Below are 230,686 nucleotides of genomic sequence, written 5' to 3'. Positions count from 1 at the left end.
GGGAAAAAGACAAATGTGCATGGTAGTTTTCATGATTTAGAGGAACATGCACTAAATCCCCTTACACTCGGTGTGCATACAAATGAACACTACAATCGTGATAATTTTCCATTTAAGCCGTTTGATCCTGATTATGAGCAAAACTGGGTATGGGGATATTCTTTATCACAAAACAGACCGCTTTTAGTTCCTGAATCAATTGCTTATTATAGCCTTGGTCATCGAGATGCTTTCGTGTATGAAACATCAAATGGATGTGCAATTGGCGGTAGTTTAGAAGAAGCGATTTTTCACGGCATTTTAGAAATTGTAGAGCGTGATGCCTTCTTACTCACTTGGTATGCCGAATTACCTCTTCCCCGCCTTGATCTTAGTTCAGCAAATGATACGGAATTACAATTAATGATTCAGCGGCTGTACACGATTACTGGGTATGAGTTACATGCTTTTAACGCAACGATGGAACACGGTATCCCGAGCTTATGGGTAATTGCAAAGAATACACGTGAAAATGGAATGAACGTTGTTTGTGCGGGAGGCGCTCATTTAGATCCTATTCGAGCTTTAAAAAGTGCCATTCAAGAAATAGCAGGCATGTTACTTATAACAGACGATGAGCTCGAGCACAAAAGAGAATACTACGAAAAATGCTTACAAGATCCTTATTTCGTTAATAAAATGGAAGACCATAGTATGCTGTACGGATTGAAAGAAACGGAAGAACGTCTTCACTTCCTTTTACGAGAAGATGCACCGGTGCAAACGTTCCAAGAAATGAATGTATCACAATCATTTGATATGGATTTAACATCCGATCTCCACCAACTTTTAAATCGTTTGCATCAATCTAATCTTGAAATAATCGTTGTAGATCAAACCGTTCCCCTTATAGAAAAGAACGGACTACACTGTGTAAAAGTTATTATTCCAGGCATGTTACCGATGACTTTCGGACACCATCTTACTCGGATTACAGGACTGGACCGGGTATATACCGTACCGATGACACTTGGATATACAGACGAACCTTTAACGAATGAAAGATTAAATCCACATCCACATCCGTTTCCATAGTAAAGGAGGGATTTCATGCAGCTAGATACTTTTTTACATCATCTCCATTTCTCTATCGATGAAATTATGCCGAATCATGAGGTGGACTGGAAAGACGCACCGCTTCCTTATAAATTATATCGAAATGTACCTACCATCCCGCTCTCCTTAGAAATCCCATTATCTTTACCGAACTCTTCTACTACACCTACTTTAGATGAAATTGGTCACTACCTTTGGTATTCATTTGGTGTAACACAATTATGTCAGCTAAATAGCGAGAGAAATGTATTACGAAGATCTATTCCTTCAGGCGGCGCTTTATATCCGAATGAATTGTATATCTATTTAAAGATTGACGATTATCCAGACGGCATTTACCATTATGACGCCGCGCATCACCGGCTTATTTTACTTCGCGAAGGAAATTTCGATTCTTATTTAGCAGACGCACTCGGTAATCGCTGTAATATACATGATTGTTTCGGTGCTGCATTTATATCTACTATGTTTTGGAAAAATTTCTTTAAATACAATAATTTTTCATATCGCCTTCAAGGATTAGATAGCGGGGTTCTCATTGGACAATTACTAGAATGTGCAAAACAGTTCGGTTATACGAACGGCGTATACTTTCAATTTCTAGACCGTGCACTGAACCGTTTACTCGGATTGTCAGAAGGTGAAGAAAGTGTGTATGCCGTTATTCCTTTAAGTACAGAGCCAGAAACTAATTGGTTTCACAATGATTACCGTGAAAATAAAACAGTTACTTCTCATGAGTTGTTGCAACAAATTCCGCCGTTAGCACATGAACATTTCGTTCGCTCAAAACATGTAGGTGAATATCCGATGATAACAAAAATAAATGAAGCTTCTATGATCGAATCGACAGCACACTTCCAAACACTACATCATGAAGAGCACTATCAACATAATGCGTACGCTGTACAGCTACCAAAAGTAGAACGGTTATCGTATGATTTCCTACAACTTTGTAAAAAACGATATTCTCCTGATGCGGACTTTATTTTAACGAAATGGGATGCAGCCGAGCTCGCTACTTTACTACAAGAAGCGAGCCTCTCCTTCCCCTATTACAACGACCTTGACGGTAAGTATGCAAATGAAAATGCACGCGTCTTCTTATATGGATGTTTTTATAACGTGAAAAATATTGAAAACGGGGCTTACGCTTATAATAGTAAAACACATTCGATACAACCAATTCGGTATGGAGACCTTCGTTACCCTCTTCAATCTAGTATGACGATGGATAACGTAAACCTTTTTCAAGTACCACTTTGCTTACATGTAGTCGGAAAGAAAGATTACTATACACGTGCATTAGGCTATAGAGGATATCGTATTCACCAAATGGAAGCTGGTATACTCGTTCATAAACTCGTTTTTGCAGCGACCGCGATGGGGATGGGCGGGCATCCATTACTTAGTTTTGATACAAATTCATGTGATCAATTGTACGGTATTGATGCTGGGAATGAAACGTCTCTTATTCAAATTCCTGTTGGGGCGTATCGAGCGCGGAATTGGTTAAAAGGGGTTTTGCATAGTTAAAAGCACGCCGATGGACGGCGTGCTTTTTTACTAGATTAACTTAAAAATACTCTTAATTTGTCTAGCAAATAACCAATTTTTCGTACCGTAGTTATCATTTAAACTATCTAAATTAATAGATTGTCCGTTAGCAAACTTTAATTCTAACGTTGTATTTTTGTCATTTGTTTTTAAATTACTATTTGTAATATCATCATACTTTAATTTTTCAATCTCAATATATTCGTCTTTTTCTTGTCCGATCACGACATGGTCTTGGAAGAAGAAAAACACTTCTACTTTTTTACCGAAACAAAATACATTTTTCGTATAAATTAATGTCGCATTATCAAGTCCGACGCATACTTCTTTCATCTCTTCCACAACGTGTCCAAAGTCTTCTTCTTGTCTTGCGTTTGATTCAGCAATCCATTCTTCGATTGTTTTCATGTTAATTGCCATACTGTGCCCCCTGGTTCGTTCATTGCTTTTTTTAAAAATAAATACTATATGAAAATATAAGCGATAAGTACTATGTTTTCAAGGGTGAACGGTATATTCAAAATAAAGTTAAATTTCAAAGTAATCTACTAGAGGCACCGATTTCATTATATTTTAAACGTTTGAACGAGACATTCTTCATCATCGATTAACTGTGTTTTCTCATCAAATACGATGTTTAGCTCCCTATATACTTTCTTCCAAAAAGAAACAGCTGGTACATTTTTCACAAGTTCGATAACGAAATACTGTCCTCGTTTCTCTTTTAGTACATTCTCAATAACTTGTTTACCAATTCCTTTTCCTTTGTACTGATTCAATATGAAAATGTCATTTATGCCAAAGTCGTTTTCCTTCTTCAAAAACGGGCGTTCCAACAATAATAAAAATCCTACAATACTATTTTCAGCTTTTATAAAATACGGAGTGATTCCGTCATTTCCCCAAAACATGTGCAAATCTTCGTATTCAAAAAATCCATTTGCCCCAATCTTTATATTAGGAGTGAATGTAGAGAGATCATGAAGATATAGTGCGTACAAATTACGTAATATTTCTTTTTCAGATTCTTGAACGGTTTGAAGTGCTACAAACATTTTTAATAATCCCCTTCCCTATATGTAACTGTTTCTCCCTCTTTATTATTCGCTAAAAAAGTTTACCTACCTTTGCAAAAAAAATAGCACTTAAAAAGTGCTATTCTGCTCTCCTTGCCGCTTGCTGAATTGGGTCCCAAACGCTGTTATATGGTGGTGCATAACTTAAATCGACATCTTCTAAATCATGAATGCTCATTTTATTGAAAAGTGCCATCGCGATCACATCAATACGTTTATCTACGCCTTCTTCTCCAATTACTTGCCCGCCCAACAATTGTTTCGTATCAGAGCGATATAGTAGTTTCAAGTAAAGTGGTTTTGCATTTGGATAATAGCCCGCCATATTTGTAGAATCTACTTTGACCGTTTTATACGGGATATGTAGCCCTTTTGCTTCTTTTTCATTTAAGCCTGTTCTTGCGAGCGTCAAATCCATAAATTTAATAATACCTGTGCCTAACGTACCTTTAAATGCTCTTCGTTTATCAAGTATATTCAGTCCAGCAAGTCGCCCTTGTTTATTAGCAGTCGTTCCGAGCGGGATATGATCATGAATTTCCTTTATAACGTGGTAATGTGTTGCGCAATCACCGGCTGCATATACGTCTTGCACATTCGTTTGCATATATGCATTTACTTCGATTGCCCCTTTATAATTTGTACGTATATTTGTTCCTTCAAGAAAATCAGTATTCGGCTTCACTCCAACCGATACTAAAACAAGATCTGCTTTATACGTACCTTTATCCGTTTCAATTTGTTCCACTCTTTCATTTCCTTTAAATGCTTTCACATTTTCATTCGTTAAAATTTCAATATTGTGTTTATCTGCTTCTTTATGTATATATTCAGCCATATCTGCATCATAAATCGTACCGATATGATCATTTCGCTCAATCATTCTTACTTTCTTACCAAGTTCGACGAATGTTTCTGCCATCTCCAGTCCAATCGCACCACCGCCAATAATGGTTACATCTTCAACTTTATTCGTTTCTAGCGTTTTTAATATACGCTCAGCATCTGGAATTGTTTTTAAAAGATGAACACCTTGCAAATCTCGACCTTCCCATTCTGGCATAACAGGACGCACTCCAGTTGCAATTAATAAACGATCGTACGGAAATTCAAAAACTTCTTTCGTCTTCGTATGCTCTGCGTACACCATTTTCTTTTCTGTATCTACTTTCGTTACTTCATGACGCACTTTCGCATCAATTCCATATTTCTCACGAAACGTCTTTACGTTGCGCGCGATTAACTTTTCAGTTGAAGCGATAGCACCACTAATGACATACGGTAATCCACACTGAGCGTATGAATAAATTTCACCTTTTTCTAACGTTACAACATTTGCATTTTCATCGTTTCTAACAATTTGCATAGCTGCACTCATACCAGCTGCATCTCCGCCAATAATGACATAGTTCACTTTACCACTCCTTCTTTTTTACATACTCTTTACGTTTTCCATATTTTATAGAAATAACACCTACTTCCATTGTAAAGAAAGAGGATTTTATCTTCAAATTTGGTGCACAAACCTATGCTTTAATAGGTAGCCGTCGTGTCTTATAAACAACATGTTTAATATGCTATAACAGTTACTATTGAAAGTAGGTGAAATATATGTGCGCCGGCCTTCTCGCCCAGCTTCCAGATGAACCGCAAGAACCAAAAGAACCGAAACCCGCCCTCTCACTTGACCAAGAATTTTCCATTAATGCGACAATATACAGCGCTCGTGCCTGGTTATCTAACGATGATACGTTTGCGCAAGATATTTGGAAAGCTACCCAATTCGCTTCAGCATCACATGCTGGCAAGTCTATCTTTCCAGTCGGTTCAGTTAAAATTCTGAACTTCTCTGACGATACAATAACTGTTACTGCTTCACCAGAATCAGATCATGCGCTCAAAATAGTCGTACCCCCCCATTCCGAGGCAGCCCTAACATCTGGTCCTTTATCACATATACAAGCTAGTACATCAGGAGGATCAAGTAAAGTCACATTTCTCTTTCACATCTTTTTCTCAAGGGATCCTGGTTCAGATAAATAACCATAAAAAAGGTACAGTTATGCACTGTACCTTTTTCACATGTTTATTCTCTTGATTTGATGAGTTCAACATTATAAGTTTCAATATCTGTTAGCTTTCCTGTAAAATATGGATTTTCTCTATACCAAGATTGTTTTGAAAAATACGTTTGCATATCTTTCGTCTGAAAAATATGTCCATGCCTTGCATATATTTCATTTCTAGCAATTTTCAACTGTTCTTTCGATAAATATGCTAAATCTGTACTCGTTAATTTTCGAATATCACTATCTGGGAAAATGAAACCATTATATACATACGGAGTGGTAGATGGCGGAGTAACATTATAAACAACTGTTTTTTCTGTACTTTTCTTTTGAAATGGAAGATTATAAGACGGAAGTGCCGTTACCGTTTCTACCTTCGTCGTTTCCCTTCCATTTTCTCCATTTCGTTCTAAATAAATCGTCGTACTTCCATCAGTCGCTATAGGCCCCCATGTAATTTCTTCTCCTGCCAGTGCTGTAACTGGTTTTTGATTTACGTACAATGTTGCACCAGGCGCGTTCGTTTGAACTGTAATATATTGACCTTGCAACGTTAAATCTATCATTACGTTATTTTGGCTTTGTTTCATAAGTACAACCTTTTCCTCACGCGATAGTTTTACATAATCATTTTTATATTCTGATTGAAACACTTGATTGCCCGGAAGAAACGGCCCATATTGCTTCTCAAACTTTTTGTCATCTGTCTTATCAATTTCTTTTCCGTTCATTTTTAACGATACGCCTTTTTCATTTGTAAGCAAAGTGGTATAGTACGTCTTCACTTTCAATTTATACCGATCAAATATAAAGAAATACTTTCCGTCTTTCGTTAACGAAAAATCAGCTCTTTCTATTCCGTCCCGTTGTTTTTCACCTTGTCTCAAATATTCTTTTAATTCATTCACATACGATGGATTTTCTTTTATATATGAAAATAGAGGCGTTAAACTCTCTTTTGTTATCATAACCGATTGATCATCTGCCGTAATGATCTCAGCTAATTTCTCTCCGTCCCTCTCTTGTAAAATCGTAATCATCCGATCTACTTGTGCCACCTGCGTATAATACGATGATCCGTACAAATATAATCCAATAATCGCTATAACAAATAGTGCTAACAGTGTAATGCCAACCTTTGCACCACCGCTCATGTTCTTCTTTACTACAGGACTTCCCCTCTTCGTCCCGCAGTTTTGACAAAATTGCACACCATCTTCAAACTGAATTCCGCACTTTGTACATACATTCATCCAGTCAACCACCTTTTCATTAGAAGCCAGTTATTCCCTGTGTTAAGGCTTGAATTATCGTGCTAATGTAAGACCAAAGTACAATAAATGTTGCAATTCCAATTAAAACATTTGCAATAATAAGTGTGTACACGAGATCTAATCCGCCATTGTCTAGCTTTAATATGGCTACAGTTATACTAATCCCTATATAAGTTGCAGCTACCGATAATAATATCGGTAAGAAAAAGATTAATAAGAAACTAAAAAGAAAAGAAAGGACTAATATAGCAATAGCCGGCGTCGCTAGCGTTCCCCATATACCGAATACTTCAAGAAACGAAAAAGATGATTTCATCATCTTACCACTTACAAAAATAATAAATCCGACAAATAAAGTTAAAATTAATAAAAAGAAAAAGACCGTTATAGATTCTACAAAAAATGTGGGAGTAGATATATCTGGTGCAAATGTTCTCGTAACTGCTGATGCTGCACTCATCATTCTATAAAAAATACATGCTCCTAAAAAACAAATAAGAACAAGACTTACAATTCCATTTCTTACTTCAATCGTGCCGCTTTTCATAATCGCTGTCGGTGCTTGTAATGCATGTTTAAAAAATTGAAAATAGCCGCTCGCAAACCGCTTCGCTTGCTCTACCGTTTCATTTGGCCGAGTTTCCTTTACTTGTGCCGCGCGTGCTTGTTCCGGCCCTTCTTCTTGACCACTACTTGCCACTACTTCTTCCGTTAACGAATGTCCACAATTCCCGCAAAACTTTGCCTCTGCTGCATTTTCTGTATGACATGACGGACATTTCATTCTCTCATCCCTCCTTAAGCATATACCATATAGGGTGTTACAAATTCAATATATGACTTTGTACATAAAACATGACTACAAGAAAAAGATTCTGAAATCCTTCTTTCAAAAGAAATTATATATGCTAGCAATCTTGAAAAATAATGCTATTATGAAACAGAACAAATAACATTTTTAACAGATTGGATGAAAGACAATGGAATTGGTAAACTCAATTTTTCAAATACTCCTTACAAGCGTAATCCAATTATTTTCCTTAATTGGCGTTATCATTGTAATTGGATTTCTATTAGGTTATTTAGAATCACTAACACGAATGTATTGGTCGAGGGCTTTCGGAAGAAAAGGATTCCTTTTAACGGCGTGGATTGGTGTTCCGATCCACGAACTTGGACATGCCATTATGTGCGTACTGTTCCGTCATAAAATTGTAGCAACGCAGTTTTTCCCAACAGATACAAGTCAAGGAGCATTAGGTTACGTACAACATCAATACAATCAAAAAAGTGTGTATCAACGAATTGGGAATTTCTTCATCGGCATCGGGCCTATTATTTCTGGTATTACTGCATTAATCCTTTTAATGCGCTATTTCGTACCAGAATCATATTTTTTATTTAATACAACTCTCGAAAAAACGATCGCTTCTACTTCTATTAATGTAGAAATGATTCAAAACATGCTCTTGTCGACGTTTGTATTATTGAAAAGCTTATTTACAATCGGCAATTTATTGAATCCTTCCTTTTGGTTATTTTTATTTATCGCCATTTGTATTTCCGCACATATCGCTTTAAGTAAACCAGACATTAAAGGATCAATAGACGGAGTTATCGTCATGTTTATCGTTTTATTTTTATTCAACATCATAGCGGGACTGTTTCAATACGACAGTAACCAGCTAATTGGACAGGTTATGAAATATAATATGTATCTCATTGCGTTTTCTAGTGTAGCACTGCTTTTCTCTTGTCTTTCTACACTCGTTAGTTTTTCGTTTTATAAAATAAGAAGAGGGCGTTCTTTTTGAACGCCCTCTTCTTATTAATTATTCCCCTTATAATCACAATGCTCAACAGGCACACGAGCATGCCCTTCTTCATCGGTACACCATGACTGTGATTGGAATGCAAGAAAGATACCAATCCATTCTTCTTCCTTTTCAAAGTGAATGAGTATCCCTCCGTCTTGCCATATGCCATTATCACCTTTCCATTTCTCTACATTCCCTTGATTCATGTGAATATCATGTATACCGTTTCCTGGTTTGAAATGAAAATAGGAATCTGGTGTGTTTTCTTCTGGTCCCCATCTTTCACCAAACGCGTAAATAATCGCTTTTTCTTCTATCGCTCGCTTTATATAACGTTCTATTTTTTCGTTTAAATCATTATCTGCTCCTGCTTTTTCGGGAGGCAAAGGAATCATTTGTTTTGAATCAAATAGATTTCCTCTTACATAATCTAAAGCCACTTTCGGTTCATTGTTTTTTATTTCTGTAAAACCGAATGGTAATGTCGGTAAAATATGAATCGCTTCTGATTTAATATTGTTACTCGCAAAATATAAAACTTCTGACGGATAACTTTGCGATTTTACGTTAATTGCAATACGATAATCTACTCCTACTTCATCTTGTAAATGAACTTGATAATGAGGTGTTTTCCCTTTTCCAATCTTTGATTGTATAACTGTACCTTTTAACACACCGTAGTTTTTTAGGGGCATACATTTCATCTCCTATTCATCTAAAATCGGCAAGGATACCCCCTACTTCAATCGTGTGAAGGGCGATAGCCCAACGATAAGTGTGTGAAGGGCGATAGCCCAACGATAAGTGGGGGAGGAATTGCCGGCAGATACGGTATGGTACGTTAAAAATCCTAAGATTCTGTACCATATCAAGTATCTGAAACTTCCACCTTGCCTCCTACTTTCTCTACTTAAGTTGTTTGCTTTCACTAAAAATCTGTTACAATTTAATTTGTGAAAGGCGGTGAAAATAATGCCTACAATTACTGCAAAAATACAAATCCATGTTTCCGATAATCAAGCTGAAAGTCTAAAGATAACAACGAACGCTTACCGCAAGGCTTGTAATTGGTTATCAAAACACATATTTGAAACAAAGAACCTTAATCAAGTAAATCTCAATAACTTATATTATTCTGATTTGCGAAATCAATTTAGGTTAAAAAGTCAAATGGCTCAATCTGTGATGAAAACTGTAATTGCTCGTTACAAGTCGGCTAAATCAAATGGACATGAATGGTCTTTGATTGACTTCAAACTTGCAGAATATGATTTAGTCTGGAATCGAGATTATTCACTAACCAAAAACCAATTTAGTGTAAACACGCTTGAAGGTCGCCTAAAACTAAATTATGAGCGTAAGGCTATGAAGAAATACTTCAACAGCACTTGGAAATTTGGTACTGCTAAATTAGTGCATAAGTACAAAAAGTGGTTCTTACATATCCCGATGACAAAAGAGTACCAAACATTAGATTTCGCAGATGTAAACAACATCGTTGGTGTTGATTTAGGAATCAACTTCCTTGCAACCACTTATGATAGTCAGGGCAAAACAACCTTCTACAACGGAAATATTGTTAAACATAAGCGTGGTAAATTTAAAGCTACTCGTAAGCAATTACAAACACGACAAACACCATCTTCTCGTAAGAAAATAAAACAAATTGGCTCAAGAGAAAACCGTTATGTAACTGATGTAAACCATCAAATTACAAAGGCACTCGTTGAGGCATACCCTAGAGGTACTATGTTTGTTTTAGAAGACTTAACAGGGGTTCGTTCTGCGACAGAGAAAGTACGAGTGAAAAACCGCTATGTTTCTGTATCTTGGGCTTTCTATCAGTTCCGTCAAATGCTTGAGTATAAAGCTGAATTGAATGGACAAAAGGTAATTGTGGTAGACCCCAAATATACTTCCCAAACTTGCCCTAAGTGCGGAAACATTGAAAAAGCGAATCGTAATAAAAAGCTACACACTTTTAAGTGTAAAAATTGCCAATACCAATCAAATGATGACCGTATTGGTGCGATGAATCTACACCGTAAGGGAATTAAGCATATCAGTGTAGTTACCACAGGAGTATAGCTCTTGTGGTAGGGGCGAAGTCAACCGTCCTTATGCTCCACCATACTAAGGTAGGAGAGCATTGCTCGTTCGTACTACTGGGTAGGAATAAGCGTAGTTGCTCTCTATGAGGGTAGAAGCACTGTCGAACTCCGACAGACGCAAGCCCCCACTTCAAACGACCCGTAAGGGTGTTAAGTGGCGGGTTGTTGACTTAGTAGAAGCTTTTCATATTTAAAACATTATCCATTCATAAAAAAAATCCTCCTATGTTAGGAGGATTTTTAATTTCTCAACATATACCAAACAATAACCTCTACCACTACAAGCAAAACCGCACCAAAGATCATTAACGTCGTCTTCTTTAATAGTTCATTTTCACGGTAAGGGATATTACATAAGTAAGCACCTAGTGTAATCCGTGATGGACAAGCGATTGTCGCTACTGATGATGCGGTGTTTTGAAGTGTTGTGACATATTGCCACGGGAGTGCTACGTTTTGTGCGGTTTGCATTTGTAGTTTTATAAACATTGCATTTGATCCTGCGTTACTACCTGTTAAAAATCCACCAATAGCGCCAATAAACGGCGCAACGAAAACGAAAAAGGTTCCAAATGTATCACCAGCTGTCTTTGCGAGTAATGAATGCATGCCTGATGCACCCATTAGTTCTGAAATGGCGATAAACATTGTCGTCGTAATAGCAAATGGAATCCATTGTTTGATCGTTTGTGAGAATGATTGTTTAATAATATTAGACGGGATGCGGAAGAAAATAATAGTAAATAAGCAAGTCATACCGAGCCAAAATCCTGGTGAATATAGTAACTCTAGTTTATAAGAGTATGATTTCAAATCAAGAACCGCATATGATCTGAACAAATCATGTAATGCTGGAACGAGGCGAGAAAGTAAAATACAAACTGTTAGAAATATATAAGGGCTAATAATTTTTATAATGGATACTTCTCTCTCCGTTGCAGCGGCATGTTCTGTTATAAGATTTTGCCCACTTTTTCCTTTTAATTTAATGATAAGAAAGCCAAATGTAATCGTAACGATAGAACTTAATATCCCGGCTAGTTCAACACTTACGTACGCATTAGAAAGATATATTCCGAGAGAAAATAATAGAAAGAACCCTACTCCTTCTTTCCACTTTTCTATAACCGCTTGCCAGCCGCCAACAACGTGTAAAGAAAGAATAACGAAGTAAGCAAACATCGGAATACTTAATAGCGCTGTATTTGTACCAAGTGTTGTAAGAGGCATATTTATTAGCTGCGAACCGATAATCGTACCCGTTGCCATTGCGCCCCATGAACTAGCTAGTAAGCCGATGAATGAGAGCAGTACAGCTTGAAATGGTTTATAGCCTAGCGAAAGAAAAATAGGTGCTGCAACCATGAATCCAATACCAAATCCACTTACTGATTCAATAAGCGGACAAATGCCAAAACACATAAGCAGCATTTGTAATAAGCGATCATGTGTGATTTCTTCTAAAAAACGTGCTACTTGATCGATGTATCCCATTTTGTTCATGAGGTGAAATAAAAAAATACCGAAAAATAAAACGTACCCGACAATAAAACAAATTAACCATCCTTTAATCGTTGCGTGCACAGTTTCACTTATCCCTAATCGAAACGTTGGCGAGAGTAAAACGATTCCGACAGACACTGCATAAGAAATTAACGAGGACCTTAATGACGTTTGTTTAAATAAAAATAAACAAATGAAAATCATCATAATTGGGATAAGTGCCAACAATATGGCCATGTTATCATCTCATTTCGTTTAAAATACAATTTTTAACTATTATATAACAGATGACATAATTTTCAATTGTTTTTACAACAGATTCAAAAAAGGGGCCAAACGGCTCCTTTTCATTCACCCCATTTTCTATTATTCTGAAAAACTGTCTGCTGCCCAATTATTTTTTCTAACACAACAAACACAATGTAAGTACATATTGCTTGCAATACAATATTCCCAAATTTCATTAATGTAAATGAATGAATCCGTAGAAATAATTCGTTTAATAATACAATCGAAACGATACTAAATAATTCTATACTAATCGAAAATAGACATATTTCTAAAATAGACTGTTCTTGAATGCGATTTAAGTTGGAAAAGATAAATACATATCCTAAAAATAGAGCCATCAACTCTATTTTCGCCATGCTAATGAGCCAAGCGTATAGTGGTATAGTTAAAAGAAGATACAGTAATTTGCGTCTTAGCATGCCTTCTCACCTCTGAATTAAATGTATTTTCTGTATATTTTAACATTTATTACGCAAAACAAAAAGAAGAGACTTACGCCTCTTCTTTTTGTTTTGTTGCATATATTAATTCACATATTTCTTCTCGTTTTTCATTTTCTAAAAGCTCAATGATCTTACTTCCAACAACAACTCCGTCACATATTGTAACCATTTCTTCTACATGTTCTTTTGTTGAAATACCGAATCCTGCGACTACTGGTAAGTTGACGTGTGATTTTACTTTTTCTAAGTAACTACGAATCTCCTCTTTAAAGTTTTGACGTACTCCCGTTACGCCCGCTACTGTAACAGCGTAGACGAATCCTTCTGATTCACTCGTAATTTTTTCGATTCGCTCAATTGGGCTCGTTACGGTAACGAGTGGAATTAGCGCAATGTTTGCCTCTCGAAGTAACGGCGCAATAATATTTTGTTCTTCATATGGTAAGTCTGGAATGATGATGCCGTCTACACCTGCTTCTATGCAGTTTTCGATGAATCGTTCTTTTCCAAATGCGAGTACTGGATTTAAATATGTCATGAGTACAAACGGAATTTGCACTTCTTCCCTTACCTCTATTAATGCTTGAAAAATTTCTTTTACTGTTATACCGCTATCTAGCGCTCGCTTCCCTGCTCTTTGAATCGTTGGGCCATCTGCAACTGGATCTGAAAACGGGATACCAATTTCAACGATGCTTGCTCCTGCTTCGTCTAGAAAACGAATTCTTTCTTTTAATTTCTCAAGTCCACCATCTCCGCCCATTACGTACGGAATAAATGCTTTCTTACCATTTTCAAACGCTGCTTTAATTTTTTCTACTCCCATTTTTCACACCTCTTCCATATAACGTTTTATACTCTCTACATCTTTATCACCGCGGCCTGATAAGCAAATGACAAGTCCTTCGTCTTTCTTCATTTGCGGCGCTAATTTTAATGCATATGCGACAGCATGTGAGCTTTCTAAAGCCGGAATAATTCCTTCTTTTTTCGTTAATAATTGAAATGCTTCTAACGCTTCATCATCAGTAATTGAATGATAAGAAACGCGGCCAATATCTTTTAGCAAGCTATGTTCTGGACCAACACCTGGATAATCGAGTCCTGCTGAAATAGAGTGCGCTTCTTGAATTTGCCCTTCTTCGTTTTGCAGAAGATACATCATTGATCCGTGTAAAACACCGACGCTTCCTTTCGTTAAAGTTGCTGCATGCTTTTCTGTATGAACGCCTTTCCCTGCTGCTTCTACGCCGTAAAGAGCGACCTCTTCATCGTGTACGAACGGATAAAACATGCCCATCGCATTACTACCACCGCCAATACAAGCAACGACTGCTTCTGGTAACTTTCCTTCTAACGCCTCATATTGTTTTTTCGTTTCATTTCCAATTACACTTTGGAAATCACGGACAATTTGCGGGAATGGATGTGGCCCGAGAACGGATCCCATAATGTAGTGTGTATCGTGCACGTGTGAAACCCAGTAGCGAAGCGCCTCGTTCACTGCATCTTTTAATGTGCCGCTACCTGCCGCTACACTTTCTACTTTCGCTCCGAGTAATTCCATTCGGAACACATTTAATTTTTGACGTCTCACATCTTCCTCTCCCATAAAGATGACGCATTCTAATCCGAGTAGGGCACATACAGTAGCAGTTGCCACTCCGTGTTGTCCTGCTCCTGTTTCAGCGACAACTTTTTTCTTGCCCATTCGTACTGCAAGTAGTGCCTGACCGATTGTATTGTTAATTTTATGAGCTCCTGTATGGTTCAAATCTTCACGTTTTAAATAAATCTTTGCACCACCGCAATACTTCGTCATATTTTCAGCGAAATAAAGCGGTGTTTCCCTTCCAACGTACGTTTTTAAATAATGATTTAATTCCTTTTGAAACGCTTCATCTTGCATCGCTTCTTTATATGCTTCTTCTAGTTCTAATACAGATTGCATTAACGTTTCTGGAACGTATCGTCCTCCGTATATACCGTAGTGACCTTTTTCATCTGGATATGCGTAGTTCATTTGGAACACTCCTTCGATTTTATAATAAATTGTTTTATTTTCTTTAGATCTTTCTTTCCTTCTGTCTCTACTCCGCTACTTACATCGACCATATATGGCCGAACAGTTCGAATTGCTTCTTCTATGTTAAGGATGTTTAATCCACCAGCTAATATCGTTTTCTTTCGCAACTCTTTTGGCATATGCTCAAGTAATTCCCATGAAAATGTCTTTCCATTTCCTCCATGAAACTTTTCTTTCGGGCTATCAAACAATATATAATCCGTTTCATATGCTTGAGCGCTTTTCATATCACTCTCTGAAGTTACTCCTAGCGATTTTATAGACGGAATATTCAATCTTCTAATTTGATGATTCTCTTCATCCCCATGTAGTTGCACATGCGTTAACCCGCACTCATCTGCAATCTTCTGAATCACTTCAACTGATTCATTTACGAAAACCCCGATTTTTAATACGTGTGCTGGAAGCTCCCCAATAATTTCTTTCGCTAGCCCCAGAGTAATTTTCCGCTTACTTTCTGCAAAAACAAATCCGATTGCATCTGCTCCGTATTCGCAAGCACATTTTGCTGTTTCAACATCAGTAATACCACAAATTTTCACTTTCATATATTCACCTTACAATCTTCAAAAAAGCTACTAATAGAAGATGATGTCATAAGTGCCTCTCCAACTAATACACCTTTTGCTCCAGCTCTTTTAACGCGGGTAATATCTTCTTTTGAATGAATGCCACTTTCACTAATCCAAAGTAATTTCTCCTCATTCAATCGTTTTCCTAACTTTTCAGTTTGGCTTAAATCTACTTCGAACGTTTTTAAATTACGATTATTAATGCCAATAACATGTGGATTTAGTTGGATCGCAGTTTCTAATTCCTGTTCATCATGAACTTCAACAATCGCTTCCAATCCTTTTTCTAACACGTAGCTATACAACTCTTTTAACTTTTCTTTCGTTAACGCTGCTACGATTAGTAAAATAATATCTGCTCCCGTTTCATACGCTCTATCGATTTGAATCTTATCGATTATGAAATCTTTACATAAAAGCGGAATGTTACTTTCTTCTCTTGCTGTTTGTAAATCGTGAAACGATCCTTTAAAAAATTGACCATCTGTTAAAACAGATACTGCTCCTGCCCCGCAGTCTTCATATGTTCCCACTTGTTTTCGTACGTCAACGTGTAAATTGATATCTCCTTTTGATGGTGATGCTCGCTTTACTTCTGCAATGACAGTAAACTGCTGTAACGCTTCTACAAGTGAATGTGTCTTTCTTTTTGTTTTGACTGGTGTATACGTTTCATATAACTCCGCAACTTCCTTTTTCTTCTGTTCTACAATTTTATCTAAAATCGTCCCCACTTTAGTTCACCCTTTCTAATTTTTCGTTGCTTGCTGCAATTAATAAGTTTAATTTGGTTAATGCTTTTCCAGAGTCAATGCTATGTGTTGCTAGTTTAATTCCTTCTTCAATCGTTTCTGTTTTTCCATTTGCAAAAAGGGCTAGACCTGCATTTAATAACACTGTATCGCGGTAAACACTCTTTTCTCCACTCAATACGCCGACTGTAATCTTTGCATTTTCTTGTGAATTCCCCCCTCTAATTTCTTCATTTTTCACTCTTGAAAAACCATAATTTTCTGGATCAATATTCATTTCTACTATTTCATTATCTTTTAAAAGGACTACTTGATTTTCCCCTTGTAATGACGCTTCATCTAAAAAACCACTTCCATTTACGACAAGCGCTTGTTTCCGGCCTAACTTTTGTAATACTTGTGCAACTGGTAATAACATATCTCGTTTATAAATACCGACAAATTGTGTTTCTAAATTCACTGGATTTGTTAAAGGACCAATTAAATTAAAGATTGTCGGCACGTTTAACTCTTTTCTTATTTTCATAATGCGCCTTAGTGCTGGATGCATTGCTGGTGCAAATAAGAAGGCAATGCCCACATGCTCTAGTAAATAATCAATCTCGTTTGGCGTACTACTAATATTTACACCTAGTTCTTCTAATAAGTCTGCACTTCCTGTTTTACTAGAAACGGCACGATTACCATGTTTTGCAACCTTTACACCTGCTCCTGCCAGTACGAATGCTGATGTTGTGCTAATATTAAACGTTTGAGCACCGTCACCACCCGTCCCGCAATTGTCCATTGCTCCTTGTATATGGTTCGAAAACGGCAATGCCTTTTCGCGAAGAGCTCGAACGAGACCGTATATTTCTTCTGCAGTTTCACCTTTCGCTTTCAGTAAGACTAAGAAAGCTGCAATTTCACTTTCTAATATGTTTTCACTTAATAAAAGTAGTCCTGCTTTATACATTTCCTCTTCTGTTAAATGTTGACCCTCCACTAATTTACGAAGATAGTTATTCATACTCTTTCCTCCTCTTTTACTTCTGTTAAAAAGGCACGTATTAACTTTCCGCCTTCTTCTGTTGCGATTGATTCCGGATGAAACTGTAATCCGAAGAGCGGATAATAATTGTGACGGACTGCCATTATTTCTCCGTCGTCCATCGCTGTCGCTAATATGTCAAAACAATCTGGCAAGCTCGTTTGCTCTGCAACAAGGGAATGATAGCGCATCGCCGTCAGCGGCTGTGTAACGTATGAAAAGATTGACGTTCCGTTATGTTTCACACGCGATGTTTTTCCGTGTTTAATACGTTCTGCTCTAACAATGTCTCCTCCAAATGCGGCTATGATCGCTTGGTGGCCAAGACAAATCCCTAATATGGGAACGTTCTTATAAAAATGACGAATCACTTCGATACAAATACCAGCATCCTCTGGTTTTCCTGGTCCTGGTGAAAGCACAATTCCTGTTGGATTCATCTCTTCTAGCTGTTCTATCGTTATTTGATCATTTCTTACGACTACAATATCTTCTTCGTATTCACCTAACAGTTGATACAAGTTATAAGTAAATGAATCATAATTATCAATTAGTACAATCATTTCATTACCTCCAATAGCGCTCTCGCTTTATTTAATGTTTCTTCATATTCAGCTACTGGATCTGAATCGTAAACGACTCCTGCTCCGGCCTGAACGTATGCTTTTTCATCCTTTACGACCATCGTTCGAATGGCAAGTGCCATATCAAGATTCCCTGAAAAACTAACGTATCCAACTGCTCCGGCGTATACGTTTCTTTTTTCATTCTCTAGCTCATTTATAATTTCCATCGCTCTAATTTTCGGAGCTCCAGAAACTGTCCCTGCCGGTAAGCAATACGCTAACGCATCAAATCCGCTCGTTTGTTTTCGCAATGTTCCGTAAACTTCAGATACAATGTGCATAACGTGAGAATATTTTTCTACTTTCATATATTTATCTATCGTCACGGATCCAATTTCACTCACTCTGCCAATATCATTTCGCCCAAGATCTACAAGCATCATATGCTCCGCTCGTTCTTTCTCATCTTCCAACAGTTCTTTTTCGATTTCCTCATCTTCCCTCTTCGTTTTCCCCCTCGGCCTCGTACCAGCAATTGGATTCGTCATCACTTTATTCTCCCTTACTGATAGCAAACTTTCCGGTGAAGAACCGAGTACAACATAATCTTGAAAATCGATATAGAACATATATGGTGATGGATTTGCAATTCGAAGTTTTCGGTATAACGCGAATGGATCACCAATACATTCACTTTGCAAACGCTGTGACAGTACGACTTGGAATATGTCCCCAGCTCTTATATGTTCTTTCGCCATTTCTACCATCTCACAAAACTCTTTTTCCGTTATAGAAGAAGTGAATGATAATGTGGATTGTATTGCATTTACTTCAGCTTCTTCTCCTTGTAGCACTTCCTCTTTGTATACTCGTAGCCTTTCGTATACTTCCTCATAATCTGCTGAATCATCTTCCCTGCATACATATACAAACGACAACTTTTGGCGTAAATGATCGTAAACGATAAACTCACGATATAGTAAAAGGTGTACTTCCGGAATATTTAATGGGTCGTGTAAATCCGCTCCAATGTTTTCATACTGCCGAATGACATCATATCCAATATAACCAACTGCTCCTCCGCAAAATGGAAATGGGCTATCTACTTGTGATGATGCGATTACTTCTTCTAACACTTGTAGTACGTTACCTTTTAACTTTTCTGTTTGCCCATATATCATTCTTTCTACTTCCGTACCAACGCTTGTCACCTCTCCATAAGGATTACATCCTAAGTAAGAATAACGCCCTTTATCTTGATGAAGCTGTGAACTTTCTAATAAAAATTTCTTCTTCCCTTTCATACGTCTATATAAAGAAATTGGCGTAATGCTATCTCCTTCTTCTTCAGTGATTACTAAAAATGTCTTTCTCTCTCTTTTTTGTTTTATAAATTCTTCTTTCGTCATCATGTCCTTCACCTCACTCTGAAAAATAAAAAAGTCCCCTACATATCGAAAATATGTAGAGGACGATAAATATACCGCGGTACCACCTCGTGTTGGATGCAAAAGCATCCCGCTTTGTTCAGGTACAAAATTTATACCTTATCCTTGTAACGGCGGAACCCGGGTTGCCTACTGAAAATAATTGTTCAGCATACCTCTCGTAAGCCCATTCCGTATATGGCACCGTACCGGGCTCCCACCTATTCCCGGCTCTCTGTAACGTCTCCAATATACGTACTCTTCTTACTTAGACGATTTCATTTATTTAATTTTTTATACACAAAAAGGGAGTACTCATCCTATAGAAAGGACGGGTACTCCCGTGGTGCCACCTTAATTCGTTACAAATGTAACGCACTTTACCGTATCAAAAACAATACGTGTCTCTTGTATCGATGAGATCATGTCGCCAAAGCCTACTTCTTTCGTTTCGGTTTGGAAGCTCCGAAGCCCATTCCACATCAATTCCATACTGATTCGCACCAACCATCAGCTCTCTGACATGTTCATCATGTGTACTCTTCTTCATCAACGCTTGCATTTTTTTAAGTTGCACTCATTATAGACCTGACTTTTTTCACAAGTCAATACTTTTTTAAAAATTTTATTTTTCTTTCCTTTCAATATTATATTGACAAAACAACCTCTTTTTATGTAAATATAATAAATACTCTATTAAAAATAAGGTTTTTTGTATGAATATTATATATTAAAAAAGTAAAATCACATCAAAAAACGCTTACATTTCTGAAAATTCATATTTCTATATGGATTTTTCAGAATAATCATGATAGATTATAAAGTGAAACTTTAATAAGTGGGGGTTTTGTTCATCCCCCACTTATTATTAGTTGAACTAATCGGGCATTTACGGGCAGTTGATCTCCCACCTAACTTCCTTGCCCATCCAATTTTAAGGTGGGAGTTTTACTGCCCGTTCATGCGGGATAAATATGCATAACGCATCAAAAGACATGACAAAAGAAAGGGGAACTACATGAGTACGCAGATGTTAATTTTAACTTCTATCTCTATTTACATGCTCGGGATGCTAATTATCGGCTATTTCGCTTATAAGCAAACATCCAACTTAACAGATTATATGCTTGGCGGGCGTACACTAGGCCCCGCAGTAACAGCATTAAGTGCTGGAGCAGCTGATATGAGTGGTTGGCTTTTAATGGGCTTACCCGGTGCAATGTTTAGCGTTGGATTAAGTAGTAGCTGGATTGCGATTGGCCTAACATTAGGCGCATATGCAAACTGGCTTTATGTCGCTCCTCGCTTACGTACCTACTCTGAAATTGCAAATAACTCTATTACTATCCCAGAATTTTTGGAACACCGTTTCCACGACAAATCCCATATGCTACGTTTAGTATCTGGACTTGTTATTATGATATTTTTCACGTTTTATGTAGCTTCAGGATTTGTCTCTGGTGCTGTATTATTCGAAAATTCATTTGGACTCAATTACCATGTTGGTCTTCTTATCGTTGGTGGAGTTGTCGTAGCTTACACATTATTTGGTGGATTTTTAGCTGTAAGTTGGACAGACTTCGTGCAAGGAATCATTATGGTAGTCGCTCTTATTCTTGTTCCAGTCGTAACAATTATGCACGTAAATGGACTTGGTCCAGCCTTTGAAACAATTAAATCTATCGATCCGGCATTATTAGATATTTTTAAAGGTACTTCTGTATTAGGAATTATTTCATTATTCGCATGGGGCCTTGGTTATGTTGGACAACCACATATTATTGTACGCTTTATGGCGATTTCTTCTGTAAAAGAAATTAAAAGTGCACGACGTATTGGTATGAGCTGGATGATTTTCTCTGTTGCTGGAGCTATGTTTACTGGCCTTATCGGTATTGCATACTATTCAAAAGCAGGTTTAAAACTTTCTGATCCAGAAACGATTTTCGTTGAACTTGGCACTATTTTATTCCATCCACTTATTACTGGATTTTTATTAGCAGCTATTTTAGCAGCTATTATGAGTACAATTTCTTCTCAACTTCTCGTTACTTCGAGTGCAGTAACAGAAGACTTATATAGAACATTCTTTAAGCGTGATGCTTCTGATAAAGAACTTGTATTTGTCGGTCGTATGGCTGTTCTTGTTATTGCTTTAATTGGATGTGCATTAGCACTTAAACAAAATGATACGATTTTAGCTCTTGTTGGATATGCTTGGGCTGGGTTCGGTTCTTCATTCGGACCTGCTATTTTATTAAGCTTATATTGGAAACGTATGACGAAATGGGGCGCGCTTGCTGGTATGGTTTCTGGTGCCGCTACTGTTATTATATGGACTCAATTCAAATTCTTAAAAGATTTCTTATATGAAATGATTCCAGGTTTCGCTATTAGTTTACTAGCTATCGTAATTGTTAGTTTACTAACACAACCTTCAAAAGAAGTTGAAGAGCAATTTGAGAATTTCGAAAAACAACATAGTCATAATCTATAAAGGGAAGGCTCTGCTGTTATCGTATCAGCAGAGCTTTCTTTATATCAAAGTTCGACGATCTTCTGCTCGAATTTAACAATTTCTTTATGTTTCGTTAAATTAAACGTAACACTACTCCTTTATAGTATTACTATCAGCACTTATACAGAAAGGGGACTCCAATATGTTAGCAGCTTTCCAGCAACAACAAACACGAAAATTTTCACCTATCACCAATACTTCTGCGTCTTGTTTGAACATACAACCTAATCCACCTAAAATTACAATTGCTCCTTCTGTTATTTCAGTCATCGGTGTTCATATGGAAAAAAATAAGTTAAAAGTAAGAACTGGCCAAAGCACTGAGTTATCAGCTTCCGTTTTGCCAATGCAGGCAACAAATAAAGAACTTCTTTGGACGAATATGAATGCTGATGTTATCACACTGTATCCAAAGGGGGACACGGTAACGATTACTGGAAAAAGTGCAGGTAGAGCAGTCGTAATTGTCACAACTGCTGAAGGAAAGTTCCGTGACCTATGTATCATTCACGTACAACCTTATATGACAAATCCAAAGTAAAAGAGTGGCTACGAAGCCACTCTTTTACTTTATTTCAATGTGTGGATTTTTACTTTTAACAAGATTGATGAATTGCTCTTTATCTTTAGGAGAAATAATTTCTGTTTGATGTGCACCATAAACAATTTCAAGTCGATCAAATGACAATGCATGGGCTGCTATTGGATTTTTTGTATTTAAAACTTGTTTTATATCTCGTATAAATATGCGCTTTTTAACGAAACCTGATCTAATTGTAATTGTTTCTTCTCCGACGATGTATTTTGTCGAAAACCAACTCCAAATAAATAATATCGCTAATGAAATTGTAAAAAATAAAAGAAAATATTCTCTACCTGCAAATAGGGGAGCAAAACACGCTCCAATGACAACGAAAAAAATCGGATATAGCCATACATCTTTTTTTGATGGGAATTCCATTTCCTTCCCCCTTCCACACCCGTATTTATATAAAACAAAAAGAGAAGTATCACAACTTCTCTTTTCTCCTCTAACATTATAATTCCTGTGTATACGCCGGCTCGTTTACTACATTTTTTGCTGTTCGTTTTTGTTGCTGTAGTAAGAAAACAGATACACCAAACAATACGAGCATGCTACCGATAATTTGCATTGCATTTAATTTTTCTCCAAGTAAGAAGAACGCAAGTATAGATGCTCCAACAGGTTCTCCTAAAATACTCATTGAAATTGTTGTTGCATTTACATAATTTAATAGCCAGTTATTAATTACATGTGACACTGTCGGCACAACCGCAAGTAAAAGAAAAACGGTCCAATCCCACTTCGTATAACCTGTAAAAGGCACTTGCAATACTATATTATAAATTCCCATAAAAATACCTGCGAATGCAAAAACTGTAAAGCTGTAAATCCAGTGTGATACTTTCTTTACTGTCGTTTGCCCGATAAATAAATAACCGACAACCGCTATTACACTTAAAAAGGATAATATATCTCCATAAATTGCTTGTTCACTTAGCCCTAAATCTCCCCAACCAATACACATTACGCCTAATATCGCAATTCCCATCGTTGCAATAGCTGAGTATGTTGTTCTTTCTTTAAATAAGAAAAAACCTCCAATTAAAGATACGATTGGTTGAAGCGCTAAAATAATCGTCGAACTCGCAACTGTCGTATGCTTTAAAGATTCAAACCATAATAGAAAATGAAGTGCTAAAAAGAAACCAGATCCAATTAAAAATCCCCAATCTTTTATTTGAATCTTACTAAACTCTTCCCGTTTTTTCCATACGATAGGCAGCATAATAAGTACGATAATCCATAAGCGGTACATACTTAAAATAGAAGATGGTGCTGAGGACATCTTTACAAAAACTGCTGCAAAAGAAATGGCAATTATAGAAATAGCTAATGGTAGTGCGATTGACTTTTCTTGTTTCAAATCCTGTCTCCCCTCTCACCTGTCAAAAATCCCACTTCATTATATCCGTTTTCTTTCGTGACTTAAATACTAATTTTTTAGATTCTTCGTACCATTATGGTAAAATAGAAATTAAGGCACCAATTAGTGAATATTTATTTCCTTTTTCACTACAAGCGTCGCTCTTACAATCGTTACAGTAAATTTTTATTTAGGGGGATCTACATGAGTCAAACAATAGGGAGAATTGAAGAAATTTCATTTTATAGCGCATCACTTCAAGAAGACGTTACACTTCTCGTTTATTTACCAGTAAATTACACACCACTGCACAAACATACAGTTGTAATTGCACAAGATGGTAGAGATTATTTTCAGCTCGGTAAAGCGCATCGTGTAATTGAGCGCCTTCGTGAAACTGAAGAAATTGACCGTACAATTATTGTCGGTATTCCATATAAAAATGTACATGATCGTAAAGAAAAATATTTCCCAAATGAAGTAAAAAATGCTGCATATATACGTTTCCTTGCTCATGAACTTGCACCATATATTGATGAAAATTATCCAACGTACCAAATGGGAAAAGGTCGTGTTTTAATTGGTGATTCTCTTGGCGGAACAGTTTCCTTTATGACTGCACTTATGTATCCGCATACATTCGGTAAAGTCGTTATGCAATCACCATTTGTGGATGAGACAGTAATGAACTTAGCAAAAGACTTCAAAGATCCACAAGCATTAGAACTGTATCACGTCATCGGCACAGAAGAAACGGCTGTAAAGCGTACTGATGGACAAGTATCTGATTTCGTAGAACCGAACCGTGAGTTAAATACACTTCTTACAGATAGAAATTTCATTACGCATTACGAAGAGTTTGAAGGTAATCATACTTGGAAATATTGGCAAACTGATTTACCAAAAGCCTTCTCTCATATTCTATCAATGAAATAATAGAGAGCAGTATTCAGAATAATTTGATATAATAGACAAAGAGATCTATTTATCTCAAAATCTAACTAGACTTACAAAGGGAGGAATTGGAACATGAAATTAGGCATTGTAATTTTTCCATCTAAAATGATTCAAGATAAAGCGAACGGATTGCGTAAGCGTTATGACCCACACTACGCATTAGTTCCGCCACATATTACATTGAAAACACCCTTTGAGACGCAAGATGAACAATTAGAATCGATTGTAAACGAGCTACATACAATCGCAGGTAAAACGAACCCTTTCACCCTTCATGTTGGGAAAGTCGGTTCATTCGCACCTGTTAATAACGTCCTTTATTTTAAAGTAGAAAAAACACCTGAACTTACTTTCTTAAATGAAGAAATGCATGGCGGGTTATTCACGCAAGAACGCGAATATGCTTTCGTACCTCACTTAACAATCGGACAAGGCTTATCAGATGCAGAGCATGCTGATGTATTGGGGCGATTACGTATGAAAGATTTCTATTATGAACAACCAATTGATCGTTTCCATCTTCTATATCAATTAGAAAATGGAACATGGACTGTACACGAAACATTCCATCTTGGAAAGGGGAACAACTAATTTGCACGCACAGATTGTACAAACGGACGAACAACTAAGAGATGCATTCTCTGTACGTAAACAAGTGTTTGTAAATGAACAACGTGTCTCTGCTGAAGAAGAGTACGATGAGTTTGAAGAAACTTCAACACACGTTGTTATATATGACAATGATGTTCCAGTTGGTGCTGGACGTTTTCGCACCCTTGATGGTATAGGAAAAGTGGAACGCATTTGCGTGCTAGGTTCCCATCGAAAAAAAGGCATCGGAAAAATTGTTATGGATGCGCTTGAAGCGTATGCAAAGGAAAATTCGCTACCAAAATTGAAACTTCATGCTCAAACACATGCTGAAGATTTCTATAAAAAACTTGGATATGTAACGAGTTCTGATGTATTTATGGAAGCAAATATCCCGCACGTCGTAATGATAAAAGAATTGTGATTTGAAAGCAGGAGGTGACCCCTCCTGTTTTTTTACATTGCTATTTTCTTTTTCTTCCGCTAAAGTTAAATGTTGATGCTATAGTTTTGAAGGTGAATATATGACACAAGAAAAATTTTCACAAAAATCGTTAACACACGCTGATATTCCGCGTGCGACATATCATACTCCGAAAACATCTACCCATTTAATTATGGAAGAAGATGTAGATGCGGCTTATTTCCGCGCTCTCGAACAACAAAATGTTTTTTTAAACGAAAAACAATTAGAAGCCGTGCGCACAACAGAAGGTCCTGTTCTTACACTAGCTGGTGCTGGAAGCGGGAAAACATCTGTTTTAACAACTCGCGTTGGTTATTTAGTAAATGTAAAACAAGTTCATCCACGAAATATTTTATTACTTACATTTACACAAAAAGCAGCTGAAGAAATCCGAAGTCGTGTTGCAAAGTTACCAGGTATGAATCATGCAGCAAGTAGCTACGTTGTTGCTGGTACATTCCACTCTGTTTTCTTAAAATTGCTTCGTAGTCAAGGGTATAATCAGCAAATTTTAGCAAATGAAAAACATAAACAAATTATGATAAAGAAAATCTTAAAAGAATTGCGTTTAAAAGACGATTATGATTCGGAAACGATCCTCGCGATGATTTCACTTGAGAAAAACAAATTAAATCGTCCGAAAGATGTAAAGGCGAAAACGCCAGTCGAACAAGAATTTAAAGAAGTATATGAACGTTTTGAAGAGGTAAAACAACGATACAATTATATTGATTTCGATGACATCTTATTGGAAACATATTATATGTTAGAAAATAATGCTCCTTTACTAACTCAATTACAACAACGTTTTCACTACATTGAAGTAGATGAGTTTCAAGATACATCCTATGCACAATATGAAATTGTAAAATTGTTAGCCACGCCAAGAAATAATTTGTTCATCGCAGGTGATGATGATCAAGCAATTTATGGCTGGCGAGGGGCAAGTCACCAAATTATTTTATCTTTTCCAAAAGAATTTGATAACACAACAATCATTGCACTAAATACGAATTATCGATCCAATCCCTTTATCGTCGGGCTTGGAAATGAAGTTATAAAATTAAATCAAGAACGTTTTGATAAAGAGCTATACTCCGTTCGTGAGGAAGGTGTACAACCTTTTTATGCAAGACCTGCTACAACTCTTGATGAAGCAAATCAAATTTTGCAGCTCATTCAAGAAAAAGTAGATAGCGGTGACCGAAACTATAAAGATTTTTGTTTACTGTATCGCACACATTCTGTAAGCCGTTCGTTACTTGATCAGCTTACCATTCATAAAATTCCGTTTATTAAACACGGGGCGAGCCAATCATTTTATGAACATTCTTTAATTAAGCCTGTATTAGATCATTTAAGACTCGTGATTGAGCCGTTTCGACTAGAATCACTTTCAAACATATTGCCGACGATGTATATCGGACGTGATGATTGTATTTCATTTATTGAACGTGAACAATGGAAATATGGTGAAGGCCGTTTTCCTTCTCTTCTTCATTTCTTATTATTAAATCCGAGCTTAAAACCTTTTCAAGTGAAAAAGGTAAATGAGCGCATCGATTTTATTAAATTTATTAAAGAATTAGAACCGAAAAAAGCATTAAAAGAAATCATACATGGTAAAGGAAAATATTTAGAGTACTTACAAAGTAACGATCGTTCTTCCTTTACGATGCATAAAGACATACAAGAAGAAATGTTAGAAGAATTAATGGAGTCTGCAACTCGTTTCACCGATATTCCAGCTTATTTACAATTTATCGACGAGGCGATTCAAGGTCAAAAGGAAATGGAAGCATTAAAAACAATGCCCCAAAAAGATGCCGTTTCACTTATGTCAATTCATAACGCAAAAGGCCTTGAATTTCCATGTGTCTTTTTACTTGGAGCGAGTGATGGAATCCTGCCCCATACTTCTTCTTTAAAAGATGCAAATGATCGTATTACGGAAACTTCTGAAGCGTTAGAAGAAGAACGCCGATTACTGTATGTCGCCATTACACGTGCGAAAGAAGAGCTTTACATTTCTTCTCCGCAATTTTTCAGAGGAAAGAAATTAGATATATCTCGTTTTTTATATACTGTGCGAAAAGATTTACCTGAAAAGACATCCACTAAATAAGGATGTCTTTTTTTATATCACATTATGTACATCCCTCCTATATAAATTCCTTGTTTTTATCGTGAGAATTAACGTAATATCAGCCATATCCCACTCATATTGTAATAGTGTATGTCAGAACTCACGATAAGGAGTGAACATAATGAGCTGCAATTGTAACGAAGACCATCATGAACATGATTGTGATTTCAACTGTGTATCGAATGTCGTTCGCTTTATACATGAACTGCAAGACTGTGCAACCACTACATGTGGATCTGGTTGCGAAGTTCCATTTTTAGGTGCACATAACACTGCATCAGTAGCTAATACACGTCCTTTTATTTTATACACAAAAGCCGGAGCACCTTTTGAAGCATTTGCACCATCAGCAAGTCTTACTAGCTGCCGATCTCCAATTTTCCGCGTAGAAAGTATAGATGATGATGATTGTGCTGTATTACGTGTATTAACTGTAGTATTAGGTGATAACTCCCCTGTACCACCTACTGACGATCCCATCTGTACGTTTTTAGCTGTACCAAATGCAAGATTAGTATCAACCTCTACTTGCATTACTGTTGATTTAAGTTGCTTCTGTGCGATTCAATGCTTACGCGATGTTACAATTTAAAACTAAATAATGCGTTAAGTATGGATTGGGTGGCAGATAATTCTGCCACCCAATCCATGCTTAACGAGTATTATTATGTAAATTTCTTAAAATTGGGAACTTGTCTAGAACATAGAACCTGTCCTTTTCATTAACTGAAAGTAGAAACAGATAAAGGAGTGAAAAACATGTTCTCTTCTGATTGCGAATTTACTAAAATTGATTGCGAGGCAAAACCAGCTAGTACACTACCTGCCTTCGGTTTTGCTTTCAACGCGTCTGCACCTCAGTTCGCTTCACTATTTACACCACTACTATTACCTAGTGTAAGTCCAAACCCAAATATTACTGTTCCTGTAATAAATGATACAGTAAGTGTTGGAGATGGTATTCGAATTCTACGAGCTGGTATTTATCAAATCAGTTATACATTAACAATTAGTCTTGATAATGCACCTGTTGCACCAGAAGCTGGTCGTTTCTTCTTATCATTAGGTACGCCAGCTAACATTATTCCTGGATCAGGTACAGCGGTTCGTTCTAACGTTATTGGTACTGGTGAAGTAGACGTATCCAGCGGTGTTATTCTTATTAACTTAAATCCTGGTGACTTAATTCAAATTGTACCAGTTGAGTTAATTGGAACTGTAGACATCCGTGCAGCAGCATTAACAGTTGCACAAATTAGCTAGTAAAAAGCGGTATTTCTAATACAGAAATACCGCTTTTTATATGTATAATAAAAAACACTCACAGTAACATGAGTGTTTCATTCTTCATAGTGTTTTATTGTGTTCTTCTTTTTCCCACAATTGCATCCCTTTTTCTTCACAAATCCTTGTTGTTGTAATTGTTCTTGATATGCCTGTTGTTGTGCATGGTGCTGTTGCTGTATTTGATACCACTGCTGCAGGTCATATGAATTTTGCCTAGGATTATTGCTCACAGCAAACATCTCCTCTACTGTCAATTCTGTCTATTTACTATATGAACAACTCTTTATTTCCGTTCCCTCATTCTTTTAAACTCCGCTTTTTCTCTTATTATGAAAATATATTATTCTCCCATAAAATATCCTGTAATCGTTTCAATGATTGCTGCTGCTCCTGCAATAGCTAATAATGCAAGTAACGGCTCCGCAACGATAGGGATCCAATTATATAAAACTAATAAAAAAGCACTAACCCATACACCTGTACACCAATAACAGCTTAATAATTCGCCAATCCACTTTCTTAATCCTTTACCTTTCACTTTTGTAAACGTTGATACACTTCCATCTGGCTCCGTAATCTCTAATTCATCAATAAATGGTCTTCGCAAAAAGGCTGTAATTTTATCATAAACAATTAAACGAGTGAGCCTAAAGGCTGCTAACGCGAAAATAAAAAATAAAAGCCAGCTTGTAAACAGCATAATTCCACCTTCCCTTATCTTCTTTCGCCTATTTAAAAAAAAAGGTCTTGAGATTGTGACCAAATCTCCTCGACTCCAATATCTTATTAATGTAAATACAAACAAGAAGATAAGGAGTGACATTAATGAGTTGTAACGAAAATAAACACCATGGCTCTTCTCATTGTGTAGTTGACGTTGTAAAATTCATCAATGAATTACAAGATTGTTCTACAACAACGTGTGGATCTGGTTGTGAAATTCCATTTTTAGGTGCACATAATACTGCATCAGTAGCAAATACACGTCCTTTTATTTTATACACAAAAGCTGGAGCACCTTTTGAAGCATTTGCACCATCTGCAAGCCTTGTTGGCTGCCGATCTCCAATTTTCCGTGTGGAAAGTGTAGATGATGATAGCTGTGCTGTACTACGTGTATTAAGTGTAGTATTAGGTGATAGTTCTCCTGTACCACCTACTGATGATCCAATTTGTACGTTTTTAGCTGTACCAAATGCAAGACTAGTATCGACATCTACTTGCATTACTGTTGATTTAAGCTGTTTCTGTGCGATTCAATGCTTACGCGACGTTACTATCTAATAAGTGAAGTAAACTAAAAAACTATTGGGGTGGTAGAAGCTTTCTACCACCTTTACATATTTAAAAGCCGGCCATACTAATTGATTGGATATCATCTATAGACAACCTAATATCTCTCATGCTATTTTGCGGCATAATAGATACAATACCATTACGATACGATATGATCGATCCAACATAAGAAACTGTAGCTGTTTTTATTCTGCACCTTACTTTCGGAATGTAATGAGGGCGGTTTAATAAAAAATGAATTTTTTCATCATTATTCATATCCTTAAATGATTTATTATACGGAACAGTTCTTACTGGTTCTTTCTGTTCTTGTTGTTCTTGTTGTTCTTGTTCTGCATGTGCTTCTTTTTTCTCTTCTTCTATTTTTTCTTCCACTTGCTGCTCTTCTTGTTGTTCTTGTTCTGTTACCTCTTCCACAGCACTACTTACAATATTTTCATTTCTATTACTTTGCTCTTTTTGATCTTCATTTCCAAAGTTTGTCAGGATAATCCTTTTTATTTTCGGTGCAGTAAGTTCTAAACTTACTTGCGCAATATATAACAACGGTTTTCCAACTGTTGAACTTTTATTTTTATTCTTCACACTCGTCCCTCCCACTTCCATACGTAGCTGAATAAATTGTGTACTATTATAGTTATATTCATCACGTGGTAAGAACTTTCGTTAAAAATCGTTCTTTCTCAGAACAAATAAAAAGGACAATCTCAGCATTTAGAGATTGTCCTTTAAAAATTAATATTATATTTATCCTAGGATATGATACCCTGAATCAACATGAATGTTTTCTCCTGTTACACCGCGAGCTAAATCACTGAATAGGAATACTGCTGTATCGCCAACTTCTTCTGGAGTTGTTGTACGACGAAGTGGTGCGCGCTCCTCAATTTCTCTTAAGATTGAGTTGAAATCGCCTACACCTTTTGCAGATAACGTACGAATTGGTCCTGCAGAAATAGCGTTGACACGAATACCATGTTGACCTAAATCGTTCGCTAAATATTTCACGCTCGCTTCTAATGAAGCTTTCGCAACACCCATAACGTTATAATTTTTCACAACACGCTCGCCGCCAAGGTATGTTAACGTTAAAATATTTCCGCCTTCTGTCATAACTTTCTTCGCTTCTCTTGCTACAGCTGTTAAAGAGAATGCACTAATATTTTGTGCAAGTAAAAATCCATCGCGAGAAGTATCTACAAATTCGCCTTTTAAGTCATCGCGATTCGCAAAAGCAATACAATGTGCTACACCGTGAATAGTACCTACTTCTTGTTTAATTGTTTCAAAGCAAGCTGTAAGTTCCTCATCATTTGTTACATCACAAGGTAATACAAGTGATTCTTGTCCTTCTAATGTATCCGCTAATTCACGAACATTTCTTTCTAAACGTTCTCCTGCATATGTGAAGATTAATTTTGCACCTGCATTATGCAAAGAGCGAGCAATTCCCCATGCAATACTTCTTTGGTTCGCAACGCCCATAACAACAAATGTTTTCCCTTGTAATAGTTCCATGATATATCCTCCCAGAAATACTTATACTTGTTATTAGTACCTGATACTATAATTATAGTACCATAAAACCGCTTAAAGGCAAACAAAAAAGTCATTAACAGAAATTTGTTAATGACTTTTGGTTTCTATAAAAAAGCGCTCTAATCCTTCTTCCCAAGACGGCATTTGTAAAAAACCATTTAATCGTAGCATGTTATGTTGAAAGATAGAATATTTGGGCCTCGCAGCCGCAGCCCCGAATTCTTCCGTTGAAACAGGTAACACATTCACTTTCATATTTGTATACGAAAATATCTTTTTTGCAAATTCAAACCAAGAGCATGAGCCTCTGTTTGATACGTGGTATGTACCGTATAAAGAAGTATGAATGAGCTTATTAATAACTATATTTAAATCCGCCACATACGTAGGAGAGCCAACTTGATCCGCTACAACAGATATTTCATCTCTTTCTTTTCCTAATCGCATCATCGTTTTCACAAAATTATTTCCATATTTACCATATAGCCACGATGTGCGAACGATAAAATATTTATTATGTAACTCTTTGACGAACTGCTCCCCCGCATACTTAGAGGCTCCATATATATTTATCGGCGCTGGACTATGAAATTCATCGTATCCCTCTGGTCTGGCGCCTTGAAATACATAATCAGTACTAATATAAACTAGTTTCGCTCCTACTAATTGTGAAGCGACCGCTACATTTCGAGCTCCGATTGCATTTATTCTATATGCAAGATCCTGTTCTTTCTCCGCATGATCTACTTTCGTATAGGCAGCACAATGAATAATTATATGTGGTTTTATTTCTTGTACCACTTGTTGTATTCGGGATATATTTGTCACATCTAATAACTTTTTATCAAATGGATATATATCATATTCTTCAGAGTTTAACTCTTCAAATAGTTGCTTTCCTAATTGGCCGTTTGCTCCTGTTATGATAACCCTCTCTTTCATTTAACATGCCCCTTACTGGTCTTTTAGTAGTTTCCACCATTCCTTATTCTTTTCATACCATTTCACCGTCTCTTGTAATCCTTGTTCAAACGTATATTTCGGTTCCCAATCAAATTCATTCTTCATTTTCTCTGCATCAATCGCATAACGACGATCGTGCCCTAAACGATCTGTAACATATTCGATATCTTTTTTTGTTTTTCCTAAAAGAGTAATAATTTGTTCCACAACTTCTACATTTGTTTTTTCATTATTTCCACCTATATTATATACTTCTCCTACACGTCCCTTATGCAGAACAACGTCAATCGCACTACAATGATCCGTTACATGTAACCAATCTCTTACATTTAAACCATCACCATATAACGGTAGTTTTTTTCCTTCCAGTGCATTCGTAACCATTAACGGAATTAATTTCTCGGGATACTGGTACGGCCCATAATTGTTAGAACAACGCGTTACTATAACCGGTAAGTGATATGTTTTATAGTAAGATAGAGCTATCAGGTCCGCGCTCGCCTTACTTGAAGAATATGGACTATTTGGAGCTAACGGCGTTTTCTCTGTGAATTTCCCTATTTTCCCTAAAGAGCCATACACTTCATCCGTTGATACTTGCACAAGTTTTATATGCGAATATTTTTTAACTAGTTCTAATAAAGTGACCGTCCCAATTACATTTGTATCATAAAAAGGAATCGGATTTTCAATACTACGGTCCACATGTGATTCAGCTGCAAAATTTACAATCACTTGTACGTCTCGCTCTTTTATAATATGTTCTAATAGCTCTCCATTTTGAATTTCTCCTTTTACAAAAGAGTAATTCGGGTGATTCTGAAGAGATTTTACGTTATTTAAATTCCCGCTATATGTTAATGCATCGTAATTAATAATTTTATATGTTTCATAACTTTGTAGCATATAATGAACGAAATTACTTCCAATAAATCCAGCCCCACCTGTTACTAATATATTCATAAACAACGCTCCTACTTAAAAACTATCTTCATATTCCTCTAGTAATGGTAATATCTGATCCTTATCGGACAATATAGGATCGGTTACTGGCCAAGGAATTGCTAAATCTTTATCTTCCCAAAGTAATCCTGAGTCATGCTCTGCGCTATAATATTCATCTACTTTATACATAACGATAGTATGCGGAACAAGGGTGCAAAATCCATGCGCAAACCCTTTTGGCACTAGTAATTGTCGATGGTTATCTGCACTTAAAATATACCCTTTCCATTGTTTAAATGTTGGTGATTTTTTTCGTAAATCAACGATAACATCATAAATTGCCCCTTGCATAACTTGAATGAGTTTCGTTTGTGCTTTCGGTTTTTTTTGAAAGTGTAGTCCCCGAATCGTTCCTGCCTTAGCCGAATAAGATACGTTATCCTGTACAAATGAATACGTAATCCCTAATGTTTCTAGCACCTGCTTATTATAGCTTTCTGAAAAAAAGCCACGCTCGTCTCCAAACAACCTCGGTTCTAACAATTTTGCATCGATAAAATTTGTTTCTACGACTTTCATATTCTCACCTATTCTCCGTTAAACTGTTTCCCAAAATCAATATCCCGTGCTAACGTATTCGCCTTTTGAAGAGAAGCATGAGTTCCCGCATCAGTCCACCAGCCGCTCATTTCATTATAAGTAAGTACCCCTCGTTTTAAATACCAATTATTTATATCTGTAATTTCAAGTTCTCCCCGTGCAGAAGGTTTTAATTCTTTAATATAAGAAAAAACTTTCGAATCATACAAATAAATTCCCGTAACAGCATAAGAACTTTTCGGCTCTTTCGGCTTTTCTTCAATTTCAACTATTTTTCGGTTTTGAATATGTGCTACGCCAAATCTTTCGGGATCTTCTACAGATTGCAAGAGCACTTTCGCACCTTCTTTTTGATTTGCAAACTCTTCAACATACGGAAGAATATCATCTGAAAAAATATTATCCCCCAATATAACTACCATACGATCATTCCCGACGAAATCTTCACAAAGCCCTAACGCCTGTGCGATACCGCCCGCTTTATCTTGCACACGATACGTAAAGGACACGCCAAATTCATGACCACTCCCTAAGAAGCTAACAACATCCCCCATATGCTCTTTACCTGTAATAATCATAATGTCTGTAATATCGCATTGTTTTAGCTTATATACCGCATGATAAATCATCGGATACCGACCAACAGGAAGTAAATGTTTATTCGTTACTTTCGTTATTGGATATAATCTCGATCCAGTACCACCTGCTAAAATAATTCCTTTCACTCTGCATCTCTCCTTTATGATGGAGATAATATATCTTTGTAATGTTCTATAAACACTTGCCGGTACTTCTCATATGTATCCGCATCAAACTCATCCCCGTTGTAATGAATACACCATAAATTTGCTTGATTTGGGATACCGATTAAATAACCAGCCCTTTGAAACTCTAAAGACTGTGACACATCATAAAAGTGAAACCCTTGAAACAAATCTTCTCGCCACGGAATATCATACTGCGTTGCCATGAATAAACCATCAATTGCCTGAACTGACAAAAATGGTTGATTACCATAAAAAACCTGATCTAAATTTAATAATTGATAATTCTGTCTTCTGTATTCAATCACTTTCCCTACTAAATTTTTTCCTTCCCACCATATCCCGTTATTCGGTAAAAACTGAGCCCCAGCGACTCCTATTAAACCAAGCTTTTCATTTTCTTTAAAAAGAGATATAAGTGTAGAAAACATGTCTCGATTAATAAGATATGTATCTTGATGTATATACACTTTGTATTTCGCTGGATATGAAAGGGCTCGGTTGTATGCACTTGCCATACTTTGTGCATCTCGTATCGGAAAAATTTGTACGACATAGCCAGGGGGAACAAAAATGTTTCTGATTTGGCTCTCACATTGTTTGAAAAGCTCTTCATTATTTACACAAACAACAACTAATATTGTATGATCTTTCATTTTTGTCCCCCCTTTTATTCTTCCTTATTTACCTCTGACATATAGTGTTCCACAAATATTTCCCGATACTTCTCATAGTTCGTCATATTCACATCAAAATGATAATGGATACACCAAGCATCGCGCTGTACAGGTACACCGACTGTATATCCTGCTTTTTTAAATTCAAATGATTGAGATACATCATAAAAGTCAAATCCGTCAAATAAGTCTTCTCGCCACGGAACATCATATTGTGTCGCCATTAATAAACCGTCAATACATTCTACAGGAATAAATGTTTTTGATTCGTGATACGGTTGTTCTAAACTTGCCATATAAAACAAATCATTCATATAACCAATGACCTTTCCTACAATTCCACGCCCTTCGTTCCATACACCAGTTGGAGGAACATATTGCGCTCCAACCATCCCAATCATACCAAGGTGTTCATGTTCCTCAAATAATTGAAGTAATCCGTATAAAAAAGCTCTATTTATAATAAAAACATCTTGATGTAAATACACTTTATACTTCGCTGGATGCGAAATGGCTTGATTGTATCCACTCGTCATACTTTTCGCATTTCGAATCGGCATAAATTGGACAATATACCCTGGTGGTACTAACAATTGCAATATATGTCGCACGCAGTTTGCATACAATTTCCGATCATTTATACATGTAACAAATAATATTGTTTTGTCTGCAGCACTCATAATTGTGATTTTTCAGCTTCAATAATATACTGAAATACAACTGTCTCAGCCATGAAGCCACTTCCAAGACGATATTTTTTACAAATTCCATATAACTCCTCAATAAGTGGTTCATACATTTTATGATCAACATATACACGATCTACTTTACTAATAACATATCCTGCTTTTAAAAACATTCTTAGCATTTCATTAAATGTAAAGAAACGAATATGTGTTTTATCTAATAAACCATATTCTGTATACGTCCAATTTCCGGCAAGTAAGGGAGCTAATACTGAAATATGAGCAACGTTTGGTATACTTGCTAAAATCACACCATTTTGCTTTATATATGGCTTAACCTTTTCAATCACAGCCCACGGATCAAATAAATGCTCTAATACATCTCCAAATAGGATGCAATCAAATTGCTCCTCCTCATAAGGAAGATCTATTTTTTCTATATCCCCTAAAATAACATGATCTAGTCTTTCTTTCGCTTTTTCTGCAGCCTCTGGAAATGCCTCGATTCCTGATACACGTGTACCATTTTCTTTAATCGCTGCTCCTAATGTACCGCTCGAGCAACCAATATCAAGAACTTCTTTCCATTCCTTTTTTATATGCTTTAATAAATTCGGATTCGCTGCATTATAATAATGCTCGGATTTTTCTTCATATAAAGAACTTTTTTCGCGATTCATTTCACACACTCCTTATGCAAATTGAATTAGAAATATAAATCTCATATGAATTCTATAAAGTGCAGATTTTGTTCATCCCCCACTGATTATTAGCCCGCAAATAGCTTTATAAAATTTTTTATCTATATTGGTTTCGTTACTGATACTCTAATATATAACCAATCTATTAGAGTTAGAATAACGATAAATCATTTCTAAAAAACGAAACCTATTACGCTTTATATGGTTTATCAAAAACTCCCCGAAAATATTTACGGTTATATTCAATTGCAGCATTATTCGGAACATAAGAAGCTGCTAATTCATTGTAATAATACGCTTTATCCTGCTCCCCTAACCTGCTATAACAAATACACATTTGTAAATAGGGTAGCCATGTGTAGCTAGCTGGACTATGAAAAGGACTTTCCGTTGCCATTGGTACTTCCGTTGCAAGTTTAAACCAAAATATCGCTTCATTATATTTTTCTTGTTCCATATATATATATCCTATTCTTGTACAATTCTCTCCTCTAGGGACGTCATACCGAAACGACTTCACACAAGATTCGATTGCCTTCTCCCACATTCCGAGCTTCGCATAGCAATCTCCTAACTTACCACATGCATAAATTTTCTCTTCATACCATCCTTCGTCTTGATTAAGAAATGTTTCATAAAGAAGAACTGCATCATCATATTTTTGGTTATCCATAGATTCATTTGCGTAATAAAATAAATCCCTCGAACTCAATTCTTCCCCTGCTGCTACAGTATTTTGAAAAATTTTCAAATTACGATTTGTTACTTTTTTTTCTTTTTTATGTGTAATAGCAACTTTACTACTAAAAGTCTCACCAGCAATAGCTAAATACTCATGAACCTTTCCAAACCATTGAAATTGTTTTTCACGCTTTACAAGTCGATTTCTTTTTGTACAATATAAAGGTTTCCCGTTAGAATCCATCGCAAGATGATAAGGCATCGAAACAGCATCAAATTTAGGATCTAATTCTATTTTTAAGAGTTTCAATGCTTCTTGGGCATCTTCTAATAATACGTCATCTGCATCTAGCCACAATATATACTCTTGCGTCGCTTTTGAAAAAGAAAAATTTCTTGCTGCCGCAAAATCATCAATCCACTGGAAATCATATATGTTAGAAGTGTATTTCTCTACGATTTCTTTCGTTCGATCGACGGAACCTGTATCCACTACTATAATTTCATCCACAATTTTCTCAACTGTCTCTAAACAACGGGCTATTGTCTCCTCCTCATCTCGAACAATCATACATAAACTAATTGTAATTCCTTGCTTGTTCAACATAATCACCCTCTTCCAAATCAATCATATGTTATACATATACTAAACTTTCCATTTTTTTTAATTGTTCAAGTAGTTTAAGATTTCTTTTCAATAATTCAAATGTCCGTGTCATTTTCTTTCGGTTTTGCATCTACTATATAATGAACGCTTTATGGAGGTGAATTTATGTCAAATAATAATTATTCAAATGGATTAAATCCCGATGAATCTTTATCAGCTAGTGCATTTGACCCTAATCTTGTAGGACCAACATTACCACCGATACCACCGTTTACCCTTCCAACTGGGCCTACCGGGCCTACTGGACCTACCGGACCTACCGGGCCTACTGTACCTACGGGGCCTACCGGACCTACTGGACCTACCGGGCCTACTGGACCTACTGGCGGAGGAACTGGAATAACTGGACCTACCGGGCCTACTGGTGACACTGGGGCTACTGGACCTACCGGGCCTACTGGTGACACTGGGGCTACTGGACTTACGGGGCCTACTGGTGACACTGGGGCTACTGGACCTACCGGGCCTACTGGTGACACTGGGGCTACCGGACCTACGGGAGCTACTGGACCTACGGGGGCTACTGGACCGACTGGACCATCCGGATTAGGACTTCCAGCAGGATTATATGCATTTAACTCCGGTGGGATTTCTTTAGATCTAGGAATTAATGATCCAGTACCATTTAATACTGTTGGATCTCAGTTTGGTACAGCAATTTCTCAATTAGATGCTGATACTTTCGTAATTAGTGAAACTGGATTCTATAAAATTACTGTTATCGCTAATACTGCAACAGTAAGCTTATTAGGAGGTCTTACAATCCAAGTGAATGGAGTACCTGTACCAGGTACTGGATCAAGTTTAATCTCACTTGGAGCACCTATCGTTATTCAAGCAATTACGCAAATTACGACAACTCCATCATTGGTTGAAGTAATTGTTACAGGACTTGGGCTATCATTAGCTCTTGGTACGAGTGCATCCATTATTATTGAAAAAGTTGCTTAATTTTTTACTTAGCAGTAAAACTGATATCAGTTTTACTGCTTTTTCAATTTCAAATTCAATCATGAAACATTCGTTAGCTACATAATCATATTGTTGTATGACATTTTGCAGGAGGCACAAATATGGAAAGTAAATCTGCTGTTCAGCTTTATCTCGAATTGCTAAAGAAAACAATTTTATTTGAAATATGGTTGGAATATGAGGCATACTTACCCGCATCTCTACATATTTCGAAAGAACTAGAATTCGAACCCGTTACAGTCCCCCTCCCTTTATTCATTAAGCAATATGCCGAAAACCATAACTTAAAAATTGTAAAACCAAATGTTTCAAAAAGTGAACGTCATGATGGAATGGATTGGCCAAGAGCAGCACATAGCATGATTGGTCGAGAACGTATGAACCAATTACAAGAGGCAATGGAAACCGTTGTTCGTGAAAATATAGAGGGAGATTTTATTGAAACAGGTGTATGGCGCGGAGGATCATGCATTTTTATGAATGGTTTTTTACAAGCAAACAACATTACGAATCGTACTGTGTGGGTCGCAGATTCATTTGAAGGTTTGCCAGCACCGAATCTAGAACAATATCCAAAAGATTACGGTGATTATTTACACACATTCGATTACTTACGCGTCTCTTTAGAACAAGTACAAGAGAATTTTAAAAAATATGATTTACTAAATGATCAAGTGAAATTTTTAAAAGGTTGGTTTAAAGATACTTTACCAACAGCACCAATTGAAAAAATAGCAATTGCACGGCTTGATGGTGATATGTACGAATCCACCATGGATGGTCTCATGAACTTATATGATAAAGTTTCTAAAGGTGGCTATATAATTATCGATGACTACGGGCTACCGCCATGCGCTGAGGCTGTGACAGACTTTAGAAAGCAACGAAATTTAAAAGCCCCTATTACTAAAATTGATGTATTTGGCGTTTATTGGAGAAAAGAATAAACAAGATTTAATCTATAGGAGATTCCATTTTCACTCATTCTTCTCTCACTTCTAATCCAATTAAGTATTTCTTTTGTGGAATCTCCTTACATATAACAATTGTTTTCCTTTGTTCTCTCACTACAAATTGAAAATTTTATTAATAGAGTGACTGCATATTCTCACACAAGAAAGGGGTATACTCATGAGCGAACTTAACAAAGAAATGACTTTACTCCCCCCTCCTGAACTCGTCCAATATGTAGGTGGCGACTTCAAAAAGGTTGGAAAAGAGTTCCTAAAGCATTTTATTCAAATTGGCGCTTTAAAATCAAATGAAAAAGTATTAGATGTAGGCTGCGGCGTCGGCCGAATGGCTGTACCATTAATGAATTACTTAAATGATGATGGAGCATATTATGGATTTGATTTGTTTAAAGATGGAATTACTTGGTGTCAAAATAACATTTCAACTATGCGTAATAATTTTCACTTTGAACATGTTGACATATACAATCAATTCTATAATCCAGAAGGAAAAGAAGATGCCTCTCAATATCGTTTTCCCTATGAAGACGGAACATTCGATTTTATCTTTTTAACTTCTGTATTTACACATCTTCTTCCAAAAGAATTAGAACATTACGTATCTGAAATTGTACGTGTATTAAAAAAAGACGGGAGATGTTTCATTACATTCTTTCTAATAAATCCTGAATCGTCCTATTATTTAAATGCAGGACAAAGTACATTAGGTTTTTATCATCGAATTGAAAATTGCTACGTTGTAAATAAAGATATTCCCAATTTTGCAGTTGCTTATCCTGAGACAGATATTTGCAATCTATTGAATAAGTATGGTCTAGAAATAATCAATAAGCCACATTATGGTTTATGGTGCGGCAGACCAGAATATACAAGTTACCAAGATATTGTTCTTACAAAAAAAAGCTTCTGAAAGGAAGTTATGTATGGCGAGTGAAAAAAATCTACCTCTCGTTTCTATCCTTATTCCCACTTATAATCGACCCCATTATTTCAAAATCGCTCTAGAAAGTGCATTGGCACAAACTTATTCAAATATTGAAATCATCATCGGAGATGATAGTACAAATGATGAAACAGCAACTCTAATCCATGAACAATACTTACCAAATTATAAAAATATAACATACATTCGAAATATCTCTACTCTAGGACAATTTCACAATGACCTTATGCTCATAGAAAAATCAAATGGTGAGTATATAAATTTTTTAATGGACGATGACGTGTTTTATAAGCATAAAATACAAAAAATGATGGCCTATTTTGAGCAAGATTCCAATAAAGATCTTGCTCTTGTTACTTCTTATCGAGTACGTATTGATGATCATGGAAATCTAATCGGCGATGCCCATCCAACACAAAAGTTATATAGCGAAGATACCCCATTAAACGGAATATTTTTAGGCGACTGGATGCTAAAGGCCGGCCACAACATTATCGGCGAACCTACAACTACTTTGTTTCGAAAGAACTTGCTCACTGAACCTTTTGGCACCCTTAAAGAGCGACAATATTCTTGTAGTGTTGATATGGCCTCATGGATTTCTTTACTTTCTAAAGGAAATGCAATATACATTTCTGAGCCTTTAAGTCAATTTCGCTACCATGCTGGACAACAAATACACAATAAACTACTTCAAGGTTGCGAAGATTTCACACACCTCGTTATAACAGCAAAAGAATATGGATTTTTACAAAATACTATAGACTATAGAACAGCTCTACTTAGTGCTTACAAATGGTGTAAAAGTTCCTTAAAATACTACCTTCATCAACTAGATATTTTTCCTGACGCACATGTACGTCTTGCCCATTGTTTGGATATAATTATTAAAGAGTTAAACAATTAAACTACTCTGCAAAATCAAAAGTGTATGGACTATATGTGAATCATTCGTATAGTTCATACATTCTTTCTCATACTATAAAATCCATTACTATAAAGAGCAGTAGAAAGGAATACCTACATTGAAAGATTCAAATTCTCAATATCAAATAGACTACGTATTACTATTTATTTTATTTGCCATTGGGATTGTTAGTTGTTGTGCTATTGCAAGTGCGCAAGCCTCCTTACCGCCATTTTTACAAAACGTCAATTTTGTACTCAAGCAAATCCAATGGTACTTCATTGGATTTATAGCCATTGGTGTTATTATGATTATCGATTTCGATCGTTATCAAAAAATTGCTTGGTATTTGTATAGCTTTGCAATGGTACTACTTATTGGACTAGAACTTCAAGTACCAGGTGCCGTTACAATTAAAGGCGCTACCGCTTGGTACAGGCTCCCAGGCATCGGAAATTTTCAGCCTTCTGAAATTATGAAATTGTTTTTAATTATCGTCATTGGACGAATTATAGCAAATCATAATGAGAAATATTTTTCCCAAACAATGCGTGACGATTTTTTATTACTTGGAAAAATATTTGCGACAAGCTTGCCACCACTACTACTTATTGCAAAAGAACCAGATTTAGGAAACACAATGGTCATTTCAGCGATGCTTGCAGCAATGATACTAGTTTCTGGCATACGATGGCGTTTTATTTTCGGATTAGTTTCAGGTACTTTCGTGGCTGGATCTACATTAATATATATTTTTTTTACTCACACAGATTTCTTTAAAGCACACATTTTAAAAGAATATCAATTAAATCGCTTCTACGGATGGTTGGCACCTTACAAATATGATGCGCAAGGCTATCAATTAAGACAAGCATTCTTAGCGACTGGATCCGGAGAAATGCAAGGAAAGGGGTGGGAAAATGGACAAGTATATTTTCCAGAACCACATACAGATTTTATTTTCACTAATGTCGCTGAACAATTTGGATTTCTAGGTGCAAGTGTCATTATTTCACTTTTTTTCTTACTCATTTTTCGAATGATTCATATCGCTTTAGAAAGTAATGACCCTTTCGGTAGTTACATTTGCGCTGGTACAATCGGAATGTTTACTTTCCAAGTATTCCAAAATATCGGGATGACAATCGGATTACTTCCCATTACAGGGATAACATTACCTCTTATGAGCTACGGAGGAAGTTCACTGCTTACATACATGATTGCGATTGGATTCATTTTAAATATTCGCTCAAGAACGAAAAGCTTTATGTTTAAATGAACAACACAAAAACGCTATATTTTTATCTCTATCCTTTTTTAGATATACTAATGAAAAATACGATGGAGGTTTAAATATGAAATATGACATTATAGGAGATATTCATGGATGCTTCCAAGAGTTTCAAAATTTAACAGAGAAGCTAGGGTATAACTGGAGTAGCGGTCTACCGATCCACCCTGAACAACGTAAACTTGCATTCGTTGGTGATATTACAGACCGTGGTCCTCATTCATTACGTATGATCGAAATTGTATGGGAACTTGTCATACATAAAAAAGAAGCTTATTACGCTCCTGGAAATCACTGTAATAAACTATATCGATTTTTCCTTGGACGTAATGTAACAATCGCTCACGGACTTGAAACAACTGTCGCTGAATATGAGGCACTTCCTTCTCATAAGCAAAACATTATAAAAGAAAAGTTTATCACTCTTTATGAACAATCACCACTCTACCACATACTAGATGAAAAAAAAGTAATCGTATGTCACGCTGGGATTCGGCAAGATTACATAGGAAGACGAGATAAAAAAGTACAAACCTTTGTATTATATGGTGATATTACAGGAGAAAAGCATGCCGATGGCTCACCTGTCCGTCGCGATTGGGCGCAAGAATACAAGGGGCAAGCTTGGATTGTATATGGACATACACCAGTAAAAGAACCTCGATTCGTCAATCAGACAGTCAATATTGATACTGGTGCTGTATTTGGTGGCAAATTAACCGGATTACGTTATCCTGAAATGGAGACTATCTCTGTCCCTTCTTCTTTACCTTTTGTCGCTGAGAAGTTCCGTCCAATTTCATAACTACCTTACTTAGCGAGAGATTACCGTATTATTTAGGCAGATCTCATATAAAACTAGGTAAAGTAATTAAAAAAAGATGCAATAAAGTGCATCTTTTTTTAATTACTTTACATATAATGTCGCAGGAGGTGACAGAATGAAGAAAAAATCTTCTAAACAAAAAAGAAAATTTCCCCCTTTATATCTGCCCATGTACGGAATTAACAACTGGTGTAGCATTCGGGCTGCAGCCATAGAAGAACTAGAAGAACAAGAGTCATCAAAAAAAAGCAAAGTAAAACCAACATATGTCTCTTTAGAAAATGCTGTGATGAACCACATAATCGATCGCAGAAAAATAAAGATGCAACAAAAAAATAAACAGCTCTCAAATCAAGATGAACAGGTACTACGTTCTAACCAAACAGAAGAAACGGCGGAAGAAAATAATTCTGTAGCAATAAATAAAAAAGTGGAACCAGAAATTCCAGCTGCTATTATAAACAAAGTAAAAAAAATAAAAGAAGCATTAGCTTCATCGAATGATATACAAACTGAAAAACCACTCATAATTGAGACACCTACACCTGAAAATACAAAAGTTAAAAGGGGCGGCCGATATGCATATGCGGAGGGGCTTCACTCTCATGCGGAGGGCATGGCAGCACATGCGGAAGGCTTATTAACACACGCAAAAGGTTCTTTCTCTCATGCAGAAGGATCCAACTCAAAAGCAACTGGACATAGTTCGCATAGTGAGGGAAGTGAAACGACAGCAGGCGGTGCTTATTCTCATGCGGAGGGTAAACAGACGACTGCTTTAGGCGAAGCAGCACACGCAGAAGGAACCGCAACTATCGCTAACGGCTCCTCTTCTCATGCGGAAGGTCATCATACATCAACAGCTCATTTTGCAGGTAGCCATATTATGGGGCGCTTCGGCACTGCAGAAGAAGCTTATTCCTGGTTTATTGCAAATGGTGCAAACGACACCGACCATAATATCGGTGCTAAATGGCTTGCCCATAATGGAGAAATGTATATTGAGGGCGCGTCTTACAATGCAAGCGGAACGGATTTTGCACAAATGTTTGAAACAGAAGGTCATAAACCTATTGATGTCGGTTATTTCGTTACATTTAGTAGCGAAGAAAAAATTCGGATAGCTACTTCACACGATTCGTTCATTTTAGGAATATCTAGTGCAACTCCTGCACTTATAGGAAATAGCGGGGCTTTAAGTTGGCAAAAACGCTATAAAACAGACAACTTTGGAAAACGCCAATATGTATGGACGGAATCAGAAGAAATACAACCTCTTTTAAATACAGAATGGGATCCAGCTTGCAAATATGTAGCAAGAAAAGATCGCGCCGAGTGGCTTCCTGTCGGATTAATTGGGCAAATGTTAGTACGTGATGACGGCACTTGCGAAACGCATGGATATTGTCGTCCAAATGACAATGGCATTGCTACAAAAGCCGAAAGTGGATTTTTCGTTATAAAGCGTACGCGTGAAAACCAAATTTTAATATTATTCCGCTAAGAAAAAAGGGAACAAAATTCTTTATAACATAAGAATTTTGTTCCCTTTTTAAGCATTCCTAAGTAACTCTTGCATATCGCTTGGAATCTTTATAGTGAAAGACATTTCTTTCTCTAAAATAGGATGATAAAACGTCAAAGATTTACTATGAAGTGCTTGCCGTTTCATTTCATCCCTTCTTCCTCCATATAAGTTATCACCAAGTAATGGATGTCCTATATGAGCCATATGCACACGAATTTGATGCGTTCTTCCTGTCTCAAGCTCCAGCGCTACATGTGTCTTATGATATGTACTATCAATTACTTTAAAATGAGTAACTGCCCTTTGTCCATCCTCACAAACCGTTCGCTCAATAATGCTATCAGATTTCCGACCAATTGGTGCATCAATCATTCCTTCTCGTTCTACCATCTCACCGTGAACAATTGCTTCATACGTTCGTTTCACAGCTTTTTGTTGATGCTGCTTCGATAAAAGATGATGCACGAAACGATTTTTTGCAATAAGCATAAGCCCTGAAGTATCACGATCTAACCGTGTTACAATGTGTACTGTACTTGCAAGATGCTGCTTATCATAATGAGATAAAAGCGCATTGGCAACACTCCCTGTCGGATGTTCCCTAGATGGAATCGTTGACATGTTCGCCTCTTTATTAATGATAAGAACCGCATCATCTTCATATACAATGCATAAAGGGATATCTTCTGCAATCATCCCTTCACTTCTTTCCTCCACTGGAAAAAAGATGCGTAATTCTTCACTAGCGCGCAACTGATGACGAACACTCGCATGTTGACCATTTACTTCAATTGCCCCGCCGTGAAACTTTATATCCGTTAAAGCGGCTTTAGAAATACCTTTCGTTTTCAAAAATTCCCTAACTAAAGTACTCTCTTCAGCCAGTCCTATATCCCATTTCAATGTAAATCTGTTCAAATTTATAACCCTTTCTATTTATCTGCAACAAACGAGTCACGAACTCGTTTCCAGAACGGGAACGGGCGGAAACGAACAAATCGTACTTTCTCGTTTGCGACGCGATACTGGATTGATTTCACATCTTGATGAACCATCGTTAAATGATCCACTGTAATTTGTAAGTTCATTCCTGCAGCTGGCTTTAACACACATGTATGGTGCTTCGGCAATACGAGTGGCGATCCCACAGTACGAAACACACGATTGTTAATGGATGCCATTTCTGCAATTTGAATCGCTTCAATAGAAGGGTGAATAATTGCTCCGCCAAGCGCTTTATTATATGCAGTACTTCCTGAAGGAGTAGAAATACAAAGGCCGTCCCCGCGGAATGTTTCAAAATATTCTCCGCGTATTTCTACTTCTGTTACTAATGTACCTTCTGCACTTTTTACAGTCGCCTCATTCATCGCCAAATACTGTGACTCTTTACTTCCATTCACATAGCGAATAATCACTTCTAAAAGCGGATATTCCACCACTTGGAATGGTGTTTTCGCAATCGCAATTACTAATTTCTCTACTTCTGTCGGTAACCAATCTGCATAGAAACCTAAATGTCCTGTATGTACACCAACAAATGCTGTTTCATCCAATCGATTATAATAACGATGAAACGCATATAAAAGCGTTCCATCTCCCCCAACAGAAATTACAATATCGGGTTCTTTTTCATCCATTGTAAATCCAAAATCTAACAAGTACTCTTTCATCGTGCTTGCCAGTGTATCTGATGATTGATCTCCCTTTGACATAATTGTAAATTTCATCGCCCAACACCCTTTAGTTTATGATTCGGAATCTTTCGTTTCTTGCTTTCTTGAAAAAGCCTTCTGCGCTTCTTGAATCTCAAGACGAATAGAAGACATTTCTTCATCTAATAAAAACGCCGCTTCCGCTGCACGTTGCAAGCGTATTTTAATATCTTCAGGAAAACGTCCACTATATTTATAATTTAAAGAATGCTCAATTGTTGCCCAAAAGTTCATTGCTAACGTGCGTATTTGGATTTCTACCAATACTTTTTTTTCTCCCTGAATCGTTTGAACGGGGTAACTAATGACAACGTGATAAGAGCGATAGCCGCTATCTTTCTTTTGCGTGACATAATCACGTTCTTCCACGATTTCAAAGTCATTTCGTTTTCGAAGATATTCTACAACAGGCTTAATCTCATCAACAAATTGACACATCATTCGAAGGCCCGCGATGTCTTGCATATCTTCTCTCAGCCGATCTAGCGGTACATTTCTCTTCTCCGCTTTATCAATAATACTAGGAACCGACTTTACCCTTCCTGTTACAAACTCAATTGGAGAATGCTCTGTCAACATTGCAAATTGAGTACGCATTCCTTTTAGTTTCACTTTCAGCTCTGCCACCGCTTGATGGTAAGGTGCTAAAAATTCTTCCCAATTTCGATTCATTTCAACCACCACCAAAATCAATCCATTTGCTTATAGAAATACTTTTTCTACAGCAGTTACTAGTTCTTCTCCGTAATTTGCATTACCTTCAATATTTTCAACTAAATATTCTACTTCTTCTTTTAAATTTTCTAATTCCATTTCAACGTCATTCACACGAACGAACATTACTATATCGTTATTCATCGCTTCATGCATTGCTTCCCAGCATGTGTGCGGAATACTTACATAAATGAAAGATGATTCGTTTTCTAATATATATAAAAATGATAAATTGTCTGAGTCTACAAGTACGTGATTACGCGCACTTAACTCCTTTACCTCTATTTCATTATTTTCCGCACAAAAAATAAGCGCATTCTCTCTCTTTTCTACGCTCTTAACTTGAATTTTATTTTGCATGCTCTAACTCCTCCATCTCAACTTCCTGTCTTACTTAACAGTATTATTGTATCATAACATGGACGCAAACAAATAAAACATTGAACCAAATTTATGAAAAAGCGATAATGTGTAAAGAATTATTTTTTAAAAGGAGCGCGCATACAATGACACAAGAAATTGAAATTGAATTTAAAAATATTGTTACAGAAGAAGAATTCGATACATTATGTAAATCATTCTCTATTGAAGCATTTACGAAACAGGTGAATCACTACTTTGAAACACCGGGCTTCTCGTTAAAAGAAGCCGGCTCTGCACTTCGTATTCGTCATAAAGGAGAAACTTATACATTAACATTGAAACAACCTGCAGAAGTCGGCTTGTTAGAAACGCATCAAGTCGTAACAGAAGACGAAGCAAGAATGATGATGGAAACAAACGTAATCATTCCAGGGGCTGTAATGGATCAACTACACAAATTACAAATTCCTGTTTCCACTTTAACTTATATGGGTAGTTTAACAACTGAAAGAGCCGAAGCATTATTTAAAGGCGGAACGCTTGTCTTTGATCATAGTTTCTATTACAATCACGATGATTATGAAATTGAATTTGAAGTGCAAGATGAAGAAACAGGAAAAGCTGCATTTATTCATTTATTAACGCAACATAACATACCTGTTCGTCATACAAATAACAAAGTAAAACGCTTTTTCCTTGCCAAACAAAACAAAGCACGCTAAAGTGAAAATTCCACTAGTGAATATGTTTCACTAGTGGATACATCTTACTAAAAAAGTTTACACCCGTAGAATAAGCAAAGAATGTTTGAGAAGGCTGTTTATTTGCCCTCTCGAACATTCCATTGCTACAATAGATATACATTTCATGGAAAAAGGAGTTTATAAAGGATGAGCAAGCAACCGATGACACCATTTGAAGCAATTGGCGGTGAACAATGCATTGCAATATTAGTAGATACATTTTATTCCTATGTCAGTAAACACCCTGACTTATCTCCCATCTTCCCGGAAGATTTAACAGAAACCGCTAGGAAGCAGAAGCAATTTCTAACACAATATTTAGGTGGTCCTAATTTGTACACTGAAGAACATGGTCATCCTATGTTAAGGGCACGCCATCTTCCGTTTGAGATTACTCCAAAACGAGCAGAGGCTTGGCTATCATGTATGGAGCAAGCAATGGATGATACTGGAGTGCATGGTCATATAAGAGAGTTTGTTTTTGAACGTTTAGCATTAACCGCTCAGCATATGGTTAATACTCCAAACGAAACAGGTGAAGTGTAATGGATAAGCAGGAAGCAAAGCATATAAATATGCCATCTCCTTCCGCATGCGAGCATAAGTCTGTAGAAGCATATTTATTTATTGATCCACTTTGTAAAGATTGCTGGGAAATTGAGCCTTTTATTATTAAACTATGGCTTGAATACGGGAAATACTTCTCTATTCGTCATATCGTAACAGGAAAAGTGGATGGAACGAACGCTTCCTCACACAAATGGAATAAACCTGCTAATATTCGATTTGTGTGGGAAAAGACAACAAGTTTACAAGGTTTTTCATGTGATGGAAAGGTACATATGCAAGAAGCATCGTCAACACCATATTTAGTTTCGATGGCAATTAAGGCGGCGGAGTTGCAAGGCCGAAAAGCAGGTTCGAAGTTTTTGCGAAAACTCCAAGAATACATTTTCCTTGAAAATGTATCAACCCCTGACTGCGAACTATTACTTGCATGTGCGAAAGATAGCAATATTGATGTAGAAGAATTTAAAAAAGATCTACATTCTGCTAGTGCAAAAAAAGCTTTCCAATGTGACTTGAAATTCACGAATGAGATGCATATTACAGAAATACCCTCCCTCGTCTTTTTTCATGCGAACTCAGATGAAGAAGGTATTAAAATTGCTGGAAATTATTCCTACGATGTATACGTACAATTATTGAAAGAACTTGTAAAATGTGAAATTGAGCCAGAACCATTACCACCTTTAGAAGCATTACTAGAAGCAACACAATTTATATCTTCAAAAGAAGTAGCATTTATTTATGACTGTCCGCAGCAAGAAATTGAGCGCGAACTTAAAAAATTACAACTGAAACGAAAAGTACAAATGATTGAAGTAAAATGCGAACGTTATTGGAAATGGATAGCAAAAGAAAAAGACCTGGTGTAAACACCAGGTCTTTTTCTTTACGGCTTATAAAAATATTAAAGGGGATGGGAGAAATTTTCACGTTCAAACAAAGGGGTATATGTTTGTATGTGAATTCGTTCACGCTTATTATATTACAAGATTCGACGCCAGATGACAACCCCTTTTGTCGAAATTCACACTTTTGTCACATTCTAAACGTTTTCATTTTTGAATAAGCTATAAAAAAGGTCATTTAGGGGGGTTATTTATGAAAAAATCTTATATTGCTCTTCTCTTTCTAGCTGTCATCGTTTCTTTTTTCTTGTACATCCTCTCTCTACTACAAGCTTTTCCTAAAATTATTGCCTTACCTCTTTTATTTGGAATCATCGTTATCACTCTCTCTTATTTCAATCATAAAAAAAGATTCAAAGGGTTTTAATTTCAAAAATCAGCTGTAAAACTATCCTTTCAGTTAGAAAAACAAAGAAATTCACCTTATTTTTTCGACAAATATCGACATTGAATTTATTCAACAAAAAAGACGAGGATACAATCTCTCGTCTTTTTTCATTACTTTTCTTCAAATAATAATGCTTCTAATTCATTTAATTTCTCTTCAAATACTTGTAGTGCCTCTTTTACTGGTTCAGGAGATGCCATATCTACTCCTGCTTTTTTCAGCACTTCAATTGGATAATCAGAGCTTCCTGCTTTTAAGAATTCGTTAATATAACGTTCTACTGCTGGTTGTCCTTCTTCTAAAATCTGTTTAGATAGAGCTGTCGCTGCACTAAATCCTGTTGCGTATTGATATACGTAATAGTTGTAGTAGAAGTGCGGAATACGAGACCATTCTAAACCAATCTCTTCGTCGATTACTAAAGCGTCACCGAAATATTTCTTATTTAAATCGTAGTAGATTTCCGTTAGCATGTCTGGCGTAACAGCATGTCCTTCTTGTACTTTCTTATGAATAATATGTTCAAACTCTGCAAACATCGTTTGACGGAATACAGTACCACGGAACCCTTCTAAATAATGATTTAATAAATATAGACGCTCTTTCTTATCTTCTGTCGTTTTTAATAAATAATCATTTAGAAGCGCTTCATTACAAGTTGATGCCACTTCTGCTACGAAGATGGAATAATCACCATATACGTGCGGTTGTGTTTTTCTTGTATAGTAACTATGCACCGAATGACCAAATTCATGAGCAAGTGTAAATAAATTATTTACATTATCATGCCAGTTCATTAAAATATACGGATTTGTTCCATATGCACCAGATGAATATGCCCCGCTTCGTTTTCCTTTATTCTCATACACATCTACCCAGCGATTTTCATATGCTTCTTTCAAAATATCAACATATTCATCACCAAGTACGTTTAAAGATTTTAATAAAAGGTCTTGCGCTTCTTCGTATTTCACATTCATTTTCACTTCTGGTACAAGTGGTGTATATAAATCATACATGTGAAGCTCATCAAGTCCTAATGCACGCTTACGAATATCGATGTAACGGTGTAATAAATGTAAGTTGTCATTTACCGTTTCAACAAGTTGATCATATACTGCTTCCGGAATATTATTATTGCTTAGTGCAGCTTGGCGAGCAGAATCATATTTACGAACACGCGCATTGAAATTATTACGTTTTACTGCTCCGCTTAACGTACTTGCGAATGTATTTTTAAATTTCCCGTACGTTTCATATACAGCTTTAAATGCATCTTCGCGAACACGGCCATCATCACTTTCTAAAAACTGAATGTAACGACCATGTGTAATTTCTATTTCTTCTCCGTCTTCACCTTTAATAGATGGGAATTTTAAATCCGCGTTATTCAACATACCAAATGTATTGCTTGATGAACTCATTACTTCAGATGCTTCCGCTAATAAAGCCTCCTCAGCTTCTGATAATACGTGCGGGCGTTGACGTGTAATTTCTTCTAATGCATGTTCATATACACTTAAATCTCTATTTTCCTTCAAGAATGTTTGCAGTGTATCTTCTGAAACCGACAAAATTTCAGGTACAATATACGCTGTGCTACTAGATACTTGTGAATATAAATTTGTTGCGCGATCATTTAATGCTTGATATACAGAGTTTGTTGTATCTTGATCGTAACGCATATGAGCATATGTATATAGCTTACCTAATCGCATTGAAATTTCGTCTTCATATTGCAATGCCTCAAGCAAATTGTCCGCAGAGTCACCAAGTTTCCCTTTAAATTCAGTTAACTTCGGTAATAGCTCTTTAATAGCTTGGAATTCTTTTTCCCATTCTGCATCTGTTTGGAAAATATCTTCTAATCGCCACGTACTTGCTTCTTCAATCTCATTGCGATCTGGTAATGTTTTCGCTTTGTTTTGTTCAGACATTCTTTAAGCCCTCCTTTAATTATCTCTACTTAAGTACAATTCGTTTTTTTCTTATGTAATTCCTTCACAATCAGTCTTTATTATATCCCCTTTTCCTTCTCTCATGTTGTACTTTGCCTCAAATAAAGATAAGGCATACGCTAAACAAGTTTCATCATATTTCATAACCTCCTCCTCTGTTTTTAACATAACGATCCCCCTTATTTTCCGGTACTTATAAGTCTCCACTTTACGTAATACACCTGTATAACATAAGAATGTCATATATTCAGTAACTGCTACTTTCCATATATGCTTTGAAAAGTACGGGAGCATACGCCTTTTCGTATACTTTTTTACATAACTACACACATATTGAAGAGTAATACACTCTCCTACTGCAAGCTCCCCTATACACTTCATATATAGAAAAGCTTGCCATATAAATGGGTTTGTTTGAAAAGCAAATCCAGAAGGAAGTGGAACACCAATTTCAGAAGGAAAGCTCGCTGGGGTACATTTAAATTGATATAAGAGGCGTAATAGTGACTTATAATTATAATTCCAAATAGGCAAAGCATTTTTTCGAAAATAGTCCTTTCGTTGCTTCCATTCTCGGTCTAATATTTCTTTTTGGAAAGGAACAGGGGAAAAGAGTAGTTCAAAAGTAGTAGTTTCAGTTGGTAAATATATAGTATGTGAGAAAGAGACGCTTGTAGAAAAAGAAGTGAGAAACGCGCATTTCATAAATGCTTTTTGTTTGGAACAGAAGAAAATAAGAAATGGTTGAGGATAAGATTGTAAGGAGAAAGCCATAAGTGAGGAAAATTTCATCCAATATGCAGATTGCTTTTTCAATTGATTTCCACCAATGATCCAAATGACCTGTATACCCGCTCGCCAATACGAATAGGTTCGTTTGTACAGCTGCTCTATAGAAAGATTTGCGCATTGGTATTCAATCGCAATTTTTCTCCCTGCTCTCTCTATAAAAATATCTGGTCGTTGCTGAATCTGGGGCAGATAATGCTCTATATCTACATGAAAGTTTTGACGTTCGAACCATCTATATAACAATTCTTTACCGTGCCTATGATACATAGATTCCGCTTCATAAAAGGCAAGACATGAATCCACTTTTTTATGAGCAAAATGCCAACTTTTTTGTTTCCCTAATTTCATTTGTACTTCCTTTCCACAAGCTACACAAAAGAATCGTTCCTGTTGACGCATACGGCGCAAAAGCTCTTCATTACAATTGTAGAGTAAATGAATTTTTTCTCCGTTTTCTCTTTTAGCTATAAATATCGTAATCACATCCTTTCAGCTCTTTACATTCTACAATTTATTACAAATTCCTTTAAAAAAAGAGATGTCCCAATTTCGGACATCTCTTTTTATAATAAAGGGGATAATAACCGGTACGTTGATTCAACAATTCGTCTATGAAGACGCCTTTTATGAAAATGATCGACATGAATTTCACTTGATTCTTCTAAATCATCTTTAAAGTCTTGAACAAGTCTTTTAATGCTATCTGTATCATATAAAAAGGCATTTACTTCAAAATTCAAATGAAAACTTCTCATATCCATATTAGCTGTCCCAATTGAAGCTAAATCAGAATCGACAATGACAACTTTACTATGGAGAAAACCTTTTTCATACTCATATATCTTTACCCCTGCATCTAAAAGCTCTGGGAAGTACGATCTCGATGCGTAAAAGACAGTACGCTTATCAGGCTTACTCGGCATTAACAAACGAACATCAATACCAGCAAGCGCAGCTACCTTTAATGCGGATAAAATATCATCATCCGGAATGAAATACGGCGTTGCAATCCAAATAGATTTCCGAGCAGAAGCGATCATTGCGAAATATAAATGCTTAATCGTTTCCCACTTATTATCAGGGCCGCCTGCAACGAGCTGCACGCCTCCCCAATGATCACCCTCAACTGCTTTTGCTTGTAAATATTCAGGAGCTAGCACAGCCTCTCCAGTCATATAAAACCAATCTTGAAGGAAAATAAGCTGTAAACTTTGAACCGCTTCACCACGTAAATACAAATGCGTGTCTCGCCAAAAGCCAAAATATTTACTTTTCCCTAAATACTCATCACCGATATTTAATCCGCCTACAAACCCTTCGTTCCCATCAATCACAACAATTTTCCTATGATTTCGATAATTAATCTTATCGTTTAAAATCGGAAAGCGCACAGGAAAAAACGGAATCATTTCAACACCTGCATCGTTTAATTCTTCAATATACGATTTTGATAACTTAAAACTTCCAACCGCATCATATAAAAAACGAACAGCAACGCCTTCTTTTGATTTTTGTATTAAAATATCTTTAATTTCTGTTCCTAATTTATCATCACGCACAATGTAATATTCCATATGAATGTGATGTTTTGCTCGTTTTAATCCATCTAAAATGGCCTGAAACGTTTCATCTCCATTTGTTAATGTCCTCGTTTCAGTTTGAAATGAAATATTTAAAGCGCCTAAGCGATCCGCTAAACGAAATAACAGCTCTTGATGCTTATGATTGCGTAAAATTCTTTCTTCGTAATCTTCATGCCCTTTATATTGTAAAAACGCCTGTTCATCAAGTAACGCCTTCTTTTGAAACATTCTTTTTCTCCGAAAATTTTGTCCAAATAATAAATAAGCAAAGAAGCCAAATACCGGAAAAATCCCTAACACAATTAACCATGTAAGTGTTTTAGATGGATGGCGATTTTCTAAGAAAATAACGCAACCAATTAAAAACGCAGATACTGTAAATAAAATACTAATAATACCTAAAATCGAAACATCTTTTATCCCAATCACATCTGAATAAAATGCTACATCAATAAACATACGTAACGAAACAAATAATGCGAACAATAGCAGGATAAAGAAAATCAGCTTTAACGTATTTTTCATCTCTTACCTCCTAACTAAGAAAGCTTTCCTATTCTTCATATAAAAAGCCGATTTCATACTACAGAAATCGGCCTACGTTTTAGCAGGAAAATTATTGCGAATCGTTTCAAGCGCATGCTCTTTCACAATTTGTTTTCCATACTCACTTACACGATGAATTGTTAAAGTTGATTCTTCCCCATATTCTAAAATAATACTTAAAATACGATCGATTTCTTCTTCATCATGTAGCACTTCATCGAATTCCACATATACATAATAGCGGTTCTCAAATGAATACAGCTCATCTTTTATATCTTCAAAGATAAGACGATGACTTAATGAAATGACATCTTCAAAATCATTAAATTTAATTAAAAAGCCAAACGTACCATCTTCATTAAAGTTTGTTCCTGTTTGTTCTTCTACCTCTTCGACTAACTCTTGTTGGAATAATGATTCGATGCCTTCATCTAGAGGAATATCTATAATTTTGTCTACCCCTATCGGTAGTTCCAGCTTTTGTCCGTCCTTTGAAAGCTCTGCTTTCGTGACAAGTACTTCAATCCCTTTATCGACTGCTTGCACTTGAATCCATAACGGCCCATCAATAAAGAAATCGTCATGATCACGAGCTTCGTCCATCATCTCCCAAAAGAGCTCTTCACTTCGTTCGCGATCATACCAAATTTCTTCACGATTAAATCCTCTATCCTCTATATCAATGTACGTAATAAAAAATTTCATCGTATGATCATTAATTCTTTCAATATCCAAAATACAACTCTCCCTTCCTGCTTAGAATTGTTATGAAGGGATTCCCCACTCATATGACAAATCAATAGATTCTTGTACTCTCATTTTATGATAAGATTCTCCAGAATGGAAATAAAATCGATTTATTTTACAAAAATAGTTATATGCCTATCTTTACTCGATCAACTACATAAATATATTATTATAGCGATTTCTTACTTACAAAAAATTTGGACATACATTTCCACATTCCCCCGTACACTTTAATAAAGTGAAACTTCTATTGGAAGAGATTATTTAACAACAACTTTCTTCATCACATACATACAGTTCGCTTATTAAAACATCATAAATGGAGGCAGACGAATGGACTTAGAGTTTTTAACATCCGTACTAATGATTGTCGGTATCGATGTTGTATTAGGTGGTGACAATGCAATTGTCATCGCACTAGCTAGCCGAAATTTACCTGAATCGAAACGAAATAAAGCTATTTTGATTGGTACTCTTTTAGCAATCGTACTAAGAATTGCCCTTACTATATTAGCTGTCTATTTACTCGACATTCCATTTCTACAACTGATTGGCGGGGTTTTACTTACATTAATTGCAGTCAATTTATTAACTGATAATAACAACGATCTTTCTGCTATTCAAGGAAAAACAACTTTATTCCAAGCTGTGCGGACAATTGTTTTCGCGGATCTCGTTATGGGGTTTGATAATGTTATTGCCATTGCAGGTGCAGCTCACGGGAGATTTTTACTCGTCATAATTGGCTTACTCATTTCTATCCCTATTATTATTTGGGGTAGCAAACTTATTTTAATACTTATGGAACGATTTCCATTCCTCATTTATTGCGGTGCAGCGATTCTTGCCTATACTGCAGGAAAAATGGTTACACATGAAGACAGACTTGCCACCTTTTTTCATAACAACCCAAGTTTCACTGCAAGCATTCCTTATTTGTTCATTTTCACTATTTTATGCATCGGCTTTATCGTACAACAAGTTCGATTACGCAATGTGAAACATTAAAAAAAACCTTCTACTATATAATAGGTAGAAGGTTTTCATATTATTATAATTAATTTACAAGACGTTGTGCTTCACGTAATTGGAACGTTCTTACTGTACGTGGTAAGAAACGGCGAATTTCGTCTTCGTTGTAACCAACTTGAAGGCGTTTCTCGTCAATCATAATTGGACGACGTAAAATCCCTGGATAGTCACGAATCATCTTATATAAATCTTGAAGTGGTAAAGATTCTAAGTTTACATTCAATTCTTGGAAAACTTTCGAACGAGTAGAAATAATCTCATCCGTTCCGCTTTCTGTCATACGTAAAATCTCTTTAATTTCCTCAATTGTTAATGGATCTGAGAAAATATTACGTTCTGTATAGGGAATATGATTTTCCTCTAGCCATAATTTCGCCTTTCTACAAGACGTACAGCTTGGAGAACTATATAATGTTACCATACAAAGCTCACTCTCCTTAAAGAGTACAAATTCTGTACTAAATACAGTTTTAATTTCTAACTTCAGCAATTTTTCGCGATAACTTGTCTTATTGAAAAGTACAAAAATCGCATTTCATGTAAGCAACAACTTATAATAAACAACAATTACTTTTAATAAGTAACTTCTATAATCATTATACAATAGATTTTGCAAGAAATATACAGTAAATTTCCTGCTAGTTGAGAAAACCCTTCCGTGTATTCCACTGCTATGTAACATGATTACGCTCAATTTATCTGTACTTGAACAATAACTTTCAACCCTTTCAGTACTCATTCCCCCTAGATTTTTCATATAATATATAGTTATTTATCTATAATCTTCCCTATGAAAAAAAGAACGTTTTCTTACTTTTTCCTGATAAATCAATTAAGAAATGTAAGACTATACAAATGAGAATGAAAAGGAACATTTGTTCTTATTTTAACAAATATTCTCCCTCCTGTCCACACGATTTCTAAAGTAAATTAATTTTTTTCTGACATTTCTTTCTTTTTTATTTTTTATCTCATACAATAAACATACAGACAGGCAAAGGGGGAGTTTGCAAATGATTGCTTTTTTTGTTGATTTTATTACGGTTGCTGCCCTCATCATCGGAATAACAGCATTGATTGGTGTCATTACAAATAGCATTGGCGAAAAGCTCTTTGGCGGAAAAGAAAAAATGAAGTTTGTTAACAAAAGTTTGGATGTACAATCCGGCTGGAATCAAGTTGGCGGAAAAGGCATTTATAAGAAACGCACGTATTAAAAAAAGCAGGTGGTTAGCCTGCTTTTTTTATTTCCCTACGGATGCCCATTTGAAGCTTAATTCACCGCCATATTTGTGGATATACACATCTTTAATCGTTTCTCTTTCTAATATAGATCTGCCACGTTGGAATACCGGCGCAATTGCTGCATCCTCAAATAAAATTTTCTCTGCTTTTAACAGTTCATCCCAACGTCCTTTTACATCTGAGCCTTCTTGCTTTGCCTTTTTAATAATGTCATCATACTGAGCATTAGAATAAGCCATTTTATTTTGTGAACCATCTGTTATAAACATATCAAGGAATGTGATTGCATCAGGGAAATCAGGTCCCCATCCAGTAAATGAAATATCAAACTGTCCACTATCTTCAAGTTTTAATTTTTGTGCAAATGGTTGCATCTTAATTGTTACTGTTAGACCTGGTAAATTCTTTTCTAATTCTCCCTTTACATACTCACCAATTTTCTTAGATTCTTCATTATCAAAGTTTAAAAATTCTAGTTCTATTTTATCCTTACCTAATTCTTTCTTGCCTGCTTCCCAAAATTTTTTCGCTTCTTTCACATCGACTTTCGAAAGCTTTCCATTTTCTTTTCTGAAATCTTGCTTATCTGGTCCTTTAACAAAATCAGATGGTACTAAACCATAAGCTCCCTTAGAACCGTTGTTTAAAATAACCTCTCCAATACCATCTCGATCGTATGCACTAGAAATAGCCTTACGAATATTTTTGTTAGCTAAAGCCGGATTTTTTTGATTAAAACGCAAGAAGAATACAGTTGGATCATTAATTGTTTTAAAGTCTTTTTGTCCTTTATACTTATCAACTAATTCCGCTGATAAACCAACTCTGTCAATCGCATTCGTATTATACAAATTAACAGCTGCTCCTGTATCTTTTACAACATTAAAGTTAACTTCTTCTAATTTCACTTCTTTTTGATCCCAATAATTTGGATTTTTCTTTAATTGGAAACTTTGTTCATGTTTCCATTCATTTAATACAAATGGACCGTTATACAAAGTTGTATTTGCTTCCAAACCAAATTTTTCTCCCTGTTCTTTCATATACTTCTCATTTAATGGGAAAAATAGTGGATATACCGTTAAATTGAGAAAGTATGGAACTGGATTATCCAATTCAACTTCTAATGTATAATCATCTATCGCTTTTACACCTAATTGATCCGGTGATAGCTCTCTTTTATTAATTTTCTCTGCATTTTTCACATCTAGCATAATATATCCTGATTTTGCTGCCGTATCAGGGTTAACAGCTCTTTGCCATGCATATACAAAATCTTTTGCTGTTACAGAATCACCATTCGACCATTTAGCGTCTTCACGCAATTTAAATGTATATTTTTTGCCATCTTCAGATTTCGTATGGGATTTCGCTACCCCTGGAACTAACTTATCGCCTTTCTCAAGTCGATATAGCCCTTCCATTGTATTATTCATAACTTTTGAAGAAGCAGCATCCGAGGCAAGTGTTGTATCCATTGTCGGAATTTCAGACACTTCTGTTAGATTAATAACTTGCTTCGCACCGCTTTTCCCGCTATCCCCTTTTGCGTTTGCTTGCGGTTCATCTTTTTGGTAGCTACATGCCCCTAATATCATGCTCATTGCTACTGTTGATACTACAAAAACTGGTATCTTTTTTTTCATACTTCCACCCTCCAAAAAATGTTAGCCCTTTCATTTTCAAACAGAAAGAAATATATATATGTTCTAATAATTCATATTATACACACAAATATATTTTTTGTATATTTATATTTCTATTTCATTAAAATTTTGTGTTAAAAAATATATCTTTGTAAACGTTTTATATTGTCTATTTTCCTTACTAAAGTGCCAAAAATAATTATTTTTATATTTTTCTAAATTATCAGAGAAAAATAAATTTTATATTTTATAATATTTTATGTATAATTATCCCACCCTTTTCAACATAAAATAGCAGGCCCTTCATATTAAAAATATATAGGCTAAAATGAGTGCAAAGGATAAGAAAGTATGTTACGATACATTTTGCTAAAAATAGATATCGGTAAAGAGGGGACGGACATGACAGCAATTCAGGCAAAAAATGGGCCGACAGAGAAATTAAGTTTATTCTTATTAACATGGCCTATTTTTCTAGAAGTTTTTCTTTTTATGTTGATGGGGATCGCTGATACTTTCATGTTAAGTGCATTATCAGACGATGCTGTATCTGGGGTTGGTGCAGCGAATCAATATCTCCATATTGCGATTTTGGTATTAGAAGTCATCGGGAACGGCGCTGCTATCGTTGTATCTCAATACCTCGGTTCCAGACGCTTTATGGAAGCATCTAAAATATCAGCATTAGCCGTCACATTAAATTTAATAGTTGGGCTCGTTATAAGCGCTGGTTTTCTTTTATTTTCGAAACATATGATGCTCGCAATGAACTTACAAGGCGATGTACTAACGTATGCGCAAAACTACTTATCTATCGTCGGAGGGGCAATCTTCCTGCAAGCTATCATTAACTCATTAGCCGCAATTATCCGTGTACACGGTTTTACAAAGCAAGCGATGTTTATTTCACTCGGAATGAATATTATTCATATCGCTGGAAACTACGTACTCATTTTCGGGAAATTTGGTTTCCCTGAGCTCGGTGTACAAGGGGCTGCAATTTCTTCCGCTATCAGTCGATTGATCGCACTTATTGTTTTCTTCTGGTTACTATATCGCGTTATGGAATATCGTGTGAAATTACAATATTACTTCACTTTATCCAAAGAATACATTGGAAAAATTTTAAAAATCGGCATTCCATCTGCATTTGAACAAGTGATGTATCAAGCTTGTCAAATCGTCTTCCTTTATTACGCAACGTACTTAGGAACGGAATCATTAGCTGCTAGACAATACGCTACTAACATTTCCATGTTCACTTATTTATTTGCAATTGCGATTGGTATGGGAACAGCCATTATTATTGGCCGCCTTGTTGGTGGTGGCGAAAAGGATGAAGCATACGAACGTTTGTGGAAAAGTGTAAAATGGGCGATTGGTGTAACTTTATGTATGGTCGCTCTCGTTATTACATTCCGTACACAATTAATGGGACTGTTTACAGATAATCCGCACATTATCGGGTTAGGCGCAAGTGTTCTTTTACTAAGTGTACTACTTGAAACGGGACGTACGATGAACATCGTCATCATTAATTCGCTTCGTGCAGCTGGTGATGCAAAATATCCTGTTTTAATCGGTGCATTTTCTATGGTGTTAATGAGTTTACCACTAGGTTACTTTTTCGCCTTTCATTTAGATATGGGGCTCGTGGGTATTTGGCTAGCGATCGCCATCGACGAATGGACACGTGCCATTATTATGTTCTTCCGCTGGAAAAGTAGAGCGTGGGAACGTTACGCACTAGTTAAACCTGAAGAACAAGAAGAGAGTATTTCTGTTCAAGTTTAGTAATTTTATATAGTAGAAAAAAGAGCCCTCCTTCCGCAATGGAAGAATGGCTCTTTTTTTATTGATAGATTTCTTTATATTTCTTATACTCTGCTTCAGAACATAGTACGAAATGTCCTGGACGAATTTCACGCATTGTTGGCACTTCGCTACCGTAATCATGCTGCGATGGATCGTATACGATACGTTTACGATTACGCTCATAATCTGGATCTGGTAGCGGAATTGCTGATAATAGTGATTTCGTATATGGATGAACTGGATTCGCATATAACTCTTCACTTGTTGTCAGTTCTACAATTTGACCACGGTACATTACGCCGATGCGGTCACTAATGTATTTTACCATCGATAAATCATGGGCAATGAATAAGTATGTTAACCCTTTTTCTTTTTGTAACTTTTTCAGTAAGTTTACAACTTGCGCCTGAATCGATACGTCAAGTGCTGAGATCGGCTCATCGGCAATGATAAATTCTGGTTCTACAGCAAGCGCTCGAGCGATACCGATACGCTGACGTTGTCCACCTGAGAATTCGTGTGGGAAACGGTTTGCGTGCTCTTTATTTAAACCAACTGTGTTTAGTAGTTCATGAACACGGTCCATGCGCTCTTTTTTACTTTTCGCTAATCCGTGAATATCAATACCTTCTGCGATAATATCCCCTACTGTCATACGAGGATTTAGTGATGCGTATGGATCTTGGAAAATCATTTGCATTTTACGGTTGAATTTCTTCAATTCTGTGCGTGATTTCTTACCATGTACGTTTTCACCATCGAATAATACTTCACCAGCAGTTGCATCATATAAACGAATAATCGTTCTTCCAGTTGTTGATTTACCACAACCTGATTCTCCTACAAGACCAAATGTTTCTCCGCGGTAAATATCAAATGAAATATCATTAACCGCTTTGACAACACCACCACTCACGTCGAAGTGCTGCTTTACATTTTTTACTTCAATTAATTTCTCACGTTGTTTAGTCATGTTGTTCACCTGCTTTCATTTGAAGAATACGTTTTTCAACAACTGCCGGCGGTTTTACTTCTGGAGCTTGCTCGTGAAGTAACCAAGTTGCCGCATAGTGTGTATCACTTACTTTAAATAAAGGCGGTTCCATTTCAAAATCAATTTTCAGCGCCTGTGGGTTACGTGGTGCAAAAGCATCACCCTTTGGCGGCTTCAATAAATCCGGAGGCGTTCCAGGAATTGCGTATAACTCTTCCTCTGAACCATCTAAACTTGGCATAGATGCGATTAAGCCCCAAGTATATGGATGTTTCGGATTATAGAAAATTTCATCTACAGTTCCAATTTCAACAACTTTACCAGCATACATAACTGCCACTCGGTCAGCAACGTTTGCTACTACACCTAAGTCATGCGTAATGAAAATAATTGCCGCTTCTGTTTTTTGCTGAATGTCTTTCATAAGCTCTAAAATTTGCGCCTGAATCGTAACGTCTAGCGCTGTTGTCGGCTCATCGGCAATTAATAATTTCGGGTTACAAGCTAACGCCATCGCAATAACTACACGCTGTCTCATACCACCTGAGAATTGGTGAGGATATTGTTTTAAACGTGCTTCTGGATTTGGAATACCTACAAGGTCGATTAATTCTAACGCAACTTTACGTGCGTCTCCTCTACTCATCCCTTGGTGTTTAATAAGACCTTCCATAATTTGATTCCCAATTGTCATCGTTGGATTTAATGATGTCATTGGATCTTGGAAAATCATCGCGATATCTTTACCACGAACTTGCTGCATTTCTTTTTCCGTTAATTTCGTTAAATCACGACCGTCAAATACAATCTCTCCATTTTTAATACGGCCTGGAGGATTTGGGATTAACCCCATTAGCGCTTTAGAAGTAACTGATTTCCCAGAACCAGACTCTCCTACAATCGCTAATGTTTCCCCTTTTTTCAAATCAAAAGTAACTCCGCGCACTGCTTGTACTTCACCTGCATGTGTATCAAAGGAGACTTGTAAATCTTTTACCTCTAACAATGTTTTCATTTTTACTTCTCCCTCCTCATTTACTTACGCATTTTTGGATCTAACGCATCGCGTAATCCATCTGCCATTAAGTTGAATGCTAGAATTAACATACTGATGACAACCGCAGGGATGAACATCATGTGTGGATACGTTTGAATAGATTTATAACCATCATTTACAAGAGAACCAAGTGACGCGAATGGTGGCTGAATTCCTAAACCAATGAAACTTAAGAACGCTTCACCAAACACCGCTGATGGAATTGTGAACATTGTCATTACGATAATAGGTCCCATTACGTTTGGAATTAAATGTTTCACAATTAATTGTGTATTTGTTGCACCTAATGTACGAGATGCTAATACATATTCTTGGTTTTTTAACTTTAGGATTTGTCCACGAACAATCCGCGACATCCCTATCCAACCCGTAATCGCCATCGCGAGTGTAATTGACCAAATACCAGATCCCATAATGATTACCATTAAAATAACGATGATTAAGTATGGAATACCGTTAATAATCTCCATAATACGTTGCATAATATTATCTACTCTACCGCCGTAGAATGCTGAAATACCTCCGTATGCAACCCCAATTACTAAGTCAATTGCTGCTGCTAAAAGAGCGATATATAATGATACGCGTGTACCTTCCCATGTTCTTGTCCATAAGTCACGGCCAAGATCATCTGTACCAAACCAGAAGTACTCTTTAATATCACGTTTTTCATATTGGTCAACACCATATTGATCTGTACCGTCAAATGGTAACCAATGAACATTTTCAATAACTGGAATTTTTGGTGGTAATTTCGCACGACCTAAATCTTGCTCTTTATACGAGTGTTTACTTACCATCGGTCCAAAAATCGCTAATAGCGCAATGATTACTAATAATACAAGGCCAAGCATCGCACCTTTATGTTGGAACAAACGTCTTCTTACATCTTGCCAAAACGTTAAGCTTGGACGGGCAATGACTTCATTATCAACATTATTTTGATTGGCTTGTTGAAATAAATCTGGAGATAATTTTTGTACATCTTTCATCATTTTTTCCCTCCCGCTAAACGAATACGAGGATCAATAATTCCGTATAAAATATCGACAATGAAAATAACTAAAATGAAGATTGCACTATAGAAAATCGTAGTTCCCATAATAACTGTATAGTCATTTAAAGTAATCGATTTAACGAATTGTTCCCCAAGTCCTGGTACAGCATAAATTTGCTCGATAACAAGTGTTCCTGTAATTAATGCCGCAACCATTGGTCCTAAAATTGTTACAACTGGAATTAACGCGTTACGAAGTGCGTGTTTTACAATGATAACGCCTTGACTAATTCCTTTTGCTTTCGCTGTTAAAATATAGTCTGACTGCATAACTTCAATTAATTCTGCACGAGAGAAACGTGCGATTGTTGCGATAACTCCCATCGATAATGCAATTGTAGGCATTACAGTAAACTCTGGTCCTTTCCAGAATGCTACCGGGAACCAACCAAGTTTTACCCCTACGAAATATTGTAGTAATGCGGCGAATACGAATGATGGTACCGACATTCCGAGTACCGAAATAACTGTTGCACTATAATCCACCCACGTATTATTACGAAGTGCGGCAACAATACCTAAAATTAAACCGATAAATGTCCCTAATATAATCGCTTGTAAACCTAATTGGGCTGATGGTCCAATACGATCCACAATCATGTCTGTTACTGGGCGGTTATCATATTGGAATGATACCCCTAAATCACCTTTTGCTAAGTTACCTAAGTAACGTGCGTATTGAACTGGTACCGGATCATTTAATCCGTATTTTTCAAGAATGATTTCTTTTTGTGCCGGTGATAGCTTCTCCTGGTTTTTAAGCGGAGAACCCGGAAGTAATTTCATCAAAAAGAAAGTCAGTGTAGTAATTAAAAATAATGTCAAAGCCATGTACACGAAACGTTTTAATACATAACGTCCCATAGTCAAGCACCTCCCCGTTTTTCTCAAAAGCAATAAGATAGTTTAAAATATTCTTACTTTTATTTTTTTAAAATAAGAGCATATGCCCATCATAGGCATATACCCTTGTAAACGATGGAAAAAAAAGATTATTTTTGTTCAACAGATGCCCATTTGTAAGTTAATTTACCACCATAGTTAATTGGGATAATATCTTTTACAGCACCTTTTACTACATACGCTGAACCTTTTTGGAAGATTGGAGTGATAACTGCATCCTCTTTAATTAACATCTTCTCTACTTCTAGAAGGTTGTTCCAGCGAGCTTGTAAATCTTTTGTATCTGTTTTAGCTTTTAGGATTAACTCATCATACTTCTGATTAGAATACCCTGTTTTATTTTGAGAACCATTCGTAACAAACATATCTAAATATGAGATTGGATCTGGGAAATCTGGTCCCCAAATACCAAACGCAATATCATATTGCTGAGAATCTTCTAATTTATTTTTTTGTGCGAATGGTTGCTGTTTAATTTTAATTGATAAACCTGGTAAGTTCTTTTCTATCTCACCTTTTAAGAATTCACCAACTTTTTTAGCATCTTCATTATCAAAGTTTAAGAATTCTAGTTCGATTTTATCAGTTCCAAGCTCTTTCTTCGCTGTTTCCCAAAGCTTTTTCGCTTCTTTTGGATTTGTTTCAACTAGCTTTCCATTTTCAGCTCGGAAATCTTTTTTATTCGGACCTTCAGCGAAATCTTTTCCAACAAATCCGTAAGCTCCAATTGCACCGTTATTTAAAATAACTTTCGCAATGTTATCACGGTCAAAGGACATTGAAATTGCTTTTCTTAAGTTTTTATTACTTAAGTACTGATTACTTTGATTAAATCTTAAGTAAGCAACCCCTGCTTCTTTTCTTGTTTGGAACTCTGGGCTTTGTCTAAACTTATCAACAAATTCAGACGTTAAAGCCGCACGATCAATCGCGTTTGTCTCATATAAATTTACATCAGTTGCTGTATTTTTTACAATATTAAAGTTGATTTCTTCGATTTTAACCGTTTTATCATCCCAATATGAAGGATTCTTCTTGAATTGGAAACTTTGTTCATGTTTCCAATCACTCATAACGAATGGACCGTTATATAATGTTGTATTTGCCTCTAAACCAAACTTATCACCTTGTGCTTTTACAAAGTTTTCATTTAGCGGGTAAAATACTGGATAAACTGTTAAATCGATAAAGTAAGGAACGGGATTGTCTAATTCCACTTCTAATGTATAATCATCAATCGCTTTTACACCTAATTGGTCAGCAGGTAATTCTTTTTTATGAATTTTCTCTGCATTTTTAATATCGAACATAATGTACGAATACGTTGCTTTTGTATCTGGATTTACGGCTCTTTTCCATGAATACACAAAGTCTTTAGCTGTTACAGGTTCCCCATTTGACCATTTCGCATCTTTTCTTAATTTAAATATGTATTTCTTCCCATCATCTAGCTTTTCGACATCTTCTGCAACGCCAGGCATTCTCTTTTGATCTTTGCCAATACGATATAAACCTTCCATCGTATTATTTAATGCTGTAGAAGATGAAGAGTCAGATGCTAATGATGCATCCATTGACGGAATTTCAGATAACTCTGTTAAATTAAGAATCTGTTTTCCGTTACTACTACTCGTAGCGTTCTCTTTCCCTTTTGCTTTTGCATCATCTTTTTGGTAGCTACACGCGCCAAGCAACATACTTGCAGTTAAAGTTGATGCAAGTAATAACGGTATCTTTTTCTTCATGTTGTGTTGCCTCCCCTAATTGCACTTCCTGTACCCTCACTTGTTAAAAAGTAGAATTGAAAGAATAATCTCCAAGTTTCTACAATTTTCATTATACATATAATACGACGATTGTGAATATAGTTTTTTGTTTTTTTGTTAAAATTTTTAATAAAATGTTTATATTTTTAATTTTTCGTAAAGGGATACGTTAACATTGCTACCATCATCTTAAAATCAGACCTTTAATTGTGTATAATTTTCAAAAAATTATTTCTAGTACTTATTATAGCTTTTATAGTATAATAATTCTAGTAATATTTTGACGGAGGGGAATATTTTGAATAAAGTTTTTTTTCATACTTGTATACTAATTTTTATAGCGATGATTGCTTCTAGTATTGGTGCATTCCTCATTTCATCTCAATTTTTGTTGAACTTTGTCAACATCTCGTTTTATATCGCGCTATTTTTTATTCTGATAGGTGGTTTTTTATTCATATTTCAAAATGGATTTTTCAATGTAACTCTTTACGCTTTCCAGAGAGTATTTGGCACGAACAAAAAAATAGACTCTTTAATTGAAGAAGTCGAGGAACCGGTGAATAAGAAAGAACGTATTTATAAAACATATTCATTCAAATGGACATATCCAATTTGTATTACAGGTATCGTTCTTGGGTTGTTCTCGACCCTCATTAGCTTTACTATTTTGATGTAGTTTGCAAACACTATCCCATATGATATAATAATCAGCAAAACATTTTGTTATAAAACTTTAGTTCTTTCATATTAAAAGAGCTCAGTTAACAATAAATAAATTTATATGTATGCGATGATAAAGAAGAGTACATATTGATGCAATTTCAGAGAGCTTGTGGCTGGTGTGAACAAGTAATTGTACAATGTGGAATGGGCTTTTGAGCACCAAACCGAACCGAAAGTAGTAGGCCTTGGCGTTATATCCAGACGTTACTATGGATTAGAGAGATTTCACAGTAGTGAAATAATTAGGGTGGTACCGCGGTCCATTCGTCCCTATAGTTTTTTGGGATGAATGGGCTTTTTTGTTTGCCTTCTCTTCTCTATCACGCATTCAAATTTAGGAGGAAATAATTATGTCAGTTATCTTTTCTGGTATTCAGCCAAGCGGAACGATTACACTTGGAAACTATTTAGGGGCTATGAAGCAATTTACAGAGCTTCAAAACGAACACGATTGCTATTTCTGTATTGTAAACCAACATGCCATTACAGTACCTCAAGATCCTATACAACTTCGCAAAAACATTCGTAGTCTTGCTGCACTTTATGTAGCATGCGGCATCGATCCTGAAAAAGCTACTTTATTTGTACAATCAGAAGTACCTGCACACGCTCAACTAGGATGGATCATGCAATCTGTTGCTTACGTTGGAGAATTAGAGCGTATGACACAATATAAAGATAAAGCTTCAGGTAGAGATTCAGTTCCAGCTGGATTACTTACGTATCCACCATTAATGGCTGCTGATATTTTACTTTATAACACAGAAATCGTACCTGTTGGTGATGACCAAAAACAACATATGGAATTAACACGTGATCTAGCAGAGCGTTTCAACAAACGCTTCCGTGAAGTGTTCATAGTTCCTGAAATTCGTATTCCAAAAGTAGGAGCTCGCGTTATGTCATTAACCGAACCTACGAAAAAAATGAGTAAATCTGATCCGAATCCAAAATCAATGATCAGTATGCTTGATGAACCAAAAACAATTGAAAAGAAAATTAAAAGTGCTGTAACAGATTCAGAAGGTATCGTGAAATTCGATAAAGAAAATAAACCTGGAATCTCTAACCTATTAACAATTTACTCTTCATTCTCAGGAAAAACAGTTGAAGAGATAGAAGCAATGTACGAAGGAAAAGGATACGGCGACTTCAAAGGCGACTTAGCACAAGTAGTCGTAGAAGCAATTCGCCCAATCCAAGACAAATATAACGAACTAATCAGCTCCCCAGAACTAGACGAAATTCTAGACAAAGGTGCCGAAAAAGCAAACCGCGTTGCATTCAAACAACTACGCAAAGTAGAAAACGCAATGGGACTAAGCAGAAAACGTAGGTAACATAAAAAGCGGAGGCGACTGCTTAGCCCTGACGGCTAAAGTTCTTTCCCACAGAAGGTGCTTTTTACCTTCTCGTGGGGAAGGTTCTTAGACGCGAAGGGCTAGGAGCCGGAGCTAGATTACATATAAAGTGGAAGCCACCGAACATTCTTGCCGCTGGAGCTGGATTTCACCAAATTAAAAAACCGCCAATTGGCGGTTTTTTAATTTACCTTTTGCTCATTTTCCATTTCCCATAACTTTTCAAAAAACGGCTGTCCTTTTACAAGGCGCTCGCATAATTGTTCGTGCTTCTCAGACCAGCCTGATTTCGCTTCATCATATAGTCTTGCCCAAATATCTTCAAATTCCATATGTTGGACCGTTCCATATGCTGACGGATCCCACTCTGTGTACCAATAGCGAATTTCCGCTGTATTTTTCGTTGTATGTAATTGATCTAACGCCATAAATAATAATTGTTTTAGTTGTCTTTCTTTACGAGTCAAGCCATTCATAATGAAAGGCGATGGTGATAAAATGTGGTGTTCTTTTTCTGTTTCTTCTACTTGGAACTCATACTTTTCTGCTTGTACGTTTTCTACCATCTCATATACCATCTGCTCTTGCCGTGGTATAAGTCTGCTTTTACGAATAGGTACATTGTAACCAATTGTATCAATCGCAATAATTCCTTTTCCATCTGTAACAACAAAGCAATACTCTTGCTGCAAACGTTCATGATTTTTACGAATATAAGCCTTATGATGTACGTCTTCCAACAATTTTTGCGGAAGCTCTAACAATTCGTCCTCGATGTAATGATATAATGTGGCATCTACTTTTAATAATGGCACTTGATCTAATAGCTCAATCGTATCATCTTTCCGCCATTCGTAAAAATGACAAACGTTATACCCATTCTCTTCACCTTCAAACCAATTTACCCATACATCATGTAGATATAACATTCACTACCCCTCACTTCACTACTGTTTGTATCAATCATTATGTTCAATTTTTCTTAACTTTATTCCACCTAAGGAAATATATTCTAATTATTATTTTTTCTTCTATTAATACTAAAAAAACAGGAAATAGAGCTCCTGTTTTTTTATATATGAAATGTATTTGCTTTATTCAATATTTCTTTTGCATCTATAGATAATAAAGAAAGTGTATCTTCTCCTTCCAATGTTACACAATCTTTGACAATATGAAATCCAAGCGCATAGCCAAGCATCTTTGGATAAGAGTGAAATCCATTTAATAAGATGTCGTGCTCCCTTGTTCCTCGTTTTATACTTATTCTTTCATGTACAACATTTTTCCAATAATAAATAGCCTCTTCTTTTGAAAGATACATCGTCCACGGTGCATTGTTTTTTTCTGAATATCTTTCCGTTACCGCTTGCTCAGCTAGCCCTTCCATAATCATCGTATCAAGTAATGTATATTCTGTTTCTTTCGTCTCAATTTGATGTAACCTGCATATGTGATGATATTCATGCGCCAATAACACCTTTAATTCTTCCACCGAATTCCGTCCACATACAAATAAGAAAATAACATGACGCATAGATAATCCAGCTCTACCGTTATACTCTTCTTGTACAGTTCGATTATAGGCATCTGATAATAAAATAAAGACAGGGACATCCGGACCTTTCAACCAATTTTTCAATTTATCATACTCCAAGCTCAACTCTTTCCAAATTTCCTTTTCCTCTAATTCTTTAATTTCCTTTTCCCCATGCATGACCGGACGATACATCCCTTTTGAAATCAAAAAGCGATACAACCTTTCTTTTGGCAACGGAATATACTTCGTAAATTTCTCACAAAGTTTTTCTGGCCGTCCATAATATAAATGTAGCCATTCAGCTGTTTCAATAACCCCCATCTTTATCCCTCCTTTTTTCTTATGTATATGCTACAAGAGAAAAAGACGTAAAAATAAATAAGGAGTTTTTTCGTAATATGCTACGAAAAAACTCCTTATTTCATCTATTATTTATACGATTTAAATACTAATACTGCGTTATGACCACCGAATCCTAGTGAGTTACTTAATACTGCATTTACTTCTTGTTGTCTCGCTTGATTCGGTACGTAATCTAAGTCACATTCTGGATCTGGTGTTTCATAGTTAATTGTTGGAGGGATTACTCCGTCTGTAATTGATTTAATTGAGAAGATCGCTTCAACAGCACCAGCTGCTCCTAATAAGTGACCTGTCATTGATTTCGTTGAGCTAATTGCTACTTTGTACGCGTGCTCACCGAACGTTTCTTTAATTGCCATCGTTTCATACTTTTCATTCGCATCCGTACTTGTACCGTGCGCATTAATGTAATCAATATCTTCTGGCTGTAGACCTGCATCTGCTAAAGCTTGACGCATTGCACGCACGCCGCCTTCACCACCAGGAGCCGGCATTGTAATATGGAATGCATCACCAGTTGCACCGTAACCAGCGATTTCGGCATAAATGTGAGCACCACGAGCTAATGCGTGCTCTAATTCTTCAAGAATTAAAATACCTGAACCTTCACCCATTACGAAACCGCTACGGTTTTTATCAAATGGACGGCAAGCCGTTGCTGGGTCTTCATTAAATGTTAATGCTTTCGCTGAGCTAAATCCTGCGAATGCCATACTTGTTAACGGCGCTTCAGCTCCGCCTGTTATCATTGCATCAGCATCACCACGCTGAATTGCTTTAAATGCATCACCAATTGAGTTTGCACCAGATGCACAAGCCGTTACAGAGCAAGTGTTAATTCCTTTCGCTCCTGTTGCGATTGATACTTGACCTGCTGCCATATCTGGAATCATCATCGGCACGAAGAATGGGCTCACACGGCGCGGACCTTTCTCAGTAAAAATCTTAAATTGTTCTTCGTATGTCTCCATACCGCCAATACCAGATCCAATCCATACACCAATTCGAGGTCCGTTTTCTTCTGTAATCTCAAGCTTTGCATCTGCAACTGCCATTTTCGCTGCTGCTACTGCATATTGTGTAAAGCGATCCATACGGCGCGCTTCTTTTTTATCAATATATTTCTCGACTTCAAAGTCGTTAATTTCTGCTGCTACTTTTGCTGGAAATAGTTCCGGATCAATTCTTGTAAGTCGTCCGATTCCAGATACACCTTTTTTAATGTTTTCCCACGCTGTTTCAACATCTGTACCGATCGGTGTAACAGCTCCTAGTCCTGTAATTACGACCCTCTTTTTTTCCATACAAAATACACTCCTTTTTTTCTCTCAGTCCTTATTTACCCCAACGAAGAGCAACTGCTCCCCATGTTAATCCGCCGCCAAAACCAACAAGTATAATTAAATCACCATCTTGAATACGTCCATTTTGCAATTCCTCTACCATTGCAATTGGAATTGAAGAAGCTGATGTATTACCAAACTTTTCAATTGTCATACTCATTTTTTCTTGTGGTAAATTTAATCTCTCTCTTGCAGATTCCATAATACGAATGTTCGCTTGATGCGGTACTAAGAAATCCACATCCTCTTTCGTAAGACCAGCTTTATCCAGCACGCGAAGACAAGATTCACCAAGTTGACGAACGGCAAATTTAAACACTTCTCTGCCATTCATCATAACATACTCGTCTTGATAAAGATGCTTACCGCCACTTCCGTCTGCTCCTAATTCGAAAGATAGAACGCCTCTTCCTTCTGAAACAGCTCCCATTACGATAGCACCAGCTCCGTCTCCAAATAGTACCGCTGTATTTCGATCATTCCAGTCTACAATTTTAGATAGTTTATCACTACCAACTACTAATACATTTTTATAAGTTCCCGTTTGAATAAATTGCTGCGCTGTAATCATTCCGTACATAAAACCAGCACATGCTGCACCTACATCCATTGCAGCTGCATGTTTCGCTCCAATCGCTTCTTGAATGACACAAGCTACTGCTGGAAACGCACGATCTGGTGTTACTGTCGCCACCAAAATAAGATCGATATCTTCTCCGCTAACCCCTGCATCTTCAAGTGCTTTTTTAGCAGCCTCTACGGCCATATACGAAGTATCTATTGTATCATCGGCAATGCGTCTTTCGGCAATTCCCGTTCTCGTACGAATCCATTCATCGGATGTATCCATTATCTTCTCTAAATCGTGATTTGTGACTACTTTTTCCGGCACATATCTTCCGATCCCTAAAATGCCCACGTTCACATCGCAGCCCTCCGTTTTATATCAATTATTATGACTTGGTACTAATTTTAAAACATAAATGTATTTTTGTCTAGAATATATTTCAGCTAAAACATAAAGCTAGGCATTATTCACTTTATTGTTTATTAAAAGAAACAGAAACATACCTTCCCTGTTTCTTTTGAAATATAAAAAGGCTCGAACCGCTTCTCTCGACGGTTCGAGCCTCTTTCTCCTCAAAAAGAAAGGGTTTTATTGTTGATCTGCTTTCCCAAGCTCATATGCTTCGTTCATAACTTTCATCAATAACTCTAATACTGGTTGTGCTTTCTCCATATCAAGCGCAATTCCATTATCATCTAAAATGGCCTTTGCTTCTGGTAAATGCTTCATTGCGATTTGTAAAAACTGCATGCTTTTTTCGTTCATATTATACTCTTCCTCTCCATTAAAACTTTCACATACAATAGTGTAACACGCGTGCTACCCTTCGTATAACTCTTTATATTTTTTCATGTGTGCCAGTTGCTTATTTAAACCGTATTCTAACGGAGTATTTCTTTTTATCGAAATTACCTCGATAGCCTCATCTCTTACTTCGTTATTATTTTTATTTACTTTATCATCCGCGCGTAAAAGGTTCATACCTTTTTTCCATAATGACTTTTTACCACTAAGCAAATTGTATATACCGAGATGCTGCTCGTTCATTCCATTTTCCCATAAGTATTCACATACATCTTCCACGTACAGTAGATCACTTCCGTTTTCCTCACTCGCATAATAGCACTCTTTCTCATCCAGTTCTGATAAAATGAGCTGATGATACATCATAAAAGACGGTTGCCACGGTCCATATAATGTAGGAACTCGAAATACACTATATTGTAAATCCCCTTTTTTCAATCCTTCTTCTACTTTCAAAAATATGCGCTTATTTTCCGATTCATCTGTACTACCTACTTCAATAGAAGAAATTAAATTTAACTTCAATTTTTGTTCTTCACACATTCTTATAATTCGCTTTAAATATTGTAATATGACTCTTTCATTCCGAAATCCACATTGCTGATTTGGCTCATATAAGCAAAAGTAAACAGTATCGAATCTCTCTTCCTCTACTGATCTCCATCCATCTTCATCTCTTATCGAATAATACGTAAATAACGCATTTCGCCCAATTAACAATAACTTCTCTTCATTAATTTTGGTCATACTATTGAATTCATCAAAATCAAGACCATACACTTCTACTTCTTCTGCGATCATTTTATTCACAAGGTGATAACCTACAAACGTAAGTGCACCTATTATCAGCACGCGTTCCATACCACCAACCCTTTCTCCTTGAAACAAATAGCTCCTCATTTATGTATATGGGAGCTTCACAATTCTTCTTCATATTTTTTAAAGAAATCAGTCGTTTGCCTAACCATTTTATATTTCACATCTTGCAGATGGAACAAGACAGACGTATCGCATTGATTTAATTGCCTCATTTTCTCATATTTACGCAACTGTTGTTTTCTTCCTCTTTTTTCTTGTGTTGATACGAAAACTTTGACAGGTACACAAGATGGCAGAAGCGTAAATGATTTCTTATTTATTTTTAAATCTAACTCTTCTTCTTTGGCATCATACGCCAAACTTAATTCCTTCACTAATCTTTTGTAAAAAAACTTATGCTCTTTCTCAAATTCCACATATTCTGGTAAATCTAAACATGGATTCAACATAATGACAGAACGAATACATTCAGGGTATTTGTTCATCATTTCAAGTGCTACAAGCGCACCCATACCATCTGCCATTATGTGCATTTTCGCATTTAACGTCTCTTTTCTCAAAACAACATCATATAAACGTTTTGCTAGACGAACAGATTGGTCGTTTCCCCAGTGCCTTCCGTATAAATTAGAAGAAAAGACCGTGTAGCCTTCCTCAATAAGGCCATGTAAAAAATAAGATCTTCCCGCATGCTGTGTCCATAAACTTGTACCATTCTCAATAAAGTAGTTGTAATCACCGAGGAGCATAACCGAAAATCCATTTGGCTTCTCCGGTAAATAAATGACACATGGTTCTTTTTCTAAGTAAAAAAAACGTTCCGTAATACTCATTTTTCCCCCGCCTTATTTTCTAAACATATAAAACCACTCTTTTATAATGTATGAACGGAATGCAAATTTGCGTTGAAAAATCTACAAATATTTTTCTATATTCTTTTTTCAATTGTGTTACAATAAGGACAGATTGAACGAATAGAGGTGTAAAATATGCGTTTCATTTGGGCATTAATTTGGTCGTTCTTACTTGTACATATGATGAGCTATGTAATCGGCTCTATGACTGGCGGTACATACGACTTTAACCAAGCGTCTATTTTCTCAGTTGTTCTTGCTGTATTAGTACTAGCGATTTCAGCTGCAATTCCAAACGAGCCAGTAGAACAACACTAAAAAAAGAGTCCGGATTTTATCCGAACTCTTTTTTATTTTTATTTCACATGAACAACTAATTCGTTATTTTCTACATCGACAACTACGTGACTATTGTCAGTAATTGTTCCTGCAATTAATTCTCGCGCTAATTTCGTTTCCACTTGACGTTGTACGTATCGTTTTAATGGACGAGCTCCATACATCGGATCAAAGCCAGCTTCTACAACAAATTCTTTTGCTGCGTCTGTTAATTCTACTGTAATGTGACGGTCAGCTAAACGCCCTTGTAATTCTTTTACAATTTTATCAACAATACCTTTAATTTCATTCGTTGTAAGAGGTTTAAATAAAATAATTTCATCAACACGGTTTAAAAATTCAGGGCGGAAATGTCCTCTTAATTGCCCCATTACAAGGTCTCTTGATTCCTCTTTAATCGAGCCATCTTCTTCTAATCCATCTAGTAAATGAGCAGATCCAATATTTGAAGTCATAATAATAACTGTGTTTTTAAAGTCCACTGTACGTCCTTGCGAATCTGTAATGCGTCCATCATCTAACATTTGTAATAAAATGTTGAATACTTCTGGATGTGCTTTTTCAATTTCATCTAATAAAATAACGGAATATGGTTTACGTCTTACCGCTTCTGTTAATTGACCGCCTTCTTCATATCCTACATATCCAGGAGGTGCACCAATTAAGCGTGACACTGCGTGTTTCTCCATATACTCAGACATATCAATACGAATCATTTGCTCTTCACTATCAAATAAAGACTGCGCTAACGTTTTTGCAAGTTCTGTTTTACCAACACCCGTAGGGCCTAAGAAAATGAAGGAACCAATCGGGCGGTTCGGATCTTTAATACCAGCGCGAGCACGAAGAACCGCGTCTGATACTAAGCTTACTGCTTCCTCTTGTCCGATGACACGCTCTGATAAGATTTGCTCTAAGCGTAGTAATTTCTCGCGTTCACCTTCAACGAGTTTAGCAACAGGAATACCAGTCCAGCGTGAAACAATATCTGCAATTTCTTCTTCACTTACTTCCTCACGTAATAAACGATTTTCTTGTTTATTATGCGCGCCCATTTCTTCCGCTTCTTTTAACTCTTTTTCAATTGCTGGAATTTTCCCGTGACGAAGTTCGGCTGCTTTATTTAAATCGTAATTACCTTCTGCTTCTTCTAATTCACGGCGCAGACGTTCTAAATGTTCACGTAAGTCACGAACTTTGTGAATGTCTTCTTTTTCTTTCTCCCATTTCGCTCTCATACCACTTGCAACTTCTTTTAAATCTGATAGTTCACGTTGCAACGTTTTAAGACGTTCTTGGCTACCACGATCTGTTTCTTTTCCAAGAGCTGCTTCCTCAATTTCTAACTGCATAATACGACGCGTTACTTCATCTAATTCTGTCGGCATAGAATCGATTTCTGTACGAATTGTTGCACACGCTTCATCGACAAGATCAATTGCTTTATCTGGTAAGAAACGGTCCGAAATATATCGATCTGATAAAACTGATGCTGCTACAATCGCGCGGTCATGAATATTTACACCGTGATAAATTTCAAAACGCTCTTTTAAACCACGTAAAATGGAAATTGTATCTTCAACAGTTGGTTCTTCTGCTAATACTTGTTGGAAACGTCTTTCTAACGCCGGGTCTTTCTCAATATATTTACGATATTCATCTAATGTCGTCGCCCCAATACAGTGTAGTTCACCGCGAGCAAGCATCGGTTTTAACATATTCCCTGCATCCATCGCACCTTCTGTTTTACCGGCGCCAACGATTGTATGAAGTTCATCAATAAATAATAAAATACGCCCTTCACTCTTTTTAATTTCATTTAATACAGCTTGCAGACGCTCTTCGAACTCACCACGGAATTTCGCACCAGCTACGAGCGCACTCATATCTAACGCGAAGATCGTTCTATCTTTTAGCCCTTCAGGTACATCTTTTTTCACAATACGCTGCGCTAACCCTTCAACGATTGCTGTTTTACCAACACCTGGCTCACCAATTAAAACAGGGTTGTTTTTCGTTTTACGTGAAAGAATGCGAATGACACGTCGAATTTCACTATCCCGGCCAATAACAGGATCAATTTTCCCTGCTCTCACTTCTGCCACTAAATCACGGCCATATTTTTCTAACGCTTCATAAGTTGCTTCTGGATTTTGACTAGTCACTCTTTGATTCCCCCGAACTGTCATTAAAGACTGTAATAAGTTATCTTTCGTAATATGAAATCTTGTAAATAATTGATTGATATCGCCTTTTTCTTCAGAAAAAGCAAGCAATACATGTTCCACTGAAATGTAGTCATCTTGCAATTTCTCTGCTTCTTTTCCTGCTCTTACAAGTAGTTGTTGCAGAGCACCTGTTATATATAATTTGCCTACTTCTGCACCGCTTCCCGTTACAGAAGGTTTTTTCTTAATTAAACTTTCGGCGCCTTGCTTTAACGCTTCTATATCGACATTCATTTTTTGAAAAATACGCACTGCTAACCCATCTTGCTCTTCTAATAATGTAAACAAGAGATGAACAGTATCTACTTCTTGATGATGATGAGATACCGCTAAAGATTGGGCACTCATAATCGCCTCTTGTGTTTTTGTTGTCATTTGATTTAAGTCCATCTTTACAGCCCTCCAAATGTTTGACTTTCTTTGACCTTTGATTTAATTATACGCCAACTGACTTTTTTATACAATAAATTCGCCTATGCATTTTCAAACTTATTATTGGAAAAAGAAAAAAGGAGCATTCATTATGCTATTTAAAAAAGTACGATAAATGAAACTACATTATGTAACAACAAAAAAGCCGCAATAAAGATTGCGGCTTCTGTTACGGTTTTCTTTTATATGTCCACTGGCGGTTATGATTTGTGTTGTCTGGAAACTTTTCACCGGCAGTTAATTGTACCATTTGCGGATTTTTTACCATACTTCCCGTTTCACCAATTTCTACGTAAATGCCATCATTTGGCGCTTTTTGTCCAGAACGAAACCTGCGATTTTGTCCCATCTTCATTCTCCTTCCATGACGTCTTGCCTCATTAGTATATCCATTTTAAAAGAAAGGTTTTCTGTCATGTTTAGGAAACAAGTACTACATCTCATTCTTGTACATATACATGAATGACACAAGCTTAGGAAGGAATTCCTTTCCTATCTGTAGAAAAAAAGAAACCAACCTACTCTAGGCTAGTTTCAAAGGAGAGTCAAACATATACGAGAAGATTACATGTTCATTATATGCCTCATCATACGAGCAATGTAACCCTTTTCACATTTTGTACATAATGAAAGAAACATTATTTGAACTTTCTAAAAAGATGTTGACTTTTCTTAATTTCCAACGAGAAATAGTAGACACCGTAGTACTTCGCGACGTAAGATGGATATATAGTGAAATCTCCATCTATGGTGGTCTCACCCAGTCTAACCTCTTATTTCTGCATATTAAAAACGGAAATACAGATAGAAACAAAAAAATTATTATAAGAGGTGAAATTATGAACAAACAACATTTAATCGCATTAGACTTAGACGGCACTTTATTAACAGACAACAAAATAATTTCGACTCGAACGAAACATACAATTGCAAAAGCAAAGGAACAAGGACACGTTGTCGTTATTTCAACAGGACGTCCATTCCGCGCTAGTTATGATTACTATAAAGAACTAGGTCTGAATACACCTATCGTAAACTTTAACGGTGCGTACGTGCACCATCCTCTGGATTCAAACTGGGGTATACATCACTCTCCTCTTGAGCTAGCAACAGCGCAAGAAATTGTACGAGCTTGTTTTGATTTCGGCGTAAAAAATATATACGCTGAAGTTATGGATGATGTGTATGTTCGTGAAATTGATGAAGATAAAAAACACATTTTCGAATTCGGTTCTCCTAAGATTTTTACAGGAGACTTATTAAATATTTTAAATGACCATCCAACTTGCTTATTAATTGACGCACATGACGAGCATTCTACTGCAATTCGTCAACATTTAACTGATATGCATGCGGAAGTAATCGACCATAGAAAATGGGGTGCACCTTGGCCGATTATTGAAATTGTAAAAAGCGGATTAAATAAAGCGGTCGGATTACAAAAAATTTCTAGTCATTACAACATTCCACAAGAGCGAATTATTGCTTTCGGTGACGAAGATAATGATTTTGAAATGATTGAATTTGCTGGTCACGGCATCGCAATGGGAAATGCCATCCCTGAATTAAAATCACTCGCAAACCATACTACGTTAACGAACGAAGAAGATGGTATTGCTTTATATTTAGAAGAGGTTCTTGGGTTGTAATCTAAAAATTCCCTGCTTATAGTTTCCTGCCAAATGTCCATACTATAAGTAGACGCATAACACATAGCGTCGATTGTTTTCAGCTAAATAAAGGGGGTTTTTCGAATGGGTAAAAAGAACAAATCAAAACGTTTTATCCAACAAGGAGCCGATGCTGTTATGAAGCATGATGCAAGATTCCCGTACAGAGGTACATTAGCTGAGGCAGAAAAAGCAAGAAGTAACTCTTCTTTTGGAGGGGTTTAAATGGGGAACTTACTATTCCAACAAGCCAGAGATGCTGTTGAAAATGCCGTATCTTGTTCAAGCGGTACTGAGCAACAAGATCTCGTGTATAGAGCAAAAAATGCTTTGCAATCCGCTTACGCAAACTCTTCAACTGCTGAAAAAGTTCAGCTACGTGAAATGCAAGAGCAATTGCAAAACATTACGAATGTACATTAAAAACGAGGACCAGTTTTGGTCCTCTTTAATCTTTCCGAAACAATCCGAACACCCCAACTGTTTGCAGTATATTTGTAAATGCCCCTGGGTCCACTTGTTTAATAATCCTCTCTAATTCGTATAACTCGTAACGGGTAATAACCATCATTAGCATTTCTTTATTTTCATTCGTATAAGCACCTGTTGCTGGTATTGTTGTAATCCCTCTTACTAATCGCGAGTGAATCGCCTTTCGTACATCTGCCCCATTCTTCGTAACAATTAATGCTGTAATCTTTACATGACGAGTATGAATTGCATCAATAATTCGCGTTGACACATATAAAGTCACTAATGTATATAACGCTTTTTCCCATCCATATACATAGCCAGCAGCGATAATAATAATTGCATTAAAAAAGAAAAAGTATGTACCGACAGGCTTATCTTTTATTTTTGATAAAATCATGGCAATAATATCTAATCCGCCTGTAGAAGCACCCCACTTTAAAGCAATCCCTACCCCAATTGCCGAAATAATCCCGCCAAAAATCGCATTTAATATAATATCGTTCGAAACTGCTCTAACAGGGATGATTTCTAGAAACAAAGTCATAAATATAACACAAAGAAAACTAAAAAAAGTGAAGGCCTTTCCAACCTTTTTCCATGCTAAAATAACGACAGGAATATTAAATAAACTAAACAACACACCCGTAGATACGTGAATCGATAAAAAATCACCTAATATTTGTGATAATAATTGAGACAATCCAGCAAAGCCGCTCGCATACACTTTCGCTGGCGTTAAAAATAAATTCATCCCAATCGCGTTTAATAAACCTGCGATGATTACAACGATTAACTTCTTTATAAGTTCAGTATAATTCAACTTTAAATCCATTTCGAATCCACCTTTACCCTTCATAAATGCACCGCTATACATAGTCTTTACGAAAAAGGAAATGATAAACGTACAACGTTTAGAAATGGAGTTGATACATATGCCACATACGAGTGATAACGACAAAAAAGCACGCGATAATAATGCAAAACGCGCACAAAAAAATGAGCAAGAACAAAAAAATATAGAGCAAGGTAAACGTGCATACTCTAAAAAGACCGATCACCTTTGATTCCACCGTACATCAGCAATTATGTTGATGTACTTTTTTTACATTTCACAGGAAAAAACATTAAAAATTCACTTCATGTTCACTTCTATATTCTACAATAGCGATAACATATTCGGATGAGGTGTTGGCATGAGAGGGAAACAAATTTTCATTATTACTGCACTAATAAGTATATTGATGCTATCTGCTTGCGGACAAAAAAACGAATCAGCTACAGTCGCCACAGCAACAGACTCAACCGTTACGAAGGACGACTTCGAAAAACAGTTGAAAGATCGTTACGGAAAAGACATGCTATACGAAATGATGGCACAAGACGTCATCACCAAAAAATATAAAGTATCTGATGAAGAGGTAAATAAAGAAGTAGAAAAAGTAAAAAAACAATATGGAGATCAATTCAAAAAAGTATTAGAAAATAATGGTTTAAAAGATGAAGAGGATTTCAAAAATCAAATTAAGTTCAAACTTGCTATGAATGAAGCAATTAAGAAAAGCATTACAGAGAAAGACGTAAAAGACCACTATAAGCCAGAAATTAAAGCGAGTCACATTTTAGTAAGTGACGAAAATGAAGCGAAAGAAATAAAGAGTAAACTAGATGCTGGTGCTTCATTTGAAGAATTAGCAAAACAAGAATCACAAGATCTACTATCAAAAGATAAAGGTGGAGACCTTGGATACTTCAATTCAGGTACAATGGCTCCTGAATTTGAAACGGCTGCCTACAAACTAAATGTTGGACAAATTAGCAACCCCGTAAAATCATCAAACGGTTATCACGTTATTAAATTAACTGATAAAAAAGATTTAAAACCTTACGATGAAGTAAAAAAATCTATTCGCAAAAACTTAGAAGAAGAACGTATCGCTGACCCTATATTCAGCAAAAAATTGTTACAAGAGGAATTAAAAAAGGCAAATATTAAAATAAACGATAGTGATTTGAAAGATACATTTACTCTTGTTTCTCCACAAGGAAATTAAAAAAGCACAACCTTATTTTTTTAAAAATAAGGTTGTGCTTTTTAATCTTCTATCTTATTTCTTAAAGTAAGTCCAACCTTCTTCTTGGTAAACTTTTTCTTCTTTCATTAACTTACCAAGTGCGCGCTTAAATGCAGCTTTACTCATGTTAAAGCGTTCTTTAATATCTTCTGGATGGCTCTTATCCCAAAACGGCATTGCTCCGCCTCGTTCTTCCATATATGCATAAATTACTGCCGCATCGTCTTCCATTCCTTCTTCTTTACGAGGAAGAAGTGAAATGTTAATTGTACCATCATCTTTCACGTCAATAATACGGCCCGTTACACGCTCCCCGATGCGGACTTGTTCTTTTCTTTCTGTATGGTGTAAGAAAGCACGGAAATGCTCATCAGTTAGTACGAATGAACCAACTTGAAGAGAACGATATACACGTCCATTTACGTTTTTATTACGCATAGATGGCGTTGCATCTACGATAATTTCTTGCATATCACTGTCTCTTGCCGGAAGAGCAATTAAACGATCACGATTCGTTAATTTTAACGTACAATATAATTCGTCGCCTACTTCTGGCCATACCGGCATATAAATCGGGAACTCATCAGCTGGAATTAGTATATCTTTTGATACACCAATATCAACAAACACACCTAAACTAGGAATGACTTCTACAACCTTTACCCAGTTCCAATCATACGTTGTAATAATTGGCTCCTTCATTGTTGCTGAAATACGATTTTGGTGATCAAGGTATAAGAATACATCAATCGTATCGCCTTCTTCAATTTCTCCAGCTACTTCGTTTTTATGTAGGAAAATTTCTTCTTCTTCATTCCCAACCATATATCCAATTTCCGTTTCGCGTAAAACAGTTACCTGTTCAATCGATCCTATTTGCAAATACATATTTTTTAATTCCCTTCTATATATATAAAATTATCTTTTTTATCATTCCAAACAAAAGTTAATTATAACATGATTTTTCCTGTATTTGTCCAACTGCCCAAAATTCACTATAATAAAATGAGGTTACATGAATATAAATACGAAAACACTTAAGTCTAGACTCGTTTTCAGCTATACTTTAGTATGTACAGTACATAAAAAGATTAGAAATTTATTTGGAGGTGCTAACTATGGCAAAAGATAGTTCTTTTGACATCGTTTCGAAAGTAGAATTACCTGAAGTAACAAACGCAATTAATATCGCATTAAAGGAAATCCAAAACCGATATGACTTTAAAGGAAGTAAAAGTGATATTAAATTAGAAAAAGAAGTACTAGTTTTAACTTCTGATGACGAGTTCAAATTAGACCAAGTAAAAGATGTTTTAATTTCTAAACTTGTAAAACGTAACGTTCCAATTAAGAACTTAGATTACGGAAAAGTTGAAGCTGCAACTGGGAACACTGTTCGCCAACGCGCAACACTTCAACAAGGTATCGATAAAGATAACGCGAAAAAAATTAACAACATCATTAAAGAAATGAAGTTAAAAGTAAAAACACAAGTACAAGATGACCAAGTACGTGTTACGGCGAAAAGCCGCGATGACTTACAAGCAGTAATTGCAGCTGTTCGTAGCGCTGATTTACCAATCGACGTACAGTTCATTAACTACCGCTAAAAAGAAAACTCCTCTTAATTAGAGGAGTTTTCTTTTTAGTTTTGTAGAGACAATATTACAAGAACAAGCCATAGAAAAAAGGCATCTGCGGTGAAAATTGCTAAGTGAACAGAGTCTAACTATACGAATACTTCACAAGTGAATGCATGATTAAACTAGGCCTTATTGTAGAATTTGTTTCATACATGCATTTAGCAGACCTTATTGAAAATAAAAAAAAGACAATTTAAGACGTTTCCCCTTCGATTTGAATTACTTTTCTTAGTAATTACATCCTAGGCCAAAGTCATCTTAAAAATCGCTGTAACTTATAATTCCTCTTCCCGCCAAAACGTAACAATTTATGAGTATAAGAATATTTCCCAACCTTTAATATAATGTAAAATTAATAAGGAACTTAAAAAATGTTAATTAAAAAAGAGTTAGAAGTGGTTATATGAAGAAATTAATATTATGGTTTTTATTGGCCACATTCTCCCTAAATACTGTAGGATGTTCTAATAATACGAATACACTAACGGATAAGTCTAACTGTATCAACAAAGCTTGGTACAAAAAAACTATGTCATGTAATCATTTAAAAAACATTAAATAGTTAATGATAAAAGTCATAAGAAAAGACACATCAAAGTGCCTTCCTCCGACTTGAACCATCTTAATTTTAATCATATTTGGATGGAGTTAAAAAGAAGCATAAATTGTTAATAAAGATGCAGACTTCAAAATAAAAAAGTACGTTAAGGACACTCTTATATTAAACACTAATATTTTAGAAGCAAGTTTATAAGTATAAAACCTACAGGGATTTCCCCTGTAGGTTTTATTATATTTCAAGTGATTTCCAAATGAATTATGAGTGGCTTTTTTCAGTTTGATTTTCAAAATATTTTTCTTTAACCATTTTTATCAGAGTTTCTTTTTCTGTTAGTTCAAATATAAATAATGCTTTTTTCATGTTATTTGCAATATCTTCTTCATTCTGTTGTTTAAATCTTAATAAATTCCATCCTTTTAAATAGTAGAGTTCACCTAATAAGTATAAAGTATTTAGATTAATAGCTAATTTGATGCCCTTATCAATGTATTTTACCGCTTCTTCATATTGATAGGTCATACCTAAACATTTCGCTAAATTAAAAATGATTTTTAATTTAATCGCTTTATCTCTCGGAAAATCTAACTTATTAAAATTAGTTAAACATCTTCCTAATATAGTAATACTTTTATCATATTCTTTATTTTCCGCATAAAATATAGACATTGTCTGCATAATATCTATTTCTCTTTCTGATAAAAAATCAACATTGGTTAAAGTTAGTTTTAATGCATTATTTAAAAGTTTTAATGCAGTTTTTATGGATCTGTTCACCTCAAATACAGCAATTGCTTCATGCCATAGGAGAAATTGTTTATCTTCTTTTGCTTGGAAATTTTTTTCATCTTTCTCTTTTTTCACTATTTCATAAAGTTCTTTATATTGTTTTTGCTTTAAGCAATCTTTTATTACGTATTTTACATTTTCTACATATTTAAATTTTTTGTTTTGAGTTAATGCAAATATATTATTCGGGTCAATACCAAGTCTTTCTGATAATTGATATAACAATATACTAGATGGATAAATCATACCTTTTTCTATTTTGCTAATTTGACTTTGCGAACATATTCCATGACATAATTCGGATTGTGATATATTTTTTTTAATTCTAAGCTCTTTAATGGTAATACCCAAATCGTAAAATTCCATTTTCCCACCTACTATTTAGCACTATATTAGTATAAGAGTATTCTCTAATTTTTAATGTAATATAAAATTAATATAGTTGCAATTATCGTTCGTTCCAAAGATCTTTCTCTATCCGTATTGACACAAAAACAGGCTAGGAAGAAGACTTTCTCCCTAACCTGGAACCCCCTCTCATTAGAGAAGTTTTCATTTTCGTATCGTTTCTCTTAAGAAATTTCATATCAACAGAATAAACACTATTGCCCCACCGAACAAACAAATACAATAAGAAGACATGAACATAGAACGAGCAACTTCTCATCTACGTTTCCTTTTAACTGCAATTAAAAACGCAATAAATAATACATTCACACCAACGATTAAGGAGATAAATAACCAATTCACACCTGTTTCTCCGTTAACTTTATATACGTTTGATTCTTCACGCTTTAAAACGAGATAAAATCCCCCATTTTCCTCTCTTATAATTTCATCCTCTAACAATCCTCTTAACTCTTGTTTTTCACCAATCGTACTTGCAGGTAAGGAGACTTTTTGTGTTTCTTTCGTATTATTAATTGCTACTAAAGTTACTTCATTTTTATATTTTCGTTTTAGTATGCTCATCCCGCTCTTATCATACAATAGCTCAAACGTACCGCGTCGTAAAGACGGTCTCGCCTGTCTAAGTTCACCTAGTTTTGTTATGTGCTGCATAAATTTTTCGTCTGACTTAAAATCCATTAATCGTCTATTATCGGGTACACTTCCTCCATCTAATGCAATTTCAGTTCCGTAATAAAAATTCGGAATTCCAGGTGATGTTAACAGATATGTAAGCCCCAGTTTTAAACGTGATGGCGGATAATACATATTTTCTTTTGCAATACGCGCATATCTTTTTGTTTCTTGATCATCTAAGAACGTAACAAATTCTCCTTCTTTTTTACTCACATCGTATAACGATTTCACCGATACATCCGCTTTGGAAAACGATTCTACTATTTTTTCGTTGTATTCGCTATCCTCCTTTGTCATAATACGAAAATCTTTCTTTATCACTTGCATATCTTTTTGCGCGTTATCCCAAAAGGAACGCGGCTTTTTTTCACTATGTATAACATAACTTCCGTCTAAATCAACTTCTTTTATCCACCATTTCATTGCGTCAATTACCTGTTGTTCATTTTCTCCAAGCGGAAATTGAAATACAACTTTCATTCCTTTTGCCTGAGCTTCTTTTACAAGTTCTTTCACATCATTTTCTGTCCCGAAATGTTCATTTACCTTTTTAAAATTTCGCACGTCTAATCCATCGTACTTTCCACTTTCAAAAAGTGGCGAAAGCATAACGGTAGTAAAACCCATTTCTTTTATGTAATCCAACCTTTTTATAATTCCTCTTATATCCCCGCCTTGATACCCTTCTAAATTACCAACTTCTAACTGTTTGTCATTTTTCGGTTCTCCATTATTGAAGCGATCAATCATAATGGAGTATATAACCTCATCTCGCCACTCTCTTTTTTCGTCTGCAAAAGTATGTATTGGTACAAACAAAACAACAGCTAAGCAAAAACAAATAAATAGTTTCCTAGTCCATATTTTTCCCACACGCATCCCCCAATTTTTTAATTGTAAGAATATTATACCAATTATCCAAGTGAAACGCATATGCCGATTTCAATCCTCACAAAATAATCTATGTTAGATTTTATGACATCACGTATGTAATTTTCTGAATTTTTAGTTGATTTTTAGTTTTATTTCGAATATGATATGAAACATAACAAATAGATGTTATTTTTTCTAACATTCCAGGAGGAGAGATCATGAATATGGGAGATACGGTTTTTATGTTTGTGACGACAGTAATGGTCATGTTGATGACACCAGGATTGGCACTTTTTTATGGAGGTATGGTTCGTAGCAAAAACGTACTCAGTACAACGATGCATAGTTATAGTGCAATGGCTATCGTTTCGATTCAATGGATTGTTATCGGCTATTCTTTATCATTCGGGCCAGATTGGCACGGACTTATCGGTACACTTGATTGGTTCGGTCTAAACGGAGTTACCTACGCACCAAATCCAGACTACTCATCTACTATTCCTCACAATTTATTTATGATGTTTCAACTCATGTTCGCCATTTTAACTCCAGCTTTAATTTCAGGTGCATTCGCTGAAAGAATGCGATTTTCTGCCTTTCTTATTTTTATCCTTCTATGGACAACAATCGTTTACAATCCTGTCGCTCATTGGGTATGGGGCCTCGGTGGGTGGCTAAGGGAACTTGGTGCACTAGACTTCGCTGGCGGAAATGTCGTTCACATCACTTCCGGAGTTGCCGGTCTTGTATTAGCTATTTTCCTTGGAAAACGAAAAAACATAAATGGTTCTTCTCCTCACCATTTGCCATTTACAATGTTAGGCGCAGGCTTATTATGGTTTGGCTGGTTCGGTTTTAACGTTGGCAGCGCATTATCCTTAAACGACGTAGCTTTAACTGCATTTACTAATACAAATATAGCCGCTGCTGCCTCCGCTCTAACTTGGATGCTTTCTGAATGGTTCTTCCAATCAAAACCGACCGCGATGGGAGCTGCTTGCGGAGTTGTTTCTGGTCTAGTAGCTATTACACCAGCCTGCGGGTTCGTTACACCTTTCTCCGCCCTTCTTATCGGAGCAATTGGTGGTATAATATGCTTCGGCGCCGTTTTCTTCCTAAAAACAAAATTCGGGTATGACGATACACTTGATGCCTTTGGATGCCACGGCATCGGAGGAACTTGGGGCGGTATTGCAACAGGACTATTTGCAACTACTGCCGTAAACGGGGATGGCGCAAACGGATTATTTTACGGAAATGCCGCGTTACTGTTTAAACAACTTATAGCGATTGGCGCAACATATGCATTCACGATCATCATGACGTATGCCATTATTAAAGCGATCAACTTCTTCCTCCCCGTTCGCGTCGATGAACATGAAGAACACATGGGTCTTGATATTTCAATGCATGGCGAGAAGGCTTATGAACATGCAGAGCGAGTAAACTAAAAAAGAGATGCAATCTATTGATAGTAGATTGCATCTCTTTTTTGCGTACTAGGCAACATACCCCACCTAGTATAAATGTAAATATATCAACGGTTTTTTGGATATATCAACGATTTTTCAAATATATCGATTGTTACTTTCAATATATCAACGGTCCGACACAACATATCGATTTACAAACAAATTCCGACATAATTTACAAGCAAAATACCCCACATAACGTTATACAAAAAAGACGACCGAAACCCGGTCGTCTTTTCCTATTTATTTTGGAGCATTTCCTACATATTGCGTAATATCAACATTTAACGCCTGCGCTAAACGCATACCGTATTCTTGATCTGCACGGAAGAAGTTACAAACAGCTAGTAATTTCGTGCGTTCATTTACGTCTTTCAAGTCATTTGTTAAGTTTGCAATTAAGTTATCTTGCTCTTCTTTAGAGAATGAACGGTAACGCTCACCTGCTTGTTTAAAGTCATTTGGTTTCTCGATTTTTTCACGAGATACATAGCCTTCTACTTTCATAGTCGAATCGCGGTAAGCTTTGTCTTCAACTGGATTCTCTGCATGACGGCTCGGTTCGTAGTTGATTGTAGATGGGTTTTGATTCATTTGCATCGCACCATCACGTTGTTGGTTATGAACAGCTGCATATGGGCAGTTTACAGGAATTTGCAAGTAATTTGCACCAAGACGATAACGCTGTGTATCTGGGTAAGAGAATAAACGACCTTGTAATAATTTATCTTCCGATGGTTCAATACCATTTACAGTTGCACTTGGAGAGAACGCTACTTGTTCTACTTCTGCAAAGAAGTTTTTCGGATTACGATTTAACGTCATTGTCCCTACTTCAATTAACGGGAAGCGATCTTCTGGCCATACTTTCGTTGGATCTAGTGGATCAAAGTCTAAAGAATCCATTTCATCTAGTTGCATAACTTGTACGTGTAAATCCCATTTTGGATGATTTCCTTTTTCGATTGCGTCGAACAAATCACGAGTTGCATGATTGAAGTCTTTCCCCTGCACTTCTTGCACTTCTTTCGCATTTAAGTTACGTACACTTTGCTGCGGTTTCCAGTGGTATTTAATATAAACAATTTTACCTTCTTCATTAATCCATTTAAATGAATGGACACCGAAACCTTCCATTTCACGATAGCTTGCTGGTGTACCATAATCAGAAAATACCCATGTCATCATATGTGTAGACTCTGGAGTTAACGTCATGAAATCCCAATAACGATCTGGCGTTTGAATATTTGTATCCGGTGCTGGTTTTAAAGAATGAACCATGTCAGGGAATTTAATTGCATCACGAATGAAGAAAACTGGTAAATGATTACCTACGATATCGTAGTTTCCTTCTTCTGTATAAAATTTAACTGCGAAACCGCGTGGGTCACGAGCTGTTTCCGGAGAACCTTGACCATGAATAACCGTTGAAAAACGAACAAATACAGGTGTTTCAGTTCCTTCATTTTGTAAAAATGCTGCTTTCGTATATGGCTTCATGCTATTTTTCGTTACGAATACACCGTGAGCACCTGCACCACGTGCATGCACAACACGCTCCGGAATACGTTCACGATCAAAGTGTGCAAGTTTTTCTACTAAATGATAGTCTTCTAATAATACTGGTCCACGACGACCAGCTGTACGAGAATTTTGGTTGTCTCCAACTGGAGCACCTTGGTTTGTTGTTAAGCGATTATTTGGATTCATCTAGGGGGATCCTCCTCTTTCTTTCGTAGTAATTATTATTAATTTAAAATTATTATAAATTAATTATTATTTAAAACTAAATCTTTGTCAACTATTTCCTTCACTTTTTTGGAAACAATTTCAGCCAAACAGTCGATAAATGCAGATTGTGCATTCGGCATATTTGGTCTAAAATATTTAGCATTTAATTCATCAGTTACAACTTTACATTCATAATCATTGTCATATAAAACTTCTAAATGCTCTGCCACAAAGCCAACTGGGCAATATATGAAAGATTCGTACCCATGCTCTTCATATAAATCTTTCGTTAAATCTTGCACATCTGGACCAATCCACGGATCTGGAGTATTCCCAGCACTTTGCCAACCCGTTGTATAGTTTTGAATATTTGCAGCTTCTGCAATTAAATCTGCCGTATGCTTTAGTTGTTCTACATATGGGTCTCCTGCTGCAATAATCTTTTCTGGCAAACTATGCGCTGAGAAAATTACGACTGCTTTCTCTTTATCATCAATTTCTTTAAACGTTTCTTTTATTTGGTCTGCCCAATACGAAATAAACTTCGGTTCATCATACCATTGTTCAATTGGTTCAATAACAGGACCACCGATTTCTTTTGAAAGACGAATAGCACGGTCATTATACGCTTTAATGCTAAATGTAGAATAGTGCGGTGCTAATACGATACTAATCGCCTGCTCAATTCCATCTCGCTTCATTTCTTCTACAGCATCTTCTATAAATGGCGCAGTATGTTTTAAACCTAAGTAACAAGTAAATTCATACTCTGTAAATATGTTATTCATTGAATCTGTTAATTTATGCGCCTGCTCTTTCGTAATTTTTGCAAGCGGCGAAATTCCACCAATCGCTTTATAGCGCCCAATTAAATCTTCAAGCGCTTCTTCTGATGGCTTACGTCCGTGACGGATATGTTTATAATATGCCTCTACATCGTCTAATGATTCTGGTGTTCCATACGCCATTACGAGTAAACCTATTTTTTCCTTTGTCATCTATATAACACCTCAATTTTATAAATGAGAATACTTTTCAGAACGTTTGTTTCAAATTATAACAAGTAATAATAAGTACGTCAAAATAATAATTCTAATTAAGTATTATTTATAAGGTGATTTTGAATTTTATATGACAATTTCTTTAATAAAAGCGACTTACATAATTGCAAGCCGCTTTTCTCCTATTCTTTAATATTTACCCCATACTCTTTAAACCAAACATGAATTTGTGCTAAATGAGCTAAAAGCTGTGGCCCAGTCATCAATTGACCAAACCACGGTGTTTGAAATGCACTGCCACCAGACTGAATCAATCCGCTCAACTGCTCTTTATCAAATAGTTCGTGTAAAATTGAACCTTTATCTGTTAATAGATTTTGAAGCCATACCGTTACTGCCTTTGTATAGTGTGGATTGTGCGTTTTCGGATAAGGACTCTTCTTCCTATATAAGATGTCATGTGGGAGTACATCTTCTAACGCTTTACGTAATAGACCTTTTTCGCGGTTTTTATACATTTTCATTTCCCAAGGAATATTCCACGCATATTCGACAAGACGATGATCTGCAAATGGAACGCGTACTTCTAAACTTGCCCCCATACTCATACGGTCTTTTCTGTCTAATAATGTTGTCATAAACCATACCATATTTAAATAAAATAATTGGCGTCTTTTTGCTTCTAGTGGACTTTCCCCCTCTAAAATAGGAACTTCTTGAATCGATTCCTCATAGCGCCTTTGTACATATTGTTGTAAATTTAGTTTATTTCTCCATTCTTTTTTTAGAAGTTGTTCACGTGCCTCTGTAGAACGCATCCACGGAAATGCACTCGATTGTAAATCATCTTCTCTATAAAACCACGGATATCCACCAAATATTTCATCTGCACATTCTCCAGATAAGCCAACGACAAAATCTTGTTTAATTTCTCGGCAAAACCATAATAATGACGAATCGATATCTGCCATACCAGGCAAATCACGAACGAGTACCGCTTCAGTTAAATACTCTGCTAATTGTTCATTCGAAATGACGCAGCGATGATGGGTTGTTTGAAATGTCTCAGTCATTAAATTAATAAACGGAGCATCTGAATTTGGCTGAAACGCATTCGCTTTAAAGTATTTGTCATTATCTTCATAATCAACAGAATATGTGTGTAATTTCCCTTTTCCTGACCTTGCATATTCTTTCGCAGCAATTGCTGTTATAGCGCTCGAATCTACACCGCCTGATAGAAAAGTACATAGTGGTACATCAGAAACGAGCTGCCTTGTAATCGCATCTTGTAATAAAAAGCGTGTTTTCTCTACTGTTTCTTCAAAGGAGTCTTCATGTTTTTTACTTTCCACATTCCAATATCTCCATATACATAAACCGTTCTTTGAAAATGTCATCGCATGACCTGGACGTAATTCTTTTATACCAGCATAAATACCGTGGCCAGGTGTTCTTGACGGTCCGAGTCCGAATATTTCTGATAATCCTTCTAATGTTACTTCTGCCTTCACATCTGGATGCGACAATATCGCTTTTAACTCCGAACCAAATAATAAGCGTCCGCTATCATATTTATAAAAAAGTGGCTTTACACCTAATCGATCTCTCGCAATAAATACTTGTTCTTTCTGTTCGTCCCATACTGCAAACGCATATATACCGTTTAAATGATCGACACATTCTTCTTTCCATTCAATATAAGAAGCTAATAATACTTCTGTATCAGAATGACCTTTGAACGTATATCCTCTTCTTAATAATTCCTTTCGAATGTCTTCTGTGTTATAAAGTTCACCGTTATAACAAATGGCATAATTCGTTTCATCTTTTAAACAAGTCATCGGTTGTTTACCACCCTCAGGATCAACAACGATTAACCGTTTATGCCCAAATGCGACATTACCTTTAATCCAAACTTTATTATCATCTGGACCGCGTTTCGCTAACGTCTCAGCCATCTTCGTAACGACATCTCTTTCTCCTTCTAATGAGCGTTTATAATCCACCCATCCTGTAATCCCGCACATATAAATCATCCTTCCATCTTATTTCTTTTCTTGAACGTGCAGTAATCCCCACCCTGTGAGTGCGGATCAAAAAAATGACAAACTTGACGATAACCTACTATCCACATATGGAATAGCATTCTCACTCAGTAAAACGTGTTTTATTGTATGCCCACCTATGTTTAGATGTGTCTAGTTATAAAGAATGCACGAACTGTCTATAACAGGAATAACTACTTTTCATAAAGGAGAAATCGTGTATGATACAACGTAAACATATTTTATATAACCAGCCCCGTGCTCATACAGTCGGTAATGTAGAATATATAAACAATGAATGGGTATTCTTTGATGATGAAAATGATGAAGCGTTTTTATTAGAAGATATTGCCGAAGATGGGTTTGAAGTTTTATATAATAACAATTGGCTACCAGCCCGTTTCTATGAACAAGATGTATTACAAATCGCCAACGAACAACACCATTTGCAAAATGGTGAAATGATACGTATTCGAAAAAAGTTACTTCTTAGTTATAATGAATGGCTCGAGGAATTACCTGACTCCGTCTTCACATTATTAACTGAATCATTGCAATCACTTCACTACTCTTTATATGATTGCATGTATTGTCATAATTATTTATCTTTCTTACCGAAAGAGGAGTCACGCGAAGGAGTAAATATTCTTTTGTTTGATAACGAAGAGATGATCTGTACACTGCAGCACCATTTCGTCCGTCACACTACATCCAATAAAAATATGTTCCGTTTTACGAGAGTAAATGGGGAAGAGTTGCATATCGATGCGACATAAAGTGAAGGCTAATAATCAGTGGGGCAGCCCCACTGATTATTAGCCTTCACCAATCGGGTGTTTACGAGCAGTTGATCTCCCGCCTAACTTCTTTGCTTAAGCTGAATTTTGAGGTGGGAGTTTTACTGCCCGTTAATACGGGATAACGTAAAAAACCACCTTATCTCCCAAGTCTTTGAGATTATAAGGTGGTTTTATTTTTTATTAGAATACTTTCCAGCCAATCGGTAATTTCAGCCCAAGGTAAAATACTGCTACTAGCGCAACAATAAATAAGCCCCAAACCGCCCCTGTTGGTTTGTTTTTGCTCATTTTCACAAGAACCATTTCCATTCCACCGATAACTAAAATACCAGTTAACATTTTTAAGCCATACCACATGTGCATGCTACCTGTTGCTGTCTTCACAATACTCATGTACAACATGAAGCCTGTCACAATAATGATGATATACATTAGGCGAAGCCCCATATGTACACCTTTACCTTTTCTTCCTGCTGAATAAAGTGAATACGCAACGAAGAATAAAATTAAACCTAACGCCCATGCTGTAATATGCATATGTACCATCGTATCCCTTACCTCCTCTTTTCACACTTTTTCACTCTATATGATAACATGTTCATTTATTTTCAGGAAATGTTTCGCTTTTTTACATTTAAATGATATAATATTTAGAGTATTTACAAACTTCTTGTAATAACAAAAGGGGGAACAATCATGATTCAAACTAAGGATATTATCGAACTTACAGACACATACGGAGCAAATAACTATCACCCACTTCCAATCGTTATTTCTAAAGCAGAAGGTGTTTGGGTAGAAGATCCTGAAGGAAACCGCTATATGGACTTATTAAGTGCATATTCTGCAGTAAACCAAGGTCATCGTCACCCGAAAATTATTAACGCTTTAATTGACCAAGCTAATCGTGTTACGTTAACTTCTCGTGCTTTCCATAGCGATCAATTAGGTCCTTGGTACGAAAAAGTTGCGAAACTAACTAATAAAGAAATGGTACTTCCAATGAACACAGGTGCTGAAGCTGTTGAAACTGCAATTAAAACAGTTCGCCGCTGGGCTTATGATGTGAAGAAAGTAGAAGCAAACCGTGCTGAAATCATCGTTTGTGAAGATAACTTCCACGGACGTACAATGGGTTCTGTTTCTATGTCTTCAAATGAAGAGTACAAGCGTGGATTCGGTCCAATGCTTCCTGGCATCGTTGTAATTCCTTACGGTGATTTAGAAGCATTAAAAGCCGCAATTACACCAAACACAGCAGCATTCATTTTAGAACCGATTCAAGGTGAAGCTGGAATTAACATCCCACCAGCTGGTTACTTAAAAGAAGCTCTTGAAGTATGTAAAAAAGAAAACGTTTTATTCGTAGCCGATGAAATCCAAACAGGCTTAGGCCGTACTGGTAAAGTATTCGCTTGTGACTGGGACGATGTAACTCCTGACATGTACATACTTGGTAAAGCACTTGGTGGCGGTGTGTTCCCGATCTCTTGCGTTGCAGCAAACCGCGACATTTTAGGTGTATTTGAGCCAGGTTCTCACGGTTCTACATTCGGCGGTAACCCACTTGCATGTGCTGTATCTATCGCAGCTCTTGAAGTGTTAGAAGAAGAAAAATTAACAGAGCGTTCTCTTCAATTAGGAGAAAAATTAGTTGGGCAATTAAAAGAAATTGATAACCCAATGATCACTGAAGTTCGCGGTAAAGGTTTATTCATTGGTATCGAATTAAACGAGCCAGCTCGTCCTTACTGTGAACAACTAAAAGCAGCTGGTCTACTATGTAAAGAAACACACGAAAACGTAATTCGTATCGCACCACCTCTAGTAATCTCTGAAGAAGATTTAGAGTGGGCATTCCAAAAAATTAAAGCTGTATTATCATAATAATAGAGAGGTTGTCCGGCATGTTGGGACAACCTCTTTCTTTTTATATTCATTTATATTAAGATAAAATCGTAATTTTCTGTATTTTAAAATCGTAAAGGAGGTGCGATATGCTATTAAGATACGGTAAACAGATTAACTATTTAGCTACATCTTTTATTTTAGTTACATTCTGTGGCTTCCTACTTTCCACAACATGGCTTACTCACTACTCAACTCCTACTACATTCACACTACTGAAAGCATCATTTTGGACTGCTGTTATTCTTACTATCATTGGTTTTGGACGAGAAAAAAGTGCACTTACGGTTATACTATTTGGCATTTGTACACTTGCATTCATTGGCCTTTACACTTTTTCCGTTATCGATTACCTCTATAACCCAAGGCCATAAAAAAGAGCTATCTTTTAACAAGATAGCTCTTTTCTTTATTTCACTACATTTCGCAAAGTACCAATTCCTTCTACTGTAATGACCACTTCATCACCAGCATGTAAAAACTTCGGTGGTGTAAAACCTTTTCCGACACCAGCCGGGGTTCCTGTTGCGATAATATCACCTGGTTCTAAAGTCATTCCTTTGCTTATCGTTGAAATAATTTCTTCTATCGAAAAAATCATTTTATTTGTGTTGGAAGTTTGCCTTACTTCTCCATTTACTACCGTTTCAATGTGTAATGCATTCGGCGCATTAACCACCGATTTATGAATTAAATACGGTCCCATCGGGCAAAATGTATCGAAGCTTTTCCCAAGGAAAAACTGTTTATGTTTTCTTTGAATGTCTCGAGCTGTTACATCATTTATAATCGTATAACCAAAAACATGCTCAAGCGCTTTTTCTTTTTTAATTTGCTTCCCTCGCTTACCTATAATGACAGCTAGTTCTCCTTCATAATCTAGTTCGTCCGTTGCGTGAGGGTGACCATTAATTTGCTCATTTATGCCAATAACTGTTGTTGGTGCTTTCGTAAAGATCATTATATTTTCTGGAATAGACTCTACTCCGCCCATTTCTACCGCATGCTCACGATAGTTTTTTCCAACGCACAAAATATTCTTTCTTGGCCTTGGAATCGGTGCTAATATTTTCACCTCTGTTAACGGATAATACGCCGCTTCCCCGTTCTCTTTTGCCCAATTTACAATTTCACATACTTTCTCAAAGCACTCAGTCCCTCTTTCAATACACTCTAACATTGTAATAGGGATTGTAACCTTTTCCCCTTTTTGTCTTTGCGCTTCTCTTAAGTGTAATACCTTTTCTTCTTCTTCATCCACAATACCTACAAATACCTTTTCTTCTTTCTTCGCCGTTACAAAACGCAATATTTCCACTCTCCATCCTAAAACTCATACCCTTTAATTGTATTCGCATCCGCAAGAAAAAAACCTTCTCATGCACGCTAATTTTTACAATATTCTTCTCACATCCTATTCGTTACCCCTCTACATTTGGCATAAAATGTAGAATTTTTACTTTTTTTAGCGAAGGTATTTCTTTTTTATGGAGTTTTTGTATAATATGTACTACATATATACTAAAAATTTCATTTAGAGATGGAGCCGATTTCAATGTTTGAGCAAGCGATTGAAAAAAAACGTGAAAAAATGATTTATTTTGCTGAACGCTATGGAATGACTTCTCAAAAAACAGTGGATTGTAGCCAAGAACTGGACAGGCTCTTAAATGTAATTTGGCATGTACATACGGATTTTCACTCAAATCAAACACTCAACACACACACGCAATAATGTGTGTGTTTCTTTTATTTCAAAAAAACACACATTTTATCGGAAACGCCCATACAATAGTAGAAAAGAAAATTTTAAAAACGAAGGGTGTTTTGTATGCCAGCTATGGTCGGACATATTCGTATCGTCAATATTGGATCAAGTGGTATTTTTCATATTGGAGATGTATTTGCGATTAGGCCTATTAGTTACTCACGTGCTTTCGCCGGGGCCGGCTCTTTTAATGTTGGAGATAATGTTTCTGTCTACAATTATCAAAGTGCAACGACTGTTAATGATTCAGATGTCGTTGATCAAGCGATAATTGGTTCAACTTAAAGGGGGCGATTGTATTGAATTTTTACGTAAACCAAAGCATTATCATTAATAGCATTAAAATTGATAGCATTACAACCTCTTCTGTATTCCAAATTGGCACTGCCGGAAGTATTAAAGCCCTATCCAAATTTTCAAATACGGGCGGATTTACGGAGCCGCTTCGCCCATTACAGGCAAACGGACAAATTATTTCTATCAAACCATCAACTAGTTCTTCTTAAGACATCCTTGTCATAAATATATAGCAGGAATATTTTTACCCTCCCTATTGAAAAGGAGGTTTCACAAATGAATCAAGATATATATACTTACTTACACCAACTTCAACAAGCTCTTCAAACACAACAAGCAGCCATCCTCAATTTAGAAGATCAAGTGCGTCAACTCCAAGAAGAGCTTAACGAATTAAAAAATCGCCCCTCCTCTTCTGTAGGAAAAGTGGAATACAAATTCGATCAATTAAAAGTCGAAAATTTAAATGGCACTTTAAATATTGGCTTAAACCCATTTTCAGCAAAAGGACAACAAATTGAAGATTTTCAAGTGGATACAGAAACATTGAAGGTAAATCCTGAAACCGAAACAAACCCAGACTTTTATCAAGGTATCCTCCAAGAAATGCATCGATACTTAGATGAAGAAGCATATAATCGTATTCTCCATTTTGAACAAGAAGAGAGAACACCGCTTGATGAAATGTATCGACAAATGATGGTGGATGACATAAAAAAACAGATGGAGCATCGACTCCCTTATTATTTATCACAAGTTCAATCATATGAAGGTATTTCAACAGATCCAGATTATTTACGAGATATCATTATCCAGGCAATGAAACAAGATATTGACAAAGCCTTTCTCTCATTTATTCAGCACATACCGGGAAATTTCCGAAAGGAGTAAGTATGTATGAACCTTAACGTTGTAAACCGTGAGTTAAAAGTCGGACAGATTAAAATGAACGGTGTATCGTCGTCCGCACTCTTTTTAATTGGAGATGCAAATCTCCTCATTCTATCTTCTATTCTCGATACACCATTTGAAACAGTTACAGAGGGTCCATTTGTACCATTAGTAACAGATGTCCCTCCTACTCCAGGTTAAGGAGACTGAGAAATTATGTTGCATCATGTGTCCATTGTCCAAAATGTTTCTATTATTTCTTTAGGGATTACTGCCGTATTTCAAGTTGGAGATGCAAACCAAATGGAATTAAAAAGTAGAGCTCTTGCCGTCCACCGTGAAATTCCTTGTTATATAAGGGGAGAAGGTCGCTTTGATGCTTTTGAAATCTTTACAGATGAACACATTACAATTCCAAAACGAACGACAGATGTAAAATTAAATATTGTAAATGAATGCCCTTTTATTGAAGTTAATAATGTTGAATTGCGGACACTTTTAAATTCTGGTTGCTTTCAAATTGGAAATGTTGATTATGGTTTTAATAACTCTCGTATTATGCAAATCCGCCAATATATTACGGATGAACCTTCCGCACAATAATTCATATAGTAAGTAAAAAGCTTAGTAAAGTAGGTGGATGGTATGCCTTCGGTTGTAGGAAATCTCGTCGTTCAAAATAGTAACGGCTCTTTCAACTTAGGAGATTTTTATAACGTATCTCCGAAAGAAAACACGAAAGCTTATAACGGATCTGGGGCTTCCAATGTTGGATTTGTCGTAAATACGTTTAACGGTGTTAGTGCAACAAATACGTTTGATTCTGATGTGGCGGATCAAGATCAGATTGGAACAGCGTAAAAAAAGTAGGAGATATTCTCCTACTTTTTTCTTTTATCTAATTCAAAATTATTAAAATGAAATTTTAATAAGAAAGAGCTTTACTGTCCACAAATAGCAGTATAAACAAGTAAGTAGTAAAGAGGCACTATTTCATTTTATTTAAATGATAACCCTCTCTCCTCCAAAGCCTTTCTAAGCTTCGGCATAGACGCAGGTCCCATACCATGCAGTTTTAAAATCTCTTTTTCACTATACTTGGATAGTTCTTCTATCGTGTGAATTCCATGGTGCTCTAGCGCATTTCGTGCTGGTGATGAAAGAAGTGAAAGAAATCCTGTTTTAGGTTTCTTTTCTTTCTCACAAGTCGGGCAAGTTGGGCAATCGCTACTTTTGTAGTATTCATGTCCTTTTTCACAAGTTCTTAACGTTTTTTCCGTTACCATTTTCAAGCCCCTCTATTCCTCAATATTTACAACATGATTCCCATCAAAGAAGTATAAACATTTCTCTTTCACAGGATGTTGTAAGCTTTTCTCCAGCGCTTTTGCATATAACGAAAGCTGTACTTTATATCGATCTTCTAAAATTGGTTTTGCTTGTTCGAATCCACCTGGGAATTTCCCTTCAATCGTATCTGTTTTGAAGTCGATTAACGTAATGCCGTCTTCCTCTTCAATCATGCAGTCGATAACCCCTTGGACAAGAATCGTTTCTTCACTCTTCCCTTGCCAATCTTGATATGCTTCTTCTGCTGCAAGCATCATCGTAAATGGCACTTCACGCTCAACACTTTTCGCCGCTAGTACCCTTTTACCTAAATCACTGTCAAAGAATGAAATTACTTTTTCAATCGCTATTTCTTCCGCCTGCTCGAATGTTAATAATTCCTTATTTACCATTCCAGCAATTTGCTCTTGCAGAACTTCAACCGTAATCGGCTTCTTCAAATCAACATGCTGCATAACGGCATGGACTGCTGTTCCACGCTCTGCGTACGTTAATCCTTTTTTCTCCATAAAGCGCGGACGTGTTTTAATTGGCGCACGTAGTTTTTTAATAAAGGTATTATCGCTACCTTCTTCAGATTGATAATTTCTCTTTATTTCTGTAACAGATTGCTTCGCACGATAAGATGTTGCATCCTCATATCCGTACTTCCACATTAATCTGTCGTACACTTCTTCTTTCCGTTCACTTTGCAGGGGAACAGCCTTTTTCTCACGAAGCGCTTCTAACAATTCTTGTTTCTCTTCTTGAACTGGCTCTGGTGCAAGTAGCGTGTTACCGTCCACAACTTCTACTTTCCAGTTCGTGTCATACCCGTAAATTTCATCTGGAATACTTCCTTGTCCTAATTCAAGAAGCATTTCACTATCACGGTGTCTATATAATGAAGGTGCAATCCAGTCTAAATAACAAGACGCTCCGGCACGTATGTGATCCGGTAATAACCATTCACTATGTTCCCTCGCATCAAGCCATTTTTCCATCTCCTTATTTGCATCCTTAACTGTTCCGATTAAAATTAACTTCTCTTTCGCACGCGTCAACGCTACGTATAGTACGCGCATTTCTTCCGCAATTAATTCCATTTTCATTTTACGTTTAATCGCAAGCTGTGATAATGTCGTGTATTTAATTCGTTTACGCGGATCGATAAATTGCGAACCGAAACCGAAATCTTTATGGAGTAAGAAACGTTTCATTAAGTCTTGTGTATTAAAACGACGGCCGAGTCCAGCTACAAATACAACCGGGAACTCTAGCCCTTTACTTTTATGGATCGTCATGATGCGAACAACGTCTTCTTGTTCACCGAGGGCCCTCGCCGTCCCCATATCATCACCGCGTTCTAAAATACGTTCAATAAAACGTAAGAACCGGAATAATCCTCTAAATGATGTTGCTTCATATTGTCTTGCACGGTCATATAGTACGCGTAAGTTTGCCTGCCTTTGCTTTCCAGCTGGTAAACCGCCAACGAAGTCGTAATAACCTGTCTCGCCGTACACTTTCCAAATTAAATCAGAAAGTGATTGTTGACGTGCAAATTCACGCCATCCTTGCAGTAAGTTATAAAACCACTCTAGTTTTTCATGAAGTTCTTGTTCCTCTTCAAGCGGTGCACCTTTTAAGAATGAGCTCATTACTTCATAAAACGAGCCTTTCTTTCCGTGAGCACGAAGCGTCGCAAGGTCTTCATCGTTTAATCCAACGATTGGGGAACGAAGTACAGCTGCAAGCGGGATATCTTGCATCGGATTATCAATAACGCGGAATACGTTCATCATAATATTTACTTCCGTTGCTTCAAAATAACCAGTCGCAAGGTCAGCATATACCGGAATTCCTTGCAATTTTAACTCTTCCATAATTTGCGGCGCCCACGGCATGGAGCGAAGTAAAATAACGAAGTCGCGGTATTGTACAGGACGCATACTATCCGTTTTACGGTCATACACTTCATAACCGGAATCAACCATCGCTTTAATGCGTTGCGCCATAAGGCGAGCTTCAAGCTGTGCTTTTTCGACTTCTGCACCTTCTTCACCGTCTATTACTTCTTCTTCCGTTTGCTGAATACAGAGTAATTCTGCCGCTACATCTTCACCTTCTGGATAGGTAGCACCTAGTTTTAATTCAGCGTCAGCATCGTAGTCAATCTCTCCAACTTCTTCGCCCATAATTTGTTTGAAAATGAAGTTCGTACCTGCTAGTACTTCATGACGACTACGGAAGTTTTTCGCTAAGTCAATCTTCATTCCGCCGCCCAATCCTTCTTGTGTGAAGCGTTTATACTTTCCTAGGAATAGTCCTGGTTCAGCTAGTCGGAAACGATAAATCGACTGCTTTACGTCACCAACCATGAACAAGTTTCCTTCACTCTCAGAATCTTTTGTTACGAATTTAATAATGGATTCCTGTACAAAGTTCGTATCTTGATATTCATCGACTAATACTTCAGTAAATTTATTACGATATTGGAGCGCCACTGCTGACGGATTCATTTCACCATTTTCACTTTGTTCACTTAAAATTTGTAAACAGAAATGCTCTAAATCTGTGAAATCGACCATTCCTTTATCTCGCTTCATCGCTTGGAAACGCTCTGTAAATACTTTTACAAGTTGAACAAGCTTTTCTAATACTGGGTGCATATCTTGAAAATCTCGTAAGAAACTTTCAGGTTTGCGGCTAAATAACTCTTCTTGTAATTTCTTTACTTCATCTTTCGCTTTATTACGAAGAGAGTCTACTTGTTTTACAACATCTTCATTGTAATCACTTTTCTTAATACGCTTTAACGTTTGCCACGATACGTTTTGCATCGCTTCATACACGCTTGTCCACGACTCACGAGCAGCTGATGATAACGTTCCAAGTAATGCTACATCTGCTTGCAGGGTTTCAACGCGAGGCGCTGGACCGTCAGGAAGCATTGCGAGTTCAGTTGCCTTACGAATATGCTGTTCCGCTGTTTCAAGCTGGAATTTCACATCTTCTAATAAATAAGAAGCATATACTAAATCTTCAATTGTCTTTCCTTCTACGTCATATGCTTCTACTAATTTATCAAGCCATTTTTCCGGATTTGGATGCGCTCTTGACTCTGTATGAAGCGCTAAAATCATACGTTGTAAGTCATCATCACTACGGTCACTCGTATAACGATCAACAAGTTCAAAGAAGATTGTATTATCTTCGATTCCGTACTCTTCTTCTAATATGTCATCTAGCACTTCTTCTTTTAACAATTCATTTTCTGTTTGATTCGCAATACGGAAACGAGGATCAACATCCAGCATGTAGTAATATCCTCTAATTACTTGTAAACAGAATGAGTGAATTGTTGAAATGGAAGCTTTATTTAATAGGCTCAGTTGCTTTCTTACATGCTGAGAGCCTGGTTCATCAATTAATACCTTTTCTAACGCTTCCCCAATTCGATTTTTCATCTCTTGCGCTGCTGCATTTGTAAATGTTACAACGAGCAGGCGGTCGACATCGACTGGATTCTCTTCATTAATAATCTTTTTAATAATACGTTCAACTAATACTGCTGTTTTACCTGATCCAGCTGCAGCCGCAACTAAAATATCACGTCCGTTCGCTACAACAGCTTTCCACTGGTCATCTGTCCATTGACTACCTTCTGGTTTTTTAGGCCAATTTTCTATCATTCTCCGCCAACCTCCTCTCTTATTTTCTCCATCGCTTCACTATCTTTCATATCTTTTAACGTACGGAATTGATTATCTTCAAGTGACTCATCAAATTGACAAACAGATTTGAAGTTACAGAACGTGCACGCTGCTTTATTTCCCATTTTATAAGGAGCAATATCGATAACACCTTCTGTAATATCTTTTCCGATATTTTCAAACGTATGGTGTACATATTTTTGCAGTACGTTAAACTCTTGCTCACTTGCAATACTTGAACGCGCACTAAAGCTACCGTCTTTTTTCAGGCCAGCAGAAATAATATCTGAACTTCCTGTTGAAAGTTTGTTATCCATTAAACGAACAACGTCAGCATCTCCTAATACGAGTCCTTTCATTTTAAATTTCTTTAAAATTTCTTTTTCAATTTCGGCTTCAGATGCGTCACCTTTCATTTCAACAATTGGATTATGGATATGAAAATACAATACACCCGCTGGTGATGCTGCTTGGCCTTTTTTCATCCACGTCTGTGCATTCGAAGTAACAACATCTAAATACGTTAACATTTGAAGTGCTAATCCGTAATACACTTCTGTTAAATCTAACGCTTTTGAACTTGATTTATAATCAATAATACGTAAGAACGTCCCGTTCTCATCTTCTGCCTTATCAACACGGTCAATACGGCCGACTACTTCCATCTTCACACCATTTGGTAGTGAGAATTCCATCGGCGGAAGTGATCCTGTACCGCCCATACCGAATGGCACTTCTAAATCAACTGGTACGAATCCGCTCGACTTCGCATGTTCACGAAGAATGATTGACGTACGGAAAATGATTTGTTGTAGTTTTTGTTTTAAATAGAAATGACGGTTTGAACTTAATAAAATTTGTCGTTGTAATAACGGTGCGATTTCTTCTATTACTAAGACAGAAAGATGCTCACACTCTTTTATAGATAAATCCGCCCAAGTGCGGTTTTCACGCAATAACTTATCCGCAATTTTCTTTAATGCCGCATGGAATAATTCACCGATGTCTGGTGCATCAAGCTTGAAAATATCACGCTCTCTAAGTGATAAACCGTGCTGTGCAAAATGAGCGTATGCACAACGGTTAAATAGTTCCATACGAGAGACGCTTCCTTTAATTATATCTCCATATAAATCTCTACTTACTGCTGTACTTAGCTTCTTCGCACGATTTCGATAGAATAAACTTGATAAGACGCGGCTACTTTTTTGTTTCCATTCATCTGAAGTTACGTAGAAGTTGTATACGTCCCACCAAAAGTCTAAATTCCCTTCAAATCCGTATCGCTTCCACGTTTGTAGTTGCTGCATAACGTAAGATAACGTTACTTCTGGCGTTGCTACGTATGAAATTTGTTCTGAACGTGATAAATCATTTACGTCATTCGTAATAAATGAATCTTTCACATTAGGGAACATTCTTTTTATTTTCTTAATAAAGCTAGACGCAAGTAACGTCTTTCCTTCTTCATCTGCAAGCGGGCATGAAATGTATAACCTCTCAGACGCTCTCGTTACCATTTGATACATAACGAACTGTTCTTCTAACAAAGTTTGTCTCGTCGTTGGCGCTAATTCAATCCCTGCCGCACCAAGAACTTCTCTTTCCTCATCAGAAAGCATACCTTCATCCATAGGTGCTGCTGGAATGACCCCCTCATTTACACCTATAATAAACGTTGCTTTCACGTCAGATAACCTGGAGTGATCAATATTAGCAATTAACACTTGGTCTAATGACGGCGGAATGTTAGCAAATTGAAGTGCCTCAAGACCTGTCGACATAACGTCCGTAAACATAGAAAGAGACATTTTCTCTTCACCAAGCATCTCTACAAATGTATCAAGAAGACTCATTACTTCTTCCCATACTTGTTCATGATCTGTCGCAAATAAGAAATCTCCACTTTCTTCTGCACGTATACGTAATTCTTCTAGCTTCTTCGGAACATCCAGTTCTTCTAAAAATAAGTAAACTGCTTCACACATTTGCATAACTGTTCCTGCACGCTTTAACCTTTTTTGCATGCGAATAACAGGTGTTCTTACAACGTCACGTAACATATTTATTTTCTCTTCCATTTCACGTTCACTGTCTGTAATCATCCCGTTCGTATCATCAAGAGAACGATAACGGCGATACATCCATGGATCCTCTGAAGTCCACCTCTTTCCTTGTACACCGTACGCTAAACAGTAATTTTCAAATTCATCCATTTCTTCACGCATCGTTTCTTTTCTTACGTCTAATGGATATAAAAGCTCTGTTTTCACGCAGCGGAACACCGCATCATAACGCCAATTCCCACTAATAATCTCGAGTGCAGAACGAATACATTCTACTAATGGGTGGTGTGACATCGGACGCTTTTCATCGATGAAGTGCGGGATATTGTAATCTGTAAATAACGTGCGCATCACATCGTAATAACTTTCCCCATTACGAAGAAGCACTGCAATATCTCGGTAACGATATTTTTCATTCGCAACAAGTTTACGAATTTCACGAGCAACACCTTCTACCTCCGCTCGTAAATTCGCAGCTGTGCTAATCGTTACACTCGCTTGACCGTTAAATTTTTCATTCGGACGCGCTTCATAATGAGCTTCTAAATGCGCTAATGCCGGAGAATGAAAACGCGGCTGTTCCATAAGTGGAATTGTTTTTTCAATTTCTATTTTCTCTTCACGCGCTACTTGTTTGATTTTTTCATACGTTAACGTCGTTTCATAAAATAAATCGAGTTCATTTACTGGCTGTGCTAACGTTTTTTCATCTATCGTTAACGTGATCGTAACTCTCGCTCCGCAAATCATAAGCTGTCTTACAATCTCTAACTCTTGCGGGGAGAATGAATGAAATCCATCTATATAAATTTCCGCACCATTTACATATTCAGACTGCGGAAGCTTTTCCACTAGCAATTGCAGGTAGTCTTCTGAATCTAAATATTTTCCAATTAAAGCACGTTCAAAATCATCGTATAATAGCTGTAAATCATACACTTTATTCGCTAGTAACTTTTGTTCGGCACTGCTACTATGCGCATCCAATTGTTGCCACATTTCATATACGTTAGATGGCGTTACATTGTAACGTTTAAACTCTGCAATCATACTGCCAAGATGTTCAAAGAAACCGTTTTGCTCCGCTGCTTTTTGGAACACCGATAATCCATCTTTACGAGACTCTACAATTTTACGGAGTAACATATGTACACCCGCTTCATCAATATGAAGACGACTCGCTCCGCCAACTTCTTGTAGTACCTTCCACGCTAATCGTGAAAAACTAAAAACTTGTGCCCGAATAGAACCTCTTACATCCTCACTTCCAATTAACGCCTGCTGCGTCTGGAATGTCATCTGTTCTGGCACAAGATATAATATTGTTTTCCCTCTCGGGCGTTGTTTTAATTCTTCTTGCACTTCGCGTAAACAAAGTGTACTTTTTCCACTTCCCGCTCTACCAATCACAAATCGAAGTGACATGTAACCCCACCTTTCACTTACATAACGAACGTTAGTTTGCTACTATAATTGTATTATAGTACACGAAAAAAGACAAACTGAGTTGTTTGTCTTTTCTATACTTCTATCTATTATATCAACCTTTTGAAAAATTCGTTTGCACCTCTTGAATTGGCCAATATCGCAAATCAACTTTACCGACGACTGTATCAGCTTTTACAAAGCCAAAGTGTCTACTATCCCAGCTCCCGAGCCGGTTATCACCTACTACAAAAATAAACCCGGGTGGCACCAGCTTTTCTTTCGTTAACTCTTCTAATTTAAAGTCGCCTGTTAGTTGCCTTCCATTTATCTCTTTCTTATATTTCTCTAGATACGGCTCATCAATAAATTGTCCATTTATATATAACTTATCATACTTATATTCAATATGATCTCCAGGTAAACCGATAATTCGCTTTACATAGTCCTCTTTTTTATTCGCATGAAACACCACAACGTCAAATCTGTTCAAGTCCCCAACTTGATAACTCACCTTATTTACAACGAGCATATTACCATCTTGCAATGTCGGCATCATTGACTTCCCCTCTACAACATACGTTGAGAAGAAAAACGTTCGAAAAAATACAGCTAATAATACACCAATTAAAATTGTTCGTATCCACTCTATGCCTTCTTTTTTCAAAGTTTTCTTCATCCGCTTCTCCCCTTATCCTTTAATACTGAAGCTTTCCTTTACAAAGAAGACTATTCTTAATGTAGTTCTAACTTTACTTCAATTTTCTTACCGACATACCATAAAATAAAAATACCAATCGCTACAATGACTGATTTCACCGGATTATGAATAAATGACATTAAATCATGACCGATATACGTTAAAATAAAAATCATCACAAGTTTTCCGAATGCTAACGCTAGCCCAAACTGTTTTACACTAATTCGTGATAAACCAGCGACAACATTTATTAGCGCTGACGGTGTAAACGGAAAACAAAATATAACAAAAATCGGTGCGAATCCTTTCCTTTCAATCCACCCCATTGCTTTTCTTACTCTCTCATGCTTATTTACAAACGAAAAGAAACGACTGCGACCAAAATGGCGGATGATGAAAAAGACAAGTAATGCACCCATTACTGATCCAAGCCATGAATAAAGAAAACCGAGCCAAAAGCCAAATGCAACAGCATTCGCCAGTACAAATACAATAAGCGGTAATGCTGGAATCAACGCCTCTATCATCGGTAAACCAATACCAAGAAGTGGTCCGAACGCTTTATAACTCTCAACAATATGATCCATATTTTCTGGTGAAAAATACTCTTTGATTGTCTGAAAATCCATTCTACACTTTACCCCTTTACTCTAAATACTATCCCTACTGTATCATTGCTTATATGAAAGAGGAAATGGTAGATACGACATATGGAGATGTATTTATTAAAGTTTCCATATCTTTCATAAGAATTCCTTCATTATTTAGCTATGATAATCTATCAATATTCGACAGGAAATGTCGTTCGTTTTGTTATTTAGGTGGTTTTCCGGTATTTTTATCGGTAAATGAAATTACAACTCGGTTTTTCTAACACATCTCTTTATCTATAAAGATTGATAAAATGAAACTTTAATCAACCCTCACCAATCCGGCTTTTACAGGCAGCAGGGCCCCCACCTAACTTCTTTGCTTTCGCTGAATTTTGATGTGTGCGTCTTACTGCCCGGTAAATAGCGGATAAACAAAAAAAGAATGGGGATGATTCCCCCATCCTTTCACACTTCGCCTTCCTTCACAAAATACACTCTCTCATAAGCAGGTCTTAATGTTGATTCCTCTTTTTTATCAATCTCTTTAAAACAAGGGCTCCCTTGTTTTTTCCTACGATCTTCATATTCAGTACGCAATTTCGCTGTACGATTTTGTTGATTTTCAAAACTAGTTTTTGATATTTCTAATTTCACAGCAAAGCCATTTATAAACCTAATAATAAGATTTCCATCTTTTAATTCTTTATTACCTTCAATATAAAAATGAGACAACCAAGCGCACTCTTTTCTAGAGTAAGAATAGGTAGGGAAAAAATAAAGTTGATCTGTAGGACTAATCGCAATCGGTGCTTTATGTGTAATATGAGTTAATTCTTTCGTTCCTTCTTTTCTGCCTAAGAAACTAGAACCATGCTTTCGGCAACTTCTTTCTATAATATCTAGTGGTTTTTGAAATACGAAAAAAGAATCATTCATTTCAACGACTCGCGTAACAATTTTCTTTTCACTTAGAATAACAGGAAGTAAGGCCATCGTATTTTTCGTTACAACATAATTTTCGACATAGCGTTCCACTTTACTTTCCATACTCTATTATCTCCTTTTTTCCATTTATATTAGCAGCTGCATATATAATTTTAGCACCTATGAAAAGAAAACGGATTGCACATTCTACTATTTTACATTAATTTATTATTTATCAAACATTCTTCAAATTTCAAAATAAATATATAAAAATAACAAGATGGCATTGTGCACAAAAAAGCATTTATACTGCTATAAATATTTGAAATCACTTCCTCATTTCACATCATTACAACAATTAACTTTGTTATAATTAAAATGTAAATCCAATATATGGAGGGCCACTATGGAAGAAAAAGAGATCCAACCATCGATTCAAATGAAAAATAGTAGCGTCATTATCGTGAAAAATTCAGCTAGTATTATATTCGGTTTATTTTTTATTCTGCTATTCTTTGCCAAACCGTTTCGTAAATCAAAATGTACAGAATGTAAAAAACGTGAGAAGAAAAACGTAGCGAAAAAAGAGTAAAAGGCCTTCCTTTTTGGAAAGCCTTTTTACATTTGTAGTATCATTTTATTTATTCTTCTTCACCCTTAGAAAAACAACTATATTTTCTTCCAAGGTTCTCTACATCTTTTTTGATTTGTAATATGATCCTTATATAAAACATGAGAAAGAGTATTTGTACTTGTTACCCGCTTTAAATTTTTACTAAAAAATTTAAATTTGTACATCTTTTTCCATCACTAACAATTCGTCAATTAATTAACTTTGTAATATAAGTTTTGTATATAATGTCATTCAAAAACACAATATATATAAGTAGCTATTTATAATTACATTGCTTTTTATCGAATTCTAAAAAGGAGTTGTATACTATGGATAAAGAAAATCTATTAAGTCAGCAGGTTAATAGCATCCCCTCAGATGCTCTGAATACTCCTAGCAAGGAACAAGAACAACTGTTAGAAACATCATCTCAAAACGTACAAAATTCCAATAACAATACTAACAAAAAAGATGAGACTCAAGGTCTATCTGGAAAAGATTCCCCTATTTCAATAAAGAATACAAACTTATAGTTATTTACTATCATACGCAGCAAATGCTCTTGCTGAACTAATTCTTATACAGAAACTAATACGCATTCCCGATAATTTTTTACCAGTTGTAACATAGAAAAAGAGATTTAGATATAAAAACAGGCTCTGAAAAAAATTTCTGCACAACCTAAAAAAAAAGGATGGCATTAGCCATCCTTTTTTCCATCATCAACTATAAAATTATAGTTTGATTACGTTTTTAGCTTGAGGTCCACGGTTACCGTCTTCGATTTCGAAGCTAACTTTTTGACCTTCTTCTAAAGATTTGAAACCGTCAGTTTCGATTGCTGAGAAGTGTACGAATACGTCGTTTTCGCCTGGAACTTCGATGAAACCGAAACCTTTTTCGTTGTTAAACCATTTTACTTGTCCTGTTACTGCCATAATTATTTCCTCCTAAGAAAATACAAATTTTAAATTTTTTAGTCTTCCTGTCTAAAAAAAGAATCCACACATTATCAAATACGAAACATAAACTAGTTCTCACATACTTTTTCTCGTTCGTTTTCAGCACTTGATAACATATGGATTGCTTAATTTAACTATTCAACTGACATCATCATAGCACATTAAAATAAAATGTACAATCTTTTTCTAAAATGGAATTTCTAATTTTTAGTATTTCTTATAAAATATAATTATCTCTATTCCAAATAAGGAGGAATTTATGAACAACAAAATTCCTAGAAAAACATTAAAAAGAATCGAAGAGGATATTGAAAATAATAATCTTGGAAAAGCAAGAGACAGATTGCACGGCCTCATCTTTACATACCCAAATGAATTACATCTTCGAAAACAACTCGGAGATATTTATTATAAATTACAATATCCAGAAATGGCTGGACGTTACTGGTATCTAGAGGAGCATAAAACAGATATTATGCATGAATCATGTTTATTATTTGAGAAATCAATGGGAAATAACCCTCATCATATTGCACGCGCTTTAAAGTTTAAAGGCGATTCTAACCATATAAAAGCTTTGTATAAAGATCAACCTTTATCTTCAGTGCAGAAGAAAGTAGCAGAGGAGTTAATTTATGAGTATAAAGAAACATGGCAAGATAAGCTAGTTCCTTTTGGCTGTCTAGCATTCCTTGCTTGCCTTCTCTTTTCTGCCATTGTTGGTCTATTCACTATTTGGAATTGGATTTTTTAATTATAGGGGGAATTTTTACATGTCAAACTACGATAACGAAGAAAAGCTAACAGGCGGAAACGTTTCGAACGTATATCGTTCTGAAAATACTGTTCGTCGAGAGTTAAAGCCAGATAGCGCAAAAATCCATAAGCTATTACAACACTTAGAAAACAAAGGATTTCATTATACTCCAAAGTTTTTAGGTGTAGATGAAGAAGATAGAGAGGTTTTATCCTTTATTGAAGGAGAAGCTGGGAATTATCCTTTAAAAGAATATATGCGATCTAATGATGTATTAAAAGGAATCGCAAAGATGCTCCGCCTTTACCATGATGCTGTAAGTGATTTTCCGTTATTAGATGATTGGAAACCGATGGATCACACGCCAAATAACATTGAGGTTTTATGCCACAATGATTTTGCCATATATAACATTATTTTTAATAATGAGAAGCCAGTAGGGATTATTGATTTCGATGTTGCTGCTCCTGGTCCAAGACTATGGGATATCGCTTATACACTTTATACTTGTGTGCCTTTAAGTAGAGTGTATTATACAGAATCTGGTGAAGCCATTCATTATGAATCATCGCAACATGCAGATCGTATTAAAGAGAGAGTGAAATTATTCGTTCAGTCCTATGGTAAAAATATGGATGAAGATTACTTAGGAATGGTGTTGCTACGATTAGAAGGGTTATGTACATATATGAAACGAAAAGCGCAAGAAGGCGACTTGAATTTCCAAAGAATGATTGATGAAGGACATCTAGAGCATTATGAGAAAGATATGAAGTTTATTCGTAATCATAGGGCTGAGTGGCGTTGATTTAGTAATAAAGAAAAGTTAGTATCGTTTTTTGCCGATAAATTGATATCTCTTTTCGAATCGTTCACAAAATAACAAGGGGCCCCCTTCAAACAGGTGCCCCTTCCTTTTATTTCGTAAACTGTGCTTCTTCTGTAGATCCTTTTAACGCTGTCGTTGATGAAGTTCCGCCTGTAATCACTTGTGCAACTTCATCAAAGTAACCTGTTCCTACTTCGCGTTGATGACGTGTTGCAGAGTAGCCGTGTTTTTCTGCTGCAAATTCAGCTTGTTGTAGTTCAGAGTATGCTGCCATGCCGCGCTCTTTATAGCCACGTGCTAGTTCAAACATACCGTAATTTAATGAATGGAATCCAGCAAGTGTTACGAATTGGAACTTATAACCGTAAGATGCGATTTCCTTTTGGAAGCTCGCAATTGTTTTTTCATCTAGTTTTTGTTTCCAGTTGAATGAAGGTGAACAGTTATATGCAAGTAACTTTCCTGGATGCTCCTTATGAATTGCGTCCGCAAATCGTTTTGCATCTTCTAAATTTGGTTCCGACGTTTCACACCAAACGAGGTCTGCATACGGTGCATACGCTAAACCGCGCGCAATCGCTTGATCAAGACCTGCATTCGTACGGTAAAATCCTTCTGGTGTTCTTTCTCCTGTAATAAATGCTTTATCAACAGGATCGATATCGCTCGTAATTAAATCAGCTGCATCTGCATCTGTTCTTGCAACGATAATTGTTGGCACTCCCATTACATCTGCTGCAAGACGTGCAGAAATTAAATTACGTACCGCTGTTTGCGTTGGTAGTAGTACTTTTCCACCTAAATGGCCACATTTTTTCTCTGAAGATAATTGATCTTCAAAATGCACACCTGATGCACCTGCTTCAATCATACCTTTCATCAGTTCAAATACGTTTAATTGTCCACCAAATCCAGCTTCTGCATCTGCTACAATCGGTACGAAATAGTCTGTATCATCGCTTCCTTCCATATGTTGAATTTGATCCGCACGTTGAAGTGTTTGATTAATTCGTTTCACTACAGCAGGTACGCTGTTCGCTGGATATAAACTTTGGTCTGGATACATATGTCCAGAAAGGTTTGCATCAGCTGCCACTTGCCAACCACTTAAGTAAATCGCTTTTAACCCAGCTTTTACTTGTTGCATCGCTTGATTTCCTGTTAATGCGCCAAGTGCGTTAATATAGTCTTCTGTATGAAGCGATGTCCAAAGCTTCTCAGCACCGCGGCGCGCTAATGTATGTTCAATATCAATTGATCCGCGCAGGCGAATTACATCTTCTGCCGAATATGGACGTGTGATCCCTTTCCAACGCTCATCTAATTCCCAGCTTTCTTGTAATTTCTCGATTCTTTCGTTTTTCATTTATTCCATCCCCTTTTCATTTTTTATAAAATTTCATAACCTGGTAATGTTAAAAATGGTACGAATTCATCATTTCGAACGAGATTTGTAAACAACATTGTCGCCTCTTGGAATCTCCCTTTCTTAAAGGCTTCCTTACCAATCTCTCTTTCTATTTTTGCTACTTCTTCTTCTTTTAGCTCTTCCATTAATTCAAGCGTAATATTACGACCATCATTTAGTTTTCCACCTTCATGACGAATCCATTGCCATACTTGTGCTCTTGAAATTTCAGCAGTTGCCGCATCTTCCATTAAGTTATAAATGGGTGCTGCTCCCCGTCCGCTTAACCAAGATGCAATATATTGAATACCTACGCTAATATTCATGCGAAGGCCCTCTTCTGTAATCGTTCCCACCGGTACCTCTAGTAAATCGTTTTCTGTTACACATATTTCTTCACGTTTTCTGAAAATTTGATTTGGTGTTTTCATAATGTGATTAAATACTTCCATTGCAACCGGTACAAGTCCAGGGTGAGCAACCCAAGTCCCGTCATGACCGTCTAAAGCTTCGCGCTCCTTATCAGCACGCACTTTTTCAAAAGCTGCTTCATTCGCTTCTGGATTATTTTTAATCGGAATTTGTGCCGCCATTCCTCCAATTGCTGGTGCATTACGGCGGTGACACGTTTGAATTACTTTCAAAGAATACGAACGCATAAATGGCGCTGTCATCGTGACTTGTGCTCTATCTGGTAGTAAGAATTTATTATGATTACGGAAACTCTTTAAAAAGCTAAAAATATAATCCCATCTTCCACAGTTTAAGCCAGCAGAATGATCTTTTAGCTCATACAAAATTTCATCCATTTCAAACGAAGCGTGAATCGTTTCCAGTAACACAGTTGCTTTAATCGTTCCATTTGGAATGCCGATATATTTTTGAGCAAATACGAATACATCATTCCATAATCTCGCTTCTAAATAACTTTCCATTTTCGGTAAGTAAAAGTATGGGCCGCTCCCTTTTGCTAAAAGAGCTTTCGCATTATGGAAAAAGTACAAGCCGAAATCTACTAAGCTACCTGACATATTTTCCCCATCAACTTGCATATGCTTTTCCTCTAAATGCCATCCTCTTGGACGTACAATGAGTACAGCTGTTTTCTCATTTAATCTATATCCTTTCCCTTTATCATTTTCATGTGAAATCGTTCCCTTTACTGCATCTCGTAAGTTGATTTGACCTTCCACTGCATTTTCCCAAGTTGGTGAATTCGAATCTTCAAAATCCGCCATAAAAAGATGCGCTCCTGAATTTAAAGCGTTAATGACCATCTTTCTATCTACCGGTCCAGTAATCTCTACGCGGCGATCCTCTAAGTCTTTTGGCAGCTTGGCAATTGTCCAATCCGCTTCACGTATGTGTTTTGTTTCTTCTAGAAACTTCGGAAACTCCCCTGCATCAATTCTCTTTTGTTTTTCTACACGTTTTTGTAAAAGTTCTATGCGGCGCTCATTAAAATTCTCATGTAGTTCCTTCAAAAAACTAAGCACCTCAGGTGTCAATATTTCGTTGTACGCTGGTAACATTTCTCCAACGAGTGTAACCCGTGAAGTTTGCGTCGACATATTAGCATCCCCTTCTTAAACTGTTTTATAACAGATTTGATTTCATGTTTTATATTATATAACAAATCTTCAGAAAAGGAAGTTTTTTTTGAAAATTCACTTCATTTTTTTTCAAAACGCCATTCTTTCGCGCTTTATTTCATACAAAAAAAGGCCGCTGTTATACAACAACGACCTTTTTGTATTATTTTTAAATTTCACTTTGACTAGTTAAACTTTATTACTGCCCTTGTTCCATATCATGCAATATTGCTCTATGTAAAAACTGTGCGTATTGTTCTCTCGTTACCTTCATAGACGGACCGAATTTACCTTCTCCGATTCCCATTGTAATACCATTTGTTTGTACTGCACTAATTGCATTCGTTGCCCATGAATTTGCTGAAACATCATTAAAGTTATGAGATCCCTTTGCCTGTAAGTCAAAAGCATTCGTAAGAACTTGTGCCATTTCCGCACGCGTTAACGTCGCCTTCGGTCTAAAGTTTCCATTCTCGTCTCCCTGGAAAATTCCCATTTCCGTTAAAGCCAATATTTCCTCGATAAAGCTTGTTGAATTTTCATCGATATCTCCATATGGGTTTTCATATTCATCTTGTTCTTCCATATCAAACACACGGTAAATTAAAGCTGCAACTTGCTCACGTGTTACATTATCCCCAAAACCGAATATTCCATCGCCATATCCCAAAATAATTTCTTGTTCCGCTAAATCATGAATCGCCTCATATGCCCAATGCCCTTTTGGTACATCTTTAAATACAATTGTATTTGTTTTTTGCAACGGTGCACTTTCCGCTTTTACATTGTTACTCTCTGCTGAGAATAACACCCCACCCATAATTGTTAATGCTGTAGCTGTTTTTAATAATTTTTTGCTCATTACATTTCCTCCCCAATATGTATATGTTTTTTCAAATATACATAACAAATAGTATAGTAACAATATATTTTCCGACACATTTCGTGACGGTTTTGTGAATCATATTACACATCATGTCTTTTTTATGGGGTTGATTATAAAGCTTATGTATAACATTAAAAATACATAAAAACGAATAATAATTCTTTTTTAAACAAACAAAAAAGCACAAATATTTCTATTTGTGCTTTCATATTTCACTCTATCTCCAATCCTCTTTCAAATGATAATTAATAATCGCATTATTAATAAATTGAGCATATTGTTCTCTAGGTACAGGGTGATTTAATTCATACATGCCATTCCCAGTTCCTCTTACAACATTATTAGATTGTAGCGCACTAATTGCATCTTCTGCCCAGTGGCCTTTTGGAATATCTTTAAATGTATGTTTTTGCTTCGTTTCAAAAGTAAATGCTCGTTTTAAAATGACAGCCATTTCCGCTCTAGAGACTGGTGCTTTCGGCCTAAAGTTCCCTTGCCCATCCCCTGTAAAAACACCACGTTTTGTTAACACCAAAATTTCCTTTTTAAAAGTTGTTGTACTATCAGAAATATCTTTATACGGATTCGCTACTGATCCTTCTTCTTTCATTTCAAGTGTTCTGTAAATAATACCAGCTACTTGTTCACGTGTTGTAAGATCACCAACACCATACTTCCCGTTTCCATACCCTAATATAATTTTATGATATGCTAAATCCATAATAGCGTCATATGCCCAAAACCCGTATGGAACATCTTCAAACACAATCATTTGTGGATACTCTTCCGCTTTTACAGGCGTCACATTCGTCCCTGCAAATATCCCTCCTGCCATTGTCGCAATCATCATTACACCCAATATTTTTTTCTTCATCGTCCTCTCTCCCTATTTCATTCAAATAAAATGAACTTCATTGTTTCAGGAGTACTATTTTTTGGTGAATGTAAGATAAAATGCAAATCTTCTAGAAGAAATATTTCCACTACCTTTCTGCTTTATGCCTCCTTCTTTCTTTTTCAAAAAGGAAGTTGTCACATCTAAGGTGTTATATACTAAAACATTCTACAATCTCTTTATAAACTCCTTTTCACTTTACAACTTCCCTTTATTGGCGCGTAAAGGAGATGCCTAATGAAGGTTACTATATTCATGATTTATATTTCAGAGGTAGCATTCCTCTCCACTGATAACTCGCCTTCTCTTCCCTTGCGAAAAGTTAGCGCCATCCCTACAAATATAAGGATAATCCCTACTACTTGCATACTAGTTGGTCTAAATCCGGTAAAAACAGTATCTAATAATATTGCAACAGCAGGATCTAAAAACACTAATACAGAAATAATTCTCGTCGATAAATGTCTTAAACTGTCAAAAAATAAGTAATATACAAATCTAGTATGTACAGATCATCACCTTGAAAATGCTCGAAATCTAAGAATAGTAGTAATAAAAAAAGCATCCTTTTTTCTTAAAAGAGGATGCTTTTTTATATTTATTAACACTCAAATATGCTACTACTTTTGAAGAGTAAATTGGGCAACTATTTGTTTTAATTTTCCTGCTGCGTTATGCATATGTTCAATTGAAACCGAAATCTCTTGAACAGATTTTTCTTGCTGTTGAATAGACTCTTTTACCCTATCAGTTCGGTCAGATGATCTTTGGGAAATTTGAGCCATGTCTTCTGCAGAAGCCGAGATTTCCTCACTACTCGCTGCAATTTCATCTGTAGACATAGATACCGTTTGAATTTGCTCAGATACTTGCTGTACTTTTTCTGTAATTGTTCCAAATACTTTTTCTGTGTGCATTACTACTTGTGTACCTGCCTGTACCTCATTATCTACTTTCCCCATCATATGTACCGTATGGTTCGTTGTTCCCATAACTTGAGTAATAAGATTCTCAATTTGTTTTGCAGAATCACTAGATTGTTCTGCTAATTTCCGCACTTCATCTGCCACAATTGCAAATCCTCTACCACTTTCACCAGCACGTGCAGCCTCAATTGCGGCGTTTAATGCTAATAAGTTAATCTGAGAGGTAATACCTTGCATAACATCAATGATTTTAACAATTTCTTCTGATTGTTCTTTCATAGTCTCTACTTGTTTCACACCGCTATGTACCGAATTTTGGATTGTATCCATCTGTTGAATCATTTGTTTCATTAATTTGTTACCATTCTCTGCATCTAATGCTGATTGAGCAGACAATTCATTTACAGAGGACGATGTATTGACTATACTCTGCATTCCTTGTGTCAATTCTTCCATCGCACCCGCAGTTTGTTCCATTGCTTGCATTTGACTCTCTGCACCATTTGCAACTTCTTCAATATCCATAGTGATTTTCTTCGCTGCACTACTAGATACTTCTGATGCAGATGCTACTCCGTCTGCATGTTGGAATAAAAGCTGAATATTATTCTCTACTTCTTGCATATTTGTTCTTAGCCCTGCAATCATCTCGTTAAAATTACTTACTAATACACCTAATTCATCCTTAGCATTATAATCACCATGTACAGTTAAATCTCCTTCTTTCGCTCTTTCCATCATACGACTAACCGTTTGTAACGGAGCAACTATAAGCCTACTAATAATATAACTTACTATACATATAACGATTGTAGTAACTACTACAAGAATGATAAAGGTAATAACGGATCGATCAATCATTTTTTGAGAATCTTTAAACACTTGATCAGCTAAGTTTGAAACATACGATTCTAGATCCACTGCATAACCAGCTAACTCTATTCCCTTCGGTTTTAATTCCTTCTGAAATTCATTTACCATTTGTGGCTCATTTGTTGCCTTCGCCTTTTCAAATAATTTTTTATATGTATCTTTATAACTTGGCAAAGATTTCTTCATCTTCTGAAACAGTTCATCCTCTTGCTTACTTAAATTAAAACCATCATCATATTCTTTTAATAAAGAATCATATTTTTTAAGATCCTTTTCAATATTATCAATTATCCCCTCTTTATTTGCCACTTCATTTTGTGATGCAGTAATTAATTCTAATAAATTATATTCTAGTGAATTTTGTGTGCGAAGCATTCCTTCTAATAAAATTGCAGAATATTGATAATCATCTACTACAACCTCTGTATCTTGTTTAATCTTATTAATAGAATGAATTGCTACACTGCTTATAATTATCATACCTAAAACTGCTAATGAAATAAGCGCTAATAATTTATATTTCACTTTTAAATTTTGTAAAAAATACATTTTTTCACCTTTATTCCTTTATATATAGATTTTTAGAATTTTATAGCTTATTATTTACAAAATCGCAATAAAAAGCAATGATAAATATTCCCAATATGAAACTTATATCTCTATAAAAAAAAGTAGCATAATAGCTACTCCTTTTTTCTTTGTTTCTCATATTGTTCAAACGTGTGAATTCTTTCAAAAATTGGTGGGTGCGTGTATAAGAAAAATTTCACTAACGCAGGCGGATTGACTTGGCTTAAACTTGTTTTTGATAAATATTGAAAAGTTTTCACACCAGATTTCCCATCCTTCGTCATATTTAAAGCATATTGATCTGCCGCTCTTTCTTCTATACGTGAAACGTAGTTTGTTGCTGGCTGTGCTGCAAAAGAGAGTACAGAAGAAATTAAGAAAAATAAAGGTAAAATGGAGAAACATGCTACTTTTGAAATTTGCAATGTATCTCCCCATTTGCGAATACACATATTTATAATACGACTAATTAAAAACATACCTATAAACGATAGCAATACATAACTTGCAACGCCAAAGTATATATGCTTCATAACATAATGTCCCATTTCATGAGCCATGATAAATAATATCTCTTTATCTTTTAACTGCTTAAGCGTTGTATCCCACATTACAATACGGGCGTTAGGACCAATTCCTGTTACGTAAGCATTTAATGCATTCGTTTTTTCTGACATATTTACTTCATATACGTGTTTAGCAGGAATGTCAGCTTTGTCTGCTATCGCTAAAATTTTCGTTTCTAATTCTTTATTTTTCAGCGTTGAGAAGTCGTTATAAAGCGGATCAATAACGACAGGCTGTATGAATGTTAAAAAGATTGTAAATGGAACAGAGAGCGCCCACCCTGCTAGCCACCACCTCTTCGGAAATTTACGGATAAGCCATAATAGAACGGTAACTACAATTAACATAGTCGCATAACTTTCCCAAAAACCGATAACATGATCTTTTATCCAGCTTTGTGTACTTTGTGTTGAAATGCCGTAATCAACGGATACTTTCCGGCCAATCCATTGCATCGGTAAGGCAAGCACTGTTGTCAGTAATGATAAATAAAAGAGATAAATCGCAACTTGCAAGACACTTATTTTAGTCGTTTCCTTCGACCATTTCTCAAACTTTCTTGAAATACCTAGCACAAGTACAAATAATAAAATAATCCATTCAAGAGGCGTCGCTAAAAAGTATAGTAAATTTTTCACGCGCGAATAATCTTGGCTTAGCGTAAGCTCTCTAGCACTCATAAACGTTTCTGGATCTGCACTTGTTCCTTTATACATGTCCGGAATAAGTTCATGATTCCATCCAAATAAATACCAATATATAAGTAACGCAAATCCAACGTACAAAAAAAGCGACCAACCAATAACCTTCCTCACGCTATTCCCTCCTCTATGCTGCCTGTCTATTATTATTGTAAGTTCGTACACGCTAAATTAGAACAAGCTTATTATGTGAATTGCTCTGGATCTTTTTATTTACATAAAAAAACTCTTCTACATAAGAAGAGTTTTACCTATCTTTAAACACTTTCTTCGGTTCATAATCCGGAAGCACTTACAAACCAACGCCTTTTACATATCAAATATACTCATAGTCTTGAAAGAATAGCGTCGTTATAATAAAGCGAAACTTTAATCAGTGGGGTCTTACTGCCCGGCAAATAGCGGGATAATCTTAAAAAATCCGATTAAAACTAGTACGTACCCTACTTGCTTTTTAGATAACATAAAGAGCCTCTTTAAGGAAGTACATCTATTAATAAACTAAAATCTTGTAAAGAGAAGGAACTATATTTCATAATACCCTGTACAGCTAAAAGTAAAATAAGACCGATCACACACATATAGTTAACGCTTTCTTCACTCTTTTTTTCAGTAACGACTCCACCACTTATACATAAAATCCCCAACAAATGGAGCGCTAAATACATGAAAAAGTAAGCTTCCTCCCAGCGCAAAATAACATTCACTGTCGTTATTAACACTAGACTAAGTAAAATCAAATAAAAAAACTTATTTGATGATATCGTTTCATTCATATAATTTTATACATCCCTTTCAAATTTAGAATTAATGATGTTTCAAAGCTATAAAGTAAATGATTGTTTTCATACTATAAAACAAAAGGAAAGCCACTATTACTTTCTCGAATACTTTATGAACCCACATATACTTCTCTCCATTTTTTCTGAAGATGCGCTTCATCATTTCTTCTACAATTAGACCAAATATTAGTACAACTCCTAATACAATAAGAAGAGAAATAATATTTTCTTTTAAATGATTACTAGAAAACAAATACTACAGGTTGAATCCAATTACAAAAGCTTTTATCACACATATCTGCAATAGACGTAGCATCTATAATTTCTTTTAATATTTTTTCAACCGTCTTCTTCATCTTATTTACTCCCGACTACATCTGAAAAGCTCTTTTCCTGCTCTGCATATATAACTGGCACTTCTTTACTCCAATACTTGCGATTAACAAATAAAAAGATAAGTACTAAGTTTAATCCCGTTATAAATATAATAAGTCCAGGAAAGAATGTCGTATAATTTGAGAAGTCTGCAAAACTCATAATTTTTTCTCTACTTATTAAAAAAGACGCGCCCATTACAAATGCATTGTTTAACATATGTATTGCAATTGGCATGAGTAAACTTTCCGTACGAATATATACGATCGACAATACGATGCTGAATATGGCTGCACCGAGGAAATCAACATGTAACAATGCAAACAATATTGCTACAACGATGGTCGCTATGCTCGTTCCCCATTTTGTTGCAAAGCGTTGAAGTAAAAATCCGCGAAAAACAAACTCCCCGATAATTGGTGCGATGAATACAACCCTAATGACTTGATATACATATCCCCCAGTACTATCTATAATCGGTTCATGCAATGCATTCATAATAAAGTCTGGTGTGATCCATGCAAAACTATACATATACAAAATAAGATACCCGTAACTAAATATGCATAACATAACCGTAATGTATAAAACTTGCACCAAGTTAAATGTTTCATTTTTATTAACAAACAATGAAAATGAAATGCGATGCTTTTTATACTCATAAAAAATCCATACCATCGGAAGGATATAGAATATAAGGATATTTATAAAAGAAGAATTTTGTATATGAAATATACTTGTTAGCAACTCGCCACTACTTCTCGCTATTAAAATTAATAGTGCAAATACAATTAAAAAATATCTAGCTCGCATCACTTGAAACGGATTCACACTCATCTCCTCCCCTATGTTACTTTTATCATATCATTTGATTCTTAATTTTTTGCGAAAGAAAACCTTAAAATTTCCTTAAAAATTCCATAAGTTACAAAAGGATGATATGATATTCGAGAAAATTAGGAGGGATGTTTATGTACCAAGCAAATATTTTACTCGTTGATGATGAAACAGCAATTTTACAATTACTAACTACCATTCTTGAAAAAGAAGGTTTTTCTCATATTACAACTGCAACATCAGCTGAAATAGCTTTATCTCTAACTAAGGAAAACAATTACGATTTAATTATTTTAGATGTAATGCTTCCTGGACAATCTGGTTTTGATATTTGTCCAATCATTCGCCAACAAACAGATTGTCCCATTTTCTTCCTATCAGCAAAAGCATCTGATTTAGATAAAATATCTGGATTTTCATACGGTGCGGATGATTATATTACGAAGCCCTTTAATCCATTAGAAGTAGTAGCACGTATGAAAGCACAGCTTCGGAGACATATGAAACAAGCAGTACCGCACGAACAAAAATCACACTCGATTTCATTTGGAAGATTTGAAATTGATCAACACTCTGCAGAACTGACAGTGGATGGTCACATTGTCGAATGTTCCGCTCAACTCTTTCAACTACTACTCTTCTTTTGCGAGAATCCGAACTACGTATTTTCGAAAGAGGAAATATACGAAAAAGTTTGGGGAGCACCTGCCTATAATGGCGATGACAACACTGTTATGGTCCACATTCGAAAACTACGTGAAAAAATTGAACACGATCCAAGTAAACCAGAATATATAAAAACTGTTCGCGGCCTTGGTTATAAGTTCGTTACAAAGTAGGGTGACGATATGAATTTTAATAAACGACTTATTATTCAATTTATCATGCAACACGTTTTTGTTTTAGTTACATTACTTATCGCTGTAGTTGCTGCTTTTACTTATTTAATTTTTCTTCTTACTAGTACTTTATACGAACCTAACATTCCAGATTCTGATAGTTTTACGATTTCAAGATACATCTCTTCAGAAGATGGGCATATTTCATTACAATCTGAAGTGCAAGATTTAATAAAGGAGAAAAATGATTGGCTCCAAGTTGTAGATGAAAACGGAAAAATCCTCTACCACTTTAATACACCAAATGATGTTCCGAATGCTTATACGAAGACATCTTTAGTCGCATATATACAACATCATATCGAAAGTAATTATAAATTTACATATTGGGAAATTGAATTAGAAGAAAAGAAAGTACTTGTTATTTATGGTGGTATGTTAAAAAGCAATGCTTTACTAACAGCAATTCAAAAGGAGCATTCCTCTTTAACAATGGATTCGTTCACATTAACAGATCAAGAAAAACAGTTACTGTCTAAAGAAAAAGCAGCACTTCAAATATTTAATCAAAATGGCGAAGAGGTTTTTTCTTATACAACCGGAAAGAAAAAAACATTTTCAGCAATACAAATCGCCCTTAATGAAAAAGAACCTTGGAATCATAAAGAAAACACGTCTAGCTTTTACGATGCAAATAGTGGCAACCTTCTCGTTGTAACTGCAAAAAATGATCACTACTACCCAGATGACGAAATTGAAGATGTATTTACTAAGAAGTTTCTCATTGGATGCGGATTAATCCTTCTTATCGTATTTGTTTATTTAGTCATTCTTTCTATTTGGTATGGTAATAAATTCGGGAAACCGTTATTACATGCGATGCGCTGGCTTAAAAATATCGCTGGTGGAAAGTATGAAGAACCTATTAGTAAAAAAGGAAAGCCTGTCAGGTTCCGGCGATCTGGTAAAGAAAAATGGTCATTCCGTTTGTTTAGAGATGTGACAAGTTCACTAGAACACCTTTCTATTACACTCAAGAAAAATGATGCGATGAGGCAAGTACTTCAGCAAACACGAGAAGAATGGATTACCGGTCTAACGCATGATTTAAAAACACCACTTAGCTCTATATATGGCTACGCATTATTACTGGAATCGAATCAATACAACTGGACCGATCGTGATATTCAACAATTTGGTAGTGTTATGAAAGAGAAATCTCAATATATGACGACATTAATTGATGATTTAAGCTTAACGTATCAATTAAAAAATAATAGCCTTCCTGCACAGCACGTAAACGTTGAAATCAATCAGTTCGTCCAAAAAGTATTATTGCAATTTATTAATAATCCAACACTTCAAAATCAAAATATTGAATTCGTACCGAGCTCAAATAAAATTCAATATTTCATTGAAGAAAAATGGTTCCAGCGTATTATCGAAAACTTACTCGTAAATGCTGTAAAACATAATAACGAAACAACTACTGTCATCGTAAAACTATCACAAAACGCCAATTCCTTTATACTCTCCATTTCGGATGACGGAAAAGGAATGGATGAAAAAACGAAAGAACTTCTATTTGAACGATATTACCGCGGAACAAACACAGAAGAAAGCAACATCGGAACTGGACTTGGCCTAGCCATTACAAAACAGCTCGTTCATGCTCATAACGGGACAATTTCCGTTGATAGTGCACTCGGAAAAGGAACGACGATTATTCTTGTGTTTCCGTTTCGTTCGTAGGAAAGACGCTATGTGGCGTCTTTTCTTATGGGGAAGTTTGATGGTACATGAAATTATGTTACTCGCCTTTTATTCTAGCTTATTGCGATAGTTCGGCGGTATATGAAGTTATATCAGCGATTTTTAAGATATATCGAATTGCCAACAAAAACCAACAATACCAGTCTACTTCCCCTACTATACAAAGTAAAAATAAAACTATTAACAAATACATTTCTAAACTGTTATACTATAAATAGAAGTATAAACTAAATAAGTTTTGCATAAAATGAAGTAGACGAGGTGCTTCCAACACCCCGTCACTGCAACTAATTACCGCGAGGTGGAAGGTTGCAACTAAAGCTTATTTGCGCTTAGAAGACTTCCCACGCTTCGCAGGCAGACGGGTGGTCTTCTTTTTGCGCTTTTTTGCCGTTAATTTCTTAAATCCCAAAACTATACCTTCTCTAGCTATAGTTTTTGTGATTTCCAACAAAATTTGCAAAAGAAATTCCATACGATTACACCTCCTTACTCCATTAAATGAAGAAAGGGCATAACCTTCCACCCGCAATATTTAATTGCTATTTTATTTTACCATTTTCATATGTATTACAGATAAAACAATACAAATTTAACAATCCACTCGTAAAAATAACCTTTCACAACTCACTATGAAAGGTCATCTCCATATTTTAGCTATTTCCCTACTAACACAAACACATTCTCATCAGGTGCTTCCATTACTGCAACATGTCCTGATTTCGTTGGAAATGGTTCGCGAATCCACTTTACATCTTTATTATCTTTTAAACTCTCCTACGTTTGTTGTACATCTTCTACTAATACTTCGACTTCCGTAAAATTAATATCCGGATGATTGCTTATTACTAACTCCGAACTTTTCTCATCTGGAAATTTCAATCCTATTAACGTCCAAATAGCTCCTTCTTCTATTTCTCTTTCTATCATCCAGTTTTGCTTCATTCCCATTTCTTTATAGAAAGAAACTGATTTTTCTATATCTTTCGTATGTATAGATACACATTCTAGTTTTTTGAACATTTTCCTATTTTCCCCTTCATGAAAAAGCGAACCATCTCCCAATGATTCGCTCTTACCCTATTACTTTTTCTTCACCGGTATCCAAAGCTCTACTTGTGCAAACTCACTCTTATCTTCGTGACAACGCTCATCGTACAGTTCAAACTCTGTAACTCCGCAATGTTCATACCCTGAATGCGGGAACCATTCTGAGAATACTGCATTCCAAGTTTGGTGGATAGACGATACCATTTCTTCATGAGGAACTTTCGGCGTTGTAAATACTGCATATGTTGCTGCCGGGAAAGTACGCTTTGCAATTTCATTTGGTACATTTTCAAAATCTGTAACTTCCATTCCGATAATATAAGTGAAGTCTCCTGTTTCTAAATTAAAATCAGTACATAATCCAAGCTCTACCCATTGGCTCGTATCTTTACGATTCGGAATCGTTGTCCCAAGATCTTTTTGTAAATATTCTTGCCAAAATACTGGAATGTCTTGATGGTTTTTCCCTTCTTTACTTGTCGTCTTCAATTCATAACCCGCCACTAAAAATTCTGGTTTATTTACAATACGATATTCCATTTGTATGCCCCCTAAATACGGATTTAATTTTCTTTGCTTTACATTCACTCTGTAATACATCGGTGTTTCGATTTCTTGTTTTCGATATTCACTCGGTGTCATTTGAAATAATTTTTTAAAGGCTCTCGTGAACGTTTCGTGAGATTGAAAGCCATGTTCAAACGCGATATCAATAACTTTTTCATCCGTATGAGAAAGTTGATAAGCTGCCCGGGCTAACCTCCTCTTTCGAACATACTCCATTACTGTATCCCCTACTAACGCCTGAAATACACGATGAAAATGCGACTCAGAAAAACCTGCAACCCGCGCTAAATTACGCAGCGTTTGTTTTTCCATTACATCTTCCTCGATATAATCAATTGACCTTTGAATTTGTGTTTCATAGCTTTCCATCTCTATTCACCCGCCTTATATGTATTATGATAAAAGAGAATCCTATCCAATTCTTGACGTTTTTTACTATAATTCCATAAAAAATTGCAACTTTTTTATATGTATTTCGTTGTTATGTATGAAGGGAGGGAAATGTAGTGAAACGTAAACAATATTTACTCAGAACATATGCAAGATTTATTTCGCTATCTTCTCTCCCTAACCGGAGATTCCCCCTATGCGGAAGATCTCATGCAAGAAACATTTTACCGAATGCTCGTCCATATTGACTATTATAAAGGGGAAGAAATTAGGCCGTGGTTATTTACAATTGCCTACAACGCCTTTATCGATTGGTATCGTAAAGAAAAGAAATATAAAACAACAGCACTTGCAGAATTCCATTTACCAAACGTACCAAGTACAGAACATGCATATTTCGTAAAACATGAGATTGCTAGTTGGTTAGAGAATTTAGCTGCGCTTCCGCTCGAAAGACGAAATGCCCTGCTACTACGAGATTACTATGGATTCTCCTATAAAGAAATAGCAGAAATGACCGGTCTCTCATTAGCAAAAGTAAAAATTGAATTACACCGCGGACGAAAAGACACGAAAAGCATAAAGGAGTGATACAGATGGGTTGTGCAGAATTCAAAAAACTGTGGGAGAAATATGGAAAAGGGACACTCACCCATAATGAACAAGAGCAGTTAGAAAGTCATATTGAGACATGTGAAAAGTGTGAAGCTTACTTAGATGAGCTGTTAACAAAAACCGAACCAATTAAGAAAAAGTTACCTCCAAAAGATCTTAAAGTTCCTTTTTGGAGAATTAAGTGGAAACATCGTTTACAAACGTTTGGTTTTATATTATCAATTTGCATCGTTATCTATATAATCGGTGGGGTATTATCAGCCTTTTATTTTCAAGCTAATAATGATAAAAGGCTAGAAAAAATTAGAGAGGTTCCTTCGCTTGCACTTGAAGCAACGATCCCAAATAGCCGCGTTATGGGAGGCGGAACAAGTGTAGAAGCTTTTTTCCGTACGAATAGCCAATTTGATTTAGTAAGAACCGTCGGTAAAAAAGAAATGCCACTTGGTACAATAGAAACAAAAAGCTTCGTATCATCTGTAGATGTTACGAAGCAAACTTGGATGAATCCGTTCTATCAACCAAAACTCTTCTTTGTTCATCCAAAAACAGAGCAGGGTGATTATTTAAAGGATTCATCAAAAAAAGTATGGGATACACTTGCAAAAGTACATGATGGAACCGTTGCAGAAGTAGCAATTTCTTTTGATAAAGCTTACACTTTAAAAGAATTAGAACCGCTTTTATATAGCATATTTGAAGCACAAGAACTCCCTCCAACTCCTGTATGGTACGCTTTAGATACAGGACAAGAAAGAAAAAATGTAGATGACTATATCCTACATGGCGGAGAAGCTATAGGGTTTCCAGAACATGTAAGATTCCTCGATAATGAAACTGACGGGCGGAAAACGCAAGAAGACAAAGTAACCGAAATGATGCGCGTCCTTTCTATCCATAAAAAAACGGTAAGCAAAATAGCAGCGCTTTCTGAGAAAGAACTAAACTTAGATAAACGTTATCAATATGTAAAGGATAACGGTGTAAAAGTATACGGAATTGTTATTACTGGCCCATCGAAAGAGTTATTAAAATTACAAAACTCCCCGCACGTACGTTATGCGACTCTTGGAGATATTGAGATTTGGAATTGGTTTGATAATTAATAAAAAAATCGCTAAGAAATTAGTAACATCCTACTTTCTTAGCGACTCTTTCAATATAGTACAATCTGCATATATATTTTATATTTCACTAACCGAATCCGTAAATAAAGCATGGAATACGTTAACTTCTCCCATACGTAAACATTCCGTTTCTATATCAGGTATTGCCGTTCTAGCAATCTCACGCTCTACTCTTACAAAACCTTTTGTATTCATTCGTGTTTCAAATTCACAAATGGTATCCATTTCTACATCGATTGTTTCAAAAGTCCATTCCCTTACCTCTTCATCATATGTTGTTTTTAATACGTAGTAATAATAATATTTATCAAGTAAACTAACAAAAACCCCTAAATCAAGACGCTCACCTCTTGATTTTTGTATCCACTCAATATCATCATTTAACATCGGTTCTCTTCCATTTAACAACACGTTATATTCTAGACAATTATATAGGTTTAAATCTGTACAATCTGATACATGCTCATCGCAAAATGTTGACTCGATTAAAGACAAAACTTCCTGTTGAGAGCTTTCGTTTTCTATAAACGTTTCTTTTAGCTCTATAAATCGTTTATGTTCTTTAGATTCTTCGTACAATTCTTCTTCTTTCATAATATTTTTTGGAAAGAATTTGTAAACTATTTCTTTTAATTCATTCATCATTTCAGGCTTTGCCGTTTTAACCATTTTGTAAATCCCCCTATATAAAAAAGAATTCTCACCTCAATAAAGAATCATACCCCAAATATGTTATTAATTAACAATTAAATTATATTAAAATAAACAATATGATTCAATTCTGGTTTTTTAAAATTTTTATGTTATAACAGCTAACTCCGAACATTATATGTATCATAATATAAGAATCACAACAAAAAACGACAAAATTCTTTAAATTACCTTAAAAAATATAAAAATCTATATATAAAGACCGAAAGATTCTAAAGCATCCATTAAAAATATTTATTATTTTTTACACATTAAAAATTAGTACTTTTTTCACAAATTATTATCAATGGAAAACTTTACAATTTTTATTTTTTACCATAAAAGGTATCTTTATGATAAAATGAAATAGTATCGTAAAAATGTAACACATTTCCATACAAACAACCCTTTTTCTTTTAAATCAATTTCACATATATCCCTCTCACCGCTTTTTCATAAGCAATATCATTCATCTGTCTTATGCTTTCTGACACAACAGACGAGTGAATAACTTCATCTTCACAAAGTAACGGAGGATCAATAAGACGGACTTTATTTTTCTGATACAAATCGTAATCGTCTCTATCTTCTTTTACTTTTACATTGGGATGAACTTTTCTTAATAAAGCATGGACTTCTGAATCATTACATTGCTGCAATTTCGAAATAAGCTCAGCATCTTCAAGAAGGAAATCATCTGCATGAATAACCTTTTTATGAAGAGCTAACTTTAACGTTTTCACTAACATATCATTTCCGTAAATATTCATTGGTTTCATAAAGAAATCGATTACTTCTTTGTAATACGTTTCTGTAAACCATTCTGCTACTTCGATACTTTGAAGAACCATCTTCCCTTCTACTGCGATGACATCCTCTAAAAAACTGTGAACTTCTTCTAAAGAAACATACCCATATGTATACATATCTCGTAATGTATAATCCACTCTGTCTGCGCATAATTCTGGTGCTGACCTTTCGAGTAACGTCCATTTCGAATCATCTAACAAAATATCTTCATAGTTATAACCATACTTCGCAAGAATCGCTGGAATTTCTGAGTTTTTCACGACAGAACTAAATATCTCTTCATGATAACTTTCACCCTCATTATGAAAAACGTAATCAATCACGTGGGAAAAAGCAGTATGCGATACGTCATGCAGTAAACCAGCAATCTGTTCTTCTACTGAACCACCTAGTTTTTTCACTAATAACATAACACCCACTGAATGCTCAAAGCGAGTTACATTCCATTTCTCGTTCATTAAGTAACTTGCGCCTGCTTGATGAATTCCCTTTAGTCTTTGCATAGACTTACTTGAAATTAATTCTTCTACTACTTGATCCACTTCAAATTCTCCGTATAGTACATCTGATATGATCACTTACAATCCCCCTTTATTTTGATCGAGTCTTATAATCGTATCTCTTTTATGAAATTAGCACCAACATAAATATTTATTGTTATTTGTTTTTATTTTAAAAAATAGAGAGCCATCAGCTCTCTATTTCATAACCCCTATTCAAATGTAACTTCTACCTGCACAATCTCCGACCTACTTCCAAGTCGAAGCGGCGGTCCCCAGAATCCGAAACCAGAAGAAACAATCGCGTGGAATGCACCTTTTTGTGCGTATCCCCAGTCTAATTCGTACATTCTTCTCGTTACAATATGGTTCGGTGCCATTTGTCCGCGGTGCGTGTGGCCGGATAATAGTAAATCGACGCCAGCATCCGCTGCTTGTTTCAACTCAAATGGTTGATGATCCATTGCGATAACTGGCATCGATTTATCTACCGTACTCATTAATTGTTCAAAGCTTTGGCGATCTCGCTCTGTTTTATCTCTTCTTCCAACGAGATAAAAGTCACCTTCAATTGTAATTACTTCATCTAAAAGAATACGAATATCAATCTTATCCATCTCTTGTAAAAACTCTGGAACCGCTCTACCGTAGTATTCATGGTTTCCTAAAACACCATATACGCCTAATGGTGCTTTCATTTGTTTCATGATTGGTCCCATATTCTTTTGAATGAACACACCTGGATGATCATCGATAATATCACCTGGCAGTAAAATAATATCAGGTTCCATCTCATTTACATGACGAACAAGTCTTTTTAAATGCGAAACGCCAGACAGTTTACCGAAATGCATATCAGAAGCCATCGCAATGCGTAAACTTTTACGCCCCTCTACCTTTTTCGGTATGTGCACCTCGTACTTTCTTACTACCGGACTATACGCATTAAATACTCCATACGCAAAGATAAAGATAAATGCAGCTATCACAGCCGTTCCTGTCCAAATAATTGCCGCTTCTTTCTCCACTGAAAACTGTAAAAGAAAGACCATAATATTAGCTAATGGCAACAACATAAGCGCATATTGTATGACCGCAAACCAAATCGAACCTATCGTTCGCAGAAATGGCAAAAACTTAAACACTTGCACGAGAATGTACGCATATGAAATAAATGCGACTATGAAAGCATAATATCCCCAAGATTCCCAGCCAAATACCGCATGAAGCCAAACCCATCCGTTCCAGCCGATGTAAAACATAAGTAGTGTGTATATAATTAATATGGTAAATATATTGAGATAACGAAGATTCTTCACAGCCAGCCTCCTTATTGATTTCTTCTATTATAACTTGTTATGCACTTATAACGTAAATATTAAGCACTTCGCTCATCATAGTAAAAACCTATAGTTGTTAGACTTGTATCTAACAACTATAGGCACCATTTATATCAACATTGTTTTTACAAATGCTCTTTATAAAAACTTGTTAATTTTTCAACTGCAATTCTTACTGGTTCTGGTTGGTCGTATAAATCGTAATGACTCGCACCTTCCACAACAAGTAAATCTTTTTTCTCTGAAGCTGCTTTCTCATACAGCTCATGACCATCTTTATAAGAACCGAATGCGCCTTGCTTACTGCCGACAATAATTTGCAGCGGCTGCGTTAATAACGTATCTGCTAAATGGAACGCATCAAAACCGATTACGGATCCCATACTCGTAAAGTTTAACTTATTTGGCGAGTTCACACTTTGACCTCGCGGCGTTGTGTAATACTCAACTGCTTCTACAATATCTATATCCGTCATACCCGCTGCTACTAACTCTTCCTGATTTTTAGGAATCCAATTTGTAATCAGTTCCTCTGCTCCGCGTGCTTCAGCAGTACGTTGTTTACCAATCGCCTCTAACACCCCAATTGGATCAGCTTCACGATTTAATCGGCCAATATTTGCACCAACAACTGTGCCAACCGCTTTAATGCGGCGCTCTGTCATCGCAGCATTTACTGCATAACCACCGCCTGCACACACGCCTAACACACCGATACGTTCTTCATCTATATAAGGAAGGGTAGTTACATAATCTACTGCTGAGCGAATATCCTCAACTCGCGCAGCTGGCTCTTCAATATACCTCGGCGCACCTTCACTTTCACCTTGATATGATGCATCAAACGCAAGCGTTACATATCCTTGTTCCGCTAACTTCTCGGCATACAATCCTGCTGTTTGATCTTTACAGCTACTACCTGGATGCACACAAACAATCGCTGCATTTTGTTTCTTTTCCTCAGCACCTTCAGGAATGTTCAAAATACCTGCAACTTGTAAACCTCTTGCATAAAATCTTACATTTTTCTTCGTAACTGCCATATATAAAACCACCCTTATCTTATTTTTAATTTTACACTTGTGAGAGTTATTACTCACGTGTATATTTATAATAAAGCGAGCAACCACTTGTTTCAATGACCACATTTACGCATTTGGGTGATAATACACACGTAACGAAATATGTGTATCAACAACGGAGGAACACCATATGGAGAAAATCGATAGAAGAATTATAAAATCACAAAAAGCCATTCAATCCACATTTATAGAGATGTTAATTACAGATGGTTTTGACGAAATTACAGTAAAAAACATTACAGAAAAAGCAAACATCGGGCGAAAAACTTTTTACTTACACTATCTAGATAAGTACAATTTATTAGATAAAATTGTGGATGATCATTTAGACCAACTAAAAGAAATATGCTATGAGAAACAAAACAAAGGTTATATAGAAGGAACTGTTATATGGTTTGAATACTTCAAAGAGCACAAACCATTTTTCGCGGCACTATTTAGAAGTAACAGTACATTATCATTTCAAAAAAAATTACTAACTTTCATCATGGGTGAAATAGAAAAAAAATTAAACACAAACACATCAGTAAATAAAAACATCGATAAACATATCGTCTTAAAATTTTTAGGAACAGCTGTAATGGGCATTTTGGAATCGTACGTATTGGATGAAATTGATAGTGATGTTGCGTTTGTTGCGACGCAAGTTGGGGAGTTGATGAGGAGGAATATATAAACAATACAGCGGCGATTCCCTTGAGAAGGATTCATAAAATTTCACTATCCAAAACTCACCTATGCAATTATGCATAACTATCCCTTCCGTTTTATTTTCATGTTACGATATAAATGTAATACGACATATATCGACAAAGATACAAGGAAGTGATTGTATGAAACGTTCTAAAACATACTTAAAATGTTTAGCATTATCCGCTGTTTTTGCTAGTAGCGCTGTAACTCTTTCAACACCTGCTGCTTACGCTCAAACGACGTCACAAGTTGTAACAGATATCGGGCAAAATGCAAAAACACATACGAGCTATAATACATTTAATAATGATCAAGCTGATAATATGACAATGTCTTTAAAGGTAACTTTTATCGATGACCCTAGCGCTGATAAACAGATTGCCGTTATTAATACAACTGGTAGTTTTCTAAAAGCAAATCCTACTATAAGTGATGCACCTATTGATAACTACCCAATCCCTGGCGCTAGTGCAACATTACGTTATCCTTCACAATATGATGTTGCATTTAACCTTCAAGATAACAGCGCTCGTTTCTTTAACGTAGCACCTACAAATGCTGTAGAAGAAACGACTGTAACATCTAGCGTATCTTATCAACTTGGTGGCTCTGTTAAAGCTTCTGTAACGCCTAATGGCCCTAGCGCTGAAGCGGGTGCAACTGGTCAAGTCACTTGGTCGGACTCTGTAAGCTATAAACAAACTAGTTATAAAACAAATTTAATTGACCAAACAAACAAAAACGTAAAATGGAACGTATTCTTTAACGGATATAACAATCAAAACTGGGGTATTTACACACGTGATTCCTACCATTCTTTATACGGAAACCAACTGTTCATGTACTCTCGCACATACTTATATGAATCTGATGCAAAAGGTAATTTAATACCGATGGATCAACTTCCAGCATTAACAAATAGCGGTTTCTCTCCTGGTATGATTGCTGTTGTTATCTCTGAAAAAAATACAGATCAATCTAACTTACAAGTCGCTTATACAAAACACGCCGACGACTACCAACTTCGTCCAGGCTTCACATTCGGAACTGCAAACTGGGTTGGAAACAACGTAAAAGACGTTGATCAAAAAACATTTAATAAATTGTTCACACTAGATTGGAAGAATAAAAAGTTAGTAGAGAAAAAATAAGTAAAAAAACGAAGGGACTATTTAGACTCTTCGTTTTTTTACTTATTCATAATAAGATCCCGCGAGTAATACCGTCGCTATGAAATTCCATGATATATTTTTAGGCATCTCTTCACCTTTATTTTGAAAAGCATCCATTAAAATATCAATGCTTTCGTCACTTATAATCAATTTATCCCCTTTTATTTCCTTTTTATAAAAAGACATATTTCCTCTCCTTTACTCTCTTATACATATCCCTTGAAGACTCTCTTTTTCTTTCTATCACACTAAACCACGCACCACTTCTTCTAATAATAAATTCAACCATTCATCCAATTTGTTTTAAAACACTCTAATACACTCAGCTTTCTTTCCATAGTACTATCTCGACATTATACTCATTCTTTAGAAAAGAAAAAGCACTTCTCATTGCTTCATCTACTACAATAAGGCTAGAATAAATTAATCCTCTTTGAGCATCGTCATATCCAATGAAATGTAATACTTCTTTTGTATATAACATGAAATCTTCTAATTCTAATTGCACACCAAAGTCCCAATTTTCATGTGCATACCATACAATAATCTTCTTAGACAATAAACTAGTTAATTCACGTTCAAATTCTTTTATTTCATTGATAACTTGTTCAGCATTTAATTCACTCATAACTTTGATAGGATTCGGTGTTTCATCAATTAAAAAGTTTACTAATGAAGCAATTTTCTTCCCGCTAATAATCTCAAATTCTTTTATAGACGGACATAACATTAAAAACTTTTCTCTAGTAGCCTTTTCCTCTACCTTTTCTCTTAACATTGCAATTTTCTTTAGACGTTCATTCACATTTATCACCTCATACATTCAGTAAATTAACATAATAAAGCCTATCATCCGTTTGAAAATACATAACCGATCCGCGGCTATAATAATTAACAAATTGAATCGGCTCTCCAAAATGTTCATAGTATTTTTTCTGAATGTCACTTAATTTATTTTTTCGAAAAAAATTCATTTATGCTCTACAACCCTCTTTCTACTATACAACCTTGTTATTAAAGATAGATTTCTTCTTTCCAACTACTGGATTTAGATTGAACTACTATTAGATTTTCACTTTCCCATTTTAAGGTACCCAAAAATCTTGCATACACCATTTCATTTCCTACTTCTTCCACCAATAGTTGATCTCGAATCTTTAATCCCTTTTCATCATACACTTCACATCGTAGTTGGAAACCTTTAACACGATGAATTCCTTTTAATATCGCTATCCTCTTACGGCTTGGGCTTTTCTTAGGTGTCTTCCCAACTAAAAATATTCCTTCATAGTTTTGCTTCACAATTTCATCTAAAGATTCCTCTATATACCCTTTAACAACAGATGATGAAAGAGTAGAGTTTTCTTCAAGTCCAGGGACAACATATTGGCGTACTAATTTGCAAAACTCTTTGTATTTCTCTTCAACTGAATTTAATGCTAAAAAGTCCATAAAATCATATGGAACATATATACGAATTTCACCCAAAGCTCTATTTACTTCATATGAAATATCAGTGTTTTCGTTAGCTAAACAAAAGACAGTTACTTTTTCAATCTCTCTTAATCCCATCTCAAACTCGCTAACTTTCTTTGAGAAAATTAGCTCAAAAATTCTAATTTCATGTACAAGCAAATAATGTTTTTTAGGACGTTTTTTTTTCCAATCGTAAAACTTTACTTCAAGCAATATAATTCACTCCTTTAAATTTATCACCATGGCATCAGGGACCTATGATACCTTTTATTAATTTATTAAACTGTACTCCTTTTTCATTCTACCTTATCTATATTTTTAATATGCTTACTCACAACGCACGCGGTGACATAACAGCCATAAATACATCACTTCTCTCACCTGGTGCTATATACACTCCTTCTGCATCTAAATATTCAATGGAAAAGGCTGCTAGCTCATACGCCATTTCTTGATCGCATTCAAAAAGTGGATTTATAAAAACCTCACTTCCTGTAATCTTTTGTAAATCTTTCAAACAGTTAGACTTACTTCTTGCATAATCAGCCACATTCTCATTAACCCAAGACCACATCCAACTGTTACTCTTTTCAGACCAAGAACCTATAAAAACAACACTAAATTCAAGTAATACTTGACCATTTTTTTTAAACTGTAATATACATTGATCTTGATCATACCAATACTCATCAAAGTTATAGATATTATAATCCGAAATGAATTTTTGCTGTTTACTTTCTAATTTGTCATAACACATAACAAGATAATTCTCGAATTGTTCATCCGTCATTGCCAATTATCACACGCTCCCTTCATTCAAGATCTCCACTACAAACAATATATCTTATATCTTACTCTCTCAAAACCTATATAAAGTGAAACTTTAATTAGCCCTTACCAATCGGGCTTTTACCAATAGCCCCCCGCCCACATATCATATACGTTTCTATCACTAAGATATCTTAATATATACAAAGAAAGAAGAACTTATATAAGCCCTTCTTTCCGTAAATAGTTTCTTTACTCCGTCTAATTTATTTTATCACGATAAATAAATTCAACATTACACAAATGCACCCCAACCATCTGTATATCCACCAAACTCTTCACCCAGTTTATTCAATTCCTTTTGCATCTCTACAATATCCTCATAAATTAAGAACATTTCTTTAGAACAAGTACATGTCCAATCTTCAAATTCTTCATTATAATCTAATTCACAATTTAAGCCCAGCTCTTGTAGTCTGCCAATTATTTTTTCTCCATTACCTTGATCAGGAATTGCAATAAAGAAATCTACTATATGTTTTTTATTAAAATCTATACCTTGTTTATATAACATATTTAATACTTGTCCATCTTCATCTTTTGGGAATTTCATTATTTCTCTCCTTTTTCTACAGCATATAATAAACCTTCATTTGGAACAAAAAATATTCCATTACTTAAAGTCCTCTTTACCCGTTATTTTTAAGTTTTTTCCATTCTGTATACCTAATATCAATCACTTCTTTTAATTTAAAGTAATTTTCCCAAGTATCTTGCACTTGATATAATGTATCACACTCTAAAAATACATCATCATAATCATCTAAATATAAACCTTTTTCAAAATCAAAATAATCTATTGCAAATTGATTCCCTTCATCATTTAACATGTCATCGCTTAAAACCCCATCCCAGAACATATAAACTTGAGTTCCAGTCATTTTTCTAAGCTTAAATTTATTAATTTCCTCTTCAGTCTCTTCTAAGAATTCATCACTAAATAAATTATTATCAATAATCCAACCTAAGAACATTCCAGTATGTACAAATGCTTGCTCCATCGGTAGTTCTTGTGGGAAATCTCCTTCATAATGATATTTAGCTTTATCGTAAATTATCGTTTGGAACAAAATTCTCACTCCTATTTCACATAATATAATTGAACTCAAATAAATTAAATTAATAAAAAGCGTCTCTCTAGCATTTTATAATAATACTTCTTTTTCATAATCGAAATAATGGTTCTTAATCATTTAATTTATAAAAATAAATAATTCTTTGATACACTCTTTAAAAAGGTAAGTTGACTAAACTCTGTGGGGGTTTTGCTATTAAAGGCTAAGTCTATCGCTACTGCTCAAGGTTACAGTGCACCATCATCACTCGCAGGCACTAAAATTCGATATGGACTTTCCAGCATTATAAAACCTGTAAATAAAAACCCCTATAAGTTACATTCGAAGTTTATGTCTAATCATAAAAACGTCGAATGTTTCCTTCTAGGGGCTACTAATATTTATAATTAATAGAAAATCTAGAGTTTAATGTTTTTCCAGCCAGAAAAACCAGATATAAACAATTAACCCCACTATACTCACGAAAATGAATAACTAACCTTGTTTATCCTAGATTCATATTAGAAAGAAAGTTTTCAAATAACTCCAATTCAAATTTATCCCTCGTCTTTAAATACTCTTTCTTTTTCTCAATGATTTGTTCTAACATCTCTTCTTTATTTAATAACAAGGCTAATCCAATAGCATTTTTTGCTCGAGCCCCATCAAATATTGTCCCTATTAATCCAGCCTCATCATCATCTCTTACACATAAATCAAATACATTTTCCACATCTACATACTTATCAATATATGGAATGAAGTATTCCTTAACTTCTTTTAAAATATCCATAGTAACAGGTAAAATATCTTCTTCCTTTTCAACACGCCACCTTTTTTGCTCCCTATGGACTAAATTCCCTAACTCAACCCCAATCGTATAGGTTTCCTTTTTCTCTTTAATTGTTAAACCTTCATCCCATTGATTTTTCATATTTTCTAATTCGTCAAACCGAATTCCCACATCCACCGTCACATGAAAATCTTCTGGGTGATTGATAAAGGCTAAATGTATACTGATTTTTCCTTTATCAAATTTTTTCACCAGGTCTTGTTGTGTAGTTCTAGTCTTATAACCGTTTTCTTTTAATGCTTCACCTAGACCTTGCAATAACTTTAATTTTAGTTCTTTTTTATTCATAATAACTATCCTCCTTACTTAGGGGTGACAACAACGGTTCGTATTTTACGAACTTGGTCTTTCAATCTACGAGGGGCATTCTTCCCTATAATCTTTCCTCCCTGTTTCCTCATTAGCTTATCCTTTTTTAACTGCATCGCAGTTCCTCTAGCATTACCAGCTTTAACTTCTACCGCCAGTAATTTGCCACGAGGTGTTCTAACTAAATGATCAACCCTTCTAATACCTTTAGAAGTACGAACACTAACTTGACTTCCTAATACATCATATCCCTTTTTCTTTAATGCCGATTTTGCAAGTTCCTCAGCCCTTGCTCCTGCTCTTTTATTAGCTGCTAATGTAGCTCTTTTTTTCGCTTTTCTTGCTGCTTGTTTTGCTGCTTGTTTTGCTGCATAACGTGCTATATGAGGGGCAGCCATCCTTGCACCCGCTATTACAAGTGGAGCAACAGGTATATTACCATCTGGATCTATCAACATTACTGGATTATTATCACCATACGTATACCCATTCATGGTAATTGGGTCATCTTCATCACCCGGATCAGGATCCACCGATAAGAACACACCATGCTCCGGATTATAATAACGCGCAATCAGATAGTACATCCCAATTTCTTTATCATACATGTATCCCGCATATCCAAATGGATTGTCTGCGGCGATACCTTTTACGTCGCTCTTTAGTACGTTACCCCACGAATCATATTCATACGTTGCTACAACTTCTCTATTTTGATCTGTCATCGCAACGACATCACCACGAGGGTTGTAATGGTAGTATAACGTTTGTCCTTTTGATTTCATCGCTAGACGCGCGCCACTTGTTGAGTATACATATTGACGAAGTACAGTTCCACTTCCATCTGTTTCATACAATGGATTGATACTATCTCCATCATAGAAGTAACGTGTTACTTGACCATTGACATTCTTTTCAATACGACGATTATCCTCATCATATTTATACGTTGCGAATGCATTGCTTTCACCTTGTTTTGTAATCGCTACAATTTGGTCATTTTCATTCCATGTATACTTGTACTTTCCATCAGACGTACGATTGCCATTCGCATCATACGTTAACGATTCGTTTCCGAATTTTACAAGCTGATTTCCTTCATTGAATGTTGCCGCTATAGATTTTGTTTCTTTTCCATTCTCTACAACTTTCACACTTGTACGGTTTCCAAATCCATCATATGTGTATGATTTAGTTGTTCCGTTTGGTAGTGCTTCATTTAATAATTGGTTAATCGGGTCATATACAAAGTTTGTTTCTGTTACTTTTCCGCCCGCACCTTCATGTTTAATCTTCGTATTGAAGTTTAAAGATAAATACATTTAACAATTGATAAAATAAGACAAGGGCTTTTTTGGAATCATCGGTTAAACTTGCAATTTAGTTGAAGAAGGCACAAACTGATGATGCGGAAAAACGTAGTATATAGAAGACTATGTAAGGAGTTTTTCATATGATTGATAACAGAATTTCGAAAGATTATGACCATGAAATAGATGATTCTTTAAAAGAAATTACAGATACAACCATCTTACTTAATTTTCAAAAAGCGATTGTAAGTTTATATCCTCATCTAATACCAATTCATGCTTTTGCCTATGACGCATGGGATGATATTGTAATGCCATTGTTTTATGAAATGGTATATAAAACCTTTGCTTTTAAATACGGGATAGATATTAACTTTAAAGAAACTCATACCTATATGTTTTCGCTTAATAGTTATAAAGGGATACATCACATCGAGTGTGTTCCAAAGTGCACGACATTTAAGATTTATATTAACGAAGAATGGATTGAAATGGATAATAAAAGTTTGAAAGAAAATGTATTTGTATTTAAGTCATTTGGGGATGGATTGCATTTTCTAACTGGTGGAATTGAAATTGCAGATGCTTATCGTGTAGGATTTGACCTTGTTGAGGTTGATATTGTTTCTACCATAACAGGTCTTCCATCTAAAACAAGTATTTTTATTGATAAAGAGCATGTAGACTTTGTGTTTGTTGCAGAAACATATGATACAAATATCCAAAATTAAAAATTTCATGTAAGAAAGTAGGAAGAATATCTTCATTACTACTAGTACCAAATAGTTATTTGAACACGCTCCGCTATTATATATACAAACTTCCTACTACATTTCATATGAGAAAAAGTTATTACGATAAACAAAGAAAAGGTCTCCTAAAATATCTTTTAGGGGACCTTTTCTTCATTACACTTGCATCGCTTTCTCTCTCAATGCTCTTCTTAACAATTTACCCGTCGTATTCTTCGGTAATTCTATTAAAAACTCAATGCTTTTCGGCACTTTATATTTCGCTAAATGTAACGTACAGTAATGCATTAGTTCTTCTTCTGTTACGTTTGCTTGCTTCAAAACGACGTACGCTCGCACAGCTTCTCCTAAGTTTTCATCAGGAACACCGATTACAACAACTTCAGCTACTGATTGGTGCGTATATAATACTTCTTCTACTTCACGAGGATATACGTTATAACCGCCAACTAGGACGATATCTTTTTTACGATCAACGATATAGAAGTAACCTTCTTCATCCATTTTCGCTAAGTCACCTGTATATAGCCAGCCGTCTTTCAATGTCGCAGCTGTATCTTCTGGTGCATTATAGTATCCTTTCATAACGTTAGGTCCGCGAACGATTAATTCGCCGACTGCGCCGACAGGTACTTCTTCCCCAAGTTCATTTACAATTTTATTTTCTACATGCCAAATATTTGTGCCAATTGATCCTGGTTTACGAGGACGATCTAGCGGGTTGAAACAAGTAACTGGTGATGCTTCTGATAAACCGTATCCTTCTGAAACAATAACGTTAAAACGTTTTTCAAAGTTTTGCAGAAGAGCAACAGGCATCGATGCACCACCGGAAATACAAAGGCGAAGCGTCTTCACATCTTCTGCGCTTGCTTCTTCAAATAAATATAAATAATTGTACATCGTCGGTACGCCAGCAAAGATCGTTGGTTCGTACGTACGACAAATACGGAATACTTCTTTCGGACTAAATTTCGGTAACATTAAAATCGTTGCTCCGTTCACAATCGGTGCATTTACCGCAACTGTTAAACAGAATACATGGAACATTGGCAGTGCCGCAACGACGCGATCGTCAGCAGTAAATTGTAAATAAGACGCAACATCATTCGCATTACTATATAAATTTTTATGTGTGAGCATAGCGCCTTTCGGTTTTCCAGTTGTACCTGAAGTGTATAGGATAACCGCTACATCCTCTTCATCTAGTTCAGGGCCTTCGTATTGTAAATCTCCAGCCCCCACAAAACTAGTAAACGTTTTCATTTTTTCGGTTTCTGTATGGTTAAAATCTGATGAGGTTTCGCATATGATGATGTTTTCTAATGAAGGAAGTCTTGTTGTAAGAGATTGTATAACAGGTAGAAGGACGTCGAGTACGATGATTGTTTTTACATCTCCATTTTGTAAAATGTAATGCATTTCGTCTGCTGTATAAATTGGATTAACTGGAATAACAGTTGCTCCGGCTTTCATTGTTCCGTATAAACCGACCAAAAAATGTGGTGAGTTCCCAACAACTAATGCGACATTGTCCCCTTTTCCAATGCCCATTTCTGCTAAATTGCTAGAAAACCTTGTGACCATTTTGTTTAATTGGTCATATGAGACCGACTGATCCATAAATATATAAGCCGGTTTTTCCCCCTTCTTTTTTGCCGTTTCAGCCAAAGATTGAACGAGATTCACAAAAACCCCACCTTTATAAAATTTAGAATATTTAAAAATTCTAAATTAATTATATTAAAAGAAAATTAAAGTGGCAAGTGATATTCTATTAACTGCATATAGACAGATCACCTTCTCTTAGTTTAATTTGGAAAAATAAGGGGATTTTATTTACAAGTAATTTATAACACTAGACCAAAAATCATTTTAGGATAATATGCACTCATCTTTTTTCTAAGATTTTCAAGTTCCTCTTTATTTAAGCTCGTATACTCCCCATACAAATTCAAAACGTCCGCTCCATTTTCATGAAAATACACGGTAACATATAATGCCGGTAACCCTTTGTTGTTTTCATCTATTGATAAGACGACATCTGGCGTTTTATTAACAGTGCTGAATGTTTCATTTCTTTTCCACTTCTTATTTTGAAACATGTCTTGTATATCATGTATCTTTCGTTTGTTATCTGTATGCGTAAAATATATAACATTATCCTCCGCTGGTTTTCCGATAGACAAAATTGTACGACTTGAGGGCGATCCACTGTTACACGCTGTCATTCCGATGACAAAGCTGAGTAATAATACAACGTACATTACCCTTTTCATATCAATCCGCCTCCTTTTGAATATATATATTCCTTTATAAGAGGCAGATGTCCTGTGATTTTATGGTGAATGAAATTATATCCGCGATTTTTCGAATATATCGACTTACCGAAAAAACGCGACAATCTACGCAAAAAAAGAGGCTGCCCGTTATGGCAGCCTCCCTCATTTTTAGAAGAATAAATGTAAGAAATCTTCAGTTGTAATGTTACCGAAGTAGCGTGCGATATCTACGCCTTCTAAAGCTGCAGTGAATGTATCTTTATCGAACTGAACGCCTGTTAGACGCTCTTCGATATCATGAACATCTAGTGAACCGAAGAAGTCGCCGTAAATTTTGCATTCTGTTACTGTTCCTTTTTTCACTTCCAGACGAACGTCAACTTGTCCAACTGGGAAGCGGTGTGAATGTTGTAAGTTGAACTTCGGTGATTTTCCGTAGTTCCAGTCCCAATTGCGGTAGCGCTCTTCAGAAAGTTTATGGATTTCTTTCCAATCCTCTTCTGTTAATTCATACGTTGGGATTTCTGTTTCTCCTTCGAAAATTGTTTCTAGAAGAAGTTGTCTAAACTCTTCTGTCGTCATTTCTTCGTTTAGGAACTCTGTAATGTTCGCAACGCGGCTACGGATTGATTTAATTCCTTTTGATTGGATCTTATCCATTTTTACTTTCAGTGCTGATACGACGTGATCGATTTCAGAGTCAAATAGTAACGTACCGTGACTGAACATACGACCTTTCGTTGAGAACTGCGCGTTACCTGAAATTTTTCTTCCTTCAGCTAAAATGTCGTTACGACCACTTAGTTCTGCATTTACACCTAATTTACCAAGCGCTTTCGTTACAGGCTCTGTGAATTTTTTGAAGTTGCTGAAACTATCTCCATCATCTTTCGTGATAAAGCTGAAGTTTAAGTTTCCTAAATCATGATATACTGCGCCTCCGCCTGATAGACGACGAACGACATGAATACCTTTTTCTTTTACGTAATCTGCATTAATTTCTTCTACTGTGTTTTGGTTTTTACCAATGATAATCGAAGGTTCGTTAATGTAGAACAGTAAATATGTTTCGTTAATATCTAAATTTTTCACACAATATTCTTCAATCGCTAAGTTTATTCTAGGATCTGTAATTCCTTTATTATCAATAAATAACATCGTATCACCTCATGAGTTCCATACGTAGCCACTATGCGCTAGCGTAATATGGCCACTGAAAATTTGTTTTGCTTCTGTTACTAAATTAGATGGGTTTCCTGTATGCGGTAAGTGCGTTAATAAAAGTTCTTTTACATTCGCATCTTTTGCAATACTTGCTACTTCTGTACTATTCATATGCCCTGCTTTTGCAGCCTCTTGATGTGCATACATATTACACTCACAAATGAAAAGATCAGCATCTTTCGTGAATGGAATGAATTCAGGAATATAACTTGAATCAGCGCTGTATACTACAGCACCATCTCCAGCTGTAATACGCATCGCAAAGCATGTAACAGGATGAACAGTTTTTAAGAACGAAATCGAGAACGGTCCAACTTGAAGTGTTTCTTCTGGATTGTACGCGATTCCTTTCGTATGTGGTTCATGTGTTAAAGAATGGAATCCATTCTCGTCAAACGTATGACCGTATATTGGTAATTCCGGTAGTTGCCTTGTTGTTGCACTCGTAATTAATCTCGCATATTGCAATACCCCAATGTCCGCAACATGATCGTGATGATAGTGTGACAGTACAACTGCATCTATATGAGATGGTGTTATATATTTTTGAAGCTGTGCTAGTACACCACTACCACAGTCTACAAGTAAACGAAAACCATCGTGTTCAAACAAATACCCCGACGTTGCTTCTCCCGCTTCTGGAAATCCGCCCCAAAAGCCGACAACAGTCATTTTCATATGTATCCATCCTTTCTAAAACCGAGTAGGAATGCATGTTTCACTTACATTCTACATTGTTAACTATAATCCATTTCCTAAACTTTTTCATTAATTTTCAATTTTGTTATAAAACAGTTGTTGACTTTTATTTTTTGTACTAATACAATAATAGTAAGAAATGGAAATGGAGGGATTGACATGATTGATCAACCAATGGAGTTTTTCAGAAATTTACCGACGAAAACTTGTGCGCACTGTGGGAAAGAAATTGATGAGCAACACGAAGCATACCATAACAAATGTGATGACTGCGTTCACGAAGAATAGTAGTTTATGAACATAAAAAAACCTAGCAGACATAGTCTACTAGGCTAATAACATCGTATCCTTCTTCATCGTTGAACCTTTCACCAAGAGCTCCAGTTCAAACTCATATAATTCTTTTTGTCGATAATTTTTCGTATGGATTTTATCCATCATCAGGTCGACAACTTTTCGGGCCATCTCATCGATTGGCTGTTCAATTGTCGTAATACCTGGCTCTGTAATCTGTGATAATATTTGATTATCAAAACCGATAACAGCGAGATCATCTGGAATGCTCCAGTTATGGTGCTTCGCCTCTGAGATAATTCCAGCTGCTACCTCATCGCCTCCTGCCAAAATCGCGGTAGGATTTTTTTTGTCCTTTAATACTTCATGGAATATTCGTTTTCCATCCTCCCAAGAGAAAGCGTTTTCAAGAAAATCAATCGCTTCTACTTGGCGGCTCTTCTCAGTTATTGCACGTAAAAAGCCCATTTTTCGCTGCTGGCTAACTAATTTGGTTTCGTTACCACGGCAAAAAATAAGATTGCGATATCCTTGATCTAACACATGCTTCGCAGCTATGTATGCTCCTTGCGCATGATCAAACTTCACTGTTGGAATATTTGCTTCCTCAATATATTCATTACATAACACGATTGGACCGTGCTGTAAGTATGGCTCTACATCTTCCCACGGATTTTCTAGTGAACATAGAATAATCCCATCTACTTGTTTCGTAGATAATAATTGTAAATACTCCATCTCTTTTTCAGGTAAATATCTTGTTTGACAAATAATCAGTTTATATTTATGTTCAGAAGCTGCAATCTCGATTGCTTCAATAAATCTACTGAAAAAAGGATTTGTAATCCTTGGAACTAGCACCGCAATTGTTTCCGTTTTTTGTTTACGAAGCCTTCTCGCCGCAGAATTAGGAACAAAGCCTAAATGCTTCATTGCTAATTGAACCCTTTTTTTCTTCTCATCTGAAACATATGGATGATTATTAATCACCCTAGAAACCGTTGTCCTTGATAACCCCGCTAATTTCGCCACGTCCTCTATAGTCGACACGAAATTCTCCCCCTTTGCATGAAAACGTTTTCTTAAATTGATTATATAGTATATTATTGGAAACTGCAATATCGGTTGTTATGATTTTACTATATTAATATTATACATAGGTAAAAGTCTGTTAATGGAGGGGCAATATACTGCTTTTAGACATTTACGGTAGGTACATTCCTTTTCTTAATACCATATATCCTTTATTCAATATAAAAGCCCATCAATACATCGTCTCCATATGATCCATCTTCATACTTTATTTGCTTTCGTTGTCTCCCTTCTTCTACAAAACCCATACGTTTGTACACTTTAATTGCCCGATCATTAACAGAAACTACACCTAAGCAAATTTTCTCTAAACCTTTCTGCCCTTTAGCCCAACTAATAAGAAATTCAATTAATTTCGTGCCGATGCCTTGATTACAATACGCCTCTTTAATCCCCATTCCCATTGTGCCTGCGTGTTGTAACCGTTCTAGTTCATATCGGTTGAAAAGTAAAAAGCCAACTACCTTCCTATCTACTTCATACACGATATAGAGATTACCTTTCTCATTGCTTTTCCGTATCTTTTCTCTTTCTGCATTACTATCATTCGGTAACTTCTTTGGGGATACTATGAAAAATTTTGTAGTAGTTTCCGATAATATAATTTCTTTTCTAATATTCATAATTGCTTCTGCATCAGTCTCTTTTACTAACCGTATCATTGAATCACCTCGTACTTTTTCTTTTTAAAAATAATATTAAAACTATAAAACGTCCAATATGCAATATTACATATTGAGAATCTTTTTACTCTTGATACAATATTCATAAATCAAAATAAAAGGAATATATGGAATGAATCCTATCTTAACAGATGCAAAACAACTATTACATAAAGAAGAAAAAATTTTATCTACTTTAAAATGTTCACTTACTGGCTATATGATTACGCATAAAGTCCCGTATCCTGGCATGTTACTTGCTACTAATCAAAGACTTCTCTTTTTTAGCCAATATAAAAACACATTCATTGCCGAATTTGATTATGAAAAAATTCTATCCATAGAAACGAAGAGAAGAATCTTTGACAAAAAAATAATATTTTACTATGAAGATGAATATATAACGCTTGGATACATTACGAGTTCGAATGTTGAAGCGTTCATAGACTTACTACAAAGAAACAGCAAGACTAGCACAGGCTTATAATCAGCGGGGATCCCCTCGCTGATTCATTATTTTAACTCCTCCCACTTCGTCCAAACTTCTCTCCCGTTTATACGGTACATACTATCCTCTCTATCCATAAACCTATGTACAATAAATTCACGTCTAATTGTACAAAAATCATCATGATATTGTTTTATAAATGTATTAATTTCTTTTTCTGTATATTGATTTTCAGCATTTAACTTGCTAACTAAATGCTCTATCAATACTAGTTTTTTCTTCTTTTGACCTGGAATCGATTTTAAACGATCCTCTTTATCGAAAAAGTTACGAATGGTCGTATCACGGAATTTCATTTCACTTTCGGTCATTTTTTATCCTCCATCGGTTTTTAAATAATACAACTTTATTGTTTATCCCTATTATTTTTCTTCATTCTTTCACTTACAACACACATAAAGTAATACCCACTAATTAGCACATAGTAAACTAAAACTATTCCTAGTGCATCTTTTATATTTATATATTTTCCTTTATGAAACAACATAGGTGAAAGGGCATAAACAAGAAAGATTATTAGCGGATTTACGATAAAATAATAAGTAAGATTGCCTTTCATCATATCAACTCCTCTATCCTATGTTTCTCTGTAAATTGTTGTAATTCCTTTTCTTTCGTTTCTATAGCTTTTAGAAAGATTTATAGATGAACCAAGGAAAAGATTCCCTCTATTAAAATAAAAAAGCACCAAAAAGGTGCTTTTTTTACGCTTCAGCCGATTGATTTTCAGCAATATTTTTAAATTGTCGTTTGTGCATCAAAGTTAAGGAAGCGATCGTTCCAAGTGATAATACAACGATAAAGATCATGAGCACTCCTATGTTTTGCCACATGAAGTCAAAGTCTCCACTCGATACGACTGCTTTCAGTCCTGATACAGAGTATGTCATCGGTAACCAAGCATTAAATGGTTGTAAAAACTTCGGAATTAACTCTAACGGGAATGTTCCAGCACTTGTTGTAAGCTGCATAATTAATGTGATGATGGCGATGAAACGCCCTGCATCACCGAATGCTGTTACTAAACATTGAATTAATGCAATAAACGCTAAACTTGTAACGATGCTAAAGAGTATGAAGTACGGAATACTTTGTACTTCTACACCTAATCCGAACAGTAATATAACATCTGCTACTATCGCTTGAATAATACCGACTGATAGTAACACGCCGAACTTACTAATAAACCAACTAAATCCTGATTTTGGAACGCCAACTGTATCACGTAATGGATATACGATTGATAATAGTAATGCCCCAACGAATAAACCGAGTGATAAGAAATACGGTGTAAATCCAGTTCCGTAGTTAGGAACTTCCGCCATTTTCTCCGTCTTCACCTTTACAGGACTTGCAAACATATCATACGTTTTATCCGTCCCTTTTACTTCACCAGTTTTTTCTGCTCCTTCGCCCAGTTTCTCAGCAAGTTCGCCTGAACCGTCGTTTACTTTCACGAGGCCATCTGTTACTTTTCCTGATCCATCTGCTAGTTTATTTACGCCGTCGATTAGCTGGGTTGAGCCTGTTGACATTTGATTTAGGCCACCATTTAGAGTACCTAAGCCAGTTGTTACTTGGCTTGAACCGTCTGTTAATTGCGTTATTCCTCCTGACATTTGATTTGCTCCCGCGGATAATGTACCTAAGCCGCCTGTTACTTTGCTTGAACCATCTGCTAATTGAGTTACTCCATCAATTAATTGATCTGACGCCTTATTTAAATTATTTGCACCTACTTTGGCATTATTTAATCCTTCACCAAATCCATGAAACTTACTTACAAATTCGTTTTGCGCATTCATTAATTTCGTAATACCATCCGTTAAAGTGTTAATCCCACCTGAATTCGGTAGTTTGTTTTGCATTTCACTTGCCTTTTGATTTATTTCACCTTTTAGTTGATTTACTTCTTCGTTTAATTGCTTTGTTCCACCCGATACTACAGCAACTTTTTGTTGAACTGTCGCTGTACTTTTTGCCGCATTTGTTATATACGGTTGTAACTGCTCTTGATATTCTTTTGGTAAACTCTCAATTTGCTTTTGTAAATTAGCTACATCTTGCGCTGCATTTTTGGCATCTCCTGCTGTTGATTGAGTAAATCCATTTAACTGATTTACGTTTTTTTCAGCTCCGTCTATTTTCTCATTTACTTTATTTAATATTGTAGGAACTTTCGCCTGCATTTCCTCTAAACCTGCAGCAGAAATTTTCACTTTACTATCTAATTCTTGCAAACCCTTTTGAATTTCTTGAGAACCTTTCTCTAATTGAATTTGCCCTCCCGCAAGTTTTTCCATGCCATTTGATAGTTCAGTTGTTCCTGTTTTTAATTCACCTGTTTTACTTGCCAATAAGCTCAAACCGTTAGTTACTTTCTCAGATCCATCACGCAATTCACTAATTCCTTTTTGCATTTCACCCGTTTTGCTACTTAACGTATTTAAACCGCTTGTTACTTTTCCTGATCCAGCTACTAACTTATTAGATCCATCTGCTAATTTCTGAGCTCCATCCTTCATCTCTCCAGACTTCCCTTGAAGTGTATGAAGGCCATCCGTCACTTTACTGGAACCATCATGCAGCTCACTTGATCCGTCGTGTAGTTTATTTGCTCCTTCCGCCCCATCTGCTAATCCTTTTGAGACGTCTTGAATAGAATCAAACATTTTCTCTGCATATGTTTTCGTTAACGTACTTGATACTTCACCTTTAATTTTTTCAATTGCTGTTCCGCCAATTTGTGAAGATAAGAAGTTTAAGCTTTCGTTTGGAATGTATTCTAAGTTTAATGGTTTTGGATCATCTTTTAATAACGTTGTAGCGTTACTTGAGAAGTCATTTGGAATGCGTACTAGCATGTAATACTTTCTACCTTCCATTCCTTTTTTCGCTTCTTTTTCACTTACAAATTCCCATTTGAAACTTGTATTATCTTTTAAGTTATCAACGAGCCCTTTTCCGACCTCAATTGGTTTCCCATCAAATACTGCACCTTTATCTAAATTGACTACCGCAACTGGTAAATCATCTAACTGTTTATACGGATCCCAAAAGGCCCATAAAAACATACCTGCATATAAAATTGGTACGAATAATACCGCGATAATTGGAATTAATATTTTTTTACTTTTTATAATTTCAGTAAACTCTTTACGAAGCAACTGATTCCATTTCATCATTTCTCCCCCTTTTCTAAATGACCGAATTGTTCATTTGGTCATTTTCTCCCAAATAAAAAGGCTATACTTATTCATACATATGCCTTATCCCCAAATTTATACTATGCAACTTTTATTCAATATGAAATTACTATTTCTATTTTCCCTCCTTAAATTAAATATATGACCATTTTGTTCATTCGGTCACTTTTTATAATAATAAAAGGATTATCTTAGTTTGACAATCCTTTTAGTAAATAAAGTTCAAATAACTCTGCAATTTTTTCTTTTTCTAGCGGTTCATGATTTTTTTCCCAATCAAAAATAAGCGATACATATAGACGAAGCATAATAAATGCTGTAATTTCGGGATCACATTTGCTAATTTCACCTTTTTCAATCGCAATCTTTAAATACGATTGAATAACAGAAACGATTTCCACATCAACTTGTTGCATGACTTCTTGTACTTCTTTCGTTCCCATATCGCGCTCTTCTTGAATTAATTTAATCATGAGCTGATGTTCTTTTCTAAATTCCAAGATGCTATATAATGCTCTATGTACATTTTCAAAAAATGAAACATCTGAACGAATTGCACTTTCTGCAACTTGCTTCATTTCTGTAATTAAATTAGAAATAATTTCACCAAATAGCTCTTCTTTATTTTTGAAAAAAGTATAAATCGTTCCTTTTCCTACATTCGCTAACTTCGCTACTTGATCCATCGTTGTTGCTTTATAACCGAACGCTGAAAAAGACTTTGTTGCAGCTTCAATAATAGAACGTTTTCGATCTATCGCCACATCTTCACCTCCAAAAATGACCAATTGGATAATATAGTCAATCAGTACACCTTTGATATTACCACACGCTTACATTCTAGACAAGTTCTCTTTTTTATTATTTCCAGTATAAAAAAATTCCAGTCAAGTTATATAATACTGTCATAGTGTATCAGAAGGAAAGAGAAAAAGAAAAGGTGTTCTTAAGATATATGATTAAACCTTACTTCACAACAACAAAATTCCTCTTTTTCAAATAATCAAATAAAAAAACAAGAAAATCTTTACAATTAATAGTAATATAGAAAATAGACAAGTTTATCAAAATAGTGGAGGCTTTTTCAGTCATGATGCGTGCGCTTCGTTTAAATATAAAGCAAGCTTTTTGTAATCGTGTTTCTTTAATTATTATGTTTAGTGGACTAGCTCTTATTTTTATTTACCATTATTATTATGTAATTCGTTACATTGGGGATGGAACGGATGCGTTTGTAACAACAGCTTTTAAATGGATTGGATTTCGCGACAATGAAATGGATGTTTATTTATTATTAATGCCCGTTATTGCTAGTTTCCCCTTTAGTACAAGTTACAATTCGGATAAATCAGATGGTTTTAAACCGTTTGTAAGTAAAGGGATTTCTTTGTTCCCTTATTCAGTAACGAAATATATCGTTACATTCTTTTGTGGCGGACTTCTTTATACATTTCCATTCATCTTATCGTTATTATTTTGCAAATTAACCATTCCAGACGGAGAACCGACGGCTGGTTCAGGCATTATAAATGATAATGGGATGTTTGCAAACTTATATTACGAATCTCCCCTCACTTACATTACTGTATATATCGGAATTAATTTTTTATTTGCAGGTTTAATGGCCCTTTTAGGACTTGCAGCATCTGCGTGGTCACAAAAGGACTATATGGCGATTCTCTTCCCATTTGCAGTTGCCTCCATTCCATACGTCCTGCTAAATACGATATTCCCTACAATAGGCGGAGCGCCTTTTCATTTATATGACCCAAAACAACCGTTGCATGGCATGTCGCCGTATATTTTAACGATGCAATGCACTTTTTTCCTTCTCGTTAGTTTATTCATGTACATACAAGGAGTAAAGCGTGATAGAAAAAAATATAGAAGAAGGTTGCAAAGAAGAGAGCGGTGTAGAAAGGCGTTTCAAGTATAATAAAACCCTAATTTCCTTACTATATTGGAAATTAGGGTTTTATTTACTATTCATTTACGGTGTACCAGCCAATCCCCATAAAATAACAACCGCTACAAAATAAATTGCTTTAATCGCCACTACTAAACATAATGAAGCAATTGCATATTTACTTAATTCTCTTCTTGCACCTATTAAAGTGAAAATAACCGCCAAACTAAATGTTATATAAGAAGTTGCTGTATGTATTAAGTTATACGTAATGTCTAAATTACTTGTAAGTCCTGTTATATCAGCTACAAACTGAAGCATGACGATCGTACTAAAAAAAATTGCAAACTGATTCATTAATTTTCCATTTATTCGTGCTTGCATCGCTGCCCTCCTAACGACTGAATATTCAATTAATTTTATCATCAGATTACAAAAAAAGGAATCATCTCTTTATACTATTGATGCAGAAACAAAAAAGAACGCTCAGTCACCTAAGCGTTCCTTTCTTTAAGAAGCTTTCTTCAAATCAATTTGAGCAAGTACTGGGTCATGATCGCTTACACGTCCGTGCTCTTTCATTATGTTTGAGTTTAAGTGCACTGGATCTACAATTGTGTGCGGTGCGATGTTGTTTGTTACTAAAATATGATCTAACACTTGTGCATTTCCTTCGTGAATGTACGTGTAACGATTCTCTTTCGGCACTGTGTTTAACATATTCTTTAAGTTTGTTCCTTCTAGTGCTTTTAGTGGTTTAGCAAACTCAAAATCGTTCATATCTCCTAACACAACAACTGGTGCATTTGTGTTCTTTTTCTGAATTCCTTGTACAAATTGATTTACTTCTTGTGCTAACTGAATTCGTTTGTCTTCACTTTTTAATACGAGCGGTTGCACTTTTCCAAATGGCGTTGCATCCCCTATTTTTGAGTTTAAGTGATTTGCAACGACAACAACGTTTTGTCCTTGGAACGTAAATTCTGCCGCTAACGGTTTACGTGTACTTTCAAATAATGAACTTTCGTCTCCAATGCGAACCACATTTTTATCAAGTAACTTCGGTACCGTCGCTAATTTCACGCGTGATGGGTTGTAGAAGAAACCGACGCGAATATTCGCTCCTGGTGCTCCTCCGTCTAGATTATTGTTTGGAGCAATTTCTACATACTCATACTTCGGTCCACGAATTTCTAGAACTGCATCAATGATACGTTTTGCGCTCAATGACGCATCTGTTGTACCGTCATTAATTGATCCGTTATTATCTTGCATTTCCTCTACACCGATAATATCTGGCATTTTTAAATTGTATTTAATAGAATACGCTAACGCTTTTACTTTTTCATCTGTTGTTTCTTTTTTATTCGCCGAGAAGTTTTCAATGTTATATGTAGCAACTGTTAACTTATCAAGACGAGGCTGAATATTTGCCCCTACTTGCTTAAATCCACCATCCACTACAGCTGGCAATTCTGTTATTGGCGAAATACGGAAAGAACCGTAATCATATCCTACTACCCCTGTTATATCTCCAGTGAAAGTATCTCCTACTTTTGCTACATAATCGCGAGGCACTTTTACAGAAAGACGCTCTGGGTTTAATCGATTTTCATCTAATAGAGGTGTGCCATATTGTGTTACTATTTTATCTCCACCATTTTTTACTGTTACATATAAATTTCCGTTTTTCTGAGGTGCAATAATTTTTGGTGTTGGCATCGTAACACGCATACCTTCTATACTTTCATAGAAGTCGATTGCATCTTCATTTGGATCAAATAAACCAAATGCATCATTATCAATAATCTGATCCGGGATTTTCACACCGTTTTCCCCAAGTACAATCGGTGCTGGTAAAGATTGATCTTTTGCGATTACAACAACGCGACTCGCCTTAATTTCTGTCGTCGTTAAGTCTGTTTCAAATCGCTCTGCATATCCTGGTCCAACATATTCTTCTACTACTCCATCAACTTGAATAAGATCTCCTACTGCTACATTCGCATCTTTTTTGTATACGTACATACCTTCTGAAGTAGCTGGATCATTATCTAGCTGATTGTCTTCTATATAAAAGCCGTTTTTATCAAGCGCTGTGACAACGCCTTCCACATTGTATACTTTCTTCCCGTTGTAAGGAGACATATGTGATTTTCCTTGAATGTCATGAATACGAACCTGTTCATTATTTACGATAATAAACGAAAACGTCGAAATTGCTGAAGAAGTAAGCCCTTCTTTTTCTGCGATTGCTTTCACTACACTATTTTCATTCACTACAATTTGTCCATTATAACGAACACTTTTATTAGTAGGATTAGAGCCATCTAACGTATAGTAGATTGTTGCCCCTTCTGTATTCGTCGTTAATGTTACCGCTGTTCCTTTAGCAACTTCTCCACCGTTCGGTGAAGCTACTACATCGCTAACACGGTTTTGGCCTTCACCTTGAAACTTATAAGCTGTTACTGATTTTAAACCTGGGTTACTAAAATATAATTCAAGAGTCCCAGTCAAACTAACTTTCTTCCCGATATTTTCAGGATGATCTTTTACATTCACTGCCGTTCTCACATCACCTTTTGGCAACTGAACAGGCATGATTTTGTCTGGATTCGTTTCGTTTGGCGAATCTGCAATTGCTACGTTTGTATCATCAAACTTAGCTGGATCCTTCGTATATTTAGAAGAACTTTGCGTATATCCAACAATGTACCCTTCCACTATCCCCTTCGTTTTCCCTTGCTGCTTAAATACTTGAATTGCTTTTTCTACTGACATAGAAGCAGTTTCTTCTGCTTGCGCTAAAGTTCCAGTAAATGAAAGCAATAGCAAGAATGATAAAAAGACACTTAACAATTTCTTCACAGCCATTTTCCTCTCCATATTTCATATTTTCTCAGCATTTCTATCATAACAAATGATTCGTTATATAGAACTATTTTTCGACAAATTTTACAAAAGATTTATTTAATTTACAAGCTTTCAACCTATAATACAAAATAATAATTTTACACCTTCTACAAATGCACTCTATAATGTTAGAGAGAGAAAACAGAAAATATCGACATTTGATTGGCATGTAAAATGGATTCATTTGAATAGGAGTGATTGGATGGAAGTGCAAACAGAAACATACCGCGCAGCTATGAATGGAACATTAGAACGTCATTTTTCAGATATGATTGCTGTTATACCAACTAGAATTACAATTGAGCAGTTAAAACAGCGGCTAGAGACTATCGCTACTAAAGTTGATGAGTTAAAAATTGTTTATAGTGATGAGACAAGCCTTATTGTTGAGTTACATATGGATGAAGCAATCATACCGTATGAACTGCATATTGATGAGGCGAATGACCCAGAAGAATACAAAATGTACAATAGACAAGATTCTACAATCGTAGATCGTAATTTTGAAGATGCGGCTTTCGGCACTGAAATTTTCACTCGTACGCTATTTGTAGGCGATGTACTGGACTGCTTTTTCCAGCAGTTACAGTTTTTATGGAATCTCGCCCCAGATTTGTTATTTGTAATCGATTCAAGTGCAGCAATGAAAGTGATATCTAGAAGCTATATTGAATATCACGTTGAAAATGAATTATTACCTGACATTCCTGACTTGTACGTTATTCATTCTGTTTATGAAGACGATAAAGATGATGAGCCTACGCAATATTGGTTTCATACACATGGTCTTTTAAGAGCAGGCGTAACTGAAATAGAGTTAATTATTCCAAATCGCATTTCTTCCTACTACGGCATTAGCGATCTCTTTCAAACATTTGCTAATAATGCGGTTGAAAATGGACAAGTCCCTATGAATGAGCCTATCGTTATCGCGCATAGTCAACAAGGTTCTATACATACAGTCGCTATTCCGTGGGAAAAAGGATTATCTTATATAGGGCATAAAACGAGTATGGACCAATTATCTTCAATCGAGGATGAAGAAGTGAAACTACAACCAATAGATGCACAAAATACTTTCTTAGGCGGAATGGATGCCCGAGATGAATACCATCAATCTCCATCCGTTCTCTTATTCAAATTTAATACTTCAGAAGAATATATTGAAAGTTTTTTCAAAGAACACGAGGAAGCTACAGGGCTCATGTTCTATAAAACAAATAGTGAAACCAATCGTATGGCTTACAATGCCAAAAATACTTTCGGGTATTTCAGCAACATTTTTCACATTGAACAATCAAATGAAGATTTTCGTTTCCTTGCTAAGTTTGGTGTCTCCTACGAAGAAGGAAAAAGTGAACATATGTGGTTTGAAATGCAAAACATTACGGAAGATTTCATTCAAGGAATACTCATTAATGAACCATATTTTATAGAAGATATGAGTGAAGGAAATAGTTATCATTTAGATTTTGATAACTTAACAGAGTGGGTTATTTATGCAGGAGATGCCGTTATAAAGCCAAATAACTTATATATGTTTATTGGCGAATAAATATTTTATATAACAAACGAAACGCCTTCAATATGATTGAAGGCGTTTCGTTTATTGTGCGATTAATTCAGCATCTATTACTTTCTCCAAATGGGATAATACACGCTTTGCAGCTTCCTCACCTTGATTAATACAATCTGGAAGTCCAGCACCAGCATAGGAGCTACCTGCCAAGTATATACCAGGCAACTCTTTCTGCATAAATGTTGTGAGCTTTTTCATTCGCTCATTATGGCCTACTGTATATTGAGGCATCGCTTCTTTCCAGCGGCTTACGATTGTAAATTCTGGATCCTCTGTAATATCCATCGTTTTTCTTAAATCTTCTAGTACGAGCTGAACGAGTTCTTCTTCAGTTTGTTCTACAACCGCTTCATCACCAGCACGTCCAACGTAACAGCGAAGGAGTGTTTTTCCTTCTGGCGTTGTATGTGGCCATTTTTTATGCGTCCACGTACATGCTGTAATCGTGTAATCGCTATTTCGTGATACGACAAATCCTGTACCATTAATATCGCGCCGGATTGCTGACTTTTGGAAAGCAAGTGCCACATTCGCAACGGATGTGGCCGGAATATTACGGAAGAAACGAAACTGCTTGTACTGAGCAAACATGGACGGCAATACTTTATGCGAAGTTGCCACTACGATGGCGTCCGCTTCTATTTCTTTTCCATTACTAAGAGTAATTGTATAACCATCACCCTGTTTTGCAACTTTTTCAATGCGAGTTCCCTTTATTATCGTACCTTCATGCATCTTTGCTTCGAGAGATTCTACGATAGATTCTAAACCTGTTTTCACTGTTTGGAAGATTCCTTTTTTCGGTTTAGCTTTCTCTTCTTTCGGAGCGAGCGTACGCATGCCGAGTGAAATACTGCGATGTTTCTGCTCAATCTGATACATTTGCGGGAATGTTGACATTAAGCTCATTTCATCAATATCCCCTGCATAAATACCCGATAGTAACGGTTCTATTAAGTTTTCAACCACTTCGTTTCCAAGACGATGTCTGAAAAATTGTCCGAGTGATTGGTCAGATACTGGCTTTGACCTCGGCATTAATAGATCAAAACCAGCTCTTAGTTTACCAATTGGGGAGAACAGCCGGGAAAATAGAAACGGCGTAATTTGCGTTGGAATTCCCATCATTGATCCATTCGGCATTTTATGTAACCGATTGTTTACGAGGATAAATGATTGACCGGCTTGATTATTTACAAGTTCATCGCCAAGACCTAATTCTTTCACTAATCTAGCTGCACTTTCTTTTCGTGCTAAGAAAGAATCCGGTCCGCGTTCAATTGTAAATCCATCTTTTCGAACGGTTTGAATTTTTCCGCCAAGTTTACCCGATGCTTCTATAAGTAATGTATCAATCGGCAAGTTTTTTTCATGAATATTTTTTTGTAAGTTATACATTGCTGTTAATCCCGTTATGCCTCCGCCGACGATCACAACTTTTTTCCTCAAGCAGGCTCCCCCTTTCTTCTTACAGTACAGATTCTTTTTTCTTTAATACAACATCTGTTAAACAATCAATAAATGCGTCCGATGCATTTGGCATTTCTGGACGATAATATTTCGCGCCAATTTCATCCGTTACAACTTTACACTCAAAGTCGTTGTCATATAAAACTTCTAAATGTTCAGCAACAAATCCAACTGGTGCATATACGAATGAAGTATAACCGTGCCTTTCATTTAGTTCTCTCGTTAAATCTTGTACATCTGGACCAATCCAAGGATCTGGTGTGTTTCCTGCACTTTGCCAGCCTACTGCATAGTTTGCTACTTCAGCTCCGCGCGCGATATAATCAGCTGTTTCATTTAATTGATCTGGATATGGATCGCCCATTGCAATAATTTTCTCTGGTAAGCTATGTGCAGATACGATTAATACTGCTTTTTCACGCTCTGCATCTGACATACCGTTATATATACCTTTCACTGCATCAACCCAGTACTGGATGAATTTCGGCTCTTTATACCAGCTATCGATGCCGTGAATTGTTAAGTTCCCAAGTTTCTCAGCTTCTTCTTGTGCTCGTCCAACGTATGATTTCACGCTAAACGTAGAATAGTGAGGTGCAAGAACAAGTGCGATTGCATCTTGTATTCCGTCGTTATGCATATCTTTCACCGCATCTTCAATAAACGGTTCAATATGTTTTAAACCAAGATACATATGGTACTCTACTTCATCTTGCACTTCATTTAAACGCTTCTCTAACTTCTTAGCTTGCTCTAATGTAATAGTAGCTAAAGGAGAAATACCACCAATTGCACGGTAACGCTCTGTTAAATCTTCCAGCATTTCAGGACTTGGCTTTCTTCCTCTGCGAATATGTGTATAGTAACGTTCAATATCTTCTTCTTTATATGGCGTTCCATATGCCATTACAAGCAAACCAATTTTCTTTTTCATACAGCAATTCTCCTTTACTTCGCTAACTGCCCTTTAGAGTATTCATGAATAAATGTAGTTAAACGTTTTAATGTATCTGGATTTACTTCTGGGAATACACCGTGTCCTAAGTTAAAGATATAACCAGGCTCTTTCATCCCTTGATCTAAAATACCTTTTACATGTTCTTCAATAACAGACCATGGCGCAAGTAAGAATGAAGGGTCCATATTTCCTTGTACCGCCTTATGAACGCCGCGTGCACGTGCTTCTTCAATTGGTAAACGCCAGTCTAAGCCGACTACATCAAGCGGTAAATCGTGCCACTCATTCACTAAGTGTGCAGCTCCTACGCCGTGCATAATCATCGGTACACCCATAGGGCGAACTTCTGCAAAAATACGCTCCATTGCTGGTTTAATAAATACGCGGTAATCTGCTACATTTACTGTTCCAACCCAAGAATCGAAAATTTGAACTGCTTTTGCTCCTGCGTTAATTTGCGCTTTTAAATATGTAATAACCATATCTGCTAGCTTATCCATTAAAGCGAACCAAGCTTTCGGCTCTGCATACATGAACGCTTTCGTATTATGGTAGTTACGAGATGGACCGCCTTCAATCATATAGCTCGCTAATGTAAATGGAGCCCCTGAAAAACCGATTAACGGTACGTCTAACATTTCTGTCGTTAATAAACGAATTGTATCTAATATGTACGGTACGTCATCTTCCGGATTAATTTCCCCTAGTTTTTCTACGTCTTGTAAAGAACGGATTGGGTTATCAATAACTGGCCCAATACCTGATTTAATTTCTACATCCACACCAATTGCAGGTAGTGGTGACATAATATCTTTATAAAGAATTGCTGCGTCTACGTTATATTGATCAACCGGCAATTTTGTAACGTAAGCACATAACTCTGGATTGTGTGTAATTTCAAATAAAGAATACTTTTCTTTAATCTTTCTATATTCCGGCTGTGAACGACCTGCTTGACGCATATACCATGCTGGTACATAATCGGTACGTTCCCCCCTACATGCTTTTAAAAATGTCTCATTTATAGTTCTTACCAAGACCCTTGCTCCCTTCCTTACCAATGCTTCGAATACGTTCGATATTTATCTTTTTTTACTATACAGCTTGTAAAAACAAAATGCATAATATTATGTACGTTGTTCATTAAATTGACACAAACATTCGTAAAAACGCTTACTATTTTCACAACATTCTTATTATAACACAGAGAAAAACTATGGTTTAGCTACTTTTGACTTTTCTCCTTCGCGATTCGTTTGTGTATTGTATGGTACAACGTAAAAGCTCGGTTTTGAAAATATGTTAACGAACTTTTCCTCATATTCTCCAGCACCATTTACAGTGCTAACATGCGTATGAATTCCGTTCTCCACTCTATAGATTCGGTACATAATTCTGTTATCTGGAAGTGGCGTCCAACTTAATTTTGCTTTAAATAAACCGAAAGGGCTAAATGATAGTTTCATTTTTACATCTTCAATTCTACGCAGCCGAATCGGAGCACCGATTGTTTCCACACCTTCAGGCTTCATAAACTTCTCTTTATGTTCTACATTAGCCTTCGTTAAAATTTTCTTAAACAATTTTGTCGCAGATGCACTTTCTCCTTGCAACTGATGTTCCTTATCCGTACGGTCATAACCAATCCAAACAGCGCCTACTAAGTTCGGTGTATAGCCGACGAACCACATATCTCTTGCTCCCTTATCGTCATTTGGCAATGAAGTTGTACCCGTTTTTCCAGCTAACGCACCGTTATATACACCTGCTCTCGCTGTCCCTTCCTTCACAACTCCTTCTAACATTTTCGTCATATACCATGCCGTCTGTTTCGAAAAAATTTTCGTCTCTACTTTCGGTGATTCCCCAATGACTGCACCGTGTCTATTTAATACTTTATCAATAACGTGCGGCTCAATAATATTGCCATTCGCTAAAAATGAACGATACATTTTTACAAGATCAAATGTTGAAACACCATTTTTCAATCCGCCAAGTGCTGTACTTAAACCAGCATCTGCAATATGAACATTTCCTTTTTCTAAATATTGTTTTCCTTCTTCTACCCCTAACTCATTTAATAGAGAAACTGCTGGTACGTTTGCCGACTCTAAAATCGCATCATACATCGTCATTTCTTTTGAATACTCATGATTATAATTTCGAGGTTCATACCCTTCAAAAGAATTTCTTTCATTCGTTAATAAAGAATACGGATTATACTTTTTCGTTTCTAGTGCTGGTGCATAAACGATAAGTGGTTTTAAAACAGATCCGGGCTGCCTTTTGGCAAAAACACGATTAAATCCTCTCGGGACGTACTTTCTTCCCCCAATCGCCGCTTTAATCCCTCCCGTACGATTATCCATTAATAAAAATGCACCTTGAGCCCCCTCTTCTTTCCCAGGAAAATTCCTTGCATCTTGAAACTGGTTATACGCTACCTTTTGAATTTTTTCATCCATAGGTACGACAAACGTATATCCTCCGCGAAGTACTTCTTGATGAGACAACCCGTATAAACGAGCGGCTTCATCTATGACCATATCAATATACGGCATATATGCAAGCTCATTTTCATCTAAGTTTTTATATAGAGCAATTATCTTCCCTTGATAACGAACGCTTTCTTCTGCAGTCAAATAGCCTTGTTTATGCATAAGTGACAACACGAGATCGCGGCGTTCCTTACTCTTCTCTGCAGAGTAGTACGGTGAATATCCGTTTGGTGACTTCGGAAGACCTGCAAGCATTGCCCCTTCCTCTACTGTTAAATCCTCAACATTTTTATTAAAATACAGCTTTGCTGCTGCTTGAATACCGTAAGCCCCATGACCAAAATAAATATGATTCATATACATTTCAAGAATTTGTTGCTTCGTATATTTTTGCTCTAATTGAAGAGAAATTGCGACTTCCTTCAATTTGCGCGTAAATGTTTTTTCACGAGTTAAAAAGACATTTTTAGCGAGTTGCTGCGTAATGGTACTACCGCCCTCTAGCTTTTCTCCAGCTAACGTATCTTTATAAAGAGCACGGAATATAGACGGATAATCAATTCCTTGATGCTCATAAAAACGAGAATCTTCCACCGCAACAAACGCCTGCTGCACATACTTCGGAATTTGCTCGATCGGTACGAGCTCCCTATTTTCTACGTATAATTTCGTAATTTCTTTCCCTTTCTGGTCAACGATACGTGATGAAGAGTGGAAAACGAGCTGCTTTTCATCCATCATATAGCCACCAGCTAACACGATAAGTTTATAGAGTACAATCGCTACTATAAACGTTGCGACGCCACCTAATAAAGTCCACTTTACTTTCTTCATACATCGGCCTTCTTTCCAAATGATGGTACATTTATTATTTGAAAAAGAAGTATCTTTATGTATATAATCTTCGAAGTTTTTTAAGAGAGTTGATATAATAGAAACAAACTATTAAGGGGGCATTAAAATGAAGGCTATTATTTCATACGAAACACCTCTAGAACAATCACATTTCACTGCAAAAAATGATGAGAAAAATATGTTTTATAAAGAAAATACAGAAGAATCTGTAGAAGGCTCACTTCAGTATGACGTACTAGATGCTGTCGGTGAATTTAAAGGACAACCTGGCTATATCGTTTGTAACAATATTTCTGTAACAGACGAAGGTCGCCCAGTATTTGAAAACCGTTTTAAAAACCGTGCAGGCCTTATTGAAAACGAACCAGGATTCCAAGCGATCCGTGTTCTACGCCCATTAAGTAACGATACATATGTCATCTTAACGATGTGGGAAACGGAGCAAAACTTTAAAGACTGGACAGAATCACGTTCATTCGAAAACGCTCATAAAAAACGTCCTGCACAAGCAGAAGGACAAGCACAGGCACAGGCGCATCCACATGCCGAACAGCAAAAGAGTATTTTCTCTCGTCCGTCGTTCGTGACTACTTTTGATGTGTTAGTTTAATTAAAAAGTGATAAAACACTGACAGTACGTGAAATTATATTAACGGTTTTTCGAATATATCTATCATACCTTTGAATATATCAACGATTTTTTCAATTTATCTATCACATCTTGAAATATATCAACGATTCGACTAAAGATATCGATTTAATGACAAAAAGGAAACACCATTACACACCGGTGTTTCCTTTTTCTTTGTACCAATTATATATACGAAGCGAATCTTTTTTTCTCATATGCTTTACTTCATAACCGCGCCCGGCTACCGCTACAAGAGTTGTACATAATTCATCTTTTCTTTGAAAATACGATTGATTATAACCTACTGCTTGAACATGTCTTCTTCGCATTATTCCTGTATATTTCGAAAAATTACGATATACAACCGTTAGTTGATTTTCTCTTAATTCATAACCACCACTTTTATATCTAGCATACGCAAGTAACAAAAACACGATAAATAACGGTAAAATAACAAACAACGCAATATATCGTTTTAAATATATACTCACGCTGGCAATTAGAACTGTGAGTATGATACTTATTAACCAGCCCATAATGAAATAACGACGCAACGCTGTTTTTGGTAAGTGAACGATCTCCGCTTCGATTTCATAAGGTAACTCTAAATATGTGAGCAGGTGCTGTACATCTTTTTTCTTCATAAATGGATGCAACATTACTTCGTTACTTGCTGCTCCAATACTTTGAATTGCTTCCACTTCAACAGCACAATAGCCAAACGGCTGGCGAAGCATACCTTCTTTTACAGTAATCGCTTGAATGCGGTGCAATTTTAAGACAAACTCTTTCTTTTCAAATAATCCTTGAACGATACGAATCTCTTCCCCTTTTCGCCCAATTTTAAAGTTTGCATATTTCAACACATATCCAGCCGTGGAAATAATCCATGAAATTGCCATTAAAATTAATGCAATTACAATTAGTTTATAAACACCGTTTCCCATCACATACGCTTCTACTTTACTTGTGAATCCTTCAGGAAGAACAAAATCAAACTTTGTGTAAAGAAGTACTAGTCCAGAGAACACTAGTCCGAACCGACCAGATGTAATCGCTGCGGCTAAAACCTCTTTCGCTGTTAACTGATAAACCGTCTTGCTTTCTTCCTCTTCTATTTCTTCTTTTACAGTAGTTTCTTTCTTATGTAATACAGAGATTAAATGTTTTGCCTCGTCTTCTTTAATACCAGCCAACATCACTTCTGGTTCATTACCACCACCGGCTACTTCTATATTTAACTTCATGAGTCCGAGCATTTGATAAATGAAGTTAGAAGACGTACTAATATTTTGTACACGCTCTTTATTTAAATAGCTTTCCTTCTTTACAAAAACACCGTGCTTTACATGTAACATATTATTCTCAATCCAGTACACTTTAAAATACCATTTAATTGCTGAAAAAATAGCCATGATGAATAAAACAACCAGAAGGAAAAGATAAAATAAATACCAAGGTTCCACTTGTTCATCAGGTTTAAATAAAACAAGAATAATAAGTGGCAACAAACTCGCAACCCTAATACCTAACAATATCGTGATCGGATGTTGCCTCTTATACATCCTCATCACTCACTTTCGCAAGTTCTCCAATTTGTCTTTTCAGCTGTTCTGCTTCTTCTTTCGTTAAACCTGGGATACTATGAGAAGTTGCGGCTGTTGAAATGTGTAATTCTGCTAAATTATACTTTCTCATAATCGGCCCTTGCTCAATCGTTACGTGCTGCACACGGATCATCGGAATAAGTACGCGTTCTACAACAAACATTCCCTTTTGAATCTCAATCTCTTCTTCATTTAATCTGTAACTATAATAGCGCTGACGTAAATTTGGAAACACAAAATAATCAAGTGGAATAAATGTAATGGCTCCTGTTACTAATAGTCCAAACAACCACCCCCACCAGTTAAAGTTAATCATGAAAAAGAAATATGCAATTACGACTGTTAGTATAACTGCCGCCCCAATTAAAGCGTGAATCCTCCACACTTTCAGCATATTAGAATGAATCTCCCTTTCTAACGGCTGCATCTCATCACTCCAATTCTATGAATTTATTACTTATATATTATCAAAAAATAAGGTTTTATATACATTTTTGTAAATTTATAGTCAAATAAATATAAGTGAATCAAAAGCATGTTAAAAAACATATATTATAAATATGAATTATATTAGACCAAATAAACCCTGCATGATTCATGCAAGGTTTATCGTTTTATACACAATATATTTCATCATTGTTGAGATATACTAGCATCGCTTTCAATTCGATTTTCTTTTTGACTCAGTTTTTTATCTTTAGATTTTTTTAATGTTAAAGTCATGCCAATAAAAATAAAAAGAATTCCTGTTATTTGCATTAAAGTTGGACGGAATCCAGTAAGTACAGTATCTAATAATATTGCCACTGCCGGATCTAAAAAAACTAATATTGAGATTGTTTTTGTAGATAAATGGCGTAAACTATCAAAAAACAGATAATACACTATCCCAGTGTGAATAAAACCAGTAGCTATAATATATGTCCAATTACTTTGAGTGAGGCCACTAAAAGCATCTAAATCTATAAATGGTATTAAAAGAAATATCCCCAAGAATGTTTGTAAAAATGTCATTGCATACGCACTCATTTTGTTAATCCCTTTACCAAATAAAGTTGTAAATGCATAAAAGAGAGCTGCAAGAAATCCCCATATCATACCTGAAGACATTAATGAGCCTACAGAGAAGCTTCCATCGATACCAGCAATTAATAAAGCTCCCACAAAACACACAATTATTGAAATGATAGATATTAATGTTAATTTTTCTTTAAAGACGATACTTCCAATTAACAGTACAATTACTGGTGCAAGATGATAAACTGAGATAGCAATTGTAACTGACATATTTTCAAAGGCTTTAAATAAGAAAACCCAATTAAATACTAAGAAAAAGCCACATATTAAAACTTGAATAACTTCTTTTCGTTCCCATTTATCTTGTTTATATTGCCCTGTAAGCAACCAGCATACACTTAAAAATATTGTCGCAAAAATACACCTTACAAACACTAATTCAAACGAAGGCAAGTTTGTTTGAACAGAAAAAAATCCAACTGATCCAAAGATAACCATTGACGCTATCATCTTTAAGGCCGGCACCGTTTTCTCTTGCTTAAAACTTTTTTGAAGCAAATTAATCCCCCTCCAATAAAAAAATCTGTTTATAGTGAGAAAAACACCAGCCTAAAAAAGGACAGGTGCTTTTCCTCAAAAACACTCAACTACAAGTTTTTCCCAGCAGTCCAACCACCATCAATTACAAAATTAGAACCAGTAATAAAGCGGGCCTGATCAGAAATCAAGTACTCAATACATGAAACAATATCCTGCGGCAACCCCCAAGTATCTAAAGATTGATTACTTTTTATCATAGACATCAAGGCTTTATTACTAAAGTATTCTTCTGTAAGTTCAGTTCTAATAACACCAGGAGAAATGCTATTTACTCTTATATTTTGCTTCCCAAATTCCATAGCCATCTGTTTAGTCAATCCGATTAAGGCATGCTTTGATGCCACATAAGCAGCTCGCTCTGGTTCAGCCATTAATCCAGAAACCGATGCTATATTCACAATACAACCTTTTATTTTCGATTCACACCATCGCTTCGCTACTTCCCTAGAAAGTATAAATGGGGCTACTAAATTTACATCAATTACTTTTTTAAACATATCATCGGATAAATTTAAAACAGGTGTTATCTCTCGAATACCAGCAGCATTTATTAATATATCAGGAGAAAGCTTTTCTAAATCTAATTGAGTAAAAAGATTATGAATCGCTTCACTATTACTTAAATCAATTTGCACTACTTTCAAAGGCATATCTGTTTTCATATAATCTATTAAGTTATTATTATTAATATCAAGAGCTATTACATGAAAGGATTTTTCTAAAAAGTATTTTATACAAGCATGACCTATACCACTATTGGCTCCAGAAATCATAATTATTTTATTCTCTCTCATTTTGTCTCCTTATAAGAAAATGTTACTAATAAAATATCACGAAAAGCTTCAGTACTACATTCTGTTCCAAGTGGAGTTACGGCATGGAAAACCTTTTGTCCAAATACTAAAGTTTCTAAAGGCTCCTTCAAACTTATAAACTGATTAATTTCCCTTGGAGAATTAGCTATTAAATTATCTCCGCCAATAGCTGTATTACTTAAATTCATAAGGTGTAAAAACACTACTGGTTCATCATCTTTATGTAACCAAATAGGTGAACTAAAAGATGGTCTTTCTTTAGTAGCTTTATATCTTACTTGATGTAAACCTATAATTAAATCTTTACTTGTATCTATTATATTTGTTTTAAATGCAAATTCAGTATCGAAACGCACGATATTTTGAATTAAAGGATTATATAAAAAACTATCATTTATGCTATGGAACTGTCTAACTTTACCGCCATCATCATAGTTATATTCTTTAGATTGGAAGTAATCATTACTATTATCTAAAATATAATCTGGTGAATCAACATACTTTATATACCTTGAATAAGATCTAGCACGGCATTCACCGTACGCATCATCTTCCAAATTATAATAATCTAACTGTGCTTGTGTTAATAAACGATGATTCTCTTCCTCTTGTAAAAAGATTTCATTTGAGATTTCAAGGAATCCCTTAGATTCAAATTCATGTACCTTTTCTTCTATGCTAAAGCCACTCATTTTACTAAGAACAAACGTCATTATAAAAACCTCCACACTATTGTATTTTTCTTTCTCACCCTATGTTAGAAATGCAATAAGTAACCGAGATTATTGCTTAATAAAATTAAAAATTATGATATTCAATTAATACACCAAATGAAATATATGTAATCCATTAAAACTATTTCTTAAGCAATATTATATATCCTCTTGGTTATTTTTTCTAATTATCTGAAGATTTTTCAACATTAGTCTTAATATTCAAAATTAAAGAAATGTATTTTTCAGAAAGAGAAAACTGCGAGTATTGCAATTATTTATGTATATAACTTTTTTTAAAATTATATTTTAAATATAACTAGTTTTTTATAATTTTTTTGATATAATTACATACGGGAAACGGGAAGAATTTTGTCTTCCCAAGTGTTTTTATTTGCATCTAGTTCTTTTGCTAGATGCCTTTTTTTATGTTAAAAAAGGTATCCTCAAATACTTTGAGGATACCTTTTCACTTTTATTATCTCTGCTGTTTTCTACCTAATACGAGTAATCCAAAACTCATCATTACAAGAAGTGCTCCCATATATGGTTCCACAGGCATTTTCTGCCCTGTCTTTGGTAATTCTTTTTCCGGTTTTTCTGGACCCGGTGTTCCAGGCTTTTCTGGACCTGGTGTTCCAGGTTTTTCTGGATTCGGTGTTCCAGGTTTCTCTGGATCTGGTGTTCCAGGTTTTTCTGGATTCGGTGTTCCAGGTTTCTCTGGATCTGGTGTTCCAGGCTTTTCTGGATCTGGTGTTTCTGGAACTGGTGGTGCTAAATGATTCAATTTGTTTAATACTTCTAATTGAACTGCATTTATCATTCCATTTGTAATTTCAAATGGAATTGGATTAGTTAATTTTTCATATCCTTTTGGTGCTTCTACTTCTACTAGTGTGTAGTTACCTACAGATAGATCTGCGATTTTTGCCTTTCCATCTTTATCTGTTGTTACTTTCACTACTACTTTGCCCGCTTCATCATGAACTTCAAACACAGCTCCTGATAAGACTTCCTTGCTTTCAGCAGCCATTTTTGTAATCTCCACTGAACCTTTGTCTAACTGTTCATTCTCTACTTTCAATGATAAGACTTTCGTCATACCTTTTTTAATTTCGAATGATACTGGTTCCGTTAACTTCTTATAACCTGGTAAGCTCTTCGTCTCTACTAATTTGTATTTTCCTACTGATAGATCTGAAACGTTTGCTTTTCCTTCTTTATCTGTCGTTATTTCAGTTACTATTTTGCCTTGCTCATCTTGTACTTCGAAGACTACGCCTTCTAATGCTTTTTGGCTATCTTTATCTACTTTTGTTACTTCTACATTTCCCTTGTCTAACATTTCATTTTCTACTGTTAAAGCAAGAGATTTTGTCATACCTTTTTCAATTTGGAAAGTAATCGGATCTACTAATTGTTTATATCCTTTTGGTGCTTTTACTTCTACTAACTTGTATGTGCCAACTGATAAATTAGTGACTTGTGCTTGTCCTTTTTTATCTGTCGTTATTTTAGCGACTACTTGTCCTGCTGCATCTTGAATCTCAAAGACTGCATCAGCTAAAGCATCTTTATTTTCTTTATCTACTTTTGTAATTTCTACATTTCCTACATCCACTAATTCATTTTCTACAGTCAATTGTAATGCTGTAACTCTACCTTTTTCAATTTCGAATGAAACTGGCTTTTCTAGTGGTTTGTATCCTACCGGTGTTTCTACTTCTACTAACTCATACTTTCCAATAGATAAATCTGAAACTGTTGCTGTTCCTTCTTTATCTGTCGTTACTTTCGCAACTACTTTTCCTTTTGAGTCACGTACTTCAAATACAACATTTTCTAATGGTGCTTTACTGTCTTTATCTATTTTTGTGATTTCTACATTCCCCGTATCTACCATTTCATTTTCTACAGTGAACGTTAAAGATTTTGTCATACCTTTTGTAATTTCAAATGGTACAGGCTTTTCTAATTTTTTGTAGCCTGGTAAACTATCTACTTCTACTAGCTTGTACTTTCCTACTGATAAATCTGAAACTGTTGCTTTTCCAGCTTTATCTGTCGTTACTTTCGTTACTACCTTGCCTTTGTCGTCTTGAACTTCAAAGACTACCCCTGCTAACGGTGCCTTATTATCTTTATCTATTTTTGTAATTTCTACATTTCCCGTATCTACCATTTCATTTTCTATTTTTAATGATAGAACTTCTGTCATTCCTTTTTTGATTTCAAACGATACTGGTTCTGTTAATTTTTTGTAACCTGGTAAGCTTTCTTTCTCTACTAATTTGTACTTTCCTACAGATAAGTCTGAGATTTTTGCTTTACCATTTTTATCTGTTTTTACTTCCGTTACTACTTTGCCTTTTTCATCTTGCACTTCGAAGACTACATCTTCTAATACTTTTTTACTATCTTTATCTACTTTTGTAATTTCTACTGAACCTTTATCTACTAGTTCATTCTCTACTTTTAATGATAAGACTTCTGTCATACCCTTTTTAATTTCGAATGATACTGGCTCTGTTAGCTTTTTGTAGCCTGGTAAGCTTTCTACTTCTACTAGTTTGTAATTTCCTACAGATAGATCTGAAATTTTCGCTTTTCCTTCTTTATCTGTTGTTACTTTCGTTACTACTTTGCCTTTTTCATCTTGCACTTCGAATGTTACGCCTTCTAATAACGCGCCACTTTCTTTGTCTACTTTTGTAATCTCTACTGAACCTTTATCTAACAGTTCGTTCTCTACTTTCAATGATAAAACTTTCGTCATACCTTTTTTGATTTCGAATAATACTGGTTCTGTTAATTTTTTGTAACCTGGTAAGCTTTCTACCTCTACTAGCTTATATTTCCCTACTGATAAATCGGAAACGTTTGCTTGTCCTTCTTTATCTGTCGTTACTTCTGTTACTATTTTGCCTTTGTCGTCTTGAACTTCGAAGACTACGCCTTCTAATAATTTTTGACTATCTTTATCTACTTTTGTAATTTCTACATTTCCCTTGTCTAACATTTCGTTTTCTACTGTTAAAGCAAGAGATTTTGTCATGCCTTTTTCAATTTGGAAAATAATCGAATCTACTAATTGTTTATATCCTTTTGGTGCTTTTACTTCTACTAACTTGTATGTGCCGACTGATAAATTAGTAACTTGTGCTTGTCCTTTTTTATCTGTCGTTATTTTAGCGACTACTTGTCCTGCTTCATCTTGAATTTCAAAGACTGCATCAGCTAAAACATCTTTATTTTCTTTATCTACTTTTGTAATTTCTACATTTCCTGTATCTACTAATTCATTTTCTACTGTTAGCTTTAATGCTGTTACTCTACCCTTTTCAATGTCGAATGAAATTGGCTTTTCTAGTGGTTTGTATCCTGCCGGTGTTTCTACTTCCACCAACTCATACTTCCCAATAGGTAAATCTGAAACGTTTGCTTTTCCTTCTTTATCCGTCGTTACTTTCGTAACTACTTTTCCTTTTGAATCACGTACTTCAAATACAACATTTTCTAATGGAGCTTTACTATCTTTATCTATTTTTGTTATCTCTACATTCCCTGTATCCACCATTTCATTTTCTACTTTTAATGATAGAACCTCGGTCATGCCTTTTTTGATTTCAAATGATACTGGTTTTTCTAGCTTTTTATAACCAGGTAAACTTTCTACCTCTACTAATTCATACTTTCCTACAGGTAAATCTGAAACATTTGCTTTTCCATCTTTATCTGTCGTTACTTTTGTAACTTCATTACCCTTTTCATCTTGGACGATGAATGTTACTCCCGCTAACGGTGCTTTATTATCTTTATCTATCTTTGTTATCTCTACATTTCCCGTATCTACCATTTCATTTTCTATTTTTAATGATAGAACTTCAGTCATGCCTTTTTTGATTTCAAATAATACTGGATCTGTTAGTTTCTTATAGCCTGGTAAACTTTCTTTCTCTACTAATTTGTACTTTCCTACTGATAGATCTGCGATTTTTGCTTTACCATCTTTATCTGTTTTTACTTCCTTTACTACTGTTCCAGCTTCATCTTGCACTTCAAAGACTACGCCTTTTAATGCTTTTTTGTTGTCTTTATCTACTTTTGTAATTTCTACTGAACCTTTATCTAACTGTTCATTTTCTACTTTCAATGATAGGACTGTTGTCATACCTTTTGTAATTTCGAATGATACTGGTTCTGTTAGCTTTTTGTAGCCAGGTAAACTTTTCGTCTCTACTAATTTGTACTTTCCTACTGATAAATCTGAGATTTTTGCTTTACCATCTTTATCTGTTTTTACTTCTGTTACTACTTTTCCTTGCTCATCTTGCACTTCGAAGACTACGCCTTCTAATACTTTTTGACTATCTTTATCTATTTTTGTAATTTCTACTGAGCCTTTGTCTAACTGCTCATTTTCTACTTTTATTGATAAAGCTTTTGTCATACCTTTTGTAATTTCAAATAGTACTGGTTCTACTAGATTTTTGTAACCTGGTAAGCTTTTCGTCTCTACTAATTTGTACTTTCCTACTGATAGATCTGAAACGTTTGCTTTTCCATCTTTATCTGTTACTACTTTTCTTACTACGCCATCTTTCTCATCTTGGACTTCAAATTCGACACCGGCTAATACTGCCCCGTTTTCTTTGTCCACTTTTGTAATTTCTATATTCCCTTTGTCTACCATTGCATTTTCCACTTGTATTGGGAATATGCCGTCCCCTGTTACATTTACTTCGAACTCTGTTTCTTTTAATTGGTAGCCTTCAGGTGCTTTTGTTTCTTTTAAAATATATTTTCCTGGTGCTAACGGTTTAGAGATTGCCTTACCATCTTTATCTGTAACAATATGTTCGACTACTACACCGTCTTTTACTATATCAAACTCTGCATTTGCTAATGGTTTTTCACCATTTTCCGAATCAATTTTCTTTACTTCAATTTGACCCTTTTGCATAGTATTTTTAATTTCAATTGTTTTTATTTCTCCAGCTTGAAGTGTAACCTCTACTGGGCTTGTTAATTTTTGATATCCTTCTGGTGCTACTGTTTCATAAACTTTATACGTCCCAGGAGCTAAAGTTTGAGGTACTGAAAAACCTTTTTCGTCCGTTTTCAGTTTTACAACAACTTCATTTGCACTATTTCGAACTTCAAATTCGGCACCTTTTAACCCTTTATTCGGATTCTCAGAATCTGTTTTATGAATCAATACTGTACCATCTTTTGGAGCTTCAGGCGGCGTAATAGTTACTTCTTTTGATGTTAATGTTTTATCATCAAAATGCAATTCCGCTTTATTAGGAATCTTCTTATCTACGTAAGAAGATAAGTCTGCATTATTTTTTATTTTCGCCTTGATACTGAGATTGATTATCTGGTCTTCATATGACTTATAGTCAAAACTCTCACCAAACGTAAATGTTACTTCACTTCTTTGTTTATCTATATTTAACGTTCCTTTAGAAGTAATATCTTGGCCATTTTGATCATACACTTTTGCCTCTAATACTTCTAAAACATCTTCTAAATCATCACTAATTACCATAGATGTGTATTTAGGAGGATCGTTCGGTATATGTGTACCAACTTGGTATTGAATAACTTGATCCATTTGTGTTAACTGCTCATTCTCTACAAGCTTGCCATTCTCATCAACTATATTTTTTTCAATGCTAGGTGGATTATTGTCACCTGAACCGGATCCTCCTCCACCACTTACAAATACTTGTCCTACTTTTTCTTCAGTTTTAATATTTTTACCTTCTAATTTCACAGTATTTTTATGAGGCTTTGCAGCAGGATTTGTAACCTTTGTTTTATATCTTAAAATATAACCTTTTGAACTGTCTGGAAACTCAATTGTAAATCCAGTCTTCGTTGCATTTATTTTAATGTTAGATAAATCTGCTGGCTTAATATTTGTTGGTGCATAACCATCTTCAAATACAGCCTCTTCTAATACTACGCTGTCTGTAATTAACTCATGCCCAGGTCCTAATGTATCTGTTAATTTAAGATCTTGCATTTCTGTTCCAGTTGCATTTACGTATACAAGCCAATCAGCAATTGAAGGATCTTCTTGATTATAAGAACCCCATTTCAATAAATTTTCCGTATTGGGCTGTGGCTTCGGTCTCTCTGTCGTATTATTTACACTTACTTCTTTATTGACGATTTGACCATCAACGTTAAATTCTAATGGAATTTCTTTAACACCATCATATGCTTCTAGACCAAAGTAGAATTCTACGAATAAAGAGCCTTTAATGTTATTCTTTCCTTCTACGTAATCACCCATAGTACACGTTAATAGACCCTTTTTCATCTCACATGTACCAACTGTTTTTCCTTCAGCATCTTTTAAAGGAAAACTCATATTCATAAGGTCTTTTCGAAACTCTTTTGGCATATCAATTGTGAATTGATCTCCACTTTTTATTTTTTCTTTAGCTGACCACTTCACTTCTACTTTCATACCATCTGAGGCTTGATACGGTTCAGATGTCGTGCCATCAGTACGGGAAATATTAATTTCGTCCACTGGACTTTTCATCACAGCAGCTTGAATAACTGGAGCCCACACATTCAGCACTGAAAATAATACTAGAAAAACTAATGAAACCATTGAAATATGCCTTTTAGTACTTTTCATTTGCATAGTTCCCTCCTATTTTTTTATATTTATATAACAAAAAAAGACCGTCCGGTTGCATCAAAAATGTGCAACCAGACGATCTTAGTAACCAATATGTATTACCGTAGACTCTAAGCTTTGCGGCCTATCCTTTCGAATAGTGTGCTAAAAATATCTTTTATTCTTTTTTTGTTTCATTTTCCTCTTAAACCAAATATTACTATACCGTCTGGACGGTTATAATTCAATACTCTATAAAATTGTTCTATTTTTCTAATAAAAAAAACAATTCACCACTACATTAAATAAGTAATGGTGAATTGTTTTCGCATTATATAGTTCGTATATTCTATTTATACGAATTATCAATAAGAGCTTGAATCACTTTTTCTCTTAACTCGGGGCTTAGTCTGCCAACCCCTAAATATTCCGAATACCATAATCCATCTGCTGCTAATCTAATAATTGTTGCACAAACTGAATCTATCTCATCGTTTTCTATATTCTTTTGCAGTTGCTGAAATGATTGTTGTAATGGCTCAAGTAATTCAGGTTTTAACATGAATGCTGCCATCATACTACTAGACAACTCTTCTGTTCTTCTCTCATTACTTAATCTTTCCTCTACAAAAGAGCGAACCCATCTCCCTTTCCTCTCTGAGTCTTCCGCTACTTTATTGTAAATAGCGCCCTCATAATCCTCTATCCCTCTGACTATCATACCTTCTATTAAAGCTTCTTTATTTGCAAAGTGATACAATAATCCACCTTTACTTACACCCGCCTCTTTTGCCACTGCTTCTAAGGTTAATTTAGCAACCCCTTTACATTGCACAATTTGAGAAGCGGCCGCCAAAATCTTTTGCCGCGTTATGCTGATACTCATTCCTTTTTAAAACCCCATTTCTACTAAATTTATATAAATACGAATCTTATTTTTAATATTGTTGATTACTACTAAGTATTTTCTTTATACAACAAAAGCTTCATTACCTTTGAATTTTTAGTTACTTATTCTATTAAAAATTTCCATATCATTCAATATGATAACATTAAATACACAAAGTCGACTATACATCTATACTTTTGTATTCATTCCTAATATATCCATCAATAAAATTTACCGATGTAGTCCTTCTTATTACTTTATAAGACGGCAGTAATTCTTTCAGCATTAAATAAAAAATGTTATTACTCCCATCGAATCGAGTAATAACATTTTACTTAACAAATTCGCGGCCAACTAGCATCCTTCACATCTTCACTAGTCGGTTTTCTAACTGATCCAATAAAGTGAAACTTTATATCCGCAACATGGACAGGTGTATTTCATTTTGTCACTCCATTATTAACTTGTTTTCCCATATATTCCGACTCACAAAGAATGTAACAGCACAAATCATAGTTATCCCTATGAAAAATGTATTAGAATCTTCATATGTAGTTGGAATGCCTACCGTTACGAAAACAATACTAAAAGCTAAAAATAGATATAATAATAAAGATATAATATAGCTTAGTTTAAATCGTAAAATGATACCTCTAAACAATAGCTCACCAAGTAGACAGCCACCTAAAATAATAGGTACTCCGAAATACAATGTAAGGACTCCCATTTGCGCAGTAGATTGAATTATCTTTCCAATTATGTTCGGCGAAACCAGCTCACTATCGTTTCCCATCCTATCATATAAATCAAGTGCTGTTGCTGAAATAAAGAAACTTAATATAGAAAATGAATACGGTATTAAAAATTTGCTCACTCTCATTCACCTCGCTTTTTTCTTTACATATATTATTCATTATTTCCTATCATTTTTACATAAAAAAATAACCCTCTATGATAAAACATAGAGGGAAGCATTTCTATATAAAAATCTATACCTTATCCTGAAGTGAATCCCGAAAATAGGACAAATATCAAAACACCTAAACCATCTGCTATCTGCTCCCTACATTCTTTAGGGTAGATAGTTTATATGTTTTATTAGAAAGTAGTGCTCTCTTTTTTATAATATTCTTTTGAAATCTCTTCATAAAATGCTGCCGATGTCGAGTAGAAATAAGGTGCTAACCATAAGAAACCGATTCCTATAGTAAGAATACTTAATATGAACCAGCCTAAGAAACTTAAGCATAGTAAAAAGTAATCCATTTTATGTCCATTCATCATATGACGACTCTCAGTAATCGCTTGATTCGCTGTATATTCTGGATGATCATTCAAAATAAAATATGTCATAGAATAAGAAAATGATTTAATAATACCTGGAATAATAAGAAGTAATGTCCATAGAGTCAAGTATACATACATTAGTAAATATGTTAAAAACGACTTCATCAACTTACTTCCATCGCTAAACCATCTAAATATATGACCAATGCGAGCATCAGTCCTACGAATTGCATTTAAAACAAGATAATAGACACCTATTGTTAATGGACCAATAACAAGCATTACAATAATACTTACTGTGAGTGAATCACTTGCTTCTTCCCAACCCCAAAATATCGAAAAAATACCTGTTGTTAGCATTTCAACAGCTCCAATAAGGATTCCAATTAATAAAGTTGCCCCTACCGCTAATCCCCATCTTCCTTTTAATGCATCAAGTGCTTCTCTTTTCAACTGACTTATCATATATAACCTCCTAATACTATTTATATTTTAGTATACCATTTATATCAAAAATTCCACAGATTCCTCTAAAATAGAAGAATATTACCTTTTTTCATACATATTAATACATGTGTGCTGTAGTTGTACTGCTCTATCACTTAAACCACTCATTTCCTTATAACAAAAAAAGCCTGCCCTTCATAATAGGCAAGCTTTCTCAAATTATTCCTCACTCATTCTCTTCTTATACCAATCCTGCATTCTCTCCGCGTCTTCTACTCTCGTATGCTCTATTTTATAACTAGATGATGCACTAGAAAACTTATACGTACATAAATCCGCGCGGCGCTGGAAATATGATTGTGTCTTCTCCATTGATTGGACGTGTCTTCTTCTAATAAGTCCTGTGTATTTTCCGACGCTACGATAGACAAGTGTAATTTGTTCTCCGTTAACACAGTAACCATTTGTTTTAAATGTTGCGTAGCCAAGTGTAAAGATAAGGATTGCGAGCGGTAGTAATGCCCACATGATGTAATACTTTTCAAAGTATACGCTTATTCCAGTAAGCGGGATTGCTAGCATAGCGAAGAAAATGAAACTATCAATGAGATAGCGGCGCAATGCTGCTTTTGGTAACGAAGTAATATTTGTATTCAGTTCGTATGGTAATTGTAAATGCGCGAGTAACTGTTGCACTCGATTTTTTCGAATGATAGGATGCAGTGTAACTTTTTCTTCTTTTCCCTCACTTTGAATGACTTCTACTTGCACAGCACAATAACCGAACGGTTGGCGTAAAATGCCTTCTTTTATCGTAATCCCTTGAATACGGTGCAATTTTAGTACGAGTTCTTTTCTTTCCAGTAACCCTTGCGAAATACGGACTTCATCATTTTTTCGATTTACTGTGAAGTTACCATGTTTTAACGCGTAGCCAATTGTCGATATAATCCACGAAAGGACGAGCAAAATAGCTATCATGAAAATCCAGCCATATATATCATGTTCCATTACATACGACTTTACGCCATTCTCTATCCATTTTGGAATGTACTCATCTACTTGGTGATACACAAAAAAGATTAATGAGAATAATAGTCCAAACTGACCAGATGTAACAGACGCTATTAAAATCTCTTTCCACGTTAACTTGTACTCTGTCGTTTGCTTTTCCTCTGTAACGATTGCTTTTTCTACTGTATTTTCTGCTGTTTCGTCTAACGTTTTTTCTGCTTTCACTTCTGGAGTTGGCTCATTTAGCAAAGCAATAAGCTCCGCCGCTTCTTCTGCCGTAATACCAGCTAAGCTAACTTCTGCTTCATCGCCCCCACCAGCTGTTTCAATCTGAATTTTTTTCAAACCGAGCATTTGATATAGTACGTTAGAACTTGTATTAATCGTTTGAACACGTTCTTTATTTAAGTAGCTCTCCTTTTTCACGAAGAGACCTTTTTTCACATGTAATACGTTATTTTCAACCCAATATGTTGTGTAATACCATTTTTCAAATACTGAAAAAACAGTGAGTAAACCAAATGCTGCGGGAATTAAATACCAAAACGGGAATTTTCCGTTTAAGCTAAACATGAAAATAATGAGTGGTATAAAATCTGTTATTTTTAATTCTAATAACATCGTGATTGGATGCTGCCTCTTATACATCCTCATCACTCACTTTCGCTAATTCTGCGATTTTCGTTTTCAACATTTCTGCTTCATACATCGTTAAGCCTGGGATGCTGTGAGAAGTTGCTGCTGTTGAAATGTGTAATTCTGCTAATCCGTATTTTCTCATAATTGGTCCTTGTTCAATCGTAACGTGCTGCACACGAATCATCGGTACTAATACGCGCTTTACGACGAAAAGACCATGCTGAATTTCAAGTTCTTCTTCATTTAGTTGGTAGCTGTAATAACGTTGACGTAGTTTCGGGAATAAGAAGTACGAAAATGGCGCGAACACAACTGTTAGCCCAATCATCACATACAAAATCCACGCCCACCAATCAAACTTTATCATGAGGAAAAGGTAAGCTAAAATGACGAGTATACCGATCCCTTCTTCAATTACAGCACGAATTTTCCACACTTTGACCATGTCAGGGTTAATTTCATTTTTCAATGGATCCATGTAACCACTCCAAATCTAGTAATCTAATATACGAATACTCTTAATCTATATTTTACATAACTTTACAGAAAATTAAAATTTAATCTTCTTTCCTCTCTGGAATAAAATATCCGAACCAAAGTAGCCAAATAAAACCGATTAACTTCATCCAACTTCCATCTGCTTGAAAAGCCTCTATCATGCCTGGAATTTTATAAACTCCAATGAATCCAAGAAAACCGAGCCACCAGTTTTTTTGCATTTTCATTTTTACTCCTCCTTCATGACGCTTTTCACATTTCGAATCCAAATTTCTTTATATTTTAACTGAAATCCCATGAGCATATAATTGCTCATATTATCGATCACAAGCGCTAGCGTATGAGCGTTTTCTTCCGTTGCATGTTGTGACACAACGCCCAGTCTCGCGCCTTGCTTCAATAAATCGTGGAAACCATGTAAGAAATCCTCTTGTATTTCAAATAATCGTTTCTGATACTTTTCATTTCGCGATGCAGTTACGATAAATTCATTGATAACGCGTAGTATTCCTTCTTGCCCTTCATACTCAGAGAGCATATGTAAACCATCTGCGATTAGCTTTTCTGCAAAATTTTCTTTCGTATACTGCTCTTTATCGAAGTAATTTGCAAAATGATAATCAGAAAAAATCTCTTCAAATAAAAAATCAACTAACGCTTCTTTAGAAGAAAAATGATAGTAAATAGCCGGTTTTGAAATACCTACCTCTTTCGCAATCATGGAAAGACTCATCTTCTCAATGCCGTGCTCTGCCATGAGTTTAAATGATGCCTCGACAATGTTTTGCGATGTTTGTAAATTCTTTGTCATACTGTACCTCACTTATTTTTACTTACCGGTCGGTAAATAAATTATAAAATGAAACTGAATAATTTGCAAGTTAATAAGAGTTTACACAGGAAGTTCTTGATAAAGTGAAACTTTAATCAGCCTCCATAAACAGCGGGATAAAGGCGGCGATGAGGCTGGTCACGATAATAAAAGCGGATTTCCATCCATTATTGTGCTCTTTATCATATTGATTGTAGTCGGAGTTGGCTATAGCGAAATTAACTTCTAAAAAAAGCATCCTAAATCACACATTTAGGATGCTTTTTTTACTTTCTATTTAGCAATCGCATACGATAACAATTCATTGTCACTTCTCCAAGTCTTTGCAGCAATTGATAGTTCGCATATGCGCCTACCGGGGCACCGATTACTGGTACGAGCTGAAGCATTTTCGCTAAATCGATATAGTCTCGGTATTCTGTTTGGAACTTTTCCCAGTCCATATGATTTTCTTTTTCTGTATCCCACGTTTCAATTGCTTTCCATATTTCTTTTCTGTGACTGTCACTTGAAAAGGCGAGTTGGAAAACGTGAAGAATAAAAAGACGCTCTTCTTGTTTACTTGTATCAAATCCATACAACGTTGCTGCATCGAATAAAAATTTAATTTTAATCGTAAGTAAAAGCGGAAAGTCAGCAAGACCGAGTAAAATACCACCAGCCCCCGTCCCTGCTCCTTCTGCCGCAGCTATTTTTTTGTACTCATCCATTTTTTTACGCACTTCGTCATCACGTCTTTGCAGTGACCATGTCGTCTCTTTTAGCTTCGGCTTTATAAAGTTTGATCCGGCGCTGATCGTTTGCACCATCATCCGAATCGTTTCTGTTAAGACTTTTTGCACTTTCGCCGGAATAAGCTGTTGTACTTTCGTCTGCACTTTCTTTGAGAACCGTGTCATCATAGAAGAATCTTTCATGAATGTAGCTTTCCACTGCTCCAGTTCTTTTATAACCTTTTCTTCATATGTAATCATAGGTTCATTCCCTTCAATTTAAACGTTCAATGCGCTTCGCACCGTATTGGTAAACGAAACCGATACTAAATAATATGCTTACGACAAGTAAAATTCCTGTCATCATGAAATCTTTCGTTGCTAGTGCAAATATAACTGTAAAGATTACGCTCCCGATGATTAGAATCACATTTAATAAAGTAAGAAAATCTTTCTTCTTTTCATCTACCTTTACTGGATACAAATCAAGCCAAATTTTCATGCGGTGATGTTTCCATAAAGTTAATAGCTGATAGCCAATTAAGTATAGGAAAATAAAACTTACGATAAATTGCCCGTATAAAAATGGAATGAAGTAAAGAATAACTCCTCCAAGAGCGAGCAGACGCACATATAATCCAAAATAGTTACCTGATCTTAAAAACGTTCTCGTATATAAGTATAAATATGTGCGCTTTTCGCCGATTATCGACAGAATGAAATCCAGCCATTTTCGGCGAGATACTCTTTCTTTTAATGCTGGTACATCAACGAACATATTCGCAATTCGGTACAGCAGCATCATTTTCTTACCTTCTTCAGAAATTAAATACTCCCAGTTTAGCGGCTTTCCTTTTACCATTTGATGCATGATAGCAAGATATAACACCATGAGCAGAACGATTCCGCCAATAACAAGAACTGAAGTACGTTCTACAAGGAAATATACAAATAAACCGTTTAAGATAAAACGAATAAACCAATCAGCCCTTTGTATATTTTGATCTGTTAAAAATGATTTTTCCCACGCGACGAATAAATTCCACGCTTTTACAATGACAAATGCGAGGACAATCCATATGTAAGCAGCTCCTGTTTGTTTCATTTGCTGGAAATATAACGGGGCAAGCGCAGCTGCTACGATTGCGATTATGTATAACTGAATCATAAACGTAAAAAGAAATGCCTTTGTGAAGTAAGGTTTTAACTTTTCTTCAACTGGCAGTAAGTAAACGAGATCCGCTTCTTTTAATAACGTTTGAATGGATCCAGCCGTTAACACGAGTCCAATTAATACTGCCATTACGAGCGCAGTTGGAAACGAAGATGTTAACGTTTGTAACCATTGCTGGTAATAATACGCTCCCGCACCGATGATGAACACGAAAATAAATTTCAAATGATCATTAAATACGTATTTACTATATGTACGAACTTCTTTTAGAAAGTGACGAAATCGTTCTTTCCATAACGCTGTGCTATTCATAATCTTCTTCCTTTGTTAGCGCGATGTAAATATCATCTAACGTTGCACCTGGCATATTAAACTGTGATTGCAGTTCAGATAACGTTCCCTTCGCTCTTACTTCACCTTGATGCAAAATAATGAACGAATCACAGTAACGCTCTGCCGTCGCTAAAATATGTGTGCTCATTAAAATACCGGCACCACTCTTTTTCATTTGATCCATCATTTGAAGAAGGGATTGAATTGCTAACGGATCCAACCCAACGAAAGGTTCGTCTACTATGTAAAGAGATGGCTCAACTAAAAATGCGCTCATAATCATTACTTTTTGTTTCATCCCTTTTGAGAAATGAGATGGAAACCATTTTAAACGATTTTTCATGCGAAATTCATGTAATAGTTGTCCTACACGTTCTTCATATTGTTTTTCATCAACTCCGTACGCCATCGCTGTTAATTTCAAATGCTCTTCTAACGTTAATTCATCATATAATACCGGCGTTTCTGGAATGAATGAAAAGCTAGAACGGTACGCTGTCATATCATCACGAATTGTTTTCCCATTAATTGTGACAGTTCCTTTTTTCGGTTCCATTAAACCGATAATATGTTTAATCGTCGTACTTTTACCAGCTCCATTTAATCCGATTAAGCCGACAAGTTCGCCTTTATTAACAGAGAACGAAACGTCTTTTAATACAGGTCGTTTCGTATATCCTCCTGTAACATTTTCTACACGCAATAACTCACTCATACGACACCACTTTCTTCATTAGTATTCATTCTATATTCATCTTACCAAAAATTATGGTGTACTACATAGTATCCATGTACTCAAAAATAAATTTAAATTTATTAGCATATATTTTCCCGAAAGCGGACATCATAATTAGTGAAGAAGGAACACATTGAAAAAGCGACCACCAATTGATGAGTACAACAACATAGTTAAGTCATCATGAAATGGGGTGTCCATGTTGGACAAAGAAATTTACACATAACCAGATCATTTGTTTCATTTTCGAAACGGGGTGTCTCCGAAAGAGCATATACTGTTTTAAAAAATAAACAATTTCCTTTTATGAAAGATTGCAATTCATTTCACTTGAAAATGGGGTGTCTACGGCAGAAACTTTAGCCGATTTACCGTGCATTTCTTAAATAAATGAGGTGTCTGCGAAACGTAAATTACGATAATGCTTTTTCAATCCCTCTTCAGAAAACAGGAAGCTGAGTCAGCTTCCTGTTTTTCGTGTTTGTTCTCTTATGTAATTATGGTAAAATACGGCTAAGGATATTTGAAAGGATGAGATCAATGAATCATACAGCAGACAATTGTATTTTTTGTAAAATCATTGACGGGCAAATCCCTTGCTCAAAAGTATACGAAGATGAACATGTGCTTGCATTTTTAGATATTAGTCAAGTAACAAAAGGACATACTCTTGTTATTCCGAAAGTTCACAAACAAGACATTTTTGCGTTAACGCCAGAAATCGCATCACACATTTTTTCTGTCGTTCCAAAAATCGCAAATGCGATTAAAGCAGAGTTTAATCCAGTTGGCTTTAACCTACTTAACAATAACGGTGAAAAAGCTGGACAAACTGTGTTCCACTTCCACCTTCATTTAATTCCACGCTACGGTGAAAAAGATGGTTTCGGTGCTGTTTGGAAATCACACCAAAATGAATACACTATGGAAAATTTACAAAACATCGCAAGTACAATTGCAAATAGTGTGAAATAATGACACTATAAGAAGGCGTAATACATAACAAGCCACTTCCCTGAAGTCATCAAATTCCGCATGGCTTGTTTCTTCACTTAAAATGCTCAGGGATGATTGTTTGTGCATAGCACATATAAGAAAGATATGCATATTGTTTTACATCATGAATACGAACAAAAAATAAGGAGGTCTCCTTTTATGTCAAAAGCTAAATCCTTTATTACAGGTGTTATTTGCGGGGGAGCAGTTGCTGGACTAGCCGTTCTTTTCTCAACTCCTTCTTCTGGTAAAGACATGCGCGGCAAGTTAAAAGAAAAAGGAAATGATATTAAAAAGACTTTAGCTGATATTACAGCTGATACGAAATTATTAAAGCGTCAAATTGTTGAAACTGCTTCAGAAGGTAAAGAAGTGTTTCAAGAACTAAAAGATGACATGCAAGACACGCTTTCTAACTGGAAACAAGATATTTCTCAAAACAAGCGCCATATTGAGAAAGAAATTTTGGACATCCAAAAGTCAATTGAGAAACTACAAGAAGCTGTTCCAGAAAAAGCGTAAACAAATTCCTGCTTAGTTTTTTGCATATAACAAATATTTTTTATATAAATTGACCTTGACACGGCATATCGTATAGATATGCCGTGTTTTTATGCATTTACAATATATGTTATCAATTAACATGTAAGGACAACGCATGTATTCACGACTCATAAAACGCTTCCATAGTTATGCATGATTTGTATAGAATGTCATTTTGTTAAAAAATTTTCACAATTCTCACAAAAAGACTTTATTAATTTTTATTTTACTGGCATAATAGATAGTAATGAAAAAAGAATGTTAAAGTGGGTGAGTACATGAAAAGTGGAGAAAAAGATTACTCGGTAAAAGAAGCGATGATTTTCAGCCAACGCATTGCTCAATTATCGAAAGCGTTATGGAAATGTGTAGAGAAAGATTGGCAGCAGTGGATTAAACCTTACGATTTAAATATTAATGAACATCATATTTTAACAATCGCTTATCATTTAAAAGGGGCTTCTATTTCTGAGATTGCTAAGTTTGGAGTTATGCACGTATCAACGGCGTTTAACTTCTCTAAAAAGCTTGAAGAACGCGGCTATCTTGTATTCTCAAAAAAGGAAGATGATAAACGAAATACGTACATTGAAATTACAGACAAAGGGGAAGAATTACTACTTCGCTTAATGGAGGAGTATGATCCTGAAAATAATTCAGTGTTTAATGGGGCTCTTGCACTTCGTAATTTTTATGGGAAGTTCCCAGAAAATATCGAACTGATTGCAATCCTGCGTAATATTTACGGACAAGACTTCATCGATATTTTTGAGAAATCATTAGAAGATATTGAAGAGAACTTTACAGAATCCGATCAAAAGTTAGTTAAGAAATAATCTATTTATTTTTTCGCAATCATGCTTAAGAATTCATTCATAAGCGGCTTAAATAAACCTTGTTTTGCTAGCGCTTCCGCAGTTTCGTTTACTTCGAGCTGATGTGGAAGCGCTTTTTCAAATTGATCTAACAGCGCATCGAACAAAAGAAGCCCTTCTGCTTTCTCCACTACATATTGCTCGTTCAGTTTTTCACAAAGATTTAGTATACGTTCAATATCTTTTTTACGAGCTTTTTTCTTTATGATCAAAGAATAAAATGGACACTTCTCTTCATCAATCATTTTAAATAGTAGGTCTACGTAGTATTCAGCTTGTTCTAATCTTCTAACAACGTCCATTTTCTCCCTCACTTTCTAACACAAAGTCTTCTATTTCTGAATTTTGTAACACGAACAAAATATCGTGTGATACAATATATGTATATGTATTTTAGCCAAAAGGAGGTCTCGCCTCATGACACTTATAACAGTTGTTTTTGTCGCATTCGCACTTCTTGTTATATTTTACACGAATTTCATGACACATACACTGTGTGAACGAAAACAAATAGCTGCGAGCCGCCAGCCCGGTGTCTTTCGGGTTATTAATGTATGTATAACAATTTTATTAATTTCTAGTTATATAGAAATTATATTTCATGGAAAGTGAGGAAGGAAAGCCCCTTCCTCACTTTTTTCCTCTATAAGCAAATTATACCTACAATAACCAATAAAATAAACAGTACAAGTAATAAAATAAGTTGAGAATTCATCCCCATCCCCTCCTCTATTCTGTATATGCGGCATACGCCCAATATGGCACACTTTCAAAATCTGACACGTACTGGTTAATTTTTCTTTATCAATATGAAAACGCGTCGAAATATGATATATTAAATTTTGTACATATTGCTTATACTATAGAACAAAACATTCATCAAAACTTTATCCTCAGCCACGGTAAGCCCTGTTAAGCGCGCTTTACCAATACAAAAAAGCAAAAGTATCAGTGAGACTTAATCGGGCTCTTATGAATTTAAAATTCATCGGTGTAGGATAAATTAAAAATACATAATAGTAGGAGTGTTTATCGAATGAAGAAAGCTATGCTTGCCTTAGCCGCAACAAGTGTAATCGCATTATCAGCATGTGGAACATCATCATCAGACAAAATCGTTACATCTAAAGCTGGTGACATTACAAAAGAAGAATTCTACGATCAAATGAAGACACAAGCTGGTAAACAAGTACTAAACAACATGGTTATGGAAAAAGTTCTTATTAAAAACTACAAAGTTGAAGACAAAGATGTAGACAAAAAGTTCGATGAAATGAAAAAACAATACGGTGATCAATTCGATACACTAATGAAACAACAAGGTATTAAAGAAGAAACTATCAAAAATAGTGTGCGTGCTCAATTAGCTCAAGAAAAAGCGGTTGAACAATCGATTACTGATAAAGATGTAAAAGCAAAATTCGAGGATTATAAAAAAGAAATTAAAGCAAGTCATATCCTTGTAAAAGATGAAGAAACTGCTAAAAAAGTGAAAGATGAACTTGCTCAAGGTAAATCTTTCGAAGAATTAGCAAAGCAATACTCTGAAGATACAGGTTCAAAAGAAAAAGGTGGCGACTTAGGATTCTTCGGACCAGGGAAAATGGTAAAAGAATTTGAAGAAGCAGCTCAAAAGTTGAAAAAAGATGAAGTAAGCGAACCTGTAAAAACACAATTCGGTTACCATATTATTAAAGTAACTGATAATCACGCAGATGCAACTTTCGATAAATCAAAAGCTGATATTAAAAAATCACTAGCTCAAGAAAAAACGCAAGATGCTCAATTTATGAATGACTTAATGATGAAAGAAATCAAAAAAGCTGACGTAAAAGTTGACGATAAAGATTTAAAAGATCTTTTCAAAGAGCAAAAAGCTGACGATAAAAAAGAAGAAAAGAAATAATGAAGTAAAAAGCTTGGGCTTCGGCCCGAGCTTTTTTTATATCCTCTTCTCCCGATAGTTATATCCAGATTCGGTAAATGAAATTATATCGGCGATTTTTCAAATATATCGACTTACCGACAAAAAACGACAACAAGTGTGATTCCCTCTTAAAAACACAAAAAAACCTTGATCCACGCTACACGGAACCAAGGTTTATCTTATTATCATTGATTAAATTCAAAAACTATGTTAAATTAGTACAGAAACACGTTTTAAAAAATATAAAGAACGTATTTATCCGTATCTTAATTGTACAACAAAATTTTTCTTCAGTCAACCTCTATTTTTCACTTTTAAAGGAGTGCTTACGTATGAACAAAAAACTTGATCTAGAGCAAAAACGATTGGATACCGTAATCGAAACTATTACGCAGCAAATTGATAAGCTGGAAAACGAAACTGGCAGACGCCGGGCAGAAGTAATCAACATCCGTAAACACTTCTGGGATGACGTTAAAGTGAATACAGATACTTTTGATGATTACCTTGAAACAGTTATCAACTTAAGACAACAAGCTCAATCACTAGCTGTTACACAAATCACCCATAAACACACCTTTAATCGACTTGCCGCGCTGCGACGTATGCAAAAAGCACCTTACTTCGGACGCATCGATTTCACTGAAGAAGGCGAACCTTCCACAGAACAAATCTATATCGGTGTTTCTACCCTTACTGATGCAAGCGGAGAAAACTTTCTTATTTATGACTGGCGCGCCCCAATTTCAAGTGTTTATTACGACTACCCACCAGGACCAGCTGAGTACAACACACCAGGCGGCGTAATTCGCGGTAATGTGGAGAAAAAATTACAATACATTATTCAAAATGGCGAGATTGATTCCATGTTCGATACGAGCCTTACAATTGGCGATGAAATCTTGCAACAAGCACTCGGAAAAGGTACGAACAAACATATGCAAAGTATCGTCGCTACGATTCAGCGTGAGCAAAATGAAATTATCCGTCACGATGAAGGCCGACTCCTTATCGTTCAAGGAGCTGCTGGTAGTGGTAAAACATCTGCTGCCCTTCAGCGAATCGCCTACTTACTATATAAATATCGCGAATGGCTAAAAGCGGATCAAATTATTCTCTTCTCCCCTAACTCTATGTTCAATAGCTACGTATCTAACGTACTACCTGAACTCGGTGAAGAAAATATGCAGCAAGTAACATTCCAAGAATATTTAAACCATAGACTAAGTAAGTCATTTGATGTTGAAGACCCTTATGAGCAATTGGAATATATGTTAACTGAAACGAATAGCCCTACCTATAAAACGAGAAATGCGAGCATCCGATTTAAAGCATCCACTCAATTTTTCGAGATGATTAGAGCGTACAGACAATCTCTTGAATCTTCAGGCATGCTATTTAGAGGAATGAAATTTAGAGGAAAACTGATCGTCTCTGCAAAAGAGATTACAGAGCAATTTTATAATACTGACTCCTCCCTCCGCTTCCATAGTCGAATTGAAAAGTTAACGGATTGGCTAAATAAACAAATAGATGCACTCGAAAAAGCAGAACTGAAAAAGCCTTGGGTAGAAGAAGAAATTGAATTACTTAGTAAAGATGAATACCAAAAGGCTTATAAATATTTACAGAAAAAAGGCGAGTTTGACGACAACTCTTTTAATGACTATGAGAAAGAAACGAAAGTCCTGGGACGTATGATTGTCCGTAAAAAATTGAAGCCACTTCGTAAAGGCGTTCAAACACTGCGCTTCATCAATTTCACAGGAATCTATAAACAACTCTTCACAGACGCATCGTGGGTTACTGGAGAAAAACCGAAAGAATGGGATGACATTTGCTCTTTAACGGTAAACATGCTTGATGAAGGAAAGCTATATTACGAGGATGCGACTCCATTTTTACTTTTAAAAGAATTAATCGAAGGCTTCCAAACGAATAGATCGATTAAACACGTACTCGTAGACGAAGCGCAAGATTATTCGCCGTTCCAGTTCGAGTTTTTAAAACGTCTCTTCCCTGCCGCAAAAATGACGGTACTCGGAGACTTTAATCAAGCGATATTTGCCCATGCAAGTGAAGCAGTGAATTTCAATACACTTACTAGCTTATACGGACCGGATGAAACGAACGGTATTAACTTAACTCGTAGCTATCGCTCAACAAAACCGATTATTGAATTTACACGTGCTCTCGTACCGGAAGGCAAGAACATTCACGCCTTTGAACGTGACGGCGAGAAACCTACAGTGACGAAAGTAGCGAATGAGAGCGAACTGCACGAACATATTACTGCCAAAGTTGCTGAACTACAAAAAGAGCAACACAATACAATCGCAATTATATGTAAATCCGCAGCTGAAAGCGCCGCTGCATACGAAGCACTTAATCATATCGATAATATTAAACTCGTGAAGAGTAACTCAGCCGAGTATGAGCAAGGCATTGTCGTAATCCCTGCTTACTTAGCGAAAGGTATCGAATTTGACGCTGTTATTATTTACAATGCTTCTAAAGATGTGTACAGCGATGAGAGCGTTCGTAGATTGTTCTACACTGCTTGTACGCGAGCAATGCATGAGTTGCACCTTTATAGCGTTGGCGAGGTTAGTCCTTTTGTGCTTGAGGCTGATTCGGAGAGTTTTGAGCTAATAACTAAAACACCTTGATGATTATCAAGGTGTTTTTCTCATTCTAAAAGGAATATCTTTACGTCGATATACACTTAACACAATTCCCATTATAAATGCATGAAACAGAGTTGGTATCAATCCGTAGCTAATAAATGGTAATGATATAGAAACACGTGGTAATATCCCGAGGGTCATGCCAACATTACAAATAAAATGGATTACAAAAAGAGTCACTCCGCCAACGAGAAGCAATTTACCATAACCATCATTTATTTTATAAGCTATGTTCATTATTCTTACTGCAAAAAGAGAAAGAATCACGACAAGAACTAGCGCAAGTACATATCCATAATAGTAAGTCAAACTTGCAAATACAAAATCAGTATGGGCAGCACGGATAGACTTTATATTTTCATATGTACCAAACCAACCTGCTGAAGACATAGCCTCTTTTAAACGTAAATACCATAGATCATGCTCTGGATTTAACATTCCTAAAATTCTGGCCATACGGTATTCTTTTACAGCAGACCAGGAAAGTAGATCCCTAATAATCAATGGTACAATAGGTAAAATCGTAATGAGCCATGCCGTTTTCTTTCCTAACTTACTCCACCAAAGCATAACAAATACCATCGTGATATAGATGAACAGTGGTAAAAGAGTTGATGTAGTTAGAAATAAATATAAAGAAAATAAATACAACATGAGAAGATGTATAAACTTTAATCTACTGTTATTGAAAAAAGAAGCCCAGCCTAGAAAAAAGAATGGTATTGTCATTAAACAATCAATTATGACGGAACCAATTTTTAGTAATGGTTCTCCATTCAAAGAAGCAGTCGGAAAACATTTTATCATTAACAAGATAAGTACACCAATTGTATAAAACAGCCACCCAAGCCTCTCTAACTTCCGATAATCAAATAGCATCATCCCAATCGCTGTTGTAACACCGAGAATTACAAATATCACCTTATTCATTAATAAGTCAGCATGTCCAAGCGCTATAACTGGCAAAAAACCTAGCCCCATCGCAGCCACTAATAAACCAATTAAGAACCAATCAACCTTTGGCTTATGTAGTTTATTAAGTTCCTGGCCAAGCTTAATTGGACTTCCCATTTGTTCAACAGCCTTATCTTCAGCAACTTCCTCACTTAAGCCTTTCTCTATCCACATATTCTTCGTCTGTTTCAAGTGAAAATCTAGTTCCGTTGCTACTAAGTCCTTCGCTTCTTTTGATTTAATATGATTCGTAACTTCTTTTAAAAAACGCTCCCCTTTTTGATTCAATTTTTTCTCACTCCTGTACTAATCCTTTTAATATAAATCGTGCCTTCGTAGCATTCTTCTCTGCCTTTCGCAGCATCTTGTTTCCTTTATCATTTAATTGATAATATTTAGCTCCTGCGTGATCCCAGCTAGATTGGATAAAGCGATTCTGTTCTAGACGATGTAATACAGTGTATAGCGACCCTTCATTGCCTTCAAATTTTCGTATCCCTCTCCCTCTTAGCAACTGCATTAATTCGTAACCTGTTTTTTCATTCATAAGAAGTTGTAACACTGCTAAAAGGATATCTTCTTCCTTTTCGGACGATTGCTTGATTTTTTCGCGCACCTGCTTCTGGTGTTGATCAGAAAAACTCAAATGTTTAAACGTTGTGTTCTCCATTGATTTTCGCAAACCTTTTAATCGATCTTCCATTTGATTATTCCTCCAATCCTTCCTTCAAAAGCTCCTTCGCTTTTTTCAGTCTCGTTTTTATCGTGTTTTCCTTTACTTCTATTACTGTAGCAATCTCTTTAATTGATAATTCCTCATAATAAAATAGATAAATCACTTCTCGATATTTTATCGGTAAACTCATTACTGCAGAAGCCAGTTCACGATCCTCCGCATTTTGAATGACAGTTTGTTCCACACTTTCTTTTTGACTCTCCATATACGTAAAGTCATCCTCTGTCATGATAACTTTTTTGTTATACCAACTTTTTAAATAGTCCTTACATTGATTGATTGCAATTCTCCATAACCATGTTTTCAAATTCGAATTCCCTTTATATGTATGAAGAGATTTATAGCATTTCACGAATATATCTTGCGTTAAATCCTCCGCAACCTCTTTATTATTCACATACGAATACACAAGCTGCAGGACTTCTTGTCCATACTTGTTCATTATTTCGTCGATAAGGTCCTCCTTATCTTCTATTTCAAACGCTTCTATCGTTAATTCATCCACATCATTTCCTCCTTCCCATATATTAGACGACGCACTGTATGGAAAAGTTTTATAAATACATAAAAAAATACGGATGGTAATGTCCATACCGTTTTTTTATGTATATTTATTTGCTTCTTGTCCCTTGATACTTATGCTCTGCTTAAAGATAGGGATTTTTATCCATATGTCTTGTTCCCTATTTTAAAACATAATACAATGGAAATGTAACTTAATAAGCTATAACTAGTAGGTGTGGTAATCATCTCTTCCATTTTGAAAAAAGGGGGGAGGTGATAAAATGATCGCGATGTTTGTAATTAAATTAGTGTATGGTATCCTAACCGGAGCTGGCGTTGTCATCGGTAGAAGATACGTCGGTCCGTGGCTAATTTCTGTATACAAAAAAGCGAGAACCACCCTGCTTCGTGGAAAAGGTAAGGGCGGTTCTCGGCTAAAACGTTAATGTAATTGTCTTATAACCGCACCTACTACCACCACAATAGCAAGTTAGGTTACAAAGGCAGAAGTTTCTCAGGCTTCTGTCTTTTTTATTTTATGCAAAATTCACACTAAATACTCTATCATCATTGTAACACATTTTATTTATTTTTAGTCAAGAGAAAAAACACCTCCTGAATTCACTTAATAAGTATAAAAATTCAAAAAAAATCAAACCATCTATCCCCTTAAGTATATAGGGAATAGATGGTTTAGTTTTTTTAACATGTGTTCCATTTTCATAGCTCACTTCAAATCACTGTGATTTTCACTTTATTCTTCTAAATACCCAATCGCGGCTAGTGCCTGTAAGTATTCTTGAAACAAGGGGTTTTCAATATTGCATTCTTCTTTTTCTAAGCCCATAAGAACTGTAAGTTTATTGTACATCATCTCTGAATGACCTAATAAGTTGAAGTAATTAATGTATGTGCCATCCGCACTTGCTAAAAAGATAACAATTAATTTACCTTCTTGGATTTCTTTATTGAAAAGATCTTGCTCATCGAAATCTGTATTTTGTTCAGATTGATTAAGTTGTATCATTTCAGCAAAATCTTTTTTTTCCGCATCACTAAACAACCCCATCAAAACAGCCTTTTCCTCGATCTTATAACACTTTACTATTTCTTTAAATTCGATATTTGGATCTAGATAAATGGAACCAATTTTATTTTTTTTGATTTCTGTAGCTCTATACTCACTTTTCAAAATTGTATCAATTTCGTCTATCGAAAATTTATTTGGGATGTTTCTCATTTTGTATTTTTCATAAAGTTTATTTATCATATACTACTCCTTTTTAATAGAATGAATGACCACCTGTTCTATTATGGATATGGAAGTGGAAATAATAACCTTCAGCTGACGTTTTTCCTTTGTCACGCTCAGGGCCAATTGGTGTTCTCCCGTTTCCAGCGTCTTTTGCAACAGTTGCGGCTAAAGCATAAGATTTTGACCAAACATTGTTATTCTTTTTATCACTTGATTTCATTCTTGAAACTGCAGTTGCTTTAGAGATTGGTCCGCCAATATATAAATCACCTTTTGTTAAAACAGCAGCATAGTGATCATATTTTTTCTTTCGTAATTCTGCAGCAACTTTCCCCACTACCGTATATGTAGCACCTGCAATAATTACAGCAGCACCAATCGCGATTAAATGCGAAACAAGCCCTTGACCAATTACGCCTGCAAGCGGTAATAAGAACACTATAGAAGCATGTGCTTCCATAGAATCTACTTCAAAAGATTCGTTTGTTTTTATATCGGTAAATGTCGCTTTAAACACTTCCTCAGTAGCCTCTTCAACGTCAACTCTATATTCTTTTTCAACTTTATTTCCGTTTGCATCTTTTTCCATTGATTTCACTGTAAATGTGTTATCTGTTTTATCCCAAGCCGCTGAAACTGTTGCATCACCTTCTACCGTTTCAACTTCTGTTTGTATTTCTACTTTCTCACTATTATTCTCAAGTACTTCAATATTCTCGTCTTGAACCCAATCTTCAGCTAAAACTTTACCATTTGGAATGATTCCAATGCTTAAAACAAAGATTAACATTAATGATACTATCTTTTTAATCATAATTCTCCACCCCTACTATAATTTTATAAATCCATTGCCAATTTGATTACTGCCACCAATGTCCACAGTATTTTTTTCTAAAATTTTATACACTTCTTTAGGGAACTTTACTTTGCTAGATGACAGTTTAAATGTTTCCTTATTCGCAAGAATTAAAGATACAATTCCTGTTACGTGAGCCGTTGCTAGAGATGTTCCATTTTCAATCGAATAACCATTAGAAGTTGTAGTGGTTATGACGTTCACACCTGGGGCTGCAAAATCAATTTTCCCATTCCTTGCAGCAAAACTTGCAACTTTATAAGCGTGATTTACTGCTGTTACTGAAATAACATCTTTATAATTAGCTGGATATTCAACTTTTCCGCCATAATTATTACCTGCAGCTGCAATAACAATTATCCCTTTTTGAATCGCCTTCTCAATCACCCACTCAAGTTCAGGATGGTTAGAAGACATACCAAAGCTAATGTTTAACACATCAACATTGTTTTCAACGGACCAATTAATACCTTGAACTAAATTATCAATCTTTCCTTTTCCATCATCATTAAGAACTTTAACATCATAGAGTTCCACTAGCGATGCTGCAACGCCAGTGATTCCAATTTTGTTATTATGTGCTGCGATAATACCCGCCACAGTCGTTCCATGGCCTAAAACATCAATTACTGGATGTTGCGGCTCAATTACATTGTATTCTTTAATTACAAGATTTTTTAAATCATCATGTTGTTTTTCTATTCCACTGTCTAATATCGCAACCTTAATCTTACTTTTAGATTTAAATTCATAATATTCAGAATTTAAATTCGAAAGTGCCCATGATCTTACTTGCTCCTTTTTGCTTTTTTCTAGTAAAGCAAGGTTGTCTGATTGATTTATTTTAACCAAACCCGTACGTTGAAAGAAAAAGAAATAGACAGCGCAAATTGCAAAAACACAAACTAAAAAAATCAAAGAATACAAAATTTTCTTCTTAATCACTATCCCCTCCTAACCTTAAATAAATCCTAATATACATATATAACCAAAACAATACTGTTTTTTACTATTTTTTCTTGTTATACTGATACTGAGTTTAGATAAACATTTCACTTAGTAACCTATTCATCAAATGAATTTAATTGAAATAAATGTAAAACAATAAAATTATCACCAGAAAACCCATCTATTGGTTCATTAGCGAGAGATAGTCACACTCGAAACATCCCCCAATATATTCTCGTAGAGTAGAAAACTGAAACAGATTAAATTTCTTTAGGGATGGCTTCGCCTCATCAAACCGTACGTGAAGTTTTTCCTCATACGGCTTTCCGATATTCTTCCTTCTTTAGCTTTCCGTTTATTCTAGCTTCCTACTTTCACGAGTATGTATGTTGTTTTCTTTATCAATTCCTTGATACGGCCATGTTTCTTTCTAACATTTCTTTTCTTATTCCAGAAAAGGTTCAACCGTTCTAGGACATACCAGTCTATTTTACATAGCCACCTCTGTCCAATTGAAGATAACACTATAATAGTTCTTGAACCCTTATAGAATTCTATTTAAACCTTTTACCATCTCTTCTAATTGTAAATACAGTTTGTTCCTCGGCTCTGTGTATCTTTTAATGCGTTCTCGCATTTTCTTCATGGCTTTCTGGCTCGGAATATATGCCATCACATACACTTTCTTCCCGCCTTTCACAGGTTTAGGGTATTTTCGATGGTGAAATCCTAGAAAATCAAATCCCTCGTTGCCATCCCACGTATTCACTAGCTTTGACTTTTCTGTATAGATTGTAAGTTCTAACTTATTCATAATGGATTGTAGTATCCGAATACTTTCTAGTGCTTGTTGTTTTGTTTGACATACGATGACAAAGTCATCGGCATATCGAATTAGTTCCCCCAAGTGTTTACACTTCTTTTCCCAAATGGTGTCCATATAGTTTAAATATATATTAGAAAGTAACGGAAATATCACGCCACCTTGTGGTGTACCTACTGTCGTTTCATGAAATTGCGCATATTCCATGATTCCCGCTTCCAGCCATTTTCTAATGAGTTTTAACACTCTTCGGTCACTGATGCTTCTTTCTACAAGCCTTATTAATTTATCATGATTAATGTTATCAAAGTATCCTTGATGTCTACGCCTACTATCCAATGAGATGTTTTACTCGCTTTCCGTATCTTCCATATCGCTTGATGCGCGTTTCGTTTCGGGCGAAATCCATACGAACAGTCTTGAAAATCAACTTCAAAGATTGGTTCAATGACTAATTTTGTTGCCATTTGTACAACTCTATCTTTGATCGTAGGAATTCCAAGTGGTCTTTGTTTTCCATCCCCCTTTGGAATATAGGTTCTTCTCACAGCTTGTAGATGATATGACTTATTTTTGAGCTCCTTTTACAACTCATTTAGAAAGTTACGTTCTCCATATTGGTGCACAATTTCCTCAATTCTTTGTCCATCCACTCCTCCACTTCCTCTATTCCGTTTTACTCTTCACCATGCTTCAGCTAGTATACCAGGACGATAAATCTTATCATACAACGCATGAAATCTTCGGCTTGAATTTTCTTTGGCACAAAGATATAAAGTCTTCCAAAGTTCTTGAGCTTTTACATCAGTGTAGTTAGCAAGTTTTCCAGTATTCACTCACTCGTACCTCCTTCCAACTTATGAACAAAGTAGAGGTCCTTCCCTACATAACGTTGTGTTGTGGTTATGATATTCAGTACTATGATCTCCTCCGACTCCCTCTTTACAGTCCACCATTTCGCATATGCTTATAGGCTTTCTCTCTCCTTTCTGAAAGAAAGGGCAAAGGAGGGTCTCCCTAGTTCCAGACACTACTTTCTCAACATACCATCCTCCGTACCCCGAAGGATTCTTCGATGCTGTATTTCCAAGTTCTTCACGTCTTCCATGGTTTTCTCCTATATTCACCAGGCTCAACTTCCCTTTGTCCTATTGCTAGGTTTCTTTTAACGAGGCGGCAAGGTTCACTTTATGTTACGGTTTGTTGATTCGCTCGCACTTCTAAATAGAAGTCACTTTGTCACAGAGCTTCAACCTTAGGATTTCTCCACCAGTTGCCTGTTAGCTACTAGACGACTTGGCTCTTACCTAGGCTGGACTTTCACCAGGAAGCAGTGTCCAGCTTAGCTGGGCACGCAAAATAAAAGACTCTCTCCATTAATGATAAGAGTCTTTTTAACGCCAAATACTCATAATTTATCCCCTATAATAAAAAAAGAATTGTGCATTTTTATACCTACACAATTCTTTCTTCCAAAAACATATCTATCTATTTTACGCTAACGCAGCTGCCTGTTCTTGTTGATCTACAGGAATTACAGCGTCTGTTAATGATTTTTCTAGTTCAGCTGTATATTTCATTTGTTCTTCTTTGCTCCAGCCTAGTTTCGCAGCCATGTAGTTGATTACTGCTTCTTTCCACTCGTATACCCAGTGGATGTTGAAGAATACAGCGCCTCTGCGGCGTACGAAGAAGTCAACTGGTTTTGCTGTCATTTCGTAATCCATTGCGTATACAAGTGGGATTAGAACGTCAAGCGGCATGTTGTATTCTTTCGCTTCGTCTTTATGTTTTTTCGCTAAGCCGAACAGTACGTCTACGTTAGAGCCATAGAATTTCGCGAATTCTTCTGCTTGCGCTGTCGTTAAACCGTATTTCGTACCTTCGTCTGCTTTTTTCGCAACGAATGCCGGGAATCCGTGTGAACCATCTACATGTCCACCAGAGATCGGCATATGTTTCGTATCACTCTTCGGATATGCACTATGACCTTCTTTTTGTAGTAAGTTCGTTACGTAATCTACTACCATTTCAGCCATTTTGCGGTATCCTGTTAATTTACCACCTGCGATTGTAATTAAACCAGATTCAGAAGTCCAAATTTCATCTTTACGAGAAATTTCAGATGCATTCTTACCTTCTTCATAAATTAACGGACGTACACCAGCCCAGCTTGATTCAATGTCTTTCTCTGTAATTTTCACGCTTGGGAACATGTAGTTAATCGCATTAATGATGTATGTGCGATCTTCTGTTGTCATTTGTGGTACAGCTGCGTCTTTATCATAGAACGTATCTGTTGTACCTACGTATGTTTTTCCTCCGCGAGGAATCGCGAACACCATACGTTTATCTGGTGTATCGAAGTAAATTGCTTGCCCGAGTGGAAAACGTTTTTGATCAATTACTAAATGAACACCTTTTGATAACTGAAGTACTTTTCCTTTTTTCGAGTTATCTTTTTCACGAAGTGTATCTACCCAAGGACCAGCTGCGTTTACAATTTTCTTACCGTAAACTTCATATACTTCACCGTCTAGTAAATCGATTACACGTACACCGCATACTTTTCCATCTTTATATAAGAAACTGTCTACTTTTGCGTAGTTAACAGCTTTCGCACCATGCTCAATTGCTTCTTTCATTACTTCAATTGTAAGACGCGCATCGTCTGTACGATATTCTACGTAGTAACCGCCGCCTTTTAATCCTTCTTTTTTTACAAGAGGCTCTTTGTTTAGCGTTTCTTCACGGTTAAACATCTTTCTGCGCTCGCTTCGTTTTACACCTGCTAAGAAGTCGTATACACGAAGACCAATTGATGTACTAAATGATCCGAACGTACCGCCTGTATGGAACGGAAGTAACATCCACTCTGGTGTTGTTACATGGGGACCGTTCTCATATACGATCGCACGCTCTTTACCCACCTCTGCTACCATTTTCACTTCAAGTTGTTTTAAATAACGTAGACCACCGTGTACAAGCTTCGTTGAACGACTTGATGTACCTGCTGCAAAGTCCTGCATTTCAAACACAATTGTTGATAACCCGCGTGTTGCTCCATCTAATGCAATACCAGAACCAGTAATACCTCCACCAATTACGATCACATCTAACTCTTGTTTATTTACTCCGTTTAATACGTCTTTACGTTGTTTACTTGAAAATTTCATGGTAATTCCTCCCTTTGATAACGAAAAAAGAGACCACAAACTCCGCTATAGATTTCGCCTCTATAGCGCGTTGTGGTCTCTCCAAATCTCCTACCGAATTATTAACTTGTCACCATTATAACACTGTTTATGATTATTTGAAAGCTTTTGTTGCTTCAATTGCTTTTTTCCATCCAGCATATAGCTCTTCGCTTGTTTCCGCTTCCATCGTTGGTTCAAAGCGTTTGTCCATATGCCACTGTGATTTAATTTCATCTTGGTTTTTCCAATATCCAACCGCAAGACCAGCTAAGTATGCTGCACCTAGAGCCGTTGTTTCGTTAATCACTGGACGCTCTACAGGAACATCTAAAATATCACTTTGGAACTTCATTAAGAAGTTATTTTTAACTGCTCCGCCATCAACGCGTAATGTTTTCAGTTCAATACCTGAATCTGCTTCCATTGCGCATAATACATCTTTCGTTTGGTAAGCTAAAGATTCTAGCGTTGCACGAATGAAGTGCTCTTTCGTCGTACCGCGTGTTACACCAAACATAGCGCCGCGTACTTCACTATCCCAATAAGGTGTTCCTAGTCCAACGAATGCTGGTACAACGTATACACCATCAGTTGATTCAACGCGACTCGCATACACTTCACTCTCACTTGCATCTTTAAACATGCGCATTCCGTCACGTAACCACTGAATTGCAGAACCTGCTACGAAAATACTTCCTTCTAATGCGTAGTTTACTTTACCATCTATTCCCCATGCAATTGTTGTTAATAGACCGTGCTCAGAAGCTACTGCTTTTTCACCTGTGTTCATTAACATGAAGCAACCAGTTCCGTAAGTATTTTTCGCCATACCTTCACCGAAACAAGCTTGTCCAAATAATGCTGCTTGTTGGTCACCAGCTACACCTGCAATCGGTACATTTTGGCCGAAGAAGTGGTAATCAATTGTTTCTCCGTAAATTTCAGATGATGGACGTACTTCTGGAAGCATGCTCTTTGGTACTGTTAACATTTCTAGAAGCTCATCATCCCACTGTAAGTCGTGAATATTAAACATTAACGTACGTGATGCGTTTGAATAATCTGTTACGTGTGCTTTACCACCAGATAGTTTCCATACAAGCCACGAATCAATTGTTCCGAATAATAGATCACCGTTTTCTGCTTTCTCTCTTGCACCTTCAACGTTATCTAAAATCCATTTTACTTTCGTACCAGAGAAGTATGCATCAATTAAAAGACCTGTTTTTTCGCGAACCATTTCGCTATAACCTTTTTCTTTTAACTCATCACAAATTTCAGCTGTTTGGCGAGATTGCCATACAATTGCGTTGTAAATTGGTTTACTAGTTGTTTTATCCCAGACAACCGTTGTTTCACGTTGGTTCGTAATACCGATACCTGCGATTTGTTCTGGTTTTACATCTGCTTCGCTTAAGCAAGTTGCGATAACTGCTAAAATAGATCCCCAAATTTCTTGTGCATTATGCTCTACCCAGCCCGGCTTTGGAAAATGTTGTGTAAACTCTTTTTGAGCTGAATGAACAATTTCACCTTTTTTATTGAAAAGAATTGCGCGTGAGCTTGTTGTTCCTTGGTCTAATGAAAGAATATATTTTTTCATATCGGTTTCCCCCTTATGCTACTTTTCTACTATTTGTATTGCTTCCGCTTTTTTTACTTGTCATATAAGAGATTGCTAGTACAATCACAGTTGCGATAATCACATAAATAAGTGCTGAATTTTGCTTTCCTTCAAATACAACTTGATGGAATAAACCTGCAAGTGATCCACCTAAAATTGGACCTACTACTGGAATCCATGCATACTTCCAGTTTGAACCGCCTTTTCCTGCAATCGGAAGGAAGAAGTGTGCGATACGCGGACCTAAATCACGTGCTGGGTTAATTGCGTATCCTGTTGTCCCACCTAATGATAAACCAATACTTACAATTAAGAAACCTACGATAAATGGATTTAATCCATCTGCAAATTTATTTGCACCAATTGCTAATATACCAAATACTAAAACGAATGTTCCAATCATTTCACTTAAAAGGTTTGCAAATGTGTTCGGAATTGCTGGACCTGTTGCAAATACACCTAACTTTGTTCCTGGATCTTCTGTTTCTTTCCAGTGTGGTAAGTAATGTAAATATACGATAACTGCCCCGATAATTGCCCCAATCATTTGTGCTACGATATAACCTGGTACGTCACTCCATGGGAACGCTCCCTTAAATGCTAGTCCTATCGTTAAAGCTGGATTCAAATGTGCCCCACTAATTGATCCAACCGCATACGCTGCAACCGCTACTGCTAAGCCCCAGCCCATTGTAATAACAATCCAACCTGAATCTTTCGCAAACGATTTCTTTAAACTTACACCAGCACAAACGCCGCCACCAAGTACGATTAACAACGCAGTCCCTATTAACTCTCCTAAAAATGCTGACATAGTATCCCTCCACAATCAATTTAAACGCTTCCAAATGTGATAGAGGTAAAATGAATGGCCATTCGTTTTTGTCAAAAGAAAAAGACCCACAGCTTTGCACGCTTCTATATAAATTTATATAGAAACAATGAAATGTGGATCTCTTCTTTTCTCCGTCACGTTTATTAACTTGTCTATAATGTTAACCTCTTATGAAAGCGGTGTCAACAGAATTTTTTCACATTTTCGTCACTTTTTTTGGTAATGTTTCCATAGTTCGCGTTTTGACGTCGTAATCGCTGTCGCACCAGCGTTTAAAGCTCTTTCCACATCTTCTACAGTACGAATAAAACCACCTGCTAAAATCGGTACACCAGTACGCTCTTTCACTTCAGCGATAATATCCGTCATTGCTCCTGGAAGCACCTCAATATAATCCGGTTTCGTCTTATCTAAAAGATTGCAGCTCTTCTCCATCGCACTCGAATCGATTAAAAAGATGCGTTGTATTGCCACAACACCTTTTTGCTTCGCCTTCATAATAACGCTCGCCTTTGTCGAAAGTAACCCGTACGGTCTAAACTCCTGACATAAATATTCCGTCGCATGCCCATCACTCTGCAAGCCATGAATTAAATCCACATGTAAAAACACCTTTTTACAATATTGCTTCGCAAGTGATATAACACTCTTCAATTGGCCGACATGAATATCTAAAATAACGATATATTCATACGAACTATGTAATAGCTTTTCCAAATCTTTAATTTGCCTCACTGCCGGCAAAATCTTCTGTTCATGAAATTCCATTCTCTATATCCCCTTCTTTATGTCATCCTATCCTTTATAGTACACAATTTAAGTGAAAAGAACAGCTAGTGTAGGGGATTTCTTTCAAATCTTTCCTCTATTTATATATTTTCTTCAACTTATCGGAACCTATACCACCTATAATCATGAATGCAAGGGGTAAAAGATTCATTACATATGGCGCATCTGCTACAATTGCAATACTTGCTCCAGCAAATTTGTTTAGCATCCATACAACGATTTTTGCAATAAGTAAAAATACCCCTATCATAAATAAACTATCAAAAAACACCTTCCATTTTGGATATGCCAATTTCTTACTATCTTCAATTACTTTCTGCGTCAATTCTTCATCACTCCTTAGCAGTTCATCAATCGTAATATCGAACAAATCACTTAAATGAATAATAATTTCAATGCTCGGATAGTTCTTTCCCGTCTCCCATTTCGAAACAGATTGCCTACTTACATGAATTTTTTCAGCCAAATCATTTTGCGACCAATTTCTTTTTTCCCTTTCTTCTTTTAAACGCTCACTAAAAATCATACTGTGTTTATCACCTCTCTATGCCCATTATGTTCAAATAAATGATGAAGAGTAAAGCTAGTTATCGTTGCATCGCCTGTGCAACTTATGCGTTACAGCTTATAATAGTGCTATTTTATATGTATCTTCCCTATACTATGCTCCAATAATAATTTCCCGAACAATAATACAAAGAGCGGATACTAATAAAGTGAAACTTTAATCAGCCCTCACCAATCGGGCTTTTACAGACAGCCCGGCAAATAGCGGGATAAAGACTAGATTAGGCATAAAAAATACGCCATCCCTTCTTATCAGTCTCCAGAAAGAATAACGCAAATTTTCATTTTTACTCATCATTTTTCGGACTATATGAAAACCCCGGATATTTCACAACAGGCCACTTCTCCTTACGCAGGGAATCCATTACTTGCGGGCCAACATGTATATTACTCTCCACTATTTCTTTAGGAGTCAGTGCCATCCATTGATTTAACGATACATCTTCAAAACGATTGCTTCTGAACATCTCTAAAAACCATAATGTTTCGGTACCTGTATTTTGAATATAATGCCCCGTCGCAAACGGTACATATCCGACATCACCAGCTCTATAATCAAATGTACGAGCGGTACCATTTCCAAGAAACACAGTCATTCTCGCTTCTCCTGTCAAATAATATTGCCATTCATCATTATTCGGGTGCCAATGAAGTTCTCTCATTCCACCAGGCTCAACCTCAACGAGCGCTGCTGCGATCGTTTTTGAAATAGGGAAATTTGTAGAATCTACAATTCGAACGCTACCACCAGGAGTCTTAATTGGCTTTTGTTTTAACAGTTCATGTTTAAATGTTAAAGGAACTTCCCCTTTCGGTGATTGAACTTCCTGACTTTCAAGCGAACCTGGCACCTCTCCTTGATAAATATAAACTTGACCTGAAGGGATAGAATGAAAAGCACTCTCAGGTACTCCAAAATTAGCCGACAACACTTCTTTTGGCGTATGCGCAAACCAATCAGAAATAGCTAAAGTAGATAAATCAGAAAAATGTCCATCATCGAAAACAAGTAGAAATTCACAATGTTCCAATCCTTGAATGGAATGCGGAATACCAGGCGGAAAATACCAAAGATCACCTGGTCCAACATCAGCAATAAAATTCCGTCCATTTTGATCAACAGCCGTTATGCGTGCCCGTCCTAAAAGCATATACGCCCATTCCGCTTCTTTATGCCAATGAAGTTCTCGTATTCCACCGGCCGTTAAGCTCATATTTACCCCAGCAATCGTCGTCGAAACTGGTAGTTCCCGAGCAGTAATCTCCCGAGACCACCCGCCGTGTTTCAAAATCATAGAAGTGTCCGAGAATGAAAACTTCAAGTTAGGAACTAATCCTGCATCCGTTATAGGTGGAACAAGCATATTCGGATTTTGAATATCTCGCATAACATTACGAGGTCCAGAATCAATTGCACCTGCTCCGTCGCTGCGGATTGGTTGCGGCACTTTCCCTCCCGCTTCATTAACAGTACGTTTCTTCATGATTACACCCCTTTTTCATCCGGTTATTAGGTGAAAATCCTCCACCATAGTGTATGAATTGGGCTTTAGATGGTTACAGTTACTATGGAGTTACATCAACTGCCTATCATTATCGTTTTGTTCATTTCTCAACTTATACTAGTATGGACAGCGTCTGGAAAGATAATGAAGAAATTAAATTAAAACTAATAAAAAACCCTGTAAAATTTATTACAGAGTTTTTCACCAATTATTTATTGTTTTACATATCGAATACGAACATTATCGTCCATATGATAAATTTGTAATGTGTTTCCATCATAGTTTTGCAATTTATACATGATACTATCATTTGTTAACTTTACTTCTTGACCGTCTTTAACTGCTTTTGTTACTTTTAAAGATAACTGGAATGATGGGACATCCACCGTATATGTTCCTGTTAAATAGTTATCTTTATTCGGATAAGAACCATTCGCATAAGACTCAAATGTTTTATCACCTTTTAGTACTAGCGTAGTTTTTACGCCACTGCCGTAATCAATACCCCAATTACCAATAATCTCAGTACCATCTTTAATGTTCTTCTGCATGTTGCTATAACTAATTCCTAACTCTTCACTTGTACCAACTGTATCTACAAATACCCCAGTTTTTGCTTGACTTTTATCTGTTTGAGCCTGACTGCCAGTAGTTGGGTTTGCCTGTGTAGAACTACTTGTTGTACTAGTAGATTTTTCCGTGGTTGTATCACCTTTTACTTCAGCCCTTAACTTATCAAATGTAGGTTTCCAAATACGTTTTGCTTCCTCTAATTTTATATTTGCTTTATTTAAGATTTCCTTATCAGTCTCTAAGCTAAAACCTTTATCGTTGAATAACTTCTCTATTTCACCGAATGTTTCTCTTAGTTTACCTGCAGCTCTTTCAATCTCTTTTTGGTCTTCTTTATGTTTTGGCGGTGCAGAAATCTTCTCTATCTTATCAAATACTTTATAGATGTCTTTAACACTATCTAATACCTCAGCTTTTGATTTACTTCCGTTTCTCAAATCCTTTACAGATGCATCATAGTAATCAAATCGTCTTAACATATCCTGTTCAATGTCTAATAAATATTGTGCATAATCTTCATCTAAAACTCGAACCTTTTGAACATCTTTACTTTCTTCTTTCGAATTAGTTGATTTTTCTTTTGTTCCAGAAGACTTAGCTTTACTTGTTTCTTCTGTCTTTGCTTCTTTACTTGCCGAATCTTTTACTGTAACACAACCACTTAATAATAATGTAACTGGAACTACAGCAGCCATTAGTTTCTTCACTTTCATACCTCATACTCCTTAAAGTAATTTACTCTTAGTTTGTTTTGCTACCGATACTCTTCGCTGCTTCTTCAAACAGTTTTGAACCTTCTTGTGCTTTACTTAATGATTGATGCATTTTACTCTCGTCTTCTTGGTCTAATGCATCAAAGAGAAGTTGGAAACAATCCGCATACAGTTCCATCGATTGCTTTATCTTCACTTGTTCTCCCTGTAATTCAGGAGGTGCTTGTAGATTCTTCAGTTTCGTTGCAGTTGCCTTTGCTCCACCTAAACTCAGTTGTACTTCACTTTTCTTTTGTTTGTATGATTTTACGTCTGAATCTGCTATTCCTTCAATTAATTTCATTGTATCTTCAATTTGAGTAGCACTATTTATGATATCTGCCTTGTACCTTTCAACATCTGAACCAGTTACCTTACCAGTTGAAGAACTAGAAGAAGTTGAATTATTTGAAGAAGAACTTGGTTGACTACTTGATGAACTACTATTTGTACCTTCACCTTTCGCTACAGATAAGCTATCCTCTTTCTTGCTATCAGTTGACTTACTCTCTTTTTCAGAAGTCTTATTCTCTTTCTCTACCTTTTGCGTTTCTTCTTTCTTTGGCTCAGCTTTCTTACCATCAGTTTCAATTGTAATACAACCACTCAATAACATAACTGGTAACGCTAAACTTACTAATTTCTTTGCTTTCATGATTACTAATACCCCTTTATTTGTAAAATGTAGTGCAAACAAGTTAATATACTTAACTAATAAATTTCCCCCGAATAATTTATTAAAATCTACTATCCATAGATTTCCTGTATATTCATAATCTTTCCATATATATCATTTTACAAAGAATTACATATTTGGTCAAAGGGATTTATGTAGTCCTTAAAAGAAAATTTTAATCACAAAGAAAAGAAGCTAACAATAAATTGTTAACTTCTCGGCTTAAGGAAAAAATAGTATCTTTCCTTATCTTCTAATATCTAGGTTGTGATTGAATATTTGTAAGATGAACATCATACATATCAATGATTTCAAGAAATCTATCAGCTTCACGGAAAACATGGTCTGCCAATAATGGATGAATGATGCTCTTTATTTTACATTGCTCAATTAAATCACGTGCTGTTTTCTTAAAATCCCGAAGAGATGCAACTGACACGCGATTTTGATCTAAAAATTGATCTAAAAGAGGAGCTGTTTGGGATTGTGGTTTCATAGATTCTAAGTCAATTGCTTGATACATCAATTCATCAAAATCATTGCTAAAATTCCGTGCTGTATCTACAAGCTTTCTTTCCGATGGATCAAGAAGATGGCCAATAAATTTAGCATGGTCTGCCATAATCCTTAAAAAGAAAACATTTTCTTTAATAATAGCATCAGGAAGAGCATCTAATTTACCTTCATTTAATTGTATTAAACGTTTTCTAAAATAATCCGCTTCCCTACTTGTATGGTCAACTAACAGTGGAAAGTTATTTTGTCCTGGCAATTTACATGTGAGAATTAATCCTAAAATTTTTCGTTTAAATCCCCAAATATTAGTTGCGGCTTGTTGTACTTCTGCATTAAATCTTTTTATTTGCTCAGGATCTGTTTCATTTGTATAGGAATGCGCTATTTGTTCAATATGTTCAAACAATCGATAAAATTGATTCGCCTCTTCGATTAGTTGAGTATCCTCGCATCTAAATCCTAAACGTAGAAAAAAAGAATGCTCCTTCATGATTCTAGACCAAAAACGAATTTCATTTAATGAACGCTCAACAAACATTACAGATGTAACACCTGTATCCGGATGTAATGAAGTTTCATCCCTATGCATTGTTAATCCCCCCCAGTAAAATCCCCGCTAGTTCCATTCTTATGAGTAAAAAAATATATAAATACCATCAATAAAAGTTCTGATGAATCTCGTATACATGTAATATTAAATTTATATAACCTGATCCCCAAGAAGAAAAAGGCTACCACCTAGTTGTAAAGTTCTACTAGGTGGTAGCCTTTCAAAATTTTTATTAAAGCAATACCGAATCTTTATCACTATCCTGATTACGTTTCTCACGCTCTTCTTCTAAGCGCTTCATATATACTTCGCCTTCTTTTTCAATAAACTCATTATCCATATCTTGCTCTTTTTTCGAAGTATATAAAACCATGTAGCCACTTAGTACAATCCCGACAATTACAAGATACACCCACCATGGTAAAGTTTCCAAATCACTTCATTCCTTTCCTTAGACAAGCCTTATTAGTTTCACTTTATGAGGAAAGAAGTGGATTTATGCTTAAAATTTTTATTGTGGATGCTTCGCGAAAAATGCTTGTACATATTCCATAAACTCAATTGGTTCCTGACGAAACGGTGCGTGGTATCCTTTTTCAATAATATGAAACGTACTATTCGCAAATAGCCCATGATACAGTTCACCATTTTTCCAAGAAACACTCTTATCATGTCGTCCCCATAAAATTAAAGTCGGTACCTTAATTTTATCTGCTTCCATCGCAATGCGGCGCTCTCTCATTTTCGTAAGCTGATCATAATGCTCTTTATCATCACGACTATTTTTCACTTCATTTTTATTATACTTCGCAATCTCAGTTACAGTTTGTAAGTCCGTCGATAGCGGTGGTACTTCATAACTTTCTTTTTGCTGGAAAGACTCTATCCCTGTGGAATCCGCCAAGATGAGATGCGTCACTGCATCCGGATATAAATACGCTAAATTAAGGGACATCTCTCCGCCCATTGAATGGCCGAGCACCGCAAACTGATCGTATCCGAGCTTCTTCATTAACTTATAATATAAATTCACTTGCGCAGGAAACGAATACTGAAAATCAATAGGTTTAGAAGAACGCCCAAACCCTAAAATATCAACCGCAATAATCGTATGGTCTCGCGCTAGTTCCGGATAAATATCACTAAACCCATCAGAAGAACCACCAAACCCGTGAAGCATAAGTAACGGAGGTTTCCCCTCACCAATTTGTTTAAAATAAATCGTCTGCCCATCAATTTGCGCCATATTCTCTTTCGTATTCAACTTCATCATAACAGTATCTTTCACTTCTCCAACCTTCGCAATCGGCTTATCAACGAAGTTACATACGATTAACAAAACGAGCACAATACCGCTAATGAAATAAAATTTAAACCGTTTCAAAATTCCCGTCTCCTTTCTCAAGTTGCTATTTAAAGTTTTTACATTATTTGGTTGTTTTATGTTATCCTTTTAATTGTAACTAAAACAGTTACAATTATAATAAAAAAATATAACTCACTTCTATTACTAATGGTTATTCTGTAACTATTATAGTTACATATTTAAAGTAAGTCAATTCTTTTTATAGTAAAAAACAAAGGGACCTCATTATAAGATCCCTTCACTTTATTATTTAATTTAAAAATGATCAGCGTGTGAGTCTTGTTTGCTAATACCGCCGCCGTCTCCTTTATTGAAGTTGGCTGGCGCTCCTCCGTCACCAATATTAACGTAGTCTGGTCTTGCTGGTGCTCCTCCTGTCTCTCCTATATTTAATGCTTGATTTGTAAACTCACTGTTAACTCCAATTGATAATGCACCTACTAACGCAATCCCCAACATTCCAAAGTGAATCTTTTTCATTATTTTAGCGCCCCTTTTTTTAATAAATTTTTTTGAGCTTTATGACTCATGTAAAAATAATGACTTGCTTTATTGTGATTCTCTTCTTTATAAAACCTTAGAGCTAACATTTCAGCGTATTCCTGTATACACTCCCATAGCTCTTCTTTTTCAAAATAAATAATACCTTCTAAAACTACTTGCTCTAAGCTTAATGTAGGTGATTTTTCGTTTACGCTTTTCAAAATCATAAAACGATATTGAAACTCTTCCTTATTTAATTCTTTACAAATATCCAAACCTTTTTCAACCAAATCTGCTGCCAATTGATATTGCCCTAATTTATAACATTCACGTGCTTCAACAAATAGCGCTTTAAAAAATTTCGGCTGTTTTTTTGTAACTTCGGATGCATGGCGAACTGCAAGTTCCGATAAATCTTGACTAGCATACAAAAAGGCTAAATTATGACGCACCATTAAAATATATTTTTCATAATTTACCTTTTGGAAAATATCCATAGCAGCATTAAAGCTTTCTTCCGCGAGTTCATAATTTTTCAAATCTACACAACACAGACCAAAAGCATTTTCACATAGCGCTATATTTATTTCGCAACCTATATGTTTTTTGAACTCTTCTTTCGCTTTTCTCAAATAATCAATTGCATTAACTTGTTGATATGTCTGATAGTAAAAATTACCCATACGATAATCAAACTCTGCATTTTCTAAAGAGTGCGAAGCATATTTCAGTAGTTTATTTGCTTTTTCATAACTTTCCTTTGCATCGCTATATTTAGACATTGAAGTACAATATATTCCTTTAAAAAAATGATAATAATACGCTAAAAACCCTTTAGTTGGAATTTCAAAAGATTCTATTCTCTCAAAACTATTTTCTTTTATATTCAACCAATCCGTCAGCATTTTATATCTAAAATCTAATAAGGTAAAATACAAAGATAACTCCTGATCCACGTCCAAACCACTAATCTTATTATCAATCTCCTCTTTCATTTCTGTGGCCTTCTCTATATTTTGCTGCAACATTACACGATACCAATCATCTAAAGAATGTTTCATTTGCTCCCGCGTTACTACATCTGCTCCCATAAACTCGCATCCCCTTTTCTCCAAAATTATAAAATTAGGATTTTTATACAATTATCAAAATTGTATATTACCACTCCTTTTCTATGTATTGAAAAATAATTATCAGAAAATTAAATATTTTAATTAATTATACCAAACTTTTCCTTTTTAATAACTTGAGAAACAATTGTCAGAAAACTTAACAGGACAAATAAAAAAGCAAGCAGTTCCAGCACTCCGCTAAAACTACTTGCTCTCCTACTTACTATCTCTATTTTTACTCTTTAATGAATTCCTTCGTACTTCTCACTGTATCAATTGGACGAACTAATTTTTCAATTTCTTCACGTTTTGGCTCTAGGAATGGAGGTAAAGATAATTTTTCGCCAAGTGTTTCGTATGGCTCATCTCCCATAAACCCTGGGCCGTCTGTTGCAAATTCAAATAAGATTTGTGGTGCAACTCTTGCGTATAATGATTCAAAGAAATGACGGTCTACATAACCAGATGAAGGAAGTCCAACGCTACTGATTCTCTCAATCCATTCTTCTAATACAGCGCGATCTTCTACGCGGAATGCAGCATGGTGAACCGTACCAAAACCTTGTCGTGCTTCTGGAAGAACCGTATTATGTTCTACAACGACAGAAGCACCGTTTCCACCTTTATTTACTTCAAATAAATAGAATTCTCCTTCTTGCGCAACCTCTTTAAATAATAAAACTTTTTCTAGCACTTCTTTGAAGAAACTAAAGTTTGCAATACGGATAAATACAGGTCCTAAACCAGTGATTGCATATTCTAATGGTACTGGCCCGTTTTGCCAAGGTGTACCTGATTCGATTCCTTTATCAAGTTCATCTGAGATTAATTGATAGTGTTGGTCATCAAAGTCAACGAAAGAAAGAGTTTTCTTACCAAATTGCTCTTTAATTCCTGTATGTTCTACTTCAAGACGGTCAAAGCGTTTCACCCAATACTCTAATGCTGCATCAGTCGGAACACGGAATGAAGTTTTTGAAATTTCATTTGTACCGTGTACTCCTTTCGGAACACCTGGGAAGTCAAAGAATGTCATATCTGTTCCTGCACTACCTTTATCATCTGCAAAGAATAAATGATACGTTTGAATGTCATCTTGGTTTACTGTTTTCTTAACTAAACGCATTCCTAAAACGTGAGTGAAAAACTCATAGTTTTTTTCTGCACTACTTGTAATCGCTGTAACGTGGTGAATTCCTTTTAATTGGTTCATTTTATATTCCTCCAATATTTTTTAATTTATATTTTCTCTCCTATTACTTCTCTTCAATAGGTGCTAAATTCGCTTCAATCTCTGCACGCTGATCTTCTAAGAACGGTGGTAAATCAAGTTTTTCTCCTAAATGTTCCACATCTCCATCAACTGTAAATCCTGGTCCATCTGTCGCAATTTCAAAAAGGATTCCGTTTGATTCACGGAAATATAAGCTTTTAAAGTAGAAACGGTCGATGATTCCTGAAGACTGGAAGCCTCTTTGTTTCACCTGTTCTTCCCAATAGGCAAGCTCTGCATCGTTTTTCACGCGAATTGCTAAATGGTGAATGCTCCCTCGGCCCGGCTTTTCAGTAGGTCCATCTAAATATTTCACAACGATTTCTCCAAAATCCTCTCCTTTAATGGATTGAAAAATTGCTTCCTCTTCGCTACGGCTAACCGCTGTATAACCGAACATCTCTGTAAGTGTACTCGACATTTTATCAAGTCTACGAACTGTCATTTCCACAGAACCCATTCCTTGAATTTGATGCTTTGCAGGAACTTCTGATTTCTCCCAAGTTTCCCAGTGCTCTACTTTTTCTCCGTTTGAAACGAGTAGTACTAAGCGAAGACCTTCAGCATCCTCAAATTGTAAAGCAGGACGATTTGCATATGTTGTCATTTCACTATGTTTCACATCAAAATTCTCAAATCGTTCTTTCCAGTAATGTAAGCTTTCCTCTGAAGGAACGAGTAATCCAATTCGAGTAATCGCATTCGTACCGCGATATGTTCTTCCTACTAATGGAATTTCAAAAAATGATAATTCCGTACCTGGACTTCCTGTTTTATCTCCATAAAATAAGTGGTACATTGACGGATCATCTTGATTTACTGTCATTTTCACACGACGTAAGCCAAGCACGTTTTTATAAAAGTGATTATTTTCATTTGCATTTTTCGTAACCATTGAAATGTGATGATGCCCTTTAATTTTATACATTGGTTATTCCTCCGTTTCGTTTTACTAGTCAAGTGATAAATAAAAAAATAATATTTCCCACAACTAATATGGTTTTTAGCTTTTCAATTTATTCTTAATTATGTTTTTGTAAATTCATCTTAGTTTTTACTGTATAAGTTACTTTGTTTTTTAATCGAAAACAACTGAGTGTATGTTTTTCATATGACTCAATCGCTTTCGTTACTATCACTTTACACCTCAAGTGATTGAAAAGCAAGCGAAAAATCTCGAATTCAAGATTTTTTTGTTAAATAACATTTAGGGTGTAAAATCTGATTATTTACGTAATTGACATTCTATTAAAACGCTCATTTACAGAAGAACATTATTCAAGTGAAGCCCTCTATAATTCAATTACAACTCCTTGAAAGCTTATGATACTATCCTGATCACACTTTTTATATTTAATGTTTTAAGGAAAAAAGCTATACTATAAGCGAAACTAAAAATCAGAAAGGAAATACCAGAACATGGAAAATTATATGCTATTTATCCTTACAGCACTCCTTATTATAATGATGCCTGGTCCCGGTTTTGCTTTAGTTACAAAAAACACTATCTCTCATGGTAGAAATGGTGGAATAAAGACCGTCTTAGGAACAGTATCTGGAATGATGATTCATACAATAATGGCTACACTAGGACTCTCTGCTATCTTAATGAAATTTGCTATGCTATTTACATTAATAAAATATGCTGGGGCATTTTATTTAATTTATTTAGCTGTAAAGTCAATTAAAAGTGCCTTTTCTAAAAAAGAAGATATGTCAAGTTCAGTGGAAATAAACTCTAAGGATATTGGAACGGTTAAAAGTTTTAGACAAGGATTTACCACGGCAATCTTAAACCCAAAAACGGCTGTATTTTTCCTTAGTTTTCTACCCCAATTTATTGTGAGTAATCAAAGTCATTTCTTCCAATTTCTTTTGTTGGGATTCACATTTACGACTTTGACAGCAATATGGTATTTACTTTATATCTCTCTAATACGTCAATTAAGAACTTTTTTAAGAAAAGAAAAGGTGAACCGTACAATAGAGGGTATTACTGGCACAGTATTATTAGTATTTGGAGTTAGGCTATTTTTCCAAAAATAAATATGTAATAGAGAGAGTTTAAAACTTTCGGTTTTTCCAATAAATGAATCAATATAAAAAGTATGGCTTTCAAACAGTAAAAAATGAACAAACGGGTGTGTTTGTGGAATAAGCTTCAATAAAATAACCAAACTTTTTATAAAGAAGTGAATCGATTATATTAAAATTGATATAAAGGCGTTATCCTTTCCTATGATTTCTCAGAAAGAATAACGCCTTTTTCTTTTTAGAGGGTATTTTGTCTAGTTAGCTTGATAGCGATGTGGTTCTATCCCTTATAAAGTGAAACTTTAATCAGTGGGGGTTTTGTTCATCCCCCACTGATTATTAGTTGAACCAATCGGGCTTTTACGGACAGTTGATCCCCCACCTAACTTCTTTGCTTCCGCTGAATTTTGAGGTGGGGGTCTTACTGCCCGTTAATGCGGGATAAATGTTACAAAAACATTTATAATAGCTCTAACTTGCACAATGCTTCCCGTTAATATAATACGCTGATTCTGTGAAAACCGTAAATACAACCTCTACTTCTGGAAGTCCAAAATCCATTACATATGTAGTAATGGCCTTGGCAAATCGATCACGAATTTCCTGTCCACGCTCGAACCATTTCACTTCAATAAGAGGAAACGCTTCTATTTCTTCTCCATTGAATACAAACGTAGAACTTGGTAGTTCCAACGTAAAATTATCCGTACCACACTCACAAATCTCTGCGAGCTCTTCTACTAATGGCTTGCTTATGTGTTTTAATTGTTCAGTAGTAATTCCACGAAACACAACATGCGGCATGTGAATCCCTCCTTTAGATAGTTTTATATTTGCTCACATCATAGCACAATTCTCCCACCTTTTAACAAAAATAGATGCTAAACAAGTTTCAACTCTTATTTTTAGGCCTGTTATACAGGCTGAAGCGATTCTAAGTATCTGCCATATTAAAGTTGATATGCTCCCATTCTAGTGGTGAGATATGTTTTAATCGTTCTTCGTTACCCCCATGCGTACTTCTTAACTATTTCATTTAATTTTTAATAAAGAAAACAGCCTCACTAAGCTTTTAGAACTTAATGAGGCCACTTTATTCACACTTTTAATTATGGAACGTCGGTTTATAGAACGAACGATTATCAAGTGCGAAGACACGCTCTGTGTATTCGCCTGGTTTTGTGCGTCCTAATGCGCGGTCCATCATGTTCATTTTTGCATCTAAGTTGTCGATGTAGTGCAGAATTTCTGCTTCTTTTACTAACGGTGGTTTTGGGCTACCCCATTCTGCTTTTCCGTGGTGAGAAAGGACGATGTGTTGAAGAATTAATACTTCTTCTGCATCGATGTTCAGCTCATCTGCTGCTTTACCAATTTCGTTCACCATGATAGAAATGTGGCCTAGTAAATTTCCTTCTAACGTATACGTTGTAGAAATTGGACCAGATAGTTCAATTACTTTACCAAGGTCATGTAAAATAACGCCTGCATATAGTAAGTCTTTATCTAATGATGGGTATAGATTTGAAATAGCTTTCGCTAAATCTAGCATTGATACAACGTGATAAGCTAGTCCAGATACGAACTCATGATGATTCTTTGTCGCTGCTGGATATTCTAAAAATTCATTTTGATGCTTATTTAATAAATGTCTTGTTAGACGCTGAATGTTCGGGTTTCTCATTTCAAATATGTATTGCGTAATTTTCTCAACCATATCTTCTTTTTTCACTGGTGCTTTTTCTACGAAATCCGAGATATCTGTTACTTCATTTTCATTCGCAACACGGATTTGTTTCACACGTAATTGAATACGTCCTTTGTAGTTTAAAATATCACCAGCTACTTTAACGATTGTTTCTGCTACATATTGTTTCTCAACTTCTGGTGATACGTCCCATAGCTTCGCTTCAATATCTCCACTTGGATCTTGTAAGATTACTGTTAAAAATGGCTTTCCATTACTTGCTAGACCTTTTGTCGCTGTTTTAATTAACAAGAAAACATCGACTTGTTCACCAACTTCATATTCTGCAATTTTCTTTTTCATTCGAATTCCTCCACCAAATCAGTTACTTTTAGTATAGCATATTACAACTCATTTTCTTTACGCTTATGTGTTAATTTTATAATCTGTTTTTCTGTAAAATACGCGAGTAAATGCGCATGACATGTAAAGAAGATGACTTGTCTATCTTTTGCGATTTCCTTTATTAGTTCAATCGTTCGATCCGTCCTTACCGCATCAAAGTGCACGAAACTATCATCAATAATAAATGGGTAATCATGTTCAAATGTTTTCGCAAGTGCAAATCTCAGCGATAAATATAACTGCTCCGCTGTCGCTTGGCTTAGTTCATGACTGTAAAAACGTATACCGTCGTTACGTTCAACAACGAACGGCTCCGCCTCTGACGGTGAAAAGATTTTACTATAGCGTCCGCCCGTTAAATAGACGAAATACTCTTCTGATTTTTGTAAAATACGAGGCAGATGCACTTCATGATAATATTGCTTCGTTTTCGTTAATACTGTCTTTGCGGCCGCATAAGCAGCCCACTTCTTCACTTGTTCACGTACTTGCGCTTTTTTCATTTCCCACTCATGCATTAAATCGCCGTACGTACTACCTTCTTCTAAATTCGCAATTTCCATACGATGTTTCGCGATGCGCTCTGTCAATTCTTTCTCTTGCGCCAGACAGTTTTGTACGACTGTAATTTCTCTCTTTAATTTCTCTTCATAACCGTCAGCTTCGTAATGTTCAGCTAATGATAAACTCTTTAAACGCTGTTCTAACAGATCAATTTGCGGTAATAAACGCACTACTTGTTTCTCAGCATCTTCACGTTTTTCCGCCAGTTTACCCGCTTCTAAAAACATCTCTTCATCTGTAGTCTCTGCAATATTCCATAATGCATTTCGTTCTACTAACAGTTGTTTCAATTGTTCTTGCATAAACTCATATTCTTCTTGCCATTCCGCCAGTTTTTCTTTTAACTGCTTACAAGTTTGGCGCTTCTCTTTCTCATTTTGCATACGACTTTGTGCCCCGTGTAGCTTACTATACTCCGCACTACCGATAACAGCTTCTAGTTTCTGTTCAAAATGCGAAATCATTTCATATAATGAAGATTTTCGCGTGCCTTCTTTTTCTAACTCCCGATATAATTGCTGCATTTTTTCAATACGCTCAAACGCTGGCAATATGTGTGCATACGTATAAAATTCTGGGAACATATAGCGCGTTTTATATGCATCTACTTGTTCTCCCGCCTGGAACGTTTCTCTCTCCCATTCCTCATACGATGAAACGACTTTATCATAAGCTCGCTCCATTTGCTGCAATTTATAAGACTCACGCTCAAATAGCTTCCGAATCTCTTCATCTTTTTCTAACTGATAGCGCACAGACAGCGCTTCTTCACTTTGTCTCCCGCCAGCACTTTGCTGAAGAGTAAGAAGCTCTTCTTGTAATCCACTTGACGGATCTTTATATAAAACAAGGGCAAGAACAATCCCTACAAAAACAATAACACTAATAAATAAGAGCGGGCGGTTATCAATAAATAAAATCGTGAATAAAACAAGCGTGTTAATAAGAAGTAACAGAAGACAAACTCTTTGCCACTGCTTTTTCTTTTGCATAGCTGCTCCTGCTTTTTCCTCATACTTGCGCTTCATTCTCTCTGCGCCCATACCGATAAACGCCGCATCTTGGAACGATTTCTCTTTCTCAACTAACGTATTTCGCTCTTCATCAACTAACATTTGTTTCTGAATCTGTCTTATATTTTCTTCTTGTTCTTCTAATTGCTCTTGCGCTACTTTAAAACGATCATCAAGCTGTGCTTTTTGCGTTTCTAATTCACGCGCTTTTTGTACGGTTTGCGTAATTAATTCTTTCGTTGCCAAACTCATGTCAAACGCAAGAACCGCTTCCTTTTCAAAAGTAGCACCAATTTGTTGTTCTAGTTCTGCAATTTCTTCTTTTATATTCGCAATACTTCCTGTCATATCACGCATTTCTTGGCGTGCATTTTCGTAAGACATATGTTGCATACGAAGTTCTTCTACATAACTTTCTTTTTGTAAAAACTCTTCATCTATTTGAATCGAGGCAATTTCCGATTGCACCGTCTCTATTTTTTTATGGAGCGAGTCAACTTGTAATTGGAGCGGCTCCATCTTCGCCTTAATCGCTTCATAGCGCGCCATTCCGTTTACAGGAAACTGCCCGCTCTCATTTTCTAACACTTTCTCATGCGCACGCTTTTCAATAACGAGTGGCTCAAGCGCTGCTAATATTTCATAATCTTGCTTTCGTTTTTCTGCACTCTCTTTCTCCATACGAACAGAAGCAAGTTTCTCTTCACTTTCTTTTAATTGCTCGACTTGTTTTTCATACGTGCCAATTTTCCCTTGCCACTCTTTCATCTTCTCTTCAAGTTTCTTCATCTCTTGCAGTGACACGTTAATTTCCGGTTTACGCCCACTCGGTTTAAAGCGTTGATCCATTTCTTTTTCTAGCTTTTTATCTAACTGTAATAGCGCATCGCTTCCGACTGCACTTGCCGAAAATAAATAATTGCCAATATCCGCTTCGCCGAGCTGATGAATATTTTGAAGACCATGCATATCAAATGAAAAGATCGATTCAAATAAACTTTCATTCATCCCGCTTAATATATCGTTTAAAATTTCCTCGCCGCCCGTTTTCCCGTCTTCAAAATAAACGGTCACCTCGCCAGATGCCGTCTTTGGCAATCGTTCAATTTTCAAACGACCGTACTTCTCTGTTTGTACAGTCATCGCTCCGCCATACTTCCCACCTTCTTTTGGCTCATAACGGCACTGTCCTCTCGTCGGAAAACCGAACAAAATACTTTTCATAAACGAGCGAATTGTCGATTTCCCCGCTTCATTTTCACCGTATAACACCGTCAGTAAGGAAAGATCCATTTCCACATTTTCTAATTTTCCGTACCCATAAATATGGAGTTTTTCAATTCTCATTTTTTATCCCTCTCTTGCTGGAATAATTGCTCTAAAATAATATTTTCTGCTTCCTTTTGAATCTCTTTCTTCTCTTCTTCTGTAAAAGATTCAATACTATTACGCGCTACAGGAGACGTCCAAATGGTGCGCAACACGCCGTCCATATTGGTGAAAGCTTCTAACTCTTTTAGCACACTACCGACGAAATGATTTTCTTCTTTCAAACGCTCGATTTCCGCAAAAGAAACCGTCTCATTTTTCCACTTCATCACATATACGAAATCTTTTCGCTCTTCGCCAGATGCTAAAATGTGAAAAATCTCTTCCACACGCTTTTCGTCACGCAAATAAGGAGAAAGTGGGCCCTGCCCTATGAATACGACAGTTAAAAGCGTCCCTTCCTCTTCTCTTCGGCAATCATTCATCGCAGTTGACATGCTCGTCATAAGTTCATCAACAGTTTCAAGTCCATCAATACAAACCTCGATCTCATCCCATACAACATCTGCCGTATGGAAAAATGAACAGTGCGTTCCTTGTTTCGTAAGTTCAATAAGGTACGCACCCTTCTCACCTGTTTCCTTACGATGACGACCTTGTATGTTCCCTGGATAAATAATGTATGGCTCTTCTGATAAAATTTCACGTTTATGTATATGGCCAAGAGCCCAATAATCAAACTGTTTTTCTTTCAACTCACGAATTTGAAACGGTGCATAGCGATTATGCTCTGCATCTCCTTCCACACTTCCGTGAAGCATGCCAATATGAAAAGGCGCATCACTCATTTTCGTATACTGCGCTGTCATATTATCCGTTACCGCTTGCTGCAAATAACTAAACCCATAAATAGAAGCTAATAGCTCACCATTTTTATAAAATGATTTCTCTTCTACGTAAGGCTCCGTAAACACATGAACATTTTCCGGAAACTCAATCGCTGCCCAGCTTCCTCCTAAATGATCATGGTTACCGTGAATAATAAAAACAGGGATATCGTACTGCGAAAGTCTCTTCATTTGCTCACGCACAAACACTTGCGCCCTCAAACTTCTCGTCTCCGCATCATACAAATCCCCAGCTAGTAATACGAAATCAACGCGCTCTTGAATCGCTTTATCAACAATACGCTCAAATGATTCAAACGTACTTTGCTTCATTCTCTCCCAAACAGACTGCGCAACATTCATCTCCATTCCTTTAAACGGACTATCCAAATGCAAATCAGCCGCATGTATAAACTTTACTTGTTTCACAAATAACGATCCTTTCTATCTTTCAAAAGTTTCATTTTATTAAAATTAACATCGCTGAAAACTAATCATCATCGAGAATGAAAATATTCTCGATGATTAAAGTTTCATTCTATTTTACCACGCAATGTCATATATTTCTTTGCATATTGTAGCGTTTTATGTCAAAATAATTATAAGATTCTGATTTTAATTATTGGAGGGAATTTTCATGGGAGTATACGTTCTAACAGTCTTTGAAAAAGATGGTTCAAAAGCATTAGACGAATCATTCGAGGCGGCAACTGAAAAAGAAGCAAAAGCAAAAGGTGAATCTATTTTACAAGAAAAAGGATTGTATGAAAAAACACATCGCTGTACATCTACTGCAGGTAAGCTCGTTTTATTCCAGCGCTAAAAAAAAGAAGCGTCATCCGCTTCTTTTTCACTCTACTATATCTTCGTCACACCACGTAAACACCACATCTAGAATGCGATTACCAATACGTACGCGTTTATTCCATTTACCTGTTTGGATCTGATGTTGCAATTCAGCTTTCATCTTTTCCGTCCAGTCGTGAATCGTTTCACTACCGTCGTACGGATATACGCCTGGAAACTCTTCCTGCAGTAGATGCAAGCTCTCTGCATCAAAATGAAAATGGAAGAAGTAGTTTGCTGTAAGCGATGGTTCTTGCAATCGTAAAAAATGATCATCAATTTGCTTTCTATTTCTATAGAAAGTAAAGATATTCACTTTACCGCTAGTAATTTGGTCAATTTGAATTTCGTGCTTCTCTATAATCACGTCTTGTCCACCTCGTTGTATACTATCTTTAGTATATATGTCTTTTGCAACAAAGTTAACCATTTTCGCGCGAAATTCATTTCCTTCATTATATTACCTGTACCTCCATATGCAATCAGAACAAATAAAAACAAAGTTGAAGGGGAGCGATCACATGTATTTCGGAAGCAAAGGTTGGTATGTAAAAGAACTTAAAAAATTAGGTATCCGTACTTATGAAGGTAAAAAACTAGAATCGTATCGTACGCATGTGTTATCTAGTTTACTTGAGAGAATGAAGAAGGCTTCGGCTTAATAGAAAAACACCTCCCGAATTCGCATACTAAGTATGCAAATTCAATGGAGGTGTTTTTATCAGTTTTCATAAAAGATTTTTTGCTTCCGCTGGAACGGATACGTTTTAATCTCAACTGTATCTAAATTTTCATTGAATAAATGAATGGCTATAATTTGTCTACAATCGTAAGTATGGTAATAATATGTTCCAGACTCCATACACATTGCACTTGTATAGATAGTATTATCTAATATACCGTCTTCTGTTATTACTGCCCCCTTAGGAACCTCACAATTTGATAAGATATGAAAAATAGCCGATATCCCGTCTTCTTCGTTCTCTATACCTTGAATGTTTTGTTTGCCATATGCTGCCCGCACGAATCTTGATGGCGGGGTGAAATCTCCAGGAAGTCCCATCGATCCGGAACCTTGGCCAAAAGCACTTAATGGTACGTCTCCCCACTCGGTTGGTGCAAATGGCTGCGATTTAAGTCCAATATATTGTCTTAAATTTTGTAAATGCCAATTAAACTCCGGGCTATTAGTCATCACTCCTATTGGATTGTCATACATTTTTATTCCATCAGTTGTCGGCTCAAGTACAATACACTCTCCCCATTTATCTGCTAAAATCCAATGTAGTGGCGGAGTAATCCCTAAAACTGGTAATGGTACATCTATAAGGGAAATGTTATCAACAGATTTTTTTAACTCTTCAACAGAATTAAACTGCGTCAAGCTCCAAGCCACAAAATCAAATGGTGCTAAATTCGTTTTATGGTCATCTATGCTGTTACTATAAGTAGCGAATCCCGGGAAATAGAGAGTGGCACATGTCATACCAGCTTCATTTACTCCGTCCGCCATAATAACCCTTCCTTCATGATTAATTCCCATTCCGACAACAGCCTTTTTCGCTCGGATCGTTTCACCAGTTATATTTTTCCACTGATAACGCCGAGGAATGATTATTACTTCCTGATTCATATCTAATGTGAAATCCATTGTTCTCGCAAAAAGATGCTGGAAATTTTTTGTTTGTAACGTCAAACTAGTACACATGAAGAAATCCCCCCATTTTATAGTTATATACACATTTTATAAAATTCCGATAAATACGCAAATTAAAAAACCTATTTATCACTAACAAAATAACCACCTAAACCAAAAATGCTATAATAAACCCAATCAAACTAAGGGGGCAAATTACTTTGCTTGGAACATGCATTCAATTTCATAAGTTTGGCAATCCAAAAGACGTATTACAAGTTGAATATAAAAATATAGAACCACTGAAAGATAATGAAGTTTTCGTTCGTATGCTAGTTAGACCGATTAATCCATCTGACTTAATTCCCATCACTGGAGCATACGCACATAGAATCCCTTTGCCTAACATACCTGGTTATGAAGGTGTTGGTATTGTAGAAGATGTTGGCGCAGGCGTTACTCGAGACCTTATCGGTAAACGTGTGTTACCTTTACGCGGGGAAGGTACTTGGCAAGAGTATGTGAAGACGTCAGCTGATTTTGTAGTCCCTATCCCTGATTCCATCGATGATTTTACAGCAGCGCAAATGTATATTAACCCTCTTACGGCGTGGGTTACTTGTACAGAAACGTTAAACTTACAACGTAATGACGTTTTATTAGTGAATGCTTGTGGATCCGCTATTGGACATCTATTTGCGCAGTTATCACAAATTTTAAACTTCCAATTCATTGCCGTTACAAGAAATAATAAGCATACAGAAGAATTACTGCGCCTTGGTGCTGCATATGTAATTGATACTTCCACTGCCCCGCTTTATGAAACTGTTATGACATTAACAAACGGCAGAGGTGCAGATGCTGCGATTGATTCTATCGGGGGGCCGGCTGGAAATGAATTAGCTTTCTCCTTACGTCCAAACGGGCATTTTTTAACGATCGGTCTTCTATCAGGAATACAAGTGAACTGGGCCGAGATTGTCACGAAAGCAAAAGTACACGCAAACATATTTCATTTACGACATTGGAATAAAGAGGTATCACCATATAAATGGCAAGAAACGTTTCGTCACTTAATTTGCTTAGTAGAAAATGAGCAATTACGTTTTATGAAAGTCCATTCTACATATGACTTAGCGGATGTGAAAGCGGCAGTTGATGTTGTGCAGTCCGCTGAGAAAACGAAAGGGTAACTAACTGTTACGATTTATTTAACCAATTATAACGAAAGTTAATTAAATATATCAGTAAGCCCTGCTAGTCAAGTGATTGGCTAGTAGTGAGGGTTAACTGCGGGCAATCCCTAAAGCTGATTGAACTACAACGTGGCTAGAAATAGTGAGCGTGAATGTCGCGAAAGCAGAAAAAATCAATCAGATCGTGCAAGGTTAAATCCTAAACACTAGAACAATGGGTCTTCCGCCTCGAATCATCTAAGTCAAAAGCGATAAGATGAACGTTCAACGACTATCTCGTATAACTGACGAGAGTACATCACAAGCCTATGGTGGTGGAAAAATCCTCTATCTCTAAGTAGATAAACATATAGTCTGCGCTCATGTGAAAACATGAGAAGTTCATAAGAGAACTGGCTAAGGAATTGCGCCCTTAGTTGAACAAGATAAATTTTATTGAATCTATCAAACTTTATTGATTTTATCGAACGTACGTGCTATGTTTGGTTCGATGAGGTGAGAATAATAATGAAATTTTCACGAGTTAGTCAAGTATCAGAATTAACAGGTTTGCATCCGAGTAGTCTTACGAGAATGCTGGTGGAACACGCTACGATTCAGAAGAACAAATCTTTCATTAAAGGAGTTACATTCTGATGATATTGGCGAAGAAAGTCAGACTAATTCCAACGCTTGAACAAGAAAAAGTGCTTAGAAACCATGCTGGAGCTGCAAGATTTGCTTATAACTATTGTAAAAGAATGAGTGATAGATATTATAAGCTATTTGGAAAATCTGTTTCACAGTTAGCTTTACAGAAACGATTTACAAAGATCAAGAAGCAAAAGAGATATGAGTGGTTAAAAGACATTAATGCACAAGTGCCCAAACAGGCTTCAAAAGATTTTGATACGGCGAGAAAACATTCGTTCAAAAAGTACAAAAATGGTTCTCACACTTCTTATAAATCCAAAAAAGATTTAATCCAAGGATTTTATGCCAATTATGAAAGACTGGTTATAGGAAAGAAAGTAGTTCATATTCAGTCTATTGGAGAAGTGAAAACAAGCCAACAACTACCAAGGAATAAAAAACCATCCAATCCAAGAGTTACATTTGATGGTCGTCACTGGTGGATTAGTGTGGGGTTCCAAGAAGACTTTGAATCACAAGAACTAACGAATGAGTCGATTGGTGTGGATGTTGGTTTAAAAGAGCTTTTTGTAGCTTCTAATGGTATGAAAGAACGAAATATAAAAAAAGATGCCAAGGTTAAAAAACTTTTGAAAAGGAAAAAGTCAGCACAAAGAGATATGTCTAGGAGATTTAAAAAAGGTGCAAAAATTCAATCTGCCGGATATGAAAAAACGAAAGCTGAGCACCTGCGATTATCTAGGAAAATTACGAATATCCGAACTAACCATATCCATCAAGCAACAGCTAAATTGGTGAAAACCAAACCAATGAGGATTGTTGTGGAAGACTTATCTATCTCAAACCTGTTAAAAAACAAAAAACTATCGAAATCATTTTCATTTCAAAAATTAAACTTCTTCTTTCAATGTTTATCATACAAGTGCGAGAAGTATGGCATTGCGTATGTAAAAGCTGATAAATGGTTCGCTTCAAGCAAGATTTGTTCATGTTGCGGCGTAAAATACGACCATTCAGTTCAACCAGAAGGACAGTGGAGTTTAAAAATACGTGAGTGGTGTTGTGTTTCATGCAATAGCTATCACGATAGGGATGTAAATGCTGCGATAAATTTATCAAGATGGGTAAAATAAATGCTTGATAATAGGAGGTAACGATACTGCCTCGTGTGGAGTGTTATACCCCTCGTCCCTTTGGGGCTGCGAGAACACTTTGAAGCACTAACTTGTGTAAATTTGATTGAATTGTATAGATTTAGTTAAGTTTATCTTATCGGAAAGTGTTTTTGACGAGTTATTAAATACAATTGAAGTGGGCTTTTTGATTGACCTTTTAAATAGACTAGATAATACATTTAGGAACGAAAATTTGTAAGTATCTGGTATAATCCTATTAAAAGGTGAAAGGAGATTTTCACATGTGGTTAATTTCGGAAATTTGGCCTGTTATACTAGTCGGGGGGATTGTAGTATTTGTAATAAAAAGACTGGAACATAAATATAAGCATGGCAAATTGGGTAAGAAAAAATCAAAAGAGGCTCAACTGTTATTAGATAGTTTCATACCTATAGGAATGCTTTTTGGCTGTATAATCGGTTTGATTTTCGGCATGTTTTTCCCAGATTTCTCACTGCTTTCCATTAGTTTAGGATCCGGAATAGGCTATTTATTTGGTTTTTTTGCCTATGAAATTTATAGCAAGACAGGAAACAATTTTTGTTAATCCAAAAGGAATAAGCGGGACAGTACATAGTAATCA

General features: G+C 35.9%; 232 protein-coding genes, 6 pseudogenes, 1 riboswitch and 3 other annotated features (1 of these 242 running past the window's edge). Of the genes and pseudogenes, 79 read left to right on the top strand and 159 right to left on the bottom strand.

Annotation, left to right across the window (positions count from 1 at the left end; all coding sequences use genetic code 11):
• A protein-coding gene (locus AC0ONG_RS05005; RefSeq protein WP_136996600.1) for a TOMM precursor leader peptide-binding protein crosses the window boundary here: on the top strand, positions 1–1,074 show its 3' portion. The gene continues 876 nt to the left of window position 1, outside the view; the window shows 1,074 of its 1,950 coding nt (coding positions 877–1,950); the start codon falls outside the window, past its left edge; the stop codon is at positions 1,072–1,074.
• A 15-nt stretch (positions 1,075–1,089) separates the two neighbouring features.
• Complete coding sequence (locus AC0ONG_RS05000; protein WP_001175535.1) at positions 1,090–2,631, top strand: SagB family peptide dehydrogenase; 1,542 nt, start codon at positions 1,090–1,092, stop codon at positions 2,629–2,631.
• Between the two features lie 30 nt (positions 2,632–2,661).
• On the opposite strand, the gene AC0ONG_RS04995 is transcribed toward AC0ONG_RS05000, so the two are convergent.
• The 3 genes from AC0ONG_RS04995 to AC0ONG_RS04985 all read right to left on the bottom strand — a co-directional run bounded on the left by AC0ONG_RS04995 (position 2,662) and on the right by AC0ONG_RS04985 (position 5,142).
• Positions 2,662–3,072: a DUF3908 family protein gene (locus AC0ONG_RS04995; protein WP_000996793.1), complete on the bottom strand. Its 411-nt coding sequence runs from the start codon at positions 3,070–3,072 to the stop codon at positions 2,662–2,664.
• A gap of 146 nt (positions 3,073–3,218) precedes the next feature.
• Positions 3,219–3,707, bottom strand: a complete 489-nt coding sequence (locus AC0ONG_RS04990) for a GNAT family N-acetyltransferase (protein ID WP_000495856.1) — start codon at positions 3,705–3,707, stop codon at positions 3,219–3,221.
• A 100-nt stretch (positions 3,708–3,807) separates the two neighbouring features.
• Positions 3,808–5,142, bottom strand: coding sequence for a CoA-disulfide reductase (locus AC0ONG_RS04985; protein WP_001110241.1), 1,335 nt, complete (start codon positions 5,140–5,142; stop codon positions 3,808–3,810).
• A 197-nt stretch (positions 5,143–5,339) separates the two neighbouring features.
• Here AC0ONG_RS04985 and AC0ONG_RS04980 point away from each other — a divergent pair, with 197 nt between their 5' ends.
• Positions 5,340–5,771 carry a hypothetical protein gene (locus AC0ONG_RS04980; RefSeq protein ID WP_000332402.1) on the top strand — a complete coding sequence of 144 codons (432 nt, stop codon included), beginning with the start codon at positions 5,340–5,342 and terminating at the stop codon, positions 5,769–5,771.
• A 43-nt stretch (positions 5,772–5,814) separates the two neighbouring features.
• On the opposite strand, the gene AC0ONG_RS04975 is transcribed toward AC0ONG_RS04980, so the two are convergent.
• Together AC0ONG_RS04975 and AC0ONG_RS04970 are read right to left on the bottom strand one after the other, a co-directional pair.
• Positions 5,815–7,050, bottom strand: a complete 1,236-nt coding sequence (locus AC0ONG_RS04975; protein WP_001099914.1) for a TcaA 3rd/4th domain-containing protein — start codon at positions 7,048–7,050, stop codon at positions 5,815–5,817.
• Between the two features lie 19 nt (positions 7,051–7,069).
• Entirely contained in the window at positions 7,070–7,855 is a 786-nt protein-coding gene (locus AC0ONG_RS04970; protein ID WP_000650096.1) for a zinc ribbon domain-containing protein, read from the bottom strand.
• A 196-nt stretch (positions 7,856–8,051) separates the two neighbouring features.
• Here AC0ONG_RS04970 and AC0ONG_RS04965 point away from each other — a divergent pair, with 196 nt between their 5' ends.
• Positions 8,052–8,885, top strand: coding sequence for a hypothetical protein (locus AC0ONG_RS04965; protein ID WP_000424512.1), 834 nt, complete (start codon positions 8,052–8,054; stop codon positions 8,883–8,885).
• A gap of 14 nt (positions 8,886–8,899) precedes the next feature.
• Here the strand turns inward: AC0ONG_RS04965 and AC0ONG_RS04960 are convergent, their stop codons facing one another.
• On the bottom strand, positions 8,900–9,583 hold the full coding sequence (locus AC0ONG_RS04960) for a DUF2278 family protein (RefSeq protein ID WP_001128581.1): 684 nt from the start codon (positions 9,581–9,583) through the stop codon (positions 8,900–8,902).
• Positions 9,584–9,860: 277 nt separating this feature from the next.
• Between AC0ONG_RS04960 and AC0ONG_RS04955 the strand changes: the two genes are divergently transcribed.
• Entirely contained in the window at positions 9,861–10,976 is a 1,116-nt protein-coding gene (locus AC0ONG_RS04955) for an RNA-guided endonuclease InsQ/TnpB family protein (protein WP_001142359.1), read from the top strand.
• A gap of 263 nt (positions 10,977–11,239) precedes the next feature.
• Here AC0ONG_RS04955 and AC0ONG_RS04950 read toward each other — a convergent pair whose 3' ends face one another.
• The 9 genes from AC0ONG_RS04950 to trpE all read right to left on the bottom strand — a co-directional run bounded on the left by AC0ONG_RS04950 (position 11,240) and on the right by trpE (position 19,654).
• Positions 11,240–12,739, bottom strand: coding sequence for an L-lactate permease (locus AC0ONG_RS04950; protein WP_000996271.1), 1,500 nt, complete (start codon positions 12,737–12,739; stop codon positions 11,240–11,242).
• A gap of 110 nt (positions 12,740–12,849) precedes the next feature.
• Positions 12,850–13,212 (bottom strand): DUF4029 domain-containing protein, encoded by a 363-nt coding sequence (locus AC0ONG_RS04945; protein ID WP_000946134.1) that lies wholly within the window; start codon positions 13,210–13,212, stop codon positions 12,850–12,852.
• A 73-nt stretch (positions 13,213–13,285) separates the two neighbouring features.
• Positions 13,286–14,062 carry a tryptophan synthase subunit alpha gene (gene trpA / locus AC0ONG_RS04940; RefSeq protein ID WP_000537821.1) on the bottom strand — a complete coding sequence of 259 codons (777 nt, stop codon included), beginning with the start codon at positions 14,060–14,062 and terminating at the stop codon, positions 13,286–13,288.
• A gap of 3 nt (positions 14,063–14,065) precedes the next feature.
• Positions 14,066–15,259 (bottom strand): tryptophan synthase subunit beta, encoded by a 1,194-nt coding sequence (trpB, locus tag AC0ONG_RS04935; protein WP_001105026.1) that lies wholly within the window; start codon positions 15,257–15,259, stop codon positions 14,066–14,068.
• On the bottom strand, positions 15,256–15,870 hold the full coding sequence (locus AC0ONG_RS04930) for a phosphoribosylanthranilate isomerase (protein ID WP_000865127.1): 615 nt from the start codon (positions 15,868–15,870) through the stop codon (positions 15,256–15,258). Before AC0ONG_RS04930 ends, trpB begins: the two co-directional genes overlap by 4 nt.
• Positions 15,867–16,628, bottom strand: a complete 762-nt coding sequence (gene trpC / locus AC0ONG_RS04925) for an indole-3-glycerol phosphate synthase TrpC (RefSeq protein WP_000536711.1) — start codon at positions 16,626–16,628, stop codon at positions 15,867–15,869. The genes AC0ONG_RS04930 and trpC overlap by 4 nt, the downstream gene beginning before the upstream one ends.
• A 1-nt stretch (position 16,629) precedes the next feature.
• Entirely contained in the window at positions 16,630–17,655 is a 1,026-nt protein-coding gene (gene trpD / locus AC0ONG_RS04920; RefSeq protein ID WP_001067363.1) for an anthranilate phosphoribosyltransferase, read from the bottom strand.
• Positions 17,652–18,239 (bottom strand): aminodeoxychorismate/anthranilate synthase component II, encoded by a 588-nt coding sequence (locus AC0ONG_RS04915; RefSeq protein WP_000636336.1) that lies wholly within the window; start codon positions 18,237–18,239, stop codon positions 17,652–17,654. Before AC0ONG_RS04915 ends, trpD begins: the two co-directional genes overlap by 4 nt.
• A complete protein-coding gene (gene trpE / locus AC0ONG_RS04910; RefSeq protein WP_002083083.1) occupies positions 18,236–19,654 on the bottom strand; it encodes an anthranilate synthase component I in 1,419 nt (472 codons plus the stop codon). The genes AC0ONG_RS04915 and trpE overlap by 4 nt, the downstream gene beginning before the upstream one ends.
• Positions 19,655–19,706: 52 nt before the next feature.
• Positions 19,707–19,951, bottom strand: a binding site (T-box leader).
• A gap of 42 nt (positions 19,952–19,993) precedes the next feature.
• Positions 19,994–20,231, bottom strand: a binding site (T-box leader).
• Between the two features lie 456 nt (positions 20,232–20,687).
• Here trpE and putP point away from each other — a divergent pair.
• Complete coding sequence (gene putP, locus AC0ONG_RS04905; protein ID WP_000107191.1) at positions 20,688–22,166, top strand: sodium/proline symporter PutP; 1,479 nt, start codon at positions 20,688–20,690, stop codon at positions 22,164–22,166.
• 163 nt (positions 22,167–22,329) lie between these two features.
• Positions 22,330–22,728, top strand: coding sequence for an Ig-like domain-containing protein (locus AC0ONG_RS04900; RefSeq protein ID WP_000878727.1), 399 nt, complete (start codon positions 22,330–22,332; stop codon positions 22,726–22,728).
• A gap of 24 nt (positions 22,729–22,752) precedes the next feature.
• Here AC0ONG_RS04900 and AC0ONG_RS04895 read toward each other — a convergent pair whose 3' ends face one another.
• Both AC0ONG_RS04895 and AC0ONG_RS04890 read right to left on the bottom strand, forming a co-directional pair.
• Positions 22,753–23,148, bottom strand: a complete 396-nt coding sequence (locus AC0ONG_RS04895) for a PH domain-containing protein (RefSeq protein WP_000395656.1) — start codon at positions 23,146–23,148, stop codon at positions 22,753–22,755.
• 76 nt (positions 23,149–23,224) lie between these two features.
• The gene (locus AC0ONG_RS04890) at positions 23,225–24,136 is read right to left on the bottom strand and encodes a DMT family transporter (RefSeq protein WP_136996594.1); all 912 of its coding nucleotides are present in this window, start codon (positions 24,134–24,136) and stop codon (positions 23,225–23,227) included.
• Positions 24,137–24,340: 204 nt separating this feature from the next.
• Between AC0ONG_RS04890 and AC0ONG_RS04885 the strand changes: the two genes are divergently transcribed.
• The 6 genes from AC0ONG_RS04885 to exsF all read left to right on the top strand — a co-directional run bounded on the left by AC0ONG_RS04885 (position 24,341) and on the right by exsF (position 29,559).
• Positions 24,341–25,072, top strand: a complete 732-nt coding sequence (locus AC0ONG_RS04885; RefSeq protein ID WP_000084010.1) for an alpha/beta hydrolase — start codon at positions 24,341–24,343, stop codon at positions 25,070–25,072.
• Positions 25,073–25,165: 93 nt separating this feature from the next.
• Positions 25,166–25,684, top strand: coding sequence for a YjcG family protein (locus AC0ONG_RS04880; RefSeq protein ID WP_000765871.1), 519 nt, complete (start codon positions 25,166–25,168; stop codon positions 25,682–25,684).
• Between the two features lies 1 nt (position 25,685).
• Complete coding sequence (locus AC0ONG_RS04875) at positions 25,686–26,108, top strand: GNAT family N-acetyltransferase (RefSeq protein ID WP_000543309.1); 423 nt, start codon at positions 25,686–25,688, stop codon at positions 26,106–26,108.
• Between the two features lie 100 nt (positions 26,109–26,208).
• The gene (locus AC0ONG_RS04870) at positions 26,209–28,275 is read left to right on the top strand and encodes an ATP-dependent helicase (RefSeq protein ID WP_000191211.1); all 2,067 of its coding nucleotides are present in this window, start codon (positions 26,209–26,211) and stop codon (positions 28,273–28,275) included.
• 142 nt (positions 28,276–28,417) lie between these two features.
• A complete protein-coding gene (gene cotY / locus AC0ONG_RS04865) occupies positions 28,418–28,888 on the top strand; it encodes a spore coat protein CotY (protein WP_001277697.1) in 471 nt (156 codons plus the stop codon).
• A 167-nt stretch (positions 28,889–29,055) separates the two neighbouring features.
• Positions 29,056–29,559, top strand: a complete 504-nt coding sequence (gene exsF, locus AC0ONG_RS04860) for an exosporium protein ExsF (protein ID WP_000492933.1) — start codon at positions 29,056–29,058, stop codon at positions 29,557–29,559.
• Between the two features lie 77 nt (positions 29,560–29,636).
• On the opposite strand, the gene AC0ONG_RS04855 is transcribed toward exsF, so the two are convergent.
• Both AC0ONG_RS04855 and AC0ONG_RS04850 read right to left on the bottom strand, forming a co-directional pair.
• Positions 29,637–29,822: a hypothetical protein gene (locus AC0ONG_RS04855; protein ID WP_014894818.1), complete on the bottom strand. Its 186-nt coding sequence runs from the start codon at positions 29,820–29,822 to the stop codon at positions 29,637–29,639.
• A gap of 101 nt (positions 29,823–29,923) precedes the next feature.
• Complete coding sequence (locus tag AC0ONG_RS04850) at positions 29,924–30,283, bottom strand: DUF1360 domain-containing protein (protein WP_000899662.1); 360 nt, start codon at positions 30,281–30,283, stop codon at positions 29,924–29,926.
• Between the two features lie 125 nt (positions 30,284–30,408).
• Between AC0ONG_RS04850 and exsY the strand changes: the two genes are divergently transcribed.
• Positions 30,409–30,867 (top strand): exosporium assembly protein ExsY, encoded by a 459-nt coding sequence (gene exsY / locus AC0ONG_RS04845; RefSeq protein ID WP_001277735.1) that lies wholly within the window; start codon positions 30,409–30,411, stop codon positions 30,865–30,867.
• Positions 30,868–30,927: 60 nt separating this feature from the next.
• On the opposite strand, the gene AC0ONG_RS04840 is transcribed toward exsY, so the two are convergent.
• From AC0ONG_RS04840 to AC0ONG_RS04795, 10 genes are all read right to left on the bottom strand, one after another.
• Entirely contained in the window at positions 30,928–31,485 is a 558-nt protein-coding gene (locus AC0ONG_RS04840) for a spore coat CotO family protein (RefSeq protein ID WP_080018635.1), read from the bottom strand.
• 141 nt (positions 31,486–31,626) lie between these two features.
• Positions 31,627–32,397 carry an enoyl-ACP reductase FabI gene (gene fabI, locus AC0ONG_RS04835; protein WP_000421885.1) on the bottom strand — a complete coding sequence of 257 codons (771 nt, stop codon included), beginning with the start codon at positions 32,395–32,397 and terminating at the stop codon, positions 31,627–31,629.
• Between the two features lie 108 nt (positions 32,398–32,505).
• On the bottom strand, positions 32,506–33,360 hold the full coding sequence (rfbD, locus tag AC0ONG_RS04830) for a dTDP-4-dehydrorhamnose reductase (RefSeq protein WP_000664661.1): 855 nt from the start codon (positions 33,358–33,360) through the stop codon (positions 32,506–32,508).
• A 12-nt stretch (positions 33,361–33,372) separates the two neighbouring features.
• The gene (gene rfbB / locus AC0ONG_RS04825; protein WP_001024179.1) at positions 33,373–34,344 is read right to left on the bottom strand and encodes a dTDP-glucose 4,6-dehydratase; all 972 of its coding nucleotides are present in this window, start codon (positions 34,342–34,344) and stop codon (positions 33,373–33,375) included.
• Positions 34,345–34,359: 15 nt separating this feature from the next.
• Positions 34,360–34,905: a dTDP-4-dehydrorhamnose 3,5-epimerase gene (rfbC, locus tag AC0ONG_RS04820; protein ID WP_000869412.1), complete on the bottom strand. Its 546-nt coding sequence runs from the start codon at positions 34,903–34,905 to the stop codon at positions 34,360–34,362.
• Positions 34,906–34,913: 8 nt separating this feature from the next.
• Positions 34,914–35,651, bottom strand: coding sequence for a sugar phosphate nucleotidyltransferase (locus tag AC0ONG_RS04815; RefSeq protein ID WP_000676159.1), 738 nt, complete (start codon positions 35,649–35,651; stop codon positions 34,914–34,916).
• A gap of 14 nt (positions 35,652–35,665) precedes the next feature.
• Positions 35,666–36,346, bottom strand: coding sequence for a glycosyltransferase family protein (locus AC0ONG_RS04810; protein WP_000651525.1), 681 nt, complete (start codon positions 36,344–36,346; stop codon positions 35,666–35,668).
• A gap of 14 nt (positions 36,347–36,360) precedes the next feature.
• Positions 36,361–37,047, bottom strand: a complete 687-nt coding sequence (locus AC0ONG_RS04805) for a glycosyltransferase family protein (protein WP_001271181.1) — start codon at positions 37,045–37,047, stop codon at positions 36,361–36,363.
• A complete protein-coding gene (locus tag AC0ONG_RS04800; RefSeq protein WP_001078435.1) occupies positions 37,044–37,733 on the bottom strand; it encodes a class I SAM-dependent methyltransferase in 690 nt (229 codons plus the stop codon). Before AC0ONG_RS04800 ends, AC0ONG_RS04805 begins: the two co-directional genes overlap by 4 nt.
• Before the next feature lie 211 nt (positions 37,734–37,944).
• Positions 37,945–39,042 carry a glycosyltransferase gene (locus tag AC0ONG_RS04795; protein ID WP_000932911.1) on the bottom strand — a complete coding sequence of 366 codons (1,098 nt, stop codon included), beginning with the start codon at positions 39,040–39,042 and terminating at the stop codon, positions 37,945–37,947.
• Between the two features lie 165 nt (positions 39,043–39,207).
• Here AC0ONG_RS04795 and AC0ONG_RS04790 point away from each other — a divergent pair, with 165 nt between their 5' ends.
• The 7 genes from AC0ONG_RS04790 (at position 39,208) to AC0ONG_RS04760 (ending at position 46,519) form a co-directional block, all read left to right on the top strand.
• Entirely contained in the window at positions 39,208–40,053 is an 846-nt protein-coding gene (locus tag AC0ONG_RS04790; RefSeq protein ID WP_106081467.1) for a BclA C-terminal domain-containing protein, read from the top strand.
• Between the two features lie 122 nt (positions 40,054–40,175).
• On the top strand, positions 40,176–41,021 hold the full coding sequence (locus AC0ONG_RS04785) for a TylF/MycF family methyltransferase (protein WP_000444387.1): 846 nt from the start codon (positions 40,176–40,178) through the stop codon (positions 41,019–41,021).
• Between the two features lie 184 nt (positions 41,022–41,205).
• Positions 41,206–41,958: a class I SAM-dependent methyltransferase gene (locus tag AC0ONG_RS04780; protein WP_001292844.1), complete on the top strand. Its 753-nt coding sequence runs from the start codon at positions 41,206–41,208 to the stop codon at positions 41,956–41,958.
• Positions 41,959–41,971: 13 nt separating this feature from the next.
• A complete protein-coding gene (locus AC0ONG_RS04775; RefSeq protein WP_000135606.1) occupies positions 41,972–42,898 on the top strand; it encodes a glycosyltransferase family 2 protein in 927 nt (308 codons plus the stop codon).
• 118 nt (positions 42,899–43,016) lie between these two features.
• Entirely contained in the window at positions 43,017–44,177 is a 1,161-nt protein-coding gene (locus AC0ONG_RS04770; RefSeq protein ID WP_000655325.1) for an FtsW/RodA/SpoVE family cell cycle protein, read from the top strand.
• 76 nt (positions 44,178–44,253) lie between these two features.
• A complete protein-coding gene (gene prpE / locus AC0ONG_RS04765) occupies positions 44,254–44,994 on the top strand; it encodes a bis(5'-nucleosyl)-tetraphosphatase PrpE (RefSeq protein WP_000872690.1) in 741 nt (246 codons plus the stop codon).
• Between the two features lie 136 nt (positions 44,995–45,130).
• Positions 45,131–46,519 (top strand): peptidase G2 autoproteolytic cleavage domain-containing protein, encoded by a 1,389-nt coding sequence (locus AC0ONG_RS04760; protein ID WP_016077970.1) that lies wholly within the window; start codon positions 45,131–45,133, stop codon positions 46,517–46,519.
• Between the two features lie 48 nt (positions 46,520–46,567).
• On the opposite strand, the gene AC0ONG_RS04755 is transcribed toward AC0ONG_RS04760, so the two are convergent.
• Genes AC0ONG_RS04755 through AC0ONG_RS04740 form a run of 4 tightly spaced genes read right to left on the bottom strand, consistent with a single transcriptional unit; the run spans position 46,568 to position 49,332 of the window.
• Positions 46,568–47,461, bottom strand: a complete 894-nt coding sequence (locus tag AC0ONG_RS04755) for an RluA family pseudouridine synthase (RefSeq protein ID WP_001079127.1) — start codon at positions 47,459–47,461, stop codon at positions 46,568–46,570.
• Between the two features lie 14 nt (positions 47,462–47,475).
• Complete coding sequence (locus tag AC0ONG_RS04750) at positions 47,476–48,273, bottom strand: NAD kinase (protein WP_000673196.1); 798 nt, start codon at positions 48,271–48,273, stop codon at positions 47,476–47,478.
• Between the two features lie 18 nt (positions 48,274–48,291).
• The gene (gene yjbM / locus AC0ONG_RS04745; protein WP_001081485.1) at positions 48,292–48,930 is read right to left on the bottom strand and encodes a GTP diphosphokinase; all 639 of its coding nucleotides are present in this window, start codon (positions 48,928–48,930) and stop codon (positions 48,292–48,294) included.
• A 30-nt stretch (positions 48,931–48,960) separates the two neighbouring features.
• Positions 48,961–49,332 carry a UPF0738 family protein gene (locus tag AC0ONG_RS04740; RefSeq protein WP_001179996.1) on the bottom strand — a complete coding sequence of 124 codons (372 nt, stop codon included), beginning with the start codon at positions 49,330–49,332 and terminating at the stop codon, positions 48,961–48,963.
• Positions 49,333–49,478: 146 nt separating this feature from the next.
• Between AC0ONG_RS04740 and AC0ONG_RS04735 the strand changes: the two genes are divergently transcribed.
• The 4 genes from AC0ONG_RS04735 (at position 49,479) to AC0ONG_RS04720 (ending at position 51,920) form a co-directional block, all read left to right on the top strand.
• Entirely contained in the window at positions 49,479–50,057 is a 579-nt protein-coding gene (locus AC0ONG_RS04735) for a CYTH domain-containing protein (RefSeq protein WP_016077971.1), read from the top strand.
• Between the two features lie 168 nt (positions 50,058–50,225).
• Positions 50,226–50,624: a globin domain-containing protein gene (locus tag AC0ONG_RS04730; protein WP_000043386.1), complete on the top strand. Its 399-nt coding sequence runs from the start codon at positions 50,226–50,228 to the stop codon at positions 50,622–50,624.
• Positions 50,624–51,517 carry a ClpXP adapter SpxH family protein gene (locus tag AC0ONG_RS04725; protein ID WP_000360659.1) on the top strand — a complete coding sequence of 298 codons (894 nt, stop codon included), beginning with the start codon at positions 50,624–50,626 and terminating at the stop codon, positions 51,515–51,517. The genes AC0ONG_RS04730 and AC0ONG_RS04725 overlap by 1 nt, the downstream gene beginning before the upstream one ends.
• Before the next feature lie 229 nt (positions 51,518–51,746).
• A complete protein-coding gene (locus AC0ONG_RS04720) occupies positions 51,747–51,920 on the top strand; it encodes a hypothetical protein (RefSeq protein ID WP_000750354.1) in 174 nt (57 codons plus the stop codon).
• Between the two features lie 131 nt (positions 51,921–52,051).
• Here AC0ONG_RS04720 and pepF read toward each other — a convergent pair whose 3' ends face one another.
• From pepF to mecA, 4 genes are all read right to left on the bottom strand, one after another.
• A complete protein-coding gene (gene pepF / locus AC0ONG_RS04715) occupies positions 52,052–53,878 on the bottom strand; it encodes an oligoendopeptidase F (protein ID WP_000003356.1) in 1,827 nt (608 codons plus the stop codon).
• 51 nt (positions 53,879–53,929) lie between these two features.
• A complete protein-coding gene (locus tag AC0ONG_RS04710; protein WP_000628323.1) occupies positions 53,930–55,174 on the bottom strand; it encodes a competence protein CoiA in 1,245 nt (414 codons plus the stop codon).
• 80 nt (positions 55,175–55,254) lie between these two features.
• Positions 55,255–56,799 (bottom strand): cardiolipin synthase, encoded by a 1,545-nt coding sequence (locus tag AC0ONG_RS04705; protein ID WP_016077972.1) that lies wholly within the window; start codon positions 56,797–56,799, stop codon positions 55,255–55,257.
• Positions 56,800–56,871: 72 nt separating this feature from the next.
• Complete coding sequence (gene mecA, locus AC0ONG_RS04700; protein WP_000350716.1) at positions 56,872–57,555, bottom strand: adaptor protein MecA; 684 nt, start codon at positions 57,553–57,555, stop codon at positions 56,872–56,874.
• Between the two features lie 345 nt (positions 57,556–57,900).
• Here mecA and AC0ONG_RS04695 point away from each other — a divergent pair, with 345 nt between their 5' ends.
• Positions 57,901–58,575, top strand: coding sequence for a TerC family protein (locus AC0ONG_RS04695; RefSeq protein ID WP_000362600.1), 675 nt, complete (start codon positions 57,901–57,903; stop codon positions 58,573–58,575).
• A gap of 49 nt (positions 58,576–58,624) precedes the next feature.
• Here the strand turns inward: AC0ONG_RS04695 and spx are convergent, their stop codons facing one another.
• Entirely contained in the window at positions 58,625–59,020 is a 396-nt protein-coding gene (spx, locus tag AC0ONG_RS04690) for a transcriptional regulator Spx (protein ID WP_000258267.1), read from the bottom strand.
• A 465-nt stretch (positions 59,021–59,485) separates the two neighbouring features.
• The gene (locus AC0ONG_RS04685; protein WP_080117684.1) at positions 59,486–59,686 is read right to left on the bottom strand and encodes a dithiol-disulfide isomerase; all 201 of its coding nucleotides are present in this window, start codon (positions 59,684–59,686) and stop codon (positions 59,486–59,488) included.
• On the opposite strand from AC0ONG_RS04685, the gene AC0ONG_RS04680 reads away from it, so the two are divergent.
• Positions 59,613–59,816 carry a hypothetical protein gene (locus tag AC0ONG_RS04680; protein WP_000559983.1) on the top strand — a complete coding sequence of 68 codons (204 nt, stop codon included), beginning with the start codon at positions 59,613–59,615 and terminating at the stop codon, positions 59,814–59,816. The two genes, AC0ONG_RS04685 and AC0ONG_RS04680, sit on opposite strands and share 74 nt — an antisense overlap.
• A gap of 27 nt (positions 59,817–59,843) precedes the next feature.
• On the opposite strand, the gene AC0ONG_RS04675 is transcribed toward AC0ONG_RS04680, so the two are convergent.
• Positions 59,844–61,490, bottom strand: coding sequence for a peptide ABC transporter substrate-binding protein (locus tag AC0ONG_RS04675; protein ID WP_133963942.1), 1,647 nt, complete (start codon positions 61,488–61,490; stop codon positions 59,844–59,846).
• Between the two features lie 351 nt (positions 61,491–61,841).
• Between AC0ONG_RS04675 and AC0ONG_RS04670 the strand changes: the two genes are divergently transcribed.
• Positions 61,842–63,284 (top strand): MATE family efflux transporter, encoded by a 1,443-nt coding sequence (locus AC0ONG_RS04670; RefSeq protein ID WP_003309213.1) that lies wholly within the window; start codon positions 61,842–61,844, stop codon positions 63,282–63,284.
• A 58-nt stretch (positions 63,285–63,342) separates the two neighbouring features.
• Here AC0ONG_RS04670 and AC0ONG_RS04665 read toward each other — a convergent pair whose 3' ends face one another.
• From AC0ONG_RS04665 to AC0ONG_RS04645, 5 genes are all read right to left on the bottom strand, one after another.
• Positions 63,343–64,278, bottom strand: coding sequence for an ABC transporter ATP-binding protein (locus AC0ONG_RS04665; RefSeq protein ID WP_000166354.1), 936 nt, complete (start codon positions 64,276–64,278; stop codon positions 63,343–63,345).
• Complete coding sequence (locus tag AC0ONG_RS04660) at positions 64,271–65,314, bottom strand: ABC transporter ATP-binding protein (protein WP_000854341.1); 1,044 nt, start codon at positions 65,312–65,314, stop codon at positions 64,271–64,273. Before AC0ONG_RS04660 ends, AC0ONG_RS04665 begins: the two co-directional genes overlap by 8 nt.
• Positions 65,315–65,334: 20 nt before the next feature.
• The gene (gene opp3C / locus AC0ONG_RS04655) at positions 65,335–66,351 is read right to left on the bottom strand and encodes an oligopeptide ABC transporter permease (RefSeq protein WP_000974107.1); all 1,017 of its coding nucleotides are present in this window, start codon (positions 66,349–66,351) and stop codon (positions 65,335–65,337) included.
• On the bottom strand, positions 66,348–67,277 hold the full coding sequence (gene opp3b, locus AC0ONG_RS04650) for an oligopeptide ABC transporter permease (RefSeq protein ID WP_000534168.1): 930 nt from the start codon (positions 67,275–67,277) through the stop codon (positions 66,348–66,350). Before opp3b ends, opp3C begins: the two co-directional genes overlap by 4 nt.
• A 128-nt stretch (positions 67,278–67,405) precedes the next feature.
• Positions 67,406–69,061, bottom strand: a complete 1,656-nt coding sequence (locus tag AC0ONG_RS04645) for a peptide ABC transporter substrate-binding protein (protein ID WP_098437614.1) — start codon at positions 69,059–69,061, stop codon at positions 67,406–67,408.
• A 319-nt stretch (positions 69,062–69,380) separates the two neighbouring features.
• Between AC0ONG_RS04645 and AC0ONG_RS04640 the strand changes: the two genes are divergently transcribed.
• Together AC0ONG_RS04640 and trpS are read left to right on the top strand one after the other, a co-directional pair.
• Positions 69,381–69,761 (top strand): DUF3899 domain-containing protein, encoded by a 381-nt coding sequence (locus AC0ONG_RS04640; RefSeq protein ID WP_199664008.1) that lies wholly within the window; start codon positions 69,381–69,383, stop codon positions 69,759–69,761.
• A 105-nt stretch (positions 69,762–69,866) separates the two neighbouring features.
• Positions 69,867–70,083, top strand: a binding site (T-box leader).
• Positions 70,084–70,158: 75 nt separating this feature from the next.
• Complete coding sequence (gene trpS / locus AC0ONG_RS04635) at positions 70,159–71,148, top strand: tryptophan--tRNA ligase (protein WP_000110979.1); 990 nt, start codon at positions 70,159–70,161, stop codon at positions 71,146–71,148.
• Positions 71,149–71,351: 203 nt separating this feature from the next.
• Here trpS and AC0ONG_RS04630 read toward each other — a convergent pair whose 3' ends face one another.
• The 7 genes from AC0ONG_RS04630 to AC0ONG_RS04600 form a co-directional block, all read right to left on the bottom strand.
• Positions 71,352–72,098, bottom strand: a complete 747-nt coding sequence (locus tag AC0ONG_RS04630; protein WP_000966119.1) for a YjbA family protein — start codon at positions 72,096–72,098, stop codon at positions 71,352–71,354.
• A 143-nt stretch (positions 72,099–72,241) separates the two neighbouring features.
• Positions 72,242–73,030, bottom strand: coding sequence for a DUF2268 domain-containing putative Zn-dependent protease (locus AC0ONG_RS04625; RefSeq protein WP_000538197.1), 789 nt, complete (start codon positions 73,028–73,030; stop codon positions 72,242–72,244).
• 107 nt (positions 73,031–73,137) lie between these two features.
• Positions 73,138–74,376, bottom strand: a complete 1,239-nt coding sequence (gene fabF, locus AC0ONG_RS04620; protein WP_000412645.1) for a beta-ketoacyl-ACP synthase II — start codon at positions 74,374–74,376, stop codon at positions 73,138–73,140.
• 31 nt (positions 74,377–74,407) lie between these two features.
• Positions 74,408–75,340: a beta-ketoacyl-ACP synthase III gene (fabH, locus tag AC0ONG_RS04615; RefSeq protein ID WP_001100533.1), complete on the bottom strand. Its 933-nt coding sequence runs from the start codon at positions 75,338–75,340 to the stop codon at positions 74,408–74,410.
• Between the two features lie 231 nt (positions 75,341–75,571).
• Complete coding sequence (locus tag AC0ONG_RS04610) at positions 75,572–75,748, bottom strand: ComZ family protein (protein WP_001003335.1); 177 nt, start codon at positions 75,746–75,748, stop codon at positions 75,572–75,574.
• A gap of 54 nt (positions 75,749–75,802) precedes the next feature.
• Positions 75,803–76,675, bottom strand: a complete 873-nt coding sequence (locus AC0ONG_RS04605) for an NAD-dependent epimerase/dehydratase family protein (RefSeq protein ID WP_016097951.1) — start codon at positions 76,673–76,675, stop codon at positions 75,803–75,805.
• Positions 76,676–76,704: 29 nt separating this feature from the next.
• Complete coding sequence (locus tag AC0ONG_RS04600; RefSeq protein ID WP_000028706.1) at positions 76,705–77,439, bottom strand: lipase family protein; 735 nt, start codon at positions 77,437–77,439, stop codon at positions 76,705–76,707.
• A 156-nt stretch (positions 77,440–77,595) separates the two neighbouring features.
• Here AC0ONG_RS04600 and AC0ONG_RS04595 point away from each other — a divergent pair, with 156 nt between their 5' ends.
• Positions 77,596–77,778: a YjzD family protein gene (locus AC0ONG_RS04595; protein ID WP_001211116.1), complete on the top strand. Its 183-nt coding sequence runs from the start codon at positions 77,596–77,598 to the stop codon at positions 77,776–77,778.
• Positions 77,779–77,816: 38 nt separating this feature from the next.
• Here AC0ONG_RS04595 and clpB read toward each other — a convergent pair whose 3' ends face one another.
• Positions 77,817–80,417 carry an ATP-dependent chaperone ClpB gene (clpB, locus tag AC0ONG_RS04590; protein ID WP_074789410.1) on the bottom strand — a complete coding sequence of 867 codons (2,601 nt, stop codon included), beginning with the start codon at positions 80,415–80,417 and terminating at the stop codon, positions 77,817–77,819.
• A 211-nt stretch (positions 80,418–80,628) separates the two neighbouring features.
• The gene (locus tag AC0ONG_RS04585; RefSeq protein WP_000531422.1) at positions 80,629–80,808 is read right to left on the bottom strand and encodes a YjzC family protein; all 180 of its coding nucleotides are present in this window, start codon (positions 80,806–80,808) and stop codon (positions 80,629–80,631) included.
• A 490-nt stretch (positions 80,809–81,298) separates the two neighbouring features.
• On the opposite strand from AC0ONG_RS04585, the gene AC0ONG_RS04580 reads away from it, so the two are divergent.
• The 3 genes from AC0ONG_RS04580 (at position 81,299) to AC0ONG_RS04570 (ending at position 82,552) form a co-directional block, all read left to right on the top strand.
• Entirely contained in the window at positions 81,299–82,108 is an 810-nt protein-coding gene (locus tag AC0ONG_RS04580) for a Cof-type HAD-IIB family hydrolase (RefSeq protein WP_001041241.1), read from the top strand.
• 105 nt (positions 82,109–82,213) lie between these two features.
• Positions 82,214–82,354, top strand: a complete 141-nt coding sequence (locus AC0ONG_RS04575; RefSeq protein ID WP_000516816.1) for a hypothetical protein — start codon at positions 82,214–82,216, stop codon at positions 82,352–82,354.
• Complete coding sequence (locus AC0ONG_RS04570) at positions 82,355–82,552, top strand: DUF3813 domain-containing protein (RefSeq protein ID WP_000527408.1); 198 nt, start codon at positions 82,355–82,357, stop codon at positions 82,550–82,552. It abuts the gene before it with no gap.
• Positions 82,553–82,577: 25 nt separating this feature from the next.
• Here AC0ONG_RS04570 and AC0ONG_RS04565 read toward each other — a convergent pair whose 3' ends face one another.
• Positions 82,578–83,435 carry a YitT family protein gene (locus AC0ONG_RS04565; RefSeq protein ID WP_000364447.1) on the bottom strand — a complete coding sequence of 286 codons (858 nt, stop codon included), beginning with the start codon at positions 83,433–83,435 and terminating at the stop codon, positions 82,578–82,580.
• 100 nt (positions 83,436–83,535) lie between these two features.
• Here AC0ONG_RS04565 and AC0ONG_RS04560 point away from each other — a divergent pair, with 100 nt between their 5' ends.
• Positions 83,536–83,667 carry a DUF3941 domain-containing protein gene (locus AC0ONG_RS04560; RefSeq protein ID WP_001120845.1) on the top strand — a complete coding sequence of 44 codons (132 nt, stop codon included), beginning with the start codon at positions 83,536–83,538 and terminating at the stop codon, positions 83,665–83,667.
• Positions 83,668–83,796: 129 nt separating this feature from the next.
• On the top strand, positions 83,797–84,654 hold the full coding sequence (gene prsA, locus AC0ONG_RS04555) for a peptidylprolyl isomerase PrsA (RefSeq protein WP_001214385.1): 858 nt from the start codon (positions 83,797–83,799) through the stop codon (positions 84,652–84,654).
• Positions 84,655–84,708: 54 nt separating this feature from the next.
• On the opposite strand, the gene AC0ONG_RS04550 is transcribed toward prsA (AC0ONG_RS04555), so the two are convergent.
• Positions 84,709–85,563: a CvfB family protein gene (locus AC0ONG_RS04550; protein ID WP_000281261.1), complete on the bottom strand. Its 855-nt coding sequence runs from the start codon at positions 85,561–85,563 to the stop codon at positions 84,709–84,711.
• 230 nt (positions 85,564–85,793) lie between these two features.
• Here AC0ONG_RS04550 and AC0ONG_RS04545 point away from each other — a divergent pair, with 230 nt between their 5' ends.
• Positions 85,794–86,285 (top strand): YajQ family cyclic di-GMP-binding protein, encoded by a 492-nt coding sequence (locus tag AC0ONG_RS04545; protein WP_001040146.1) that lies wholly within the window; start codon positions 85,794–85,796, stop codon positions 86,283–86,285.
• A gap of 850 nt (positions 86,286–87,135) precedes the next feature.
• On the opposite strand, the gene AC0ONG_RS04540 is transcribed toward AC0ONG_RS04545, so the two are convergent.
• Both AC0ONG_RS04540 and AC0ONG_RS04535 read right to left on the bottom strand, forming a co-directional pair.
• A complete protein-coding gene (locus tag AC0ONG_RS04540) occupies positions 87,136–88,032 on the bottom strand; it encodes a helix-turn-helix domain-containing protein (protein WP_000397873.1) in 897 nt (298 codons plus the stop codon).
• A 297-nt stretch (positions 88,033–88,329) separates the two neighbouring features.
• The gene (locus AC0ONG_RS04535; protein ID WP_474203524.1) at positions 88,330–89,685 is read right to left on the bottom strand and encodes an alpha-amylase family glycosyl hydrolase; all 1,356 of its coding nucleotides are present in this window, start codon (positions 89,683–89,685) and stop codon (positions 88,330–88,332) included.
• A 158-nt stretch (positions 89,686–89,843) separates the two neighbouring features.
• Here AC0ONG_RS04535 and AC0ONG_RS04530 point away from each other — a divergent pair, with 158 nt between their 5' ends.
• A complete protein-coding gene (locus AC0ONG_RS04530; protein WP_016097946.1) occupies positions 89,844–91,076 on the top strand; it encodes an ammonium transporter in 1,233 nt (410 codons plus the stop codon).
• A gap of 264 nt (positions 91,077–91,340) precedes the next feature.
• Here AC0ONG_RS04530 and katB read toward each other — a convergent pair whose 3' ends face one another.
• The 3 genes from katB to asnB all read right to left on the bottom strand — a co-directional run bounded on the left by katB (position 91,341) and on the right by asnB (position 95,859).
• Positions 91,341–92,807: a catalase KatB gene (gene katB / locus AC0ONG_RS04525; RefSeq protein WP_001069166.1), complete on the bottom strand. Its 1,467-nt coding sequence runs from the start codon at positions 92,805–92,807 to the stop codon at positions 91,341–91,343.
• A gap of 59 nt (positions 92,808–92,866) precedes the next feature.
• A complete protein-coding gene (gene hemH, locus AC0ONG_RS04520; RefSeq protein ID WP_474203523.1) occupies positions 92,867–93,826 on the bottom strand; it encodes a ferrochelatase in 960 nt (319 codons plus the stop codon).
• Positions 93,827–94,011: 185 nt separating this feature from the next.
• A complete protein-coding gene (gene asnB, locus AC0ONG_RS04515; protein WP_474203522.1) occupies positions 94,012–95,859 on the bottom strand; it encodes an asparagine synthase (glutamine-hydrolyzing) in 1,848 nt (615 codons plus the stop codon).
• 239 nt (positions 95,860–96,098) lie between these two features.
• Between asnB and AC0ONG_RS04510 the strand changes: the two genes are divergently transcribed.
• Positions 96,099–96,653 (top strand): DUF2777 domain-containing protein, encoded by a 555-nt coding sequence (locus AC0ONG_RS04510; protein ID WP_000616052.1) that lies wholly within the window; start codon positions 96,099–96,101, stop codon positions 96,651–96,653.
• A gap of 204 nt (positions 96,654–96,857) precedes the next feature.
• On the opposite strand, the gene AC0ONG_RS04505 is transcribed toward AC0ONG_RS04510, so the two are convergent.
• Positions 96,858–97,223: a YisL family protein gene (locus AC0ONG_RS04505; RefSeq protein ID WP_000233496.1), complete on the bottom strand. Its 366-nt coding sequence runs from the start codon at positions 97,221–97,223 to the stop codon at positions 96,858–96,860.
• Positions 97,224–97,373: 150 nt separating this feature from the next.
• Between AC0ONG_RS04505 and rocD the strand changes: the two genes are divergently transcribed.
• Positions 97,374–98,564: an ornithine aminotransferase gene (gene rocD / locus AC0ONG_RS04500; RefSeq protein WP_000616660.1), complete on the top strand. Its 1,191-nt coding sequence runs from the start codon at positions 97,374–97,376 to the stop codon at positions 98,562–98,564.
• Positions 98,565–98,674: 110 nt separating this feature from the next.
• Positions 98,675–98,959, top strand: coding sequence for a hypothetical protein (locus AC0ONG_RS04495; RefSeq protein ID WP_000926870.1), 285 nt, complete (start codon positions 98,675–98,677; stop codon positions 98,957–98,959).
• A gap of 35 nt (positions 98,960–98,994) precedes the next feature.
• Here the strand turns inward: AC0ONG_RS04495 and AC0ONG_RS04490 are convergent, their stop codons facing one another.
• On the bottom strand, positions 98,995–99,894 hold the full coding sequence (locus tag AC0ONG_RS04490) for a fumarylacetoacetate hydrolase family protein (protein ID WP_001213078.1): 900 nt from the start codon (positions 99,892–99,894) through the stop codon (positions 98,995–98,997).
• Positions 99,895–100,140: 246 nt separating this feature from the next.
• Here AC0ONG_RS04490 and AC0ONG_RS04485 point away from each other — a divergent pair, with 246 nt between their 5' ends.
• The 7 genes from AC0ONG_RS04485 (at position 100,141) to gerPF (ending at position 102,402) form a co-directional block, all read left to right on the top strand.
• The gene (locus AC0ONG_RS04485; RefSeq protein ID WP_000462848.1) at positions 100,141–100,320 is read left to right on the top strand and encodes an aspartyl-phosphate phosphatase Spo0E family protein; all 180 of its coding nucleotides are present in this window, start codon (positions 100,141–100,143) and stop codon (positions 100,318–100,320) included.
• A 96-nt stretch (positions 100,321–100,416) separates the two neighbouring features.
• Positions 100,417–100,638: a spore germination protein GerPA gene (gerPA, locus tag AC0ONG_RS04480; protein ID WP_001111188.1), complete on the top strand. Its 222-nt coding sequence runs from the start codon at positions 100,417–100,419 to the stop codon at positions 100,636–100,638.
• Between the two features lie 14 nt (positions 100,639–100,652).
• The gene (gene gerPB, locus AC0ONG_RS04475) at positions 100,653–100,859 is read left to right on the top strand and encodes a spore germination protein GerPB (protein WP_001012509.1); all 207 of its coding nucleotides are present in this window, start codon (positions 100,653–100,655) and stop codon (positions 100,857–100,859) included.
• 67 nt (positions 100,860–100,926) lie between these two features.
• A complete protein-coding gene (gerPC, locus tag AC0ONG_RS04470; RefSeq protein WP_001070761.1) occupies positions 100,927–101,541 on the top strand; it encodes a spore germination protein GerPC in 615 nt (204 codons plus the stop codon).
• 6 nt (positions 101,542–101,547) lie between these two features.
• Complete coding sequence (gene gerPD, locus AC0ONG_RS04465; protein ID WP_001052807.1) at positions 101,548–101,742, top strand: spore germination protein GerPD; 195 nt, start codon at positions 101,548–101,550, stop codon at positions 101,740–101,742.
• 15 nt (positions 101,743–101,757) lie between these two features.
• Positions 101,758–102,144 carry a spore germination protein GerPE gene (locus AC0ONG_RS04460; protein ID WP_000902327.1) on the top strand — a complete coding sequence of 129 codons (387 nt, stop codon included), beginning with the start codon at positions 101,758–101,760 and terminating at the stop codon, positions 102,142–102,144.
• A 42-nt stretch (positions 102,145–102,186) separates the two neighbouring features.
• The gene (gene gerPF / locus AC0ONG_RS04455) at positions 102,187–102,402 is read left to right on the top strand and encodes a spore germination protein GerPF (protein ID WP_001141566.1); all 216 of its coding nucleotides are present in this window, start codon (positions 102,187–102,189) and stop codon (positions 102,400–102,402) included.
• Positions 102,403–102,539: 137 nt separating this feature from the next.
• On the opposite strand, the gene AC0ONG_RS04450 is transcribed toward gerPF, so the two are convergent.
• The 6 genes from AC0ONG_RS04450 to AC0ONG_RS04425 form a co-directional block, all read right to left on the bottom strand.
• Positions 102,540–102,827: an RNA polymerase alpha subunit C-terminal domain-containing protein gene (locus tag AC0ONG_RS04450; protein ID WP_000255717.1), complete on the bottom strand. Its 288-nt coding sequence runs from the start codon at positions 102,825–102,827 to the stop codon at positions 102,540–102,542.
• A 12-nt stretch (positions 102,828–102,839) separates the two neighbouring features.
• Positions 102,840–106,565, bottom strand: a complete 3,726-nt coding sequence (gene addA, locus AC0ONG_RS04445; RefSeq protein WP_474203521.1) for a helicase-exonuclease AddAB subunit AddA — start codon at positions 106,563–106,565, stop codon at positions 102,840–102,842.
• A complete protein-coding gene (addB, locus tag AC0ONG_RS04440; protein ID WP_326265945.1) occupies positions 106,562–110,077 on the bottom strand; it encodes a helicase-exonuclease AddAB subunit AddB in 3,516 nt (1,171 codons plus the stop codon). Before addB ends, addA begins: the two co-directional genes overlap by 4 nt.
• Positions 110,078–110,192: 115 nt before the next feature.
• Positions 110,193–110,756, bottom strand: coding sequence for a signal peptidase I (gene lepB / locus AC0ONG_RS04435; protein WP_326265944.1), 564 nt, complete (start codon positions 110,754–110,756; stop codon positions 110,193–110,195).
• 56 nt (positions 110,757–110,812) lie between these two features.
• The gene (locus tag AC0ONG_RS04430) at positions 110,813–111,406 is read right to left on the bottom strand and encodes a TVP38/TMEM64 family protein (RefSeq protein WP_000347517.1); all 594 of its coding nucleotides are present in this window, start codon (positions 111,404–111,406) and stop codon (positions 110,813–110,815) included.
• A 429-nt stretch (positions 111,407–111,835) separates the two neighbouring features.
• Positions 111,836–112,417 (bottom strand): competence protein ComK, encoded by a 582-nt coding sequence (locus AC0ONG_RS04425; RefSeq protein WP_000444446.1) that lies wholly within the window; start codon positions 112,415–112,417, stop codon positions 111,836–111,838.
• 283 nt (positions 112,418–112,700) lie between these two features.
• Between AC0ONG_RS04425 and AC0ONG_RS04420 the strand changes: the two genes are divergently transcribed.
• Positions 112,701–112,886 carry a hypothetical protein gene (locus AC0ONG_RS04420; protein WP_000391375.1) on the top strand — a complete coding sequence of 62 codons (186 nt, stop codon included), beginning with the start codon at positions 112,701–112,703 and terminating at the stop codon, positions 112,884–112,886.
• Between the two features lie 350 nt (positions 112,887–113,236).
• Entirely contained in the window at positions 113,237–113,440 is a 204-nt protein-coding gene (locus tag AC0ONG_RS04415) for a hypothetical protein (protein ID WP_000356915.1), read from the top strand.
• Between the two features lie 201 nt (positions 113,441–113,641).
• Here AC0ONG_RS04415 and cspA read toward each other — a convergent pair whose 3' ends face one another.
• On the bottom strand, positions 113,642–113,845 hold the full coding sequence (cspA, locus tag AC0ONG_RS04410) for an RNA chaperone/antiterminator CspA (RefSeq protein ID WP_000301518.1): 204 nt from the start codon (positions 113,843–113,845) through the stop codon (positions 113,642–113,644).
• Between the two features lie 283 nt (positions 113,846–114,128).
• On the opposite strand from cspA, the gene AC0ONG_RS04405 reads away from it, so the two are divergent.
• Both AC0ONG_RS04405 and AC0ONG_RS04400 read left to right on the top strand, forming a co-directional pair.
• Positions 114,129–114,623 carry a DUF6584 family protein gene (locus AC0ONG_RS04405; RefSeq protein WP_001060337.1) on the top strand — a complete coding sequence of 165 codons (495 nt, stop codon included), beginning with the start codon at positions 114,129–114,131 and terminating at the stop codon, positions 114,621–114,623.
• A gap of 19 nt (positions 114,624–114,642) precedes the next feature.
• On the top strand, positions 114,643–115,434 hold the full coding sequence (locus tag AC0ONG_RS04400) for a phosphotransferase (protein ID WP_000073811.1): 792 nt from the start codon (positions 114,643–114,645) through the stop codon (positions 115,432–115,434).
• Between the two features lie 109 nt (positions 115,435–115,543).
• Here the strand turns inward: AC0ONG_RS04400 and aceA are convergent, their stop codons facing one another.
• The 11 genes and pseudogenes from aceA to AC0ONG_RS04345 all read right to left on the bottom strand — a co-directional run bounded on the left by aceA (position 115,544) and on the right by AC0ONG_RS04345 (position 125,861).
• The gene (gene aceA, locus AC0ONG_RS04395; protein ID WP_000787346.1) at positions 115,544–116,821 is read right to left on the bottom strand and encodes an isocitrate lyase; all 1,278 of its coding nucleotides are present in this window, start codon (positions 116,819–116,821) and stop codon (positions 115,544–115,546) included.
• A gap of 23 nt (positions 116,822–116,844) precedes the next feature.
• Positions 116,845–118,434 (bottom strand): malate synthase A, encoded by a 1,590-nt coding sequence (gene aceB / locus AC0ONG_RS04390; RefSeq protein WP_474203520.1) that lies wholly within the window; start codon positions 118,432–118,434, stop codon positions 116,845–116,847.
• Between the two features lie 220 nt (positions 118,435–118,654).
• A complete protein-coding gene (locus AC0ONG_RS04385; protein WP_012614769.1) occupies positions 118,655–119,317 on the bottom strand; it encodes an S-layer homology domain-containing protein in 663 nt (220 codons plus the stop codon).
• Positions 119,318–119,558: 241 nt separating this feature from the next.
• Positions 119,559–120,215, bottom strand: a complete 657-nt coding sequence (locus tag AC0ONG_RS04380) for an S-layer homology domain-containing protein (protein ID WP_474203519.1) — start codon at positions 120,213–120,215, stop codon at positions 119,559–119,561.
• Positions 120,216–120,496: 281 nt separating this feature from the next.
• Positions 120,497–120,798, bottom strand: a pseudogene (locus tag AC0ONG_RS04375) (EamA family transporter); the annotation flags it as partial.
• A gap of 58 nt (positions 120,799–120,856) precedes the next feature.
• A complete protein-coding gene (locus AC0ONG_RS04370) occupies positions 120,857–121,648 on the bottom strand; it encodes a methyl-accepting chemotaxis protein (RefSeq protein WP_406940645.1) in 792 nt (263 codons plus the stop codon).
• A 156-nt stretch (positions 121,649–121,804) separates the two neighbouring features.
• Positions 121,805–122,584, bottom strand: a pseudogene (locus tag AC0ONG_RS04365) (MCP four helix bundle domain-containing protein); the annotation flags it as partial.
• A 134-nt stretch (positions 122,585–122,718) separates the two neighbouring features.
• Entirely contained in the window at positions 122,719–123,987 is a 1,269-nt protein-coding gene (locus AC0ONG_RS04360) for a M48 family metallopeptidase (RefSeq protein ID WP_306692173.1), read from the bottom strand.
• Between the two features lie 362 nt (positions 123,988–124,349).
• Complete coding sequence (locus AC0ONG_RS04355; RefSeq protein WP_001006051.1) at positions 124,350–124,649, bottom strand: DUF2101 family protein; 300 nt, start codon at positions 124,647–124,649, stop codon at positions 124,350–124,352.
• A gap of 31 nt (positions 124,650–124,680) precedes the next feature.
• Positions 124,681–125,011: pseudogene (locus tag AC0ONG_RS04350) on the bottom strand (hypothetical protein).
• A gap of 1 nt (position 125,012) precedes the next feature.
• The gene (locus AC0ONG_RS04345; RefSeq protein ID WP_001067992.1) at positions 125,013–125,861 is read right to left on the bottom strand and encodes a CPBP family intramembrane glutamic endopeptidase; all 849 of its coding nucleotides are present in this window, start codon (positions 125,859–125,861) and stop codon (positions 125,013–125,015) included.
• A gap of 140 nt (positions 125,862–126,001) precedes the next feature.
• Between AC0ONG_RS04345 and AC0ONG_RS04340 the strand changes: the two genes are divergently transcribed.
• Both AC0ONG_RS04340 and AC0ONG_RS04335 read left to right on the top strand, forming a co-directional pair.
• Entirely contained in the window at positions 126,002–126,706 is a 705-nt protein-coding gene (locus AC0ONG_RS04340) for a response regulator transcription factor (RefSeq protein ID WP_000283858.1), read from the top strand.
• Positions 126,707–126,715: 9 nt separating this feature from the next.
• Complete coding sequence (locus AC0ONG_RS04335) at positions 126,716–128,458, top strand: sensor histidine kinase (protein ID WP_001010455.1); 1,743 nt, start codon at positions 126,716–126,718, stop codon at positions 128,456–128,458.
• 343 nt (positions 128,459–128,801) lie between these two features.
• Here AC0ONG_RS04335 and AC0ONG_RS04330 read toward each other — a convergent pair whose 3' ends face one another.
• From AC0ONG_RS04330 to AC0ONG_RS04320, 3 genes and pseudogenes are all read right to left on the bottom strand, one after another.
• The gene (locus AC0ONG_RS04330) at positions 128,802–128,954 is read right to left on the bottom strand and encodes a hypothetical protein (RefSeq protein ID WP_000394945.1); all 153 of its coding nucleotides are present in this window, start codon (positions 128,952–128,954) and stop codon (positions 128,802–128,804) included.
• A 182-nt stretch (positions 128,955–129,136) separates the two neighbouring features.
• Positions 129,137–129,502, bottom strand: a pseudogene (locus AC0ONG_RS04325) (VOC family protein).
• 60 nt (positions 129,503–129,562) lie between these two features.
• A complete protein-coding gene (locus AC0ONG_RS04320; RefSeq protein WP_000446857.1) occupies positions 129,563–130,465 on the bottom strand; it encodes an AraC family transcriptional regulator in 903 nt (300 codons plus the stop codon).
• 168 nt (positions 130,466–130,633) lie between these two features.
• Here AC0ONG_RS04320 and AC0ONG_RS04315 point away from each other — a divergent pair, with 168 nt between their 5' ends.
• Together AC0ONG_RS04315 and AC0ONG_RS04310 are read left to right on the top strand one after the other, a co-directional pair.
• Entirely contained in the window at positions 130,634–131,077 is a 444-nt protein-coding gene (locus tag AC0ONG_RS04315) for an RNA polymerase sigma factor (protein ID WP_002083051.1), read from the top strand.
• A gap of 5 nt (positions 131,078–131,082) precedes the next feature.
• A complete protein-coding gene (locus AC0ONG_RS04310) occupies positions 131,083–132,207 on the top strand; it encodes an anti-sigma factor (RefSeq protein ID WP_474203518.1) in 1,125 nt (374 codons plus the stop codon).
• 78 nt (positions 132,208–132,285) lie between these two features.
• Here the strand turns inward: AC0ONG_RS04310 and AC0ONG_RS04305 are convergent, their stop codons facing one another.
• The 4 genes from AC0ONG_RS04305 to AC0ONG_RS04290 all read right to left on the bottom strand — a co-directional run bounded on the left by AC0ONG_RS04305 (position 132,286) and on the right by AC0ONG_RS04290 (position 136,611).
• The gene (locus AC0ONG_RS04305) at positions 132,286–132,897 is read right to left on the bottom strand and encodes a hypothetical protein (protein WP_016097885.1); all 612 of its coding nucleotides are present in this window, start codon (positions 132,895–132,897) and stop codon (positions 132,286–132,288) included.
• 437 nt (positions 132,898–133,334) lie between these two features.
• A complete protein-coding gene (locus AC0ONG_RS04300; RefSeq protein ID WP_016097884.1) occupies positions 133,335–134,306 on the bottom strand; it encodes an HD domain-containing protein in 972 nt (323 codons plus the stop codon).
• A gap of 134 nt (positions 134,307–134,440) precedes the next feature.
• Entirely contained in the window at positions 134,441–135,547 is a 1,107-nt protein-coding gene (locus AC0ONG_RS04295; protein ID WP_016097883.1) for a metallophosphoesterase, read from the bottom strand.
• A 146-nt stretch (positions 135,548–135,693) separates the two neighbouring features.
• Complete coding sequence (locus AC0ONG_RS04290) at positions 135,694–136,611, bottom strand: alpha/beta hydrolase (RefSeq protein ID WP_000301546.1); 918 nt, start codon at positions 136,609–136,611, stop codon at positions 135,694–135,696.
• A gap of 169 nt (positions 136,612–136,780) precedes the next feature.
• Between AC0ONG_RS04290 and AC0ONG_RS04285 the strand changes: the two genes are divergently transcribed.
• Both AC0ONG_RS04285 and cytK2 read left to right on the top strand, forming a co-directional pair.
• Positions 136,781–137,326, top strand: a complete 546-nt coding sequence (locus AC0ONG_RS04285; protein WP_086398432.1) for a TetR/AcrR family transcriptional regulator C-terminal domain-containing protein — start codon at positions 136,781–136,783, stop codon at positions 137,324–137,326.
• Between the two features lie 157 nt (positions 137,327–137,483).
• Positions 137,484–138,494 carry a beta-channel forming cytolysin CytK2 gene (gene cytK2 / locus AC0ONG_RS04280; protein WP_017762901.1) on the top strand — a complete coding sequence of 337 codons (1,011 nt, stop codon included), beginning with the start codon at positions 137,484–137,486 and terminating at the stop codon, positions 138,492–138,494.
• A 42-nt stretch (positions 138,495–138,536) separates the two neighbouring features.
• On the opposite strand, the gene AC0ONG_RS04275 is transcribed toward cytK2, so the two are convergent.
• The 9 genes and pseudogenes from AC0ONG_RS04275 to AC0ONG_RS04235 all read right to left on the bottom strand — a co-directional run.
• On the bottom strand, positions 138,537–138,701 hold the full coding sequence (locus tag AC0ONG_RS04275) for a hypothetical protein (protein ID WP_000011711.1): 165 nt from the start codon (positions 138,699–138,701) through the stop codon (positions 138,537–138,539).
• A gap of 136 nt (positions 138,702–138,837) precedes the next feature.
• Positions 138,838–139,320, bottom strand: coding sequence for a hypothetical protein (locus AC0ONG_RS04270; protein WP_001005736.1), 483 nt, complete (start codon positions 139,318–139,320; stop codon positions 138,838–138,840).
• 209 nt (positions 139,321–139,529) lie between these two features.
• Positions 139,530–140,204, bottom strand: a complete 675-nt coding sequence (locus AC0ONG_RS04265; protein WP_000895167.1) for a hypothetical protein — start codon at positions 140,202–140,204, stop codon at positions 139,530–139,532.
• Between the two features lie 118 nt (positions 140,205–140,322).
• Positions 140,323–140,787, bottom strand: coding sequence for a DUF6882 domain-containing protein (locus AC0ONG_RS04260; RefSeq protein WP_017762900.1), 465 nt, complete (start codon positions 140,785–140,787; stop codon positions 140,323–140,325).
• A gap of 267 nt (positions 140,788–141,054) precedes the next feature.
• The gene (locus AC0ONG_RS04255) at positions 141,055–141,372 is read right to left on the bottom strand and encodes a ribonuclease E inhibitor RraB (protein WP_000671650.1); all 318 of its coding nucleotides are present in this window, start codon (positions 141,370–141,372) and stop codon (positions 141,055–141,057) included.
• 76 nt (positions 141,373–141,448) lie between these two features.
• Positions 141,449–141,889 (bottom strand): DUF7832 domain-containing protein, encoded by a 441-nt coding sequence (locus AC0ONG_RS04250; protein ID WP_000487868.1) that lies wholly within the window; start codon positions 141,887–141,889, stop codon positions 141,449–141,451.
• Between the two features lie 490 nt (positions 141,890–142,379).
• Positions 142,380–143,015, bottom strand: coding sequence for a DUF4304 domain-containing protein (locus AC0ONG_RS04245; RefSeq protein WP_017762899.1), 636 nt, complete (start codon positions 143,013–143,015; stop codon positions 142,380–142,382).
• A gap of 14 nt (positions 143,016–143,029) precedes the next feature.
• Positions 143,030–143,434, bottom strand: coding sequence for a nuclease-related domain-containing protein (locus AC0ONG_RS04240; protein WP_420975185.1), 405 nt, complete (start codon positions 143,432–143,434; stop codon positions 143,030–143,032).
• 30 nt (positions 143,435–143,464) lie between these two features.
• A pseudogene (locus AC0ONG_RS04235) lies at positions 143,465–144,334 on the bottom strand (RHS repeat domain-containing protein); the annotation flags it as partial.
• A gap of 155 nt (positions 144,335–144,489) precedes the next feature.
• Between AC0ONG_RS04235 and AC0ONG_RS04230 the strand changes: the two are divergent.
• Entirely contained in the window at positions 144,490–145,077 is a 588-nt protein-coding gene (locus AC0ONG_RS04230; protein WP_000566763.1) for a hypothetical protein, read from the top strand.
• Positions 145,078–145,254: 177 nt separating this feature from the next.
• Here the strand turns inward: AC0ONG_RS04230 and AC0ONG_RS04225 are convergent, their stop codons facing one another.
• From AC0ONG_RS04225 to AC0ONG_RS04210, 4 genes are all read right to left on the bottom strand, one after another.
• Complete coding sequence (locus AC0ONG_RS04225) at positions 145,255–146,787, bottom strand: fatty acid--CoA ligase family protein (protein ID WP_001055198.1); 1,533 nt, start codon at positions 146,785–146,787, stop codon at positions 145,255–145,257.
• Between the two features lie 161 nt (positions 146,788–146,948).
• Complete coding sequence (locus AC0ONG_RS04220) at positions 146,949–147,377, bottom strand: hypothetical protein (protein ID WP_017762896.1); 429 nt, start codon at positions 147,375–147,377, stop codon at positions 146,949–146,951.
• A 171-nt stretch (positions 147,378–147,548) separates the two neighbouring features.
• On the bottom strand, positions 147,549–148,538 hold the full coding sequence (locus AC0ONG_RS04215) for a lipoate--protein ligase (RefSeq protein WP_000897261.1): 990 nt from the start codon (positions 148,536–148,538) through the stop codon (positions 147,549–147,551).
• Positions 148,539–148,547: 9 nt separating this feature from the next.
• On the bottom strand, positions 148,548–149,282 hold the full coding sequence (locus AC0ONG_RS04210; protein ID WP_000784692.1) for an MBL fold metallo-hydrolase: 735 nt from the start codon (positions 149,280–149,282) through the stop codon (positions 148,548–148,550).
• Between the two features lie 180 nt (positions 149,283–149,462).
• Here AC0ONG_RS04210 and yhfH point away from each other — a divergent pair, with 180 nt between their 5' ends.
• Positions 149,463–149,591: a protein YhfH gene (gene yhfH, locus AC0ONG_RS04205; protein WP_000567010.1), complete on the top strand. Its 129-nt coding sequence runs from the start codon at positions 149,463–149,465 to the stop codon at positions 149,589–149,591.
• A gap of 39 nt (positions 149,592–149,630) precedes the next feature.
• Here the strand turns inward: yhfH and AC0ONG_RS04200 are convergent, their stop codons facing one another.
• Together AC0ONG_RS04200 and AC0ONG_RS04195 are read right to left on the bottom strand one after the other, a co-directional pair.
• Positions 149,631–150,647 carry a LacI family DNA-binding transcriptional regulator gene (locus AC0ONG_RS04200; protein WP_000103710.1) on the bottom strand — a complete coding sequence of 339 codons (1,017 nt, stop codon included), beginning with the start codon at positions 150,645–150,647 and terminating at the stop codon, positions 149,631–149,633.
• Between the two features lie 194 nt (positions 150,648–150,841).
• Positions 150,842–151,351 (bottom strand): GNAT family N-acetyltransferase, encoded by a 510-nt coding sequence (locus tag AC0ONG_RS04195; protein WP_000620472.1) that lies wholly within the window; start codon positions 151,349–151,351, stop codon positions 150,842–150,844.
• A gap of 133 nt (positions 151,352–151,484) precedes the next feature.
• On the opposite strand from AC0ONG_RS04195, the gene AC0ONG_RS04190 reads away from it, so the two are divergent.
• Complete coding sequence (locus AC0ONG_RS04190) at positions 151,485–151,838, top strand: PH domain-containing protein (RefSeq protein ID WP_001068229.1); 354 nt, start codon at positions 151,485–151,487, stop codon at positions 151,836–151,838.
• Between the two features lie 26 nt (positions 151,839–151,864).
• Here AC0ONG_RS04190 and AC0ONG_RS04185 read toward each other — a convergent pair whose 3' ends face one another.
• The 4 genes from AC0ONG_RS04185 to AC0ONG_RS04170 all read right to left on the bottom strand — a co-directional run bounded on the left by AC0ONG_RS04185 (position 151,865) and on the right by AC0ONG_RS04170 (position 155,829).
• Entirely contained in the window at positions 151,865–152,170 is a 306-nt protein-coding gene (locus AC0ONG_RS04185; protein WP_017762892.1) for a DUF2087 domain-containing protein, read from the bottom strand.
• A 35-nt stretch (positions 152,171–152,205) separates the two neighbouring features.
• Positions 152,206–152,421 (bottom strand): hypothetical protein, encoded by a 216-nt coding sequence (locus AC0ONG_RS04180; protein WP_474203517.1) that lies wholly within the window; start codon positions 152,419–152,421, stop codon positions 152,206–152,208.
• Between the two features lie 142 nt (positions 152,422–152,563).
• Positions 152,564–155,041, bottom strand: coding sequence for a YhgE/Pip domain-containing protein (locus tag AC0ONG_RS04175; RefSeq protein ID WP_017762890.1), 2,478 nt, complete (start codon positions 155,039–155,041; stop codon positions 152,564–152,566).
• Between the two features lie 215 nt (positions 155,042–155,256).
• The gene (locus AC0ONG_RS04170) at positions 155,257–155,829 is read right to left on the bottom strand and encodes a TetR/AcrR family transcriptional regulator (RefSeq protein ID WP_000963381.1); all 573 of its coding nucleotides are present in this window, start codon (positions 155,827–155,829) and stop codon (positions 155,257–155,259) included.
• A gap of 326 nt (positions 155,830–156,155) precedes the next feature.
• Between AC0ONG_RS04170 and AC0ONG_RS04165 the strand changes: the two genes are divergently transcribed.
• Positions 156,156–157,001: a hypothetical protein gene (locus tag AC0ONG_RS04165; RefSeq protein ID WP_000984163.1), complete on the top strand. Its 846-nt coding sequence runs from the start codon at positions 156,156–156,158 to the stop codon at positions 156,999–157,001.
• A gap of 54 nt (positions 157,002–157,055) precedes the next feature.
• On the opposite strand, the gene AC0ONG_RS04160 is transcribed toward AC0ONG_RS04165, so the two are convergent.
• Together AC0ONG_RS04160 and AC0ONG_RS04155 are read right to left on the bottom strand one after the other, a co-directional pair.
• Positions 157,056–157,355, bottom strand: a complete 300-nt coding sequence (locus AC0ONG_RS04160) for a hypothetical protein (protein WP_001148894.1) — start codon at positions 157,353–157,355, stop codon at positions 157,056–157,058.
• Positions 157,356–157,481: 126 nt separating this feature from the next.
• Positions 157,482–159,848 carry a DUF6359 domain-containing protein gene (locus AC0ONG_RS04155; protein WP_017762889.1) on the bottom strand — a complete coding sequence of 789 codons (2,367 nt, stop codon included), beginning with the start codon at positions 159,846–159,848 and terminating at the stop codon, positions 157,482–157,484.
• A gap of 241 nt (positions 159,849–160,089) precedes the next feature.
• Here AC0ONG_RS04155 and AC0ONG_RS04150 point away from each other — a divergent pair, with 241 nt between their 5' ends.
• Positions 160,090–161,442 carry a DUF4026 domain-containing protein gene (locus tag AC0ONG_RS04150; RefSeq protein WP_000453731.1) on the top strand — a complete coding sequence of 451 codons (1,353 nt, stop codon included), beginning with the start codon at positions 160,090–160,092 and terminating at the stop codon, positions 161,440–161,442.
• Between the two features lie 51 nt (positions 161,443–161,493).
• Here the strand turns inward: AC0ONG_RS04150 and hemY are convergent, their stop codons facing one another.
• The 4 genes from hemY to AC0ONG_RS04130 form a co-directional block, all read right to left on the bottom strand.
• Complete coding sequence (gene hemY, locus AC0ONG_RS04145) at positions 161,494–162,915, bottom strand: protoporphyrinogen oxidase (protein ID WP_001228108.1); 1,422 nt, start codon at positions 162,913–162,915, stop codon at positions 161,494–161,496.
• A gap of 19 nt (positions 162,916–162,934) precedes the next feature.
• Positions 162,935–163,870, bottom strand: coding sequence for a ferrochelatase (gene hemH / locus AC0ONG_RS04140; protein ID WP_000726782.1), 936 nt, complete (start codon positions 163,868–163,870; stop codon positions 162,935–162,937).
• A gap of 14 nt (positions 163,871–163,884) precedes the next feature.
• The gene (gene hemE, locus AC0ONG_RS04135) at positions 163,885–164,931 is read right to left on the bottom strand and encodes a uroporphyrinogen decarboxylase (RefSeq protein WP_000252608.1); all 1,047 of its coding nucleotides are present in this window, start codon (positions 164,929–164,931) and stop codon (positions 163,885–163,887) included.
• Between the two features lie 177 nt (positions 164,932–165,108).
• Positions 165,109–167,226: a transglycosylase domain-containing protein gene (locus tag AC0ONG_RS04130; RefSeq protein WP_000756277.1), complete on the bottom strand. Its 2,118-nt coding sequence runs from the start codon at positions 167,224–167,226 to the stop codon at positions 165,109–165,111.
• Between the two features lie 127 nt (positions 167,227–167,353).
• On the opposite strand from AC0ONG_RS04130, the gene hmoB reads away from it, so the two are divergent.
• A complete protein-coding gene (hmoB, locus tag AC0ONG_RS04125; RefSeq protein ID WP_000644095.1) occupies positions 167,354–167,857 on the top strand; it encodes a heme-degrading monooxygenase HmoB in 504 nt (167 codons plus the stop codon).
• 170 nt (positions 167,858–168,027) lie between these two features.
• Here the strand turns inward: hmoB and AC0ONG_RS04120 are convergent, their stop codons facing one another.
• The 13 genes from AC0ONG_RS04120 to AC0ONG_RS04060 all read right to left on the bottom strand — a co-directional run bounded on the left by AC0ONG_RS04120 (position 168,028) and on the right by AC0ONG_RS04060 (position 184,858).
• Positions 168,028–169,443, bottom strand: a complete 1,416-nt coding sequence (locus AC0ONG_RS04120) for a PH domain-containing protein (RefSeq protein WP_000278154.1) — start codon at positions 169,441–169,443, stop codon at positions 168,028–168,030.
• Entirely contained in the window at positions 169,436–169,912 is a 477-nt protein-coding gene (locus tag AC0ONG_RS04115) for a PH domain-containing protein (protein WP_001182720.1), read from the bottom strand. Before AC0ONG_RS04115 ends, AC0ONG_RS04120 begins: the two co-directional genes overlap by 8 nt.
• A gap of 206 nt (positions 169,913–170,118) precedes the next feature.
• Positions 170,119–171,060: a DMT family transporter gene (locus tag AC0ONG_RS04110; protein ID WP_000939629.1), complete on the bottom strand. Its 942-nt coding sequence runs from the start codon at positions 171,058–171,060 to the stop codon at positions 170,119–170,121.
• Positions 171,061–171,149: 89 nt separating this feature from the next.
• Positions 171,150–171,896, bottom strand: a complete 747-nt coding sequence (locus AC0ONG_RS04105) for an SDR family NAD(P)-dependent oxidoreductase (protein ID WP_001208943.1) — start codon at positions 171,894–171,896, stop codon at positions 171,150–171,152.
• Positions 171,893–172,630 (bottom strand): 2OG-Fe dioxygenase family protein, encoded by a 738-nt coding sequence (locus AC0ONG_RS04100; protein WP_000144818.1) that lies wholly within the window; start codon positions 172,628–172,630, stop codon positions 171,893–171,895. Before AC0ONG_RS04100 ends, AC0ONG_RS04105 begins: the two co-directional genes overlap by 4 nt.
• Before the next feature lie 478 nt (positions 172,631–173,108).
• Positions 173,109–179,297 carry a SpaA isopeptide-forming pilin-related protein gene (locus tag AC0ONG_RS04095; protein WP_474203516.1) on the bottom strand — a complete coding sequence of 2,063 codons (6,189 nt, stop codon included), beginning with the start codon at positions 179,295–179,297 and terminating at the stop codon, positions 173,109–173,111.
• 60 nt (positions 179,298–179,357) lie between these two features.
• A riboswitch (cyclic di-GMP riboswitch) is annotated at positions 179,358–179,450 on the bottom strand.
• 172 nt (positions 179,451–179,622) lie between these two features.
• Positions 179,623–180,159: a TetR/AcrR family transcriptional regulator gene (locus tag AC0ONG_RS04090; RefSeq protein WP_000028014.1), complete on the bottom strand. Its 537-nt coding sequence runs from the start codon at positions 180,157–180,159 to the stop codon at positions 179,623–179,625.
• Positions 180,160–180,610: 451 nt separating this feature from the next.
• The gene (locus AC0ONG_RS04085) at positions 180,611–181,036 is read right to left on the bottom strand and encodes a hypothetical protein (protein ID WP_002083032.1); all 426 of its coding nucleotides are present in this window, start codon (positions 181,034–181,036) and stop codon (positions 180,611–180,613) included.
• A gap of 224 nt (positions 181,037–181,260) precedes the next feature.
• Positions 181,261–181,914, bottom strand: coding sequence for a DUF975 family protein (locus AC0ONG_RS04080; RefSeq protein WP_474203515.1), 654 nt, complete (start codon positions 181,912–181,914; stop codon positions 181,261–181,263).
• 201 nt (positions 181,915–182,115) lie between these two features.
• A complete protein-coding gene (locus tag AC0ONG_RS04075; protein WP_000278226.1) occupies positions 182,116–183,558 on the bottom strand; it encodes a PH domain-containing protein in 1,443 nt (480 codons plus the stop codon).
• On the bottom strand, positions 183,551–184,027 hold the full coding sequence (locus tag AC0ONG_RS04070) for a PH domain-containing protein (protein WP_000371368.1): 477 nt from the start codon (positions 184,025–184,027) through the stop codon (positions 183,551–183,553). The genes AC0ONG_RS04075 and AC0ONG_RS04070 overlap by 8 nt, the downstream gene beginning before the upstream one ends.
• A 79-nt stretch (positions 184,028–184,106) precedes the next feature.
• Complete coding sequence (locus AC0ONG_RS04065; RefSeq protein WP_000783816.1) at positions 184,107–184,274, bottom strand: hypothetical protein; 168 nt, start codon at positions 184,272–184,274, stop codon at positions 184,107–184,109.
• 2 nt (positions 184,275–184,276) lie between these two features.
• The gene (locus AC0ONG_RS04060) at positions 184,277–184,858 is read right to left on the bottom strand and encodes a TetR/AcrR family transcriptional regulator (protein WP_000164836.1); all 582 of its coding nucleotides are present in this window, start codon (positions 184,856–184,858) and stop codon (positions 184,277–184,279) included.
• A gap of 115 nt (positions 184,859–184,973) precedes the next feature.
• Between AC0ONG_RS04060 and AC0ONG_RS04055 the strand changes: the two genes are divergently transcribed.
• The gene (locus AC0ONG_RS04055) at positions 184,974–185,108 is read left to right on the top strand and encodes a YjcZ family sporulation protein (protein WP_102981857.1); all 135 of its coding nucleotides are present in this window, start codon (positions 184,974–184,976) and stop codon (positions 185,106–185,108) included.
• A gap of 37 nt (positions 185,109–185,145) precedes the next feature.
• Here the strand turns inward: AC0ONG_RS04055 and ecsC are convergent, their stop codons facing one another.
• The 3 genes from ecsC to ecsA are packed head-to-tail and all read right to left on the bottom strand — an operon-like array spanning position 185,146 to position 187,814.
• Positions 185,146–185,853, bottom strand: a complete 708-nt coding sequence (ecsC, locus tag AC0ONG_RS04050; protein ID WP_016077987.1) for an ecs operon protein EcsC — start codon at positions 185,851–185,853, stop codon at positions 185,146–185,148.
• Positions 185,854–185,866: 13 nt separating this feature from the next.
• The gene (gene ecsB, locus AC0ONG_RS04045; protein WP_001089121.1) at positions 185,867–187,078 is read right to left on the bottom strand and encodes an ABC transporter permease EcsB; all 1,212 of its coding nucleotides are present in this window, start codon (positions 187,076–187,078) and stop codon (positions 185,867–185,869) included.
• The gene (ecsA, locus tag AC0ONG_RS04040; protein ID WP_001292598.1) at positions 187,071–187,814 is read right to left on the bottom strand and encodes an ABC transporter ATP-binding protein EcsA; all 744 of its coding nucleotides are present in this window, start codon (positions 187,812–187,814) and stop codon (positions 187,071–187,073) included. The genes ecsB and ecsA overlap by 8 nt, the downstream gene beginning before the upstream one ends.
• A 561-nt stretch (positions 187,815–188,375) precedes the next feature.
• Here ecsA and AC0ONG_RS04035 point away from each other — a divergent pair.
• The 3 genes from AC0ONG_RS04035 to AC0ONG_RS04025 all read left to right on the top strand — a co-directional run bounded on the left by AC0ONG_RS04035 (position 188,376) and on the right by AC0ONG_RS04025 (position 190,210).
• Positions 188,376–188,810, top strand: coding sequence for an HIT family protein (locus AC0ONG_RS04035; RefSeq protein ID WP_001016835.1), 435 nt, complete (start codon positions 188,376–188,378; stop codon positions 188,808–188,810).
• Between the two features lie 180 nt (positions 188,811–188,990).
• Positions 188,991–189,353 carry a YtxH domain-containing protein gene (locus AC0ONG_RS04030; protein ID WP_000030302.1) on the top strand — a complete coding sequence of 121 codons (363 nt, stop codon included), beginning with the start codon at positions 188,991–188,993 and terminating at the stop codon, positions 189,351–189,353.
• Positions 189,354–189,652: 299 nt separating this feature from the next.
• Positions 189,653–190,210, top strand: coding sequence for an HTH-type transcriptional regulator Hpr (locus AC0ONG_RS04025; protein ID WP_000834924.1), 558 nt, complete (start codon positions 189,653–189,655; stop codon positions 190,208–190,210).
• Between the two features lie 5 nt (positions 190,211–190,215).
• Here AC0ONG_RS04025 and AC0ONG_RS04020 read toward each other — a convergent pair whose 3' ends face one another.
• Complete coding sequence (locus tag AC0ONG_RS04020) at positions 190,216–190,551, bottom strand: DUF1878 family protein (RefSeq protein ID WP_000383656.1); 336 nt, start codon at positions 190,549–190,551, stop codon at positions 190,216–190,218.
• A gap of 115 nt (positions 190,552–190,666) precedes the next feature.
• On the opposite strand from AC0ONG_RS04020, the gene AC0ONG_RS04015 reads away from it, so the two are divergent.
• The 3 genes from AC0ONG_RS04015 to helD all read left to right on the top strand — a co-directional run bounded on the left by AC0ONG_RS04015 (position 190,667) and on the right by helD (position 194,845).
• Positions 190,667–190,861: a hypothetical protein gene (locus tag AC0ONG_RS04015; RefSeq protein WP_000172690.1), complete on the top strand. Its 195-nt coding sequence runs from the start codon at positions 190,667–190,669 to the stop codon at positions 190,859–190,861.
• 424 nt (positions 190,862–191,285) lie between these two features.
• Positions 191,286–192,155, top strand: coding sequence for a peptidylprolyl isomerase PrsA (prsA, locus tag AC0ONG_RS04010; protein WP_000710062.1), 870 nt, complete (start codon positions 191,286–191,288; stop codon positions 192,153–192,155).
• Positions 192,156–192,508: 353 nt separating this feature from the next.
• Positions 192,509–194,845 (top strand): RNA polymerase recycling motor HelD, encoded by a 2,337-nt coding sequence (gene helD / locus AC0ONG_RS04005; protein WP_001035460.1) that lies wholly within the window; start codon positions 192,509–192,511, stop codon positions 194,843–194,845.
• Between the two features lie 6 nt (positions 194,846–194,851).
• Here helD and AC0ONG_RS04000 read toward each other — a convergent pair whose 3' ends face one another.
• Genes AC0ONG_RS04000 through AC0ONG_RS03990 form a run of 3 tightly spaced genes read right to left on the bottom strand, consistent with a single transcriptional unit; the run spans position 194,852 to position 197,058 of the window.
• Complete coding sequence (locus AC0ONG_RS04000; protein WP_001072130.1) at positions 194,852–196,105, bottom strand: FtsW/RodA/SpoVE family cell cycle protein; 1,254 nt, start codon at positions 196,103–196,105, stop codon at positions 194,852–194,854.
• Positions 196,106–196,112: 7 nt separating this feature from the next.
• Positions 196,113–196,520 (bottom strand): PadR family transcriptional regulator, encoded by a 408-nt coding sequence (locus AC0ONG_RS03995; protein ID WP_000390152.1) that lies wholly within the window; start codon positions 196,518–196,520, stop codon positions 196,113–196,115.
• Positions 196,521–196,524: 4 nt separating this feature from the next.
• Positions 196,525–197,058, bottom strand: a complete 534-nt coding sequence (locus tag AC0ONG_RS03990; protein WP_000343999.1) for a sigma-70 family RNA polymerase sigma factor — start codon at positions 197,056–197,058, stop codon at positions 196,525–196,527.
• Positions 197,059–197,338: 280 nt separating this feature from the next.
• On the opposite strand from AC0ONG_RS03990, the gene AC0ONG_RS03985 reads away from it, so the two are divergent.
• A complete protein-coding gene (locus tag AC0ONG_RS03985) occupies positions 197,339–197,503 on the top strand; it encodes a hypothetical protein (protein ID WP_000561154.1) in 165 nt (54 codons plus the stop codon).
• A 308-nt stretch (positions 197,504–197,811) separates the two neighbouring features.
• Here the strand turns inward: AC0ONG_RS03985 and AC0ONG_RS03980 are convergent, their stop codons facing one another.
• The 20 genes and pseudogenes from AC0ONG_RS03980 to AC0ONG_RS03885 form a co-directional block, all read right to left on the bottom strand.
• A complete protein-coding gene (locus tag AC0ONG_RS03980; protein WP_000608809.1) occupies positions 197,812–198,327 on the bottom strand; it encodes a hypothetical protein in 516 nt (171 codons plus the stop codon).
• Positions 198,328–198,340: 13 nt separating this feature from the next.
• Positions 198,341–199,126: an SAR2788 family putative toxin gene (locus AC0ONG_RS03975; protein WP_136997038.1), complete on the bottom strand. Its 786-nt coding sequence runs from the start codon at positions 199,124–199,126 to the stop codon at positions 198,341–198,343.
• A gap of 15 nt (positions 199,127–199,141) precedes the next feature.
• A complete protein-coding gene (locus tag AC0ONG_RS03970; protein WP_309523802.1) occupies positions 199,142–200,113 on the bottom strand; it encodes a S8 family peptidase in 972 nt (323 codons plus the stop codon).
• A 547-nt stretch (positions 200,114–200,660) separates the two neighbouring features.
• Positions 200,661–201,487: pseudogene (ltrA, locus tag AC0ONG_RS03965) on the bottom strand (group II intron reverse transcriptase/maturase).
• 135 nt (positions 201,488–201,622) lie between these two features.
• The gene (locus tag AC0ONG_RS03960; RefSeq protein ID WP_016077994.1) at positions 201,623–201,775 is read right to left on the bottom strand and encodes a hypothetical protein; all 153 of its coding nucleotides are present in this window, start codon (positions 201,773–201,775) and stop codon (positions 201,623–201,625) included.
• 657 nt (positions 201,776–202,432) lie between these two features.
• Positions 202,433–204,115 (bottom strand): aerobic glycerol-3-phosphate dehydrogenase, encoded by a 1,683-nt coding sequence (gene glpD / locus AC0ONG_RS03955; protein ID WP_000672830.1) that lies wholly within the window; start codon positions 204,113–204,115, stop codon positions 202,433–202,435.
• A 133-nt stretch (positions 204,116–204,248) separates the two neighbouring features.
• Positions 204,249–205,739, bottom strand: a complete 1,491-nt coding sequence (gene glpK, locus AC0ONG_RS03950) for a glycerol kinase GlpK (RefSeq protein WP_000760013.1) — start codon at positions 205,737–205,739, stop codon at positions 204,249–204,251.
• A 13-nt stretch (positions 205,740–205,752) separates the two neighbouring features.
• Positions 205,753–206,574 (bottom strand): glycerol uptake facilitator protein GlpF, encoded by an 822-nt coding sequence (gene glpF / locus AC0ONG_RS03945; protein ID WP_001272200.1) that lies wholly within the window; start codon positions 206,572–206,574, stop codon positions 205,753–205,755.
• Between the two features lie 228 nt (positions 206,575–206,802).
• Positions 206,803–207,363, bottom strand: coding sequence for a glycerol uptake operon antiterminator GlpP (glpP, locus tag AC0ONG_RS03940; RefSeq protein WP_000394286.1), 561 nt, complete (start codon positions 207,361–207,363; stop codon positions 206,803–206,805).
• A gap of 97 nt (positions 207,364–207,460) precedes the next feature.
• Entirely contained in the window at positions 207,461–207,910 is a 450-nt protein-coding gene (locus tag AC0ONG_RS03935) for a helix-turn-helix domain-containing protein (protein WP_127725657.1), read from the bottom strand.
• A 328-nt stretch (positions 207,911–208,238) separates the two neighbouring features.
• Positions 208,239–209,435 carry an oxalate decarboxylase family bicupin gene (locus AC0ONG_RS03930; RefSeq protein ID WP_000747506.1) on the bottom strand — a complete coding sequence of 399 codons (1,197 nt, stop codon included), beginning with the start codon at positions 209,433–209,435 and terminating at the stop codon, positions 208,239–208,241.
• A gap of 233 nt (positions 209,436–209,668) precedes the next feature.
• Positions 209,669–210,742 (bottom strand): DUF3994 domain-containing protein, encoded by a 1,074-nt coding sequence (locus AC0ONG_RS03925; protein ID WP_000865195.1) that lies wholly within the window; start codon positions 210,740–210,742, stop codon positions 209,669–209,671.
• A 28-nt stretch (positions 210,743–210,770) separates the two neighbouring features.
• Positions 210,771–211,436: a DUF7018 domain-containing (lipo)protein gene (locus AC0ONG_RS03920; protein ID WP_000644836.1), complete on the bottom strand. Its 666-nt coding sequence runs from the start codon at positions 211,434–211,436 to the stop codon at positions 210,771–210,773.
• Positions 211,437–211,710: 274 nt separating this feature from the next.
• A complete protein-coding gene (locus AC0ONG_RS03915; RefSeq protein WP_000554479.1) occupies positions 211,711–212,562 on the bottom strand; it encodes a DUF2935 domain-containing protein in 852 nt (283 codons plus the stop codon).
• A 193-nt stretch (positions 212,563–212,755) separates the two neighbouring features.
• Positions 212,756–212,956, bottom strand: coding sequence for a sporulation YhaL family protein (locus AC0ONG_RS03910; RefSeq protein ID WP_000449223.1), 201 nt, complete (start codon positions 212,954–212,956; stop codon positions 212,756–212,758).
• 78 nt (positions 212,957–213,034) lie between these two features.
• Positions 213,035–213,907, bottom strand: coding sequence for an alpha/beta fold hydrolase (locus AC0ONG_RS03905; protein ID WP_136997040.1), 873 nt, complete (start codon positions 213,905–213,907; stop codon positions 213,035–213,037).
• Between the two features lie 237 nt (positions 213,908–214,144).
• Positions 214,145–214,369 carry a Phr family secreted Rap phosphatase inhibitor gene (locus AC0ONG_RS03900; protein ID WP_000719823.1) on the bottom strand — a complete coding sequence of 75 codons (225 nt, stop codon included), beginning with the start codon at positions 214,367–214,369 and terminating at the stop codon, positions 214,145–214,147.
• Complete coding sequence (locus AC0ONG_RS03895) at positions 214,369–215,463, bottom strand: response regulator aspartate phosphatase (protein WP_000500584.1); 1,095 nt, start codon at positions 215,461–215,463, stop codon at positions 214,369–214,371. Before AC0ONG_RS03895 ends, AC0ONG_RS03900 begins: the two co-directional genes overlap by 1 nt.
• Positions 215,464–215,719: 256 nt before the next feature.
• Positions 215,720–216,697 carry a ring-cleaving dioxygenase gene (locus AC0ONG_RS03890; RefSeq protein ID WP_001072578.1) on the bottom strand — a complete coding sequence of 326 codons (978 nt, stop codon included), beginning with the start codon at positions 216,695–216,697 and terminating at the stop codon, positions 215,720–215,722.
• Positions 216,698–216,740: 43 nt separating this feature from the next.
• Complete coding sequence (locus AC0ONG_RS03885) at positions 216,741–217,685, bottom strand: ring-cleaving dioxygenase (RefSeq protein ID WP_000276686.1); 945 nt, start codon at positions 217,683–217,685, stop codon at positions 216,741–216,743.
• Positions 217,686–218,176: 491 nt separating this feature from the next.
• Between AC0ONG_RS03885 and AC0ONG_RS03880 the strand changes: the two genes are divergently transcribed.
• On the top strand, positions 218,177–218,803 hold the full coding sequence (locus tag AC0ONG_RS03880) for a LysE family translocator (RefSeq protein ID WP_000433010.1): 627 nt from the start codon (positions 218,177–218,179) through the stop codon (positions 218,801–218,803).
• Positions 218,804–219,262: 459 nt separating this feature from the next.
• On the opposite strand, the gene AC0ONG_RS03875 is transcribed toward AC0ONG_RS03880, so the two are convergent.
• The 4 genes from AC0ONG_RS03875 to AC0ONG_RS03860 all read right to left on the bottom strand — a co-directional run bounded on the left by AC0ONG_RS03875 (position 219,263) and on the right by AC0ONG_RS03860 (position 225,045).
• Complete coding sequence (locus tag AC0ONG_RS03875) at positions 219,263–219,595, bottom strand: DUF1904 family protein (protein ID WP_001120954.1); 333 nt, start codon at positions 219,593–219,595, stop codon at positions 219,263–219,265.
• Positions 219,596–219,896: 301 nt separating this feature from the next.
• Positions 219,897–220,841 (bottom strand): 3'-5' exoribonuclease YhaM, encoded by a 945-nt coding sequence (gene yhaM, locus AC0ONG_RS03870; RefSeq protein ID WP_000726650.1) that lies wholly within the window; start codon positions 220,839–220,841, stop codon positions 219,897–219,899.
• Positions 220,842–220,882: 41 nt separating this feature from the next.
• On the bottom strand, positions 220,883–223,807 hold the full coding sequence (locus AC0ONG_RS03865; RefSeq protein ID WP_136997230.1) for an ATP-binding protein: 2,925 nt from the start codon (positions 223,805–223,807) through the stop codon (positions 220,883–220,885).
• Complete coding sequence (locus tag AC0ONG_RS03860) at positions 223,804–225,045, bottom strand: metallophosphoesterase family protein (RefSeq protein WP_000815702.1); 1,242 nt, start codon at positions 225,043–225,045, stop codon at positions 223,804–223,806. The genes AC0ONG_RS03865 and AC0ONG_RS03860 overlap by 4 nt, the downstream gene beginning before the upstream one ends.
• 208 nt (positions 225,046–225,253) lie before the next feature.
• Between AC0ONG_RS03860 and AC0ONG_RS03855 the strand changes: the two genes are divergently transcribed.
• Entirely contained in the window at positions 225,254–225,439 is a 186-nt protein-coding gene (locus AC0ONG_RS03855; protein ID WP_000539552.1) for a YhzD family protein, read from the top strand.
• 27 nt (positions 225,440–225,466) lie between these two features.
• Here AC0ONG_RS03855 and AC0ONG_RS03850 read toward each other — a convergent pair whose 3' ends face one another.
• Positions 225,467–225,829 carry a hypothetical protein gene (locus AC0ONG_RS03850; protein ID WP_000582776.1) on the bottom strand — a complete coding sequence of 121 codons (363 nt, stop codon included), beginning with the start codon at positions 225,827–225,829 and terminating at the stop codon, positions 225,467–225,469.
• 154 nt (positions 225,830–225,983) lie between these two features.
• Here AC0ONG_RS03850 and AC0ONG_RS03845 point away from each other — a divergent pair, with 154 nt between their 5' ends.
• A complete protein-coding gene (locus AC0ONG_RS03845; protein ID WP_000273536.1) occupies positions 225,984–226,124 on the top strand; it encodes a YflJ family protein in 141 nt (46 codons plus the stop codon).
• Positions 226,125–226,183: 59 nt separating this feature from the next.
• On the opposite strand, the gene AC0ONG_RS03840 is transcribed toward AC0ONG_RS03845, so the two are convergent.
• Positions 226,184–227,170: a choloylglycine hydrolase family protein gene (locus tag AC0ONG_RS03840; protein WP_000337586.1), complete on the bottom strand. Its 987-nt coding sequence runs from the start codon at positions 227,168–227,170 to the stop codon at positions 226,184–226,186.
• A gap of 149 nt (positions 227,171–227,319) precedes the next feature.
• Between AC0ONG_RS03840 and AC0ONG_RS03835 the strand changes: the two genes are divergently transcribed.
• The 4 genes from AC0ONG_RS03835 (at position 227,320) to AC0ONG_RS03820 (ending at position 230,650) form a co-directional block, all read left to right on the top strand.
• A complete protein-coding gene (locus AC0ONG_RS03835) occupies positions 227,320–228,291 on the top strand; it encodes a zinc-dependent alcohol dehydrogenase family protein (protein ID WP_086403498.1) in 972 nt (323 codons plus the stop codon).
• A 510-nt stretch (positions 228,292–228,801) separates the two neighbouring features.
• On the top strand, positions 228,802–228,930 hold the full coding sequence (locus AC0ONG_RS03830; RefSeq protein ID WP_000672787.1) for a hypothetical protein: 129 nt from the start codon (positions 228,802–228,804) through the stop codon (positions 228,928–228,930).
• Positions 228,930–230,060 (top strand): RNA-guided endonuclease InsQ/TnpB family protein, encoded by a 1,131-nt coding sequence (locus tag AC0ONG_RS03825; RefSeq protein ID WP_136997234.1) that lies wholly within the window; start codon positions 228,930–228,932, stop codon positions 230,058–230,060. The genes AC0ONG_RS03830 and AC0ONG_RS03825 overlap by 1 nt, the downstream gene beginning before the upstream one ends.
• A 284-nt stretch (positions 230,061–230,344) precedes the next feature.
• Positions 230,345–230,650, top strand: a complete 306-nt coding sequence (locus AC0ONG_RS03820) for a hypothetical protein (RefSeq protein ID WP_000266264.1) — start codon at positions 230,345–230,347, stop codon at positions 230,648–230,650.
• Positions 230,651–230,686 lie beyond the last annotated feature (36 nt).

The organism is Bacillus sp. TCT6, from assembly GCF_056033845.1.
The sequence above is the reverse complement of the archived record's forward strand: the minus strand, read 5'-3'. Positions and strand labels throughout refer to the sequence as shown.

Coding starts and splice junctions, on each gene's coding strand:
- AC0ONG_RS03845 (WP_000273536.1), top strand. CDS start 225,984: ATGTATTTCGGAAGCAAAGGTTGGTATGTAAAAGAACTTAAAAAATTA.
- AC0ONG_RS04930 (WP_000865127.1), bottom strand. CDS start 15,870: ATGAAAGTGAAAATTTGTGGTATTACTGATGTTGAAACAGCAAAATGT.
- AC0ONG_RS03975 (WP_136997038.1), bottom strand. CDS start 199,126: ATGATTAAAAAGATAGTATCATTAATGTTAATCTTTGTTTTAAGCATT.
- AC0ONG_RS04400 (WP_000073811.1), top strand. CDS start 114,643: ATGTCAAACTACGATAACGAAGAAAAGCTAACAGGCGGAAACGTTTCG.
- AC0ONG_RS04725 (WP_000360659.1), top strand. CDS start 50,624: ATGGATAAGCAGGAAGCAAAGCATATAAATATGCCATCTCCTTCCGCA.
- cotY (WP_001277697.1), top strand. CDS start 28,418: ATGAGCTGCAATTGTAACGAAGACCATCATGAACATGATTGTGATTTC.
- AC0ONG_RS04965 (WP_000424512.1), top strand. CDS start 8,052: ATGGAATTGGTAAACTCAATTTTTCAAATACTCCTTACAAGCGTAATC.
- AC0ONG_RS04850 (WP_000899662.1), bottom strand. CDS start 30,283: ATGCTGTTTACAAGCTGGCTTTTATTTTTTATTTTCGCGTTAGCAGCC.
- AC0ONG_RS04305 (WP_016097885.1), bottom strand. CDS start 132,897: ATGGTTAAAACGGCAAAGCCTGAAATGATGAATGAATTAAAAGAAATA.
- clpB (WP_074789410.1), bottom strand. CDS start 80,417: ATGGACTTAAATCAAATGACAACAAAAACACAAGAGGCGATTATGAGT.
- AC0ONG_RS04990 (WP_000495856.1), bottom strand. CDS start 3,707: ATGTTTGTAGCACTTCAAACCGTTCAAGAATCTGAAAAAGAAATATTA.
- AC0ONG_RS03855 (WP_000539552.1), top strand. CDS start 225,254: ATGGGAGTATACGTTCTAACAGTCTTTGAAAAAGATGGTTCAAAAGCA.
- AC0ONG_RS04810 (WP_000651525.1), bottom strand. CDS start 36,346: ATGAAAGATCATACAATATTAGTTGTTGTTTGTGTAAATAATGAAGAG.
- addB (WP_326265945.1), bottom strand. CDS start 110,077: ATGTCACTTCGATTTGTGATTGGTAGAGCGGGAAGTGGAAAAAGTACA.
- AC0ONG_RS04675 (WP_133963942.1), bottom strand. CDS start 61,490: ATGAAAAAAAAGATACCAGTTTTTGTAGTATCAACAGTAGCAATGAGC.
- AC0ONG_RS04585 (WP_000531422.1), bottom strand. CDS start 80,808: ATGGGACAAAATCGCAGGTTTCGTTCTGGACAAAAAGCGCCAAATGAT.
- AC0ONG_RS04900 (WP_000878727.1), top strand. CDS start 22,330: ATGTTAGCAGCTTTCCAGCAACAACAAACACGAAAATTTTCACCTATC.
- katB (WP_001069166.1), bottom strand. CDS start 92,807: ATGAATCCAAATAATCGCTTAACAACAAACCAAGGTGCTCCAGTTGGA.
- AC0ONG_RS04485 (WP_000462848.1), top strand. CDS start 100,141: ATGTTTGAGCAAGCGATTGAAAAAAAACGTGAAAAAATGATTTATTTT.
- addA (WP_474203521.1), bottom strand. CDS start 106,565: ATGATAGAAAATTGGCCTAAAAAACCAGAAGGTAGTCAATGGACAGAT.
- AC0ONG_RS04705 (WP_016077972.1), bottom strand. CDS start 56,799: ATGAAAAATACGTTAAAGCTGATTTTCTTTATCCTGCTATTGTTCGCA.
- AC0ONG_RS04065 (WP_000783816.1), bottom strand. CDS start 184,274: ATGAAAATGCAAAAAAACTGGTGGCTCGGTTTTCTTGGATTCATTGGA.
- AC0ONG_RS03820 (WP_000266264.1), top strand. CDS start 230,345: ATGTGGTTAATTTCGGAAATTTGGCCTGTTATACTAGTCGGGGGGATT.
- AC0ONG_RS04385 (WP_012614769.1), bottom strand. CDS start 119,317: ATGAGCAAAAAATTATTAAAAACAGCTACAGCATTAACAATTATGGGT.
- AC0ONG_RS04315 (WP_002083051.1), top strand. CDS start 130,634: ATGCAAGATTTATTTCGCTATCTTCTCTCCCTAACCGGAGATTCCCCC.
- AC0ONG_RS04995 (WP_000996793.1), bottom strand. CDS start 3,072: ATGGCAATTAACATGAAAACAATCGAAGAATGGATTGCTGAATCAAAC.
- AC0ONG_RS04550 (WP_000281261.1), bottom strand. CDS start 85,563: ATGTATTTGCAAATAGGATCGATTGAACAGGTAACTGTTTTACGCGAA.
- AC0ONG_RS04750 (WP_000673196.1), bottom strand. CDS start 48,273: ATGAAATTTACAATTATGTCAAAGGGAGATCAATCATCAGATACACTG.
- AC0ONG_RS03900 (WP_000719823.1), bottom strand. CDS start 214,369: ATGAAAAAGATTCACTTTGGAATGTTGGGGATTGCGTTAGTAGGTGCA.
- AC0ONG_RS04090 (WP_000028014.1), bottom strand. CDS start 180,159: ATGAGTATCAGCATAACGCGGCAAAAGATTTTGGCGGCCGCTTCTCAA.
- AC0ONG_RS04195 (WP_000620472.1), bottom strand. CDS start 151,351: ATGATACGGTTAGTAAAAGAGACTGATGCAGAAGCAATTATGAATATT.
- AC0ONG_RS04505 (WP_000233496.1), bottom strand. CDS start 97,223: ATGGTACATATGCATATTACAGCATGGGCGTTAGGTTTAATTTTATTC.
- yhfH (WP_000567010.1), top strand. CDS start 149,463: ATGATTGATCAACCAATGGAGTTTTTCAGAAATTTACCGACGAAAACT.
- gerPC (WP_001070761.1), top strand. CDS start 100,927: ATGAATCAAGATATATATACTTACTTACACCAACTTCAACAAGCTCTT.
- AC0ONG_RS04285 (WP_086398432.1), top strand. CDS start 136,781: ATGGAGAAAATCGATAGAAGAATTATAAAATCACAAAAAGCCATTCAA.
- trpE (WP_002083083.1), bottom strand. CDS start 19,654: ATGATGACGAAAGAAGAATTTATAAAACAAAAAAGAGAGAGAAAGACA.
- putP (WP_000107191.1), top strand. CDS start 20,688: ATGAGTACGCAGATGTTAATTTTAACTTCTATCTCTATTTACATGCTC.
- AC0ONG_RS04540 (WP_000397873.1), bottom strand. CDS start 88,032: ATGGAATTTTACGATTTGGGTATTACCATTAAAGAGCTTAGAATTAAA.
- AC0ONG_RS04960 (WP_001128581.1), bottom strand. CDS start 9,583: ATGCCCCTAAAAAACTACGGTGTGTTAAAAGGTACAGTTATACAATCA.
- trpB (WP_001105026.1), bottom strand. CDS start 15,259: ATGAACTACGCATATCCAGATGAAAAAGGTCACTACGGTATATACGGA.
- AC0ONG_RS04780 (WP_001292844.1), top strand. CDS start 41,206: ATGAGCGAACTTAACAAAGAAATGACTTTACTCCCCCCTCCTGAACTC.
- AC0ONG_RS04380 (WP_474203519.1), bottom strand. CDS start 120,215: ATGAAGAAAAAAATATTGGGTGTAATGATGATTGCGACAATGGCAGGA.
- AC0ONG_RS04355 (WP_001006051.1), bottom strand. CDS start 124,649: ATGAATGAAACGATATCATCAAATAAGTTTTTTTATTTGATTTTACTT.
- AC0ONG_RS04430 (WP_000347517.1), bottom strand. CDS start 111,406: ATGGATTTTCAGACAATCAAAGAGTATTTTTCACCAGAAAATATGGAT.
- AC0ONG_RS04610 (WP_001003335.1), bottom strand. CDS start 75,748: ATGAACGAAAAAAGCATGCAGTTTTTACAAATCGCAATGAAGCATTTA.
- AC0ONG_RS04165 (WP_000984163.1), top strand. CDS start 156,156: ATGATGCGTGCGCTTCGTTTAAATATAAAGCAAGCTTTTTGTAATCGT.
- AC0ONG_RS03985 (WP_000561154.1), top strand. CDS start 197,339: ATGATCGCGATGTTTGTAATTAAATTAGTGTATGGTATCCTAACCGGA.
- AC0ONG_RS04670 (WP_003309213.1), top strand. CDS start 61,842: ATGTTACGATACATTTTGCTAAAAATAGATATCGGTAAAGAGGGGACG.
- AC0ONG_RS04950 (WP_000996271.1), bottom strand. CDS start 12,739: ATGGCCATATTGTTGGCACTTATCCCAATTATGATGATTTTCATTTGT.
- AC0ONG_RS03935 (WP_127725657.1), bottom strand. CDS start 207,910: ATGATTTTTAGTGAGCGTTTAAAAGAAGAAAGGGAAAAAAGAAATTGG.
- AC0ONG_RS04970 (WP_000650096.1), bottom strand. CDS start 7,855: ATGAAATGTCCGTCATGTCATACAGAAAATGCAGCAGAGGCAAAGTTT.
- AC0ONG_RS04310 (WP_474203518.1), top strand. CDS start 131,083: ATGGGTTGTGCAGAATTCAAAAAACTGTGGGAGAAATATGGAAAAGGG.
- AC0ONG_RS04625 (WP_000538197.1), bottom strand. CDS start 73,030: ATGGGGGTTATTGAAACAGCTGAATGGCTACATTTATATTATGGACGG.
- helD (WP_001035460.1), top strand. CDS start 192,509: ATGAACAAAAAACTTGATCTAGAGCAAAAACGATTGGATACCGTAATC.
- AC0ONG_RS04665 (WP_000166354.1), bottom strand. CDS start 64,278: ATGACTAAACAACGTGAGAAATTAATTGAAGTAAAAAATGTAAAGCAG.
- rfbB (WP_001024179.1), bottom strand. CDS start 34,344: ATGAATATATTAGTAACAGGTGGGGCTGGATTTATTGGAAGTAATTTC.
- exsY (WP_001277735.1), top strand. CDS start 30,409: ATGAGTTGTAACGAAAATAAACACCATGGCTCTTCTCATTGTGTAGTT.
- AC0ONG_RS04450 (WP_000255717.1), bottom strand. CDS start 102,827: ATGGTAACGGAAAAAACGTTAAGAACTTGTGAAAAAGGACATGAATAC.
- hemH (WP_000726782.1), bottom strand. CDS start 163,870: ATGAAAAAGAAAATTGGTTTGCTTGTAATGGCATATGGAACGCCATAT.
- AC0ONG_RS04955 (WP_001142359.1), top strand. CDS start 9,861: ATGCCTACAATTACTGCAAAAATACAAATCCATGTTTCCGATAATCAA.
- AC0ONG_RS04560 (WP_001120845.1), top strand. CDS start 83,536: ATGCCACATACGAGTGATAACGACAAAAAAGCACGCGATAATAATGCA.
- hemH (WP_474203523.1), bottom strand. CDS start 93,826: ATGACAAAGGAAAAAATAGGTTTACTCGTAATGGCGTATGGAACACCA.
- AC0ONG_RS04275 (WP_000011711.1), bottom strand. CDS start 138,701: ATGTCTTTTTATAAAAAGGAAATAAAAGGGGATAAATTGATTATAAGT.
- AC0ONG_RS03920 (WP_000644836.1), bottom strand. CDS start 211,436: ATGAAAGCAAAGAAATTAGTAAGTTTAGCGTTACCAGTTATGTTATTG.
- glpK (WP_000760013.1), bottom strand. CDS start 205,739: ATGAAAAAATATATTCTTTCATTAGACCAAGGAACAACAAGCTCACGC.
- AC0ONG_RS04100 (WP_000144818.1), bottom strand. CDS start 172,630: ATGACGTTTGTTCTTAGTAAAATGAGTGGCTTTAGCATAGAAGAAAAG.
- ecsA (WP_001292598.1), bottom strand. CDS start 187,814: ATGAGTGAGTTATTGCGTGTAGAAAATGTTACAGGAGGATATACGAAA.
- AC0ONG_RS04565 (WP_000364447.1), bottom strand. CDS start 83,435: ATGGATTTAAAGTTGAATTATACTGAACTTATAAAGAAGTTAATCGTT.
- AC0ONG_RS03915 (WP_000554479.1), bottom strand. CDS start 212,562: ATGCATAGGGATGAAACTTCATTACATCCGGATACAGGTGTTACATCT.
- AC0ONG_RS04595 (WP_001211116.1), top strand. CDS start 77,596: ATGCGTTTCATTTGGGCATTAATTTGGTCGTTCTTACTTGTACATATG.
- AC0ONG_RS04245 (WP_017762899.1), bottom strand. CDS start 143,015: ATGAATAAAAAAGAACTAAAATTAAAGTTATTGCAAGGTCTAGGTGAA.
- AC0ONG_RS04570 (WP_000527408.1), top strand. CDS start 82,355: ATGGGGAACTTACTATTCCAACAAGCCAGAGATGCTGTTGAAAATGCC.
- AC0ONG_RS04695 (WP_000362600.1), top strand. CDS start 57,901: ATGGACTTAGAGTTTTTAACATCCGTACTAATGATTGTCGGTATCGAT.
- AC0ONG_RS04405 (WP_001060337.1), top strand. CDS start 114,129: ATGAACAACAAAATTCCTAGAAAAACATTAAAAAGAATCGAAGAGGAT.
- glpD (WP_000672830.1), bottom strand. CDS start 204,115: ATGAAATTTTCAAGTAAACAACGTAAAGACGTATTAAACGGAGTAAAT.
- AC0ONG_RS04155 (WP_017762889.1), bottom strand. CDS start 159,848: ATGGCTGTGAAGAAATTGTTAAGTGTCTTTTTATCATTCTTGCTATTG.
- AC0ONG_RS04460 (WP_000902327.1), top strand. CDS start 101,758: ATGTTGCATCATGTGTCCATTGTCCAAAATGTTTCTATTATTTCTTTA.
- AC0ONG_RS04775 (WP_000135606.1), top strand. CDS start 41,972: ATGGCGAGTGAAAAAAATCTACCTCTCGTTTCTATCCTTATTCCCACT.
- AC0ONG_RS04120 (WP_000278154.1), bottom strand. CDS start 169,443: ATGTATAAGAGGCAACATCCGATCACGATATTGTTAGGTATTAGGGTT.
- AC0ONG_RS04035 (WP_001016835.1), top strand. CDS start 188,376: ATGAATCATACAGCAGACAATTGTATTTTTTGTAAAATCATTGACGGG.
- trpS (WP_000110979.1), top strand. CDS start 70,159: ATGTCAGTTATCTTTTCTGGTATTCAGCCAAGCGGAACGATTACACTT.
- AC0ONG_RS04060 (WP_000164836.1), bottom strand. CDS start 184,858: ATGACAAAGAATTTACAAACATCGCAAAACATTGTCGAGGCATCATTT.
- AC0ONG_RS04660 (WP_000854341.1), bottom strand. CDS start 65,314: ATGAAAACATTGTTAGAGGTAAAAGATTTACAAGTCTCCTTTGATACA.
- yjbM (WP_001081485.1), bottom strand. CDS start 48,930: ATGAATCGAAATTGGGAAGAATTTTTAGCACCTTACCATCAAGCGGTG.
- AC0ONG_RS03930 (WP_000747506.1), bottom strand. CDS start 209,435: ATGAAGAAACGTACTGTTAATGAAGCGGGAGGGAAAGTGCCGCAACCA.
- prsA (WP_001214385.1), top strand. CDS start 83,797: ATGAGAGGGAAACAAATTTTCATTATTACTGCACTAATAAGTATATTG.
- AC0ONG_RS04255 (WP_000671650.1), bottom strand. CDS start 141,372: ATGAAATTCCCAAAAGATGAAGATGGACAAGTATTAAATATGTTATAT.
- AC0ONG_RS04510 (WP_000616052.1), top strand. CDS start 96,099: ATGATACAACGTAAACATATTTTATATAACCAGCCCCGTGCTCATACA.
- AC0ONG_RS04730 (WP_000043386.1), top strand. CDS start 50,226: ATGAGCAAGCAACCGATGACACCATTTGAAGCAATTGGCGGTGAACAA.
- AC0ONG_RS03885 (WP_000276686.1), bottom strand. CDS start 217,685: ATGTATAAAATTAAAGGGCATCATCACATTTCAATGGTTACGAAAAAT.
- AC0ONG_RS04535 (WP_474203524.1), bottom strand. CDS start 89,685: ATGCGTTTCACTTGGATAATTGGTATAATATTCTTACAATTAAAAAAT.
- AC0ONG_RS04680 (WP_000559983.1), top strand. CDS start 59,613: ATGATTGCTTTTTTTGTTGATTTTATTACGGTTGCTGCCCTCATCATC.
- prsA (WP_000710062.1), top strand. CDS start 191,286: ATGAAGAAAGCTATGCTTGCCTTAGCCGCAACAAGTGTAATCGCATTA.
- ecsB (WP_001089121.1), bottom strand. CDS start 187,078: ATGAATAGCACAGCGTTATGGAAAGAACGATTTCGTCACTTTCTAAAA.
- AC0ONG_RS04115 (WP_001182720.1), bottom strand. CDS start 169,912: ATGCAGCCGTTAGAAAGGGAGATTCATTCTAATATGCTGAAAGTGTGG.
- AC0ONG_RS04685 (WP_080117684.1), bottom strand. CDS start 59,686: ATGACACCAATCAATGCTGTTATTCCGATGATGAGGGCAGCAACCGTA.
- AC0ONG_RS04415 (WP_000356915.1), top strand. CDS start 113,237: ATGGATAAAGAAAATCTATTAAGTCAGCAGGTTAATAGCATCCCCTCA.
- AC0ONG_RS04020 (WP_000383656.1), bottom strand. CDS start 190,551: ATGGACGTTGTTAGAAGATTAGAACAAGCTGAATACTACGTAGACCTA.
- AC0ONG_RS04760 (WP_016077970.1), top strand. CDS start 45,131: ATGAAGAAAAAATCTTCTAAACAAAAAAGAAAATTTCCCCCTTTATAT.
- AC0ONG_RS04840 (WP_080018635.1), bottom strand. CDS start 31,485: ATGGAAGTGGGAGGGACGAGTGTGAAGAATAAAAATAAAAGTTCAACA.
- AC0ONG_RS04220 (WP_017762896.1), bottom strand. CDS start 147,377: ATGAAAAGGGTAATGTACGTTGTATTATTACTCAGCTTTGTCATCGGA.
- AC0ONG_RS04015 (WP_000172690.1), top strand. CDS start 190,667: ATGACACTTATAACAGTTGTTTTTGTCGCATTCGCACTTCTTGTTATA.
- AC0ONG_RS04290 (WP_000301546.1), bottom strand. CDS start 136,611: ATGGCAGTTACGAAGAAAAATGTAAGATTTTATGCAAGAGGTTTACAA.
- AC0ONG_RS04075 (WP_000278226.1), bottom strand. CDS start 183,558: ATGTATAAGAGGCAGCATCCAATCACGATGTTATTAGAATTAAAAATA.
- AC0ONG_RS04370 (WP_406940645.1), bottom strand. CDS start 121,648: ATGCAAGCAATGGAACAAACTGCGGGTGCGATGGAAGAATTGACACAA.
- AC0ONG_RS04185 (WP_017762892.1), bottom strand. CDS start 152,170: ATGACCGAAAGTGAAATGAAATTCCGTGATACGACCATTCGTAACTTT.
- AC0ONG_RS04855 (WP_014894818.1), bottom strand. CDS start 29,822: ATGTTTGCTGTGAGCAATAATCCTAGGCAAAATTCATATGACCTGCAG.
- AC0ONG_RS04980 (WP_000332402.1), top strand. CDS start 5,340: ATGTGCGCCGGCCTTCTCGCCCAGCTTCCAGATGAACCGCAAGAACCA.
- AC0ONG_RS04600 (WP_000028706.1), bottom strand. CDS start 77,439: ATGAGTATTACGGAACGTTTTTTTTACTTAGAAAAAGAACCATGTGTC.
- gerPD (WP_001052807.1), top strand. CDS start 101,548: ATGAACCTTAACGTTGTAAACCGTGAGTTAAAAGTCGGACAGATTAAA.
- lepB (WP_326265944.1), bottom strand. CDS start 110,756: ATGAAGAAAACTTTGAAAAAAGAAGGCATAGAGTGGATACGAACAATT.
- prpE (WP_000872690.1), top strand. CDS start 44,254: ATGAAATATGACATTATAGGAGATATTCATGGATGCTTCCAAGAGTTT.
- AC0ONG_RS04240 (WP_420975185.1), bottom strand. CDS start 143,434: ATGGCTGCCCCTCATATAGCACGTTATGCAGCAAAACAAGCAGCAAAA.
- AC0ONG_RS04945 (WP_000946134.1), bottom strand. CDS start 13,212: ATGCTAAGACGCAAATTACTGTATCTTCTTTTAACTATACCACTATAC.
- opp3b (WP_000534168.1), bottom strand. CDS start 67,277: ATGGGACGTTATGTATTAAAACGTTTCGTGTACATGGCTTTGACATTA.
- trpA (WP_000537821.1), bottom strand. CDS start 14,062: ATGGGAGTAGAAAAAATTAAAGCAGCGTTTGAAAATGGTAAGAAAGCA.
- AC0ONG_RS04885 (WP_000084010.1), top strand. CDS start 24,341: ATGAGTCAAACAATAGGGAGAATTGAAGAAATTTCATTTTATAGCGCA.
- opp3C (WP_000974107.1), bottom strand. CDS start 66,351: ATGATGAAAGATGTACAAAAATTATCTCCAGATTTATTTCAACAAGCC.
- AC0ONG_RS04230 (WP_000566763.1), top strand. CDS start 144,490: ATGATTGATAACAGAATTTCGAAAGATTATGACCATGAAATAGATGAT.
- AC0ONG_RS03865 (WP_136997230.1), bottom strand. CDS start 223,807: ATGAGAATTGAAAAACTCCATATTTATGGGTACGGAAAATTAGAAAAT.
- AC0ONG_RS04080 (WP_474203515.1), bottom strand. CDS start 181,914: ATGATAAGTCAGTTGAAAAGAGAAGCACTTGATGCATTAAAAGGAAGA.
- gerPA (WP_001111188.1), top strand. CDS start 100,417: ATGCCAGCTATGGTCGGACATATTCGTATCGTCAATATTGGATCAAGT.
- AC0ONG_RS03890 (WP_001072578.1), bottom strand. CDS start 216,697: ATGAACCAATTAAAAGGAATTCACCACGTTACAGCGATTACAAGTAGT.
- fabF (WP_000412645.1), bottom strand. CDS start 74,376: ATGGAAAAAAAGAGGGTCGTAATTACAGGACTAGGAGCTGTTACACCG.
- pepF (WP_000003356.1), bottom strand. CDS start 53,878: ATGTCTGAACAAAACAAAGCGAAAACATTACCAGATCGCAATGAGATT.
- AC0ONG_RS04580 (WP_001041241.1), top strand. CDS start 81,299: ATGAACAAACAACATTTAATCGCATTAGACTTAGACGGCACTTTATTA.
- glpP (WP_000394286.1), bottom strand. CDS start 207,363: ATGGAATTTCATGAACAGAAGATTTTGCCGGCAGTGAGGCAAATTAAA.
- glpF (WP_001272200.1), bottom strand. CDS start 206,574: ATGTCAGCATTTTTAGGAGAGTTAATAGGGACTGCGTTGTTAATCGTA.
- fabI (WP_000421885.1), bottom strand. CDS start 32,397: ATGGAACTATTACAAGGGAAAACATTTGTTGTTATGGGCGTTGCGAAC.
- AC0ONG_RS04420 (WP_000391375.1), top strand. CDS start 112,701: ATGGAAGAAAAAGAGATCCAACCATCGATTCAAATGAAAAATAGTAGC.
- AC0ONG_RS04880 (WP_000765871.1), top strand. CDS start 25,166: ATGAAATTAGGCATTGTAATTTTTCCATCTAAAATGATTCAAGATAAA.
- AC0ONG_RS04495 (WP_000926870.1), top strand. CDS start 98,675: ATGCTATTAAGATACGGTAAACAGATTAACTATTTAGCTACATCTTTT.
- AC0ONG_RS04530 (WP_016097946.1), top strand. CDS start 89,844: ATGAATATGGGAGATACGGTTTTTATGTTTGTGACGACAGTAATGGTC.
- AC0ONG_RS03825 (WP_136997234.1), top strand. CDS start 228,930: ATGATATTGGCGAAGAAAGTCAGACTAATTCCAACGCTTGAACAAGAA.
- exsF (WP_000492933.1), top strand. CDS start 29,056: ATGTTCTCTTCTGATTGCGAATTTACTAAAATTGATTGCGAGGCAAAA.
- AC0ONG_RS03895 (WP_000500584.1), bottom strand. CDS start 215,463: ATGGGAGCAGATGTAGTAACGCGGGAGCAAATGAAACATTCTTTAGAT.
- AC0ONG_RS04340 (WP_000283858.1), top strand. CDS start 126,002: ATGTACCAAGCAAATATTTTACTCGTTGATGATGAAACAGCAATTTTA.
- AC0ONG_RS04150 (WP_000453731.1), top strand. CDS start 160,090: ATGGAAGTGCAAACAGAAACATACCGCGCAGCTATGAATGGAACATTA.
- AC0ONG_RS04210 (WP_000784692.1), bottom strand. CDS start 149,282: ATGAAAATGACTGTTGTCGGCTTTTGGGGCGGATTTCCAGAAGCGGGA.
- aceB (WP_474203520.1), bottom strand. CDS start 118,434: ATGTCGACGCAAACTTCACGGGTTACACTCGTTGGAGAAATGTTACCA.
- AC0ONG_RS04095 (WP_474203516.1), bottom strand. CDS start 179,297: ATGCAAATGAAAAGTACTAAAAGGCATATTTCAATGGTTTCATTAGTT.
- AC0ONG_RS04425 (WP_000444446.1), bottom strand. CDS start 112,417: ATGGAAAGTAAAGTGGAACGCTATGTCGAAAATTATGTTGTAACGAAA.
- AC0ONG_RS04630 (WP_000966119.1), bottom strand. CDS start 72,098: ATGTTATATCTACATGATGTATGGGTAAATTGGTTTGAAGGTGAAGAG.
- AC0ONG_RS04320 (WP_000446857.1), bottom strand. CDS start 130,465: ATGGAAAGCTATGAAACACAAATTCAAAGGTCAATTGATTATATCGAG.
- AC0ONG_RS04070 (WP_000371368.1), bottom strand. CDS start 184,027: ATGGATCCATTGAAAAATGAAATTAACCCTGACATGGTCAAAGTGTGG.
- AC0ONG_RS04645 (WP_098437614.1), bottom strand. CDS start 69,061: ATGAAGAAAAAGATACCGTTATTACTTGCATCAACTTTAACTGCAAGT.
- AC0ONG_RS04915 (WP_000636336.1), bottom strand. CDS start 18,239: ATGATTGTACTAATTGATAATTATGATTCATTTACTTATAACTTGTAT.
- AC0ONG_RS04545 (WP_001040146.1), top strand. CDS start 85,794: ATGGCAAAAGATAGTTCTTTTGACATCGTTTCGAAAGTAGAATTACCT.
- AC0ONG_RS04030 (WP_000030302.1), top strand. CDS start 188,991: ATGTCAAAAGCTAAATCCTTTATTACAGGTGTTATTTGCGGGGGAGCA.
- rocD (WP_000616660.1), top strand. CDS start 97,374: ATGATTCAAACTAAGGATATTATCGAACTTACAGACACATACGGAGCA.
- AC0ONG_RS04160 (WP_001148894.1), bottom strand. CDS start 157,355: ATGCAAGCACGAATAAATGGAAAATTAATGAATCAGTTTGCAATTTTT.
- AC0ONG_RS04790 (WP_106081467.1), top strand. CDS start 39,208: ATGTCAAATAATAATTATTCAAATGGATTAAATCCCGATGAATCTTTA.
- cytK2 (WP_017762901.1), top strand. CDS start 137,484: ATGAAACGTTCTAAAACATACTTAAAATGTTTAGCATTATCCGCTGTT.
- gerPF (WP_001141566.1), top strand. CDS start 102,187: ATGCCTTCGGTTGTAGGAAATCTCGTCGTTCAAAATAGTAACGGCTCT.
- AC0ONG_RS04130 (WP_000756277.1), bottom strand. CDS start 167,226: ATGAAGAAAGTAAAGTGGACTTTATTAGGTGGCGTCGCAACGTTTATA.
- AC0ONG_RS04895 (WP_000395656.1), bottom strand. CDS start 23,148: ATGGAATTCCCATCAAAAAAAGATGTATGGCTATATCCGATTTTTTTC.
- AC0ONG_RS03830 (WP_000672787.1), top strand. CDS start 228,802: ATGAAATTTTCACGAGTTAGTCAAGTATCAGAATTAACAGGTTTGCAT.
- AC0ONG_RS05000 (WP_001175535.1), top strand. CDS start 1,090: ATGCAGCTAGATACTTTTTTACATCATCTCCATTTCTCTATCGATGAA.
- hmoB (WP_000644095.1), top strand. CDS start 167,354: ATGAAGGCTATTATTTCATACGAAACACCTCTAGAACAATCACATTTC.
- AC0ONG_RS04720 (WP_000750354.1), top strand. CDS start 51,747: ATGAAAAAATCTTATATTGCTCTTCTCTTTCTAGCTGTCATCGTTTCT.
- ecsC (WP_016077987.1), bottom strand. CDS start 185,853: ATGATTACATATGAAGAAAAGGTTATAAAAGAACTGGAGCAGTGGAAA.
- AC0ONG_RS04175 (WP_017762890.1), bottom strand. CDS start 155,041: ATGAAATGGAATCAGTTGCTTCGTAAAGAGTTTACTGAAATTATAAAA.
- AC0ONG_RS04785 (WP_000444387.1), top strand. CDS start 40,176: ATGGAAAGTAAATCTGCTGTTCAGCTTTATCTCGAATTGCTAAAGAAA.
- AC0ONG_RS04575 (WP_000516816.1), top strand. CDS start 82,214: ATGGGTAAAAAGAACAAATCAAAACGTTTTATCCAACAAGGAGCCGAT.
- AC0ONG_RS03880 (WP_000433010.1), top strand. CDS start 218,177: ATGGAAAATTATATGCTATTTATCCTTACAGCACTCCTTATTATAATG.
- AC0ONG_RS04335 (WP_001010455.1), top strand. CDS start 126,716: ATGAATTTTAATAAACGACTTATTATTCAATTTATCATGCAACACGTT.
- AC0ONG_RS04740 (WP_001179996.1), bottom strand. CDS start 49,332: ATGCAAAATAAAATTCAAGTTAAGAGCGTAGAAAAGAGAGAGAATGCG.
- cspA (WP_000301518.1), bottom strand. CDS start 113,845: ATGGCAGTAACAGGACAAGTAAAATGGTTTAACAACGAAAAAGGTTTC.
- aceA (WP_000787346.1), bottom strand. CDS start 116,821: ATGAAAAACGAAAGAATCGAGAAATTACAAGAAAGCTGGGAATTAGAT.
- AC0ONG_RS04025 (WP_000834924.1), top strand. CDS start 189,653: ATGAAAAGTGGAGAAAAAGATTACTCGGTAAAAGAAGCGATGATTTTC.
- AC0ONG_RS03980 (WP_000608809.1), bottom strand. CDS start 198,327: ATGATAAATAAACTTTATGAAAAATACAAAATGAGAAACATCCCAAAT.
- AC0ONG_RS03995 (WP_000390152.1), bottom strand. CDS start 196,520: ATGGAAGATCGATTAAAAGGTTTGCGAAAATCAATGGAGAACACAACG.
- AC0ONG_RS04330 (WP_000394945.1), bottom strand. CDS start 128,954: ATGGAATTTCTTTTGCAAATTTTGTTGGAAATCACAAAAACTATAGCT.
- AC0ONG_RS04190 (WP_001068229.1), top strand. CDS start 151,485: ATGAATCCTATCTTAACAGATGCAAAACAACTATTACATAAAGAAGAA.
- AC0ONG_RS04105 (WP_001208943.1), bottom strand. CDS start 171,896: ATGAGAGAGAATAAAATAATTATGATTTCTGGAGCCAATAGTGGTATA.
- AC0ONG_RS04180 (WP_474203517.1), bottom strand. CDS start 152,421: ATGATGAAAGGCAATCTTACTTATTATTTTATCGTAAATCCGCTAATA.
- AC0ONG_RS04795 (WP_000932911.1), bottom strand. CDS start 39,042: ATGTTGAACAAGCAAGGAATTACAATTAGTTTATGTATGATTGTTCGA.
- AC0ONG_RS04805 (WP_001271181.1), bottom strand. CDS start 37,047: ATGAGTGCTGCAGACAAAACAATATTATTTGTTACATGTATAAATGAT.
- AC0ONG_RS03925 (WP_000865195.1), bottom strand. CDS start 210,742: ATGAAAGTGAAGAAACTAATGGCTGCTGTAGTTCCAGTTACATTATTA.
- yhaM (WP_000726650.1), bottom strand. CDS start 220,841: ATGAAAAAGAAAATTGCAGAATATGAAGTTGGTGAACAAGTCGATGTT.
- AC0ONG_RS03875 (WP_001120954.1), bottom strand. CDS start 219,595: ATGCCGCATGTTGTGTTTCGTGGAATTACTACTGAACAATTAAAACAC.
- AC0ONG_RS04215 (WP_000897261.1), bottom strand. CDS start 148,538: ATGTTATTTATTGATAATAAAGGAATTACAGATCCTAGAATAAACTTA.
- AC0ONG_RS04735 (WP_016077971.1), top strand. CDS start 49,479: ATGACACAAGAAATTGAAATTGAATTTAAAAATATTGTTACAGAAGAA.
- AC0ONG_RS04975 (WP_001099914.1), bottom strand. CDS start 7,050: ATGAATGTATGTACAAAGTGCGGAATTCAGTTTGAAGATGGTGTGCAA.
- rfbC (WP_000869412.1), bottom strand. CDS start 34,905: ATGAAAGTCGTAGAAACAAATTTTATCGATGCAAAATTGTTAGAACCG.
- AC0ONG_RS03840 (WP_000337586.1), bottom strand. CDS start 227,170: ATGTGTACTAGTTTGACGTTACAAACAAAAAATTTCCAGCATCTTTTT.
- asnB (WP_474203522.1), bottom strand. CDS start 95,859: ATGTGCGGGATTACAGGATGGGTGGATTATAAACGCTCATTAGAAGGA.
- trpD (WP_001067363.1), bottom strand. CDS start 17,655: ATGAATAACTATCTTCGTAAATTAGTGGAGGGTCAACATTTAACAGAA.
- AC0ONG_RS04870 (WP_000191211.1), top strand. CDS start 26,209: ATGACACAAGAAAAATTTTCACAAAAATCGTTAACACACGCTGATATT.
- spx (WP_000258267.1), bottom strand. CDS start 59,020: ATGGTAACATTATATAGTTCTCCAAGCTGTACGTCTTGTAGAAAGGCG.
- rfbD (WP_000664661.1), bottom strand. CDS start 33,360: ATGAAAGAGAGGGTTATCATAACAGGAGCAAACGGCCAATTAGGAAAG.
- AC0ONG_RS04800 (WP_001078435.1), bottom strand. CDS start 37,733: ATGAATCGCGAAAAAAGTTCTTTATATGAAGAAAAATCCGAGCATTAT.